215 protein-coding genes, 33 pseudogenes and 1 riboswitch (2 of these 249 only partly in view) are annotated in these 230,686 nt (G+C 39.4%); of the genes and pseudogenes, 122 read left to right on the top strand and 126 right to left on the bottom strand.

Annotation, left to right across the window (positions count from 1 at the left end; translation table 11 throughout):
* The 12 genes and pseudogenes from V8V91_RS24275 to V8V91_RS24330 all read right to left on the bottom strand — a co-directional run.
* Positions 1-826 carry the 5' portion of an aminotransferase class III-fold pyridoxal phosphate-dependent enzyme gene (locus V8V91_RS24275; protein WP_373397638.1) on the bottom strand. 782 nt of this gene lie to the left of the window's left edge, so 826 of the gene's 1,608 nt are visible here — the first part of the coding sequence; its start codon is at positions 824-826; the stop codon falls past the left edge of the window.
* A complete protein-coding gene (locus V8V91_RS24280; RefSeq protein ID WP_373397639.1) occupies positions 823-951 on the bottom strand; it encodes a phosphotransferase in 129 nt (42 codons plus the stop codon). The genes V8V91_RS24275 and V8V91_RS24280 overlap by 4 nt, the downstream gene beginning before the upstream one ends.
* Complete coding sequence (locus tag V8V91_RS24285) at positions 948-1,490, bottom strand: hypothetical protein (protein WP_373397641.1); 543 nt, start codon at positions 1,488-1,490, stop codon at positions 948-950. The genes V8V91_RS24280 and V8V91_RS24285 overlap by 4 nt, the downstream gene beginning before the upstream one ends.
* 169 nt (positions 1,491-1,659) lie before the next feature.
* A complete protein-coding gene (locus V8V91_RS24290) occupies positions 1,660-2,352 on the bottom strand; it encodes an SIMPL domain-containing protein (RefSeq protein ID WP_074223402.1) in 693 nt (230 codons plus the stop codon).
* 118 nt (positions 2,353-2,470) lie between these two features.
* On the bottom strand, positions 2,471-3,439 hold the full coding sequence (locus V8V91_RS24295; RefSeq protein ID WP_373397643.1) for a Kelch repeat-containing protein: 969 nt from the start codon (positions 3,437-3,439) through the stop codon (positions 2,471-2,473).
* A 103-nt stretch (positions 3,440-3,542) separates the two neighbouring features.
* Positions 3,543-4,390: pseudogene (locus tag V8V91_RS24300) on the bottom strand (prephenate dehydrogenase).
* A 99-nt stretch (positions 4,391-4,489) separates the two neighbouring features.
* Entirely contained in the window at positions 4,490-5,632 is a 1,143-nt protein-coding gene (locus tag V8V91_RS24305) for a pyridoxal phosphate-dependent aminotransferase (RefSeq protein ID WP_373397644.1), read from the bottom strand.
* The gene (locus V8V91_RS24310; protein ID WP_373397645.1) at positions 5,632-5,859 is read right to left on the bottom strand and encodes an ACT domain-containing protein; all 228 of its coding nucleotides are present in this window, start codon (positions 5,857-5,859) and stop codon (positions 5,632-5,634) included. Before V8V91_RS24310 ends, V8V91_RS24305 begins: the two co-directional genes overlap by 1 nt.
* A 2-nt stretch (positions 5,860-5,861) precedes the next feature.
* A pseudogene (locus tag V8V91_RS24315) lies at positions 5,862-6,454 on the bottom strand (prephenate dehydratase domain-containing protein).
* A 3-nt stretch (positions 6,455-6,457) separates the two neighbouring features.
* A pseudogene (locus tag V8V91_RS24320) lies at positions 6,458-7,698 on the bottom strand (3-phosphoshikimate 1-carboxyvinyltransferase).
* Positions 7,699-7,816: 118 nt separating this feature from the next.
* Positions 7,817-8,752 (bottom strand): 3-dehydroquinate synthase, encoded by a 936-nt coding sequence (aroB, locus tag V8V91_RS24325; RefSeq protein WP_373397646.1) that lies wholly within the window; start codon positions 8,750-8,752, stop codon positions 7,817-7,819.
* A gap of 88 nt (positions 8,753-8,840) precedes the next feature.
* Positions 8,841-9,937, bottom strand: a pseudogene (locus V8V91_RS24330) (chorismate mutase).
* A 520-nt stretch (positions 9,938-10,457) separates the two neighbouring features.
* Between V8V91_RS24330 and V8V91_RS24335 the strand changes: the two are divergent.
* The 3 genes and pseudogenes from V8V91_RS24335 to V8V91_RS24345 all read left to right on the top strand — a co-directional run bounded on the left by V8V91_RS24335 (position 10,458) and on the right by V8V91_RS24345 (position 13,396).
* The gene (locus tag V8V91_RS24335; RefSeq protein WP_373397647.1) at positions 10,458-11,642 is read left to right on the top strand and encodes a proline dehydrogenase family protein; all 1,185 of its coding nucleotides are present in this window, start codon (positions 10,458-10,460) and stop codon (positions 11,640-11,642) included.
* A 53-nt stretch (positions 11,643-11,695) separates the two neighbouring features.
* A pseudogene (lysS, locus tag V8V91_RS24340) lies at positions 11,696-13,238 on the top strand (lysine--tRNA ligase); the annotation flags it as partial.
* 29 nt (positions 13,239-13,267) lie between these two features.
* Positions 13,268-13,396: a hypothetical protein gene (locus tag V8V91_RS24345; protein WP_373397648.1), complete on the top strand. Its 129-nt coding sequence runs from the start codon at positions 13,268-13,270 to the stop codon at positions 13,394-13,396.
* Positions 13,397-13,489: 93 nt separating this feature from the next.
* Here the strand turns inward: V8V91_RS24345 and V8V91_RS24350 are convergent, their stop codons facing one another.
* Entirely contained in the window at positions 13,490-14,227 is a 738-nt protein-coding gene (locus V8V91_RS24350) for a DUF4197 domain-containing protein (RefSeq protein WP_373397649.1), read from the bottom strand.
* Between the two features lie 219 nt (positions 14,228-14,446).
* On the opposite strand from V8V91_RS24350, the pseudogene V8V91_RS24355 reads away from it, so the two are divergent.
* A pseudogene (locus V8V91_RS24355) lies at positions 14,447-15,660 on the top strand (arginine deiminase family protein).
* A gap of 20 nt (positions 15,661-15,680) precedes the next feature.
* On the opposite strand, the pseudogene V8V91_RS24360 reads toward V8V91_RS24355, so the two are convergent.
* Positions 15,681-18,348, bottom strand: a pseudogene (locus tag V8V91_RS24360) (putative LPS assembly protein LptD).
* 222 nt (positions 18,349-18,570) lie between these two features.
* Between V8V91_RS24360 and V8V91_RS24365 the strand changes: the two are divergent.
* The 3 genes and pseudogenes from V8V91_RS24365 (at position 18,571) to V8V91_RS24375 (ending at position 21,906) form a co-directional block, all read left to right on the top strand.
* Positions 18,571-19,266, top strand: coding sequence for an N-acetylmuramoyl-L-alanine amidase (locus V8V91_RS24365; RefSeq protein WP_373397650.1), 696 nt, complete (start codon positions 18,571-18,573; stop codon positions 19,264-19,266).
* Between the two features lie 137 nt (positions 19,267-19,403).
* Positions 19,404-21,012: pseudogene (locus tag V8V91_RS24370) on the top strand (acyl-CoA carboxylase subunit beta).
* A 51-nt stretch (positions 21,013-21,063) separates the two neighbouring features.
* Positions 21,064-21,906, top strand: a complete 843-nt coding sequence (locus tag V8V91_RS24375) for a transglutaminase-like domain-containing protein (protein WP_074223417.1) — start codon at positions 21,064-21,066, stop codon at positions 21,904-21,906.
* Here V8V91_RS24375 and V8V91_RS24380 read toward each other — a convergent pair.
* Entirely contained in the window at positions 21,903-22,481 is a 579-nt protein-coding gene (locus V8V91_RS24380) for a redoxin domain-containing protein (RefSeq protein ID WP_373397651.1), read from the bottom strand. The two genes, V8V91_RS24375 and V8V91_RS24380, sit on opposite strands and share 4 nt — an antisense overlap.
* Positions 22,482-22,486: 5 nt before the next feature.
* On the bottom strand, positions 22,487-23,116 hold the full coding sequence (locus V8V91_RS24385) for a 4'-phosphopantetheinyl transferase superfamily protein (RefSeq protein WP_074223419.1): 630 nt from the start codon (positions 23,114-23,116) through the stop codon (positions 22,487-22,489).
* 36 nt (positions 23,117-23,152) lie between these two features.
* Between V8V91_RS24385 and V8V91_RS24390 the strand changes: the two genes are divergently transcribed.
* From V8V91_RS24390 to V8V91_RS24415, 6 genes are read left to right on the top strand one after another with little or no spacing between them, the layout of a single operon-like run.
* The gene (locus V8V91_RS24390) at positions 23,153-24,067 is read left to right on the top strand and encodes a WD40 repeat domain-containing protein (RefSeq protein ID WP_373397653.1); all 915 of its coding nucleotides are present in this window, start codon (positions 23,153-23,155) and stop codon (positions 24,065-24,067) included.
* 40 nt (positions 24,068-24,107) lie between these two features.
* Positions 24,108-25,055, top strand: coding sequence for a DivIVA domain-containing protein (locus V8V91_RS24395; protein ID WP_373397654.1), 948 nt, complete (start codon positions 24,108-24,110; stop codon positions 25,053-25,055).
* Complete coding sequence (gene folB, locus V8V91_RS24400) at positions 25,055-25,420, top strand: dihydroneopterin aldolase (protein WP_373397655.1); 366 nt, start codon at positions 25,055-25,057, stop codon at positions 25,418-25,420. The genes V8V91_RS24395 and folB overlap by 1 nt, the downstream gene beginning before the upstream one ends.
* Positions 25,413-25,619: a hypothetical protein gene (locus tag V8V91_RS24405; protein ID WP_373397656.1), complete on the top strand. Its 207-nt coding sequence runs from the start codon at positions 25,413-25,415 to the stop codon at positions 25,617-25,619. Before folB ends, V8V91_RS24405 begins: the two co-directional genes overlap by 8 nt.
* Positions 25,574-26,275, top strand: a complete 702-nt coding sequence (locus V8V91_RS24410) for a ChaN family lipoprotein (protein WP_373397657.1) — start codon at positions 25,574-25,576, stop codon at positions 26,273-26,275. The genes V8V91_RS24405 and V8V91_RS24410 overlap by 46 nt, the downstream gene beginning before the upstream one ends.
* A gap of 2 nt (positions 26,276-26,277) precedes the next feature.
* Positions 26,278-26,736, top strand: coding sequence for a DUF4268 domain-containing protein (locus V8V91_RS24415; RefSeq protein WP_373397658.1), 459 nt, complete (start codon positions 26,278-26,280; stop codon positions 26,734-26,736).
* Here the strand turns inward: V8V91_RS24415 and V8V91_RS24420 are convergent.
* The 3 genes from V8V91_RS24420 to V8V91_RS24430 are packed head-to-tail and all read right to left on the bottom strand — an operon-like array spanning position 26,733 to position 27,576.
* On the bottom strand, positions 26,733-27,053 hold the full coding sequence (locus V8V91_RS24420) for a DUF6265 family protein (RefSeq protein ID WP_373397659.1): 321 nt from the start codon (positions 27,051-27,053) through the stop codon (positions 26,733-26,735). The genes V8V91_RS24415 and V8V91_RS24420 overlap by 4 nt on opposite strands.
* Entirely contained in the window at positions 27,041-27,226 is a 186-nt protein-coding gene (locus V8V91_RS24425; protein ID WP_373397660.1) for a hypothetical protein, read from the bottom strand. The genes V8V91_RS24420 and V8V91_RS24425 overlap by 13 nt, the downstream gene beginning before the upstream one ends.
* Before the next feature lie 35 nt (positions 27,227-27,261).
* Positions 27,262-27,576, bottom strand: coding sequence for a HesB/IscA family protein (locus V8V91_RS24430; protein ID WP_373397661.1), 315 nt, complete (start codon positions 27,574-27,576; stop codon positions 27,262-27,264).
* A 110-nt stretch (positions 27,577-27,686) separates the two neighbouring features.
* On the opposite strand from V8V91_RS24430, the gene V8V91_RS24435 reads away from it, so the two are divergent.
* The 18 genes from V8V91_RS24435 to V8V91_RS24520 all read left to right on the top strand — a co-directional run bounded on the left by V8V91_RS24435 (position 27,687) and on the right by V8V91_RS24520 (position 40,610).
* Positions 27,687-28,208 carry a hypothetical protein gene (locus tag V8V91_RS24435; protein ID WP_373397663.1) on the top strand — a complete coding sequence of 174 codons (522 nt, stop codon included), beginning with the start codon at positions 27,687-27,689 and terminating at the stop codon, positions 28,206-28,208.
* A gap of 3 nt (positions 28,209-28,211) precedes the next feature.
* A complete protein-coding gene (locus V8V91_RS24440) occupies positions 28,212-28,505 on the top strand; it encodes a hypothetical protein (protein WP_373397665.1) in 294 nt (97 codons plus the stop codon).
* Entirely contained in the window at positions 28,496-28,624 is a 129-nt protein-coding gene (locus V8V91_RS24445; RefSeq protein WP_373400804.1) for a DUF1232 domain-containing protein, read from the top strand. Before V8V91_RS24440 ends, V8V91_RS24445 begins: the two co-directional genes overlap by 10 nt.
* A 67-nt stretch (positions 28,625-28,691) precedes the next feature.
* Positions 28,692-29,282, top strand: coding sequence for a thioredoxin family protein (locus tag V8V91_RS24450; protein WP_373397666.1), 591 nt, complete (start codon positions 28,692-28,694; stop codon positions 29,280-29,282).
* Positions 29,279-29,992: an oxidoreductase gene (locus tag V8V91_RS24455; RefSeq protein WP_373397667.1), complete on the top strand. Its 714-nt coding sequence runs from the start codon at positions 29,279-29,281 to the stop codon at positions 29,990-29,992. The genes V8V91_RS24450 and V8V91_RS24455 overlap by 4 nt, the downstream gene beginning before the upstream one ends.
* Entirely contained in the window at positions 29,989-30,441 is a 453-nt protein-coding gene (gene dtd, locus V8V91_RS24460; RefSeq protein WP_373397668.1) for a D-aminoacyl-tRNA deacylase, read from the top strand. The genes V8V91_RS24455 and dtd overlap by 4 nt, the downstream gene beginning before the upstream one ends.
* A gap of 46 nt (positions 30,442-30,487) precedes the next feature.
* Positions 30,488-31,744: an ATP-binding cassette domain-containing protein gene (locus V8V91_RS24465; RefSeq protein ID WP_373397669.1), complete on the top strand. Its 1,257-nt coding sequence runs from the start codon at positions 30,488-30,490 to the stop codon at positions 31,742-31,744.
* Entirely contained in the window at positions 31,702-31,896 is a 195-nt protein-coding gene (locus tag V8V91_RS24470) for a hypothetical protein (RefSeq protein WP_373397670.1), read from the top strand. The genes V8V91_RS24465 and V8V91_RS24470 overlap by 43 nt, the downstream gene beginning before the upstream one ends.
* Before the next feature lie 146 nt (positions 31,897-32,042).
* Positions 32,043-33,089: a hypothetical protein gene (locus V8V91_RS24475; RefSeq protein ID WP_373397671.1), complete on the top strand. Its 1,047-nt coding sequence runs from the start codon at positions 32,043-32,045 to the stop codon at positions 33,087-33,089.
* A gap of 107 nt (positions 33,090-33,196) precedes the next feature.
* Positions 33,197-34,456 carry a Plug domain-containing protein gene (locus V8V91_RS24480; RefSeq protein WP_373397672.1) on the top strand — a complete coding sequence of 420 codons (1,260 nt, stop codon included), beginning with the start codon at positions 33,197-33,199 and terminating at the stop codon, positions 34,454-34,456.
* A complete protein-coding gene (locus V8V91_RS24485) occupies positions 34,429-34,725 on the top strand; it encodes a hypothetical protein (protein WP_373397673.1) in 297 nt (98 codons plus the stop codon). Before V8V91_RS24480 ends, V8V91_RS24485 begins: the two co-directional genes overlap by 28 nt.
* Positions 34,726-35,086: 361 nt before the next feature.
* Positions 35,087-35,641 (top strand): hypothetical protein, encoded by a 555-nt coding sequence (locus tag V8V91_RS24490; RefSeq protein ID WP_373397674.1) that lies wholly within the window; start codon positions 35,087-35,089, stop codon positions 35,639-35,641.
* A 50-nt stretch (positions 35,642-35,691) separates the two neighbouring features.
* Positions 35,692-36,024 (top strand): hypothetical protein, encoded by a 333-nt coding sequence (locus V8V91_RS24495; RefSeq protein ID WP_373397675.1) that lies wholly within the window; start codon positions 35,692-35,694, stop codon positions 36,022-36,024.
* Positions 36,021-37,454, top strand: a complete 1,434-nt coding sequence (locus tag V8V91_RS24500; protein WP_373397677.1) for an FAD-dependent oxidoreductase — start codon at positions 36,021-36,023, stop codon at positions 37,452-37,454. Before V8V91_RS24495 ends, V8V91_RS24500 begins: the two co-directional genes overlap by 4 nt.
* Positions 37,442-37,909, top strand: a complete 468-nt coding sequence (locus tag V8V91_RS24505; protein ID WP_373397678.1) for a hypothetical protein — start codon at positions 37,442-37,444, stop codon at positions 37,907-37,909. The genes V8V91_RS24500 and V8V91_RS24505 overlap by 13 nt, the downstream gene beginning before the upstream one ends.
* A 255-nt stretch (positions 37,910-38,164) precedes the next feature.
* The gene (locus tag V8V91_RS24510; protein ID WP_373397679.1) at positions 38,165-39,355 is read left to right on the top strand and encodes an AMP-binding protein; all 1,191 of its coding nucleotides are present in this window, start codon (positions 38,165-38,167) and stop codon (positions 39,353-39,355) included.
* A 107-nt stretch (positions 39,356-39,462) separates the two neighbouring features.
* Positions 39,463-39,669 (top strand): hypothetical protein, encoded by a 207-nt coding sequence (locus V8V91_RS24515; RefSeq protein ID WP_373397680.1) that lies wholly within the window; start codon positions 39,463-39,465, stop codon positions 39,667-39,669.
* 17 nt (positions 39,670-39,686) lie between these two features.
* Positions 39,687-40,610: a thioesterase domain-containing protein gene (locus V8V91_RS24520; RefSeq protein WP_373397681.1), complete on the top strand. Its 924-nt coding sequence runs from the start codon at positions 39,687-39,689 to the stop codon at positions 40,608-40,610.
* 262 nt (positions 40,611-40,872) lie between these two features.
* Here V8V91_RS24520 and V8V91_RS24525 read toward each other — a convergent pair whose 3' ends face one another.
* From V8V91_RS24525 to V8V91_RS24585, 13 genes and pseudogenes are all read right to left on the bottom strand, one after another.
* The gene (locus tag V8V91_RS24525) at positions 40,873-42,495 is read right to left on the bottom strand and encodes a PfaD family polyunsaturated fatty acid/polyketide biosynthesis protein (RefSeq protein WP_373397682.1); all 1,623 of its coding nucleotides are present in this window, start codon (positions 42,493-42,495) and stop codon (positions 40,873-40,875) included.
* A gap of 23 nt (positions 42,496-42,518) precedes the next feature.
* Positions 42,519-43,115 carry a beta-hydroxydecanoyl-ACP dehydratase gene (locus V8V91_RS24530; RefSeq protein WP_373397684.1) on the bottom strand — a complete coding sequence of 199 codons (597 nt, stop codon included), beginning with the start codon at positions 43,113-43,115 and terminating at the stop codon, positions 42,519-42,521.
* 49 nt (positions 43,116-43,164) lie between these two features.
* Complete coding sequence (locus V8V91_RS24535) at positions 43,165-44,160, bottom strand: hypothetical protein (protein WP_373397686.1); 996 nt, start codon at positions 44,158-44,160, stop codon at positions 43,165-43,167.
* Positions 44,130-45,005 carry a hypothetical protein gene (locus V8V91_RS24540; RefSeq protein WP_373397687.1) on the bottom strand — a complete coding sequence of 292 codons (876 nt, stop codon included), beginning with the start codon at positions 45,003-45,005 and terminating at the stop codon, positions 44,130-44,132. The genes V8V91_RS24535 and V8V91_RS24540 overlap by 31 nt, the downstream gene beginning before the upstream one ends.
* 23 nt (positions 45,006-45,028) lie before the next feature.
* A pseudogene (locus V8V91_RS24545) lies at positions 45,029-46,456 on the bottom strand (PfaB family protein); the annotation flags it as partial.
* A gap of 35 nt (positions 46,457-46,491) precedes the next feature.
* Positions 46,492-47,835: a beta-ketoacyl synthase N-terminal-like domain-containing protein gene (locus V8V91_RS24550; RefSeq protein ID WP_373400806.1), complete on the bottom strand. Its 1,344-nt coding sequence runs from the start codon at positions 47,833-47,835 to the stop codon at positions 46,492-46,494.
* Complete coding sequence (locus tag V8V91_RS24555; protein ID WP_373397688.1) at positions 47,832-49,403, bottom strand: beta-ketoacyl synthase N-terminal-like domain-containing protein; 1,572 nt, start codon at positions 49,401-49,403, stop codon at positions 47,832-47,834. Before V8V91_RS24555 ends, V8V91_RS24550 begins: the two co-directional genes overlap by 4 nt.
* 149 nt (positions 49,404-49,552) lie before the next feature.
* Positions 49,553-50,899 (bottom strand): SDR family NAD(P)-dependent oxidoreductase, encoded by a 1,347-nt coding sequence (locus tag V8V91_RS24560; RefSeq protein ID WP_373400807.1) that lies wholly within the window; start codon positions 50,897-50,899, stop codon positions 49,553-49,555.
* On the bottom strand, positions 50,848-51,417 hold the full coding sequence (locus V8V91_RS24565; protein ID WP_373397689.1) for a hypothetical protein: 570 nt from the start codon (positions 51,415-51,417) through the stop codon (positions 50,848-50,850). The genes V8V91_RS24560 and V8V91_RS24565 overlap by 52 nt, the downstream gene beginning before the upstream one ends.
* 525 nt (positions 51,418-51,942) lie before the next feature.
* Positions 51,943-52,596 (bottom strand): phosphopantetheine-binding protein, encoded by a 654-nt coding sequence (locus V8V91_RS24570; protein WP_373397690.1) that lies wholly within the window; start codon positions 52,594-52,596, stop codon positions 51,943-51,945.
* Complete coding sequence (locus tag V8V91_RS24575) at positions 52,569-56,687, bottom strand: beta-ketoacyl synthase N-terminal-like domain-containing protein (RefSeq protein ID WP_373397691.1); 4,119 nt, start codon at positions 56,685-56,687, stop codon at positions 52,569-52,571. The genes V8V91_RS24570 and V8V91_RS24575 overlap by 28 nt, the downstream gene beginning before the upstream one ends.
* A 506-nt stretch (positions 56,688-57,193) precedes the next feature.
* Positions 57,194-58,204, bottom strand: coding sequence for a hypothetical protein (locus V8V91_RS24580; RefSeq protein ID WP_373397692.1), 1,011 nt, complete (start codon positions 58,202-58,204; stop codon positions 57,194-57,196).
* A gap of 23 nt (positions 58,205-58,227) precedes the next feature.
* Positions 58,228-59,703: an alginate lyase family protein gene (locus tag V8V91_RS24585; RefSeq protein ID WP_373400808.1), complete on the bottom strand. Its 1,476-nt coding sequence runs from the start codon at positions 59,701-59,703 to the stop codon at positions 58,228-58,230.
* A 437-nt stretch (positions 59,704-60,140) separates the two neighbouring features.
* On the opposite strand from V8V91_RS24585, the gene V8V91_RS24590 reads away from it, so the two are divergent.
* Both V8V91_RS24590 and V8V91_RS24595 read left to right on the top strand, forming a co-directional pair.
* Positions 60,141-61,109, top strand: coding sequence for an aminotransferase class V-fold PLP-dependent enzyme (locus tag V8V91_RS24590; protein WP_373397693.1), 969 nt, complete (start codon positions 60,141-60,143; stop codon positions 61,107-61,109).
* 50 nt (positions 61,110-61,159) lie between these two features.
* Positions 61,160-61,399, top strand: coding sequence for a hypothetical protein (locus tag V8V91_RS24595; RefSeq protein ID WP_373397694.1), 240 nt, complete (start codon positions 61,160-61,162; stop codon positions 61,397-61,399).
* A 20-nt stretch (positions 61,400-61,419) separates the two neighbouring features.
* Here V8V91_RS24595 and V8V91_RS24600 read toward each other — a convergent pair whose 3' ends face one another.
* From V8V91_RS24600 to V8V91_RS24615, 4 genes are read right to left on the bottom strand one after another with little or no spacing between them, the layout of a single operon-like run.
* Complete coding sequence (locus V8V91_RS24600; RefSeq protein ID WP_373397696.1) at positions 61,420-61,764, bottom strand: iron chaperone; 345 nt, start codon at positions 61,762-61,764, stop codon at positions 61,420-61,422.
* 33 nt (positions 61,765-61,797) lie between these two features.
* On the bottom strand, positions 61,798-62,838 hold the full coding sequence (locus V8V91_RS24605) for a zinc-dependent alcohol dehydrogenase family protein (RefSeq protein WP_373397698.1): 1,041 nt from the start codon (positions 62,836-62,838) through the stop codon (positions 61,798-61,800).
* A gap of 12 nt (positions 62,839-62,850) precedes the next feature.
* On the bottom strand, positions 62,851-63,189 hold the full coding sequence (locus V8V91_RS24610; protein ID WP_373397699.1) for a MarC family protein: 339 nt from the start codon (positions 63,187-63,189) through the stop codon (positions 62,851-62,853).
* A complete protein-coding gene (locus V8V91_RS24615; RefSeq protein WP_373397701.1) occupies positions 63,186-63,485 on the bottom strand; it encodes a MarC family protein in 300 nt (99 codons plus the stop codon). The genes V8V91_RS24610 and V8V91_RS24615 overlap by 4 nt, the downstream gene beginning before the upstream one ends.
* 137 nt (positions 63,486-63,622) lie before the next feature.
* On the opposite strand from V8V91_RS24615, the pseudogene V8V91_RS24620 reads away from it, so the two are divergent.
* A pseudogene (locus V8V91_RS24620) lies at positions 63,623-63,948 on the top strand (nucleotide pyrophosphohydrolase).
* Between the two features lie 7 nt (positions 63,949-63,955).
* Here the strand turns inward: V8V91_RS24620 and V8V91_RS24625 are convergent.
* Both V8V91_RS24625 and V8V91_RS24630 read right to left on the bottom strand, forming a co-directional pair.
* On the bottom strand, positions 63,956-64,429 hold the full coding sequence (locus tag V8V91_RS24625) for a hypothetical protein (RefSeq protein ID WP_373397703.1): 474 nt from the start codon (positions 64,427-64,429) through the stop codon (positions 63,956-63,958).
* 41 nt (positions 64,430-64,470) lie between these two features.
* A complete protein-coding gene (locus V8V91_RS24630) occupies positions 64,471-65,874 on the bottom strand; it encodes a sulfatase (protein WP_373400809.1) in 1,404 nt (467 codons plus the stop codon).
* 239 nt (positions 65,875-66,113) lie between these two features.
* Here V8V91_RS24630 and V8V91_RS24635 point away from each other — a divergent pair, with 239 nt between their 5' ends.
* Both V8V91_RS24635 and V8V91_RS24640 read left to right on the top strand, forming a co-directional pair.
* Positions 66,114-66,752, top strand: a complete 639-nt coding sequence (locus V8V91_RS24635; RefSeq protein WP_373397705.1) for an SDR family NAD(P)-dependent oxidoreductase — start codon at positions 66,114-66,116, stop codon at positions 66,750-66,752.
* A gap of 43 nt (positions 66,753-66,795) precedes the next feature.
* Positions 66,796-66,915 (top strand): SDR family oxidoreductase, encoded by a 120-nt coding sequence (locus tag V8V91_RS24640; protein WP_373397706.1) that lies wholly within the window; start codon positions 66,796-66,798, stop codon positions 66,913-66,915.
* A 1-nt stretch (position 66,916) separates the two neighbouring features.
* On the opposite strand, the gene V8V91_RS24645 is transcribed toward V8V91_RS24640, so the two are convergent.
* The 3 genes from V8V91_RS24645 to V8V91_RS24655 form a co-directional block, all read right to left on the bottom strand.
* Positions 66,917-67,627, bottom strand: a complete 711-nt coding sequence (locus V8V91_RS24645) for a 2-phosphosulfolactate phosphatase (RefSeq protein WP_373397708.1) — start codon at positions 67,625-67,627, stop codon at positions 66,917-66,919.
* Complete coding sequence (gene gcvT, locus V8V91_RS24650) at positions 67,624-68,721, bottom strand: glycine cleavage system aminomethyltransferase GcvT (protein ID WP_373397709.1); 1,098 nt, start codon at positions 68,719-68,721, stop codon at positions 67,624-67,626. Before gcvT ends, V8V91_RS24645 begins: the two co-directional genes overlap by 4 nt.
* Positions 68,722-68,869: 148 nt before the next feature.
* Positions 68,870-69,196 (bottom strand): HesB/IscA family protein, encoded by a 327-nt coding sequence (locus V8V91_RS24655; protein WP_373397711.1) that lies wholly within the window; start codon positions 69,194-69,196, stop codon positions 68,870-68,872.
* A gap of 95 nt (positions 69,197-69,291) precedes the next feature.
* On the opposite strand from V8V91_RS24655, the gene mce reads away from it, so the two are divergent.
* Together mce and thiL are read left to right on the top strand one after the other, a co-directional pair.
* Complete coding sequence (gene mce / locus V8V91_RS24660) at positions 69,292-69,696, top strand: methylmalonyl-CoA epimerase (RefSeq protein WP_373400810.1); 405 nt, start codon at positions 69,292-69,294, stop codon at positions 69,694-69,696.
* Positions 69,697-69,785: 89 nt separating this feature from the next.
* A pseudogene (gene thiL, locus V8V91_RS24665) lies at positions 69,786-70,813 on the top strand (thiamine-phosphate kinase).
* Between the two features lie 160 nt (positions 70,814-70,973).
* Here the strand turns inward: thiL and V8V91_RS24670 are convergent.
* From V8V91_RS24670 to rlmD, 8 genes and pseudogenes are all read right to left on the bottom strand, one after another.
* Positions 70,974-71,351: a hypothetical protein gene (locus tag V8V91_RS24670; protein WP_074223446.1), complete on the bottom strand. Its 378-nt coding sequence runs from the start codon at positions 71,349-71,351 to the stop codon at positions 70,974-70,976.
* A gap of 293 nt (positions 71,352-71,644) precedes the next feature.
* A complete protein-coding gene (locus V8V91_RS24675) occupies positions 71,645-72,046 on the bottom strand; it encodes a cation transporting ATPase C-terminal domain-containing protein (protein WP_373397712.1) in 402 nt (133 codons plus the stop codon).
* Positions 72,043-73,308, bottom strand: a complete 1,266-nt coding sequence (locus V8V91_RS24680; protein ID WP_373397713.1) for a cation-translocating P-type ATPase — start codon at positions 73,306-73,308, stop codon at positions 72,043-72,045. The genes V8V91_RS24675 and V8V91_RS24680 overlap by 4 nt, the downstream gene beginning before the upstream one ends.
* Positions 73,281-73,982, bottom strand: a complete 702-nt coding sequence (locus V8V91_RS24685) for a hypothetical protein (RefSeq protein ID WP_373400811.1) — start codon at positions 73,980-73,982, stop codon at positions 73,281-73,283. The genes V8V91_RS24680 and V8V91_RS24685 overlap by 28 nt, the downstream gene beginning before the upstream one ends.
* A gap of 84 nt (positions 73,983-74,066) precedes the next feature.
* Positions 74,067-74,221 (bottom strand): annotated as a pseudogene (locus V8V91_RS24690) (cation-transporting P-type ATPase); the annotation flags it as partial.
* Positions 74,222-74,295: 74 nt separating this feature from the next.
* Positions 74,296-74,787: a hypothetical protein gene (locus V8V91_RS24695; protein ID WP_373397714.1), complete on the bottom strand. Its 492-nt coding sequence runs from the start codon at positions 74,785-74,787 to the stop codon at positions 74,296-74,298.
* A pseudogene (locus tag V8V91_RS24700) lies at positions 74,784-75,824 on the bottom strand (Na/Pi cotransporter family protein); the annotation flags it as partial. The pseudogene V8V91_RS24700 and the gene V8V91_RS24695, both read right to left, overlap by 4 nt.
* 337 nt (positions 75,825-76,161) lie before the next feature.
* Complete coding sequence (gene rlmD, locus V8V91_RS24705; RefSeq protein WP_373397716.1) at positions 76,162-77,571, bottom strand: 23S rRNA (uracil(1939)-C(5))-methyltransferase RlmD; 1,410 nt, start codon at positions 77,569-77,571, stop codon at positions 76,162-76,164.
* A 118-nt stretch (positions 77,572-77,689) separates the two neighbouring features.
* On the opposite strand from rlmD, the pseudogene V8V91_RS24710 reads away from it, so the two are divergent.
* The 7 genes and pseudogenes from V8V91_RS24710 to V8V91_RS24740 form a co-directional block, all read left to right on the top strand.
* Positions 77,690-78,490: pseudogene (locus V8V91_RS24710) on the top strand (SDR family oxidoreductase); the annotation flags it as partial.
* Positions 78,491-79,267, top strand: coding sequence for a DUF4011 domain-containing protein (locus tag V8V91_RS24715; protein WP_373397717.1), 777 nt, complete (start codon positions 78,491-78,493; stop codon positions 79,265-79,267). It begins immediately after the preceding pseudogene.
* On the top strand, positions 79,240-81,072 hold the full coding sequence (locus V8V91_RS24720; protein ID WP_373397718.1) for an AAA domain-containing protein: 1,833 nt from the start codon (positions 79,240-79,242) through the stop codon (positions 81,070-81,072). Before V8V91_RS24715 ends, V8V91_RS24720 begins: the two co-directional genes overlap by 28 nt.
* 22 nt (positions 81,073-81,094) lie before the next feature.
* Positions 81,095-81,496, top strand: coding sequence for an AAA domain-containing protein (locus tag V8V91_RS24725; protein ID WP_373397719.1), 402 nt, complete (start codon positions 81,095-81,097; stop codon positions 81,494-81,496).
* Positions 81,493-82,377 (top strand): DEAD/DEAH box helicase, encoded by an 885-nt coding sequence (locus V8V91_RS24730; RefSeq protein WP_373397721.1) that lies wholly within the window; start codon positions 81,493-81,495, stop codon positions 82,375-82,377. Before V8V91_RS24725 ends, V8V91_RS24730 begins: the two co-directional genes overlap by 4 nt.
* Positions 82,378-82,512: 135 nt before the next feature.
* A complete protein-coding gene (locus tag V8V91_RS24735; protein WP_074223452.1) occupies positions 82,513-82,848 on the top strand; it encodes a helix-turn-helix domain-containing protein in 336 nt (111 codons plus the stop codon).
* Entirely contained in the window at positions 82,842-84,143 is a 1,302-nt protein-coding gene (locus V8V91_RS24740; protein ID WP_373397722.1) for a type II toxin-antitoxin system HipA family toxin, read from the top strand. Before V8V91_RS24735 ends, V8V91_RS24740 begins: the two co-directional genes overlap by 7 nt.
* A gap of 15 nt (positions 84,144-84,158) precedes the next feature.
* On the opposite strand, the gene V8V91_RS24745 is transcribed toward V8V91_RS24740, so the two are convergent.
* The gene (locus V8V91_RS24745) at positions 84,159-84,551 is read right to left on the bottom strand and encodes a YdcF family protein (RefSeq protein WP_373397724.1); all 393 of its coding nucleotides are present in this window, start codon (positions 84,549-84,551) and stop codon (positions 84,159-84,161) included.
* 17 nt (positions 84,552-84,568) lie between these two features.
* Positions 84,569-84,928, bottom strand: coding sequence for a hypothetical protein (locus V8V91_RS24750; RefSeq protein WP_373397725.1), 360 nt, complete (start codon positions 84,926-84,928; stop codon positions 84,569-84,571).
* 259 nt (positions 84,929-85,187) lie between these two features.
* Between V8V91_RS24750 and V8V91_RS24755 the strand changes: the two genes are divergently transcribed.
* The 3 genes and pseudogenes from V8V91_RS24755 to araD1 all read left to right on the top strand — a co-directional run bounded on the left by V8V91_RS24755 (position 85,188) and on the right by araD1 (position 90,074).
* A complete protein-coding gene (locus tag V8V91_RS24755) occupies positions 85,188-85,412 on the top strand; it encodes a hypothetical protein (protein WP_373397726.1) in 225 nt (74 codons plus the stop codon).
* Between the two features lie 295 nt (positions 85,413-85,707).
* Positions 85,708-88,643: pseudogene (locus V8V91_RS24760) on the top strand (FAD-binding and (Fe-S)-binding domain-containing protein).
* A gap of 540 nt (positions 88,644-89,183) precedes the next feature.
* Complete coding sequence (gene araD1, locus V8V91_RS24765) at positions 89,184-90,074, top strand: AraD1 family protein (protein ID WP_373397727.1); 891 nt, start codon at positions 89,184-89,186, stop codon at positions 90,072-90,074.
* A 269-nt stretch (positions 90,075-90,343) separates the two neighbouring features.
* Here araD1 and V8V91_RS24770 read toward each other — a convergent pair whose 3' ends face one another.
* From V8V91_RS24770 to hutH, 6 genes and pseudogenes are all read right to left on the bottom strand, one after another.
* A complete protein-coding gene (locus V8V91_RS24770; protein WP_373397728.1) occupies positions 90,344-91,165 on the bottom strand; it encodes a mechanosensitive ion channel family protein in 822 nt (273 codons plus the stop codon).
* Between the two features lie 243 nt (positions 91,166-91,408).
* A complete protein-coding gene (gene hutG / locus V8V91_RS24775; protein ID WP_373397729.1) occupies positions 91,409-92,371 on the bottom strand; it encodes a formimidoylglutamase in 963 nt (320 codons plus the stop codon).
* 6 nt (positions 92,372-92,377) lie between these two features.
* A pseudogene (locus V8V91_RS24780) lies at positions 92,378-94,375 on the bottom strand (urocanate hydratase).
* Positions 94,376-94,445: 70 nt separating this feature from the next.
* Entirely contained in the window at positions 94,446-95,165 is a 720-nt protein-coding gene (locus V8V91_RS24785) for an amidohydrolase family protein (RefSeq protein ID WP_373397730.1), read from the bottom strand.
* A complete protein-coding gene (locus V8V91_RS24790; protein ID WP_373397732.1) occupies positions 95,162-95,611 on the bottom strand; it encodes a hypothetical protein in 450 nt (149 codons plus the stop codon). The genes V8V91_RS24785 and V8V91_RS24790 overlap by 4 nt, the downstream gene beginning before the upstream one ends.
* 97 nt (positions 95,612-95,708) lie before the next feature.
* Entirely contained in the window at positions 95,709-97,274 is a 1,566-nt protein-coding gene (hutH, locus tag V8V91_RS24795; RefSeq protein WP_373397733.1) for a histidine ammonia-lyase, read from the bottom strand.
* Between the two features lie 100 nt (positions 97,275-97,374).
* On the opposite strand from hutH, the gene V8V91_RS24800 reads away from it, so the two are divergent.
* The 4 genes from V8V91_RS24800 (at position 97,375) to V8V91_RS24815 (ending at position 100,390) form a co-directional block, all read left to right on the top strand.
* Positions 97,375-97,755: a LysR family transcriptional regulator gene (locus V8V91_RS24800; protein ID WP_373397735.1), complete on the top strand. Its 381-nt coding sequence runs from the start codon at positions 97,375-97,377 to the stop codon at positions 97,753-97,755.
* Positions 97,701-98,240 carry a LysR substrate-binding domain-containing protein gene (locus tag V8V91_RS24805; protein WP_373397736.1) on the top strand — a complete coding sequence of 180 codons (540 nt, stop codon included), beginning with the start codon at positions 97,701-97,703 and terminating at the stop codon, positions 98,238-98,240. Before V8V91_RS24800 ends, V8V91_RS24805 begins: the two co-directional genes overlap by 55 nt.
* A 178-nt stretch (positions 98,241-98,418) precedes the next feature.
* The gene (locus V8V91_RS24810; RefSeq protein WP_373397737.1) at positions 98,419-99,204 is read left to right on the top strand and encodes a helix-turn-helix domain-containing protein; all 786 of its coding nucleotides are present in this window, start codon (positions 98,419-98,421) and stop codon (positions 99,202-99,204) included.
* Between the two features lie 67 nt (positions 99,205-99,271).
* Positions 99,272-100,390, top strand: coding sequence for a family 16 glycosylhydrolase (locus tag V8V91_RS24815; protein ID WP_373397738.1), 1,119 nt, complete (start codon positions 99,272-99,274; stop codon positions 100,388-100,390).
* Positions 100,391-100,582: 192 nt separating this feature from the next.
* On the opposite strand, the gene menD is transcribed toward V8V91_RS24815, so the two are convergent.
* From menD to V8V91_RS24840, 5 genes are all read right to left on the bottom strand, one after another.
* Positions 100,583-101,803: a 2-succinyl-5-enolpyruvyl-6-hydroxy-3-cyclohexene-1-carboxylate synthase gene (gene menD / locus V8V91_RS24820; RefSeq protein WP_373397739.1), complete on the bottom strand. Its 1,221-nt coding sequence runs from the start codon at positions 101,801-101,803 to the stop codon at positions 100,583-100,585.
* Positions 101,710-102,084 carry a thiamine pyrophosphate-binding protein gene (locus V8V91_RS24825; RefSeq protein WP_373397740.1) on the bottom strand — a complete coding sequence of 125 codons (375 nt, stop codon included), beginning with the start codon at positions 102,082-102,084 and terminating at the stop codon, positions 101,710-101,712. Before V8V91_RS24825 ends, menD begins: the two co-directional genes overlap by 94 nt.
* Positions 102,081-102,839, bottom strand: coding sequence for a chorismate-binding protein (locus V8V91_RS24830; protein ID WP_373397741.1), 759 nt, complete (start codon positions 102,837-102,839; stop codon positions 102,081-102,083). Before V8V91_RS24830 ends, V8V91_RS24825 begins: the two co-directional genes overlap by 4 nt.
* A 188-nt stretch (positions 102,840-103,027) precedes the next feature.
* The gene (locus V8V91_RS24835) at positions 103,028-103,297 is read right to left on the bottom strand and encodes a hypothetical protein (RefSeq protein WP_373397742.1); all 270 of its coding nucleotides are present in this window, start codon (positions 103,295-103,297) and stop codon (positions 103,028-103,030) included.
* Positions 103,297-103,719 (bottom strand): hotdog fold thioesterase, encoded by a 423-nt coding sequence (locus tag V8V91_RS24840; RefSeq protein WP_373400812.1) that lies wholly within the window; start codon positions 103,717-103,719, stop codon positions 103,297-103,299. The genes V8V91_RS24835 and V8V91_RS24840 overlap by 1 nt, the downstream gene beginning before the upstream one ends.
* A gap of 51 nt (positions 103,720-103,770) precedes the next feature.
* Here V8V91_RS24840 and V8V91_RS24845 point away from each other — a divergent pair, with 51 nt between their 5' ends.
* Positions 103,771-104,388 carry a histidine phosphatase family protein gene (locus V8V91_RS24845; protein WP_373397743.1) on the top strand — a complete coding sequence of 206 codons (618 nt, stop codon included), beginning with the start codon at positions 103,771-103,773 and terminating at the stop codon, positions 104,386-104,388.
* Here V8V91_RS24845 and V8V91_RS24850 read toward each other — a convergent pair.
* The 3 genes and pseudogenes from V8V91_RS24850 to V8V91_RS24860 all read right to left on the bottom strand — a co-directional run bounded on the left by V8V91_RS24850 (position 104,378) and on the right by V8V91_RS24860 (position 106,782).
* On the bottom strand, positions 104,378-104,761 hold the full coding sequence (locus tag V8V91_RS24850) for a hypothetical protein (protein WP_373397744.1): 384 nt from the start codon (positions 104,759-104,761) through the stop codon (positions 104,378-104,380). The genes V8V91_RS24845 and V8V91_RS24850 overlap by 11 nt on opposite strands.
* A 147-nt stretch (positions 104,762-104,908) precedes the next feature.
* Positions 104,909-105,678, bottom strand: a pseudogene (locus V8V91_RS24855) (zinc ribbon domain-containing protein).
* Between the two features lie 3 nt (positions 105,679-105,681).
* A complete protein-coding gene (locus V8V91_RS24860) occupies positions 105,682-106,782 on the bottom strand; it encodes a Nif3-like dinuclear metal center hexameric protein (protein ID WP_373397745.1) in 1,101 nt (366 codons plus the stop codon).
* A gap of 41 nt (positions 106,783-106,823) precedes the next feature.
* On the opposite strand from V8V91_RS24860, the gene lpxK reads away from it, so the two are divergent.
* The 9 genes and pseudogenes from lpxK to V8V91_RS24905 all read left to right on the top strand — a co-directional run bounded on the left by lpxK (position 106,824) and on the right by V8V91_RS24905 (position 115,936).
* Positions 106,824-107,861, top strand: a complete 1,038-nt coding sequence (lpxK, locus tag V8V91_RS24865; RefSeq protein ID WP_373397746.1) for a tetraacyldisaccharide 4'-kinase — start codon at positions 106,824-106,826, stop codon at positions 107,859-107,861.
* A 74-nt stretch (positions 107,862-107,935) separates the two neighbouring features.
* Positions 107,936-108,118: a hypothetical protein gene (locus V8V91_RS24870; protein ID WP_373397747.1), complete on the top strand. Its 183-nt coding sequence runs from the start codon at positions 107,936-107,938 to the stop codon at positions 108,116-108,118.
* A 23-nt stretch (positions 108,119-108,141) separates the two neighbouring features.
* Positions 108,142-109,809, top strand: a complete 1,668-nt coding sequence (locus V8V91_RS24875; protein WP_373397748.1) for a putative porin — start codon at positions 108,142-108,144, stop codon at positions 109,807-109,809.
* Between the two features lie 2 nt (positions 109,810-109,811).
* The gene (locus V8V91_RS24880) at positions 109,812-110,423 is read left to right on the top strand and encodes a tRNA-(ms[2]io[6]A)-hydroxylase (RefSeq protein WP_373397749.1); all 612 of its coding nucleotides are present in this window, start codon (positions 109,812-109,814) and stop codon (positions 110,421-110,423) included.
* 2 nt (positions 110,424-110,425) lie between these two features.
* Positions 110,426-110,902 carry a GyrI-like domain-containing protein gene (locus V8V91_RS24885; protein ID WP_373397750.1) on the top strand — a complete coding sequence of 159 codons (477 nt, stop codon included), beginning with the start codon at positions 110,426-110,428 and terminating at the stop codon, positions 110,900-110,902.
* Positions 110,903-111,022: 120 nt separating this feature from the next.
* A pseudogene (locus tag V8V91_RS24890) lies at positions 111,023-112,264 on the top strand (ABC transporter permease).
* 120 nt (positions 112,265-112,384) lie between these two features.
* Positions 112,385-114,072: pseudogene (locus V8V91_RS24895) on the top strand (GMC oxidoreductase).
* A 45-nt stretch (positions 114,073-114,117) separates the two neighbouring features.
* A riboswitch (TPP riboswitch) is annotated at positions 114,118-114,229 on the top strand.
* A 44-nt stretch (positions 114,230-114,273) separates the two neighbouring features.
* Positions 114,274-114,866 (top strand): annotated as a pseudogene (gene pnuC / locus V8V91_RS24900) (nicotinamide riboside transporter PnuC).
* Positions 114,863-115,936, top strand: a complete 1,074-nt coding sequence (locus V8V91_RS24905; RefSeq protein ID WP_373397751.1) for an acyl-CoA dehydrogenase — start codon at positions 114,863-114,865, stop codon at positions 115,934-115,936. Before pnuC ends, V8V91_RS24905 begins: the two are co-directional and overlap by 4 nt.
* Positions 115,937-115,947: 11 nt before the next feature.
* Here V8V91_RS24905 and V8V91_RS24910 read toward each other — a convergent pair whose 3' ends face one another.
* From V8V91_RS24910 to mtaB, 3 genes and pseudogenes are all read right to left on the bottom strand, one after another.
* Positions 115,948-117,963 (bottom strand): alpha-amylase family glycosyl hydrolase, encoded by a 2,016-nt coding sequence (locus V8V91_RS24910; protein WP_373400813.1) that lies wholly within the window; start codon positions 117,961-117,963, stop codon positions 115,948-115,950.
* Between the two features lie 153 nt (positions 117,964-118,116).
* A complete protein-coding gene (locus V8V91_RS24915) occupies positions 118,117-118,470 on the bottom strand; it encodes a DUF805 domain-containing protein (protein ID WP_373397752.1) in 354 nt (117 codons plus the stop codon).
* A gap of 66 nt (positions 118,471-118,536) precedes the next feature.
* A pseudogene (gene mtaB / locus V8V91_RS24920) lies at positions 118,537-119,855 on the bottom strand (tRNA (N(6)-L-threonylcarbamoyladenosine(37)-C(2))-methylthiotransferase MtaB).
* A gap of 233 nt (positions 119,856-120,088) precedes the next feature.
* Here mtaB and V8V91_RS24925 point away from each other — a divergent pair.
* The 8 genes and pseudogenes from V8V91_RS24925 to V8V91_RS24960 all read left to right on the top strand — a co-directional run bounded on the left by V8V91_RS24925 (position 120,089) and on the right by V8V91_RS24960 (position 135,614).
* Positions 120,089-122,249 (top strand): annotated as a pseudogene (locus tag V8V91_RS24925) (glutamine synthetase III).
* Between the two features lie 435 nt (positions 122,250-122,684).
* Complete coding sequence (locus tag V8V91_RS24930; RefSeq protein WP_373397753.1) at positions 122,685-123,956, top strand: TonB-dependent receptor plug domain-containing protein; 1,272 nt, start codon at positions 122,685-122,687, stop codon at positions 123,954-123,956.
* Positions 123,884-126,001, top strand: coding sequence for a hypothetical protein (locus tag V8V91_RS24935; protein WP_373397754.1), 2,118 nt, complete (start codon positions 123,884-123,886; stop codon positions 125,999-126,001). The genes V8V91_RS24930 and V8V91_RS24935 overlap by 73 nt, the downstream gene beginning before the upstream one ends.
* A 60-nt stretch (positions 126,002-126,061) precedes the next feature.
* The gene (locus V8V91_RS24940; protein ID WP_373397755.1) at positions 126,062-127,615 is read left to right on the top strand and encodes a SusD/RagB family nutrient-binding outer membrane lipoprotein; all 1,554 of its coding nucleotides are present in this window, start codon (positions 126,062-126,064) and stop codon (positions 127,613-127,615) included.
* A gap of 421 nt (positions 127,616-128,036) precedes the next feature.
* Positions 128,037-131,108, top strand: coding sequence for a SusC/RagA family TonB-linked outer membrane protein (locus V8V91_RS24945; RefSeq protein WP_373397756.1), 3,072 nt, complete (start codon positions 128,037-128,039; stop codon positions 131,106-131,108).
* 2 nt (positions 131,109-131,110) lie between these two features.
* Positions 131,111-132,706 (top strand): SusD/RagB family nutrient-binding outer membrane lipoprotein, encoded by a 1,596-nt coding sequence (locus V8V91_RS24950; RefSeq protein ID WP_373397757.1) that lies wholly within the window; start codon positions 131,111-131,113, stop codon positions 132,704-132,706.
* Positions 132,707-132,887: 181 nt separating this feature from the next.
* Entirely contained in the window at positions 132,888-133,745 is an 858-nt protein-coding gene (locus tag V8V91_RS24955) for an ROK family protein (RefSeq protein WP_373397758.1), read from the top strand.
* Positions 133,746-133,751: 6 nt separating this feature from the next.
* Positions 133,752-135,614: an FAD-dependent oxidoreductase gene (locus tag V8V91_RS24960; protein WP_373397759.1), complete on the top strand. Its 1,863-nt coding sequence runs from the start codon at positions 133,752-133,754 to the stop codon at positions 135,612-135,614.
* A gap of 55 nt (positions 135,615-135,669) precedes the next feature.
* Here the strand turns inward: V8V91_RS24960 and V8V91_RS24965 are convergent, their stop codons facing one another.
* From V8V91_RS24965 to V8V91_RS25025, 13 genes and pseudogenes are all read right to left on the bottom strand, one after another.
* On the bottom strand, positions 135,670-137,112 hold the full coding sequence (locus V8V91_RS24965; RefSeq protein ID WP_373397760.1) for a sulfatase: 1,443 nt from the start codon (positions 137,110-137,112) through the stop codon (positions 135,670-135,672).
* A gap of 17 nt (positions 137,113-137,129) precedes the next feature.
* Positions 137,130-137,648 carry a vanadium-dependent haloperoxidase gene (locus tag V8V91_RS24970; protein WP_373397761.1) on the bottom strand — a complete coding sequence of 173 codons (519 nt, stop codon included), beginning with the start codon at positions 137,646-137,648 and terminating at the stop codon, positions 137,130-137,132.
* Positions 137,639-137,974, bottom strand: coding sequence for a hypothetical protein (locus tag V8V91_RS24975; RefSeq protein ID WP_373397762.1), 336 nt, complete (start codon positions 137,972-137,974; stop codon positions 137,639-137,641). The genes V8V91_RS24970 and V8V91_RS24975 overlap by 10 nt, the downstream gene beginning before the upstream one ends.
* A gap of 23 nt (positions 137,975-137,997) precedes the next feature.
* On the bottom strand, positions 137,998-138,426 hold the full coding sequence (locus tag V8V91_RS24980; RefSeq protein ID WP_373397763.1) for a hypothetical protein: 429 nt from the start codon (positions 138,424-138,426) through the stop codon (positions 137,998-138,000).
* A 28-nt stretch (positions 138,427-138,454) separates the two neighbouring features.
* The gene (locus V8V91_RS24985) at positions 138,455-141,472 is read right to left on the bottom strand and encodes a VCBS repeat-containing protein (RefSeq protein WP_373397764.1); all 3,018 of its coding nucleotides are present in this window, start codon (positions 141,470-141,472) and stop codon (positions 138,455-138,457) included.
* Entirely contained in the window at positions 141,469-141,741 is a 273-nt protein-coding gene (locus tag V8V91_RS24990) for a hypothetical protein (RefSeq protein WP_373397765.1), read from the bottom strand. Before V8V91_RS24990 ends, V8V91_RS24985 begins: the two co-directional genes overlap by 4 nt.
* Positions 141,742-141,760: 19 nt before the next feature.
* Positions 141,761-143,008 (bottom strand): ROK family protein, encoded by a 1,248-nt coding sequence (locus V8V91_RS24995; RefSeq protein WP_373397766.1) that lies wholly within the window; start codon positions 143,006-143,008, stop codon positions 141,761-141,763.
* Between the two features lie 428 nt (positions 143,009-143,436).
* Entirely contained in the window at positions 143,437-144,759 is a 1,323-nt protein-coding gene (locus V8V91_RS25000) for a toxin-antitoxin system YwqK family antitoxin (RefSeq protein ID WP_373397767.1), read from the bottom strand.
* The gene (locus V8V91_RS25005; RefSeq protein ID WP_373397768.1) at positions 144,759-145,010 is read right to left on the bottom strand and encodes a hypothetical protein; all 252 of its coding nucleotides are present in this window, start codon (positions 145,008-145,010) and stop codon (positions 144,759-144,761) included. Before V8V91_RS25005 ends, V8V91_RS25000 begins: the two co-directional genes overlap by 1 nt.
* 125 nt (positions 145,011-145,135) lie before the next feature.
* Entirely contained in the window at positions 145,136-145,660 is a 525-nt protein-coding gene (locus V8V91_RS25010; protein WP_373397769.1) for a hypothetical protein, read from the bottom strand.
* Between the two features lie 36 nt (positions 145,661-145,696).
* Complete coding sequence (locus tag V8V91_RS25015) at positions 145,697-146,695, bottom strand: 3-oxoacyl-ACP synthase III family protein (RefSeq protein WP_373397770.1); 999 nt, start codon at positions 146,693-146,695, stop codon at positions 145,697-145,699.
* Between the two features lie 90 nt (positions 146,696-146,785).
* Positions 146,786-147,482, bottom strand: a pseudogene (locus V8V91_RS25020) (SOS response-associated peptidase).
* Between the two features lie 31 nt (positions 147,483-147,513).
* Positions 147,514-148,473, bottom strand: a complete 960-nt coding sequence (locus V8V91_RS25025) for a YheT family hydrolase (protein WP_373397771.1) — start codon at positions 148,471-148,473, stop codon at positions 147,514-147,516.
* Between the two features lie 120 nt (positions 148,474-148,593).
* Here V8V91_RS25025 and V8V91_RS25030 point away from each other — a divergent pair, with 120 nt between their 5' ends.
* The 4 genes and pseudogenes from V8V91_RS25030 (at position 148,594) to V8V91_RS25045 (ending at position 153,021) form a co-directional block, all read left to right on the top strand.
* The gene (locus V8V91_RS25030; RefSeq protein WP_373397772.1) at positions 148,594-150,228 is read left to right on the top strand and encodes a pyruvate dehydrogenase complex dihydrolipoamide acetyltransferase; all 1,635 of its coding nucleotides are present in this window, start codon (positions 148,594-148,596) and stop codon (positions 150,226-150,228) included.
* 155 nt (positions 150,229-150,383) lie between these two features.
* A pseudogene (hslV, locus tag V8V91_RS25035) lies at positions 150,384-150,922 on the top strand (ATP-dependent protease subunit HslV).
* A gap of 467 nt (positions 150,923-151,389) precedes the next feature.
* Positions 151,390-151,698 (top strand): TetR family transcriptional regulator C-terminal domain-containing protein, encoded by a 309-nt coding sequence (locus V8V91_RS25040; RefSeq protein WP_373400814.1) that lies wholly within the window; start codon positions 151,390-151,392, stop codon positions 151,696-151,698.
* Between the two features lie 3 nt (positions 151,699-151,701).
* The gene (locus tag V8V91_RS25045) at positions 151,702-153,021 is read left to right on the top strand and encodes an AarF/ABC1/UbiB kinase family protein (RefSeq protein WP_074223499.1); all 1,320 of its coding nucleotides are present in this window, start codon (positions 151,702-151,704) and stop codon (positions 153,019-153,021) included.
* Positions 153,022-153,053: 32 nt separating this feature from the next.
* Here the strand turns inward: V8V91_RS25045 and V8V91_RS25050 are convergent, their stop codons facing one another.
* Complete coding sequence (locus V8V91_RS25050; RefSeq protein WP_373397773.1) at positions 153,054-154,259, bottom strand: sorbosone dehydrogenase family protein; 1,206 nt, start codon at positions 154,257-154,259, stop codon at positions 153,054-153,056.
* 94 nt (positions 154,260-154,353) lie between these two features.
* Between V8V91_RS25050 and abc-f the strand changes: the two are divergent.
* Together abc-f and V8V91_RS25060 are read left to right on the top strand one after the other, a co-directional pair.
* Positions 154,354-156,275, top strand: a pseudogene (abc-f, locus tag V8V91_RS25055) (ribosomal protection-like ABC-F family protein).
* A gap of 30 nt (positions 156,276-156,305) precedes the next feature.
* Complete coding sequence (locus V8V91_RS25060; protein ID WP_373397774.1) at positions 156,306-157,577, top strand: DUF5103 domain-containing protein; 1,272 nt, start codon at positions 156,306-156,308, stop codon at positions 157,575-157,577.
* 33 nt (positions 157,578-157,610) lie between these two features.
* Here V8V91_RS25060 and cas6 read toward each other — a convergent pair whose 3' ends face one another.
* The 5 genes and pseudogenes from cas6 to V8V91_RS25085 form a co-directional block, all read right to left on the bottom strand.
* Entirely contained in the window at positions 157,611-158,501 is an 891-nt protein-coding gene (gene cas6 / locus V8V91_RS25065; protein WP_074223503.1) for a CRISPR-associated endoribonuclease Cas6, read from the bottom strand.
* A gap of 95 nt (positions 158,502-158,596) precedes the next feature.
* Positions 158,597-159,690, bottom strand: a pseudogene (gene ychF / locus V8V91_RS25070) (redox-regulated ATPase YchF).
* Positions 159,691-159,697: 7 nt separating this feature from the next.
* On the bottom strand, positions 159,698-160,783 hold the full coding sequence (locus V8V91_RS25075; RefSeq protein WP_373397775.1) for an AI-2E family transporter: 1,086 nt from the start codon (positions 160,781-160,783) through the stop codon (positions 159,698-159,700).
* Between the two features lie 79 nt (positions 160,784-160,862).
* Positions 160,863-161,185, bottom strand: a pseudogene (locus V8V91_RS25080) (DUF3276 family protein).
* Between the two features lie 171 nt (positions 161,186-161,356).
* Positions 161,357-161,704: a 4Fe-4S binding protein gene (locus V8V91_RS25085; protein WP_074223507.1), complete on the bottom strand. Its 348-nt coding sequence runs from the start codon at positions 161,702-161,704 to the stop codon at positions 161,357-161,359.
* Between the two features lie 138 nt (positions 161,705-161,842).
* Here V8V91_RS25085 and V8V91_RS25090 point away from each other — a divergent pair, with 138 nt between their 5' ends.
* Positions 161,843-162,859, top strand: a complete 1,017-nt coding sequence (locus V8V91_RS25090) for an acyl-CoA reductase (protein WP_373397776.1) — start codon at positions 161,843-161,845, stop codon at positions 162,857-162,859.
* On the opposite strand, the gene V8V91_RS25095 is transcribed toward V8V91_RS25090, so the two are convergent.
* Both V8V91_RS25095 and V8V91_RS25100 read right to left on the bottom strand, forming a co-directional pair.
* Positions 162,753-164,030, bottom strand: a complete 1,278-nt coding sequence (locus tag V8V91_RS25095; RefSeq protein ID WP_373397777.1) for an ATP-binding protein — start codon at positions 164,028-164,030, stop codon at positions 162,753-162,755. The genes V8V91_RS25090 and V8V91_RS25095 overlap by 107 nt on opposite strands.
* A complete protein-coding gene (locus V8V91_RS25100) occupies positions 163,994-164,620 on the bottom strand; it encodes a histidine kinase N-terminal 7TM domain-containing protein (RefSeq protein WP_373397778.1) in 627 nt (208 codons plus the stop codon). Before V8V91_RS25100 ends, V8V91_RS25095 begins: the two co-directional genes overlap by 37 nt.
* 103 nt (positions 164,621-164,723) lie before the next feature.
* On the opposite strand from V8V91_RS25100, the gene V8V91_RS25105 reads away from it, so the two are divergent.
* The 5 genes and pseudogenes from V8V91_RS25105 (at position 164,724) to V8V91_RS25125 (ending at position 171,675) form a co-directional block, all read left to right on the top strand.
* Complete coding sequence (locus tag V8V91_RS25105) at positions 164,724-165,548, top strand: TIGR00366 family protein (RefSeq protein ID WP_373397779.1); 825 nt, start codon at positions 164,724-164,726, stop codon at positions 165,546-165,548.
* 41 nt (positions 165,549-165,589) lie between these two features.
* A pseudogene (locus V8V91_RS25110) lies at positions 165,590-166,029 on the top strand (TIGR00366 family protein).
* A 145-nt stretch (positions 166,030-166,174) separates the two neighbouring features.
* Entirely contained in the window at positions 166,175-168,439 is a 2,265-nt protein-coding gene (locus tag V8V91_RS25115; protein WP_373397780.1) for an aconitate hydratase, read from the top strand.
* A 294-nt stretch (positions 168,440-168,733) separates the two neighbouring features.
* Positions 168,734-169,132, top strand: coding sequence for a hypothetical protein (locus tag V8V91_RS25120; RefSeq protein WP_373397781.1), 399 nt, complete (start codon positions 168,734-168,736; stop codon positions 169,130-169,132).
* On the top strand, positions 169,129-171,675 hold the full coding sequence (locus V8V91_RS25125; protein WP_373397782.1) for an ATP-binding protein: 2,547 nt from the start codon (positions 169,129-169,131) through the stop codon (positions 171,673-171,675). Before V8V91_RS25120 ends, V8V91_RS25125 begins: the two co-directional genes overlap by 4 nt.
* Here the strand turns inward: V8V91_RS25125 and V8V91_RS25130 are convergent.
* The 12 genes and pseudogenes from V8V91_RS25130 to V8V91_RS25185 all read right to left on the bottom strand — a co-directional run bounded on the left by V8V91_RS25130 (position 171,663) and on the right by V8V91_RS25185 (position 182,757).
* On the bottom strand, positions 171,663-172,187 hold the full coding sequence (locus V8V91_RS25130) for a tetratricopeptide repeat protein (protein ID WP_373397783.1): 525 nt from the start codon (positions 172,185-172,187) through the stop codon (positions 171,663-171,665). The two genes, V8V91_RS25125 and V8V91_RS25130, sit on opposite strands and share 13 nt — an antisense overlap.
* Positions 172,172-172,615, bottom strand: coding sequence for a tetratricopeptide repeat protein (locus V8V91_RS25135; RefSeq protein ID WP_373397784.1), 444 nt, complete (start codon positions 172,613-172,615; stop codon positions 172,172-172,174). Before V8V91_RS25135 ends, V8V91_RS25130 begins: the two co-directional genes overlap by 16 nt.
* Positions 172,578-173,672, bottom strand: coding sequence for an AI-2E family transporter (locus V8V91_RS25140; protein ID WP_373397785.1), 1,095 nt, complete (start codon positions 173,670-173,672; stop codon positions 172,578-172,580). Before V8V91_RS25140 ends, V8V91_RS25135 begins: the two co-directional genes overlap by 38 nt.
* Before the next feature lie 71 nt (positions 173,673-173,743).
* Positions 173,744-175,778 (bottom strand): annotated as a pseudogene (locus V8V91_RS25145) (M3 family metallopeptidase).
* A 4-nt stretch (positions 175,779-175,782) separates the two neighbouring features.
* A complete protein-coding gene (locus V8V91_RS25150; protein ID WP_373397786.1) occupies positions 175,783-175,986 on the bottom strand; it encodes a hypothetical protein in 204 nt (67 codons plus the stop codon).
* Between the two features lie 143 nt (positions 175,987-176,129).
* A complete protein-coding gene (locus V8V91_RS25155; protein ID WP_373397787.1) occupies positions 176,130-177,731 on the bottom strand; it encodes a zinc-dependent metalloprotease in 1,602 nt (533 codons plus the stop codon).
* Complete coding sequence (locus tag V8V91_RS25160; protein WP_373397788.1) at positions 177,707-178,564, bottom strand: DUF5117 domain-containing protein; 858 nt, start codon at positions 178,562-178,564, stop codon at positions 177,707-177,709. The genes V8V91_RS25155 and V8V91_RS25160 overlap by 25 nt, the downstream gene beginning before the upstream one ends.
* A 64-nt stretch (positions 178,565-178,628) precedes the next feature.
* A complete protein-coding gene (locus V8V91_RS25165) occupies positions 178,629-179,786 on the bottom strand; it encodes a hypothetical protein (RefSeq protein ID WP_373397789.1) in 1,158 nt (385 codons plus the stop codon).
* A complete protein-coding gene (locus V8V91_RS25170; RefSeq protein ID WP_373397790.1) occupies positions 179,783-180,292 on the bottom strand; it encodes a hypothetical protein in 510 nt (169 codons plus the stop codon). Before V8V91_RS25170 ends, V8V91_RS25165 begins: the two co-directional genes overlap by 4 nt.
* Positions 180,241-180,630, bottom strand: coding sequence for a ComEA family DNA-binding protein (locus V8V91_RS25175; RefSeq protein WP_373397791.1), 390 nt, complete (start codon positions 180,628-180,630; stop codon positions 180,241-180,243). The genes V8V91_RS25170 and V8V91_RS25175 overlap by 52 nt, the downstream gene beginning before the upstream one ends.
* 95 nt (positions 180,631-180,725) lie before the next feature.
* Positions 180,726-181,472 (bottom strand): hypothetical protein, encoded by a 747-nt coding sequence (locus V8V91_RS25180; RefSeq protein ID WP_373397792.1) that lies wholly within the window; start codon positions 181,470-181,472, stop codon positions 180,726-180,728.
* A gap of 844 nt (positions 181,473-182,316) precedes the next feature.
* Entirely contained in the window at positions 182,317-182,757 is a 441-nt protein-coding gene (locus V8V91_RS25185; RefSeq protein WP_373397793.1) for a hypothetical protein, read from the bottom strand.
* Between the two features lie 373 nt (positions 182,758-183,130).
* On the opposite strand from V8V91_RS25185, the gene yidD reads away from it, so the two are divergent.
* Entirely contained in the window at positions 183,131-183,358 is a 228-nt protein-coding gene (yidD, locus tag V8V91_RS25190) for a membrane protein insertion efficiency factor YidD (protein WP_373397794.1), read from the top strand.
* Here yidD and V8V91_RS25195 read toward each other — a convergent pair.
* From V8V91_RS25195 to V8V91_RS25220, 6 genes and pseudogenes are all read right to left on the bottom strand, one after another.
* Positions 183,355-184,457, bottom strand: a pseudogene (locus V8V91_RS25195) (prolipoprotein diacylglyceryl transferase). The gene yidD and the pseudogene V8V91_RS25195 sit on opposite strands and share 4 nt — an antisense overlap.
* Positions 184,458-184,459: 2 nt before the next feature.
* Positions 184,460-186,299 (bottom strand): annotated as a pseudogene (gene nadE, locus V8V91_RS25200) (NAD(+) synthase).
* A gap of 31 nt (positions 186,300-186,330) precedes the next feature.
* The gene (locus V8V91_RS25205) at positions 186,331-186,876 is read right to left on the bottom strand and encodes a ribonuclease III family protein (RefSeq protein WP_373397795.1); all 546 of its coding nucleotides are present in this window, start codon (positions 186,874-186,876) and stop codon (positions 186,331-186,333) included.
* Positions 186,858-187,070 (bottom strand): hypothetical protein, encoded by a 213-nt coding sequence (locus V8V91_RS25210; RefSeq protein WP_373397796.1) that lies wholly within the window; start codon positions 187,068-187,070, stop codon positions 186,858-186,860. The genes V8V91_RS25205 and V8V91_RS25210 overlap by 19 nt, the downstream gene beginning before the upstream one ends.
* A 6-nt stretch (positions 187,071-187,076) precedes the next feature.
* Positions 187,077-188,327 (bottom strand): beta-ketoacyl-ACP synthase II, encoded by a 1,251-nt coding sequence (fabF, locus tag V8V91_RS25215; protein ID WP_373397797.1) that lies wholly within the window; start codon positions 188,325-188,327, stop codon positions 187,077-187,079.
* A 19-nt stretch (positions 188,328-188,346) separates the two neighbouring features.
* Complete coding sequence (locus V8V91_RS25220) at positions 188,347-188,583, bottom strand: acyl carrier protein (protein WP_057940051.1); 237 nt, start codon at positions 188,581-188,583, stop codon at positions 188,347-188,349.
* Between the two features lie 152 nt (positions 188,584-188,735).
* Here V8V91_RS25220 and V8V91_RS25225 point away from each other — a divergent pair, with 152 nt between their 5' ends.
* The 5 genes from V8V91_RS25225 to V8V91_RS25245 all read left to right on the top strand — a co-directional run bounded on the left by V8V91_RS25225 (position 188,736) and on the right by V8V91_RS25245 (position 193,556).
* Complete coding sequence (locus tag V8V91_RS25225) at positions 188,736-189,164, top strand: IPExxxVDY family protein (RefSeq protein ID WP_074223523.1); 429 nt, start codon at positions 188,736-188,738, stop codon at positions 189,162-189,164.
* 7 nt (positions 189,165-189,171) lie between these two features.
* The gene (gene pyk, locus V8V91_RS25230) at positions 189,172-190,602 is read left to right on the top strand and encodes a pyruvate kinase (protein WP_373397798.1); all 1,431 of its coding nucleotides are present in this window, start codon (positions 189,172-189,174) and stop codon (positions 190,600-190,602) included.
* Positions 190,603-190,794: 192 nt separating this feature from the next.
* Entirely contained in the window at positions 190,795-192,657 is a 1,863-nt protein-coding gene (locus V8V91_RS25235) for a fasciclin domain-containing protein (protein WP_373397799.1), read from the top strand.
* Between the two features lie 131 nt (positions 192,658-192,788).
* Positions 192,789-193,016 (top strand): hypothetical protein, encoded by a 228-nt coding sequence (locus V8V91_RS25240; RefSeq protein ID WP_373397800.1) that lies wholly within the window; start codon positions 192,789-192,791, stop codon positions 193,014-193,016.
* Positions 193,017-193,136: 120 nt separating this feature from the next.
* Positions 193,137-193,556, top strand: coding sequence for a LytR/AlgR family response regulator transcription factor (locus V8V91_RS25245; RefSeq protein ID WP_373397801.1), 420 nt, complete (start codon positions 193,137-193,139; stop codon positions 193,554-193,556).
* 13 nt (positions 193,557-193,569) lie between these two features.
* Here the strand turns inward: V8V91_RS25245 and V8V91_RS25250 are convergent, their stop codons facing one another.
* From V8V91_RS25250 to V8V91_RS25275, 6 genes and pseudogenes are all read right to left on the bottom strand, one after another.
* Positions 193,570-194,373, bottom strand: a complete 804-nt coding sequence (locus V8V91_RS25250) for an NFACT RNA binding domain-containing protein (protein WP_373397802.1) — start codon at positions 194,371-194,373, stop codon at positions 193,570-193,572.
* A 102-nt stretch (positions 194,374-194,475) separates the two neighbouring features.
* The gene (locus V8V91_RS25255; protein ID WP_373397803.1) at positions 194,476-194,907 is read right to left on the bottom strand and encodes a hypothetical protein; all 432 of its coding nucleotides are present in this window, start codon (positions 194,905-194,907) and stop codon (positions 194,476-194,478) included.
* Positions 194,908-195,142: 235 nt separating this feature from the next.
* Positions 195,143-195,907, bottom strand: a complete 765-nt coding sequence (locus tag V8V91_RS25260) for an MBL fold metallo-hydrolase (RefSeq protein WP_373397804.1) — start codon at positions 195,905-195,907, stop codon at positions 195,143-195,145.
* The gene (locus tag V8V91_RS25265; RefSeq protein ID WP_373397805.1) at positions 195,904-196,182 is read right to left on the bottom strand and encodes a hypothetical protein; all 279 of its coding nucleotides are present in this window, start codon (positions 196,180-196,182) and stop codon (positions 195,904-195,906) included. The genes V8V91_RS25260 and V8V91_RS25265 overlap by 4 nt, the downstream gene beginning before the upstream one ends.
* Before the next feature lies 1 nt (position 196,183).
* Positions 196,184-196,581, bottom strand: a pseudogene (locus tag V8V91_RS25270) (response regulator).
* Positions 196,582-197,361, bottom strand: coding sequence for a response regulator (locus V8V91_RS25275; protein ID WP_373397806.1), 780 nt, complete (start codon positions 197,359-197,361; stop codon positions 196,582-196,584).
* Here V8V91_RS25275 and miaA point away from each other — a divergent pair.
* The gene (miaA, locus tag V8V91_RS25280) at positions 197,361-198,272 is read left to right on the top strand and encodes a tRNA (adenosine(37)-N6)-dimethylallyltransferase MiaA (RefSeq protein WP_373397807.1); all 912 of its coding nucleotides are present in this window, start codon (positions 197,361-197,363) and stop codon (positions 198,270-198,272) included. The genes V8V91_RS25275 and miaA overlap by 1 nt on opposite strands.
* Here miaA and V8V91_RS25285 read toward each other — a convergent pair.
* Complete coding sequence (locus tag V8V91_RS25285; protein ID WP_373397808.1) at positions 198,257-198,520, bottom strand: hypothetical protein; 264 nt, start codon at positions 198,518-198,520, stop codon at positions 198,257-198,259. The genes miaA and V8V91_RS25285 overlap by 16 nt on opposite strands.
* Before the next feature lie 73 nt (positions 198,521-198,593).
* Positions 198,594-199,568, bottom strand: coding sequence for a 6-phosphofructokinase (pfkA, locus tag V8V91_RS25290; protein WP_373397809.1), 975 nt, complete (start codon positions 199,566-199,568; stop codon positions 198,594-198,596).
* A gap of 135 nt (positions 199,569-199,703) precedes the next feature.
* Here pfkA and V8V91_RS25295 point away from each other — a divergent pair, with 135 nt between their 5' ends.
* The 4 genes from V8V91_RS25295 (at position 199,704) to V8V91_RS25310 (ending at position 202,860) form a co-directional block, all read left to right on the top strand.
* A complete protein-coding gene (locus tag V8V91_RS25295; protein WP_373397810.1) occupies positions 199,704-200,588 on the top strand; it encodes an aldo/keto reductase in 885 nt (294 codons plus the stop codon).
* A gap of 84 nt (positions 200,589-200,672) precedes the next feature.
* A complete protein-coding gene (locus tag V8V91_RS25300) occupies positions 200,673-202,109 on the top strand; it encodes a penicillin acylase family protein (protein ID WP_373397811.1) in 1,437 nt (478 codons plus the stop codon).
* Positions 202,088-202,417 (top strand): penicillin acylase family protein, encoded by a 330-nt coding sequence (locus V8V91_RS25305; RefSeq protein ID WP_373397812.1) that lies wholly within the window; start codon positions 202,088-202,090, stop codon positions 202,415-202,417. Before V8V91_RS25300 ends, V8V91_RS25305 begins: the two co-directional genes overlap by 22 nt.
* A complete protein-coding gene (locus tag V8V91_RS25310) occupies positions 202,390-202,860 on the top strand; it encodes a penicillin acylase family protein (RefSeq protein WP_373397813.1) in 471 nt (156 codons plus the stop codon). The genes V8V91_RS25305 and V8V91_RS25310 overlap by 28 nt, the downstream gene beginning before the upstream one ends.
* A gap of 455 nt (positions 202,861-203,315) precedes the next feature.
* On the opposite strand, the gene V8V91_RS25315 is transcribed toward V8V91_RS25310, so the two are convergent.
* On the bottom strand, positions 203,316-203,702 hold the full coding sequence (locus tag V8V91_RS25315) for a single-stranded DNA-binding protein (RefSeq protein WP_373397814.1): 387 nt from the start codon (positions 203,700-203,702) through the stop codon (positions 203,316-203,318).
* A 263-nt stretch (positions 203,703-203,965) separates the two neighbouring features.
* Here V8V91_RS25315 and V8V91_RS25320 point away from each other — a divergent pair, with 263 nt between their 5' ends.
* From V8V91_RS25320 to V8V91_RS25380, 13 genes are all read left to right on the top strand, one after another.
* Entirely contained in the window at positions 203,966-204,985 is a 1,020-nt protein-coding gene (locus V8V91_RS25320) for a hypothetical protein (RefSeq protein WP_373397815.1), read from the top strand.
* A gap of 307 nt (positions 204,986-205,292) precedes the next feature.
* Positions 205,293-205,556, top strand: coding sequence for a TIGR03643 family protein (locus tag V8V91_RS25325; protein WP_373397816.1), 264 nt, complete (start codon positions 205,293-205,295; stop codon positions 205,554-205,556).
* Positions 205,556-206,458 (top strand): FAD-binding domain-containing protein, encoded by a 903-nt coding sequence (locus V8V91_RS25330; protein ID WP_373397817.1) that lies wholly within the window; start codon positions 205,556-205,558, stop codon positions 206,456-206,458. Before V8V91_RS25325 ends, V8V91_RS25330 begins: the two co-directional genes overlap by 1 nt.
* Positions 206,459-206,484: 26 nt before the next feature.
* Positions 206,485-206,652 (top strand): hypothetical protein, encoded by a 168-nt coding sequence (locus tag V8V91_RS25335; protein ID WP_373397818.1) that lies wholly within the window; start codon positions 206,485-206,487, stop codon positions 206,650-206,652.
* Positions 206,653-206,687: 35 nt separating this feature from the next.
* A complete protein-coding gene (locus tag V8V91_RS25340) occupies positions 206,688-206,996 on the top strand; it encodes a flavin reductase family protein (protein ID WP_373397819.1) in 309 nt (102 codons plus the stop codon).
* 26 nt (positions 206,997-207,022) lie between these two features.
* On the top strand, positions 207,023-207,316 hold the full coding sequence (locus V8V91_RS25345; protein ID WP_373397820.1) for a hypothetical protein: 294 nt from the start codon (positions 207,023-207,025) through the stop codon (positions 207,314-207,316).
* Positions 207,313-207,459, top strand: coding sequence for a DUF2256 domain-containing protein (locus V8V91_RS25350; protein ID WP_373397821.1), 147 nt, complete (start codon positions 207,313-207,315; stop codon positions 207,457-207,459). Before V8V91_RS25345 ends, V8V91_RS25350 begins: the two co-directional genes overlap by 4 nt.
* Positions 207,443-207,619: a cryptochrome/photolyase family protein gene (locus V8V91_RS25355; RefSeq protein WP_373397822.1), complete on the top strand. Its 177-nt coding sequence runs from the start codon at positions 207,443-207,445 to the stop codon at positions 207,617-207,619. The genes V8V91_RS25350 and V8V91_RS25355 overlap by 17 nt, the downstream gene beginning before the upstream one ends.
* A 53-nt stretch (positions 207,620-207,672) precedes the next feature.
* The gene (locus V8V91_RS25360; RefSeq protein ID WP_373400815.1) at positions 207,673-208,008 is read left to right on the top strand and encodes a cryptochrome/photolyase family protein; all 336 of its coding nucleotides are present in this window, start codon (positions 207,673-207,675) and stop codon (positions 208,006-208,008) included.
* Entirely contained in the window at positions 207,915-208,940 is a 1,026-nt protein-coding gene (locus V8V91_RS25365) for a cryptochrome/photolyase family protein (RefSeq protein WP_373397823.1), read from the top strand. The genes V8V91_RS25360 and V8V91_RS25365 overlap by 94 nt, the downstream gene beginning before the upstream one ends.
* A gap of 565 nt (positions 208,941-209,505) precedes the next feature.
* The gene (locus V8V91_RS25370) at positions 209,506-210,123 is read left to right on the top strand and encodes a hypothetical protein (protein WP_373397824.1); all 618 of its coding nucleotides are present in this window, start codon (positions 209,506-209,508) and stop codon (positions 210,121-210,123) included.
* A gap of 207 nt (positions 210,124-210,330) precedes the next feature.
* A complete protein-coding gene (locus tag V8V91_RS25375; RefSeq protein ID WP_373397825.1) occupies positions 210,331-210,666 on the top strand; it encodes a hypothetical protein in 336 nt (111 codons plus the stop codon).
* Positions 210,617-211,456: an ATP-grasp domain-containing protein gene (locus V8V91_RS25380; RefSeq protein WP_373397826.1), complete on the top strand. Its 840-nt coding sequence runs from the start codon at positions 210,617-210,619 to the stop codon at positions 211,454-211,456. Before V8V91_RS25375 ends, V8V91_RS25380 begins: the two co-directional genes overlap by 50 nt.
* Before the next feature lie 527 nt (positions 211,457-211,983).
* On the opposite strand, the gene V8V91_RS25385 is transcribed toward V8V91_RS25380, so the two are convergent.
* Positions 211,984-212,370 carry a single-stranded DNA-binding protein gene (locus tag V8V91_RS25385; RefSeq protein ID WP_373397827.1) on the bottom strand — a complete coding sequence of 129 codons (387 nt, stop codon included), beginning with the start codon at positions 212,368-212,370 and terminating at the stop codon, positions 211,984-211,986.
* A 161-nt stretch (positions 212,371-212,531) separates the two neighbouring features.
* Here V8V91_RS25385 and V8V91_RS25390 point away from each other — a divergent pair, with 161 nt between their 5' ends.
* Together V8V91_RS25390 and V8V91_RS25395 are read left to right on the top strand one after the other, a co-directional pair.
* A complete protein-coding gene (locus V8V91_RS25390) occupies positions 212,532-213,143 on the top strand; it encodes a hypothetical protein (RefSeq protein WP_373397828.1) in 612 nt (203 codons plus the stop codon).
* 205 nt (positions 213,144-213,348) lie between these two features.
* The gene (locus V8V91_RS25395; protein WP_373397829.1) at positions 213,349-214,023 is read left to right on the top strand and encodes a hypothetical protein; all 675 of its coding nucleotides are present in this window, start codon (positions 213,349-213,351) and stop codon (positions 214,021-214,023) included.
* 449 nt (positions 214,024-214,472) lie between these two features.
* Here V8V91_RS25395 and V8V91_RS25400 read toward each other — a convergent pair whose 3' ends face one another.
* From V8V91_RS25400 to V8V91_RS25410, 3 genes are all read right to left on the bottom strand, one after another.
* Positions 214,473-214,709, bottom strand: coding sequence for a transposase (locus V8V91_RS25400; protein WP_373397830.1), 237 nt, complete (start codon positions 214,707-214,709; stop codon positions 214,473-214,475).
* Positions 214,710-214,742: 33 nt separating this feature from the next.
* Complete coding sequence (locus V8V91_RS25405) at positions 214,743-214,940, bottom strand: hypothetical protein (RefSeq protein WP_373397831.1); 198 nt, start codon at positions 214,938-214,940, stop codon at positions 214,743-214,745.
* A 121-nt stretch (positions 214,941-215,061) separates the two neighbouring features.
* Positions 215,062-215,199, bottom strand: a complete 138-nt coding sequence (locus V8V91_RS25410) for a hypothetical protein (RefSeq protein ID WP_373397832.1) — start codon at positions 215,197-215,199, stop codon at positions 215,062-215,064.
* Between the two features lie 912 nt (positions 215,200-216,111).
* On the opposite strand from V8V91_RS25410, the gene V8V91_RS25415 reads away from it, so the two are divergent.
* The 4 genes from V8V91_RS25415 to V8V91_RS25430 all read left to right on the top strand — a co-directional run bounded on the left by V8V91_RS25415 (position 216,112) and on the right by V8V91_RS25430 (position 218,369).
* Positions 216,112-216,477, top strand: a complete 366-nt coding sequence (locus V8V91_RS25415; protein WP_373397833.1) for a VOC family protein — start codon at positions 216,112-216,114, stop codon at positions 216,475-216,477.
* Between the two features lie 221 nt (positions 216,478-216,698).
* The gene (locus V8V91_RS25420) at positions 216,699-217,013 is read left to right on the top strand and encodes an alcohol dehydrogenase catalytic domain-containing protein (protein ID WP_373397834.1); all 315 of its coding nucleotides are present in this window, start codon (positions 216,699-216,701) and stop codon (positions 217,011-217,013) included.
* On the top strand, positions 217,001-217,669 hold the full coding sequence (locus V8V91_RS25425; RefSeq protein ID WP_373397835.1) for a zinc-binding dehydrogenase: 669 nt from the start codon (positions 217,001-217,003) through the stop codon (positions 217,667-217,669). Before V8V91_RS25420 ends, V8V91_RS25425 begins: the two co-directional genes overlap by 13 nt.
* 187 nt (positions 217,670-217,856) lie before the next feature.
* Positions 217,857-218,369 (top strand): hypothetical protein, encoded by a 513-nt coding sequence (locus tag V8V91_RS25430; RefSeq protein WP_373397836.1) that lies wholly within the window; start codon positions 217,857-217,859, stop codon positions 218,367-218,369.
* Between the two features lie 204 nt (positions 218,370-218,573).
* Here V8V91_RS25430 and V8V91_RS25435 read toward each other — a convergent pair whose 3' ends face one another.
* Genes V8V91_RS25435 through V8V91_RS25450 form a run of 4 tightly spaced genes read right to left on the bottom strand, consistent with a single transcriptional unit; the run spans position 218,574 to position 221,255 of the window.
* Positions 218,574-219,464: a molybdopterin cofactor-binding domain-containing protein gene (locus V8V91_RS25435; protein ID WP_373397837.1), complete on the bottom strand. Its 891-nt coding sequence runs from the start codon at positions 219,462-219,464 to the stop codon at positions 218,574-218,576.
* Positions 219,461-220,363: a molybdopterin cofactor-binding domain-containing protein gene (locus V8V91_RS25440; RefSeq protein ID WP_373397838.1), complete on the bottom strand. Its 903-nt coding sequence runs from the start codon at positions 220,361-220,363 to the stop codon at positions 219,461-219,463. Before V8V91_RS25440 ends, V8V91_RS25435 begins: the two co-directional genes overlap by 4 nt.
* Complete coding sequence (locus tag V8V91_RS25445; protein ID WP_373397839.1) at positions 220,339-220,782, bottom strand: molybdopterin cofactor-binding domain-containing protein; 444 nt, start codon at positions 220,780-220,782, stop codon at positions 220,339-220,341. Before V8V91_RS25445 ends, V8V91_RS25440 begins: the two co-directional genes overlap by 25 nt.
* Before the next feature lie 8 nt (positions 220,783-220,790).
* On the bottom strand, positions 220,791-221,255 hold the full coding sequence (locus tag V8V91_RS25450; RefSeq protein WP_373397840.1) for a (2Fe-2S)-binding protein: 465 nt from the start codon (positions 221,253-221,255) through the stop codon (positions 220,791-220,793).
* Positions 221,256-221,521: 266 nt separating this feature from the next.
* Here V8V91_RS25450 and V8V91_RS25455 point away from each other — a divergent pair.
* The 9 genes and pseudogenes from V8V91_RS25455 (at position 221,522) to V8V91_RS25495 (ending at position 228,642) form a co-directional block, all read left to right on the top strand.
* Positions 221,522-222,435: pseudogene (locus tag V8V91_RS25455) on the top strand (sulfatase-like hydrolase/transferase).
* Positions 222,378-223,229 (top strand): hypothetical protein, encoded by an 852-nt coding sequence (locus V8V91_RS25460; RefSeq protein ID WP_373397841.1) that lies wholly within the window; start codon positions 222,378-222,380, stop codon positions 223,227-223,229. The pseudogene V8V91_RS25455 and the gene V8V91_RS25460 overlap by 58 nt, the downstream one beginning before the upstream one ends.
* A gap of 13 nt (positions 223,230-223,242) precedes the next feature.
* Positions 223,243-224,451, top strand: coding sequence for a hypothetical protein (locus V8V91_RS25465; protein ID WP_373397842.1), 1,209 nt, complete (start codon positions 223,243-223,245; stop codon positions 224,449-224,451).
* A gap of 146 nt (positions 224,452-224,597) precedes the next feature.
* A complete protein-coding gene (locus V8V91_RS25470; protein ID WP_373397843.1) occupies positions 224,598-225,854 on the top strand; it encodes an alpha-L-fucosidase in 1,257 nt (418 codons plus the stop codon).
* Complete coding sequence (locus tag V8V91_RS25475; RefSeq protein WP_373397844.1) at positions 225,827-226,036, top strand: hypothetical protein; 210 nt, start codon at positions 225,827-225,829, stop codon at positions 226,034-226,036. The genes V8V91_RS25470 and V8V91_RS25475 overlap by 28 nt, the downstream gene beginning before the upstream one ends.
* 111 nt (positions 226,037-226,147) lie before the next feature.
* Positions 226,148-226,726 (top strand): YdeI family protein, encoded by a 579-nt coding sequence (locus V8V91_RS25480; protein WP_373397845.1) that lies wholly within the window; start codon positions 226,148-226,150, stop codon positions 226,724-226,726.
* A 157-nt stretch (positions 226,727-226,883) separates the two neighbouring features.
* The gene (locus V8V91_RS25485; RefSeq protein WP_373397846.1) at positions 226,884-227,834 is read left to right on the top strand and encodes an SGNH/GDSL hydrolase N-terminal domain-containing protein; all 951 of its coding nucleotides are present in this window, start codon (positions 226,884-226,886) and stop codon (positions 227,832-227,834) included.
* Positions 227,831-228,130, top strand: a complete 300-nt coding sequence (locus V8V91_RS25490) for an SGNH/GDSL hydrolase family protein (RefSeq protein ID WP_373397847.1) — start codon at positions 227,831-227,833, stop codon at positions 228,128-228,130. Before V8V91_RS25485 ends, V8V91_RS25490 begins: the two co-directional genes overlap by 4 nt.
* Positions 228,049-228,642 carry a GDSL-type esterase/lipase family protein gene (locus V8V91_RS25495; protein WP_373397848.1) on the top strand — a complete coding sequence of 198 codons (594 nt, stop codon included), beginning with the start codon at positions 228,049-228,051 and terminating at the stop codon, positions 228,640-228,642. The genes V8V91_RS25490 and V8V91_RS25495 overlap by 82 nt, the downstream gene beginning before the upstream one ends.
* Before the next feature lie 26 nt (positions 228,643-228,668).
* On the opposite strand, the gene arsS is transcribed toward V8V91_RS25495, so the two are convergent.
* Both arsS and V8V91_RS25505 read right to left on the bottom strand, forming a co-directional pair.
* Complete coding sequence (gene arsS, locus V8V91_RS25500; protein WP_373400816.1) at positions 228,669-229,721, bottom strand: arsenosugar biosynthesis radical SAM (seleno)protein ArsS; 1,053 nt, start codon at positions 229,719-229,721, stop codon at positions 228,669-228,671.
* A 3-nt stretch (positions 229,722-229,724) separates the two neighbouring features.
* The gene (locus V8V91_RS25505) at positions 229,725-230,060 is read right to left on the bottom strand and encodes an arsenosugar biosynthesis-associated peroxidase-like protein (protein ID WP_373397849.1); all 336 of its coding nucleotides are present in this window, start codon (positions 230,058-230,060) and stop codon (positions 229,725-229,727) included.
* 270 nt (positions 230,061-230,330) lie between these two features.
* Here V8V91_RS25505 and V8V91_RS25510 point away from each other — a divergent pair, with 270 nt between their 5' ends.
* Positions 230,331-230,686 carry the 5' portion of an N-acetyltransferase family protein gene (locus tag V8V91_RS25510; RefSeq protein WP_373397850.1) on the top strand. The gene runs 151 nt beyond the window's last position, so only the first 356 of its 507 coding nucleotides appear in the window; the start codon lies at positions 230,331-230,333; its stop codon lies off the right edge, out of view.

The following is a 230,686-nucleotide window of genomic DNA, read 5'->3' on the forward strand; positions in this document are numbered from 1 at the left end:
GAATGGGGGCTTTTAAAATATTGGGCTTTTGCCCAAACCCTTTTTTATTGGAGAATTTATAGTCACTGATATCCATGGAAATCTGTGTGTTTCCATGGTACCCATGTTCCATGACCATGATGTTTTTACTTCTGGTATGCGCAAATGCCAAACGCATAGCCAAATCACTGGCAGCACTTCCTGAATTGACAAAATAAACTTTGCTAAGGGACGGAGGAAATTTAGCCAGCAATTGCTCAGCATACTGGGGAAGGAGATCGTATAGGTATCTAGTATTGGTATTCAGTTTTGCCATTTGTCGCTGGCCTGCTTCCACCACTTTTGGGTGGGAATGCCCCACATGTGGAATGTTATTATAGGCATCGAGGATGGTGTTTCCAGCAGCATCATACATGTATTGAAATGCAGCGCCAATCACTGGAATGGGGTTTTTATAACTTACAGAAAGAATTGGACTGATGGATTGATGTCTTCTATGTAGCGCTTCCTTTACAGTTGGTCTGTCTGGTAAGGGAAGCCCTAGTGTCCTTTTAAAGAAATTACTTGCTTCCAATGGGCTGATCCCAACCCACTTTTTGAGCAGTCTCCAAGCTGACTTTTCACTCACTGAAGCATAGTGATTGTTGGGATCAGTTTTGCTTGCGTGTGCAGATTGGCAAACGCTGATGCAAAGCCTCGCAGCGATCAGATAATAGAGAATCTCAATCTCCTTTTCCTGGAGAGGATTCGTTTGATGATAGGCTTTCAGGAAATCCGGTGTCCATTCCAAAGGATTTTCCTGATCATAGATCAGGTAGCAAAGTGCTATGGCTACTTCGTTAATCAAGGGGAATAGCATACATCTCCAAAGTCAATGATTCCCGAAACAGATCCGTTTTCCGTTAACACATTCCATTCATTGGCATCTCCATGTATGATTTGCCTTCTCAATTCAGGTAAAACCGGTGTCACGTGTTCTTCAAATTGAAGAAAAAGTATCTAACCAAATTTTGATCAGAGGGAAGAGGGATATCAGTAATCAGCTTTTTGTTAAGGTTGAGATGTTGGATATCCCAATCCAATGTTCTTGCCTTTAAAACGTAATTTGAAAAGCCTTCAAGATTTCGGTCTAATTCGCCCATAAACCTTCCCATGCTTGCAAAAAGGGATGGAGAAGCTGGCGTATCACCTAAAAATGAACCATTTAAAAAGGAGAGGAGCCTCCCTATCGTGTTTTTTCCGTTTAAATTAAACACTTGGAGAAATTCTCCATTCGCAAAAGAAATTGGTCTTGGATATTTGTCTTTGGATAAGGTCTGAAGGTGGATGAGGACTTGAGTCTCTGCTTCCAGGGTATCGAACAGCTCCTGATCAAATGGATAAGTTTTCAGGATAAAGGAAGTATGGGGGTCAGAAACCAAATAGTTGATATTAAAATAACCATTTAGCTTTTCAATTTTTGGGTTTTCAAAACCAAATTCATGTTGAAGGAGGGTTTGTAACTCTTCCATGGATTTAAATTAGGCAGTGTTTTTTTGACGTGATTCCAGCCTGGGGCTTTCCATTCCAACATACCATTAAAACTAGAAAGAATCCATTAAAGCACAGGTAAAAAAGGTGAATACAACAAAAAAAAGACACTAGGCAGTGTCTCTTTTTTCAATGATTAGGTGTGTTGATTCAGTAGGTATAATATACCATGACAGTTTTCTGCAGTGATTGGGAATCCGGAGCCAATAATGCCTCGTTTCCAGCATCGGCACTTGCTCTCATCGCCTGCATCTTATAAACTGGCTTTGGAGCGCTGCTAATGGATACTCGATGAACCCTGATGTTTTTGATTCCCAAGGTTTCCGCGACCAGTCTGGCTCTGCTTTCAGCGTTCTTTAAGGATTCCGTAAGAAGTTCATTTTCCAAGGATTTTTGAGTTGCCTCAGAAACTTGGAAATTCAGATTGAAACTCATATCTCCTGAATCTTGGATCGCTTCTACAATTTTCTGAAGATCTGCGTTCTTACTGCTGGTCGTAATCATTAGATTTTGTGAAGCCACATACCCACTATCTCTTGCATATCCACTTCTATAAATGCGATTAATAGTTACGGAGAAGTTGTCTGCTACCAATTTATAATCTTTGATCTTGGCCTTTTCTAAGGCTTTTGCCAAGTTTTTTGTTTTCGTATTCAATACTTCGGTTGCATCTGTCACCTTCATGGACTTTTCTTCCAAATGGATAGAAAACACCGCTTCATCAGGTGCTAATTTCCGTTCAGAAAAACCCTCTACCTCGATAAGAGGGATGTTCATGTTTTCTTGGGCTAAAACCGGAATTGTTAAAAGTAAACCGAATAATAGGGCAAATAAATTTTTCATGGTTTAGTATGTTGATTTAGTTGTACTAGTTCAAATGATAGGCCAGAAAGGCAGATCGCAAGAGGTTTACCTAAGAATTAGTTTCCGTTTTAGGAAATTTAAGACAGTGGATGGCTACTTATTTCCATTCCAAAACTTCCATGTTATTCAACTCGGGCCCACCTCCTCGATTGGCAGAACCTGCAGCCACATAAATCTTTCCTTTATGGTAAACCACTCCTGTGCCATGCCTTCCTTGATTAAGTTCTGGTAAGCTAGTCCAAGTACCATCTCTGGTGTCCAGCATTTCCACTTCTGCATGAGCAGCTTCTTGGGCAATACTCTCTCCATTCATGACGACGAGGTAGGGGCCATTCGCTACATTGGATGTTCCAGCTCGTTCTGTAGGAAGAGTGGAATCTATGGTATGCCAGGTGTTTGTGTTGAAATCAAAATAGTCCACTTCAGGCACTGTGAGGTCCAGTACTTTCCCTATGACTGCAGAAGATCTTCTTCCTCCTACCAAATAAGCCCTGTCACCGACTAAAGTGGCACTGAAATGATCTCTAGCTCTCGGGGCATCAGGAAGAATGGTCCATTTTCCTGTTTTAGGATCATATTCATCAAACCAGGTGACATGTCCATCCCAATGTCCATCGATGATCCCGCTTGCCAAATAGATCTTTCCATTTCTTGTAAATACGCCTAAAGAGCCTCGTAGTCGATCTTTTGGAATAGCAGGGCCTTCACGCCATTCGTTTTTCTTGGGGTTGAAAATCAGAAAATTTGGGATGGGGGTTTCATGGGGATAACCTCCTGTAAAGGCACCGATTACATATATTTCATGGTCAAAGGATATTGCCTGAAAATGGTGGAAGTTCATAGGTACATCCGCCAATTGTTTCCAGGTTTTCGTTTTGGGGTCAAATTCTTCCACCGGTCGATCTGTTCTACCTCCCAGAGCATAGAATTTACCATCACATTCGACGAACGAATTCTCGTGTCTTGGGGAGGCCTCATTGGTAGTTTCCAGAATTTCCCAGGAAGAGTTTTGGGCAAACGAAACGGAACAAATTAAACAAAGTGTAAAGAGAAATAGCTGTTTCATAGGTCTTTTGAGTTTAGATCATTGAATTTACTGATTTATCCATACAGTATATCAATAAAAAAACCACGAATGAATCGTGGTTTTCCATGTGGTTCTTTAGAGCCTATTTTTCTAGGTCTAGAATATCTCTGATTTTATTGATTTCATCCATCTCATTGAACAGCCCCTCTTTATCTTTCTGAGCTATTTTTTCACGGAATGAGGAAAGATTTGCGATATAACTATCCAAAGCACTCAAGATGTTCTCTTGATTTTCCGTGAAAATGGGCGCCCACATGGCGGGGCTTGATTTTGCCAATCGAACCGTGGAGGCAAACCCTGATCCTGCCATATCGAAGATGTTTTTCTCATCGGCCATTTTTTGTAGGACCGTTTCTCCAAGCATGAAGGAGGAAATATGAGATAGGTGGGAAACGAAGGCCAAATGACGGTCATGTTCCTCTGGATCCATGAAACGAAGCTTTAGATTCAATGCCTCAAACAATTCATACGCCTTTTCTTTCAAGTGTAAATCTGTCTTTTCCAGTTCACAAATGATCATCACTTTCCTGTCCAACAAGTCATCAAAAGCTGCTTTTGGACCAGAATATTCTGTTCCTGCAATGGGGTGTGCCGCAAGATATTGAGCTCTTTTAGGATGTTCAGCTACCAAGCTTGTTAGTTTGGATTTAGTAGAGCCTACGTCAAAGATCAGGGTAGTTGGACCCACTTGGTCCAAAGTGGCCAGCAATAAATCCCCTAGTGTATCGGCAGGGGTTGCCAATATCACCAAATCTGTATCTGAATCTGGGGTTTCCTTTGCTTCAGAAATAATCTCAAGTGTCAAGGCGTCCTTTTGATGTTGTGGGTTTGCATCATATCCAGTAATCGTCAAATCAGCTAGTTTCTTTTTGCTCCCAATGCAAAAGAACCTCCTAGAAGTCCCAGTCCAATGATGTGTATTTTTTTCATCTGTTTAGTAATATTTTATAGTTCAGATGGAATCTCGCAAGTAATAAAGCTATCTCTAAGATTGAAGAGGAAGGACTTACTCGATTTCATGGTTTATGGTTAAATGCGTTTGATGGCTTCCAAAATTTTAAATTCAGGCATACACAGAGAAAACCGGATGTAATTTTCGCCCTCTGTTCCAAAGATCTTACCTGGAGTAACAAAGATGTATTTTTCATATAGCAGAGAATCCACTATTTCTTCAGCTGTTTTTCCCTCGGGAACTTTACACCAAACGAATAAACCTGCCGCATCTTGCGCATAAGTAAGGCTTAACTTATCCGCAAGTTTCCATACAAGCTTTCTCCTGTTTTGGTACAATTCGTCCAGATCTTCAAACCAAGATTTTCCTAATCCCAAGGCAGCGATCGCTCCTTTTTGAAGACCTAGAAACATTCCGGAGTCCATATTGCTTTTTACTTTCAATATCTTTTGAAGCCAATCTGCTCTTCCTGCAAGCATCCCAACTCTCCAACCCGGCATATTGAATGTTTTACTCAAAGAATTTAATTCCAAAGCCACTTCTTCCGCCCCGTTGATGCTTAAAATGCTTAGTGGCTTTTCAGTCAGGATGTGGCTGTATGGATTATCATGAAGTAATACAATTTGATGCCTTTTGGCAAAGGCTACCAGTTCCTCAAGAATTTCAGAGGATCCTTGGGCTCCAGTAGGCATATGCGGATAATTGATCCACATCAGCTTCACCTTGCTAAGGTCTCTACGCTCTATGGATTCAAAATCCGGCCTTCCTTTTTGATTCAGGTCCAACGAATAAAATACTGGCTTTGCCTGTAATAAATTGGTGACTGAAGTATAGGTGGGGTACCCAGGATTAGGAATCAAGACCTCATCCCCTGGGTTTAAGAAAGTCATGCTGATGTGCATGATTCCTTCTTTCGAACCCATCAAAGGAAGGATTTCTTTGTCAGGTTGCAGGTTGACCCCATACGCTCTGGTATAAAAATCAGCAAATGCTATTCTTAACTCTGGAATCCCTTGATAGCTTTGGTATCCATGGGCTTGAGGGTTGTCAGCTGTATTTTTTAATGCCTCAATTACTTTTTTATCAGGGGCAAGGTCTGGACTTCCTATCCCTAAGTTGATGATTGGCTTTCCATCGGCAATCATCTGATTCACTTCCTTTAATTTGGCAGAAAAATAGTATTCCTGTACAGTTTCGATTTTCTCGGAAAATCCTTTCATTATTTTCTGCTTATGTATTCACCAAAGATTTTTACTTCTCCAAAATTTTTCTGAATGTCCTCCATGGTGGATTTGAATACCTCATGGTTTTCAAATACCGTATCGATAAAGAAGGAATATTCCCAAGGTTTATGGATCACCGGAACGGACTGGATTTTACTCAAATCCAAGTCATTTTCGCTCATGAGCGTCAGGAGTTTTGCCAACACCCCTTTTTCATTTTTCAAGGTCACTTTGATAGACGCTTTGTTTGGAACATAATCCAGACTTTCTTTTGCTTTTGCAAAATGAAAAATCTGGTGAAATTGGATTTTACTGTCTGGATGTCTTTGGCCAAGATTTCGAGGCCATAAATATCTGCAGCAATGGTGGATGCAATGGCACCAATACCTTCCCAATTTTCAGAAGAAATCTGCTTGGCAACTGCGGCAGTGTCAATATCCTCTTTCAGTTCTATATCCGGATGTTCGGCAAAAAAGCTTTGCATTGGAGCAAAGCCATTGGGTGGGAACGCACCTCTTTAATAGCTCTCAGTGTTTGACCGGGTAGGGCCATAAGCTGATGAGCAATGGGTAAGTAATATTCATCCCTGATTGTTAATTCATATCTATCCAGCAATTCATAGTTAGGGAAAATTGCCCCGGCAATAGAGTTCTCAATAGCCATGACCGCAAAGTCAGCGTCCCCATTGGCCACTGATTTTGCAACAGGCTCAAATGTGTTAAAAGAAAGAATTTCTGTCTCCTCCCCGAATTTGGTTAATGCCACCTGATGGTGAAAAGAACCTGGAACACCTTGAATGGCGATATTTAAGATTTTCATGGCTTAGGATTTGGTTTCCATTTCTATTCCCAAAATCTCACAATGCTTCCAAAAGCTTGGATAGGACTTGTTTACCACTGCAGGATCTTCAATCAAAACTTTGGTTTTGGTCAATAAGGGCATAAATGCCATTCCCATTCTATGATCATCGTAGGTATGAATTTCAACTACAGAGGGCATCGTAATGGAAGGGATCACCTGGTAAACTTCTGGTTCGATTTCCTTTAGGTCTGCATTGAATTTGGCCAATTCTTGTTGAAGTGCGTAGATTCTGTCTGTTTCCTTGATTTTCAGGCTTTCCAGTCCTGTAAAGACCGCATTTTGACCAAGAATCGCGCAGGTCACTGCCACTGTCTGGGCGAGATCCGGCAATGCGTGAAATCCCATTTTTCTAATCCTTTTACGGGCTGTTTTTGTAATAAAACCCCTCCCTCTTTAAAAGTGCTTTTGATCCCAAGGTGATCCATGATTTCCACGATTTTGGAATCTCCCTGAAGACTGTTTTCTTTTAATCCTTCCAAGAATAAAGCCCCTGAATCTGCGCAGGCAAGCAAACTGAACCAATAGCTGGCTCCTGACCAATCGCTCTCCACGGCAAATGCAGTAGCTTGGTAAGGCTGATGTGCCACAGATATTTTATTGTCTTTCCATTGGTAGTTAATGCCAAATTGAGCCATTAATTCCAGGGTCATTTCTATGTAAGTTCTAGACCCTACCTTGCCTTCCAGTTCAATCTCAAGCCCTTGGGGTAGAATCGGAGCGATCATCAACATCGCCGAAATATATTGTGAGGATACATCTCCCCTGATTTTTACCTTGTCGGCAGTTTGAGCAGATTGCCCATGAATTGCCAAAGGTGGATAACCTTCTACTCCTAAATAGTGAATTTCAGCACCAATACTTCTTAATGCATCCACCAAAATCCCAATCGGTCTTTCGCACATTCTGGGAGTGCCCGTCATGACTTTGTTTTGGTTCGTCACGGTAGCATAGGCTGTTAAAAATCGCATGGTGGTACCCGCATCCAATACATCATACACCGGAGGGTTTTTGCGAAGTAAGCGGATCATAGTTTGCGTGTCTCTGGCCTCCGCTAGGTTAGTGATTTTATTGGTTCCTTCAGTCAACGCGTCAATGACCAATACACGGTTGGATTCACTTTTGGAAGAGGGAAGTGGAATCGTCGCGGAAGAGAATTTACTTTTTTGGTTTAACTGCAAAACAGTTTTTATATCGGTACTCACGGAAATAGGATTTAAGAGAGTTCTAAGTTTTTATAGTAAAGGATTGCCTCTTCGATTTCATCCCTGGTTACCGGGATGTTGAAGGTGCATGTTCCTATTTTTTCCAATAAGGAGAACATCAGTACAGATCCTTCATTTTTTTGTCTTGAAGGCAAAGGTTCAGGATCGGTGCCAAATCTGAATCCTCAAAAGAGAACTTTCCATAAATAGAAAGGAAAGTGTGGTTAATAGTATCTAGCTCTTCTGGGCTCAGGTTTAATTTTTTCAAAGAAAGATAACCTTCACAAATCATCCCGATTGCGATGGCTTCTCCATGTAATAGGTGTTTCTCAGTATCTAAAAAATGAGATTCAAAAGCATGACCTATGGTATGGCCATAATTCAATATTTTTCGGAGGCCAGCTTCTTTTGGGTCTGCCAAAACCACTTGTTTTTTGATACCCACGGAATGTTGGATCAACCCTTTCCAATCTTGGTTTTTCCAATCATTTACATGAAGCTGCTCAAAATAGGCCTTGTCCTGAATCAGCCCATGCTTTATGATTTCGGCATAGCCAGAACGAAGTTCTTCCACTGGTAATGTCTCCAGAAACTCAGGGGAAATCATGACTGTTTCAGGTTCATTGAAGGTTCCTAAATGGTTTTTTAGGCCTTCAAAGTCTACTCCCAATTTTCCTCCAACACTGGCATCCACCTGAGATAGGAGAGTAGTTGGAATATTTATAAAACGGATTCCACGCTTGTAGATGCTTGCGCAAAATCCTCCCATGTCTCCGATTACCCCACCGCCGATGTTGATAAATAATGCTTTTCTATCCAATGCAGCTTCAGTCATTGCTGACCAAATCTCTGAACAGGTACTTAAATTTTTATTTGTTTCTCCAGCAGCTACCGTCTTGAAGATGGATTTTGAAGGGAAAATGGATTGGAGTTTGGGTAAACAATGCTGCTCAGTGTTCTGGTCTGTTAGGACGAAAAGTTGTGAAAAAGAGATGCTTTGGAGCACCTTTTCCAAATCTGAGGCAATAGAGGATGAGAAAATGACTGGATCCACCGGAATTTAATTGGGTATTTTAGTAGGTAGGCAAAAGGTTTTGGAAGGAAGACCCCTCCCAAAACCTGATAATGCTTAGCCTTTATTTTTACTTCTTAACAGCTTCAGATTCACGAAGTTGTTTTTCTTGACGCTTTACGGATTCTTCATGAATAGAATAAAGTAACTCCTTCATAAACTTTTCGCTTAGCTGACGTTGTACTCCCTTTTGAGTTCTGCTCTCCATTACATCTTTCCATCTATCTGCTTGAAATACAGTTAAATGGTGCTCTCTCTTGTGTGCGCCAATTTGATCGATTACTGCAAATCTCTCTTGAAGAATATCCAACAGCTGATCATCAAGGTGGTCAACTGCTCTTCTCAAGTCGTTTAGCTTTTCGCTTGGTTGTTCTGATACCAACGGCTTTTGAAATCGATGGCGTTCAAAATTTCCTTTAGTCTCTTTGGAGTGACTTGTTGCTTGGCATCAGACCAGGCATTATCAGGATCGTGATGCGTTTCAATCATCAAACCATCCAATCCAAAGTTGATGGCACGTTGGGAGATCTCTAGAATTCCATCTCTTTTACCTACAATGTGGGAAGGGTCATTGATTACTTCCATTCCAGTCCAAACACGCTTTAAATGGATTGGCATAGACCAATTGGGTTTGTTACGGAATCTCTTATCGTAAGCATCAGAGAAACCTCTGTGGATCGCAGCCAGTTTCGTCAAACCTACCGCATGGAATCTTTCCAAAGCTCCCATCCATAGGTCTAGGTCAGGGTTCATTGGGTTTTTTACCATTACAGGGATATCAGATCCTTTCAACGCATCTGCAATTTCCTGTACTGCAAATGGGTTGACCGTGGTTCTAGCACCTACCCATACCACGTCTACATTGTTTCTTAGTGCTATTTCGGCATGGGCAGCATTCCCCACTTCTACCGTGATAGGAATATTCAGGTGATGACGAACGATTTCCATCCACTTCAACCCTTCTTCTCCGATCCCTTCGAAGCTTCCCGGTCTTGTTCTTGGCTTCCAGATACCAGCTCTGAACATAGAAGGAATCACATTTTCTTCCTTCATCTCCAGACAAATCTTTTCGATTTGTTCAGGTGACTCGGCGCTACAAGGGCCGGCGATGATCATTGGTCCTGTTAGTCCCAGGCCCCAGTCTTTGATTTGTTTGTGCGTTTTCATACGGCTAAGCATTAAATGAAAAACCCGACTCTTTCGAATCGGGCTCTTTGTTAGTTTATGTTCTTTTAGTTTTTGGCTAGACAATAGGCGGCACCGATTCGATTTTGGCTTCGAAAGTAAAAGTAAAAGAAGGTAAAATAGATCGCTGCTGTTATTAACATGGCCCAAATGTAAGGCAGTAGGTTTTAAAATCAAAATTAATTTTTAAAGCTATTTCTGTTAAGTCGATATTAAATAGAAGAAACTTCTTGAAAATCCTATTTTTCCACTTCTTAATAGTATGGATCGGAAGATTATTCTGATTTCAATTGATTATTGTTTTTAAAATTCTTTGATATTTTTTGGTGAACATGATCCCATGCTGGAACACGGATTTCCTGAGGAACAAATTTGCTTGCAATTCAAGAATCAAAATTAAATTCTGAACCCTTCTAATTTTCCTTGGTTTATAGGATTGTTATTGACCAAAAAGCCGAGTTGAAGTAGTTTTTTTAATATCTTTGCACCTTTATTTAGAAATATGCCTACAAAACCGACTATTTCTTTCGAAAATCTGGAAATAGCCTTTGCTTCTAAAACGGATGCAGAGCTAAAAAGAACGCACTTGGTGTTTTCTTTATTGAATAATAAAACGCTTTCCGATATAGGTATTGCCTTGACCCATTTTGCTTTGAAATTAAAGTTACCGATCAAATGGATCATGAAACAAACCATGTTTGGACATTTCTGTGGTGGAGAGACCATTCAGGAAAGCATCAAGGCCTGTGAGTCCTTGGCAAACTATGGTATTGAGGCCATTTTGGATTATTCAGTGGAAGGAAAAGGGGATGAGGAAAGCTTCGAAAAGACGACGGAAGAAATTCGCCAAACCATGGTTGCTTCTGCCAAAACAGATTATATGCCTTTTGGGGTAATTAAAGTTACCGGTTTGGGTGATTACCATCCTATGATCAAAATCCAGGCAGGCGAACCCTTGACAGTTGAAGAGCAAGAGGCATATGACAGGACCAAAGCAAGAGTGGATATGCTTTGTAAAACGGCACATGATCTAGGATTGAAAATTTTGATTGATGCGGAAGAATCTTGGTTTCAGGATACAGTGGATGAACTGACCTATGATGCCATGGAAAAGTATAACAAGGAGCGTTGTGTAGTTTACAATACCTATCAGATGTACCGCCATGACATGCTCGGAAGGTTGAAAAAGGCCAAAGAAACTGCAGCACAAAAAGGATATTTGTTAGGAGCAAAATTGGTGAGAGGGGCCTATATGGAGAAAGAAGGAGAGCGGGCGGAACGCTTGAAGTATCCAAGTCCTATTCAGCCAAATAAGCAAGCAACTGATCATGATTACAATGCAGCAGTGGAGTTTTGTATATCAAATCATGAGCGGGTATTCCTGATGTGCGGTTCGCATAATGAGAATAGTAACCTTCTTGCGACAGCTTTGATGGATAAATACAATATTGATCCGAAATCTGATCAGGTATTCTTTGCGCAGCTTTATGGAATGAGTGATAATATTTCCTTCAACCTGGCCAATGCCGGTTATCGAGTGGTGAAATATGTGCCTTATGGTCCTGTAGAGAAGGTAATGCCTTATTTGACCAGACGTGCCGCAGAAAACTCCAGCATTGCTGGACAAAGCAGCCGTGAATTTGAATTGATCAAACGGGAAATGAAGCGTAGGAAAGCAGTGGCATAATTGGCTATTGGAATTGAAATTAATAGTGAATCATAAAAGAGGATAGATAAAAAATGCAACTTTTGAGCGAACAGGAAATAGAGAGAAGAAAAGACCGGGAAGAATTGATGAAATTGGGAATCAATCCTTACCCAGCGGAAGCTTTTCCATCAATGTGACTGCAGCCGACATCCATCGAAATTATGAAAATCGTAAAAACGATTACAAAAGTATTTCGATTGCAGGTCGTCTGATGAGTAGAAGAATCATGGGGTCTGCATCTTTTGGTGAAATTCAGGATTCCACCGGAAGACTTCAGATTTATGTGCGTCGTGATGACATCTGCCCGGGTGATGATAAGACTCTTTATAATTCAGTTTTCAAAAAGTTGCTGGGTATTGGAGACTTCATTGGAGTGAAGGGATATATTTTTACCACCCAAACCGGTGAGATTTCTCTTCATGTGACAGAGCTGAAAGTCCTTTCTAAATCAGTAAAACCACTTCCTGTGGTAAAAAGAGATGAGGATGGAAATGTCCATGATGGATTTACCGATCCGGAATTAAGATATAGGCAACGTTATGTGGATTTGACAGTGAATCCAGAGGTGAAAAAAACTTCATCACACGTTCCAAAATCATCACCCAGATGCGTCGTTATTTTGACGATCATGGTTGGTTAGAAGTGGAAACGCCTATTCTACAAGCTGTCCACGGAGGTGCTGCAGCCAGGCCCTTTCAAACGCATCACAATACCTTGGATATGCCTTTGTTTTTGCGGATTGCAAATGAGTTGTATCTGAAAAGATTGATCGTAGGTGGATTCGATGGTGTATATGAGTTTGGTAAAATGTTCCGAAACGAAGGTATGGACCGTACGCATAATCCAGAATTTACCTCCATGGAGATTTATGTAGCCTATAAAGATTACATCTGGATGATGGAAATGGTAGAGGAGTTGATCGAGCAGGTGACTGAGTCCATTCATGGAAAGACCAAAATCAAGGTAGGGGAAAATGAAATTGACTTTGCCGGACCATATAGAAGGTTGTCCATGTATGATTCCATCAAGGAATATGCTGGAATCGACGTCAGCCAAATGGATGAGCAAGGTTTAAGAAAGGTATGTGCGGAAATGGGAATTGCAGTCGATGACACCATGGGTAAGGGTAAATTGGTGGATGAAATCTTTGGAGAGAAAGTGGAAGCCAACTTGATCCAGCCTACCTATATCACGGATTACCCAATCGAAATGACTCCATTGGCGAAGAAGCATAGAACGGAACCAGGCTTGGTGGAGCGTTTTGAATTATTCGTAAATGGGAAGGAAATAGCCAACGCCTATACAGAATTGAATGATCCAATCGATCAAAGAGAAAGATTCGAGGATCAATTGAAATTGGCAGAACGAGGAGATGATGAAGCCATGGCCATGGATTTGGATTTTCTCCGTGCATTGGAATACGGAATGCCTCCTACCTCAGGATTAGGAATCGGAATCGATCGATTGACCATGCTTTTGACCAACAATACCACCATCCAGGAAGTATTGTTCTTCCCTCAGATGAGACCTGAAAAGAAAGCGGTAGAGTTGACAGAGGAAGAGAAGCTGGTTTTGGATTTGCTGAAAAAGAACATCCGATTGACTTGGGTAAGCTAAAAGAGCAAGCAGGACTGAGTAATAAAAAATGGGATGTGGCAATGAAAGGATTAAGCAAAAAAGAAGTGGCTAGGGTCCAAAAGGATGGAGATCTTTTGATCGTACAGTTACTTTGATCAAATGATAAAAGTAAAACCGGGCTGAAAGGCCCGGTTTTTTTGTGCATTGGAAATTCGCATTTTCCATGGAAACATTTTTAATCAGGTGGTTTAACCTCCTTGGGTTTGACTATCTGCATATCCAAAAACTTTTTGTAGCAATAAGGTACTTCTGGCAGTGACATTTTCACGGATTTTCAATTCCTCTTTGGCTATTTCATAAAAAAGTCCATCGATGGCTTTTTTAGTGACATACTTGGACAAATCGGCTTCTATGGGTTTTACTAAAGGAACTTGGTTATACCTTCCTATCACGTCTCCCCAGTATTTGGTGGCACCTACTTTATTTAAACTAGTTTCGATGATGGGTTTGAATTTTTCCTCCAATGAACCTGTGGTCTTATTTTCAAAATAGGTGGTTGCTGCGTCGTTTTCTCCCAGCAAGATGTTTTTCACATCAGTAATACTCATGTCTTTGATGGCTGCTACAAAAATGGGTTTGGCTTCAATGGCAGCATCTTCTGCAGCCCGATTGACGCTGGTAATTACTTGGTCACAAAGGTTGCCAAGTCCAATGGAACGCAAGGTGTTTTCCACTTTTTGGGCTTCTTCTGGAAAAACGATTTTAATAGCCAAATTTCCCAAATACCCATCCTCCTTGGAGAGTCGTTCCGTCGCATAGCTGGTTCCATATTCCAACGCTTGTTTGAGTCCTGAATTGATCTCTGCCTCAGTAGGGGTGCCTAACCCGAACTGCCCGCCCAATTGATTGATGGTGTCGCAACCAGAAGAAATCAGTCCCATAAAAAGAATGATTAAAACTGTATTTTTATACTTAGTGAGTTTCATGCTTTTTGTCTTTATTCTTTTTTTAGAATCGATTCAACAATAGTACCTGAAATGATTCACCAATAAAATTGTAGATTGAATACCCAATGATTTTTTTTACAATCTTATTTTCATTTAATTAATGAAAGGTTTATTTTGTTTAATTAATTATTGTAATTAATAATTTTTATTTGAAAAATATTAATAAATACCTATTATAAATATCAAATCGGTAATTATATGAATCTTAGAATAAACTCAGAATTTGGAACCCTTCGGGCTGTATTGATGCATAGACCAGGAAAGGAAATTGATCGGTTGACGCCCTACAATAAGGAGTTCTTACTTTTGAGGATGTTCCCTATTTAGAGGCCTTGCAAAAGGAACATGATGCTTTCTCCAACTTAATAAAGGAGTCCACAGGGGCCCAGGTGTATCAATTGCGGGAATTATTGATACGGGTATTATATGATGAGGATATCCTGTTGAAGTTGGTGAGAGAGTCTTTGAAAAAGTCAGGCTTGGTTCATCTGGCGGAAGATATTTTGGAAAGATTTTCTACAGCGGAGTGTGCCTCAATTTTGACTGCCGGGTTAAAAATTCACGAATTAAGAAAGAAAATACCCAATCTAAACTCTGGTGAACTGATGGAGTCTGCCTTTGCGATTTCACCATGTCCCAACTTGTATTTTCAACGAGACCCCATGGCGTTGACTCCCGGTGGAATTATTTTTTCAAGCATGAAAATGGACGGAAGACAAAGAGAAGCGGATTTGTTGCGGACGATATTTGAAAACCATGCTGACTTTAAGGATAATGTCAATCGATTGTATCCTATCCAGGGGCATGATAATCCTCCAAGTATTGAGGGAGGAGATATCATCGTCTTATCCGGAAAAGCAGTGGCCATAGGGAATTCTGAGAGAACCGATGAAAAAGCGATTTACCATGCTGCCAAAGCCATGTTGACTGAAGGGACAGTAGAACGGGTTTACGAAGTGCATCTTCCTCATAAGCGGAATTACATGCATTTAGATACAGTCTTCACCATCTTGGATGAAAACCTGGTATTAACCTACCCTGATGCACTCAACTCGGTATTGCAGACTTCCTGTTATACATTGAAGGAAATAAAAGACGATAAAGTCCATATCAAAAGAGAGGTGTCGAATGAGTCTCTTTTAACCATCCTTGAGCGTGAAATTCCACATTTGGAAATCCTACACACTGCTGATGGGAATCCCGATTATTCCCTCCGTGAGCAATGGTTCGATGGAGCCAATGTATTTGCCATTGGACCCAGAAGGGTGATCTCCTACAATAGAAACATTCATACTAATCGGGCACTAAGACAATTGGGAGTCGATGTATTGGAGATTCCTTCCTCTGAACTTTCAAGAGGACTTGGAGGGCCAAGGTGTATGACAATGCCTTTAAGTAGGTCTAGAGTTTAAGGGATTGTATGTCAGCTAAATTATCTATCAAAGAAAGATCTTCTTCTGGACACTTTTAAGTCTTGAAGGATGCTTGATTTTACCCGAATATCAATATTGTAGGAAGTAAATCGGCCAAATGGAATCCAGCTGACATTCATTTGCCAACAGTGGAGGTCCCTTGCAATCCCGATCATTGACTGGGTGATCTTTTGTGTTTGTAAGTCTATACCTGTATTGAAATTGATTTTCCACTTCTCAGACAAAGAAAAGTCTCCATTCAAATTCATTCCTTGGGTAATGTTGGTGGTCCCTGTGGTCTGTTTGCTATAACTCAAATTATAGCCAAAACTCAAGTTCCAGGGGATATTCCAATCAATGTATTGACTAGGGTCTGATAGCGATCTGAATTTCGCTCTCCACAAATTCATTGAGAACTCCTCCCTGCTGCATAAAATTGGAAGTAACTTCATCCCTTACTTCTCCTGGTGTTTTATTTCCGCCGGGGTTCAAGGACATATTCATATTCAGGGAAGCATTTCGAATAGTACCAATTCCCTGTCCATTGTTCCAGGCAAATTCATTGATCCGTCTGATCGTTTCTTCTCCTGTACCGCTCAGGAAAGTCCGAGTGGCATAAGGATCCAAGGTGGTACTCATATTGACGGAAAGTTTCCTTTCAAAAAAGCTTGTTCTGGCGCTTATGCTAAAAGGGGCAAGGTTAAAGGAATCAGCGGCGAAATTGTAGCTCGTGCTCAAGTTGAGCGTCTCCAATAATGGGATTTTTTTGGTGGTAGCCTCTGCTGTATCTGATTCCGTTTTGATTTTGGCTTCCAATACATTTCTCAAATTAAAGGTCATGGCCCTTGATTCGCCCACTGCAGCCCCCATAGATAAATCCTTGATGTCTGGATAAAAGTCGAGTATCCCCTTCTTCATTTATCTGAACCTCTTGGTAGTATCCAAATCTTGGATCTGAAAAGTCCGGTCTAAAACTAAACCCAATGGAAGGTTGGATGTGCTGCCTGATTGTTTGGATTTTCCCATTTCCTTTGAAATTGAAGAAACCATAAACGTTGGTGTTGAGCGCAAAAGAAGAACTATACGTACCTATTCGGTTGAAGCCATCTTCCAGAATTTTATCCACCCGTTGCTCAGAAGCATTGTAATAATTGATTCTGTTGAGGTACCAAAGTTCCTGGTAATTAAAGGAAGCGGTACCTGTAAAGTATTTAAACAGGGTGAAATTAGAGGAAATCGGAATGGTACTTCTTGCTCCATTACTTGCATTGTCCAATAAAAGACTTGCATTTGCAAGGTTGAACGGAATGTATTGAGTCTGTTCAGACCCGGTAGATAGGTCAGTGGGTACCCCAAAGGATTGATCTACCCGGTTGGTGATGGAGTTTTGCAAGGCAAAATTCCAGGCAATGTTTAAGGTTTTTAAGGGCTCAAACTTCACATTTCTAAAAGGACTCTGTCGATTCATATTGACAGAAATAGAAGGGAGGTCCAACCGCACTTCCCCAGTGGTCACACTCTGGGAATGCCTCATATTGGCAGACATGGAAAAAGGGGTGCCCGTGAAAGTCTTAGAATAGGCGACATTAGAGGTGAATTCAGAAGTAATGTTATTCTGGAAATTATTCTGATTGATCACATTGTTGAAATAACTGGTACTTCCTGCATTAACTGAGGCAGAAAATCTACTATTCCCTCTCGATTCAGGGGTATGACTCCATTGGATTCTAAAAGTATTGTAATTGACCGGATTTAATTCGGTTTCGGGAGAGACGAATTTCTGGAAGTCAATATTAAAGCTCCCCCCATATCGGTAGCGCTTTTTATATACTGCTTGAGACTTTGCACCCCAACCCCTTTGGAGTAAATATCTCCTGTAAATCGGGCGTGGATGTAGTCATTGATTGCAAAGTAATACCCAAAATCTCTAAGATAAAGTCCTCTGACTTGCTCACTACCATAGGATGGGAACACTATCCCTGATGCTTTCTCTTCAGGTGTGTCGGGAATAATCCCAAAAGGCAACCCTAATGGCGTGGGAATTCCATTGAAGTACAGGTTAAATGGACCTGATACCACTTGCTTTCCCTGAATGGATTTGATTTTGTTGGAGGAGATATGCCAGTGAGGTTCTGTTAACTTACAAGTGGTATAATAACCATGACTCAGGTAGATGCTTCCGTCCTCCGTTTTTTTGATGGTTTCTCCCCGTAAAACCCCATCCTGCTGCTCCGTCACAACATCCTTGATAATGGCCTTTTGAGTAGCAAAATTATAGCGCATCTCCTTTCTGATCTCATAGACGCTGGGGCCATCTTTAAAAAACGGATTGCCTGTAATATTTCCTAAACTATCCGTCACTCCTGAGGCGTAAAGCATGGAGTTTTTCCAATCTATGACGATTAGATCTGCCTCAAGCTTCATCTGCCCATACTCAAACCAAGCTTTATTGTAGAGGTAAACTTTGTTTTCAGTGAAGTCAGATACGATACTATCTTCCGCATAATAGGTAATATCTGAGGTAATTGGCCCAGTGGGCATAATTTTTGCCAAACTATCAGATGGCAAAGTGTCGGTTAATGCAGGAGGGTTAGATTCTGGCAATGTATCTAACAGGGGTGAAGCCAAGGTGTCAGGCACCACTAACCTCCGCTCTGTTTGTCTAGTAGGTTGTTGTGCAGCTACCATTACTGGAGCAATCAATAAACCGAATAGTGAAAATAAAAGGAGTCTAAATCCCTGCACAGTTGATTGCGCTTTGTTTAATTTGTGTAAAATTTCGCGTAAAGTTAATTCTATTGCCCTCATGGAACGGTCCAAAAGCAAAAAATTCTTATCTCTTTAATTATCCTAATCCCATTTGTCTTCGGAGGATTCATATCTAACGAATCAATGATGCCAGCGTTTCGCATGAAGAAGATTGTTATCGATGCGGGTCACGGTGGTAAAGACCCTGGGAATCTTGGTTCAAGGTCCAAAGAAAAGAATATTAATCTAGCTGTCGCACTATTAGTAGGTAAATATATAGAAGAATACCTTCCAGATGTGGAAGTTATCTACACAAGAAAAGACGATAGCTTTCCAGAATTGAAAGAAAGACCGATCATAGCCAATAATAATAAGGCGGACTTATTTGTTTCCATCCACTCAAACTCTGCTCCTAACCGTTCTGCTTACGGTACTGAGACGTTTGTGATGGGGATGAAGCATTTTGATGCCAACTTCGACATTGTAAAAAGAGAAAACTCTGTCATCTACTTGGAGGATAACTACGAAGAAAATTATGAGGGTTTTGATCCAAAATCACCAGAGTCTTACATGACTTTTAATTTGTTGTCAAAAGTACATTTTGAGAATTCGGTCACCCTTGCTGATCATGTAGAGACCCAATTTAAAAATCGGGTAGGAAGAAAAAGCAGAGGGGTAAAACAAGGTCCTTTTTATGTGCTTTGGACCCCATCCATGCCAAGTGTGTTGATCGAACTTGGTTTCTTGTCCAACAGTGAAGAAGAACGATTCTTGATGAGTCAAAAAGGACAGGAATACATGGCCTCAGCTATTTTTAGATCCATTCGGGATTACAAAGAAGGGATAGAGGCTAATTAATAGCTGAATTCACACGAATCATTTAGCCCTTTTTCAACTCGGAAAAGGGCTTTTGTTTATATTCAAACAAACTCTTAGGTTCAAAATTGAGTTTGAAAACTGTAAACCCAAATTTCATCATGAAGTCAAACACCTCTATGGAAACCCCTACTTTTAAATTCCTTCTTGATCAATTAAAATCTAAAACTGAACAGGTAAAACTGGGCGGAGGTGTCAAAAGGATTGAAAAAGAACATGCTAAAGGAAAGCTTACCGCCCGGGAGAGAATTGAGTATTTGATAGATGCAGGTTCTGAATTTTTGGAAGTTGGGGCTTTTGCAGCAGATGGGATGTATTTAGAAGAGGGGGATGTCCTTCTGCAGGCGTGGTTACCGGGATAGGATATGTTCAGGGGAGGATGGTGGTAATTGTAGCAAATGATGCCACTGTCAAAGCAGGAGCCTGGTTTCCGATGACAGCCAAAAAAATTTAAGAGCTCAGGAAATTGCGATGGTAAACCATCTTCCTATCATTTACTTGGTGGATAGTGCGGGAGTATTTCTGCCCATGCAAAATGAGATTTTTCCCGATAAAGAGCATTTTGGAAGACAGTTTAGAAACAATGCTAAAATGTCCGCCATGGGCATCGTTCAAATAGCGGCAATTATGGGAAGTTGTGTGGCTGGAGGGGCTTATTTACCGATTATGTCTGATGAAGCCATGATTGTGGATAAAACAGGATCTATCTTTTTGGCAGGTTCTTATTTGGTAAAGGCCGCAATTGGGGAATCCGTGGATAATGAGACCTTAGGAGGAGCAACTACACATTGTGAAATTTCCGGGGTAACGGACAATAAATATGAAAGTGACCAAGAGTGCCTGGATGCGATCCGGGCTATTTTTGATAAAATAGGGGAGAATCCCCATGCTGGATTTGATAGAAAAGAGCCCAAAGGTCCCGCTTTATCTGGAGATGAACTCCTTTCGGTTTTTCCCTTGGAACGGGTGAAACCTTATGATATGCACGAAGTAATCTCAGGCTTGGTAGATGGGGGAGAACTGGATGAGTATAAAAAGGATTATGGAAAAACATTGATCTGTGGAACAGCCAGGATAGATGGATGGGCCGTAGGAATTGTTGCCAACCAGCGCAAAATCGTTAAAACTGCCAAAGGAGAAATGCAGATGGGAGGGGTGATTTATTCCGACTCAGCTGATAAAGCGGCAAGGTTTATCATGAACTGCAATCAGCGCAAGATTCCGTTGGTATTCTTGCAGGATGTGAGCGGATTTATGGTAGGAAGTAAAGCGGAACATGGAGGTATCATCAAGGATGGTGCAAAAATGGTGAATGCCATGGCGAACTCCGTGGTGCCGAAGTTCACGATTATTCTAGGGAATTCATATGGGGCAGGCAATTATGCCATGTGCGGGAAAGCGTACGATCCCCGTTTGATTTATTCTTGGCCCACAGCCCAAATGGCGGTGATGTCAGGGGCTTCAGCAGCAAAAACCTTATTACAAATCAAAGTGGCTTCCCTAAAAAAGAAGGGGCAGGAAATTAGTGGAGAGGATGAGAAAGAATTGCTCCAAGAGATTACAGAAAAGTATAATGAGGAGCTAAGTCCTTATTATTCAGCAGCTAGACTTTGGGTGGATGGGGTGATTGATCCCCAGGAAACCAGAAAAGTCATTAGCATGGGGATTGAAGCTGCCAATCATGCTCCAATTTCAGAGAGATTTAACGTAGGAGTTATTCAAACTTAAAGACAATTTCATTAAATTATTACAACATCCATTCTTTCAAGAAATTTGCATATGAGTAACTTGACTCCAGCAGAGTTAAACGCTTTGGTTTCGCTTTTAGATGACACAGATTCTGAAGTAAGAAATCATGTGAGAGATCGAATAATTTCCTTGGGAACGGAGATTATTCCATTTCTAGAAGAAAAATGGGAAACAAGCTTCAATCCTGAAATTCAAAAGGAAATCGAGGAGCTGGTTCACGATCTTCAATTTTCTTTATTGAAAAAGAGGTTGTTGGATTGGAAAGAGTCTGAAGATCGGGATTTGTTGACAGGGTTATGGATCATCAATACCTACCAGTATCCTGATTTGGAATATGAAAAGCTGAATGCTGAAATGCACCAGATCTACTTTGAAGTTTGGACAGCCTTTAAAAATGATTTGGCTCCCTACGATCAAATCAGAACCATCAACAATGTATTGTTTAATACACTCCGGTTTACAGCCAATACCAAGAATTTTCATTCTCCTGCCAACAGTATGCTTTCCTCGGTATTGGATTCCAAAAGAGGAAATCCACTCAGTCTTTGTGCGATATATTTATTGGTTGGAAAAAAATTAGGCCTTCCAATCTATGGAGTGAACTTGCCCAATCTTTTTGTACTGACCTATAAAACAAAAGACCTGACATTTTACATTAACGCATTCAATAAGGGACTGATCTTTAGCAAGCAGGATATTTTTAATTATTTGGAACACCTGAAGTTAGAACCTAAAGAGGAGTACTTCGAACCCTGTGCCTATTTACAGATCTTATTAAGAACCCTTAGGAACCTTGGCAACTCCTTTGAGAAATTGGGGGAGATGGAAAAAGTGGAGGAGGTGAAAGAAATGATTGCTATTCTCTCAGATTAGAAACTTCTGACGTTGCATCCTACGGCCCTGACTTGGCCTGGGCTAGGCTGTTCCCCTTTTAAGATTTGATTGATGGCTCTTTCCAAATACTTTTCAGTGACAGATCCTGCTGCTTGTGCATTATTGTCAATGGCCCCTCTATAGGCAGTAATTAATCCATCGGAACTAGGAGTGATGATTACAACTTCAGGGATTTTGGTAATGTGAAAAAATTTGATCCAATCCTGATTGATATCCATTAAATAGGACATGTTTAACCCCGACTCATCAATAAATTTTCTTAAATCAGAGGCTTTTTGGTTTTCAGGATTTGGATCTGAATTCACCAGCGCAAAATCAATTCCCTGGTTCTGATACCTTGTTCGGATATCGATGATTCTTTCTTCATACATTTTGACAAAGGGGCAGGAAGTACTGTGAAAAATCAAAACCAATGCTTTTTGATTTACTTCATTCTCAAGTAAAAAAGGCTTTTCCGTCACTGCATCTTGTAGGCTAAGGCTGTTGATGTCTTGAGCCACAGCATATTCCGTAGATAGGTAAAGGAAAAATAGGATGGAGTAAATTCTTTTCATGGTAGTTACCAAATTGTATAGGTTAATACGGTATCATTGATCACCCGTGCATGTACCGTATAATGGTGATCCGAATAGTCAGTTTCTCTAATTCTGGCTTTAATGACCGTGGCATCGGGAGAAAATGGTTCTAAGAGGATATTATCTCTAAAACTGACTCCTCTTCTGCCTTGACATTTAAAAATTGACTCTTTCGCTGACCAAGCCAATGTATAATGTAAGGGATCCTTTTCCAGAAAATCCAGTTCGGACGGGTCGAGAAAACGAAACCCAATCCGGAGGATTTTTTCACGGATGATGTCCATATCAATTCCCACAGGAGTATCCCTATGGAAAATAGCACCCGCTAATCCTTCTGTATGAGAAAGGGAGACAAACCCATTCCCATTCATGGAGTGAGATTTACCATGTTCATCTTTAAAAAATCCAGGATAGGGGATATACAAGGTATCCAACGCGTCTTTAATGGCTCTTCTTGCTGTAGCCCATTCCATCCTTTTTTCGGGGTGGGAGATATTCGCATAGGATAGTTTTTCTCTAAAACTCAAGAAATCTAAACTATCTACATCATGCGTCTCAATAATCTTGATGGCTAAAGCCGAGGAAGAATCAATTTTTTCTATTTTTGTTTGCATAGGCCAATAGGGCACCGCTAAGTCATCGTCCAATATATGTCAAAAATTCAAGTAAATAAATTACAAACGCTGACAGGGCATAATGACTGCATTTATGCTTTGACAGAAGGAAGTGATCCAAGTTTCTTTTATACAGGTGCTGGAGATGGCATGGTCGTAGAGTGGGACCTTGATCATCCAAAAGATGGGAAATTGATCGCCAAACTTCCGCATTCAGTGTATGCCATGGAAGTAGATAAAGAGAGGAATTTGCTCTTCATTGGGCATAACTTCGAGGGAATCCATGTCATCGACCTGAATGAAAATAAAGAAGTATGGTCATTGAAATTTACTGATCAGGCGATTTTTGATATTAAGATTTTTGGAAATGAGGCCTATGTGGGGACAGGAGACGGGATTTTGGTCATTATTGACATTCCCAGTCAGTCCTTGAAAAAGCGGGTTAAACTCAGTTCCAAAAGTATTCGGGTCATGACCATTTCTCCCGTCAAAAAGCATTTGGCTATTGGTCTTAGTGATCATACGATCAAAGTGCTGGATTTGAGAGATGATTTCCAGCCCGTTGCAAACCTCATTGGTCACGAAAACTCTGTATTTGCACTTTCTTATTCCCCAGATGAAGCCAGTCTTGTCAGTGGAGCCAGGGATGCTAGACTGAAGTTTTGGAATACAGACAATTATCAGTTGGAAGAAACCATCGTGGCACATATGTATGCCATTAATTATATATCTTTCAAAGAAGATGGGAATTTTCTGGTGTCCTGTTCCATGGATAAATCCATTAAAGTTTGGGATGCCAAAGAGAAAAAACTCTTGAAAGTAATTGACAAAGCAAGAAATGCCGGACACGGCACATCCATAAATAAAGTACTTTGGAGTACCTATTCAGGGCAGGTAATATCTATATCTGATGACCGTACAATTTCCATTTGGCAAATAGAAGCAAGCTAACCCATGAAGATCACACCAGCCGCCATCAGGCAACAATCCTTTGAAACTGCATTTAGAGGTTTTGAAAAAGGAAGTTTCCCAGTTTTTAGAAGAAGTCAGCCAAGTTGTTGACCAGCTTCACCAGGAAAATATCGAATTAAAGTCCAAGCTTCAAAATACGGAAGCTGAAGCCAAAAGATTGAAAGATGTAGAGGATTCTTTATTCAGGACCTTGAAAACAGCAGAGGATACAGGTGCTTCTATTATTGAGGAGGCGAATGAAGCAGCTGATTTGATCATATCTGAAGCGAACGAACACTCGGAAAAGACGATTGCTGAGGCCAATGAATATGCTGAGAAAGCACAAGCTCATGCCCAGCAACAAGCGGCTGTCATTATCAGTGCAGCTGAAGCCAAAGCGAAAGAAACCATTGTTGAGCTTCGAGAAAGTATGCAAGGGCTTGTTCGATCCTACGATGGGTTGGTGGAACAACGCGAAGCACTGGTGAAAAGCTTGAGAAGAATTTCACAGGATATGTTGAATCAGATAGATCTTTCTGATGCACATTTCTCCAGGATTGATGCCAAAGCATACCAAAGAGCCATTGATGAATTGAGTAGATCCAATGCATTTACCTTTGCCAATATCGAGAACCTGGCTCCTGAAGAGGAAGAGGTTTTTACTCCCGAACCAGAAAATGAGGATCCAATTGCAGAAATGGAGGTCATAGAAGAAGATTTAGAATTGGAAATGCATGATGCTACACCCGATCTGAAAATGGATTTGGAGGAAGTTGATTCAGTCGTGGAAGAAGACCAAATCAAAGAGGCATCCATGGAGATAAAAGAGGATCCGATCCAGGAAGAAATAGATCAAATGGAAGAAGAAGAGCCTGCTGCCATCCAAAAGAAAGCAGAGGTAAAGCCTTCCTCCCTACCAGAAGAACAAGCGATTCCTAAAAAAGACACGGATAAAGGATCGGGATCATTTTTTGACCAATTTGACTAATGGGAAAAGTATCGTTGGAAGGGATAGAATTTCATGCTTATCATGGAGCATATCCTGAAGAAAATGTACTGGGAAATCGTTTTACCCTTGACTTGGAATTGGATACCGATTTCAAAAAGGCCATGCTTGAAGATGATTTGAAATCTACCATAGATTATACCAAGCTCTACAAATTGATCAAAGAGAGGATGGATGTCAAAGTCAAGTTACTGGAACATTTGGGACATTTAATCATTGAGGATATCCTAAGAGTGTATCCAGAAGTCAAGAAAATACAATTGACCTTAAAAAAACATCATCCATCTCTCGGCGGATTAGTTAAATATTCCGCTGTACAAATTAATTACCCTGAAGATTATGCGTAAAGTAGTTTTAATCACAGTCATTTTAGTTGCATCCTGTTTGACCTCTTTTGGTCAAGGGCAAGCCTATCAGTTTTTTTCCAATAAAGGCAAGAAGCTGGATTTCAAAGACGTGGTAAAGATGGCCAATAAAGCAGATGTAACATTTTTGGGGAATTGCATAACAATAGCCTTGCCCATTGGCTTCAATTACAATTACTGAAAGAAATGACGGCAAACAATCCGGAGCTGGTTTTGGCTGCGGAATTTTTTGAGCGTGATGATCAATTGAATATTGATGAATGGTTTGCCGGAAAAATGACTGAAAAGAATTTTGAGGCAGAGGCCAAATTATGGAATAATTATCAAACGGATTATCGCCCATTGATGAGGTTTGCCAAAGAGCATCACCTGCATTTCATAGCCAGTAATGTACCTAGGAAATATGCCTCATTAACGAGCAGATCCGGTATTTCAGTTTTGGATAGCTTAAATCAGGAAGCAAAAGGCTATATGGCTACTTTACCTTTTGAAATAGATATGACCATGCCCGGTTATGTGGCTATGAAAGATATGATGCATGGGGGACCGATGAATTCTGATTTTATGGTTCAGGCACAAGCCTTAAAGGATGCCACGATGGCGGAATCCTTGTTTTCCACCCTCTCTTCAGGCGATAAAATCCTCCATGTCAACGGTTCCTACCATTCCAAAGATGGAGAGGGGATTTTATGGTATTTGAATGCTCGTTTTCCAGACCTGGAGATCATCAATATCCATACAGTTACGCAAGATCAATTGGATTCTTTGAATGCGGATTATGAAAAGTCTGGTCAGATCATTCTGGTGTTACCCTCCGATAGTCACGAATCTTATTAAGTATGTATAGTCGGGCAGAAACCTCCCGAATCCGAAAAGAGTTTTGGATTTCTTTCGGTCAATATATGAAGCCTATTAGAGGAGCTTCGGGATTTAGGGTCAATTGGCCCAATTATAAAACCGGTGTCAAGGATATTTATTTCAGGATGAAGGCTGAACAAGGTTTTGCTTCTGTGGGTATAGAAATCTGTCATTCAGATGAAGAGCTTCAGGAATTATTCTTTGACCAATTTAAAGTCTTTAAAAAGTTGTTGACTGCGGAGTTGGGAGAAGAATGGGATTGGAAATTGTTGGTTGAGAATGAATTTGGTCAGCGAATATCCAAAATTGAAAAAGTGTTAAATGGAGTAAATGTCATGGATCAAGATGATTGGCCACCAATTATCTCCTTTCTAAAACCTAGAATCATTGCATTGGATGCTTTTTGGGATAACATCAAGCCCGGTTTTGAGGACTTTTAAAGTGATTTTTTGGTGTAATTAAATTCGACCAGCTGAGTTTCACCATTTTCAGAGATTTCCAGATATAAGACCATTTTATCCCCTTCACGTTTCATTGTGAACCCATGAAACCAGATGGTGTTTTCTTCTACCCCCACCAAAGGAAAAATGGTCCATTCATCTTTTTCCTCCCAACCCGAAAGATCCGGGTTGAAATGCTTGAGTTTTAGATAAAACGTATCTCCATCCTGGATCAAATTCATAAACTCACTAAAGATCAATTTGCCATCTTGCCAGAATCGAAACGTACCCACCATGGTTCCATCTATGGCAGGCATCCAGGTTTCGTCACATTCTCCCCTAATCCTGTACCGGACCAATAACCTACAACCCAGTCTAAGTCTTCAACCTTTCCAATTCCAGGTTCTTCACCTTCTTTCAAATGCTTGACTTGTGAAAAAATAGGAAATGCCAGCAGGCAGAAGAGAATAATTAAAAGAGGAGTTTTCATCAGCGATCATTTGCTGATGAATTTATTAAAAAAAATTAGAGATCGTGTCTTTTTGGGATATCCGGATTGATAAAGGTAAATCCCCTTGCTTCATCACCTTCGAAAAAATCAATCTGCATTCCCATCAAAAACATAAAATGTCTTTTTTCAATCAGCACAGGAATGCCTGCAATTTCAAATTGCTGATCATCTGATTTAGCTTTATCAAAACCTAATGCATAGGACATGCCTCCACAACCGCCACCTTTGACTCCTACTCTTAGGCTATAATCTGCAGGAATATTTTTGTGAGCTATGATGTTTTTGATCTCAGCTTCAGCTTTTTCTGTGATTTGGACAGGAATAATCATGTGAGTCAAATGTTTTTGGCGCGGAATTGGTTCGTTTTCGTTTCAAATTTACGATCTCTGAAGTTTTTTGACAGAAATTATTTATAGATATTCGAAGGAAATTGCCAACTATGGATTACGCGATAGATTTATTAAAAATTCTTTTACCTGCCGGAATTGTCCTTTATGGGATGTATTTGGTGGTGGTATCCTTTCTCTCCAAAGAAAGAGAGAAGATGATAGTGGAATTAAAAACCCAAAATTCACAAACCATTTTACCTATTCGCTTGCAAGCAGCTGAACGACTTTGCTTGTTGCTGGAAAGAATATCTCCGAATAACTTGGTCCGAAGATCAAATCCAGCCTCCCTCACAGCAAGTGAGCTTCATGCTCAATTGCTACATGAAGTGCGGGAAGAGTTTAACCATAACTTCTCTCAACAGGTATATTTCTCGGAACAGACTTGGGAAGCTGTAAAAAATGCCGTGGAAAACGTGAATACCCTGATCAATCAGAGCCGACAGTCCGTAGACAAAGAGGCAAGTGGAATGGATTTGGCAAAAGCGATTTTCACCCGGTCTTTAGAACAGAATAACGATGCAGTGAGCTATGCGTTGAAATTAGTAAAGTCGGAGATCAATATTTACTTTTAACCTATGACCACCCTTAAATCAAAAGCTACTGAAATGATTGACAAAGCCCGAAAGCTGTATGGAAAGCAGGTGGAGGTATTGGTCAAAAAAGAAGAGCAGGTTAAGGAGTTGATGTCTAATACCATTAAAAAAATCGGGAAAGTCGGTAAGGACTCCAGATTTGTAAAGTTGGTGATGCCGCTGGGAGTATTTATCAGAATGATCAAAGCCCATTTTTATGGTTCACATAAATTGGCGACCAGTACCTTGGGATTGCTGTTATTAGGCCTGGTCTATTTTGTTTCCCCATCGATTTAGTACCTGATTTTCTAGGATTTTTTGGATTTGCTGATGATTTGTCGGTGGTATTGGCCATTTATGCCAAGGTGAAAGATGAAATTGAAGAATTTTTGGAGTACGAGAGAACTCAAGCTTGATCAGAGCTGTTAGTTCCCAAATTCCAAAAGTATGCTTAACCCAACTACCCCAATAATTTCTGAGGAAATGGTCCAATCCGGGCTCACTTATGAAGAATATCGCCAACTGATTGATGAGCTTTTGGCAGAAGGGAAAACCACTGGAACCAATCATTCGGAAGCCAATATCAATTACACAAAAATGAATGTGGCGCGGATGAGACGGGTCGACAAGACTGCTAAAATTTCATCTGAGATGGAGTCTTTGATAAAAGGGATTCAGGAGCCACAAACCTGGTTGGTATTGACAGAGGCTTGGTGTGGAGATGCTTCCCAAAGTATTCCGTATTTTGCAAAATTGGCAGCCCTCAATCCGCTCATCAACTTGAAATTGGTTTTAAGAGATGAAAACCCTGAATTGATGGATCAATATTTGACCAATGGTGCGAGGTCTATTCCAAAGCTGATCGGTCTCTCTCAGGATTTGAATGAGGAACTATTTACCTGGGGGCCAAGACCTCAATATTTACAGGAACGATTGATTGCCTATAAAAAGGACCCTCAAGGATTGAGCTCGAAAGAGTTTTCCGAAGGAACGTATCTTTGGTATGCAAGAGATAGAAATCAGGCAATAGAACAAGAACTAAAAGAAGCTATTGCACAATATGTAACCTTATGAATATCGCTTTAATCTCAGGAACTTCAGGAATGGTTGGCATGCAGTTATTGCATCAACTGTTCAAAAAATATGACTTTGTCATCAGCGTAGGGAGAAGAAAGTTGGCCCTTAAACATGAGAAGTTAGTTCAGCTGGAGGGGGATTTGTTAAAAATCAATACCTGGGACTGGGAGCACCTTTTGATGTCAAGTTCTTTAGGCGGCGAGTATCAGCTGGTAAGAGAGGAGATACTTGAAAAGAAAGCAGAGATTCATGCGTTTTCAAGCCTAGGGACTACCATCAAAAAAGCAGGGTCCAAAGCTCGTTTTTACCAAATCGATCACGATATCGTGTTGGAATTTGCAACATGGGCAAAAAATCTAGGAGCCTCTAAATTTTTATATGTATCGGCTTTGAGTGCTGATCCCGAATCATCCGTTTTTTATAGTAAGGTAAAAGGAGAAGTGGAGCAGGATTTACAACAATTGGACTATTCATTTCTTGGAATTTTTAGACCCTCTTTGCTTCTTGGCAATCGAAATGAATTCAGGTTTGGAGAATGGTTTGCAACCATCGCCATGAAACCATTGGTTTGGCTTAAGGTCCTTAAAAATTATCGACCTATTTATGATTTTCAGGTAGCAAAAGCAATGGTATTGGTGGCCAATCAAGCCAGCTCCCAGAATGTGGAAATTATCAATTCGGGGCAAATGCAAGATCTAACAAAATGATAGTAGTCATACAGCGAGTTTCTGAAGCTTCCGTCAAAATTGAAGGAACAATAAAATCAGCAATTGGAACGGGGATGATGGTGTTGGTAGGGATTGAGAATGAAGACAACCAGGAGGATATTTCCTGGCTTTCCAGGAAAATCATCAACTTAAGGATTTTCCCTGATGAAAACGGAGTGATGAATAAAAGCCTGATAGAGGTCAATGGTGATCTATTATTGATTTCTCAATTCACGTTACATGCCAGTACTAAAAAAGGGAATAGACCCTCTTATATTAAAGCGGCAAGGCCAGAGGTAGCGATCCCTTTATATGAAAAACTCATTCAAACTTTGGAGTTTGATTTGGGTAAGAAAATTGGGACGGGTGAGTTTGGGGCTGATATGAAAGTTAGCTTGGTAAATGATGGGCCTGTCACCATTCAAATTGATAGCAAAAACAAAGTTTAATCCCTTCTTTTTATTTTTAGAAAAGTAACCTCTAACAAATACTATTTTGTCCGATTCTATCCTAACTATTCATGGAGCCACTGTTTTATACAAAGCTCAGCAGGCTTTTGAAAACTTAAGTTTTAACTGGAATACAGGTGAAAATTGGGCAGTGATTGGAGATTCCGGTTGGGAGTTGACCACCTTTATAGAAACCTTGAGGGGCAACACGGTGATTTCTAAAGGAGAGGTTCAAAGACCATTTGCCAAGGCCTATGTACAGGAAAAAACAGAAGCAGGGGAGGTACATAGTTTTAGGGACTTAATCGCCTATGTCTCCCAGAAGTACGAGTTTAAAAATCGCTCACATATCCAGAATTTTTATTTTCAACAACGGTTCAATTCTTCTGAATCTGAAGAAACTGCAACCGTAAGGGAATACCTTTTAGAAGTAACCCCTAAAGTCCTTGGACCCTGGACCCTGGAAAATGTGGCCAAACTTCTGAGACTAGAAGCCTTATTGGATAAGTCTTTATTGAAGCTTTCCAATGGAGAAACCAGGAGGCTGGCCATTGCCTTAGGCTTGATGCACCAGCCCCATATTTATTTGATGGATCAGCCAATGACAGGATTGGATGTGAGAAGCCGAGAGGAGTTTGGGGCAATTATCCAAGAGATCAGCAAATCCGGTGTCCAGGTGTTGTTAACCACATCAGGGAATGAAATTCCGGATGGAATTACCCATGTAGCCAAAATCTCAAAATCAGGTTTAGCGGGAAGTTGGACCAAGGAGGATTACCACCAATGTGAAGGAAAGGAAACTAACATCCCTGCTTGGGATTGGGACTTACTTCAATCTCTTCTCCCACAGGATAGAGAATTGTTAAAGGCGCCAATAGTACTCCAGAATGTCCGTATTAAATATGGCGACAAAGTGATTCTAGAAGATGTCAACTGGGAGGTGAAAGCAGGGGAAAAATGGCTCTTGAAAGGAAAGAATGGCTCTGGAAAATCCACCTTGATCAGTTTGCTGATTGGAGAGAATCCCCAAGCCTATTCGCAGAATTTCTGGTTGTTTGGAAGAAAAAGAGGGACAGGAGAAAGTATCTGGGATGTGAAGCGGCCTACTGGTTTTGTCGCGCCCGAATTGAGCCGGTATTTCCCGGCCAATCAAACTTGCAGAAAAGTGATTTTGTCTGGTTTGTTTGATACCATGGGATTATTCAAAAAGTCAGCCCCGAGCAGGAGGAACTGGCCAATCAATGGATCAGGCTTTTCAATTTGGAACCCCTTCAGCATACAGTCATCCAGAGATTGTCCTTAGAACATCAACGATGGACCCTTTTGGCCAGAGCATTGATCAAACAACCCCAATTGTTGATTTTAGATGAGGCAAGTCAGGGGATGGATGAATTCCAAAGAAGACTTTTAAAGAGACCGTTCAAAGAGTTTGCGAAGGCTGTTCCATTTCCTTGATTTACGTCAGCCATTATGAAGAGGATGTGCCGGACGCAGTAGGGAAAGTCTTAGAATTGAGGTCCTAAAAATATTAATTTGGTTATTTTTTATTTTCCTAAAGCGATCATATTTTACCATCCTATTGAAAAACAGGAAGATCAGAAATGTTTAAAACCAGCTTTTTTAAAAGAGGACAATTTAAACACACCCTTTGTTTTTTATTGGTCGGGTTATTCTTCCTAAGATCGTATGTGGCCTTTGGGCAGGAGTCCAGTCTAAGCTATCCTATTTCACTTGCCGAAAAAATATTTCTTACTACTGATAGGAGCATTTATCTAAACAATCAGACGCTTTGGGTGAATGCGATTGTTACCAAAGCATCAGATCATTCACCTAGTCAACTTAGCGGGGTTTTATATATTGAATTGATTGATTTCAATGAAATCATACTAGAAAGGAAAACGATAAAGTTGGAAAATGGATTGGGACAAGCATTTTTTGACCTATACCAGTCTTACTTGCCAGGGAGGTATTTACTAAGAGCCTACACCAAATGGAATGAAAATTTTGGGGCTGATTTTATCTCTGAAAAGTATGTGGATATTTATGCCTCCCAAGAAATTGGTAATAATGACCCCATTTATGATTTAACTTTAGTAGAAGAGGAATCAGGCAGCACCATCCTAGAGGCAATTTTTGACCCTGCTTCCATTGATAGTCTAGTCAAGGGAAAGTTGGATGTTTTTGTGAACATAGATGGATTAGCAGATTCTCTTAGTATTAAACCAGAAAATCAGCTCTATAAACTTTCTTATCCCATTTCTCCAAAAGACAAAGTGGTAAGTTTGAGAATCCGTACAGATAATGGTATGAGTTATACCAAAACTGTAGCATTAAAGGATGGGGTTTCAGAGGTTGAGTTTTTTCCAGAGAGCGGGAGTTTAGTTCATGGGATTTATTCTAGAGTGGCCTTTAATGCAAAGGATGTGAAAGGGAAAGGAATAAAAACCAAAGGTAAAGTTGTAGACCAAGAGGGAAACCTAATAACTACATTTGAAAGTACCGAGAGAGGGATTGGAAGCTTTTTATTGAAAGGGGATACTTCAAAAATATTCTTCGCCGAAATCCCTGTAGAAAATCAAGAAAGGGGGTACTCACCATCCAATTACCAGAAACAAAATTTAAAGGAGATGTACTGTTTGCCTATATAACGAATGATGAATTAAGGCTGGATATCAGTTCTTCTTATCATGATAATGATTGCAGCTTTGTTAGTTTATCCAGCAGGGGTGTAGAATATTTTTATGCTAGAGGAGTATTGTCAGAAGGGAAAATGTTTTTAAAATTCCCTCTTGATTCTATTCCAGAAGGTGTGTCCTCCTTAACGTTGTTCGATCAAGATAAAAAGGTCCTGGCTAGCCGTTACATTTTTAATCCAAAACCCCAGGATAGACTTCAACTAATGGCTAATACAGATTTAAAAAGTTACAGTCAGCGTCAATTGACAAAATTGAATGTTGCTGTTCTGGATTCAGAAGGCCGAAATAGGGATGCGACTTTATCTGTCAAAGTTCTGGATGAACAATTATATGCACTATACAAGAAGGAGCAACAGAGTTTAATAGCGAGAACCCTATTATTTAGTGACTTTAACTATTCCTTGGCAAACGAGGACTCATTGATTCAGCCCGAAAATGCGCTGGAGTTAGATACTTGGTTAATGACAAAGAGGCCAAGCGATTATAAATTTCATCAACTTGAGGTAGAAGGGCACGTAAGCCCTGAATATACTATTGGAGTTTCAGGAAGGGTAGAAGGTAATTTTCTAAGGAAAAAAGCGATAAATAGAATAGAAGTCACCCTAATGACTTTTGGGGAACAGGTCGGTGTTTTTCAGGAGCAAACTGATAGTTTGGGGCGCTTTAATTTCGTGCTTCCAGATATGTTTGGAACTGAAATAAATGCATTAGTCCAAACAGTAGATGAAAAGGGGCAAAAGAAAGATTTTTCAATTCTTCTTGATGATAAGGAGGTGCCACCTATTTCGTTTGATCAAAGAGAATCAATCGTGAGATTGGATAGCATCAAACGCAATGTAATTATCAAGGAGCAGAAAAAAGATACGGTGGATAGGGCTTTTAACCTTTCAAATAATTTCATCGAATTGGAAGAGTTTACGGTAGAAGATTATTTAATGACTCCGCAGAGACAGGAAGTGATGAATAGATTTGGAAGACCAACCAGCGTCGTGGATGGAGATGAAATTGAATCCAAAGAAGAAAAATGGTCTTATGGGCTTTATAGTATATTACTTTTTAATTATCCTGAATTGGTTTCAGTAACCAGGATTAATATAAATGGAGGTTTTTTACATGCCAAAGTAAATGGTGGAGGGCTCACGCTTGTGGTGGTCGATGGTATTCCTGTTATGAATTATGATTATCACCTGATTCAAAATATTGATCCCTCAGAAGTAAAAAGTTTTGAAATTATTAAAAATGCGAAAGGGTTTGCCAAGCTCTTTTGGAGGTTTTCCCTTGGGCAAATCCTTTGGCTGCTCCTCCAGTTGGAAGTGTAATTGCCATATACACTCATGCAGGAAAAGGCCTATTTGGGGCAAATGCCACTGAGGGAGTGATGAAAACCTCCTTACCTGTTTTTTCAGCGATGCGGGAATATGAACAGATGGATTACTCAACTCTAACTGAAGAACAATTGATTAAACCTGATCTCAGATCTTTGTTGTTTTGGAAAAACAATATTGAATTATCAAAGATGGAGCAGGAGGAATTGAGGTATTATAATTCTGATATCACAGGAAAAAATTCATTATTCTTGAAGCCTTAACTCCCAATGGAGAAGTCGGATTCAAGGAGTTGGAATATACCGTAGAATCTAAGTAATGGATTTTTAAATAAGATTTATTTTTACTTGTTATTACTTGGCTCTTCAACTAAAAACGAAAATTCACCTTGTTCGAATGGTAGATTTTTGACATAACAGAATCGCCTGATTATACCGGTCAACTAGATTATTTGTTTTTATTTTATTGATAAAGCCCAAGTACTAATTGAAAGAACTTCCAGCTATGAAATAGGTTTTATTTATCCCAAATATTAGTATCTTCCTTGTAGGTTGCAAAGAATCAGTTAGTTCCAACCTTACTTTTATTTATAAAAAGGATGGAGAGTCAAGTATTTTTAATGATATGAGGGAAAAAGATAAAGTTTCTAAGGAGTCAATTGAAAAATCAGAAAATAGGCGAGTACCATTGCGTCGTGCACCTGAGAATCGGGAAGACCATGATACATGGGTGTGGAAAGAATCAGGAAAATGTCCAATGTTCAGAGCTTCTGGGTTGGGTGGTGCAGAAAGGCCAGTAATAATTACAGGGCCAGAAGCCCGTCATTTAATGTATGACCGCAAACGAGCCAGTCGAGAAAAACATGGGATACTTTATCAGACATCGACTGACAGGCGTATGATTCCTGAAATCTATGCTGCAATAAGGAATCACGTGAAGGAGGAAAGACAAGTTGATGAAGTCAAACCAATTATTCAGGAACATATTTCTAGGTGGACTGTCAAACAACAATTGGATTTTCAAACCGCAGCCAGAGAATTATGCTTTGACATAGGTTGGTACAGTCAATTTGGAGAAGAAGCACCGCAGGGACTTGAGGCCAAGTTAGTATGGGATTTTCTCTATCATCCTGGTGTCCGTGAAAACGGTACTGGCTACAAAAACTTGTCTAAAAAATAAATGAAGGTATAGAGCGTGCCACTAGAGCTCGCAATAACAGCGGTTCATTTGTGGAGTACTACATTAAGGAAGAGATAGCAGGACGGCTTTCGCGGGAAGGGATGATCGATGCATTGATACACGGTTTAGGAACTACCGTTGCCCTAGTGAAATCATTTTGTGTTTTACTGGTGGAACTTTCAAGAACAAAAAATACAGCTACACAAGGAGATGCCGATTGGAGGCAAGAACTTTTGTCTGATGAAACCGCTCAACAAAAATTGATTACAGAAGCGTTTAATATGACACCTATTGTCCCGACTATGACCGTATCCCTTGATCAGTCGGATGAAAAATGTTGTCCTTATAAAATTAATGATGGTGAACTCCCCATAGTTCTTTGATTAAGTTTAGTGTTTACGGTGAAAATCATCACCCAAAATTTGACCCGGAAAGATGGAGCGATGATCCACTGGATCATCGTCAAATTAGTGCTACATTCGCTGGAACTCCTTTTAATGATGGAACTCTCGAAGAGGCTGGTGGATTACCAAAAGTAATTTATTGTCCTGCCAAAGCTCTTATGCAGGGATTTGCATTGGCCTTTCTACAAAACATTGTATCAAGCTTAAATTGGCAGATTCAAAACTTGCCAGGCCAAGCACCGCCTTTACCTTTATTGTTAGCCTATCCAATGGGCCTACGAGGCTATGCTTCCAAACGTGATGTATCATTACCAGTATCAGTTCCGATATCCCACTATACAACAAGAACGATTACGCCGGGATCAAAAGTGATTGTAGTTGGCGGAGGTATTGGTGGTTTAGTTGCAGCCTACGAGTTACAAAAACGAGGATGTAAAGTAACCGTTCTCGAAGCGGCTGGTGAAATTGGTGCAGGGAAGTGTGAATGTCTTGAAATTGATGGGTATTTATACAATGTAGGGGCACATATAGTCCGACTTGATGGTCATGTTAAAAATTTAGCAGAACAAGTTGGTATTGAGATTGAACCTTATACAGGAAAACATCAAAAATATAAAAGCGAATCTGGTACGAAAAAACAAACCGATAAGATTGAATTGATTGAATCAGAATCCCAAATCAAGGCCATTCTTGAACACATGGATACCCATAAGTTTGGGTTTGTTGGTTTGAATGACCATGCGGCAACTATTAGGCGGTGGCATAATCAGGCCAAACCACTAGTGGATCTTGTTTATCCACTATTCTATGGAGCTGGTTATGGTCAGGCAAAAAAAATGAGCGCGGCTTATTTAATGAGGTTTGCGGAGGCTTCCCAACATTCAATACAAAGTGATAATCAAACTGGTACACCAAAAGGAGGCTTTGGGGGCCTGTTACGAGCGCTGGCAAAAAATCTTGATATACGTTGTAATGCTAGAGTGGTCGCTGTTGATAGGACAGCAAATAAGATTACAGTAGAACTCGCTAATAAAACCCAATATGAAGGGGATCACTTATTTGTTGCCTGTAACAGGCCAAATGCATTTCTGAAAGGAGATGACCAAGAATCAGAATTACTTGATCAAATTCGGTATTTGCCTTATATGACAGGCATGATAAAAGCCGATGGGCTGAATAAGGATGGTTTCTGTGTTACTGATGATCCGGAAAAGCAATCACCAGTAGCCTCCTATACTTACTATCATCGGGACACAAACGTTTTAACTTGGTGGGGATATGCCAAACCAGGCCAGTCAGATAATGATTTCTTGGAGGCATCTCTACTAAAATTAAAATCAATGGGGGCTAATTTCCCTGATGGTGAGAAACCAATTTTTTACAGCGTTGGGACTATATGCCTCATGTAGCTCCTGGTGATTTCGCAGCGGGCTTTTACGACAAACTTGAATCAAGACAGGGATTAAATAGAACTTGGTTTGGTGGTGGGTTAACTGGTTTTGAGTTAACAGATTGTATTACAGGCTGGACTCAAGAATTTATTGAGCGTGTATGCCGAAACAATGATGCTGAAGAGCTTAGTTTAAATACTGAAGAAGAAACTAATTTTTCAAATGTTCCTTTGCCAAATGGTAAAAATGATATTCAAGGAATAAAAAATTGGTTTGAAGCTCTTGAAGCCAATTTCCCCACTATGCTTCATGCTTTTTCTCATCATGCCTCTGCAAATGGAAGCCGAGAAATGATTGTTTCTTTGGAGAAGGAAAGAAAAGCATGGTCATTTCAGGAGATGTGGGAATCATCAAGCGAAGTTGCGTCCCTCCTAGAAGCGTCAGGTTTGAAAAAGGGGATCGTGCTGTTTTAGTTTATCCGCCAGATAGCCTTCATTTTCCAATGGCTTTTTATGGTTGTTTGATGTTGGGTGTTATTGCAGTTCCCGTAGCGCCCCTATTCCCATTCAGGGAGATAAAGAGGGGATTGCTCGATTCAATCGGATTGTTGAGAATTCCGGAGCTGTGGCAGCTTTAACGGATTCAAAATATTTTGTTCTGGCGCAAGTTGATCGTCCCATTAAAGCAATTCGTAATATTTTTCGAGGAGAGAACTCAAAATCAGATTCTTGGCCAGCAGGATTACTGTGGGTAAGAACAGATACTGCCCGAAAGGGAGTGGTAAAAAAAGACCATTTCCGACCCCTGAAGATATTGCCTATGTCCAATATACCAGTGGGTCTACACAAGACCCAAAAGGGGTAGTGATTACTCATGGAATGCTCATTCACAATGCCATTATCTCATCTCGGGATTGTAGAGTCTTTCCACCTCAGCGTGGGCTTTGCTGGCTGCCTTGGTGGCACGACTTGATGCTGGTTATCGGCTTTTGTGTACCATCAATACTTGGTACTACAATTGTCTATTTTTCAGCAATGAAATGGATTTCACATCCTGAATTTTGGTTTAAGAGCTGTGCTGAAGAGCGAATTTCAAATACTGCAGCTCCAAATTTTGCACTAGAATTGATGGTTAAACGTGTTGATGTAAAAAGTTTAACCGGGGTAGACTTACATGACCTAACTATTTTTACCGGTGCTGAGCTTTGTCGCCCTGCAACTCACTCTAAATTTGTTGAACGGTTTGGGTCTTTAGGTTTTCGTTACTGGAATCTCAAGAACATAATGGGAATGGCTGAGTGTACATTATATCTATCAGGTGGCCAAAATGGAGATAGTCGTTATACCTCTTTTGATCAGAATTCCCTAAGTGGCGATGATAGGGTAATTGAAGTGCGGCCAGATCACCCCAATGCAAAAACTATTATTGCGTGTGGTCCTCCCATATCAACTGTTAATGGAACAAGTATGATAATAGCGGACCTTGAAACGGAGGAAGTAGTGCCTTCCGGAGTTGTGGGAGAATTATGGATTAAGGGCCCGTCTGTAGCAGATAGGCATATTAGACCTTCTGCCGATCATGCTAAAAAATTTGCTTCACATACAAAATCACCAGATAGTTATTCTTCATTTCTCAGGACCGGTGATCTAGCATTTATTTATGATAATATGGTTTATGTATGTGGGCGAGTCAAAGAATTGATTATTGTTGGTGGTAGAAATATCATTCCTATGGATATTGAAGACGCCGTTTCAAGTGCCCATCCAGCGATTAGAGCAGGTTGTATAGCAGCATTTGGAGTTGAATATGAGGGAAGTGAAGCTATTTGTGTTGTGGTTGAGGTACGAGAGAGCGTCTATAAAAAAAGAGGTGCTGAATCGGTGCTTGATCAAGTGGTTTTTCCATTACCCAGGCAGTAAGTAATGCCGTTGACGCTCGTTGTCGTTTCATTTGTTTAGTAGCGCAGGGTTCTCTCCCAAAAACAACATCTGGAAAATTGAGAAGGGTTGAAATACGTAAAAGATTCTTGGATCAGTCACTCTCATTAGTAAGGCCAATAGATGAATTTAGTACAGATGTAAATCATTCGGCGACATTAAAATCATCTTCTTCAGAAATAAGAGATGTGGAAGAAGATATTTCACAACGGATAGGTCCTATAGATCCAGCGACAGCTGTTGCTATGATTATTGACTCCCTTATAGAAGTAGCTGATTTAAAAAAGAAGAGATAGCTATTGATAGTAGTTTTGTGGATTTCGGGATAGATTCTATCCAAGCTGTACAAGTAATGCTTGAGCTTAGTGAGCGAAGTGGGCAAAAATTCACACCGACTGATTTTTTCAATTTTCCAAGTATTAGATCTTTGGCTGCAGCAATGAGTGCCCGTACACTTACACAAGCGATGGTAAGTAAGCCTTATGTGATCCTAAATGATTCTCGAGATTCTCCAAATAAAACTTTTGAATCTTCAAACACGATCTTTTGTATGCCTCCGGGAGGTGGACACGTATTTGCCTATGTACACTTAGCCGAACACCTAAGATCAAAAACTTTAATTGCTTTCGAGAATCAAAGTGCCAAGCAAAAACTTCCAATGGATTTGTTAGCAAAGAATTTCACGAAGATTATTCGTGAGTTACAACCAATTGGACCATGGCATCTATTGGCCTATTCTCTTGGTGGTGTATTTGGGGCATTGGTAGCTCAGGAGTTAGGGCAATGCAATCTTATTCTTGTCGATGGATTAGCCCCAAATCAATCTCAATATTCAGCATTAGAAATAAATAAGATGTCTTTTCAAACTACCGCCACCGTTGGAAGAAGGATGGCAGTTGAATCTGGGCAATTGGTAGTAGAAGATGATCTGGCTGCCGAGGAAGTAGAAGCTCAGATCGCTTGGGATCTTTTCAGTGCCTCTCAAATCCAAACAGATATTTTAAAACCTGCACGTAGAGATAAAGAATCAGGGAGTTTTAAGGGCACTTATGTTGTCCAGCTTCGAGCTCCAAATTCAGAGGATGGTATGAAGGGAACTTTACTGGAAATGCTGCAAGATGATCCATTACTTGGTTGGGCTGGGGTTTGTCATGAACTGCAAAGTAAAATAATTACAGGGGGCACTTTAGTGTCGTTGGTCCGGAGAATGCAGAAAATACTTCTTCAGAAATCTTAAAGGCATTGCAAGGATCGCCTTATCATGGTTAATACAACGGTCCGATATATTTAGAGGTTAATATCTCTAAGTTCCAATGTTGTGTTTTTAAAAAATCAAGTAATTACCATTATTGATTTTAAATGTCAAAGGTCAGATATCCAAACACTGTAAAATTGGCCTGATAAAAATTGTTTTACTGGAAATTAAAAACTTGATAGGTTTTGTGTGGGAGGAGGTGTGTGAATTACAACTCTATTTTTAATTGGAAAATTGCATCCCTTTAAGAATGATAAACAGATTGAGACTGCTTTAATTTTACTTCTTTTAATTCCATTGGAAGTTCAATTCCCTGGAATTTTAAACTTTGAATTCTGTATAAGTAAGCAGCACCTTCCATGATTTGCTCGGCTATATCGGCGACTCTTCGATTCTGAAAGTTTTCTAAATAAGAACCTTTCACCCAATCATTGAAAGCTCCCATAGATGGGCCACACCAAATTTGATAGTCTAACACTCGATCTGGAGTTCCGGAGTTGGCCCAATTAGAAGACAACCCCAAGTACCACCTAAATATTAATGCCATTTTCCGATGCGGATTATTATGGGCCCGCTCTATTTGTTCTGGATCTCTTTCTTGGAAAAAAGCAATGCAAGATTGCCATATTTCTTCGAGTGGTCTTTTAAAAATTTTTTCTTCTAATATTTTTCTTTCCTCGATGGGAATTTGATCAATTGATTTATACGTTTCGTAATATTTATATAACTTTCTCGCCCTAGGCCCGAATAATGTCCCGCGTTTTAAGACCTGCAAGTCCACGCCCATTTCAAACATATCAGATGCGGGTGCGCTCATCACATCGGTGGACTCTACTTCTTGCAACAGTTTCTTTACATGTTCAGAGGTTCCTGCTTCCACACATGATTGGTTCACACTGCCTGTAACCACATAAGCTGCCCCCATCATAAAAGCCGCCAGAGCAGAGGCGGGTGTGGATATTCCACCTGCGGCTCCGATCCTGATCTTGGTATTGAAAGAATTTTGCCGTTGTAATTTATCTCGAAGCTGAATTATTATTGGCAACAAAGCCACTAAAGGGCGATTATCGGTATGTCCACCAGAATCTGCCTCGACGGTAATATCATCTGCCATCGGAACCATTTTTGACATTTCTAATTGTTCCGCAGAAATTTTCCCTTTCTCCAATAATTTTTGAACAAGTGTTTCTGGGGGAGCATTCATAAAGAGCGTCGCAACTTCTTTCCTGGAAATCTTTGCGATAATTTTATTACCTATGACAATGTTATTTTCATTGTCTCGACTCAATCCAACTACTCGATAATACACTATATTTTCGGTCAATTCCAAAAAAGCCGATGCTTCAACTACTTTTACAGCTTTTTGTAGAAATAGCTCGACAGCAGCTTTTTCCAAGGCTGGCTCCGAGGGTGAATGAATTAAATTTACTGCAAAGGACTGGGTCGTTAAATTTGATTGTATTTTAGTAATTGCGTTGCTTATTATTTCTGGAATTTGACCCGCCGCTCCGTAGGAAGCCATCATATTAGCTTTTGCGATGGATATTACTAAATCTACTGAGGCGATTCCATTGGCCATAGCCCCCGTTTTGTAGGCATATTTCAAATTATAATCACGTCGAAATGTCGGATCACCAAATTGATCTGCTGTCATCGGACTCACCATTGCCAAGACTTGCAATCCTCGTCCTTCTGAGACTAAAGTACCGGAATTGCTAATGCCAATTCTTCCATTGAAATCCTTCATTAGGTAACAGGGCTTGTCAGTTTGCAGTAATTTCTCTTTCATTCCCTTTAAATCGAAATCGATTTCTCTAGGAGAGCCTTGCCAATACATTTGAGATTCCTTTCCAGTGAACTTTATCATTTTTATTTTTTGATGGGCTTCATTTATTTTTCGATTGCCTCTTCAATCCCCAAAGCAAGATCCGTTACTTGATAAATTCTTATTTTATCATTCCATAAAAAAGCATCTGCCACCATCAACAGCTGGTTACCTTTCCTGTCAATTGACTTGATATGCACCTCTAAATGCATCTCTTTTGCTGTTGATAATATCTGTCCCCTATATTTCCACACAGTTTTGTGATGGGGAACTTGTACGAATCTTGGAGACTGGAAGTCTTTCCCCAAGTCTTGCTGTAAGGCAAACACCTGCATGGCCTGAATTATTGATTCTACCCCCAATGACCCAGGCATAACAGGATCTTGATAGAAATGGCAAGTGAAAAACCAATCATATGCTTTAATGAACTTGGTGGCATGAATATACCCTTTAGAGAATTTTCCTTTTTCCTTCGCTATAATCAATTCATCCAACATGTTTAATTGATCCCCTGCTAGGCGATAATGTGGTTTGGATTCTGTCCCTTTAAACAACTTCATTCTTCCATAAAGTGAGTCTAATTTGATTTTCATATAATCCATGGCCTGTAGTCGCTCCGTCACATACCAAGCAGGAACTTTTTCTCCCTTGTCCAATCCCACTTGTGATGATAACGCATCAGAAGTAAAAAATCCAAAAGAAGAATTTCCCTTAAAAAAAGTTCTCCATCAACCGACAACTCAAAAGTGTACCGCTGTAAGATAGTTCCTCCGTGATCAATACAAGAAACCAATATGGCTTTATTTGTAATGGTTTTCCCCTAAAGTCGGTTCCAATGGGTAAGTCAAATGTAACTCCTTCTCCATCAAGGTTTCGGAGATATAGGTCTTTATCGGGGAACTGTAATGTGCTGCCTAAATATGCCCCTAATAAACCGCAGGGTTGCAAAGCAATTTCCATCAATATAGCGTAAGGCATACTATTGTTAGAATTTTGTTTGAAATACCAAGCATCTATTGGAACATCATACTCTGCTATAATTGGTATATCCTTTGAAAAATCCCCCTTAGTTCCCTCAATATGCAATATTCTGGAAATCAATTGTAAATCCGAATTCGGCTGGCGAGACATTTTACGTCCATTGTAAATGGCAAAGTCAGGCCCAAAGCAATCTGTCATATTCCCTAATGCAAATGTAGTGATGTCTTTTTCATTCATTAATGCATTAGCTGACCTTGGGGAAATTTTCACACCTACTTTTGGATCGAGATATTTTGGATTAGTTTTTTCCCTTAATTCTAAACCTAGGTTTTCAAAATGAACTGTGATCACTTCATTAGATATAATTTCTAAATCAGCGATTACATAAGGATTGGGAAATAATCCAATTTCTTTTACCTCCAGCTTGTAGATTAATTTCGTGTCGACTCCAGGAGTTACTTGCTTCCGGCATCGAACTTTTTGTTCTAACCCATAAATGGGCTGAAAACGCGCATTTTTGGTCAATCTTTGCAAGCCCACCATCAATATGAAAAAGCGCAATAAATTTACTCCTCCTTCCGCTTGGAGGGATCCTGCCAGCACCTCATCATCCCTGAAGTGACAGGGGAAGTACCAATCATTCGGATGCAAATCTTTTTCAGCTACAATGTATCCCAAACCATGTACACCTCCTGTTAAATCAACCCAAGTGATTCGATCAAGCATGAGGATCTTCTCGGGGGAATCCGTAAAGATGTATTACGGCCATTGGCGAAATATGAAATGTCTTCAAAGCATTTTTCTATGTTCCCATCAATTAAGTGTTGGAGATCATGTTTTGAAAAAGAGAATTTATTGGTGGTTAATAAAGGTGTAAAATATTTTCGTTTAAATTTTTTCCTTGCCTCAATTTCACTTTTTGAGTATTCTACCCCAGCTCCATCTTTTAACTGTTCATCGGTAAAGAAACCAGCACAGCCCCCATCCATTTTTAATACTAGCCTATTTTCAACATAACAGAGATAGTTAAAGAAAAACAGCAGATTATCACCGTGCCTTACAAAGGAATTGATTGAAATATCATAACGTAAAGTTTGTCCTTCGAAGGGCAAATCATCCATAAATGTTAAGGTGCAATCCAGCAACCGATACACCAAGTTTCCTTTGTTTTGCAAATCAATTCCCAAATAAGAGATCAAAAGTAAATCACATTGACCCGATTCTACACAAACAGCTGAAGGGATCTGGGAGTCGGTGCTGTACCAAGCATTATAAGGAATATCATATTCGGTTGATATGGAGGAGGGTTTATATTCTCCTAGCTTAGCATTTATTTTAGTTACTCGACTCACTAATAGATATGGAGCCATAGGTAACATTACCCGACGTCTATAGGTATCAATAATCGAATAATCAGGACCAAAAACATGGGATATTTTCCCAGTCGCAAATTCTTCTAAATCTTTTTGTGAAAAAACAATTTCTTTTCCTTCTACATGTTCTCCAGTCTTGAAATCTTGCAGTCGTAAACCGTTTTCGCCAACGCTTCCTTTTTTTATTTCTTTTACCATTTCATTTTTTACCTTATTGAAACTTATGTTCGTTTCTTTTTTTCGGGTTGATTAAAATTTGTTTGTTTTTGGGGGATTTTAATTCCCTTTTCATCAAGATGATATGGGGAGACAAATTGAATTTCATGTGAAGAAGGAATGGAGGAATATTCTAGAGTCTTTGTTGAAGACTTTTTTGTATAGCCTAAAACATCGGATTGCTTTTCAGTCAATAAAAATGTTCTTTTTGGCGAAGCTTTTCTAAATCTACTTCGTACCCTACTGAATTTCAATTGAAGCTTTTCCTGACCAAATAGTTCCCCTAATGGAGTATCCCCTGGAATTATCTTCTTTATAAACACACGCTGCGTACCTGATTCTTTAGCTTTTTGAAAGAGTAAAGACAAGTCTACTTTTACTCCATGGCTACACATTTGGGCAAGTAAACAAACTATATTATTAATGTCAGATTTTCCTTTTTGGTCAAAAGGAATTGCATGAAACGATTTGCCTTTAAGGATTTTCTGAATCCAATTCGTGCAAGTAGCATTTGCTCCGACTTCAATAAAAATCCTGGCACCAGCGTCATAGACGGTATCAATTGTTTCTGGAAAATTCACTTGATTAGTACACACCGCAAAAGAGTTTTTTGCAATTTCTTCACTAGATAGAGTTATTGTACTCTGACTAATACTTGAATAAAATTTGATATCTGGTCGATCCTCTATTTCAAATTGGTGCATTTCAAGTAATCCTTCTTTTTCCTGTATACAGAAATAGTGATGGATAATACTTTGAAATGGAATGGATAGGGTAGGACAGTTTAGCTTCCGTGCTATTTCAGCACATGTGTCTTTGTGACCTGAAATAATCACTTCCTCATGTGTATTAATGAAAGTCAAGAATACTTTTTCAACTCCGTTAATTACAGTTTTCACTTTCTCGACCGGAGCAAGTAATACCAAGCTTATCCATTGTTGTTTGGCTTCTTTACTGCTGATTTGCCATTGCTCGGCCAAAACCTCTAAGTCGCCCGCTAGACGGGTTTTAAAAATATCGAGTTCTCTTATCTTGTCTGCCCCATTGGGATGCCAAACTCCTAAAGAGTACCACATACTACTACATTCTCCCATACTATAACCAAAAGCAATCTCAGGTTTCACTTTGAAATAGTTTTTAATAATATGAGTAAAGAATGCCGAGTAAAAGACTCCTGAAGACATCATTGCTACAGCATTGGTATAAATATTTGGGGAATACTCTTCTTTGTTCTTTAATCTTGGATAGATGTATTCACTATTGATAAAACGATCAATATTACCCACCCGCGTTTCATAGGTAGTGATTAATTCAGGAAATAGTTGGAAGCAATCTTTTCCTAATCCAGCGTAGGAAGTTGCTGATCCAGGATAGACAAAAGCTATCTTACCTGATTGCCCAAGTGGGTTTGGCGTAAAGTAACTTCCTCTCGGTGTTTTAAGATCTTGATTTTTGCTAAATGCAAGCGTTAATTTTTTTGAAAAACCTCAATCTCTTTTTGCAAGGAAATTTGATCCTTCGCTACTAAAACAATTGTATATTTTGATTTTTGTTGGCAAAAAGTATCGTGTAACGTTGCAGCAATTGTTAAGAGTTCATGCCCATTCTGTATTTGGGAATTTAGTAAATCTAACTGGTTGAGCAAGTGCTCTGCACTGTTGCCGGTTAAGATAAACAAGTTAGGAAGTTGGGTTTGCAAAAAGCCAAACCCTTGATAAGACTTACCTTGATCTAGAGATAATTGTATCTGGATATCCCCAACTCCATTGATAGAAGCTTTTCTTTCATTTTGCCCTTTTGCCAATATCCATGGTCGTGACTCGGTCGGAAAATAATAATTCGTTTTCTGGAATGCCTTGTTTTCGGGAGCAGACCAATCAGCTATTCCAGGAATAAATCGGTAGTACATGCATAAGGCTGTTTTTATTAAACTAGCCATCCCTGAAGCTGCAAAGCAATTTCCAAAATTCGCTTTTATCGTTCCTAAAGCAACAGAATTCTTCGGTTTTTTCTTGAGGAGTTGATTTTGTTCGAACTGATTTTGGGTTACAATTCCTGTTGCAGCCAATTCCAGGTAATCAATGGAATTTCCTGTTTTCCAGCTGCCTATTTCATCGATCACTGCATAGACTTTATCAGAGCTATCTGATTTATGCTTCTTTAAAACAACTGCTCCAGCTCCTTCTCCAATCAACCAATTATTACTGTTAGTAGAAAATAGGGTTGAAGGATTTATAGTGTGTTTCGAAGGGTTCTCCTTTTGTCTTAGCAATACATTCTCAAGCCCTCCGGCAAAATCTACTGCGCCCACTACTACAGCATCCACCTCTCCGAGCGACAACAAATTCTGGGCAATTTCTAATGCTTTGAATACCGAGTTTTCGGTACAGGAAACGGTAAAAGCAGGTCCTGAAAAATCCCATAATGAGGAAATCCTACAAGCAATCAAATTACCTATAAAACTGGTGAACTCGCTGGGAGTTGGTGCCCCTTGTCGATGATAAATCGCTTTCTTGGTTATATCTATAAGTTCTGAGATAGATGATTTTTCTAAATCCAGATCCGTATTTTTCAGCGCATCTTCAATCTGCCACTCCACATCCCATCTAGCCAGACATTGATGAATGGCCAACTCAGTGTCCATGGCGACCAGGACAGCCACATTCTTATTTTCGTCCAATCCCGCATCTTTTATTGCATTATCCGCAGCTTTTAATAACAAGGCTTGTTGCGGTTGTAACCGCTCGGCTTCTTTGGGTTGAATTTTATACCTTAGCAAATCAATTTCAAACTGATCGATATATGCACCTATAGGAGCTTTACCATTTTCAAAACCAAATTTTTTAAAAGGCTACTATTCTCTTCAATCCCTTTCCAGCGATTCTTGGGCAGAGGACCGAAATGCTGTGCACCATTATAAATTGTGTGATAGAACTCATCCAAATTTTGACAATTTCCGAAAAGAGCCTCCATTCCAACCACTGCCATTGATTGCATTTTTACCCTTTTACTTACTTGATCTTCAATTTTGGTCCCAGTAAAATGATTTTGTACGACCATATGCGCATTCGTGCCACCAAAACCAAATGAGTTGATGCCGGCCTGCTTTCTAATGTGGTCCCAAGAGGTATGTTTTAAAATCATTCCATCGGATCCTGGCCAGTCGTTATCCGCTTTAATTGGATTTCTCAGCTTGATATTAGGAGGAATCACTTGATGTTGCATAGCCATTATCACTTTTAATAGGCCGGTCATTCCTGCAGCTGTCAATAAATGACCCATATTGGATTTTACTGAACCTAATAATGGCTGACTATGATGTTTGGAAAAGAATGTAGCAATCGAATTCAATTCTGTTTTATCGCCTAAAGGGGTGCCTGTGGCATGGCATTCGATGTACTGAGTGTCTTCAGGTGAAATATAATTATCCTTATAAGCTCTTTCAAAGGCTAAATTTTGTCCCTTGGGATTAGGGCTAAGCAAGAATTTACCTCTACCGTCATTTGACAGGCCAATTCCCCCGATTACAGCAATAATTTGATCGTGATCTTTTAAAGCATCCTCCAAACGCTTCAATACAACCATTCCTGCCCCTTCAGAAGAAACCAAGCCAGCCGTATCCTTATCGAATGGAACAAACTTTTTATCCAAAGGTGAGTAAGCCTGAAAAATGGAGAATCCCATATGAATAAACAATTGGTCTGAAGCACTGACCGCACCTGCCAACATCATATCGGCCTTACCGGTTTTCAACTCATCACATGCCAACTTAATTGCATAAAGTGATGTAGCGCAAGCAGCATCCATGGAATAATGGGTTTTGCCCAAAGCTAATGCCTTACTTAGCATTTCAGAAGGATTGAGCTCTAAGGTATTATTTGGAGGAGTTGATTGTTGGTGCCCTTTAATTTTAAATTCGGGGCAATCCAATAAGGGTTGAATATGAGCATCTATAGCTTCAGCATAAATAGCAGATATTAATTGATGAGAGGAATTGGTGGGGAAGGATAAATTCCCCAAAATCACACCGCACTTATCTAAATACTCTTTCTTTTGATAATAACCTGCATCAATCAATGCTTCCTTGGCTGTGTACAAAGACCAATGAAAAAGTTTGTCTTGCTTTCTCAGATATTCTGCCGGTAATTCAAACCCATTTGGATCAAAAATAAAGTCTCTGACATAACCCCCTCTAATAGAGTAGCACCGATCCTCTATTCCTTTTTCAGGATGAAAAACTAAACTGGGGTCAAATCCAAAATCTGCTGAGGTTGCCTCACTGGTCAAGTCCTTTTCTGACATTAAATTTTCCCAAAATTCCATTGGTGTTGAGGCACCTGGAAAAAGAGCAGAACTTCCTATTATAGCAATCTTGGTCATATAAAATTAAAAAACTAGTGGGGTTTCTATTACAGTAAATTTGGTTTTATTCTACCATGCTAATTGTCTTGATATGATTACACTTGCTCCTATCGTTTTTATATACACGTTGCCAAGCTCATCGTAAACAGTGCAGTCCGCACTTAATTTCACTTCGTTTGCTTCTCGGATCTTAATGTGAACGAACAATTTTTTCCAAATGGGACAGGTAGATACAACATTGCACAATCCGTTTGTAAAGGAAGACTCTTTGCTCCATCATAATATTTTTGTACCCAAACCAACATTCCCTGATATTGAATGTCGGCAAAAAACGTATTGATACAATCTGTAGGAAACTGGCCTTGCTCGGACAAAGGTACTTCAGTTGCTTCACAGGAAAGTACAATTTGTTTTTCGGTACAATCTAAAATTTGCTTTATTCCCTGAAAATAGGGAGCATGAAACAAGGAGCCATCTTGATACAACAGGTGACCTTCCAAGGTCTCATAGGTTTCACTTAATTGATGGATAAATTTTGGTGGAGATGGAAATGATTTCCGGCTAACTAATGTAATTGTGGCTCTATAATGATTGGTCTGCAATTTTTTTCCTTCAGAATAGACCTTAGTTTCAAAAACAATTATCTCTTCATCCTTTTTCAGTTCCCTAATTTCCAGAAAATAATTTTCCTTCTCCTTGCCGTCAAATATGATCCCTTTAAACAAGGAGGTGTTTTCGATCTTAAAAACAGCGTAGTCAGGATATAATCTTTCACAAGACTGGGCCATCCAGGCCACCGCATTGACTACTGGCAAAACAGGGATATTTTGAATTTTATGATGATTCAAAAAAGGATTATACTCTAACTTCAATTTCCGTTGAATACGATATGATTTCAAATCTCCTAAATGACTGACTGCCGTAGGTAAAGTACTCCCAATAATGACCTGGTGTTGATTAATATAGTCTATATTGAATTCGTTGACTAGCATGGCAGCACCGCCTTCAGAGTTGACCAAACTTATTCCAGCTTTTTCAAATTGGGCCTTCAATTCTCCGCTCACCATACCTGAATCCCAAGCCCCCCAATTTATAGCAGTTACTTGAGTATTGGGATGATTTGCCCCAATCAAATAGGCTGCTTTACTTAATATCTCATTGGAGATGGCGTAATCCGTTTGACCTACATTGCCGTAAAATCCAGCCACAGAAGAGAATAAAATCAAATGATCGAGTTGATGAATGTTTACTGCGCTTATCAAAGTCATCAACCCATCCAGCTTAACTGATAAAACATCCTCAAAATCTCTCTCTGTTTTGTTTTGGATATATTTGTCGGCCAGTATTCCTGCTCCGTGAATGATTCCTGTTACCTTTCCAAGTTTTTTACTAGCAGCTATTAAGCCTTGATTAAAACTTGCCATATCTGTAACATCTCCCTGAATATAAATTACTTCCCCTCCTAGATTTTGAATTGCAGATAGGGTGCCTTCAATCTCTTTTTTAGATATAATGTTGTTAAAGAACTTTTTACTTCCTGAAGGCTGACTTTTCCGTTTTTTTCTTTTAGATCATCCATGATCAGGCGTTTTAAAGCCACTTCATTGCTTTCTTTTTTGGCATATTCAGGAATATTAAAATCTAGGCTTGACCTACCCAACAAAATAAATTTACATTTGAAGGTTTTTGCCATTTCGATTACACAATTTGCCGTCACCCCTTTGGCGCCTCCACTAACTAAAAAGACTGAATTTTTATTAACTGTAGTTGTGATGGTTTGATTTTCCAGCACTTCACTAGGAATGGTTATTGTAGTTTTTCTGCCTTCTAGCGAATAGGCCACCTCTACAAGGGAAACATTGGCATCTTGGTATTCAGCCATTATTTGGTTGGTAATTTGACTTGTTGATAATTCAGGCTGAATATCAACTACCCGGCAAAAAACAGGTGACCATTCCAAATTCAGACATTTTACTAAACCACTGATGCCACTTGCAACAATCGATGTATTTCCTCTCTTAGCTTTGCCCAAATGACCATCTAATCGGGTACAACAAAAGAAGTTGACCCTGTGGTCCTTTCCCAACTCATTCAAATCACTTTGAATATGCTTAGAGACAAAAAATAAAGTTTTTATTATCTCTCTTTCGATAAAAAAGTGTTGAGAAAAGTTTCCTTTTTCAAATTCGAAATGTGGGTGAAGGTGTATAAAACTTCCGATCTTACCGTATTTTTCCTGGACTTTCCGAATGGCATTTCCAATTTCCAGGTCACTGCTATCCTCTAAAGAAATTGCGTTCTCTGTTAATGGATGCTTTATCCCTTTTAGGTTAAGAACTACCACTCGGCTTCTTTTTTTTCCAATTTAGCAATTACCCGTGGTGTCAACTCTGAACCATCATTGGTTAGTAATATCACGTGTGATTGAGGTATGGAGGACTCTAATAAATCTGGCTGAGGTAAAAATTTTAATCCTACTTCAAAACGCCTCACATCATGAAAACCTGAAGTTTGAAAAGTTTGCCTCTTGGGATGGTCTGCCTTTTGGGATCTATCCTTAGAATTGATTATCCCGGAACTTTTTTTTTTGGTTTGAACTCACATAGGAAATAATTTCTTCTAATGTTCTCAATTCGGTCAATTCTTTGGGATTAATCCCCGAAATCTCAGGATTTTGCTTGGTCAGCACACCAAATATTTCCACTCGTTTGATAGAATCAATTCCCAGGTCAGCTTCCATGTCCATATTAAGTTCGAGCATTTCTGCTGGGTAGCCTGTTTTCTCGCTTACAACTTGAAGCAAAGTATTTTGAAAATGGCCGGGGTCTACTTCGTTACCAATACTTGGGGCCACCTCTTCATTTGAAGAACGGGTGTTTTCTGTAGTTGGGGGAGAGGATACACTTTTTTCGGAAACAGGCTGATTTGTTCTTGGATTCCCTTTAAAATGAGAAGAAACAAAATCAACGATTTGAGCTAGAGTTCTCAATTCGGTCAATTCTTTGGGATTAATCCCCGAAATCTCAGGATTTTGCTTGGTCAGCACACCAAATATTTCCACTCGTTTGATAGAATCAATTCCCAGGTCAGCTTCCATGTCCATATTAAGTTCGAGCATTTCTACAGGGTAGCCTGTTTTCTCGCTTACAACTTGAAGCAAAGTATTTTGAAAATGGCTGGGGTCTACTTCGTTACCAATGCTTGGGGCCACCTCTTCATTTGAAGAACGGGTGTTATCTGTAGTTGGGGGAGAGGATATACTTTTTTCGGAAACAGGCTGATTAGTTTCGGATTCCCTTTAAAATGAGAAGAAACAAAATCAACGATTTGAGCCAGAGTTCTCAATTCGGTCAATTCTTTGGGATTTATCCCCGAAATCTCAGGATTTTGCTTGGTCAGCACACCAAATATTTCCACTCGTTTGATAGAGTCAATTCCCAGGTCAGCTTCCATGTCCATATTAAGTTCGAGCATTTCTACAGGGTAGCCTGTTTTCTCGCTTACAACTTGAAGCAAAGTATTTTGAAAATGGCCGGGGTCTACTTCGTTACCAATGCTTGGGGCCACCTCTTCATTTGAAGAACGGGTGTTATCTGTAGTTGGGGGAGAGGATATACTTTTTTCGGAAACAGGCTGATTAGTTTCTGGATTCCCTTTAAAATGAGAAGAAACAAAATCAACGATTTGAGCCAGAGTTCTCAATTCGGTCAATTCTTTGGGATTTATCCCCGAAATCTCAGGATTTTGCTTGGTCAGCACACCAAATATTTCCACTCGTTTGATAGAGTCAATTCCCAAGTCAGCTTCCATGTCCATATTAAGTTCGAGCATTTCAATAGGATAGCCGGTCTTTTCACTCACTACATTCAATAATTTAGTAGAGAAGTAAGTTGGGTTTACCTGAGCTAGGTGTTTTGATGTTTTGTTGGTAGAACCATTCGGAGAGAGGATTGGTCTTTTTATACTTTTTACCCCCTCTTCAATCACCCCATTTTCAGCAAAGTTTTTTACGTTATTTAAATTTTCAGAAATACTGATATCATTTTTATGATTGATTTTATCTGAGTTCAGCGGAGTAGCTTTTGCAAATTCTTTTGAAAGAACCTGATCTTGAATCATTGGTTCATTTCTATTCGAAAGATTAAGATATTGGGAAAAAAGACTCAACAGCGCTTGAGATTGATGTCTTTGATCATTTAGGTATCCCTCAATTAATTCCATTGATTTTGCCTGATTAACACTTAATGAATCGATGGTGGATTTTAATAATTGAAAGACCTCTTTATTGGTGATATTAATTTCATTTCCCGTATTAACTTGAGTACGGTTTTGAATAGGACTATTACCTGTATTTTCATTTTTAATAATTTTCGACTCATCTTTTTCCATAGTCTTTTCCACCTTTATGATTTCGTTTTTAGATATCTGAAAATCATTGTTCATCATGTCGAAATAGGCCTTTTTCGTACTGGGAGAGATAAAATTATTGCCACTTAAAGCCACTGTCAATTTTGACTTTTCAGGTGGTTGGGGAATATTTTTTTTATAAGGATCAATATCAGAAAGGGCTATTCCTAGCACCTGCATTTGAACTATTGCTTGACGAAAAAGAAGATCACTGTCTTTTTTATCGTTGGCGTTAATTGAAATTGCAACATGTTCTTTTCCCTTTAATATATTAGTTACCAAATTCGTCAATATTCCTTTTGGACCAAATTCGATAAAAACTCTTACCCCTGCCTGATACAGGTTCTCAATTTGATCTTTGAATAAAACTGGATTGATTATTTGGTTTTTTAAAATCGACTTGATTTCACTCAATTCTACTGGGTATGGTCTACCTGTAGTATTGGAATAAACTGGGATTTTAGATGGATTAAAATTTTGCTGATCTACAAATTTTGAAAAAGGTAGCTGTGCATGTTTAACAAAGTCCGTATGAAATGCTGCCGATACTGGTAATAGCATAACAGAAAGTCCTTTGGATTTCAATTGCTCCTCAGCTATTTTAATTGAGGGGGTTCCCCCTCCTAAAACCACTTGGTCATCAGAATTGATGTTAGCGATCTTAACACCTTCAATGTTCTTTATCGCTTCGGTCACTTGCTGTACATCAGCTTTTACTGCCAACATAGTTCCCGAATCCTCCTCTACATTATTAATGGCCATGGCCTCGCCACGGGTTTTCGCTAATTTTAAAAAAGTTGTTTCATCAAAAACGCCGGCAGCCCAAAGTGCTGTTAATTCACCAAAACTGTGTCCAGCTGTAAAATTTGGAGAGAAGCCTGCTTCTTTCAATATTTTAAATTGTCCGATACTCAATGCTCCAATAGCAGGTTGAGCAAACTGGGTCTTGGTTAGTTCCTTTTGCTGTTGCACCCTTTCCTCTTCGGTGAAAACAGGAATTGGAAATATCTTTTTACTCAATAGATTTGAATTAGAAGATTCAAATAATTGATCAGCTTTCTGAAAGGTTCTGGCTACTGAAGGAAACGTGTTGGCCAGTTCTCGACCCATTCCCACATACTGCGAACCTTGTCCGGCAAACAATGCAGCTACTTTGGTCTCTTCCACATTTATGCCTTGGGTACGGTAAAAAACTCCTTTGGGGTGATTCCAAGCTGTGGAATCAAACCCTCTGCTTATTGAGGCTTTCAAAATCTCAATACATTCTTGACTAGACCTTGCCACAAAACCTAAGCGGGCATGCTGCGGGATAATGGTCGTCTTTTTAGATTGATTGGCAAGCTCAATAAATTCTTTTTCACTTTCAGAACCAACTAGTAGCGCCAATTTTTCATTTACGACCTTATGTAATTCTGATGGATTAGAAGATTGGAAAAGGATAATTTTATTCGGTTCATGTAAACGATATTTTTTGCTTCTAGTACCTTGATACTCTTCCATGGTTATATGCAAATTGATGCCACCAAAACCAAAAGCACTTACTCCTGCCCGACGTGGATTTCCATTTTTGAACCATGGTCTTGCTTCTGAGTTAAGGTAAATAGCAGAACCCTTTCTTTTCAAATTTTTATTGGGCGAGTCCACATTAATACTGGGAGGCAAGACATTATGGTATAAGGCCATAGTCATTTTAATAATACCTGCAGCACCTGCAGCAGCTTTGGTATGTCCAATTTGTGACTTGACTGAACCAATAGCTATGGTTGGCTCAGGTGGATGGTTAGACCCAAATACATCTTGAGTAGAAGTTAACTCTGCTGCATCACCTGCGTTGGTTCCTGTTCCATGAGCTTCAAGTAACCCGACAGTATTTGCTGGGTAACCGGCATCTTCATAGGCCCGGCTCATCGCAAGAGCCTGCCCTGAAGGGCGTGGCGCATAAACTGATTTGAAACGACCATCACTTGCAGCACCAACTCCTTTGATAACTGAATAAATCTGATCACCATCTTTTTCGGCATCTGCCAACCTTTTCAAAACCAACATGCCAATACCCTCTCCAATCAACATCCCATCGGCTTTTTCGCTAAAAGGAGAAATCTTTCCTGATTTCGAAAATGCTGGAGTTTTACTAAAAGACATATACATGAAAGGAGAATTATCGGTATCTACACCTCCAGTCAGCATCATATCACATCTCCCTTCTACCAATTCACTCAATGACATCTTGATAGCACTCAAAGAAGCTGCGCATGCAGCATCTACCACACTATTAATCCCACCCAAATCAAAACGGTTTGATATACGTCCAGAAATCACATTCCCTAAAAGCCCTGGAAAGGCATTCTCATTCCAGCCCACATAGGCACTTTTCATCTTGGCCACAATCATTGGGATATCCTTCTCGGCGATACCACTTGCCCTTAAAGCCCGTTCCCAGATAGGGTATTGCAATCGAGCAACTAATGGGGTAATTAGTTTTTGTCCGCCTCCAACTCCTAAAAGTACACCGGTTTTCTCTTTAAGCTCTTTAGTGAATTTTGTGCTACTTCTCCCATAGCCGGCATCCTCAAAAGCATCCCTAGCTGCTACTAATCCTAATAATTGAGATACATCGGTTACCTCCAATATATTAGGAGGCAAACCAAACTCCATTGGATTAAAATCTATTTCGGGTAGAAAACCTCCACGTTTGCAATAAGTTTTATCAGGTGCATTTACATCTTCGTCGTAATAATCATCAATTAGCCACCGACTAGATGGAACATCTTGAATACTATCCTTTGACTGGATAATATTGGTCCAATACTCTTCAATATTCTTAGCATCGGCAAACATGGCAGAAAGACCAATTACTGCTATCGGAGTTTTCTTTAAAGAGTAATTTATATCCATAAATCTAATTGCTATTTGATATTAGGATTTACATAACAAAACAATCTATCCTAAATAGTTTTACTCTGTCCTTATATTATTAGCTAAACAATTAAGTATTTAATATTTGTGTTATTTCCTTTAAAAATAAATTTAAGACAAAAAGAAAGGTGTCTTAGATATTACAGGACATCGTCCAATTAAGTATTAAATTTGTTAAAATGCAACAAATATGATCCTATTGTTTAACTAGAAAGTTCTTCGTAGGAAAATGGAGGGATCTCACTTAAATTGTATGTAACTTATTGATTTATAGATATTTATGTTTTTTTATTACAATCTGTTGTGATAAATCTTACTGGTAATCTTTCAACATTCCTTAGGTTAGTTTAGTGTTTTTCTTTGAATCCTTACTTTTCATTATAAGTCCGAATTGATCGGGAATATTTATGTAGAATCAAATTTGTTTCTAACACTAAGTGTAGGTGATTTTGGAATAGTTTTTAGGGCTAAGGCATCAATAGATGTCACTTCCGTTCAATTAATACCCCCTTAAACATTACCTTATTTTCACTTACTCTCAATCCCTTCCCACTTGAAGTAGTCACATTATCTAAAACGACCTCTTTTGTGATTACATAGGGAAACTTTTCCTGATAGGAAGCATCACTATTTTCAGGATTAAAATTGTGGAAAATGGCAGGACCTTGATAACCCTCTGGATGATTGGAGTCTTCGATTTTCAGGTTTTCAAATGTGATTTTTTCAGGCATGTAGCAGGTATAACCGAAGTCATGCTGGCCAGAATTATACCCATTAATCAGAGAGGCACTGTATGGTTTACCTCCATTTGGAATAAAGGTACAGTCACGAATGATGAATGCTCCTTGCCAAGTGCTGCCATAATCAGAACGCAAATTGATCACACTTCTTCCTCTAATAGTGGTGTTTTCAACAAGCAGGGTCCCACTTCCAATCGCATTGATTCCCATATGTCCCATCGTCGAATTACGGATCGTAGCATTAGCTACCCCCATGTGCGCATCAAATCGGGAGAGGGTACAATGGTCATACAACAGATTTTTACAATAATTAGACCCCATGATTCCCCAATAAGTGGGATCGTCAATGTCATTGGTTTGACTACAGTTAATAAAGGAAACATTCAATGCTCGGCTGACGGAAATATCATAACTTCCCATGGAAACGGGTTTACCGGCATTGCCAATGGTTTGATAGGTTTTATGACCGGTTAATATGGTGTTTTGGACTGTCACATTCACGCAGTTACTGATGTTTAGGAATCCCCCATAAGGAGCACCATGGTCGCCTTCGCCAATCACTCGGTGCTCTAATCCATCGACCACCACATTGGATCGTTTGATGGAGATATTTCGGCTATAATAATTGTACTTGGATTCTTCCTGATTTGCGATGGTAGTGAACTTACCGCCTTTGATACTGAGAACATTTTCATCTATCGGCAACACCATGATATCAGTAATTTCCTCAAAATCCCAGATAATGGGGGCATTCATATCCACATTCCCTTCTGTGTCTACTAAAAAATATCTGTCTGTGAAGCACCATTGTTCTGGTTTAATCCAAAGCGGATGTATTGTTTTTTATTGGAGTTGGTAACAGTGATTAGGCTTGGTGCAGGGAATTTGACCTCCAATTTCTCTTGGTTTCTTTTGAGGTTGGAAATTCCGTCCAATGGATAGGATTGTAACTTAGAACTGACCAGAAAAATCGGAGCGGTACGATTTTGGACCGATCGATCATCAATGATAAAGCTGGCTGAACCAAAGTCAGTATCTGTTTGGATGATTGCGGTTTTATCTGCTCCTCCCACATAATAGGTTGAATTGTCATTTGCTTTTATCTTCAAGCCATGCTCATTGGCAAACTCATGAGTGGCGATGATCGCATCCATATCGTCCGTTTCCCCATCTCCGATCGCCCCAAAATCCTTGTAGCTAACAAATCCTTCGGAAATGAATTGTTGAAGTTGTTCATTAGAATTGGGAAGTGGGTGCTTCCAGTTCAATTTATTTTTAGAAACCCATAACAAAGGAAATCTCACAGGCATATTTCGGACCACTTCCGGGGTATCAAAGTCCGCCTCCAGTTGATTCCATAGTTGTAAATAGTTCTCTTTTTCAAAAGCCATACCGCCAAACAACAGAAAGGGATGCCGAACGGGCCATTCCTCCCAAAACATGACATCTTGTGGAAATGGCCAAGAGTTTTTATCCTTTATATAGGGAAATAAAAATGTGATTCCTTGTTCCAAAGACTTTCCATCAGCGGTTTGATATTGGATTAGAGGCTCCTGCTCCTCTGCATATACCTGGCAAAGCGTAGCCATAGCATCCAAAGTGAATAGGGAATAACCATAAGGTTTGGTACGCTTGAGTTCTAAAGGAAAGCTTCCATCAGGGGCCATTTGATCTGGAAGCAGTACCTTTTTATACATCTCCTTACAGAAATCCAGGACTTCCTGGTTTCCTACCAGTTTGGCAAAGACTGCTGCCTGCATGGCCCAACAAACACTGTGGTTATTTCCATGATCTCGTTCATCGATTCCATAGGGGTGGGTAGTCATCCATTCAAGGTAGGCCCCAAACCATTCTTTCATTTGCTGAATCTCTGATTTTGGAATCACTCCCGAATTTTCAACAGCTTCGATTGCTTTTGCCACTTCCATCAAATGAATGGTGTCAATGATGCCAATACCTCTTCCTGTCACCTTCCCTTTGATCGCCTGGGCATAAAGTAGGCTCGGGTTCATTTTGGTTTCTGCATCGATCAACCAAGCTTTCAGGTGAGGAGCTAAAGCTTGTACATATTTTGCTTCGTTTGTGACCAAATAGGCAGAGGCCAATGCACCGGAGATCTGACTGAACCGGATCATCGCTTCTCGGTGGGCAGTGAAATTATCTGGATTGGTGAGTCCGTCGCGTTGAATATAAGGCCCGGATGGGTTGGAAGGGTCCGGCCACCAATAATCGCCTTCCGAATAAAAATCATGAATTCCCCTGCACTTCTAGGGCTTTGTTCAGCAGTTACCGTAATGGGGTTGTATGTGGCATATTTTTCTGCCAGTCGAACCACTCTTTCTTTTTCCTTAGCATAAAGATCAGAGGTTAAGATTTCAGGTGCTTCCGCTACCTTGAGAGTTGAGAAAAAGTAAAAAAAAGAATAAAAATGAATTGTGGCATCTTGGGTTATAGGATTGAATAAAGATTTAAAATGCAATTATTTTCGATGTTTTGAAAGGATAAATCCCTGATAATTTGAAGTGGTTCCAGGATTGTTCTTACCAAGGAGGAAAGTCGATATTTTGTGTGTTTCTTTACTATCTGATGAATAGGAGGGGAGATCAAAGATTATTTTTATTCTATATTTAAAGCTCATTAGTATTTGATCAACCCTATCAAATGTTATTTTTGAATTTCAAAACCAACTAATATGAAGAGTAGAAGATCCTTTTTGCAACAACTAGGTCTCGGAGTGATTGCTCCTGGACTCGTAGGTTTTCGCGAGGTTCAGGCAAATGGATTAAACCCAGCTCTTCAAGGAGAAGAGTTTTGGGAACAAGTGAGGGTACAATTTCCATTGACTAAAAGTCGCATTTATATGAATAATGGAACATTTGGACCTTCTCCTAAGGCTGTTTTAGACGCATTGCAAGACTCATTTGAACAAACGAATACTTCTGGGGAATATGGGCATATTTCTCCTTTACGGGCCCAGTTGGCAGATTTTGTTGGAATCAAAGAATCGGAAATTTCATTGACTCATAATACGACCGAAGGGATTAATATCATGGTTTGGGGTTTGCCGTTAAAGGCGGGAGATGAAGTGCTGATTACCTACCATGAACACGCAGGAAATGCCATTCCTTGGTTGAATAGGGCAAAATTACATGGGATTGTACTGAAACCTTTTGAGCCAGGGAAAACCCGGGAGGAAAATCTTGATTTGATTAAAAGTCTGGTTACTCCCAAAACAAAAGTAATTGCCATTCCCCATGTTACCTGTACGACTGGATTGGTCATGCCTATTCAAGAGATCGCAGATTTTGCCAGAGGCAAAGGCATCTACACGGCAATTGATGGAGCCCATGGAGCGGGAACCTTTGACTTGAATTTAAAAGAGCTGGGTGTTGATTTTTATGCCAGCAGTTATCATAAATGGGTATTGGGGCCAAATGGGACAGGATTTTTATATGTTCGAGAAGAATTATTAGATCAATTGCAGGCATTTCAGGTAGGGGCATATTCTGAAACTGGATATGATCTGCATCAAGTGCCCTTAGAGCTGAATGAATATGTGAACACGGCTCATCGATATGATTATGGGAGCCAAAGTTTACCAATGATCAAAGGAGTATTAGCCGCCATCAATTTTCATCAGGAAATCGGTAGGGAAAAATAGAATCCAGGATCCGGGATCTGAACCAGCAGCTTTATGATGGCTTGTCAGACATGAATAATCAGGTAGAAATTATTACTCCAAAAGAGCCTGAATCCAGGATTTGTATGGTTTCCTTCAAACCCAAAAACAAGGATTACGAGGTAGCCTATCGTGAAATTAGTCAAGAAGGATTTCGAATTAGGATCGTACCAGAGGGAGGAATCAATGCAATCCGTATATCCACACATATTTATAACCAGAAATCAGAGGTAGATTCCCTGTTGAGTGCCGTCCAAAAAGTATTAGGGTAACCCTTTACCGGGCTTTTTCTTCATTTTTTTAATTCAGCATTTTCCTTCGCCATTTCCTTCCTGAAGATGGCAATATCAGCAATCAGCTTTAGGGGCAAATCTGCAGAATAGGGAATTTGGATAGCTCCTTTTGAAGTATGAAATCCTTCTAGTTCCTTTTTGAATTCTTCTATGGGTTGATTGGTAGGATAATACCCCAAATGATTTTTCATCGCTGCATAATAGACCAATACCTCGGTTGTTTTGATGGCGGGCAAGTGGTAGCTGATGACCTCCGTCGCCTCCGGGACCGCTTTTTTAGGGTTTCCCGAATGATGAGAAGTTTCTCCTGTATTTCTGGGGAAACCAAGAAATGTATTCTTCAATGGAACTTGGCTTTGGATTCATAGGAGAGGTAGTTAAAAGGAATTGATGATGGTCATGCCTGTTCCTTTAAATTTATTCATTTCAGTCAATTCCTCAATGGCTTGGTCCAGTCGGATATGCTTTCCGATCAATAATTCAGGGTTCATTTTGTTTTGCAAGATCATCTCCAACATTTCCGGATACTTATAAGCTTGCATGCCATGGCTCCCATAAATTTCCAGCTCCTTGGAAAGTATTTGGTTCATGGGGACTGCAGCATGTTTATCATCTCCCAGCATGAGGCCGACTTGGATATGCTTTCCTCTTTTTCGCAGGTTAGCAATGGAATTAAAAGAAGTGGTTGGGCTTCCCAATGCATCTATTGACGCATGTACCCCTCCTTTTGTGATCTCTATGATTTGTTCCACCGGGTTCAGGTCCCTCAGACTATTGATGGTGTAAACTACACCGATTGATTTTGCCATTTTCAATTTCTCCTCATCAATATCAATGGCGATTACATTGGCTCCTAGGGCATTGGCAATCATAATTGCAGAAAGTCCAACACCTCCGCATCCATGCACGGCTACCCATTGACCGCCGGTCACTTTAGCCTGTGCTACTACTGCCCTAAAGGAGGTGGCAAATCTACAGCCTAGGCTTGCTGCGGTTTCGAAGCTAATCTGTTCAGGTAAAGCAACCAAATTAACATCTGCTCTATCGATGGCAACATATTCAGCAAAGGAACCCCAATGGGTAAATCCAGGTTGAAATTGTGCATCGCAGACTTGATGGTTTCCTGAAGCACATTCAGGGCAGGTTCCACAGGCGCAAACAAAAGGAACGGAGACGCGGTCACCAATATTCCAGTGTTTTACATCCTTACCTATGGCTGAAATAATGCCTGAAAATTCATGTCCCGGAACATGGGGTAGTTTAATATCCTCATCATGCCCCATCCACCCATGCCAATCAGATCGACAAAGTCCAGTCGCCTTTACTTCAATCACTACTCCGTCTGAACTGGGAGTAGGGTCTTTCACCTTGGTGATTTTTGGAGTGGACCGAAACAATTCATACAGCAGTGCTTTCATTGGATTTTGAAATTAGTTTATTCCTGATACTTGGATGTCGAATGCCACTTTAATCCCTTCTATTATCATGCTGGTTCCGATAATGGCAATGATTAAACCCATGATTTTCCCGATGACCGTGATGACATTCTTACCCACGCGAAGCACCAGTTTATCTCCTAATCGAAAGGCCCAATGGGTCAAAATACACATCATGGCAAAAACTGCAATTACAATCCCTATATGTATGAAATTGCCGGAAGAAACGAAGTTCATAGCAGTTACAATGGTGCCAGGACCTGCAAGGATGGGGATGGCCAAGGGAGAAATTGCAATATTCTCATCAAAAGCAGTTTCTTTGAGATGCTTCACGGTAGATTTTTTGACTGAAGCATCTCAAAGCCCACAAAAAATATCAATAACCCACCTGTAATCTTAAAGGCAGGTATGGTTATGCCAAACAACTCAAAAATGAACTTCCCTAACAAAACGAAAATAAATACTATCAGGAAGGCAACAGTAGTAGCTTTCTTACTGATCTTTCGTTTAGTCTCTTTGTCTGCATCCTCAACTAAGGAAGAGAAAATCGGGACATTTGCAATTGGGTTCATAATCGCAAAAAATCCTGTGAAAACAGAAAGTGTAAAAGTTAATAAATCACTTGTCATGGTAGACATAGGAGTGGGGATAATTATTAAGAAAGATAAAGCAAGATAAAAAAGCAGATTTGTTTTCTACTGTTCACAAGCTTGGTACTTTTAAGATACTATTTCAGGAACCATTGAAAAATCAAATGAAAAAAGAAATTACGCTCTCGGAGGCTCAAGAACAGGTGGATCATTGGATCAAAACGGTAGGGGTCCGGTACTTCAATGAATTGACCAATATGACCATTTTAATGGAGGAAGTGGGGGAGTTGGCTCGGATAATGGCCAGAACCTATGGAGAACAATCCTTCAAGGAATCAGATAAAGGAAAAGACCTGGGAGATGAAATGGCAGACATACTTTGGGTATTGATGTGCCTGGCTAATCAGACTGGAGTAGACTTGACTGAAGCTTTAAAAAGAATTTAGAGAAGAAGAATATCCGTGATATGGATCGACACAAGAACAACGAGAAATTGAAGTGAAAAGCGTTTAATTCTTTTCATCGGTAGCGATGATAAAGGTTTGAGGCTGATTGTACAATTCGAATCCCATTAACTTCCAGGATAGCACCCCACTAATTTGAAGTTGGTTTTGAACTTCATTTAAGCCCAAAAGACGCCAATTTAATCCTGCCACAAATCCAGTTAATTGGGCATGGGTGAATTGAGGCAATAGTTGGTTGGATGCTTTATCTCGTATGATAGTGATATCAAGGTGGTGAGTGAATGTCCTTTTTAGCTCCAAATGTTCCATAGTCGCTGGCAGATCGTAGCTTTTCTGATTGCCATGCTCATTTTTTGAATTACTTGTCAGAATACTCACTAGACCTAAAATGAATACGACAGAATAGAGTCTTGTTTCGATTGGTTTATTACTCTTTCTATTAAAAAGCAGAGTAGAGCCAACCCATAGCCAGCCAAAAAACACGAGCAAATTCAGAACTCCCCAGAAAAGATATGCCATAACTAAAAAGTTTTTAATAAGTTAAAAAAATAAATTAAAAGTCAGTGATCACTGTTTTGGTTTTCATATAACCCTGTGTTTCCTTTTTCCAGTAAAGGCATGAGCTTTTGGACAATGTCGGGGTTTTGAGCGGCAACATTGATGGTTTCTAACGGGTCATTTTCATGATCATAAAGCTCAATAATAGGCTCCTGGTTTCGGAAATACCTTGTGAGTCTGTACCGGTCATTTCTTACCGTAATACCTCTTTTGAAATAGCCATATGCGGTTTGATCGATGGGTGTTGCTACTTGTTCAATCAAAGGAACTAAACTTTCTCCGTCCAAATCATAGGGTGTGTCAATTCCAGTTAATTCTAGGAGGGTAGGGTAAATATCTACCGATTCCACAATACTGTTTTCAAGTCTGGCTTTTTCTTCTTTTCCAGGGATTTTGATGATCAAAGCACTAGTTAAGGCATTTTCAAAAAGGGTATGCTTTCCCCAGATCTGTTGCTCCCCTAAATGCCATCCATGATCTCCCCAGACGATGACAATGGTGTTTTTTTCCAAGTCCAACGCTTTTAATTCGTCCAATATCAATCCCACCTGTGCATCTGAATAGCTTGCGGCAGCATAATAGGCATGTTTGATTTTTTTGGCATAAGCTTCGGAAGCCACTGTTTCCAAATCCGGGTGTTCTTCCCCCAAGGCATATTGATTGAATTCCCCACTTGGTAATAAACTGCTTTCAGAAACATGTTGAGGTTTGGTGGGGTTACCTGCGATCGGGATGGTGCTTTCCTCATATAAGTCCCAATACTTTTTGGGAGAAGTAAAAGGAAGATGGGGTTTGAATAATCCCACTCCTAGAAAAAATGGTTGGTCCTGGTCTTTTAATTCCCTGAGTTTCCCAAGTGCAAGTTGCGTGGTCAAGCCATCTGGATAACCTAGATCATCTACTTCCCCAGCTTCATACGGCTTTACCTGCTTGTTCATGCTTTGCCTGTTTTCACCATCAGCATAGGCGAAGAACGCATTCCATCCTGTTTCCCATTTTCCTGCATCAAATAGCAATTCATCCCAACTATAGGGTAATTCCTTTTTGGTAGAGACCTTTTCCTCGTATTCATACACATATCCATCTGCAGAATGGCTGATTTTCCCAATACCTACCGTATGGTACCCATTTCTTCTTAGGTGATGGATAAATGTCTCTGGTATTTCATTTTCGGCTCTACCGGAAAATTCATTTTGCATAATGAGGTTACTGAGTTCTGCGGTTCTCCTCGGGCGCATGCCCGTCAGCATTGCTGCTCGGGAGGCACCACAGGTGGGTACTTGCACAAAATGATTGGTGAAACTGACTGCTGAGGCAGCCAATTGATCAAGGTTCGGTGTTTGAATCTGGGTATTCCCATAATGACCTAATTCAGACCTAAGGTCATCAATCGCGATAAAAAGTATGTTTGGTTTTTGTCCTGAGAACCTTGAGCAAGCAGGTGTTCAGAGATAAAGAAAGTAGTAAGGAATAGGAAAGTGAATAGGCGAGGCATGGGTTTGATAATGGTTTGAAAAGGAAGTTAAATCAGGTTTAAGCAAGTTAAAATCTAGTTTATTTAACCGGTATTTCCTTGCGATAATTAATAAAGCTAATTGTAAGATAAAGAGGAAAGCCATCTTTTGTCTTCCATAATTTTTGCTTTGTGAACTTATCTGGTCTATTTTTCAAACGAAAGAAATTTATAAAATATGAGGTTAAAAGGGAAACTGCGATCATCACAGGAGCTACCAGTGGAATGGGGAAGGCCATGGCAGAACGATTTTCTGCGGAAGGAGCATCTTTAGTCATCAATGGTAGGAATATAGAGGTGGGGTTAGAACTGGAAAAAAATTTGAGACTGCATGGGGGCAAGGCGGTTTTTGTGGAGGGTGATGTGGGTAAAATAGAGGTGAATGAGTTGCTCGTGCAAACTGCAATCCAGCAATTCGGACAACTTGATATGGTGGTAACCAATGCTGGAAAATTAGGATTAGGTTCTGTGACTGAGGTTTCTCTGGAAGAATGGCAAGAGACCTTTGCTACCAATTTGAATGCAGTGTTTTATTTATCCCGATTTGCAATTCCGGAGATGCTGAAGATTGGAGGGGGGACTATATTGGCCAATAGTTCTATTGCTGCTTTTAAAAGCTTCCCTAACCATGCGGGGTATTGTGCTAGTAAAGCGGCTCTAGTGGCCTTAGTAAAAGTAATGGCGGTGGATTATGGGCCGAAAATCCGTGTGAATACCATTTGTCCCGGTCCTGTGGATACCCCTGATTTGGGATTCTGCAAAAGCTTTTGAAAACCCGGAAACGATTGTTCAGCAAACTGCAGAAAGTACACTGATGAAGCGATTAGGTAAGCCGGAAGACATCGCATCGCTTGCTCTATTTTTGGTGTCTGATGAAGCTTCTTGGATTACCGGTGCTGCTTATACGATTGATGGAGGGATTTTGGCTAAGTGATTCAGATTTCACTGCCGGTTAACGTCCCATTTTCTACTTTTCCAATCATGGAAAATAAATCAAGGGTTAAACAAAAATCGATGTCTGATTCTATGTTGTGATTCTGAAGTCTTTTGGCATGAGAGGCTTTTGATAAAAATCCCTTTAAATCATGGCCTTCTTTTTCAAATAATGCTTTCATTGCCAAGGCCCCGTCCTCAGATGGCTCATGGCTTGATTCCAGGCTTTTTACCAAGGCTCCGGCATACAAAGAGTCTTCTAGGTTATACATGCCTTTCCAACCCGCACAATGGATCAAAACGTCCTGTTTTTTTCCCTGAAGGTATTGAATGGTGGCACTGAGGTTTGGGAAAGCACCAATTAAAACCTCATCAGCTTCAGCTGATTTGGAAATTGCCAAGGTTCCATTGGTAGTGGTCATCGCCAATTTTTTCCCCGAATAGGCTTCATTTAAATAGGCCACAGGAGAATTTCCCAGTTCAAAACCTGGTGCAGTCAACCCATTTCTTTCACCGGCAATCAGGTATCCTTGAGATTTCATACTTCTGCATTCTTCCAAATCTGCAAACGTTTTAATCTCTGAAATTCCATTAGCCAATGCGGAAATCATGGTGGAGGTGGCACGAAAAATATCGACCACCACTACGATTTTACCTTGCAATGAATGTAAATGAATTAATTCTGGGCTAAAGCAGATTTCTACTTTTCTCATTGAGTCTTCAATAAAGGCAGCTTCTCTACCAATGCCTTCAGGTTTTTATTTCTTACTTGGATGAAAATTTCGGTCCCAGGTTTGGCGAATTCGGTTTTGACATATCCCAAACCTATTCCCACTTCCATACTAGGGGATTGAGTTCCTGATGTTACTTCTCCAATGGTTTCCCCACCAGCATCCACAATAGGGTAGTGGCCTCTAGGAATTCCTCTTTCTTGCATCACAAAACCTACCAGCTTTCTGGAGACGCCTGCTTCTTTTTGGGCTTTTAAAGCCTCTGAATTGGTGAAATCTTTGGTGAATTTGGTGATCCAACCTAGGCCTGCTTCTAGGGGAGAGGTAGTATCTGTGATGTCATTACCATAAAGGCAATATCCCATCTCTAATCTCAAGGTATCTCTTGCGCCTAATCCGATAGGCTTGATGTTAAAATCTTTTCCTGCTTCGAATATGGCTTTCCATACGTGTTCAGCATCTTCATTCTTGACATAGATTTCAAATCCGCCGGCTCCGGTATATCCAGTACCAGAAATGATCACATCCTTTACCCCCGCAAATTCACCAACTGTGAAATGGTAAAATTTTACTTCAGAAAGATTTACCGGAGTTAATGCTTGAACTGCCTCGATGGCTTTAGGTCCTTGTACGGCGAAAAGAGAAATCTCATCAGAAATATTGGTCAATTGGGCTCCCATAGTGTTGAACTTGTTTACCCAAGCCCAATCCTTTTCGATGTTGGAAGCATTGACCACCAGCATGTATTTTTCATCTTCAAACTTGTAGACAATCAGATCATCTACAATTCCACCTGTTTCATTTGGAAAGCAAGAATATTGTGCTTGACCATTGACAAGTTTGGAAGCATCATTTGAAGTTACTTTTTGAATCAAGTTCAAGGCTTCTGGTCCTTCGACCATAAACTCTCCCATATGAGATACATCAAAAACGCCCACTCCATTCCGTACACAAAGATGTTCTTCCTTATCCGAACTGTATCGAACGGGCATATTATAACCTGCAAACGGTACCATTTTGCCTCCAATGGCGATGTGTAGGTCGTTGAGTTGAATTTTTTTGATTTGATCTTCCATAATTTGGGTAAAATTTAACGTGTGCAAAGGTAAGGAATGAGGTGGATTTTGGGGAATGGGAAAATGAAAAAGGAAAGGTAAATCGCCACAAATGAAAAAAAGACAGCCTTAAAAGCTGTCTTTTCTATTTTTTAAGCGATTTGATGAATTAAATGGAGAAGCTTTCTCCACATCCACAAGTTCTGGAGGCATTTGGATTAATAAACTGAAATCCCTTTCCATTTAACCCATCTGTAAATTCCAAGGTAGTCCCAGCAAGGTACAATAAGCTTTTTCGGTCTACGATGATTTTTACTCCTTTATCTTCAAATACATGATCAGTTTCTACGGTATTGGCATCAAAACCCAAGTCATACATCAAACCTGAGCAGCCACCACCTTTGACAGAAACTCTGATGTTCTCTCCTTCTTCGCGCCCCTCTTCTCTCTTGAGTTGAAGGATTCGCTCTTTGGCTTTGTCAGAAACGATTATCATATCTTTATGCTTTTACTTTATATTCAATGGTTCAGTAGTGATGGCAACATCAACTACTTGAAAATAATTCAATGGCAAATATAAGAAATTTAAAAATGAAGAAAATTGAACATATAGGTATTGCGGTTTCCAATCTTCAAGAATCCAATGCACTTTTTGCGCGCTTATTGGGAAAAGAGCATTTCAAGACCGAGCGGGTAGAAGGTGAGGGGGTTGAAACCTCATTTTTCCAAGTTGGAGAAACGAAGGTAGAATTGCTTCAGGCAACTCGGGAGGACAGTCCTATCGCCAAGTTTATTGACCGGAAGTCAGAGGGAGTCCATCATATCGCATTTGATGTGGAAGACATTCATGCTGAGGTTGAAAGGTTGAAATCGGAAGGGTTCGAAATCCTGAATGAAACGCCAAAACTAGGTGCGGACAATAAATTAGTGGTATTTTTGCACCCTAGAAGTACCAATGGTGTTTTGGTAGAACTCTGCCAAGAGATTTCAGTGTAGCAATAAAATTTAAAAAGTAAACAATAATCAGCTCAATGGTTTTGGTTTAAAAGCATTGGACTTTGGGCTCGGTACCTTGTACAAAGATTATGTCAGAGAAAAGAACAGAAATAAGTGAATTGGGAGAATTTGGTTTAATTGACCATCTCAACGAAAAAGTCATTATCAAAAATTCATCCTCTCTCAAAGGTATAGGAGATGATGCAGCGGTGATTGAAGCTGGAGACCATGTAAAAGTAGTCTCCACAGATTTGTTGATGGAAGGAGTACATTTTGACCTTTCCTATGCACCGCTACCTCACTTGGGATTTAAGGCGGTTGCAGTGAACGTTTCGGACATCGCTGCCATGAATGCGATCGCTAAACAAATCACCGTCAGCATCGCACTTTCCAACCGTTTTTCATTGGAAGCAGTGGAGGCATTATATGAAGGAATTTATGCGGCATGTGACCATTATGGAGTGGACTTAATCGGTGGGGATACCACCGCTTCCAGATCTGGTTTGGCGATCTCAATTACGGCCATTGGAGAGGCAAAAAGGAACAGGTTTCCTACCGCTCCGGAGCCAAGGAAAATGACATACTCTGTGTCACTGGAGACCTTGGTGCAGCCTTGGTTGGTCTTCAAATTTTAGAGCGGGAAAAGCAGGTGTTTTTGGCCAATCCGGACATGAAACCAGACCTGGAAAAATACACCGTTGTTACCGGCCGACAACTCAGACCTGATGCCAGAATGGACATCGTACATGAGCTAGGAGAGCTAGGTGTAGTACCCACTAGTATGATGGATATTTCGGATGGACTTGCTTCCGAAATTTTCCATATATGCAAAGCCTCTGGGGTAGGGGCAACCATCTATGAAGACAAGCTTCCTATCGATAAGCAAACATTTGATACTGCAGTGGAATTGAACTTGGATCCGATCACCTGTGTCTTAAATGGGGGAGAAGATTATGAGTTGCTTTTCACCATCGATCAGAAGGATTTTAAGAAGTTGGAAAAGCATCCAGATATCCATTTCATCGGTCATATAACAAAAGAAGCAGATGGAAAATACCTGGTTACAAAGAGCGGAACTGCGGTTCAGATCAAGGCGCAGGGCTGGAAGCATTTCTAAACTACTTAAGTATTAACTTCGTGTTGAAAATTAACGATTCTACGTAGTTTAAGTAGTCAATTATGACTTAACATAGATTTGTATATTGTATTGAAATCCAGTAAATAAAAAAGCTTTACCTAAATTAAAGGTAAAGCTTTTTTTATGCTACTTAGATAGCCTATTCATTAGGGTAAGGTACGTAGACAAAACTGGTAAAAGCCCCATCCATGACAAATAGGCAGCAGAACTCATCTGGGTCTTTGTAGGCTTTCTTAAAGTCTTCAAGCGCCTCCTCAGAGATTAATTTCCGCTGAACAAACTCATCGACATAAGTGATGAAATAATTCCAATCCAAGTCTTTTTCAGCCTTGCCTAAAAATATTTTACCAATAGGTTGCATCTCTTTTGAGATGGGGAAAATCGGATAATCCGAAAATTTTCTAGAGCGTACTTGATAGGAGGCTTCCTTTAAGGTGTCAGAAATTTTCACAAAATCCTGAGTAATGGTACCTAAATATTTTCCGCTTAATTCTGGATCGTTGAAATCTGAAATCATTTTTATTCGAGTCTTTTATTCACAAATTTTTCAACCAAGGCTCCGCTTTTTCATTCCATTTTTGCTTCTTTTTTGGATAACCTTTGAGAACAAAGTACGGACAATTTTGACTCAATTTCCATGTTTATTTGAATTGAATAAATTGAAAGAAAATTACCATTTGATTTGATCTGAAAATCGGGCAGTTTTTTACTTCAATTTCAGGGAGGTTTTCAGCCAAAATTTTCTTGATAATAACGCCGCTTGATTGTTTCTTTTTGATTCCATTCTATAGAAATAGGTTGTCCAAAAACTCAATTGATCAGTTTCAAAAATTTTAAAAAATGAATCAAAGGGATGGGTAATAAACTACCCATAAAAATGAGATACCACATCTCTTTGGAAGGCAATGAAAGTTCCAAAAGTTGGTTGATGGGACTGATCAAACAAGCCCCTATTAACAGCGCCGAACAGAAGATGATAGAGGCCCATAGATGGGGATTTCTGACAATGCTATTTTGGAAAATATGTGCTCCTCTTTTGATCAGGTTGAAGGGGTGAAACAGTTGGGCAAAGGCCAGGGTAAAAAAGGCTACGTTATTGGTTTGAATTTCACTTAGTCCTAATTGAAAAGATGCATAGGCATATATTCCTAGAATACTCAACGTGATGGTCAGTGAATAAACTATCAAAGACCTCCAATAAGCTTTTGTCAAAATAGGTTCATTGATGGTTCTAGGTTCCTGAAGTACATCTTTTTAGTTCCTTGGCCCATTCCCAAGGCTAGGGCAGGGAAAACGTCTGTGACGATGTTGAGAAAGAGAATTTGAAGTGGAAGTAAAGGAGAACCCCTGTTTAAAAATGCTGCACTTGACACCACTAGAATCTCACTTAGGTTACAGGAAAGTAGGAAAATAACGAAGTTTCTGATGTTGTTGAATATGATTCTACCTTGTTTGATGGCGTCTGTGATAGAGGTGAAGGAATCATTTTGTAAAATCATGTCTGCAGCTTCCTTGGCAACTTCGGTCCCTCTGAGCCCCATGGCTATGCCTATGTCAGCTTTTTTTAATGCAGGAGCATCGTTCACACCATCTCCTGTCATGGCTACTACCATATTGTGTGATTGATAAAACTCTACTAATTGAAGCTTTTGTTCTGGGCTTACTCTTGAGAAAACAGAATGATCCAAAATCTCAGCGGCCTTTTCTGAATCAAATAATAGGTCTTTTCCCTGAATAACAATCTGATCATGTTGATCTATTAATCCGATCTCTTTGGCAATCGCTTTAGAAGTCTCAGGGTGATCCCCAGTAACCATGACTACCCGGATCCCAGCGTTTTTGAATTCAGTGATGGAGTCTAACACATCATGTCTAGGAGGGTCTTGAAGCCCTACCAATCCAGCTAGTATAAAATGGTTTTCTTTAGTTGAGCTTGATTCTTCAACGACCTGAAAAGCTGCTGCCAAGACCTTCAAGCCTTTTGCCGAAAGCAGATCTGTTTGCTCTAACCAATATTGGATGCCGGTTTCGTCCAGGTTTTTGATTAATCCCCGATCTTCAAAAAACGTACATTTTTTAAGTACTTCTGCAGTGGACCCCTTTAATGAAACACGAAGCTCCTTTCCTTTTTGATGAAAAGTGGTCATGATTCTGGTTTCACTTTCAAAAGGGAGTTCATTGGTTTTGGTCCAAATAGACCTGATTTCATGAATTGAATTAGGTTCAATTTCTTCCGCCCATTTCAGTAATGCGATTTCAACAGGATCTCCTACATCTGTATTTTGATCATTAAGCTCAGCATTGTTACACAAAACCAAGGTGGTCAGTAAATTTTCGGATTGGTTTAATGTTGATAATTCTGGAAGTGTCTCCAGTACTTTTAAGTGATTTTCCGTCAGGGTTCCAGTTTTATCGGTTAAAATGATGTTGGTGCTTCCCAGTGTTTCTACCGCAGCCAGTTTACTGACAAGCACTTTCTTTTGGAAAGCCTAAGCATGCCGCTGGCAAGCGCAATGGTCGCCACAATGGGTAATCCTTCTGGGATGGCTGCCACAACCAGGGCGATGGCTGTTTCGATCAATAGATAGGGTTCCTTGGATTGAAGAAGTCCAATACCGACGAAAGGGATCATGATAGCAAAACTCAACCAGATTAAAGTTTTGCTAAACTTGTTCAGTTTTTTATTAAGGGGAAGTTCTTCTTCTTGTGCCTCTTCAATCATGGAAGAGACATTTCCAATTTGAGTTTCCTTTCCTATGAATACCACCATGGCCAATCCATTTCCTCTCGTCACGGAAGTTCCTCTAAAGATCATGTTACTTTGATCTCCTATAGAAACCTCTTCTGGAATCGCAGCAGTTTGTTTGATGGTGGGCAAAGACTCACCGGTAAGGGCAGATTCATTTACTTCAAGTGCATTGGTTTTTAAAATCCGGGCATCCGCTCCAATTAAGTCTCCTGCTTCCACGGACAGTAAATCTCCTGGAACCAATTCTTGAAATGGAATCTGAGTTACTTTACCATCTCGAATAACTTTTGAAGTGGGTTGCTCCAGTGCCTTTAATGCATGCATGGATCGGTTAGCTTGGGATTCCAAAATAAAGCCGATTACAGCATTGATTAGGATCACCGCCAGTATGGCAATCATTTCATAATAATCTTCGAAAAAGAAAGAGACGAGTGCCGCAACCACTAATAACCCTACAATCAGGTTCTTTAATTGAGCGATGAAAATGCTCCAAGCAGAGCGAGCTTTTGGGGTTGAATCTGATTCAAACCATGGATTGACCTTCTTTTCAAAACTTCTTCTTCGGTCAGTCCTTTAGAGGGATCCACTTGGAAGCTTTTTAACAGCTCTTCTATAGAAAGTTTTGCTGGTTTGATCACGAGTCAAGTTTGTGGTTATAAAAACTAAAAGCTAGATTTTCTCAGGGCACTATTGAATAATAAATAGCAATAAATTATCTAAATGGAGGTAGACTTTCAAATTGAACTGCCTGCTCTGGGTTCAACTTTTGATCTTTGAGCACTAGAATAATGGATTTGCAAGAAGAGTACAGCTCTCTATTAACATTTAAAACCGTGGCAATCTCTTCTTCTTCCAAATGTTTCCTATTGGAATGATCATAGACCATTTCCAACATTTTATCATAATTCTTCTGGTTGTCCAGCATCAGTTTTCCTAAGTCTTCTAAAAATAAACTTTCTTCTGTCGACAATAGGAATTGTTCAGCCCGGTTAATCATCATATGACTCACCTCATTGAATTGGGAATATAAAGTATTGAGGGTCCCGTTGCCTGACTTTCGGAAATTGGAAAGATCAATTTCAATGTCTTTGATATCTTTTGCTGCATATAATGCATTTCCAGTTGCTGAAATACTTCTCGAGAGCTTCAGAGATTCCTCCTCTGTCAAAGATTGCTTTTGAATATCACCATAGAAGTTAATCATTTCGCCATGGAGCTGCTTAATTTGGTAATAATAGTCCTTGAAGCTTTCTTTTGGTTTAAAAAATTCCTGCTTTTTGGATTGGAAACCTTGTTTTCCCGTTGGAGGAATGCCATCCTCCATAAATTAAGAACCAATTGAATCAGGTGTCCGGTTTCATTTCGTAAAGCTTCTAAAGCGATTTCGGGATCCTCTACAGGTGTGTCATGGATGAATTTTCCAATTCGCTCGTCTCCGCTTGAAAACCTATGATTTAGGAAATCAGCAAACTGTTTCAAGAATGGGAAAAATACGATGATCCCTAAAAGGTTAAACAGGCTGTGGAAGACTACCAGTCCAAATAATTTATCCTGAATATGAAGAACATCGGTAATAAATAAGATTAACATTCCCATGCACAGAAACGCAAGGATATCTGTGACCAAATTAAATAAGAAATGGCCCAGAGCGACTCTTTTCTTTGAAACAGTCCCTTGGAAACCTCCCAATAATACAGTGATAGTGGTTCCTAAATCTGCACCGATGACCAAGGCTGCAGCTGCATGAAATTCAATGATTCCAGCATTCAAAGCACTTAAAGTGATTACCATGGTAGCGGAACTGGATTGGATAAGAGCCGTAAAGAAGAACCCAACTAATAAAAACACGAAGGGACCATAATCTGCAAAGATGCTGATATCAAAATTTTCCGCTAAGTATGAAATGCTATCCTTCATAAAGGACAGGCCAAGAAAGAGAAAGGCCAATCCCAGAATTAAAAGACCTGTGTTGAAGAGCTGAGGACGTTTCGGAAAAAGCACAGCCAATAAACCTCCTAAGGCTATAAAAGGCATGATGAAATGCTCGATGTCTACTTTGAATCCTAATGTGGCTACGAGCCAACCGGTAAAAGTGGTGCCCAGATTAGAGCCCAGGATGATGCCTAACGCATTTTTCATGCTGATCACTCCTGCCCCTACAAAAGCAAGAAGCATGAGCGATACCACCGAACTACTTTGTAACAAGGCGGTCACCACAGTTCCGGTCAGAATAGCCTTAAACTTTTTTTCGTGTGTTTTTTAATAAAAACTTTGAACCTTCTTCCGGCTAATTCTTTGACACCATTTTCCAATTGGGACATCCCATAGAGAAATAGCCCAAGTCCGGCCAAAAATTTCCAAAGATCAAAGTTTTCCCACATGTGATAAACTCGGGTTAAAGGAGTGTACCTCTTTCAGATTGATGGAGGCATACTTAAATTTAACCCAGTTTTTTGGAAAAATTAGGGCTTGAAAACTTGATTTATATCAGGTTTGGACCATAGTCAACAAATTCCAGGAATGCGATTCATCCATCCACCGGTTTTGTGGGCCGGTTCAGGATTGGAGATCAGCCAATTTAAGAAGTTCGTTTGGTCAACAAGATCACATTTTCCACATGGTAGGTTTGTGGAAACATATCTACAGGTTGGATTTTTACGACATCGTATTTTTCAGCCAAAAGTGCTACATCCCTTGCCTGAGTAGCAGGATTACACGATACATAAACCACTTTTGGAGCTTCTAGGCGCAGCAGCATCTGAACCACTTTTTCATCCATTCCCGCCCTAGGAGGATCCGTAATGATGACATCCGGCGCAGCATGGTTTTGAATGAACTCTTCATTTAAGATATCCTTCATATCACCCGCATAAAACAGGGTGTTTTCAATGCCGTTGATTTGAGAATTGATTTTGGCATCCTCAATTGCTGCTTCCACGTATTCCACTCCGATCACTTGTTTCGCTTTTTTGGCTACAAAATTGGCAATGGTTCCTGTGCCTGTATATAAATCGTACACTACCTCATCTCCCTTCAAACTGGCAAAGTTTCTGGCTACTTTATAGAGTTCATAGGCTTGTTCTGAATTGGTTTGATAAAAAGATTTCGGTCCGATTCGGAATTTTAACCCTTCCATTTCTTCCTCGATATAGGGAAGTCCGGCAAAAGTCACTAATTCTAAATCATGAAATGTTTCATTTCCCTTTGTATTGATTACATAGAGCAAAGAGGTGATTTCAGGAAATCTGTTTTTCAGGAAATCCATTACTTGATCAATTGACTCAGGGTCAGATTCCCCGAATTGCACAATGACCATGGTTTGTCCGGTGCTGGTGGTACGAATGATCAGGTTTCTTAGCAATCCCACCTGATTTCGGATATCATAGAATGACAACTTATTTTCCAGGGCAAAGCTTCTCAATTCATTTCTAACATCATTGGAAATTCCACCTTGTAAATAACAATGATCTACATCTATGATCTTGTCAAACATTTTGGGGATATGAAAACCTAAGGCATTTCGATCAAAATCTTCTTCTGACCTGATTTGCTCCAGCGTTAGCCATTTTTTATTACTGAAGGTAAAATCTAATTTATTCCTATAATATTGGATTTGTTCGGAACCTAGGGTAGGTAGTACTTCCGGTAGTGCTACTTTTGCGATGCGCTGAAATTGGTCCAGCACCTGTTGTCGTTTGTAGGTTTTTTGCAAGTCATAATTAATATGTTGCCATTTACAGCCACCGCAAGTGCCGAAGTGGGAACAAAAAGGGTCAATTCTATCTTTAGAATATTGATGGAAGGCAACAGGTTCTCCTTCCATAAAGGAACTCTTTCCTTTCGTAATTCTAACATCTACCACATCTCCAGGTGCAACACCGGATACAAACACGACTTTTCCATCATGATGTCCCACACATTTACCTTCCGAAGCAATTCGTTCGATTTGAAGATTGGTGACAATTTTATTTTTCATTTTCCTCGACATGGGCGCAAAATTAGGGAAAAACATAGGGCCAAAGAAAATCCATGTTTAAAAGGTGGCACGATCCTTTCATTTTTTTGTTTTGACTATCTTTGTAAGATCGTAAACCCATGGAATTTAAGAAAAAGTCGTCGTAATTACAGGAGCAACTTCAGGAATTGGTGCTGCTTGCGCGTATGCATTTGGTCGAGAAGGCGCAAAAATTGCTATTACAGGCAGAAATGCTGAGAAATTAGCGGTTGAAAGAGAAATCCTCGAAGAAGCAGGAATTGAAGTTTTGGCAATTTTGGCGGATGCTGCTTCTGAATCAGATAACCAAAAAATGGCTGATGAAGTACTAGCGGTCTATGGTAGGATTGATATTTTGATCAATAATGCAGGGATTTCCATGCGTGCCTTATTTCAGGATCTGGATTTGGATGTGTTTAAGAAGGTGATGGATACCAATTTTTGGGGAACTATCTACGCAACAAAATATTGTTTACCTTCTATTATGGAAAACAAAGGTTCTATCGTTGGGATTTCTTCCATTAATGGATTTAGAGGAACTCCTGCCAGAACTGCATATACGGCTAGTAAATACGCGATGAATGGATTTTTTGAATCGCTTAGAACGGAAGTCATGCATAACGGAGTCCATGTTTTGGTTGCGTCTCCGGGATTTACTGCTTCCAATATTCGTAACAATGCACTTACGGCCCATGGGGCTTCTCAAGGTGAATCACCCAGAGATGAATCAAATATGATGTCCCCAGAAGATGTGGCAGATGCTATTTTGAAAGCTACCAAAAAGCGGAAAAGGGATTTAGTCTTAACCACCCAAGGTAAACTTGCCGTATTTTTAAATAAGTGGATTCCGGGAATCATGGATGGCATGGTTTATAGGGAAATGGCCAAGGAACCAGATTCGCCTTTTAAATAAATGGGGGAATCGATCTTTCAAAATTACCTGAATAGATTGACTGACTTGTCTTCAAAGAACAAGTCGCTGTATATCCCCAAAGTTGAGGGAAGTGGATTTCTAGATCTTCAGGAATTTGATTTCCTAAATGGGGAACCAGCCTTTGAGATCATAAGAAAAGCAATACAAGGAAGGAAATCTATTTTTCTTATTCCAATAGCTGACCCTCGACAAACTTCCAGCAACCAACTTTCCAAAGCACTCTCCAAATTACAGTTTCGTGACCAGTTGACCCAAGAGGAAACCGGGGAGCATACCTTGGCTATTTCTTGGCTTTTTGTAGAAGGCAAGCTAATGAATGGCCAGGTGCTTAGAGCACCATTACTGATACATCCGGTAGCCATTCGGAAAGAAAAAGAACAATGGAACCTCCGCATTCAAGGCGAGTGGCAGATCAATCCTGCATTTTTATTGGCTTATCAACTGGCTTACCAACATGAATTGGAGGTTGAAAAACTGGAGGAACAATTAAACTCTCTTTCTAATGATCCTGTGGAATTTAGAACTGGCCTGTCCAAATTGATCCAGGATACATTCTCTATTCAACTTCATTCTGCACTTTTTGAAGACAAGATTCAGCTTTTCCCAAATTCCCAGAAGTCTTTGGACCAAGATCAATTCAGGGATGGAAAAATCAGTTTGAAAAACTATGCTCTGCTTGGGCAATATGGGCAAAAGAAAGTTTTCTGTTTAAGGAATATGAATACCTATTGGAGCATTATGGAAACCGGGATTTAGAACAGGTGTTTCAGGAGTTCTTTGCATTGGGTGCTGAATTGTCTAATCCTAAGGAGTCGAACCTGTTTCCGGTTTTTCCTTTGGATTCTTCGCAGGAGCAGGTATTACATTCCGTGCGGAAGGGGAAAAGTCTGGTGGTAGAGGGTCCTCCGGGAACAGGGAAATCCCAACTCATTGCGAATTTGGTTTCAGATTACATTTCCAGAGGAAAAAAAGTATTGGTGGTTTCCCAAAAACGAGCGGCATTGGATGTGGTGTATGAGCGAATGCAAAAGGCAGGTTTTGGAGAGTTCTTGGCCTTGGTCCATGATTATAGAGCCGATCAAAAAAGACTCTTCGCAAAAATCAAAAAGCAGATTGATGCTATAGAACAGTACCAGGAATTAAACCGAGGGATTGACTCCATGCATTTGGAGAGGGAAATTTCACTTCGGTCCAAAACGATTGAATCACTTTCTTCCAAATTTGAAGATTTAAGGGAGAGTTTACTGGATAGTAGTCAGGCGGGATTGCCCATCAAGGCCATGTATTTGAAATCTGAAGGTCCCGGTAGCCCAAGAATGCGCCATGATACTGGACTGCTTCAATTGAACTGGGAGGAAGCCAATCAATTTAAAAGAGAGTTTCGAATTTTTAAATCCTATTCAGAAAAATTCACCTCGAGCTTTTGGGAGCGTAGAAACTCTTTTGCTCATGTTGATTCTCAACATTTCGCTTCTGTTCAGGAAATCTTGGTATCACTGGAAAATTTTGATACGGAAAATATACCAGCGCATTTTGATCAGACAAACTGGGAGGGGCTACTGAAATACATGTTGGAGAATGATGCCATTTCAGATAAGCTGGAACAATTGATTGAAGTTTTCGACCAGTTGGGAAATCCATCACTTGCATTGGAATTGATGCTATTTCCAAAAAGGAAAAAGGAACTGAAAAAGATTCAGGAATGGTCCAGATTATCAAAAACCCGATTGGATTCCCTCTCCCTTAATCTGCCAGAAAATTTGCCTGCCGTAATGGAGGAGTCTGTCATGTTAAAAGAGAAGCTTCAACATTGGAAGGATCGATGGATGCTTTATTTTGCAAAGGGTAAGTATGCAAACATTGCTGCTTGGTTAGACCAAAATGGATTGAAATTCAATCTTCAAAACCTAAGAGTGTTGTTGAATGAATTGGATCAATTAGCCGACATGGCATCTGAAATTACTGCTCTTCCTGGTTTTTCAACACTGAACCTCTCCTTAGAAAGTTTAGAAAAGCACCAAAAGGAATTGAATGAACTACGCTATTGGGAAGAATTATGGATAACTATTCCGGTGTTAGAATCCTTCCACAATTGGAGAAAATTTGAAAAGAAGCCTGAAGAGCTTTCCATCTTTCTAAAACAGGTACTGAGGAAGGTCCACAGCTTTGAAAAACAAATGCTGTCCTGGAAAATGTATTTTTCTCCTTGGCAAATCGGAGAGGTTTTGTTCGGGCAGAAAGTTCCTCATGCGAATTTATTTCAGGAATTATCCGAGTTGAAGGCATTTGATCAATTTTTAGAAAACTGGGAGCTATCGAAAAGGAAAATTGCCGAAAATTTACAGAGGGAGTATCCAAATGTTGATACTGAGTTTCAGGTTGAGGTGTTTGAGAGCGCCTGGTATTCTAGTTGGATTTCAGAAATCGAGAAAAGGAATCCAGTTCTTGTTGAGGCAGGTGGCATGAAACTATTCTATGAAATGCAGGAACTGAAAACTGCGATTTTGGAAAAAGAGCAATGGCCAAAGATGTGGCTTTGCTCCGGCTTCGGGAGCATATGAGTTCGGTCTTGAGTTTAATCGATTGGGGAACCGGGTAACCTATCGGGAATTAGCACATCAAGTCAATAAGAAGCGTCAAAAATGGCCAGTTCGGAAATTGATCAGTGAGTTGGGAGAGGAGGTATTCCGTGTCTTGCCTTGTTGGTTGGCCAGTCCCGAAACGGTCTCAGCGGTATTTCCAACCCAGGATATTTCCCAAGGCATATTTGATTTGGTAATATTTGATGAAGCCTCGCAATGCCAAGTGGAGAGAGGGCTGCCGGCGATGCTAAGAGGAAAGCAGGTAGTAATTGCTGGGGATTCCAAGCAGTTAAGGCCTTCTGATTTCTACCAAGTCAAATGGGACTCAGAGGAGGAGGGAGTGGCTTTTGAATCGGAATCATTGCTGGAACTGGCTGGATATTTTTTGAAAAGCGACAGTTGAAAGGGCATTACAGATCTACGGATCCGGCATTAATCCATTTTTCCAATTCACATTTCTATGAAAATCTACTAGAAACTTTGCCTGATTATGCTACAGTTAGATCCAAACATGCAGCATTTACCTGGGAAAAAGTAGAAGGTATATGGGAAAATCAAATCAATAGACTGGAAGCCGAAGCGGTATTGGAAAAAGTAAAAGATGTAGTGTTGAATTATCCTCAAGACACCGTTGGGGTGGTGACGGGCAATTATTTCCAGATGGAGTTGATTCGGGAAGGACTTTGGAGTTTGGGGGTGCAGGATAAAGGGATCAAGGTTCGAAATATCGAAAATGTACAGGGAGATGAATTTGACCAGGTTATCCTTTCTTTGGGCTATGCTCCTAACAGGGAAGGGAGGTTGGTAACCAATTTCGGATTACTCGGGAAGTCTGGTGCTGAAAACCGCCTGAATGTGGCCATCAGTAGGGCCAGGAAAAAAATGCACGTCATCAGCAGTCTGGAGCCAATCGATTTTCGACCCTCTCATCTCCAAAACCCCGGTTTGTCTTTGTTGAGAACCTTTTTACTTTTTGTTCAGGGACAAGCGAAAAGCCCAGGAGTTCAGGCTCCCGAGGTTCAACGTGTAGGTTTTGAGGTGGACTGGAGTTTGAAGAAACGCTTGTTGAAGCAAGATGCTTCTTTTACGGATTCAGTTCCTTCTTCCGTGATGGATTTGATCCAACAGGAAAGTGATGGTCAGTGGAAGGCGATTCTCACAGATGATCAACGATTTTTTAATGCGAGCTCCGCGAAAGCAGCGATGACCTATCATCCGATTTTATTGGAACAAAAAGGCTGGAAATGGGATTGGAAATGGAGCAGAGAAGAATTTTTCAAATAAATTGTATGATAAATCATTCGTTAAGTGCGTTATTAAATTATTATGAATGATTTATCATTCAAAAATCAAATATAATTTGTATGATTTATCATTCGTTATTTTCTATATTTATGGTTAGTGAATGATTTTCAAGTCATGGATTATAAAACTAAAACCGATATTCAGATTCTCCAGCAGATAGGAGACTTTGTAAAAGCGGAGCGTATTGCTCAAAATAAATCCCAAGATCAGCTTTCCTCGGAAGCCGGGATCAGTCGATCTACCTTAAGCTTATTGGAGAGAGGGGAGAAGGTCAATCTGATCACCATGATTCAAGTGCTACGTGTATTGGATCAATTGCAATGGTTGGAAGCTTTTGAACTGAAAAACACCATCAGTCCCATGGACTACATCAAGCTTCAAAAAAAGCATGAACGGCAACGAGTTCGTAATTCGGATAAAGCAGCAGAAAATCCTCCATCAGAATGGTAGTAGCAGCAGAAATATGGATTTGGGATCAATTGGCAGGGGCGGTACTTTGGGATGGACGCCAGCAGGTAGGGAGCTTTGAGTTTAATCAAGACTTCCTCCGTTCGGGCTTGGATTTATCTCCAATCAAAATGCCTTTGGCCCAAGGAAGGAGGGTTTTTTCATTTCCGGAATTAAGGAAATCCAGGGGAGATGTATTCGATACGTTTAAGGGACTGCCAGGATTATTGGCCGATATGCTTCCTGATAAATACGGAAACCAGTTAATCAATACCTGGTTGCAACAGAATGGTCGACCAGCAAATAGTCTCAACCCGGTGGAGCAGTTATGTTTTATCGGAAAGCGAGGCGTTGGCGCCTTGGAAATCAAGCCGTCCTTGAGAACAGAGGTACGTAGGGCCACGAACCTAGAAGTAGACAGTCTGGTCCAAATTGCCGGAAAAATATTGAATGCAAGGGCAGGGTTCGAATCGGAGCTCAGTAGCCAGGAACAGTCAGCTTTAGCGGATATCCTAAAAATAGGGACCTCTGCCGGAGGGGCTAGGGCAAAAGCAGTCATTGCTTATAATCCCAAGACGGGAGCCGTAAAAAGTGGGCAGGTCAAAGCTCCCAAAGGGTTTTCCTATTGGATTATCAAGTTTGACGGTGTGCATGATTCTCAATTTGGAGTGACAGTAGGATATGGCAGGGTAGAAATGGCCTATTATTTAATGGCTTTGGAAGCGGGAATAGAAATGAACGAATGTCAGCTCTTGGAAGAAAATGGAAGGGCTCACTTTATGACCAAGCGATTTGATCGAACGAATGACGGTCAAAAGATCCACATGCAAAGCCTCTGTGGTATCCGCCATTTTGATTTCAATAGGGTAGGAGAGTTTAGCTACGAACAGGTGTTTGAAACCATGAGGATGCTTCGATGCACCTATCCAGAAGCAGAGCAGATGTTCATCCGAATGGTATTTAATGTTTTGGCAAGAAATTGTGATGACCATACCAAGAATTTTGCATTCCTAATGGATCAGAAAGGAAAATGGACATTGTCTCCAGCTTATGATATTTGCCATGCCTACCGTCCTGGAAGCATGTGGGTAAGTACCCAGTCATTAACAGTGAATGGAAAAAGAGAGGGGATTTCTGAAACAGATTTTTTGGAGGTAGCCCGAAAGATGAATATCAAAAAGCCCGAGGAGAAAATTGCTAAAGTTACTGCCGCCATCCGGCGTTGGGAGGAGTTTGCTGCTCAAGTAGGGGTGGAGGAGCAATTAAAATCAGGAATCAAGAAAACGCTCTTGGTTTGACTCTTCCCTTTGAGCCTAGATATATCCTACCAATTTATAGACTGTAATACCCATCCATTCCTTCACCAATTTGTGCCAGTTTTCGAGGGAAGAGGGGCTAGGGTAAACCAGTGTAGGAAAGCTGAATGTTACATCATAACTGTAATAATCAGTGGGGAAAGTTTCAGTTTTCAATCCTACTTTATCGAAACAGCCTTTAGAGCGGAACATATGAAATGCCGAGGTGATCAGTAAAAACTCCTGATTGGTATCGATTTTATTTTCCTCTAGAAAAGCTTTGGTAAACTGCGCACTTTGTGCGGTGTTTTTTGCTTTGTCTTCCATTAATACATCTTCAGGTGGCACTCCGGTCATCAACAGAAATCGTTGTAATAATTCTGCTTCTGATTGGGGGTTGACCGGATTCAAGCCCTGGCCACCGGTAATCAGGATTTTTTGATTTTACCCATGCGGTAAAGTTGGAGGGCATGGGTAATCCGATCTGCCCCTTTATTAAAGAATGTTCGATCGTATGCTGTTTTACTCAAGTTGGTGACCCCGGTCAGGACAATTCCGTATTCATGGGGTTTCACTTCATCGAATTCCTTGAATTCCGGTTCCCAGGCCAACATGGCTTGGTTTGCAATAAATTGGTTGGAGAAAAACCAGAGCAATAGGATTCCAGCCCAAAGGCTCCTTTTGCCCCATTTTCGTCGGAAATAAATTGCCCCAACTACAATGAGCAAAGAGATAATGGTCAAAGGCATTGCCAAAAAACTCAAGAATTGGGAGAGATAGAAAAACATGAATTGGTTTAAGTGTTTGTTGTAAAGAAAGGATGGAAAGTTTCAATTTTCAAATTCAATTTTAAAAGTTCTCTCAAGGTAATATGAAGGAATACGTTGTTTGAGTAGTTAGTTAATTGTAGTAATTAACTATTCTTCGATGTTTTATTAAGTTGTTCAAGTTATAACTAACTTTAAATGAGTTGGTATTGTGACTTTTAATTAAAAAAACTATGAGATTTTTATTTTTCTGTTCCTATTATTTGATCCTAGTGCTCTATTGGTTAAGTGGACTTTAACCTTTGCAGAGGCAAAATACAATTTGGTGAATTCTGCAGCATTTAAGGCCACACCAAAAGCCCAGCAGGATGAGATAATTGAAGTGAACGAGCTTTATTTGAATAATGCTTATTATGAATTCAAGAAAGATACAGTTTATTGGACCGATGTTAATCCGAGGAAAAAGGAAGTTGTTTCAAAAAAGGGGAAGTGGCTGATCATTTGAGATACCCTTCGGATTTTTGATTACGATAAAATTTATACTTACAACTATTTAATAAAATTGAATGGGAGGGAAAATGAACTAGAGTTAAGAATGATTTTCCCAAATGGAGATATAGCTAAGAGTAAAGAGACTTTCAAAAAGGATGCTTGAATTCTCCTCAATTTTTAGAAGTGTAGAGCTTCAGAGCATCAAGTTGTTATGCTTTCAAATTTGAGCATTGCATATTGTACATTGATCATTAAAAATTCTTTTCCCAACTTTTCTTTAAATCCATCTCATCGGGTTATTTTTGGGCATGAGTTCAAACCTATTTCCTTTACTGCAGGAGCTTTCTTCCCAATTGGAAGGAACCTTGCAATTCGATTCTCTGACAAAGACCCTTTATGCTACCGATGCTTCCGTTTATCGAGAGATGCCATTGGCAGTAGCTTTTCCCAAAACTGAATCAGATATCCAGAAGTTGATCCGATTTGCTTCTGTGAATGGGACTTCCTTAATACCCCGAACTGCAGGAACCTCTCTGTCCGGTCAATGTGTAGGAAATGGAATAGTCGTGGATGTGTCCAAACACTTTACGCAAATCTTGGAGCTTAATATGGAGGAAAAATGGGTTAGAGTGCAACCTGGGGTCGTAAGAGATGAACTCAATAGATTTTTAAAACCTCATGGCCTTTTCTTTAGTCCCATAACTTCTACCGCTAACAGAGCAATGATTGGTGGGATGGTGGGGAATAATTCCTCTGGAACTACCTCCATTGTCTATGGGGTCACCAGAGATAAAGTGATTTCTCTGCATACCATTCTAAGCGATGGCAATCCTGTGAAATTTGAGGCATTGAGCAAGGAAGAATTTGCACAAAAGACCCAACTGGACACGCTAGAAGGGGCTATTTATAAAAAAATTAAAGAGGAATTAAGCGACCCAGCAGCAAGAGAAGAAATTCATGCCCAGTTTCCAAAAAAATCCATCCATCGAAGAAATACAGGATATGCAGTGGATGAATTGCTCAAATCGGAAGTTTTTGAAGGAGAAGAGCAGTTTAATTTCTGTAAACTTCTTTCGGGATCGGAAGGGACTTTGGCATTTACAACGGAGATCAAAATCAGTTTAGATCCTCTGCCTGACCCAATTGAAATTGTGGTGGCTGCTCATTTTGAGACGATTCATGAAAGTATGGTTGCGTCCCAAACAGCCATGAAACATCCGGCCACTGCAGTGGAATTGATGGATAAAATCATTTTGGACTGTACCAAAGAGAGTATTGAATATTCCAAAAATCGATATTTCGTAGAAGGGGATCCTGAAGCGCTTTTAATGGTAGAATTCCGAGGTAAAACATTGGAGGAAGCTATGGAAAAGGGGAGGAAGTTAGTGGAGGATTTTCAACAAAAAGGGATCGGGTATGCCTATCCTATTATCGAGCCAGCCATGGTTTCTGCTGCTTGGGCATTGCGTTCGGCAGGATTGGGATTATTGGCCAATATTCCGGGGATCCCAAAGCAGTGGCTTGTATTGAAGATACTGCGGTGGATATTGAGGATTTGGCGGATTACATCGATGAAGTGGATGAGATGATGGAAGGCTTTAACCAAAAGCCAGTTCATTACGCCCATGCCGGAGCAGGGGAAATTCACTTGAGGCCCATCTTGGATTTGAAAAAATCTAAAGATGTGGAGGAGTTCTATCAGATTTCAAAAGCGTCTGCCGAGTTAGTGAAAAAGTACCAAGGCTCTCTGAGCGGGGAACATGGAGATGGAAGGGTTCGGGCTGCTTTTATTCCTTTGATGGTAGGAGAGAAAAATTACCAGTTGTTTCGCCGTTTGAAATTCACTTGGGATCCTCAAAATATTTTCAATCCTGGGAAAATAGTGGATGCAGCTCCAATGAATAAATTCCTTCGATATGAGCCAGATTCTAAAACTCCGGAGCATCCAACTTTGATGGACTTTTCCAATGTAGGAGGGATCCTTCGTATGGCAGAAAAATGCAATGGCTCAGGTGACTGCAGGAAATTACCGGGATCGGGAGGCACCATGTGCCCCAGTTATATGGCCACCCGAAATGAGCGGGATACCACGCGAGGGCGGGCCAATACCTTGAGGGAGTTTTTGACCATGGATAAAAAAGAAAATGCCTTTGATCATCCTGAAATCAAGGAAGCCATGGACTTATGTCTTTCTTGTAAAGGTTGTACCTCCGAATGTCCTTCGAATGTGGACATGGCTAGCTTAAAAGCGGAATTTCAATATCAATACCAACAAGCTAATGGAGTCCCTTTACGGTCTAAAGCTTTTGCCCATATCAATGAACTGAATGAATTGGGATCCTTGGTTCCTGGAATTGCTAATTTCTTTTTAAGTAACAGTCTTACGGGAGGATTGATGAAATCTGTATTGGGGGTTGCTCCCACACGAAATCTTCCTGCCATCAGCAATCAGAGTCTCAGGAAGTGGTACAAAAAGAATTATCAGGCTTTACCAGGAGCAAAACAAACCATTAAATCCATCTATTTTTTTGTGGATGAGTTTACTAATCATAATGATACCCAAATTGGCATCAAAGCAATTTCACTATTGAAAAAGCTGGGATATGATGTGAAACTCGTAGATCATCAGGAAAGTGGACGATCTGCTATTTCGAAAGGATTATTACCAAAAGCTAAAAAGCATGCAGAAGCCAATGTGAAAGTGTTTGCCAACTTGATTGATGGAACTACTCCTTTGATAGGTCTGGAACCTTCGGCAATTTTGAGTTTTAGAGATGAATACCCCCGCCTTGTTGGGAAGGAGTTGGTAGAATCTGCCAAAAAGTTAAAATTTCATGTGAAGTTAATCGATGAGTTTTTGGCTCAGGAAGCAGCTGCTGGAAATATCAAATCGGATTCTTTTACTTCCGAAAATAAGCAGATTAAGCTTCATGGGCATTGTCACCAAAAAGCACTTTCATCGGTACTTTGGACCCAAAAAATATTGTCGCTTCCTGCGAATTATACAGTGGAGACCATACCTAGTGGTTGCTGTGGGATGGCTGGAAGCTTTGGTTATGAAGCAGAGCATTATGAAGTTTCTCAGCAAGTGGGAGAATTGGTATTGTTTCCAGCAGTGAGAAAAGCTGATTCGGAAACCATCATCGCTGCGCCCGGTACTTCATGCAGACATCAGATTGCAGATGGAACCGGAAGGAAAGCTTTACACCCAGTGGAGATTTTATGGGAAGCTGCTGTATGTTAAATCATTTCAAAATTGTATGAAGCAAATGTTTTTCTTCCCATTTCTTGTTCTTGGCATACTTACTTTTTATTGTCAAGGAGAAGTGAAGAGGCCAATTACTGAAGCTGACAAAGGATTTCTAAATGGTATTAACTGAATTTTTCCAAATTCATCATGAACCCTATTACCGGGGAGAAGTCTAAGAAGTTTGGTATTCAGTCAAAAAATGCCAGGGAATGGACTTTTATCACCCAACAAAGCTGATGTTGCCCTACTATTATTTGCTTCGTTCCCTTATTTCATCATGCTAATGGCACCTAATTGAAAAACTCAATTAAGATTTAATGATATATCGGATTTAGTTTCTTTATTAAATGGAGATAATTTGTTTTAATTGAGCCATTTGGAAATTCATATCAGGGATCTGGCCATTTTGTTACCTTTATATATCCAGTTTTGACTTCCTGTTTTTCTGATTTTTTGATTTTGGGTATCTTAGCCTAACTAGGTAAATGGGATTTTTGAATTGATTCTGAAGTATCTATTTTAATTGAATTGAGAATGAAAGAGTATACACGACTAGTACAGTTAATCCATCCCGAGATGGGAAGAAAAGTTGGCGTAGTTAAAGAGCCTTATCTGATTTTGTTGAACGATGTTACAAGTGTATATCAATTGACATTGCAGGCTCTGGACAAAGAAGTATCTATTCATTTTCTCTTGGATCAATTAATTTCTGAGGAACAACTTGACTACGATGCTATTTATTCTGGAAAAAGCGAGTGGAAATTGCTCCCTTCTTTTGATAATCCTGACAATCCTTCGCACTGTATCGTGTCAGGAACAGGTCTTACGCATCTCAGCAGCGCAATGAACAGGAATGTCATGCATCTAAGCGAGTCAGGAAATTCCTTAACTGACAGTATGATTGTTTATCAGTGGGGAGTTGAAGGAGGGAAGCCAGAAGATGGAAAAATAGGGGTACAGCCAGAATGGTTTTATAAAGGAACTGGTTCTATTCTCAAAGCGAATGGGGAGCCTTTGACAGTTCCCGCTTTTGGAAATGATGGTGGAGAGGAACCAGAAATAGCTGGGATTTACCTTGTGGACAGAAAAGGGCAGCCGGTTCGAATTGGCTTTACTACTGGAAATGAGTTTTCAGATCATGTGATGGAAAAGAAAAATTACCTCTACTTGGCACCTTCCAAATTACGCAACTGCTCTATTGGACCTGAATTGGTTCTTAAAGATGATTTTTCGAACCTGAGTGGGAAGGTTAGTATTTCTCGAGGAGAGGAAGAACTATGGTCGGCAGCTATTAAGACAGGAGAGGAAAATATGGCCCATACTTTGACAAATTTGGAGTATCATCATTTCAAATATCCAGATCATCGTCTACCACTTCAAGGGCATGTTCATTTTTTGGAACAGGCTCATTTAGTTTTGGTGTAGGAATTAATTTGCAAACAGGCGATCAAATGAAAGTAGAATGGGAAGGAATGGGGCGTCCTTTAGTTAATCCAATTAAGGTTTCAGGGGAAAAAGAGGAGTTTATCCGAGTGAATCAAATATTCTAACTTCTAAGATTTGGAAGATTCTCAGTTTATTCAAAATTGAACTAATTAGTTTAGGAAACCTGAGTTTCCCACCCGCAATAAAAAAGACTGGATCTTCTCTCGAAGTCCAGTCTTGGTTGATTAATATTTAAAATTGGAATAAAATCATCCTTTATTTCCTTCTGGATAATAATGATGAACATCTCGTTGAGGAAATGGAATTCCGATATTTGCTGCATCAAAGGATTTTTTAATATGCTCCTGCATGAAAAAATGGACATTCCAGTAATCTTCAGTTTTGCACCAAGGTCTTACGGCAAAGTTTACAGAGGAATCGCCTAACTCCGAAACAAGAATATCTACTGGTTGGGAATGATCTATAAATTCACAACTGGCAGCAACTTTTTCGATGATACTTCTCGCTTTATCAATATCAGCCTCATAGCTGATCCCAAATGTCATCGGTACTTTTCTTTCTGGGTTGGATGTCAAATTTTCCAAAGGATTAGAGGATATCGCTCCATTGGGTATGATAATGACCCGGTTGTCCAGTGTGGTGAGAATAGTGTTGAAAATCTGAATTTCCCGGACCGTTCCAGAGTAACCATTGGTTACGATGAAATCACCTACTTTGAAAGGTCTAAAGAATAAAATTAGAATCCCCGCGGCCATGTGTCCAAGGTTTCCTTGAAGAGCCAAGCCAATAGCAAAGGCTAATGCACTAAAAATGGCAATGAATGAAGTGACGTTAAACCCAAACATTGATGCTGCACTCAAAATGACTAAAAGCCTTAATGAGATGCCGATCAAGGAAGATAGAAAAGGGGCTAGCGACTTGTCAACATTACTTTTTGCCAGCGATTTTTTGATTTTTCCTGCGAAAATACCTGCAATCCAAAAGCCGATGAGCAAGGTTAAAATGGCACCCAAAACCTTAGGGGCATAGAGGTATACCATGTCCAAAATTTTCTCAAAATCGAATTCCATAATTAGAAAGGTTTATGTGAACAGGAACGTATTTGACCTGTATGAAAATGAAAACATAAAAAGAGTACCTATAATTTGGGGAAAAAATAGTTTAGTGAAAACAAAAATTTTAAAAAAATAAGAATTGGATCTTTGTCTTAATTAGATGATAAATATTATTGGTTCTGTTAAATTGGTTTTGGTTGGTTTTTTAATTTTGGATGTTTTTGGTTTTGCCAATAAAATACATGCTGTCTTTCGGACTTAAGAAAATACTTTTCTTACTACATATTCCGCACACCTTGCGGCAAGTCTGGCAGTGGCATGATCCAAGTCAAAATTCGGGTTGAGCTCTACCACATCCATGGATATGACTTTCTTACTTTTGGTGATTAATTCGAATACTTTGAAGGCAAAGTCCGGTTCGAATCCCATTGGGGATGGTGCTGAGACCCCTGGAGCATAGGCCGAAGCAAAGCCATCCATGTCTACCGTGAGATAGATTTTATCTTTGGAATCCAAAAACCATAAGATTTTCTCTTGGATGACTTCCCAGTTATTTAGCCGAAAATCCTCCATGACCATCCATTGTGAGTTCGATCTTTCCGCAGTTTCAAAAAGTGACTTTGGATTCACGGAGCGCTGAATCCCTAAGCACAGATAGTGAAAATCATCTTTAAATTCCTCAGCAAGTTGGAAGAAAGGGGATCCTGAATGTCCTTTCCCATTGTTTAATGGTCTCAAGTCGAAATGAGCATCCAAATTGATAATGCCCAGCTTTTCACCCTTGGATTTGAGGTAATGATAGACGCCTCTTGCATGGGCCAGTGCTAAATCATGCCCACCGCCCAATAGAACAGGAAAATGATTGGTTTCCAAGAGTTTGGCTACGGTTGTAGAAATGAGGTCATGGCTAGATTCCATGTCCGAGTTATGAGTAATGACATCACCATAGTCAAAAACCCTGGTTTGCTCGGGAAGGTGAAAAGCTAGACTCCCCATCATATTCCGGATGGCTTTTGGCCCTGCTTTCGTTCCTAACCTACCTTGGTTTCTATTGACCCCTTCTTCGCTGGCATAACCAAGGATTCCTACTTTTGGCTTTTCGGTATTGGTATCCAACTGGAGGTCATTTACTGAAATACTGGCTTGATGCCAATATTCAATCGAATTGGATTTCCTACCATACCAATTGGAAGTTTCTGGATTTTGGTGAATTTGCCCCATCTTTTTTTATAGCAATTTATCCAAAATAATAGGATCTACCAGATTTGGGAGGGTTACTTTTAAATTTGGGGTCCTTTCCATTTCTCTTTGAATGGCTTCTAGTGAACCTGAATTCCTAGCCCAAGCTCTTCTGGCAATTCCATTATTGACATCATAAAAAAGCATGGAATTCAATTTCCTTTCTGCTTCTTTCGAGCCATCGAGGACCATCCCAAATCCACCGTTGATGACTTCCCCCAACCTACACCGCCTCCGTTATGAATGGAGACCCAAGTAGCACCTCTAAAACTATCCCCAATCACATTGTGAATCGCCATATCCGCAGTAAACTTACTCCCATCATAGATATTGCTGGTTTCTCGATATGGAGAATCTGTGCCGCTGACATCATGGTGATCTCTTCCAAGTACGATTGGAGCAGAGATTTCACCGGATTCAATGGCTTCATTAAACGCTTTCGCAATTTTTGCTCTTCCTTCTGCATCTGCATATAGAATCCTGGCCTGGGAACCCACTACCAATCGATTATTTTCTGCCTCTTCGATCCAAGTGATGTTGTCCTGCATTTGCTGCTGTATGGATGCAGGGGAATTTTGCATGATTTCTTTTAGGACTTTTGCTGCAATTTGATCTGTTTTGGATAAGTCTTCAGGGTTCCCGGATGTACATACCCACCGAAAGGGTCCAAAACCATAATCAAAACACATCGGTCCAAGGATATCCTGAACGTAACTTGGATATCGGAAGTCTATGCCGTTCTCAGCCATGATATCAGCCCCAGCCCTGGAGGCTTCTAATAGAAACGCATTTCCATAATCAAAAAGTAGGTTCCTTTTTTCGAATGGTTATTGATAGAAGAGGCATGTCTTCTCAAGGTTTTCTGAACCTTCTCTTTAAATAATTCAGGATCTTCGGCCATCATTCGATTAGACTCCTCAAAAGATAAACCTACAGGATAGTAACCTCCAGCCCAAGGGTTATGTAATGAGGTTTGATCCGAACCTATTTCCACAAAAACATTTTCCTGATCAAATCTTTCCCAAACATCTACCACATTGCCCAGGTAGGCGATAGAAACTACTTCTTCATTGGCTTTGGCCAGTTGGGTTCTGAGAACCAATTCATCCAGGTTTTCGACCAACTCATCTACCCACCCTTGCTCATGCCTTTTTTGGCAGCAGCAGGATTGACTTCTGCACAGATGGTAATACATCCTGCGATATTTCCTGCTTTGGGCTGTGCGCCGCTCATGCCTCCAAGGCCTGCAGTCAAAAATAGTTTCCCTTTTGGGGATTTGCCAGCACCCAGTTTTTTACGGAAGGCATTCATCACGGTGATGGTGGTTCCATGTACGATTCCCTGTGGACCAATATACATGTAAGAGCCTGCAGTCATTTGTCCATATTGTGTAACCCCTAGAGCATTGAATTTTTCCCAATCATCAGGTTTTGAATAGTTAGGAATCATCATTCCATTGGTAACAATCACCCTTGGAGCTTCCTTGGAAGAAGGGAATAGTCCCATCGGGTGCCCGGAATAGACATGGAGTGTTTGCTCTTCTGTCATTTCCGATAAATATTTCATGACCAGTAAATATTGAGCCCAGTTTTGAAAGACAGCTCCGTTTCCACCGTAGGTGATCAACTCCTCGGGATGTTGTGCGACAGCTGGATCTAAATTATTTTGGATCATCAGCATCATCGCAGCAGCTTGATTTGACTTGGCAGGATATTCACGGATGGGTCTTGCTTTCATTTCATAATCCGGCATGAATCGGTACATGTAGATTCTCCCAAATTCCTGGAGTTCGGCGAAAAATTCTTCTGCTAACTCGAAATGCCATTCTTTGGGAAAATACCTGAGCGCATTGGAGAGCGCGAGTTTTTTCTCTTCTTCGGTTAAAATATCCTTCCTTTTTGGGGCATGACTGATTTGTTCACTTCTTACCTTTTTGGAAGGTAAAACGCTAGGGATACCTTGTGAAATTTGCTCTTGGAAAGTCATTTGAATGATCAAATTAAATGTGTTGAATTGAAGAAGAATCTTTCTTAAATGAGTGGTCTTGGTGCTTTGATTAATTTACTGAAGCAGTCACTCGGTGACCGCTTTTCCAAACTTGTGCAGGTTTGAGTTTTCCCTGATGGTAAAGAATCTCCTGGTAATTACTGCTAGGGTAAATGGAAAAGTCTGCCAGCATTCCTGGTTTTAAAATACCTCTGTCGGATAAGTTTAAAGTTGCTGCAGCTCGTACCGTTATCCCGGCTAAGACCTCTGCGGTGCTTAACTTTTGGAATGTGGCAAGAATAGATGCTTGGGTAATTAAATCTCCCATGGGAGCCGAGCCTGGATTCCAGTCTGAAGCAATTGCCAAAGAACCTCCTTGGTCCAATAATTTTCTGGCAGGAGTAAAATCACAGCCAAGGCCTAAACTTGCTCCAGGCAATGCTACGGCGATGGTATCAGATTGGGCAAGCAAAGAAATCTCATGTTCTCCCGATGCCTCTAAATGATCGGCAGATTTTGAGTGGAATTTTACGGCGACTTCAGACCCTCCAACCGTGAATTGGTCAGCATGGACTGTAATATCAAATCCAAATTCTTTAGCTTTTTGGAAATAGGGTTCAATTTCCTCCGAAGAGAATGCGCTTTTTTCAATGAATGCATCGACTCGATTAGAAAGCTGTTCTATGTTGATTTGAGGAAGTAAGGTCTCTCCAATTAGCTTCAGGTATTCTGCATTCGTGCCTTCAAAATCTCTTGGTTTCATATGAGCTGCCAAGCAGGTGGAAATCAAATCGGCGGGGGTTTGGAATTCGCTTCTTTGATTGCCCTTAACATTTTCAACTCCTCCTCATGATTTAGTCCATATCCGCTTTTTACTTCAATGGTGGTCACGCCTTCCAATAAGTGCTGGTTGGCATTTTTGGTGGTGCTCGCCGCAAGTTGGATGAGGTCTAGTTTTCTTGTTTGGGTAACAGTATCCCAAATTCCTCCTCCCGCCTCGGCTATTTCCAAATAGGATTTCCCTGCATTTCTCATGGCAAAATCTCTGGCTCTGGTTCCACCAAAACAGATGTGGGTATGACAATCGATCCAACCCGGTACTGCCACGCAATCCCCTTCCAAAATATGGAGTTCGGTCTGGTCCAAGGTGATTTTTGATCTCAACTCCTCAAAGTTTCCAACTTCTAGAATTTTATCATCCTGAATCAGGATCCCCGCCTCTTGAACGATTTCCAAGCTTTCGTCTTTAAGAGGCCCCTTAAGGGAAGTTTATCCAGAGTCAACAACTGATGAAAGGGACCTATTAATTTTTGCTTCTTCATAATGAATTTTTTTAATAGGTGAACAATTCACTCCATTCCGTTTCAAATGCCAAGCCTTCTTTAATGGCAACTTGTTTCGCAATTTCCACTAACTCTCCACTCTGAATCAGTTCGATCGCAGTTTCCATATCCTCGGTCATCACCCGGTCAGAGACCACTGGAGAAATTTTGGTACGAACATGCTCATAAATGGCGGTCATGATCTTTCCTGATTTCATTGGAGCGTGGAAATCCATGGCTTGCGCTGCATAAAACAGTTCCACTCCAAGAATCTTTTCCACATTCCCAATTACCTGAAGTGCTTTTCTTGCCCCGATAGATCCCATACTCACATGATCTTCTTGTCCAAGGGAAGTTGGGATACTGTCCGCACTGGAAGGGAAGCAAAGCCCTTTGTTTTCTGAAGCCAAGGCTGCCGTAGTGTATTGTGGAATCATCAAACCTGAATTCAGGCCTGTTTCTTTTAGAAGTAATTTTGGTACGCCTGGCGTATCTCCTTCTATGGACAAGTAAATTCTTCTATCTGCAATGTTTCCTATTTCGGAAGCTGCCAGACAAGCATAATCCAGAGGTAAGGCAATGGGCTGCCCATGGAAGTTCCCTCCGCTAATCGTATGTGCTGCATTCAGTACAACGGGATTGTCTGTCACGGAATTGATTTCAGTCTCTATGGCATCCCTTAAATGTAACCAGGCATTTCTGGAAGCTCCATGTACCTGGGGCATGCAACGTAATGAATACGGATCTTGGACCCTGGCACAATTCGCATGTGAGTTCACGATCTCTGATTCATGGAGTAGATGTAAAATGGTTTGTGCAGTGTGTTTATTTCCAGGGTAAGGTCTCAATTGATGAAGCTCTGCTGAAAAAGGTTTAATGGACCCCATCAATCCTTCAATCATCATGGCGCCTGTCATATCAGCATGGGTGAGTACATTATGCAATCGATCCACCACTTTCACTCCGAATGCGGCAATAAATTGGGTTCCATTGATGAGAGCCAAACCTTCTTTTGGACCAAGTTGTATGGGGGATAGGTGATAGGATTGAAGGGCTTTTTCAGCTGAAATGATTGCTCCTTTCAAATGAACTTTTCCATATCCAATCAAGGGTAAGAAGAGATGGGAAAGTGGAGCCAGATCTCCTGATGCTCCTACCGAGCCCTGAAGCGGTACCACAGGAATCATATCATTTTCCAACATCCAAAGCATTCGCTCAATAGTAGCCAGCTGGATGCCTGAAAACCCCTGTGAAAGCGCCTGCACCTTCAACACTAGCATCAGTTTGGAAATTTCTACAGGAATGGGTTCCCCGAGTCCTACTGCATGACTTTTCAAAAGGTTTTCCTGAAGAGTTCGGGTATCAGACTCGGAGATCCTGCTGGTACATAGTGGACCAAATCCTGTATTGATCCCATAAACCGCTTTATCTCCCTTTGCAATTTGCTGAACTGCTTCACTGGATTTTATCACTTTGGATTTGGTCTCCTCAGTCAAAATCCCTTTTACCTCTTTTCTTGCGAGTTTTAAAGCTAAAGAAGAAGTAAGCCTATCAATGCCATATCGGAAAGTCTTCATTTCGTATTGGGTTATATTCTAAAGGGTTAGACAAAAATACTTTATTTATATGATAATTATTGATATCATTTTTATCATATATTGATAACTTTGAGTTATCATGGAATTACGACACCTTACTTATTTTAAAGCCGTTGCAGAGGAGCTAAACTTTAGGAAGGCGGCTGAAAAATTATTTATATCCCAACCAGGCTTGAGTAGGCAAATCAAACAATTAGAGGACTTGCTGCAGATCAAATTACTGGAAAGAGATCAAAAGCATGTAAAACTGACTGCTGCCGGGGCCTATTTGAAAGGGGAAGTGGATTTTATTCTAAATCACTTAGAGATTACCAAGAGTCAATTGAAATTGATTGACTCGGGAAAGGTAGGGGAGTTGAGAATCGGCTTTTGGGCTCTGCTTCCAATCGAGTATTACCGGACTTATTGGCCAAAATCAATCAGCATCACCCGCTCATTACCACTAGCTTGGAAGAACTAAGCAATTCGGCTCAAGTGGAGATGATTCAAAAGGATAAGTTGGATTTGGGCTTTGTTAGACTGGCTTCAGTAGCAGAGAATTTGGAAATGAAACCGGTGATGAAAGATTCTTTTTCACTGGTAGTCCCAATTGATCATCCAATTCCCGAAAGCCAATTCAAGTCAATTTCACAGTTTTCGGAAGAATCCTTTATCCTGTTTTCCAGTGATTACAGCAATTTCTATTACGAGCAAATCATTGGGATATGTAAGGATGCAGGCTTTTCTCCTAAAATCCGTCATAAATCTGTACATGCTTTGACTATTTTCAAACTGGTGGAAAATGGATTGGGTATTGCGATAGTTCCTACCTCCCTAAAAGAAGGCTATGATCTAACCGTGAGATTTATGGAAATTCCCAATACAAATCGATATTCAGAACTGTCAGTAATCTGGAAGCCGGGAAATAGAAATCAAGCTTTGAAGCAGGTATTGCCTTTGATTTAAGATTGAGAGTTTAAATAGTTTATCTGGATGGTTTTCTATTTAATGGTGGTATTCAATATTTATTATTTTAGCCCAAATCCAGAATGTCGGGTAAATGTCGGGTGAAAACCGAGCTTATTTCAGCCTATGTCACAACTCAAAAGAAGAAATTGCCATGGTTAATCAAAAATTATTTACAATGAAACAACCAGAACTTGGCAGAAAAATTTCCGAGATAAGGAAGGCGAAAGGACTAACTCAGGAAGAGTTGGTAGAAATGTGTAATCTTAATGTACGGACGATCCAGCGCATTGAAGCAGGTGAAGTGACTCCCAGGAGTTATACAATTAAAGCCTTGTTTGAAGCTTTGGGGATTCAGGAAAACCAAGAGTTTAAAGAAGCAGAAAATGGGAAGGCTGTTCCAACTATTTTGTATTTGGCATTGGCGGGTGGAATTCTATACTTCTTTGCTTCGATTTTTGAAATTTCAATGGAAGGAGAGTACGTAACGGGAGAATATTCTTTTAAAAAATTAGGCTTTATGGCTGCAAAATCTTTATCTATTTTGGGATATGTGGTTTTTGGAATAGGCTGGATTAAAGTTTCTAAACTCTTTCCAAATCAGCTTTTAAAAATCAGCTTTTGGATAATGATTGTAATCTCAGCTGCTTGGTACCTGACAGACATGGTGGCAATAAATTCATCCATCATTGGTTTTGAAGATTATTACTTGGTAAAAATAAGTTCATTCGGCTTTTGTTATGTATTGATGGGATTTGGCTTTATAGCCTATAAAAACTCTTTTTCCTCCATGGGAATGGTGATAGGAGGCCTTACGTTGGTTTCAGGAGTATTTATTTTCTCTTGGATAGGGGCAGTAGTTGGGTTGATCTTTTTATCCTTGGCTGAGCTAGGTCAAATCGGATTGTTGATGTATTTAATTCCAAAAGTGGGAAGAGTTCAGACTCCCACTTTTTCCTTCTGATTTTAAACATTTTATGATAATATTACTTTTAGTATAAAAAGATCATAAACCCAAAATGCCCTCCAGGATGTTTAGATTCCAAAAGTCTCTTTTATTGCTTTTATGTCCTCTTCTTTTCATTGCTTGTTCCAATGGTGATGAGGTAGATGACCAAATCGAAACAATTACCAACTTTGTTCTCGAGGTTGAAAAACTAGGAGATGGAGAAGTCAGAGCGACTTTCTCTGCAGACAATGCAAGTTTCTTTAGAGTGAACTTTGGAACTTCTGGTGAAGTACCAAAAAGGGTAGATGGAAATACCGCAAACTTTACGTACACTGAAAAAGGTGATTATAACATCACTGTTTATGCTCATACCACAGAGTCAAATTTCGTAGTCAATACCAAGACGATCAATATGAATGCTGCTTCTTTGGGATTGGGTCCGGATACGGGGTATACTAGTCCAGATTCTTATGAAGGGTTTAAACTTGTTTGGTCTGATGAATTTAATGGGACTACCATTTCAGATGATTGGACGTTTGAATTGGGAGATGGATGTCCTGACTTGTGTGGATGGGGTAACGAAGAGCTTGAATATTACAAAAAGGAAAATACCTCACTGGAAGACGGTAAATTGGTGATTACTGCAAAAAATGAAAATGCCGGATCAAAGAATTATACCTCTTCTCGATTGATCACCAAAGGTAAGCAGTCTTTTACTTACGGGAGGATTGATATTCGAGCTTTACTTCCAAAAGGCCAAGGATTGTGGCCAGCACTATGGATGTTGGGTGAAAATATTGATGAGGTAAGTTGGCCAAAATGTGGTGAAATAGATATCATGGAAATGGTGGGAGGTTCTACTGAGGACCGTGACCGAACAGTTCATGGAACCGTGCATTGGGACAATAATGGATCCTATGCGAATTATGGAGGAAGCACCAAACTTTCAACGGGGATATTCAATGATGAATACCATGTTTTTTCAATTATTTGGGATCAAGAGGAAATCATTTGGTTATTGGATGGTGAACAATACCATGTGATTGACATTACTCCTGCAGGATTGGATGAATTCCATAAACCAATGTATTTCATTTTCAATGTAGCAGTGGGAGGTATTTGGCCTGGAAGACCAGATGGAACCACCGTTTTTCCCCAAGAAATGAAAGTCGATTACATCCGGGTTTTCCAAGAAGAGTAAGACCTCATCGTCATTCCATTAAAGATTTGGAGATTTGATCTTTAATTGCTTTCAATAAGCGTGTGTTATGCTTGCTTTCTGTTTCAATCTCTACTATTTTCGGATGTAAAGATTCCTCGTAAAAATCTATTAATGTAGCATCTAGTTCTTCGGCATTTACCACTTTGGTATAGAAGAATCCAAATTCTGTTGCTAAATGTTGAGCGGATAATTTTTGTTTAGTTTCAAAAATTCCTCTAATTCAGGTTGCTCATTAGGACCTTTGATGATCCTAAATATTCCTCCTCCATGATTATTAAGCAGGATAATTCTTAGGTTGGGCATGGCATAATTATGCCAGAAAGCATTACGATCATAGAAGAACGCCAAATCCCCAGTTACCAACGTAACCAGCTCTTTCGTGGTGAATGTACAGCCTACCGCAGTAGAACTTGATCCATCAATGCCACTGGTTCCACGATTACAACAAACTTCCTGTTCTCTTGCTCCCAGAAAATTTAGATAACGGACAGACATGCTATTTGCAGCATGTATTTTGGATAGCTTTGGAATAGCTTGGAGTGCTGCATGAAGGGCGGAGTATTCGCCAAAACCCACTCGGTTAAGTACTTTTGGCAATTCATTTTTAACCTTTAACTCAAATGAATGCCAAGCTTGATAAAATTCAAGGTTTTGGGGTTGCAAATTCTCAGTAAGCCATTTGAAGAAGGCTTTTGGATGAGTGGGCAGAATGCGGGTAAGCCGTTGAAAGGTGTCTTTTGCATTTCCATCTTCTTGAATATGCCAATGGGAAGCTTTTGTTGATCTTAAGAAGAGCTTTAGCGCTTTGGAAATAATGGACTTCCCAAAGCTAATAATCAGATCAGGCTCGAGATTGCTGCTTAGTTGAGGGATGCCTAACCAGTGATCATGGAAGGTGATACTTTTATCGGATTGCATATTCCCGATGCAATCGGAAATAAAAACTACCTGATGTCTGTCTGATAAAGAATTGAGGAGAGTTAGAATTTCCAGATTGGGTCTCTGTTGACCTACAATGACAAGTATTCTGTGGACACCATCTAAGCGATTTTTGAGTTTTGCAAAAGATTCATCTGATAGCTGCACATTGCTGGAATGCTGGTTGAAAATACAAGGTTTCTCAGGAAATTGGATAGATTCCCCATCAGTAGGATAAAAAGGCTCCTTTAGAGGGATATTGAGGTGAACAGGACCGCAAGGAAATTTTTTGGAAAGGTTGATTGCTTCATTACTCAACCTCGCAGCTAGCCAGGAATCATCTTCTGTTCCAATTGAATTTGGGAATTGGAAACTTCCTTTCACATGGTTTCCATAAACTCCCTCTTGGAATATTGTTTGGCCGTCGTATTGATCAATCCATTCATTGGGTCGATCAGCAGTGATGACGAGCAAAGGAATTTTTGAAAATAGGCTTCAGCGATAGCAGGGAAATAATTCAAGGCGGCAGAACCACTGGTACATACCAAAGCCACAGGTTCTTCTAATTGTTGTGCCATTCCTAATGCAATAAATGCCGCTGAACGTTCATCAGAGATCGTCCTCGTATGAATATCCGGATGACGTGCAAAAGCCAAAGTAAGAGGGGCACATCTGGATCCAGGAGACAAGATGACATTCTTGATTCCTTTTTTAGCACAAATAGCCACCAATTCGATAATATGAGAGAGGATCAAGCTGTTGGATTTTGGATAAATTTCCCAATGATTTCACACTTATACTCAGTTTCTTCCCATTCATTTTCAGGAACTGAATCTTCAGTAACCCCTGCTCCAGAATATAAAATCGCTTTATTGCTAAAAAGAGAGGCAGTACGAAGATTGACAAAAACCGAAGTTTGTCCTTGAACATTGACCGGTCCTAGGAATCCTGCATAGAAAGAGCGATCAAAATCCTCATATTCCTGCAAAAAGTCATGAGCTTCTTTTCTTGGCATACCACAAACTGCTGAAGTGGGGTGTAGTAAATTGAGCATGATGGAACCAAGCTCCGGAAAGCCAGTTGCTTCCATGTCTATTCTAAAGTCTGTCTTGAGATGTAATAAATCTCCTGCTACGACGGTTTTAGGACCGTGTTCCTCGTATTCTCTAAGTCGTATCTTCTTAAAACAAGAAACTATATATCTGCTCACTAATGCTTGCTCCTCAATCTCTTTTTGCGTCCAAGCTACAGATTTAAGTGGGTTGTCCCCAGTTGCTTTTTGGGTCCCAGCCAAGGACATGGTATAAAAGATATCACCTTTGGTTTCAATTAATACCTCTGGAGAAGCACCCATCCAAGTTCCTAAATGTGGAATGTGGAAAAAGTTTATCAGTGCATTGGGATAGGAATTCATCAAGCTCAGGAGAGTGCAAGCTAGGTTGAAATCCTCCGGGATATCAATGGTCTTAGTTCTAGCCGGAACGACCTTTTCCAGTTTATTTTCTTTCACGGCCTCTATCCCTCGTTCTACAAGTTGGAGAAAATGGGATTTATCTTCACTGATTCCTGAAGTAATAATTTTGTTATTGATGGTTTGATCAAAAAGTAGTTTTCGAAGCTCTGCGTCATTGAGTTTTTGTTGGTCTTCCAGTTGGATTTTTGCCCATTCTGGTAAGTCTTCAGGTATAAATTCCTGGTCTAGTTCAAAGCTGAAATACCGATTCGCCTTGATGTAATATGCTTTTTTATCCTCTTGATCTGCAAAGGGATGAACGATAAACCCAGGGGCAATCCTTCTAGGTTTAATTCTACTTTCTGAGGAGACGCGGTTTCATCCAATACCATTTCCAGTTTTTTGGATTTTGGTTTTCTCCAAATAGCAAAAGATCCTCCGGAAGTTAATCCAAGCTGCAATAAAAGCTGAATAATTTCTGTTTGGGTATGATTATATGAAACCTCAGTATTCATTATTTTCTATCTAAAATAGCCATGGTAATTCGACTGATGCAGCAAAGCTGGTTTTTCTCATTTCGGATTTTTATTTCCCAAACCTGTGTGCTTTTACCCAAATGTATGGGACTTGCTGTACCCGTTACAAAACCGTCTTTCACAGATTTTAAATGATTGGCATTTATTTCCAAGCCCACGCAAAACTGCTTTTCCGAATCTAATGTGAGGGAACTTGATATACTTCCCAAAGTTTCGGCAAGTACCACATTAGCTCCTCCATGCAACAAACCCATGGGTTGTTTTGTTCGGTGATCTACGGGCATTTTGGCAGAAATAGTATCTTCTGTAGCATTCGTGAAAAATATTCCCAAATACTCTACCATGGTATTTTCAATTTGTTTATTGAGTTGATCAAGGGAAGGCTTTCGCTTAAATACCATGAAAATTAAAGTAAATGAGTTTTCTTTGGGGGAAGACAAAAATAGAGAATCTTGAATCGAAAAAAAATTTACTTAGTTAGGCACGGGCAAACTGATTTTAATTTGAGGGGTGTTGTCCAGGGAAGTGGGATAGATGCAGATATCAATGAAACAGGTAGAGCTCAGGGAAAGATGTTTTTTGAGGCATATAAAGATGTTCCTTTTGATCGGGTATACCATACTGCCTTGATTCGAACCAAGCAATCAATTCAAAAATTTATAGATCTGGGAATTCCGGCTACCACCTTACCGGAGTTGAATGAAATCTCTTGGGGTGACTATGAAGGAACTCCAATGACTACGGAAGAGAATCAATACTATGAACACATGCTCAACCAATGGAGGGTAGGTAATTTGGATTATGCCATTGCGGGTGGCGAAAGTCCAAACATTGTGGCAGCTAGAATGATCAAAGGAATTGAAAGAATAATTGCAGACCCTGGAGAAAACGTGTTAGTATGTATGCACGGAAGGGCGATGAGAATATTTTTAAGTCTGATCTTAAAGGAAGATTTGAAAAATATGGATCAGTTCGAGCATCAAAACCTTTGTCTCTATTTACTGGAGGAAAAGGAAAATGGGGAGTTTGAACTAGTAAAGAGGAATGATGTAAAACATCTTAAAGCTTAGTATCTGCTTTAGCAAGTTTACCATTCTTTTTGAGCTGCTGGGCTTCCTCATATTCTGAAATGAAGCTTTGCAGTTCTTCTTTCCCTTCCGTCAAATCAAAAAGCCGAAAAGCGATTTCCTGAAGTTGCATTTCCTGGCCCTCTCCAATTTCCACAATAAAACTTCCCAGGCTGCATTCATCAATTTCACTGCTTGGGACTTCAATCACCAAAGTGAGGTCAGAATTCCCCGAATAGGTTTTTGTTTTAAAAGCATCAGAAAATTGATCCTCAATCTTTTGGATAGAAGTTTTTAGTGATTTAAGCTCTTTTTGTTTGAAAATCACCATAAATGTCTTCGGATCATCACTTTTTGCAAAGGATGAGAGAGACATAAACATGATAATTAGTAGGGTTCCTAAACTTCTCATACCTTCCAAGATACTAAAATAATGCCTGAAGAAACAAGAGCTTGGGTCTAAAAAAATAAAAACCCCGAAAATGAATTTATTTCCGGGGTTTCTTTTATTTCAATCTGTGATTTAAGAAGCTTTAGATCTCTTCTTTTTCACTGGTGTTGGTTCTTCGATCTCATCCTCTACTCCGGCTAAGATTCTACCACAGTGCTCACACACGATTAATTTTTTCTTTTCTCTGATGTCAGCTTGTCTTTGAGGGGGAACTGTATTGAAACAGCCTCCGCATGCACCTCTTTTTACGAGCACTACTGCTAATCCATTTTTTGCATTGGCTCTGATCTTATTGTAAGATTTAACCAAACGCTCATCCACTTTCTTCAAAGCTTTTTCTCTATCCGCATTTAATTTTGCTTCCTCGGATTCACTTTCAGAAATAATGGTGGATAATTCGCTGTTTTTCTGATCAAGATCTTTTTGGCGATCTTTCATCACTGCAGTAAGTTCTTCAAGATCAACTTTCTTTTGATCAATTTTCACTCCTGCTTCAGCGATTTTTTCTTTGAAACCTGAATTTCCAAGTCTTGCAATTCCAGCTCCTTGGTGATGGCATCATACTCACGGTTGTTACGCACATTCATCTGTTGCTCCTGATACTTCTTGATCAGTTTTTCAGATTCTTTAATGCTGTCCTTGAGTTGTTTGATTTCCTCGTCGTATGCTTCAATCTCGGCTTTAAACTTTTCCAAACGGGTTTCATAACCAGCAATCTCGTCTTCCAGGTCTTGAACTTCCTCAGGTAGAGCGCCTCTTACCTTGATAAGAGCATCAAGTCTTGAATCAATAAGTTGAAGGTTATGTATAGCCTCGAGTTTTTGTGCTACTGTACTTTCCATGTACTATCGGTAGGATGTGGGATTTGTAACTACTTTCGTCAAATAGAGTGCAATATTAGGAAAATTTTGTGACAATAGCTCTCCTAGTAATTCTTTTGTGAAAATTTCACTCTCATAGTGTCCAATATCACAGAGGATTAATTGCCCTTCTGTATCAAAAAACTCATGGTATTTGACATCAGAAGTGATAAATAGGTCCGCATTGGCCCTTTTTGCCTGATTTAAAAAAAAAATTCCAGCTCCACCGCATACGGCAACTTTTTTTATTTCCTTCTGAAGAAAGGAGGTGTGTTTGACCACCTTCAGGTCCATTTTTTCTTTCAAATAATCTAAAAAGTCAGTTTCTTCCATAGGTTCCGGCAACTCCCCAACCATACCTGCTCCCACATCCTGATGCTCATTCTCTATACTGGTCAAGTAATAGGCAACTTCCTCATATGGGTGACTGGATTTTAGCTGGCCTAGAACTTTTCCGATTAAATGATTTGAAACCAGTACTTCCACTTTTACTTCCTCCAAGGTTTCGGGTTTTCCTTGTTTTCCGATTGTAGGATTGGCTTTGGAAGAAGGAGTAAACGTTCCAGTTCCTTCTGTTTGAAAAGAACAATCTGAATATTCCCCAATTTTTCCAGCTCCGGCTTGATAAATGGCTTTCAAGACTTGCTCTTTTTCAGCACTGGGCACGAAGAATTCCAACTTGCTCAATAATTGTTTTTTAGGCAGGAGAATCCTGGTGTTGATCAATCCAAGTCGGTCACAGATTCTCTTATTGACCCCGTTGGAGACATGATCCAAATTGGTATGGATTGCAAAAATTGCGATGTCATTTTTGATGGCTTTGATGACCGTTCGCTCCACATAGTTTCTTCCTGTAAAGCTCTTTAACCCTTTGAAAACAATAGGGTGATGGGCAACAATTAAATTGGCTCCCAAGGATATTGCCTCATCCACTACCTCCTCAGTACAGTCTAAAGAGCAAATCACCCCCGTCACTAGATCGTTTCGATTACCCGTAATCAAGGAGGCGTTATCGTAAGATTCTTGGTAAGAGGGCGGAGCATAAGATTCTAGCCATGAAATCAATTCTCCAATCTTGTATCCCATAATTTTTATGTTTATTTGGTCAAAAATAGTAAAACTTAGGAATGCGCCCTTACGCTTTTTTGCTTTATCCATTTGCCTTGCTTTATGACCTTATCACCAGGATTCGGAATACGTTTTTTGATTGGGGATGGCTTAAAAGTCGTCGATCTCCCATCTCAAGTATTTTGGTGGGAAATCTCCGAGTAGGGGGAACGGGGAAAACACCCATGGTGGAATACCTAATTGAATATCTAAAGGCCAAAAAGAATAGTGCTACCTTAAGCAGAGGCTATGGAAGAAAAACGCAAGGTTTTTTGCAGGCATCGGTTGATTTAACTCCATCTGATATTGGAGATGAGCCATTTCAGATTTATGAAAAATATGGGAATGATATCTCTGTTTTTGTAGGGGAGGATCGAGTTGAAGCAGCCTTTCAAATCGCAGAAAAACAACCAAATACAGAAGTATTGCTTCTGGATGATGCATTTCAGCATCGATCATTTCGGGCTGATTTGAATATTCTTTTGACTACCTATGATCAGCCGTTTTTCTCTGATTTTTTACTTCCGATGGGGAGGTTGAGAGAAAGTAGGTCTGGAGCTAAACGCGCCAATCTAATTGTGGTCACCAAATCTCCAAGAGGATTGGATGCTCAAGAAAGAGGTAGGGTTAAAAAGAAAATCATACCCTATAACCCAAGTGCTCCCATTTTATTTAGTTCGATTGGTTACGGGCAACCTGTGACACTTCAACCTGAGCATAAGTTTTCGGATTCGGTGATATTAGTAAGCGGGATATCGGATGATTCGCAGTTGAAATCCTTTGTGTCCAACAATTATGATTTACTAGAAACGCTTAATTACCCAGATCATCATGATTACAAACAAGAAGATTTTGAACGGATGAAACAGGTTTACCAGCAATATGCTTCCAAAAAACCAGTGTTGATCACCACCGAAAAGGATGCAGTAAAAGTTAAATCTTCTTGTCCAGCAGGATTTCTAAGAGAAATTCCGATTTTTGTCCTGCCAATCCAGGTGGTTTTTTCACCTGAAGATGAGCAGATACTAAAAAGTTTTATCGATCAGGTAATTCTTTAAAAGAAAAAGATTAGGTGAAAATCAGGGTTTTCGGTTTACTTATATTGTTGATAATTGGGCTTTCCACAAAGTTGATGGCTCAGCGTCCAGTGACTACCAATCCTAACCAGCAAAGGACAAGGGAATTGGTTGATCCTCAAGAGGAAGAGGAAGAGACAGATGGAAGGAGACCTTTGTTGGATGATAGCACCAAACAGGTATACGGGCCTAAAACCAGCCTTTATTTTTCGAAAAAGACATCAAGAGAAACAACTTAATTCTTTATCCCCAAGACACCTCGTTGACCAATTTTCATAACTATGATCCAGTGTCAAAAGGAGGGTGGAAATATCAGGACCTAGGAAATATAGGAAGTGCTTCTCAACCAGTTTTTTATCAGATACCGGAATTAATTGGGACAAGATCAGGGTACTCAGCCTACGATTTGTATTACCGAAACCCCGAAAATTATAAATACTTCGATACCAAATCCCCTTTCACTGAAATGTCCGCATTTTTCGGAGGAGGGCATCGGAATATGCTGGATTTGGCTTTTGCCAGAAACATTAATCCACGCTGGAATGTGGGGTTTGAGTTTCATACCATTAAAGCCCGAAAAACGCTCAATCCAGTTGCAAGAGATGACAATATGGTGGATCAGACCTCCTATTCCTTGCATACCAACTATCGATCAGAAAACGGGAAGTACTGGTTCCTTGGAAATTTTTCCAGGATGAAACATAAAGTGAATGAAATAGGAGGTATCATACCTCCGGAAGTGGATAGTACTTCTATTTACTTCACCTATGAAGATGCCAAAGTGTGGTTAAGAAATTCACAAGCGAGGGACTTGAGACAGGATTATCATTTTTACCATGAGTATAAGGTCCAGGATGGTTTGCAGATTTATCATGTGTTTGACAAGAAAAGTCAAGACATGACTTTTGAATCTGATCTGACTACCTCGGATTCCCTGTTTTATCCGAAAACAAGATTCAATCAGCCCGATACAACCAGGAATTTCAATGAATTTTCGGAGTGGAGAAATGAAGTCGGGTTTAAAGGGACCTTTGGAGGCTTTTTTTACAATGCCTATGGGAAGTTTAGGGCAGGTAGGATGAAAAATAAGTTTTTTGAGGAGGATGATAAATTCAATGAGGTTTACTTAGGTGGGCAATTAGTAGGTAAAATTTCCGACCAATGGTCTTTGACTGCTGACGGAGAATATTTACTGCCAGGGGCATATAAACTCCATGGGTTATTTGTTTCTCCTTGGATAGAACTGGAATATACCAAAGCTTTATACAAGCCTACATCGGTTCAGCAGGTGTACATGGGGAATCATTATCAATGGGAAAATGATTTTGATAATACTGGGGTGGATCAAATCAAAGGGAAATTGATTATCAATTTTGATAAGATCAGGTTAAGACCCAGTCTGACCATCAACAGAGTTAATAATTACATTTATTTCAATGAGGATAGGGTGGCCACTCAAAATAATGGAGAGGCATTTATGTTAATGCCTGGATTGGTGGCCAATTTCCAAATTGGAAAGAAATTCAGATGGGATAATGAATTGGTATTCACCCAGATTTCAGGAGCTGGAAGTGATGCTTTTAGAATACCGAAGTTTTATGCCAATAGTAAATTCTATTTTGATAGTCCTGCGTTTGATGAACACGTATTTATTCAGTTTGGGATTGATGTTCGATACAAGTCTGACTATTTTGCGGATGCTTACTTTCCTTCTACACAACAGTTCTACCTACAGAATTCATTCAATGTATATGCTTATCCAGTAGCGGATATATTTTTGAATTTTAGAATTAACAGAACCCGGGTATTGTTGAAATACAATCATCTTAATAGTGGTTTGATGAGCCAGGAAGGGTATTTTGTTACCCCTGATTATACTGGATATAAATCATTTATTGACTTGGGAATCACTTGGTATTTATTTGACTAATTATGAGTTGGGAAGAAAGCACCAGAGAGAAAATGCTTCATTTGAAGTTGCCAACTGATCCTCGTTGGGTCAACATTGCGGAAATGCAGATTGAAGACATATTGACGGATCATGCCTATTGCGGACAGAAGGCTGCTTCCTCCTGTATCAGTTTGATTTTGAGATTTTTTGATTTGCCTGAACTAGTGGATACTTTGACTCCAATAGTTTCCGAGGAATGGGGCCATTTTGAGCGTGTCATGGACCAAATTCGTAAAAGAGGGTTGAAATTCGGAGAGCCACGGAAAGATGAATATGTCACCCGTCTTCAAGGTTTTGTCAAGAAAGGAGGCAATCGATGGCAGCAACTTACAGAAGTATTGTTGTTGAATGCATTAATTGAAGCCAGAAGTTGTGAGCGTTTTAAGTTATTGTCCAAGAATATTGAAGATTCGGAGCTTCAAAGTTTTTATTATGAACTTATGATTTCTGAGGCAGGACATTATGTGACTTTCATTGAACTGGCTAGAAAATACCAAGATCCCGAAAAGGTAAATACTCGCTGGCAGGAATGGTTGACATTTGAGGCGGAGGTGTTGAAAGAATTGGGGATTAGAGGAGATCGAATGCATTGAGAATGGTAGTAAAAATCAGAGAAATTCAGCCAAAGGAATTGGTGGGTCAAAAAATAGTGACCTCCATTTCGAAGAAAGAAACTTCAAAACTTTGGAGGCCCTTTAGACGGACTCTTAAGGAAAAAGACCTTTTTCCTAACCTTTTTTATTCCATCAATAGATATGGAAAAGTCATGCAAGAGGGGAATTTTTCAATGGCTACTCTATTTGAAAAATGCGCAGCTATTGAGGTAGATTCTGATAGATTTGATGGGTTTGAGCGAATCGGATTGGAGGGAGGGAAATATGCTGTATTTGAACATTCGGGCTCCGTTTCCAACTTCCAACATACCATGCAGAAATTTTATCAGGAATGGCTTCCTAAATCCGGATATGAATTGGATAATCGAGCTCATTTTGAAACATTTGATGAGCACTATGATCCTTTTTCAGAAAGTTCCGTTGAATTGATTTGGATACCCATTAAAGCCTTAGAATAATCAATTAATGGTATTTTAAGGTTAAAATTTAGGTAGCCATAAGCATTGTCAATCATTATTGTTATACTTAATCATAATTTTTAAAGCAGGTGGTAAAATCTGTTCCAATTCGGACAACATATGAATTTGATCGAAAATATTAGGGAAGCCCTTAATTCTGTAAAAGTAAACTTGCTTCGTACCATTTTGACCGGAGCGATCATTGCCATTGGTATTTCCTCATTGGTAGGGATGCTGACGGCGATTGACGGAATCAAGACACAAATTGCGGAAAGTTTCTCAGGGCTTGGAGCCAACTCCTTTGATATCCGTAACAAAGGATATTCAGGTGGTAGAGCCATTCAACAGGGAGTAACGGAAAAGACCTATCCGAAAATCACGTTCAGGGAAACCCAAGCATTTAAGTCTGAATACAGTGCTATTGGTAGCGCTACGGTTTATACCAGAGTAGCTGGGGCTGCCGAAATAAAAAGAGGGTCCAAAAAACAGACCCAAATTCAAGGATTACTGGTGGTGATGAGAACTATCTGAATATCAAAGCTATGAAGATAGAAAACGGCAGGAACTTCAGTAATTTGGAAGTGGAATATGGAAACAATGTTTGTGTGGTAGGTACTGAGATTATTTCCACTTTATTCGAGCCCAATGAGGATCAATTAATCAGAAGATTACAGTTTTTGGTAGGCCATATGTGATTGTTGGGGTATTAGAGGAGCAAGGAGGAGTAGGTCAAGATCAAGGTGCTGATAGGCAGGTGATTATTCCAATAGAAAATGCAAGTAGATTGGATAGAAACGGGAATTTCAATTACAATATCACAGCCTTAAGTTCTGATGGTACCAAGATAGAATACGATATGGGGCAAGCCACTGAGATTATGAGGAAAATCCGCCAGGACCGTGTGACGATGGAAGATTCATTTGATTTGACGAAGAGCCAATCAGTTGCTGAGAGCTTAGAGGAAGTAGCAGGATATTTAAGAATGGGAGGATTTGGAATCGGTTTTATCACCTTATTGGGAGCGTCCATTGGACTCATGAATATCATGCTGGTTTCTGTAACGGAAAGAACCCGGAAATTGGAGTTAGAAAAGCGCTGGGAGCTACCCCATTAAGAATCCGTCAACAGTTTCTGTTGGAGGCAATCATGATCTGTATTTTAGGTGGAATTTTGGGAGTGATTTTAGGAATTGCAATTGGCAATTTAATTTCCTTGGTGATTGGAGTGGGAGGATTCTTGGTTCCTTGGTTATGGATGTTTGTGGCCTTCTTGATCTGTATTATTGTTGGACTTTTATCTGGGTACATCCCGGCAAAGAAGGCAAGTAAAATGGATCCTATAGAATCACTTCGTTACGAATAAGAATAAAAGAGAAAGACTCAATCAAACCTCCGGTATTTTGGAGGTTTATTTTTGAAAAGGATTTTGACCAATTATCGAATTCAATTATGGAATTGAAGGGTAATCCTTTATTTTCCAATTATGAAAGCAAATCAATTTGACGCGATCGTTATTGGATCTGGAATCAGTGGTGGATGGGCAGCAAAGGAACTTTGTGAAAAAGGTTTAAAAACACTTGTTTTAGAAAGGGGGAGAGAGGTCAAGCATTTAACCGATTATCCTACTATGACAGCTGCTCCTTGGGAAATGCCCCACAGAAATCAGATTCCATTAGAGGATAAAATTGCCAACCCAGTAGTCAACCGCTGTTATGCTTATAAAGAAGATACCGAACATTTCTTTGTGAAGGATTCCGAGCACCCTTATGTGCAGGAGAAACCATTTGATTGGGTACGAGGATACCAAGTCGGTGGCAAATCGTTGATTTGGGCGAGACAAACACAGCGTTGGAGTAACTATGATTTTGAAGGACCCGGAAGAGATGGATTTGCAGTGGATTGGCCTATTCGATATCCTGATATTGATCCTTGGTATAGCTATGTAGAGCGTTTTGTGGGAATCAGCGGTAGTTATGAAGGTTTGGATACCTTGCCGGATGGGGAGTTTTTGAAAGCCTGGGAAATGAATTGTGTAGAAAAGGAAATCCAAAAAAGGATTGTAGAGGCCTACAAAGACAGAAATGTAATCATTGGTAGATGTGCACATCTGACAGAACCCAAAGGTATTCATCTTGCACAAGGAAGGGGTCAATGCATGGCAAGGAATCAATGTTACCGAGGTTGTCCTTTTGGGGGGTATTTTAGCTCCAATTCCTCTACCTTACCAGCTGCTGCCAAAACAGGCAATCTTACGATGAGGCCAGATTCTGTGGTTCATTCCTTGATTTATGATGATCAACAAGAGAAAGTAACAGGTGTCAGAATAGTGGACCGGATCTCGAAAGAGGTGATAGAGTATTTTGCAAAAGTGATTTTTGTCAATGCCTCAGCTTTAAATTCTAATTTGATCCTATTGAACAGTACCTCTAATCGATTTCCAAATGGTTTGGGAAATGATTCAGGGGTGTTGGGCAAATACATAGCGTTTCATAATTATAGAGGATCGATTGGGGCTCAGTATGAAGGCTATGAGGATTCCTATTATTTTGGGAGAAGGCCTACAGCGGTGATGATGCCAAATTTTAGGAATGTGAAAAAGCAAGAAATGGATTTTATGAGGGGCTACATGACTTTTTATACTGCTGGAAGAGCAGGATTTGGTCATGCGGATGCTCCTTTAGGAGCGGAATTTAAAGCAGCAAATACCAAAGCAGGACCATGGTCCGTGTACATGATGATGCAAGGTGAGACGATTCCTAAAGAATCCAATCAAGTGAGTTTGAGTACAGATCAGCAGGATGAATGGGGATTCCTCTGTTAAAAGTCAATGTGGGTTACGATGCCAATGATGAAATGATTTTGAAAGATTTCCATGAGCAAGGGGAAGAAATGTTGAGGAAAGCTGGGTGCACCAACATACGGAAATCCGATAGTAAGCAAGCTCCAGGATTGGATATCCATGAAATGGGTGGGGTTCGAATGGGAAAAGATACAGCTACCTCCCTATTGAATGGTTATAATCAGATGCATTTGGCACCCAACGTATTTGTTACCGATGGTGCTTGTATGACTTCTACCGGTACTCAAAATCCTTCCATCACCTATATGGCTCTGACTGCGAGGGCTGTGGATCATGCCGTAAGAGAGATGAAAAATGGAAGGATTAGATAATCCCATGAGTAAGTCCTTGAGAGACGATTATTTTCTATATTAGCATCATCAAATAAGGGGTGCCCTAAATTACGGGCTGAGATCATACCCATCAGTAAGAGGTTACTGAGCACCTGATCCGGGTAGTGCCGGCGTAGGGACAAGATGAATTGTTCTCCCTTTTTTGAATAATCATAACAAATTATTCAAATGGAAAATTTTATGGAATTGAATCTGCTTTTGCAGCAGATCAAGAACACGAGTTTGCTCGAATGGGTAGCTGTGGGCTTTGGAGTGACAGAAGTGTTGTTGGCTCGGAAAAACAATGTGCTTTTATACCCGGCAGGAATCATCGGTATAGTATGTTCCTCCTTTTTATTGATTCATGCGAAACTGTATGCAGAAACGCTATTGCACGGGTATTATTTAGTGATGAGTATTTATGGTTGGGCCATGTGGAAAAACAGAAGTAGCTCCGGGGCCAGCCAAATTTCAAGAAGTAGTCTTAAAGATCAAAAAATTACTTGGTCCATAGCATTAGGGGATGGGTCCTATTGTATTTTGTGCTTCGCTTCTTCACCGATTCAGATGTCCCTGTGATAGATGCTTTTGTTTCTTCAACAGCTTGGGCAGGAATGTGGCTTTTGGCTAAACGAAAGCTTGAAAATTGGATTTGGCTGAATATTTCAAACGTAGTGGCAATCCCATTGCTGTTTCATAAACAATTGATTTTGGTTTCATTTTTAACCTTATTTCTTTTCGTGGTAGCCATATTCGGGTATTTAGATTGGAAAAAAGAACTAGAAAAAGCATGAAGGATATAACCCTATTTAGCCACGAACTCGCCCTTAAAGCTGAAAGATTAGGAACCCTTCCTGATGAATGGTTGGAGGCGATTTATCAAGAGAAATGGTTCAAACTATTTGTGCCAAAAGAGCTAGGAGGATTGGGATATTCGTTGCCAGAAGCCCTACAATTAGAAGAGCGCCTTGCTAGTTTGGATGGTAGCTTAGGATGGACGATCACCTTATGCGCAGGTGCGGGATGGTTTGTAGGTTTCATGGATGGAAAATTGAGAAATAGCGTTTTCCCAGCATTTGACTTATGCCTGGCAGGGAGTGGGTTTGTAGGAGGGAAAGCAGATTTTGTAAATGAAGAATATGAGATTTCAGGAACTTGGACCTATGCATCAGGAGCTTTGCACGCCACCCACTTCACAGCGAATTGCGAAATTTTTGAAAATGGAGAACCTATCTTGGATGAAGAAGGAAACCCCTTGGTCAAAGCCTTTTTGTTAGAGAAAAATGAAGTGGAGGTTCTTGATGGATGGAATTACATGGGAATGATAGCGACAGGTAGTCATGCATTCAAAGCAGAAAAAATCAAGGTGCCTGCCTATAGGGCATTTGAAATAAAGCCGGATAAAACCACTCTTGAAGATCCAATTTACAAATTCCCTTTTTTGCAATTTGCAGAGGCCACGCTGGTGGTAAATATCTTAGGGATTTCCCTGCATCTGATTGATTTAATAGAGGAATCCTTTTGGAAACGGCATCATTATAGAAAATATGATCAAAAGCATGTGAGCTATTTTCAAAAGATACTGGAAAAGAAGAAAAAGAAGCTGGATAGGTATAGAAGTGATTTTTTTAATGAGACGGACAAATCCTGGGAGCAATTGAAACTTCAAGGTGGGATTTCCAAGAAGCATTTGAAATCGCTCAGTAAATCCGCAAGAAAATTAAGCCATAAATGCAGGGAATATAATGCTGCACTTTACCCATTTTCAGGGTTGGAGGCAGCAAAAACCCATACTGAATTGAATAGAGTTTGGAGAGATTTTAATACAGTAAGTCAACATGCCTTACTGATCTTTCCATTTTAGAGTCTAGGTTCCTAATCCTTTTGCTTCAATACCATCATGGTCCGGTTAGGGATATAAAGCAATACACACTGGTTTTCATTGGTCAGGAAGGTGGTGCTCGTATCCAATCTTTCAAATCCCCCAAATTCCTTTTCATCCGAATCCAAAATCAATTGATAGGATCCAGGCCAGGGAACTTGAATGGCAAAACCAGAGAACGACTCCGTTGGATGGAAGGAAAATACAAAGATGAGCCCGGCCCGTTCGTATGCGAGTATTTTTTTATCAGGGTCCAGGTGTAATTGCTGAGCATGTTGGGAAGCTAGAATCTGAAAGTCTTTAGCCAATTGAATCATGGATTTGTCCCAAGCAGCCAGTTGCCCATACCGAAGAAGAGGATCATCTGCCAAAGACCATTGTCTTCTGGCGTATTGATAGCTCCAATTATTGCCTTCTCTTGGAAAATCTACCCATTCAGGATGACCAAATTCATTTCCTATAAATGTAAGGTATCCTTCTCCTCCCAAAGAAAGGGTAATCATGCGAATCAATTTGTGTAGAGCGATCCCTCTATCTACCACTAAATTTTGCTGCAATAAAGACATGCTGAAATACATCTCCTTGTCCATCAGCCAAAATGCCAGTGATTTATCACCCACTAGCGCCTGATCATGACTTTCGGCATAGGCGATAGATTTCTCTTTGATGGGGCGATTGGATAGTTGGTGCCAAAGCTCAAACATATCCCATTCCTCATCCTGCTTATGTTTTAAGGTTTTAATCCAATAATCCGGAATACCCATGGCCATTCTGAAGTCAAAACCTATTCCTCCATCTTCTATTTTTCTTGACAATCCAGGCATGCCACTGACATCTTCTGCAATTGAAATACTTTGAGGTTTTAGTTTATGGATTAGTGTATTTGCAAGTTGTAGGTAAAGGATAGCATCATCATCCACATTGGAATCAAAATATAAATCGATGTTGTCAAAATCCATGAATAATCCATGATGGAGATACATGATGGACGTGACACCATCAAAGCGAAAACCATCCATATGGAATTCTTCGATCCAATATCTGATATTACTCAAGAGGAATTGTTGGACTTCTCTTTTGGAATAGTTGAATACCTTAGAGTCCCAACCTTCATGGTAACCTTTTGGGCCTGCATGAAAATATTGATGATCACTTCCATCAAATTCATTGATTCCTTCATTTACATTTTTTACGGCATGTGAATGAACGATATCCATTACCACGGCAATTCCCAACTTATGGGCTGTATTGATCAGGGATTTTAATTCTTCAGGTGTCCCAAAGCGAGAGGTAGGGGCAAAGAAATTAGATACATGATAGCCAAAAGACCCATAATAAGGGTGCTCCATGACGGCCATGAGCTGGATGGTATTGTAACCGGCAGATTTGATCCTGGGAAGGATGTTTTGTTCAAACTCCAGGTAAGTCCCTACGCCAAGTTTTTCTTGTGCCATCCCTACATGGCACTCATATATTAAAGGTTGTTTCCTGCTTTCTGCTAAAGAAAAATCTTGATCAGCCCAGGGAAAGGGAGAATCAAACCACACTTGACCAGCAAAATCGTGTGTTTCTTCATTTTGAATTACCCGGGTGATGTATACAGGGATTCTATCCAAAGCCCCATTGGCCCCAATAACATGGACTTTTACCTTAGAACCATGTACAAACGTACCTTTATATTGATCAAAGGGTAAGAAGATTTCCCAATCGCCACGAGGATTTTTTTTCATCGGGTGGGATTGACGATCCCAATTGTTAAAGTCCCCAAAGAAATAAAGTGCTTCTGCTGCAGGGGCCCATTCCCGATAGACCCAACCATTTCTCCAACTCTCGAAATGAATCCCATAAAATTGATGGTTGCTGCCATATTCCAAAATGTCCCCACAGAAATTTTCAATTTCTTGGATAGCTGATTGATATTTACTCCAACGAAGAGAAATCTTATCACTGTATTTTTCAAGCCAAGGCTCGTCTATTACTAAATTGGGGGGGCGGACTTTCTCACAAATATGAAATTAACTTGGCTTAATTTAGAAAAATGTAATTGGAATCAAGCATGTCCCTCTTTTTTCATTTCGTGAAGAATTGGAAAACAAAAAACGGTAAGAAATTTTAGTTCTTACCGCTCTGATTAAAATTCTGATTATAAAATGTGTCCAAACTCAAACAATATCTGTCTTTCTCGGATCTGGACCATATTGATTTTCTCCTTTCTGACCTTTTTTTGCGGCCAGCCAAATAAAACCTATAAAATTGATTGGGGGTGGGATTAATAAGTAAAAGGCATATTTCCAATCTAATCCAATATCATGGAGTCTTTTAATGGCTTGAACCATCAAAATACTGATCGAGGCTATAAGCGCTACGCCAGCACCATAAAATATCATCCATGATTGAGTTTGGAAGCTATCCCATATTAATAACAAGCATAGAATGTTGATGAAATAGAAAACCATGAACATCCACAAATACTTCCTTCTAGTTATTCTTCCGTCTGGTTTAAATGTTGAATTCATACTTTAATAACGAACTTGATAGGAAGTTGTTTTCAAAGCAGAAATCGGAGCACCCCTGGAGTCAACTCAATGTTTCTCGTAAATGAATTCTGGTTCAATCACCTCGACTGTACCTTCTTCGTTGATTTTATCCAGAGTAACCACTTTCAATTCATTGACTAACATGGGGTCATATTTGGCAGAAACCCGGATATAATTTTCGGTAAATCCATGGATTTTCCCATTTTCAATATCCTCTTCAAATAGTACTGTAAACGTTTTGCCCAGATTTTCTTCGTAAAACTTCCTTCTTTTCTTTTCAGAAAGTATCCGGAGCATTTTGGACCGTTCGTTTCTTTTTTCATCGGAACGACCCCTTCCATTTCTACTGCCCTGGTATTTGCACGTTCAGAGTAGGTAAAGACATGCAAATATGAAATATCCAGCTCGTTTAAAAAATTATAGGTTTCTAGAAATAGTTCGTCTGTTTCTCCTGGGAATCCTACAATCACATCTACTCCAATACAAGCATGTGGCATCAAGGTTTTGATCTTGGAGACCCTGTCTTCGTATAATTCACGAAGATATCGTCTTCCCATTTTTCTTAAGATGGTATTGGAACCAGATTGCAATGGAATATGGAAATGGGGTACAAATCTTTTGGACTGGGCTGCAAAACTGATGATTTCATTGGTGAGTAGGTTGGGCTCAATAGAAGAAATCCTAAATCGATTAATTCCTTCTACTTCATCAAGCGCATAGACTAGGTCAGCGAATTTTTCATTTCTTTTTCCATCGACTATTCCAAAGTCACCAATATTAACTCCGGTCAATACGATTTCTTTCACTTTCGTTCCTGCTATTTCTTTTGCAGAGGCAACAACACTTTTAATGGTGTTACTTCTACTTTTTCCTCTTGCTAATGGAATGGTACAGAAAGCACATCCATAGTTACAGCCGTCCTGAACTTTCAAAAACGTCCGAGTTCTATCATTAATAGAGTAGGCATTGTTGAAAGTAGTGGCTTCCTGGATTTCTGAGGCTAGGATTTTAGTATCCTGGGCTTTTGCAAAATCATCCAATAGTTCGATTAATCTGAATTTTTCTGCTGCACCCAAGACTGCATCCACCCCTTTTATTTCCGAAATCTCTTTCGGTTTTAATTGGGCATAGCAGCCAATGATTGTCACGTAAGAATTAGGAGAGATCTTTTTAGCCTCTTTTACAATCTTCTTACATTTTTTATCTGCATTCTCGGTTACCGAGCAAGTATTAATGATGAAAATGTCAGGATTATCCTGAAAATCCACCTTTAAATACCCTTTGTCTTCAAACTGTCTACTAATAGTAGACGTCTCCGAGAAGTTGAGTTTACATCCAAGTGTATAAAATGCTACCTTTTTCACAATTAATCTCCAGCTTATTTGAGAATACAAAGGTAATTAATCTCCTCTTGTTTTCAATTTTCTAATTTCAGAACGGAAAATCACTTTTTTGAACGAAATGGTGTGAAAAAGACCATGTTTTTTGATAAAACTGTAAATTTTTCAAAAAATGAGCTCAAATTTTGGTCATTTTCATTTTCGAGTCAGTATTTTTCTATTTTTGTGAGTATAATCTTAAACCACACTTTGTAGAAATGGCAACACTCAGACAACAAGCCTTGTCAATGGTGCAGGCTAGACAGCGATCTGCTGTAAAAGCACCATCTACCAAAATATCCGATTATTTTGGCGAAAACGTTTTTGGAACTGCACAAATGAAAGTGTCTTTGGCTCCATCCGTTTACAAAAAGGTAATGGAAGCGATCGATAAAGGCACAAAAATAGATGTTTCAACTGCTGAGGAAATTGCATCTGCAGTGAAAACTTGGGCTCTTGCGAAAGGTGTAACACATTATACGCACTGGTTCCAGCCATTGACAGGTTCTACTGCTGAGAAGCATGATTCCTTTTTCGATGCGTTAGGCGGTTTGGAAAAGTTCAAAGGTAGTGCCTTAGTTCAACAAGAACCAGATGCTTCTTCTTTCCCAAATGGAGGCATCAGATCTACTTTTGAAGCAAGAGGATACACTGCTTGGGATCCTTCTTCTCCGATTTTTATTTTTGAAAACACACTTTGTATCCCAACGATCTTTGTTTCCTATACGGGAGAGGCATTGGATTACAAAACTCCTTTATTAAAATCTATGGAAGCAATCAATGATGCTTCCGTGCAGATCTGCCAATTATTTGACAGAAATGTGAAGAAAGTATTCCCTTCTCTAGGAGTAGAGCAAGAATACTTTGTAGTAGACAAAGCATTGTTTGCTGCTAGACCGGACTTGGTAATGGCTGGTAGAACCGTTTTTGGACATAGCCCTGCTAGAGGTCAGCAATTAGATGATCATTATTTCGGTACGATCCCTACTAGGGTGAAGGACTTTATGGTTGACTTTGAAATCGAGTCTCATAAGCTTGGTATTCCTGTAATGACTCGTCACAATGAGGTGGCTCCTGGTCAGTTTGAGGTAGCTCCATTGTTTGAAGAGATCAATAAAGCGACTGATCACAACCAATTATTGATGGATGTGATGGATAAAGTTGCTGAAAAGCATCATTTAAAGGTGTTGTTCCATGAGAAACCATTTGCAGGTGTCAATGGAAGTGGAAAGCACAATAACTGGTCACTGATTACTGACACTGGAGTAAACTTATTTCAGCCAAGTAGTTCTGCAAGAGAGAACCTTCAGTCTTGACATTCTTGGTAGCAACTATCAAAGCAGTATATGATCATTCAGATTTATTAAGAGCAAGTATTGCTTCTGCAGGTAATGATTATCGATTGGGTGCCAACGAAGCGCCTCCTGCAATTATTTCTGTTTTCTTGGGTGCTACTCTTACTGAGGTATTAGATGAGCTTGAGAAAAACGGAAATATCAAAATCGAGAAAGGTGACAACATGTATATGAAGTTAGGTATCTCCAAGATTCCTGAAATCATACTTGACAACACTGATAGAAACAGAACTTCTCCATTTGCATTTACTGGAAACAAATTTGAGTTCCGTGCAGTAGGATCTCAGGCCAACGTAGCGGGTCCGATGACTGCGCTCAACGTAATCGTGGCAGATGTCTTGAAAGGTATGTATAAAGATATCGAGAAAGAGATGGCTGCTGGTAAGGAGAAGAAAATTGCTATTGTGAATGTATTGAGAAAATACATCAAGGATAGTAAGAAGGTAAGATTTGAAGGTGATGGATACTCAGACGCTTGGGCTAAAGAAGCTGAAAAAGAGGATTGTCTAACTTGAAGTCTACTCCAGTTGCGCTTGATGTGTATCAGAAGAAAGCTACGAAAGAGCTATTCGAAAGACACAACGTCATGAATGAGATAGAACTTCATGCGCGTCATGAGATCATGTTGGAGAACTTCATTATGAGAGTTCAGATCGAAGGTAGAGTGATGGGAGATCTAGCATTGAATCATATCATTCCTACAGCTATTCTTTATCAAAATAAAATGATTGAGAATGCGAATGGTTTGAAAGGACTTGGTTTGGATCATACCGCTGCTGTTGCAACGATCAAAGAAGTTTCTAAACACATTGAATCCTTGAAATCCAATATTACTGCAATGATTGAAGCTCGTAAGAAGCTCAACAAAGAAGAAGATATTGTGAAAATGGCGAAAGGATATCAGACAGAAGTAAAAGAAGCCTATTTCGACAAAATCAGATATGCTGTGGATAAGCTGGAATTATTGGTAGACGATGAGTCTTGGCCATTAGTGAAGTACAGAGAAATGCTGTTTTTGAGATAATATTTGACTCGAAAAAGTACAAAAGCCTCTCATTCAATTGAGAGGCTTTTTTTATGCAATTACCTTTAGGAAAAATTTATTAACTCATAATCTAAAGAAGGAAATTTTAATTATAGCTATTAGTTCAAGAAGAAATATCGATTATTGTAAAGCCGGAAAACTCAAAATAATTTAATTTTGAACTTACTTTTGTAAAAAAATTAAATAAATATCCTATTTCATTAAAAAATATTATCTAATTGTTTTGAATGGATTTTGAAATTTATAGATTTACCACACAGACTAGTGTATACTAAAAAGATTCTTAAGTTTCTGACTGTCTTTCGTCCGGAAACGAACTTTTAAGTAATCTTTAGTTATAAAGGCCAAATAATTAGTAGGTATTCCCTAGTCTGTCTATTAACTCATTTATTTTCTAATCATTAATTAATTGCTATGAGAAAAGTTTTATCAATTGCTTTGACTCTGGTTATGATCTTTTGTGTCTCGGCTATGGCACAGGCTCAGAAAAGAGTTTTGAAAGGAGTTGTGACAGCTTCGCCGGATGGAGAACCCATGCCGGGTGTTACAATTCTGGACAAGACAAACCAGACGGGTACTACCACCAATATAGATGGTGAGTATTCCATTTCTGTGGGACCAAATTCAGTTTTGGTGTTTTCTTTTATTGGTTTTGCTTCTCAGGAAGTCGTTGTCGGAAATCAATCTGAGATCAATATTAATTTGGAAGAGGATGCAAGTGAACTCTCCGAATTTGTCGTGACCGCTTTTGGTATGGACAAAAGTGAAAAATCCTTGGGTTATGCCACTAGTACGATCAAGGCTGATGAATTGATTAAAGTAGGTAATCCAAATGTGGCATCTGCTCTTTATGGTAAGGCTCCAGGTGTTAGAATCCAAACAGGGGCGGGGGGAGCTACCTCAGCAGTGAATATTCAGATTCGAGGAATTAACTCGATTACTGGTAAAAACCAGCCACTTATTGTTTTGGATGGGGTTCCAATCCGAAATGAAGAAGTAACGAACAACAACTATTGGGGCGACCAAAGACTAAGAGGAAATGGCCTATTAGACATAAACCCAGCAGATATTGATAATATTTCCATCTTGAAAGGTGCATCAGCAGCTGCACTTTATGGTTCAGAGGCGGTGAATGGTGTTGTTTTGATTACTACCAAAAAAGGTACCGCAGGTAAAAACGGAATGCAAGTTGACTTTAATGCGAATGTCAGCCTAGATAAAATTGCCTATTTGCCAAGATATCAAAACGTAAGGGGACCAGGTATGCCTGCTCATATCCAGAACTTAGGCCAAGCAGAAGATGGGTTTAATTATACGGAAGATGGAATTCGTACAGTACCGAATACAACCACTAACTATGGACCAAGATTCGATGGTCAGCCAATGCAGGCTTGGGATGGTATATCTAGACCTTATGTAGCACAAGAAGATAATTATGCGGCTTTATTCAATAGCCCAGTAAGTTCTAATATTAACGTAGCGATTTCTAATAGTACCGATAAAGCTAATTTCCGCCTTTCATTAACCCGTCAGGACAACGAAGCGTTGAGTTTGAATTCTAAAAACAGCAAGAATATCATGAATTTGAATTCAAGCTATAATGTGAACAAAAGATGGAAAGTGGATTTGATGGTGAATTACATCAATCAAAACACAAAAACCGTCCTTATTCAATTGACCGAATGATCAATAACTTCGGTGGAATGATGACTCGTTTCGATAATGGTGAGTGGTATTTGGACAGATATCAAACTAGCCGTGGTTACAGATTTGTAACAGGAAATGGGCAAAGCTTAACTCCTGATGAGAATATTACAGGTGCAGGTTTTAGAGGTGATATTGCAGATTATGTTTGGAGAGTAAATAAAAACTTGTCTTCCGAATTGAGTAATCGTGTAATTGGAAGTTTGACCAACCACTTTCAGATTACGGATGATTTGAAACTAAGAGCTAGAGTTTCTACAGACTTCACCAATAGATATTCTGAGTTTAGTAACTACTCTACTCGTCCTTTAGCTTTTGGTCCTTCAGGTGCTTTTGGAATGAATACTGAATTATTCAGCATTCTTTATGGGGATTTGATGTTGACGTATACCAAGAGTCTTACCGACGAAATTACCTTCAGTGCAATGGGTGGGTATACTGCTAGAAAAGAAAGCTTTAGTAATGTGTCAAGAAGTACTAACGGTGGATTAAGTACTGAGAATCTGTTTGATATTGTGGCTTCCACCAACATCCCTAACTCAGGATCTGATAGATCTTACAGAGTAATTGATGCATTCCTTGGAACAGTGAATTTCGATTATAAAAACATTTGGTTTGTGGAAGGTACGATCCGTAGAGATAGAATTTCTACCATGAATCCTAACAACAATGCATTTGTTTACCCTTCTGTTAACACCAGTTTTGCAATTTCTGATGCTATTCAATTACCTCAATTCATCACATTCTCTAAGTTGAGAGGTTCTTGGGGTATCGTGGGTAACTATCCGGATATTTATAGAGCAAATATTGCATACTCTCAGAATTCTTTGGGCGTTCAGCAGCCAGGCGGAGCCAATGTACTTTATACCACTATTTCTAACTCATTCGGTAACGATGGGATCAAACCAGAGCAGAAGCATGAATTTGAATTTGGTTTAGATACTAGGTTCTTCAACAACAGATTTGGTTTAGACCTTTCTTATTACAACGCTCAGATCAGAGACCAAATCTTGCCTTTGACCTTGCCTTCCACTTCAGGAGCTAGTTCTGTTTTGACAAACATCGGTACTTTGAGAAATACAGGTGTGGAACTTTCATTGAATGGAGCGATCGTGCAGAGTTTGAACTTTGGTTGGAATATGACATTGAATGTTTCTAGAAACATGAACAAAGTTGAAAAGTTGGCCAACAATGCCACTGAGTTGCTGCATGCGGATTATGATGGAAATGCGGCTCAACTTCGCTCTGTAGTAGGTAGACCAATGGGTGATTTCTATGCTAGACCAATTGCAACTGATGCAAATGGTAATAAGATCGTACAACCAAATGGTTTATATAAAATCGATGATCAAAACTGGATTCAGGTTGGAAATGCCATGCCAGATGCAGTAGGTGGTTTCATCAATGAATTAAACTACAAGAACTTCGCTCTTTCTGCAGTAGTTGACTTCCAAATTGGAGGTAGTGTGATGCCAACTGGTATTAACTGGATGATCAGCCGTGGTTTGACTGAAAAGAGTTTGAACTACATGGATGAAGCAAGCGGTGGGTTGGCTTATTATGTTAATGAAGATGGACAAGGAATCCAAGTAGACCATTCTGCAGCACAAGGACCAAATGGTGAAACTGTTTATCACGATGGTATGGTGATGGATGGAGTGGTCGCAGATGGTTCTCCAAACTCTAATGTGATTTCTCAGGCATATTACTATTGGAACACTTACAACTGGGGTGGACCTCAGTATAGCCAGTCAAGATATGAATTGTATATCAAGGACAATGATTATGTGAAAATGAGAGAATTGTCTTTGAGCTATACTATTCCTGCTCAACTTGCCTCTAAAATTGGTGCTTCAAACGTGAACCTTTCCGTATTTGGTAGAAACTTGTTTTTCCTTTATAGAAATATCAAGGATTTAGACCCAGAAGTTATGACTGGTGGATCTAGATGGACTCAAACGTTGACTAGTGCGGGTACCAACCCAGCTACTAGAACTTGGGGCTTTATGTTAAGAGCTAGATTCTAATAATTGATATAAGATAAAAACATGATGAAGATGAATATCAATAGAATATTACTATATATAATGCTTGTAGGCTTCTCGGTGAGTTGTACTACAGCAGATTTTGAAGATAACTACACGGACCCTTCGAAGCTATCTGAAACTTCAGTGGGTAAGCAGTTTACCGGAATGATTTATACTAATCGTCAGTCCGTATTGCCAACCTATTGGGATTACTTTGTGATTAAGCGAATTACTTCCAATAGATATACTCAGGCAGTAGGATGGGTAAATACTGAAAATCAATATGTGCCAGGTTCTGCGGCAGTAAATGACCGTTGGAATAATTACTACAATTTTGTAGCTCAGTACAGAGAGCTTGAAAAAGTATATGATGCCTTGTCTGAAGAGGAAAAAGTGGATAACCGTGTTTTCATGATTGCGGCAGCTACGTACTTCTATGACCATACGCAGCAGGTAGTTGATTTGCATGGAGATATTCCATGGTCTGAGGCTGGTATGCTAAGTACTAATGGTGGAGACTATACTAAATCTTATGCTGGTTACGACAAAGCAAGTGATATCTATACCAAGATGTTGGATGATTTGGCTGGATTTGCTGATGAATTACGTACACTACAAATCAATCCTGCTATTGAAATTGAATTCAGTACGCAAGACTTGATCAACCGAGGCGATATAGATCAGTGGTTGAAATATATCAATTCTCTAAGATTGAGAATGTTGACCAGAGTAAGTGGTACAAGTGAGTTTAGCGCAAGAGCGAAAACTGAAATTGGTACTATTTTGTCAAACCCAGGACAGTATCCAATTGTGTCAGATAATGACAGCAATATCCTTTTCCGAATCCATACTTTAGGAACTTTGATGCCAGCCAATAACTTCCAAAGTGGTTTGGAGGATTGGGATGGTAACATTGCTGGAAAAGCAATTTTGGATCATATGGTAGGAAATGAAGATCCAAGATTAACTTACGTATTCCAACCAGGAGAGAATGCAGAAGGTGAGTATCTTGGGTTGGATCCATTAATGAATCCTACTGAACAGAATGAATTGGTCTTGACACAAACCTTGAGTATTTACAATCACTCTACAATCAGTAGAAATCAATATTTCCCAGGTTTAATCATTACTGCTGCTGAGGTACATTTAATGGCGGCTGAATATTACTTGAAGGAAAATCAAGACATGATGGCGAAGTCTCATTATGAAGAAGCCATTCGCCAGTCTGTTGATTTCTACGAATACCTAAGAAGTATCAGTAATAATGCTGAATCAGACGATCCGATTGTTCCTACTGAAGAATCAATCAATGCTTACTTATCTATGAATGATGTTTCTTGGGAAATGGCAGGTTCTTCTGAGGAGAAGCTTAAGTTAATTGCTGAGCAAAAATGGTTGCACTTTAATGTGGTTCAACCAAATGAAAGCTGGCATGAACTGAGAAGATTGGGTAAAGTGGACCTTGAATTCTGGGAAGATAACTCGAATCAGCAGAGTTTACCTCCATCAAGATGGATGTATCCTGGATCAGAACAGACCTACAATATGGAAAACTATTCTGTAGTACAGCCAGAGGATAAATTGATGAACACCATTTTCTGGGATGTGAATTAATTTTTTCAGGTAGTATTTTATCAAAAAGCCTCTCAATTACATTGAGAGGCTTTTTTTATACTAAATATCCAGAAAACTCTATGAATTATTCAAATAAAATTTCACATAACTAATATTTTGCCAAATTATATACTGCAAAAAACTTATTTACTATACTAACTTTTTTAAAAAAATAGAAAAAATAAATTTATCTTATATAAAATATTAATTAAATACTTTTGAATATTTTTTAAAATATATAGCTTTACTCTACACAAAGTGATTGGTGTCAATTTTAGAATTACTTATGCTGTAAAGAAATGAATTTCTATTCTTTGAGTTTTTTCAATTTTCCTGCCTAGCTGTTTTTGGAAAGATTTAAAGCCTTGATATCGAGCACTTTATTTTAAACTCAATTATTTCTAACCATTAATTACCAACTATGAGAAAAGTTTTATCAATTACTTTCACTCTGATTTTGATGCTTGGTACGATTGCATTCGTTCAAGCGCAGAGTAGGGTCTTGAAAGGAGTTGTGACTTCAGCCCCCGATGGCTTGCCCATGCCTGGTGTTACAATTCTCAACAAGAGCAATCAATCTGGTACCACCACCAATGTGGATGGAGAGTACTCGATTTCGGTGGAGCCAAGCACAGTTTTAGTGTTCTCTTTTATTGGCTATTCCACTCAGGAAATTACTGTCGGTAACAGGACCGAATTGAACATCACATTAGAAGAAGATGCAAGCGAACTCAATGAAGTAGTAGTTACTGCATTGGGTATCAGCAAAGAAAAGGAGAAGTTAGGTTATTCACTTACAGAAGTAAGTAGTGAAACCATGACAAAAGCTCGTGAAACCAACGTCGCAAACTCTCTTGCAGGTCGTGTAGCGGGTTTAGTAGTGAAAGGTACCAATTCTGGGCCTGGGGGAACATCAAAAATTACGTTGAGAGGTACTCCTAGTATCAACGGAACAGGATCTCCACTATATGTAATCAATGGTGTCCCAATGGACAATACCCAAAGAGGTGGTGCTGGACAATGGGGTGGTAGCGATAATGGAGATGGTATTGGAAACCTTTCTCCGGATGACATTGAAACAATGACTGTTTTGAAAGGTCAGGCAGCTTCTGCTTTGTATGGAACTAGAGCATCTAATGGGGTCATTTTGATTACTACAAAATCCGGAAGTAAAGGAGGAGATTGGAGCGCTAGTTATAATCTAAACTACATGGTAGAAAATCCGGTGGATTTCACAGATTTTCAAAATGAATATGGTCAAGGTACAGGAGGCCAAAGACCTACTACTGCTACAGATGCTCAAACAACAGGTAGATTAGCTTGGGGTGAGAGAATGGGTGGTTCAGTAATAGGATATGATGGAAACCAATATCCATATACTCCAACCAATGACGGATATTTGGATTTCTATAGAACAGGGTCCAATTTCACCAATACTGTTTCAGTTTCTAAAGGTTTGGGTTCTGATGGTTCATTTAGAATGTCGGTATCCAATTTGGATTCTAAGTCTATTGTTCCAAACAGTGGAATGGATCGATTGAGTTTGAACTTAAATGTGGATCAAAATATTACTGATAAATTGAATGTGACTGCAATGATCAATTACATTGATCAAAAATCTGATAACATTCCATTTTTGAGTGATGGTCCTAAAAATCCTAATAACTTCTTGTTCCTAGCTCCAAACATCAGTCAAAGCATCTTTGCTCCCGGTTATAATACAGACAATGGTGCGGAAACGGTGTTTAGTGATGATATTTATGTGACAAACCCTTATTTTATTGTCAACCAAGGAATCAATGATCTAGGTAGAAAAAGAACTATTTCTGCATTGTCTACCAAGTATAGTTTCACTGAAAATATCTATGCAATGGTCAGAATCGGAAATGATGTTTCTAATGATGATTTCTATAGCATTGATCCTTACGGATTGGCATACACTGCCAACTTACAGGGTAATTTGAATTCCAGAGGTCAATCTACTAGATCAGAATTGAACATAGATGGTTTATTCGGGGCAAAAGTTGACCTGACTGAGGGATTGGTTTTAGATGCATTGTTAGGAGGAAATATTCGTAAAAATAAATTCGAATCTGTAAGTGTTGGTGGTAGCCGGTTTGTATTACCATACCTTTATTCTCCTTTCAACGTAGAGGCCTTTTCAAGAGGGTACTCCTTCTCTGAATTAGAAGTTCATTCAGGATTCTATTCTTTGGATTTCGGAATTAAAGATTTCTTGACCTTGTCTACAACAGGACGTTACGATGTTTATAGTACCCTAACAAGTCCTGTTTCGGATGACAATAGCATTTTCTCACCTTCTGTTTCTGCTGCGTTCTTATTTGATAGATTCTTGAATATCTCAGCAATGGATTTCGGGAAGTTGAGAGTTTCTTATGCGGTGACCAGTGGTGATCCGGGAGTTGCCTATAGCAATCAATTCTATTATTCTTCTGCGAATTCATATGCTGGAGTTCCAGCTGGATCATCTCCAACTTCGCTTCCTAACTTATTCCTGAAGCCTTTCACTACAGATGAATTTGAAATTGGTCTGGATATGAATTTCTTCAATAACAGATTAGGATTGGATTTGGCTTATTACACCAAGACTACCAATAATGAAATTATGAATGCGAGCTTGAGTATTGCTTCTGGTTTTAATAGTGCGGTAGTGGCAACAGGATCTATTCAAAACAAAGGGTTGGAAGTATTATTGACTGGTAAGCCGATCCAAACTTCGGATTTCACCTGGACATCTTCTTTCAATATCACTAGCGTGAAAAATGAAGTGTTAAGTACAGATGAAAACAACAATCCTGTAAACTTGGGACAAAATAGAGCTACTCTAGGAAATGCTGTGACTGCCTATGTAGTAGGTGAGCCTGGTCCTCAAATTAGGGCATATGATTATCAATACAACCCGGATGGTAGTATTGTGGTGAATGAAGCTGGACTTCCAGTTAGAGGAGAATTGATCAATATGGGTTCTGTTCTTCCAACTCTATATGGTGGATGGAATAACGAATTCAATTATAAAGGAATTTCATTCTCATTCTTGATTGATTACAACTATGGAAATAAAGTGTTATCAGCAACTGAGTTTTATTCTACGTTCAGAGGTTTGAATAAAGTGACGTTAGAAGGTAGAGAGTCAGGAGTAACCAATGGCGGAGTAACTGCTCCTGCTGAAGATTACTATAAAGCTTTAGCTCAAAATATTACTAGAACTTCTGTAGTAGATGGTGACTTTATCAAATTGAGACAAATGACATTGGGTTATTCTCTACCAGCTTCTTGGTTTGGAAATACTCCAGTCATCAAAGGATTAGATGTCTCTTTTGTGGCTAGAAACTTGGCTATTTTGATGAGAAAAGCCAAGAATATTGATCCAGAGGCTAGCTTTGGTTCCAATATCAACTACACAGGTATAGAAGGTACTTCTCTTCCAAGTACCAGATCTTTCGGTTTCAACCTGAACTTTAAACTGAACTAATTATGAAAAAAATATATAGCATATTGTTATCAGGCCTTCTCTTGACAGCTGCTGGTTGTGATGGGGATTTTTCCGATATCAATACCAACCCAAACAGTGCAGGTTCCAATGTTTTTGATCCTAATCTGATTTTACCAACTGTTTCTTATAACTATGGAAACATGATGACTGGTTATACCGGTGCCATCTTGTTTCAGAGTATGTGGGTACAAGTGATGGCTTCTACTTCTACAGGAGGTGCCAATTATTATTCTAATGCCGATAAATACGTGGCATCAGGTAGTACCAACAGTTATATCCAAAATGTTTGGAATAATGGGTATGCATCTGCTTCGAGAGTGTATCAAATGCAAAAACTGGCTGAAGAAAAAGGATTTAATAATCTTCAGGCTGTAGGTACCATTTGGAAAGTCTTGACACTGTCATTTGTGTCGGATATTTATGGGGATATTCCTTACAGCGAGGCATTACAGGCGGAGGATGGAATTACAACTCCTGCTTATGATTCACAGTCTGCTGCTTATACAGCGATGCTTTCTGATCTAGACAATGCCATTTCTTCCATTTCAGATTCAGGTGATCCTATCAGAAATGATGTGCTTTATGGAGGTGATTTGGCGAAATGGAAAAAGTTAGGTTATTCCATTATGTTAAGAATGGCCATGAGATTGGTGGATGCGGATCCTTCAACTGCCCAGACCTATGTTACAAAGGCAGTTTCAGGAGGTGTATTTACATCTCCAGCTGATGAGGCTGTACTGGTTTCAGATCAAAATAATGGCTATTCAAATTCTAGTGCCAATGCACTGAATGTAACTGACGATGTGTATGAAGTTCGCTGGTCAGATAATTTAATTGATTTCCTAAAATCTACCAATGACCCTAGGTTGCCAATTGTTGCAGAGGTACCTGCTGCTGGTCTTGCCGCAAATAGAAGTGCCGCAGCTGGAAATAATGACCCAGCTGTACAAATTGGACTTCCTAACGGTTATGATTTGAGAGGTGGAAGTACTGATGTTTCAAATGAGCCAAATTATCCAGGCCCTACTGGTTCTGGTGATGACGTAGCACCAATTGGTGCTTATTCAAGACCAACGGCCATTTACAGAGATCGAAATGCTCCTGTATTCATTCTGACCTATGCTGAAATCCAATTGCTATTGGCTGATGCTGCAGCAAGAGGTATTAATGTTCCAGGTTCTGCATCAAGTTATTATGCTGCAGGAGTTGAAGCAGCATTGACTTCCATCGGTAAATTTGGAGGAGGAACTGTTTCAGCTGGGGATGCGGCAGCTTATGCAGCGGCAAATCCATTGGATACTAGCAGTTCTTCGGCTTCTTTGAAAATGATCAATGAGCAAATCTGGGCAACTACTGGATTGTTTGCAAATTTCGTTGAGTCTTGGAACAATTGGAAGCGTTCTGGATATCCAGAGCTGACTCCTGTAAACTACACAGGAAATTTCTCAGGAGGCCAAATTCCAACAAGACAGGTTTATCCTGCTTCTGAAAGTACTACGAACCCAGAAGGTCTTGCTAATGCAATTTCTAACATGGGTGGTGATACTTGGACCACTAAAATGTGGTGGGATAAATAACAAATAAAAATCTTCATAGATAGATTACCGAAAGGGGTTTTGATTAAGTTCAAAACCTCTTTCACTTTATATACTTTAATAAAATTCAAAAGCGGCTTCTGCTTTCTGGAAATTGCAAATTGATGGGGAATCCTGGAATAATCTGCTTTTAGAAATGATCCGTAGAGAATATCTTTAGGTGATGATGATACAAATTGGTGTAGATATCGGAGGCTCCCATATTTCAGCAGCTAAAATTAAGTTAGGAAATAGAACTTCCGATTGTTATGATGTTCACGAAGCTGATGTAGATACTTTTGGGGATCAAGAGTCCATCATTTCCGATTGGACTAAAATAATTAAGAAGGCTGCAGGAAATGCAAAAGAATTTCAAGTTGGAATAGCCATGCCTGGTCCTTATGACTATCAGCAAGGGGTTTCTTTAATCAAAGACCAAGGCAAAATGGCCTCTCTTTACCAGCAATCCGTCAAGAATTTACTTGCAGAAAGCTTGGAAATCCATCCTTCCAATCTAGTATTCACCAATGATGCCGAGGCGTTTTTAATAGGAGAAAGTTTTGCCGGGGCTGGAAGAGCATTTCAAAATTCAATAGGCATCACCTTGGGTACAGGGCTTGGTTCCGCGATAAAAGTTTTGAATGTCGTGAAAGATGCCAAACTTTGGACCGCACCATTTAGGGATGGAATCGCAGAGGATTACTTAGGGACAGCTTGGTTCAAAAATTTTGCTTTGACGAAGTTTGGACTTGAAATAGAAGGAGTAAAAGACCTGATTTCACCAGAATTTGATCCAGAGGTCTCCCATCAGGTATTTACTTCTTTCGGTAAAGCCTTTGGCGAGTTCTTGTTTCCTTACTTGAGCCGGTTACATTCAGAAGGAGTGGTATTGGGCGGTAAAATCAGTTTAGCTGCTGATTATTTCCTGCCATCTACCCAATCCCATCTGGAAACAATGGGATATTCTGTTCCTTTTACTATTTCTGAACTTGGAGAAAAGGCTGCTTTGATTGGTGCCTGCTTACCGTTTTACACTGAATAATCACCTATGAAATTTTATACTTTTCCTTTTTTGATGTTATGCTTGTTTTTTGGCTGCTACCAAAAGTCAACTGCTCAAACTTCTTATGATCTGATTATCGTAGGAGGCGGGGCAAGTGGTACGGCTGCTGGAATTGCAGCTGGTCGATTGGGGATTAACACATTGATCATAGAACCCACCCCTTGGTTGGGAGGCATGTTGACATCGGCAGGCGTGTCAGCAATTGATGGGAACCACCGGTTGCCTTCAGGAATCTGGGGGGAATTTAAAGCTGGGTTAGAGGTGCATTATGGAGGGGAAAAGAATTTGGCTACCGGTTGGGTGAGTAATACCCTTTTCGAGCCCAAAGTAGGAAATGAAATTTTACAAGGTATGGCCGCCTCGGTACCTTCTTTAACCATTTCACTGGAGAGTGATTGGCAAAAGGCAGTTTATGAACAAGGGGTTTGGAACCTTGCTTATGTGAAAGAAGGGGAGATATTATATAGTACAGCTCCCATCCTTATCGATGCCACAGAATTAGGGGATGTGGCTGCCTCTCAAGGCATACCTTATCGCTTGGGCATGGATGCAAGAGATGAAATTGGAGAAAGCTTTGCCCCTGAAAAAAGTAACGATATCATTCAGGATCTGACCTATGTAGTGACCTTACAGGATTATGGAATGGGAGCGGACCGGACCATACCAGAACCCGAGAATTATGATCCAGAGGAGTTTGCATGTGCCTGTGCCCATGCTGATCCCATCTCTGATCTAGCTCCTACCTTGGATTGTGATAAAATGATGAGCTATGGAAAACTTCCTAATGGGAAATACATGATCAATTGGCCCAATTGCGGGAATGATTATTATGTAAATATGGTGGAGATGAATGAGGAAGAAAGATGGGCTGCAATGGAAGAAGCCAAGCAAGCAAGTTTAAGATTTATCTATTACATACAGCATGAATTAGGGTACAGACATCTTGGTATGGCAGAAGATGAATATCCGACCAAGGATCATTTGCCTATGATCCCTTATCATCGGGAATCCAGGAGATTTGAGGGGTTGGTTGATTTCACCTTACCCTATGTGAGAACACCCTATGAGGCACCTAATCCATTATACAGAACGGGAATTGGAGTAGGAGATTATACCATTGACCATCATCACAAAAAGAACTTAGATGCTCCCGCGATTGATTTCATCAAAATTCGTGTTCCTTCTTATACGATTCCTTTAGGGGCTTTAATACCGAAAAATCACCCTTCTCTAATCCTTGCTGAGAAGAGTATTTCTGTTTCAAATATCGTCAATGGAGCAACTAGGCTTCAGCCGGTGGTGTTAGGAATCGGACAAGCTGCAGGAGTGTTGGCTGCTGTAGCAATCAAAGAAAATAAACCCCTGGGGGAGGTTTCCATCAGGGAAGTGCAGACTTTGTTGCTATCCCAAAATGCCTACATCATGCCTTTTTTGGATATGAACCCAAGGGAAGATCATTATGTAGCCATGCAGAAAATCGGAGCTACTGGAATTTTTAAAGGAGAGGGAGTCCCTTATCTCTGGGCTAACCAAACTTGGTTTTACCCAGAGCGTTTGGTCACTGAATACGAATTGGTAGATGGAATGAGGCCTTTATATCCGGAATTGAAGGATTACTGGGGGGCTTCAGGGGATTATTTATCAGGAGAAAGACTTCGGGAAATACTGGAACTTGTGAAGCCCAATACTCCCTTATTGGAACTGGCACAAGCTTGGAAAAGAAGAGGGTTGGAAGGGAATTTCACCTCTGAGAAGAAACTCAATCGAAAAGAAGTATCGGTGCTTCTGGATGAGTTGCTGAATCCTTTTTCTAAAGAGGTGGATTGGGAAGGAGTCTTGAAATATTAATAGGAAAGAAAAGCTGAAAATCAATGAACTAGCAATTGATTTTCAGCTTTAAAATTTATTCTTCTATCCTACCATGTTTTCTCAAATTGCTTCCTCCTGATTCTGTCAAGGCATCTCCCATATCCGCCCGTGCTTGTTCAGCAAATTGATTCATTTGAGCGACTATTTCCGGGTTTGCTGCAGCCACATCTGTTGTTTCATTTGGATCGGAAGACAGGTCAAAAAGTGCTGCTTTTTCCAGGTTCAGCATGTGGTATTTTACAGGAATCCCGTCATTTCTCATGACTGTACCTTCTGGTATACTGCGGTAGGAATGTGGCATAACCATTTTCCATTTCCCATAGATCACGGCCTGTAGTTCGTTTCTGTTGTAATAGGCATAATAGGGTTTTGGTTCCATTTCTTGACCCTCCAACATTGGAAGAATACTTCTTCCATCAATCGGTAAATCAGGCAGTTTTGAGCCGGTAATTTCCGCCAGCGTGGGAAGAATATCAATGGTCATCGCGGCTTGGTTTTCCACTTTCCCGGCAGGAAAGTGATTTGGCCATACAAATATTCCTGGTTCCCGGATGCCTCCATCCCAAGAAGTTCCTTTTCCTTCACGAAGTCCTGCGGTTAAGCCTGCATGACCTCCATAGGAAAGCCAAGGGCCATTATCCGAAGTGAAAATGATCATGGTATTGTCGGCCAGGCCTAATTCCTCCAATTTTTTTCTAACCTGGCCCACAGACCAATCCACCTCCATCATCACATCTCCATATAAACCTTGTTCTGACTTGCCTTTAAATTTATCTGAAACGAAGAGTGGCACATGTGTCATGCTATGAGCGAGGTAAAGGAAAAATGGCTGGTCTTTACTCTGTTCAATAAATTCCAAAGCCTTCTCGGTATAGTTGGTGGTCAGCATACTTTGATCGTCCAAAGTGTCAATTACTGTTGCGTTTTGAAACAAAGGAAGCGGAGGGTAATAATCCTTTACTTCTGGATGATGTGGCCACATATCGTTAGAATAGGGTAAGCCATAATAAGAATCAAATCCTTGCTCGGTTGGTAAAAAGGGAGCCTGATGTCCTAGATGCCATTTCCCCACCATGCCCGTTGTATATCCGTTGGCTTTTAGCATTTCTGCTATGGTAGTTTCCTCTGGGTTCAACCCATGTTTTGCAGTATGGTCTAAAGCACCGAAAATTTCTAATCGATTGGCGTAGGTGCCAGTCATAAGTGCTGCTCTGGAGGCAGAACAAACAGCGTGGGGAACATAAAACTGATTGAATCGGACACCATCAGCAGCTAGTTGATCAAGGTGAGGGGTTTTCCACTGGGTAGCTCCATATACGCCCAAATCCCCATATCCCATATCGTCTGCAAAAATCAATACGATATTAGGTTTGTCTGGAGTCTCCGGTGTTTCCGTTTCTAATGTTCTGTTTTGGCAGGAAGTAAACCCGACCAAAGCTGTAAATAAAGAGAGGTATATGGAGTTTTTAAATCTCATGTTGTACTAATATTCTATTATTTTTGTTGAAGGTTGGACCAGATCATATCGCCAATTTTTTCTCCCTGTTTCACTCCTTCTTCTATGGCATCCCTAAAATGAATTCCTCCATATAATCTGGAAATTGCAGCTTCTTCAGAAGCTAGGAGAAAAGATTTAAATGGCCTTTCTGGCAAGCCAAAATAAGTCTCTGAACTGTCTATAAATTCAAAGTTATCTCCGAAATAGCCTGTTAATACTACTGCAGAGGCTCGACTGATTACTGAATGTCCAGAGGTATATTCAGGAAATGGCGGAGTTTGAAGGATGGGTCTCCAACGTTGATCCATTTTTTGATTAATCACCGTTTCAGGGCAAATTCGATCGGTGTCATATTTGGCTTTCCAGCAGGAGATAAATGCATCATGTAAAGTCATTCCCACCAATGCATGGATGTAGGCGGTTTCCACAAAAGACAACTCAGCCTTTTGGGCTGCTATCCCTGTAATCCCCATCCAATGACCTCCGGGTGAGATTTTTTTAACACCTATGGCCATATGGCCTGAAAATTCAACCTTAAATGGATTACAATCCCAAAAATTGGCGATGAGAATTTTTCCTCATCCAGCTCATTCGTGGTGTTGTACACCTCCATCAATTGCTTATGAAAAGAGCTTCCTTCTGACATGTCAAATGGAGCCATGGGTGCCGGTTTGAATTTTTCCAAATCCTGGATGAAAAAGGGTCGGATGGTTTTCCATTCTGGTTCTATTGCTGCGATATAGGCCGGTGGGGTGGGATACCAGTAACCTTCACCTTTTTTAGGGGTATAGCGAGTTAGGGTAGAGAGTTGAAGATACCCATCTTTCTTGGCTACTTCCATTACTTTATCCGCTACTTCTGTCGCTAAGTCAATATGGGATTGAAGGTTTTTTTGCTCACGATCTTTGCCTTCAACGCTTTAGCTATCCAATCCTGTTGTTTTCCTTCCAGCAAGTAGCCAGATGGCATGATGGCTTTTCCAACTTTCATGAAAGCCAGTATGGCAGCAAATTCTGGAGAATGAATTTTATGGTTGCTGATATTCCAAGTGTGCCCTGATAGATAGGTGTGTTCTAATAAACTCTGATGTTGAAATTGAGCCCCTTGGCTTTTACTTACTAAATAGGCTGCCAAACTTGTATAAGCATAAATTCTTGCAGCCACTGGAGGACTTGCCACATCTGTCACCATGACTTCTGTGATATGAAAATACTCCTCTGCGAATGTTTTAGGCCAATCCGTTTCCTTTGAACTTGCGAAAGTATTTCCAAGTACCAAAAGGAAACCAAGCAATTGAAAAAGATATGTGTTGTTGGTAATCTCATTTTAATTGAAAGCTTTGCAGAGGCTGTTGGTTGACGCCTACCAAGATTTGAGTACCTAAATCAGTTTGGATATGCAAGATTGATTTGATGTCACCTTTGATGGAAACACCGGATTCAGCAGGAGATAAGGGACGGAAGTTTCCATTTCCATCTCCTAACATGACGAGACCTAAGCCAGCGTCGATCACTCCAATTCGTATCCTTGTGAAAGATTGGTTTCCTCCTAAAATGAGGTCCTGATTCCCATCTTTATTGACATCTATAGGCAGAATGGCATAAATGGGGAAAGATTGAGCAATTCTAGGTAATGGTTTAACAATAAAACCTGATCCAGTATTTTCTAAATAAACCGACTCTAAGGTATTGGCCTCAAGTATTTGTGCACTCTCCAATTCTTTGGAAGAAAATAAATCCTGCATCGTTGCTTTTGAGTAGGATGCATAATCAGTAAACCGACTTCTCATACCGACCATTTGATCCAATAATTCATCCCTACTTGGAAATGGATACATTCTATCTCCTACAAAACATTCTAAAATCGGATCTATGGAACCATTTTGGTCAAAATCTGAAGCATATAATCTCAACGATTTGTTTTCGTTAGCTTCAAATTGAGAGTTTAAACCAAAGTTTCCGGCGATCAAATCAAGATCCCCATCTCCATCCATATCTGCTTTGCTGAGACTTCCCCACCAACCCGAAAGCTCATTGTTGAAATAGGAAGATGTTTGATTTTGAAAACCGGAATCGGTATTGATCAAAATAGTAATAGGTAGAAATTCACCTACGAGAACCAAATCCATTTTTCCATCCGCATTCAGATCTAGTTTTTCTGATCCCGTGATCATTCCTATTTTCCCTTCCTCAGGCAAATAGGAAGATGTTTGATCTGTGAAATTCCCTTTCCCATCATTGATTAGGACTTTACTAGCAGGGATAATCGGATACCTCCCGGGAATTAGTTTAGCACCGACAAAAAGGTCTGCTGCTCCATCTCCATTGATATCTATGGATTGAGCGGTTCCAGTACTGAATTTATAGGTAGGATAGCTGGATTGGCGAACAAGTTTACCTGTCCCATCATTGAGGTATAAGCGATCGTTTAAAGCATCATCAGAACCTATGTAATCATGGTATCCTCCACTTCCCAAGAATAAATCCTGATTTCCATCTCCGTTAAAGTCCTCAAAAATCGCCCCGGCATCTGTAAATTCTGTCGAGCTTCTGAAGCCAGCGTATTCAGTCCATTTCCCTTCAGAAAGGGAATATATTTTTCCTGGGTTCCCTTTTTCTCCTCCCACAAAAACCTCAGGATTTCCATCCTTATTTAAGTCCCCACTTGCCAAGATGGGATGGATATAACTTGCCATCGTAAGCATTAAAGGTTGACGTTTGAAGTCATTAAAATTGGGAGGAGTGGGGGTGTAAGGAGGGGTATTTGAAATCTTAGAAAGGAGGGGAGCTGTTGTTTCTACACTTTTGGTGGAGGAAGTACTTTCTTTGTTTATTTTAATAAACTGGTTAGGTTGAATATTCTGAATGGTTTGAATGGTACCATCAGGCCAGCTGATCTCAATGTTATCTATCTGTTGATCATTTCCAATACCTGCATGAATTCGGGGACTTACAGAAGATTGAAACCCACGAACGGGTTGGACTTCAAAAGTCTGGGTTAGGGTATTCGAACTAATTTCAACCTTTGCTCCGATGCCGAAGGTATTTTGATCCTGCGAGGAAAGTGATAGTTGAATCCAGTTCGACTTGCCATTTTTATTTTCATATAAACTGGCAAAATCATTTAAGTTACTTACCACCAAATCTAAATCTCCATCATTATCTAAATCCGCATATACCGCTCCCGAAGAAAACCCTTTTTCATCCATTCCCCAATCGTCCGACCGGTCTTTGAAATCCAGGTTTCCCTGGTTCTCGAAAATATAATTATGCACAGGGGTGGAAGTCATAGAAGTGACCAAGTGTAGCGTATCAGCTTTTTCTTTGGCTATGGCCTGTTGGAAATAATAATCTCCTTTGTATTTCAAGAAGTCTCGGTTGGTGTAATCCCGAAAGTACCCATTGCTGATAAATAGGTCTTTATTGCCACTGTTCGTGGCATCAAAAAACAAAGCGGACCAACTCCAATCACTATTTGAAATATTTGCCAATTGACCGATTTCAGCAAAGTTTCCGTCTCCTTGGTTCAATTGAAGCATGTTTCGCATATTTTGATGATAAAATCCCTCTTGGATCATCAATGCGTATTGCTCATAATTTTCAGGTCCATACAATAGTTTTTGCCGTTCATTATCCTCTGGCAGCATATCCAAGGTATAGATATCCAAATTCCCATCGTTGTTGATGTCTGAGATATCAGCCCCCATAGAAAAATGGGATATGTGCTGAAAATACTCCTTCATTTGGTCCGAAAATGTCCCGTCTTTCTGATTCATGTATAGGTAATCAGGCTCTATGTAGTCATTGGTGACTAATAGGTCAGGCCATCCATCTTGGTTAATATCAGAAACCACTACACCCAGGCCAAATCCTAATGCAGAACCTTTGATACCTGCCTGTTCACTGATATCAACAAACTTGCCCTGGTCGTTTCTATAGAGTTTGTCACCGGCATAGGGGTGCCGAATGTTTTTGACTTCACTAAACTCCAATTCGTTGATTACTTCTATGTGGTGATTGAGAAGAAACATGTCCAAATCACCATCCCGATCAAAATCAAAGAAAACAGCTTGAGTACTATTGGATGGGTCAGCAAGTCCATATTTTTCCGCTTCTTCACTAAAAGTAAAGTCCCCCTGATTGATCCAAAGCTCGTTTTTTCTGAATTCGGGACTTCCTTTTCCCGAATAGCAAACATAGATATCCAACAGACCATCCGCATTGACATCTGCCATACTGACCCCAGTGGTCCAAACCTCTTTACCGGCAACTCCCGCAGCCTTGGTTTTGTCCTCAAATTTCCAATTTCCCAAGTTCTTGAAGACTTTATTGGGACTCATGTTTCCTGTAAAAAGAGGTCTTCTAAACCATCATTATCCAAGTCACCTACAGCTACACCCCCTCCATTGTAGAAGTATTCATAGCGAAGGATATTGTTTTTTTGGTCTTCTTTTAATTGGTTTTTAAAAGTAACTCCCGCTTTTTTAGTTGAGATTTTTTCAAAAAGGGGAGTGTTAGCACTTTGTGCCAGTAGCGTATTTCCCTGAGTGATATAGACTAAAATCCCCAGAACAATGATGCTTGTCTTGGATTTAAATAGGAAATTCATGTAGTTAATTTGAAGAGTTTTAACTCAATCGATTGATGACATCTTCAAACAGTTTTTCGTTTACAACTGCAACCCCTCCCAAAAGTCCAACATCTTCACCTAACTGATAGAGTGCTAATTGGGACTTTTCTCGGGATTTTGCCATACTGTAAATGTTTAGTGCTTGTTGGATTGGCGTAATCAAATATTGATTGGCCTCTGCCACGGAACCTCCAATGATGATTAACTCAGGGTTTAATAACTGAATTAATATAGAAATACCTCTACCCAAATCAAGGCCTGCCTCTGAAAGAATGGTGATCGCTCTTTGATCGCCTGCAAGAGCAGCTTCTACTACTAAAGCTGGTTCGAGTTCCCCTTTGTGGTCTCTCACCATTCTAGCCAAAATACTGTCTTTGTCTAGTTTAATAGCATCTTCAGCCATTCTGACGATTGCTGTTCCTGAAGCAACCGCTTCCAAACAACCTTTCTTCCCACAAATGCAGGTAACATCGCGTGATTCAAATATTGGAGAATGCGAAAATTCACCGGCAAATCCAGAAGCACCCTGATACAATTTACCATCAATAATTATTCCTAAGCCAATTCCCCAACCCACGAATATCCCTAGGACATTTTTGTGAGAATGATCTGAACCAAATTTGAACTCTGCCAAGGTCATTGCCCGGGCATCATTCTCCATGTATATTTTCTTGGAAAACCGTTCCTCAAGATTTTCAATGAGAGACTTTTTCCCAAATCTTAGATACGTGTAGTTGACGCCTCCTACAGAGTCCACTAAACCAGGCATAGAGATCCCAATGGCAATCACTTTTTCAGGCTTGATTTCTGTCCTTTTCAAGTAAGAATCAATCAAATCACATAGATGATCAAAAGTCTCTTTTTCATTATCCAATGTGATCTTATGGCTTTCTTTAGGATAGGCTAACGTTTGATTACATGAATAAAGCGCAAAATTCGCTTGGAACTTGGATAAATCTACTGACAATACATAGAAGGCATCTTCAGCCAATCGGTATAAATCAGGCTTTCTTCCTCCTTGGGATTCAGCTCTACCGTGTTTGATTACTTCCCCAGAAGTCATCAAATCAGATAACAAGGCATTGACAGTTGGAAGAGAGATCCCTACTTCGGCACAAATTTCACTTGCAGTGTTTGCACCTTTCAGGTATAAGTTTTTAATGATTTTAATCTTATTAAGATAGCTCTTGATTTCGACGACACCGTCCATCTTATCAATAACTTCTTGCGGGTTTATTAGATGCATAAGTCTGAATTGATCTCTAATTAAGGTATTTTTTTGATTTCAAAAAAGCACTTATTTAAAAAAATATAGAAACATGTTTGTCTTTTTTATGGGAATTGAAATTAATTCCTTGAAGAAGTTGATTTCAGCAAAAGAATTGAATGAAAGATTTCCACTTCCTCAATTTTTCCCACTCTCATACCGGTAAAAAAGAAGGGGTATAGAGTTAAAAAAAGCCCGGTAAACCGGGCTAAAAAATTTTTAATAAGTCAGTCCGTAGCTCAATCACCCTTAAAATAAACTTAGTAGTCAAAAAAATGTCTAGCGGACAAGTTTTAAAAGTTCATTAATTTAAACATAAATATCTAAACATCAAAATATTACATGTAAAAAACATTTTGAATTATCTAAAATGTTTCTTGGGTGAAATTGGTCTATTGACCCTTTTGTTAATTGAATCTGATTACTTGATTTTCCTCTTTTTCAACCACTACCTCATCTTCTTTATAATTAATCAAATCCTCCAATCTTCCAGACGGATTGTAATATCTCCAAGTACCCTCTTTCTTCCCATCTTTCATGGTCCCTTCGGATGCTTTTCTACCATTTTCATGGTAAAAAGTCCAAATTCCTTCAGCTTTTCCTTGCTTATAACTTCCCTCAGATTCTTTTTTACCTGTTACGTAGTAAGTAATCCTAGTGCCATTTCCGTCCTTTAATGTGCCTTTATCATAGGTTTCTGTGCCATCGTAAGAATAATATTCTCCAATGTTTAGCAATTTCCCGGACTCCCAAAATTCCTCTTGGGTAAGTTTTTTATTATCATAGAACAAACCCCAAATCCCATCCTCTTTACCTAGTTTATAAGTCCCTACAGACTTTAACTGGCCTCCATCATAATAGTAAAACCATTGCCCTTCTTCCAGCCCCAAGTTGAAGCTGCCTTCTGCTATCAAGATTCCGATTTTATTGAAGTATTTCCATACTCCACTTTGTTGATCATTTCTATATTCGCCTATGGAATAAAGTTCCCCATCAGGAAAATAGCTTTTCCAGAGACCTGTCTTCATTCCTGAGGCATAATTTCCAAGAACGGAAGGTTCGCCGGTACTATGGTATTCCACATATTCTCCTACAGGAATCCCTAACTCAAAGGTTTGTCTTTTTGAAAGGCTTTTGTTTGGGAAATATTCTTCCCAAGTTCCCTCTGCAATCCCATTTTTATATTTTTCCCATCTAGCCATCCGGCCATTTTCATAATAATAGGTCCAATCACCTGTCTTTTTCCCATATTGATCATAGGTCTCTTCAGCTTCAAGTCTATTGTTTTCAGGGTAATATCGTTTCCAAGTACCAACTTTTACCCCGTTGGAATACTTGCCTTCTTCTATGGGTCTATTTGGATAGAAGTAGCGTTTAAATTCTCCGTCTAGCTGCCCATTTTTATAAGTAGCTTCTATAATTAATATTCCTTCTGGATCATATTCTAGGTAAGGGCCTTCTCTTTTGTTTTCTTTGAAATATTCTACTATGGCTGTTTCACCGAATTCATGGTAAGTAACCCACTGACCCGTTTTCATTCCGTTTTCATAGGAGCCTTCTCTTTTGACCTGTTTGAAAGGAATATAATCGGGATTACCTGTCTTCCCATAATATTCAGTGAATTGGCCAACCAAAACACTGTCTTGAAAAATCATTTCTGTCACCAACGCTCCATCTAAATCATAAACTTTGGCGGGGCCAAATAACTTTCCATCCTTATATTCTGCCACTACTTTTTCAGTCCTCTGGCATTATAGGAAGTCCATGTTCCCTCTTTTTGTCCATTTTGAAAATTTCCTTCAGAAAGTATTTGGTTCGTTTTAGGGTTGTAATATTTCCACAGCCCTTCTTTGCTAGAGCCTTCTATCACCCCTGTTGCCATAATTGTAGAATCAGGGCTGTAAAGCTTCACTATGGAAGATTGTTGGGCAAAAAGAGAGAATGAAAATAAGGTTGCACCTAGAATCAGGATAAATTTCATATATATACTATTCTTTCAGGAAATTGTGAATTGTAGGTTATCACTCAAAATAAGAAAATAAAATCATCGATTTATCGATTGTGATAAGTTTACGTCAATCTCAAATTTCAGGTTTGTTTTGTTAACTAAATCGTAGAAAGGTAATTGACAATCAAATCTATTTCTTTCGCGATTTTTGTGGTGATTTCATGGTTATTCCCTTCCACTTCAATTTCTTTAATCCAGACATTTAAAGTTCCGGCCTCAATCATTTCAGGATACTGGGACTTTATTTTTTGGTTTTCAAGAATTAATCCTGGGTAATCCCAGGGACTTTCTGTAATTCCAAAATAAAAATTATTCTCGTAAAGAAACGATGAAATCTTTTGGTAATTTTTCTCTCCGGCAAGAATTATCAAAAATAACCCATGGCCAAACCAGTTTAAAACTCGAATATTTAGACCTGTTTCAGGGTCGGAAATTCGGATGATGTCCAATACATGATAAGGCATCCCCAACAAGTCATTTCCTCTGGAAAGTTTTTTTGATTTATGTTTCAGGCAAATTGCCCTCAAGTCCCCTTCAGCAATTGTCTCGGCCACTTGGGAGAATATATCCCAAAATTGAAGTTTAAGTCGATGAAGCTTTTTAATACCTGTTGGTCTTTCCAAAGCTCCAGGTCAGGATGTTGGTCAGTTTTATTCATGTCACCATGTCAATAATGCAGATGCCCATGTGAAACCTGAACCAAATGCTGCCAAACAAACCAAGTCACCCTCTTTTATTCTACCTTGTTCCCAAGCTTCACTCAAGGCAATTGGAATGGTTGCCCCAGTGGTATTTCCATAATACATGATATTGTTGAACACTTTTTCATCGGGGAAGTCCAATTTTTGCTGGATGTATTGGCTAATACGCAAGTTGGCTTGATGAGGGACCAGTAAATCTATTTCTTCTTTGGTTTTACCGTTTGCTTCTAAGGCTTCATTGATCACTTCAATGAACCGGACGATGGCGTGTTTGAAAACCACATTTCCATTCATCTTTAAAAAGAAACTACCGGAATCAAATAATTCTTTGGAATAACGATCTTCTCTGGAACTTCCTGGGTCTTTGCAATAAAGTTCCTCTGCAAAATTACCGTCCGCATGTAAATGTGTGGAGAGAATGCCTGAATCATCTTGATCTGTTGCACTCAAAACCACAGCACCAGCTCCATCAGCAAAAATCACAGCGCTTGACCTGCCTTCATTGCTTTTATCCAATCCTGAAGATTGAATTTCTGCTCCCACTACCAATATGTTTCGGTACATGCCAGTTTTGATAAATTGGTCTGCTACCGACAAGGCATATATAAATCCTGAGCAGGCATTTCTGATGTCTAAAGCTCCAATACCCGGGATTCCCAGTTCACGTTGTAACAGGACCCCATTCCCAGGCACATAATAATCGGGTGTAACTGTCGCAAAAACGATGAAATCCATGTCTTTTGCTTCTAATCCAGCTCTTTTCAATGCCATGATTGAAGCGTCTTTGGATAAACTGGTAACGGTATCTACTCCAGGTGTAAACCATCTTCTTTGTTCAATTCCCGTCCGTTCTACAATCCAATCATTATTGGTATCCATCATACCTGATAATTCCGTATTGGTCACAATCCTTTCAGGCAAGGAATGTCCCACTCCTAAAATTTTGGATTTCTTCATCTCTCCTTGGGTTTATTAAAAATGAGTTCAAATATGAGGATATGATCGCTCTCTTACAAAATACTCAGATGAACAATAAAAAGTTTAGAATTAGCCAAACAAGGTGTAATTCCCATGTTGGTCCATCGGAGATGTTTTTCGCATGACGGCAGGGGTGTCATTCTGAACAGAATTCACCAAAGGTGAGACGGTGTAGCTCAAGAGGAAATCGGAAGATATTGGCTCAAAAGGCTTTTAAGTTCATCCACTTTAGAGTAACTATCCAACCATTTTTTTCACCTTCTTTATTCAAAATGACAGGCATTCTATCATGCACATCGGAAACAACCTCATTAGGGGTGGTAGTCAAGATCAAGAAGGTATGTTGGGTTTCTCCATTTACAGATTCGTACTCTTCCCAAATGCCTGCCATGGAGAACAATTCTCCTTCTCTCATGGTAAAGCGGTAAGGGATTTTTGTTTTTTTTCCAAGTTTTTTCCATTCATAAAAACCGTCGGCAGGAATTATACATCGTCTTTTTTGGAAAAAACTTTTAAAGGAAACTTTTTGATCTACAGTTTCGGATTTGGCATTGATCAATTTCAATGCGACTGGTTTGTTTTTACCAAATTCTGGTGTAATTCCCCAATAAAAATAAGAAAAACCATTTGGGCTGGCCGAGGTGATGACTGGTACCAACTGGGTAGGGGCGATGTTATATCTGGGATGAAAATCAGAAAGCATCTCAGCCTGGAACCTCTCTTCCAATTCAATTTTACTTTTGCTTAATGAATAACGTCCACACATATAGAATATAACTTGATTAATAAGCTGGAAGTTAGATATCCTTGGTTATAAATTCAACAGCCCGAGACTCAGAATAATAAGGTTTTTCAGAATTTGCTACTGTGAAACCCACATGGCCCCCTTGTTTTGGGAATTCAAAGTATACAGTGTCCAGATTTTTAGCAAGTTGGGAAGGGTAGCATAAATCACTAAGAAAAGGATCATTTAATGCGTTTAGAACGAGTGTGGGCACTTTTATGTGCTCTAAAAAATAGAGGGAGGAGTTGATTAAATAATATTCTTCGGCATCGGCAAATCCATGAAGTGGTCCTGTTAAATAATCATCAAAATCTGCCAAAGTTTTTATGTTTTTCAACATTTGGACAGGGATTTCACTTGGATGGGTCTTTGATTTCAGAATAACCTTTTCTTTTAAGGTTTTCAGAAACCGCTTAGAATATAAGGTGTTTTCCACGGAAGAGATTTTTTTACTCGCACTGCTTAAGTGCAATGGAACTGAAATAGCTACTCCTTTTCGTATTTTATCAGAGATAAATTCCTGTTCACCTAAATATTTTAAAATTAGATTTCCTCCCAAAGAAAAACCAACCAAAGAGATTTCATCATAGTCATTTTCAACATGCTTGATGACTGTATTTAAATCATAGGTAGCACCCGAATGGTAGAAAATAGGTTGTTGATTGAGTTCTTCACCGCAGCCTCGATAATTCCAAGCAAGCACGTCAAAACCATTTTTTAGAAAAATTTTACACATTCCCAGAATGTAGGCACGGGAACTATTTCCTTCCAGGCCATGGTTTACGATTATCAATTGGGAGCTGCCTTGTTTGTACCAATCTAAATCGAGAAAGTCTCCATCTATGGTAGTAATTCTCTCACGAATAGGCTTTTCTAGCTCCACTTTCCTGAATAAGGCAGGATAAATAGTTTCCAAATGGCGATTAAAAAGCCATCTTGGTCTTTGGTAAATGCTGTCTGTAATTAAAGGCATATCAGGGGATTGGTAAATAAAGGCTGAAATGCAGGGGGAAAATACTAGTTTTAAATTTGAATAAAGACATTATAAAAACTATTTTTGGACACTTTAAAAACGAATAGAGCGCAATAACTCATGGCCGAAATTATTAGAATGCCTAAAATGAGCGACACCATGGAAGAAGGTGTGATCGCTGCATGGTTGAAAAAAGTAGGGGATACTGTTAAACCAGGAGATATTCTGGCGGAGGTTGAAACTGATAAAGCAACAATGGAGCTTGAATCCTACGACGAAGGTGTGCTTTTATATATAGGAGTAAAAGAGAAAGATTCTGTACCTGTCAATGGCGTTATAGCTGTGATAGGTGAAAAAGGAGAAGATTATGAACACCTTTTGAAAGGTGCTGATAGTTCATCCGATAAAAAAGAGGAAGCTCCTAAATCTGAAGAAAAAGCTCCAGAACCAGCAAAAGCTGAGGCTCCTAGCGAAAGCATTGATACTTCCAATATTAATGCGACGGTTATCACTATGCCTAAAATGTCCGACACTATGCAAGAAGGTACGATTGCCTCTTGGTTGAAAAAGGTGGGTGATGAAATTAAGTCTGGTGAGATCATCGCTGAAGTGGAAACAGACAAAGCAACCATGGAGCTGGAAAGCTATGACGATGGAACGTTGCTTTACATCGGGGTAGAAGCTGGAGATAGCGTGCCTGTAGATGGAGTAATCGCTGTGATTGGAGAAAAAGGTGCCGACTTCGAAACTCTTTTAAAAGCTCAACAGCAAAGTTCATCAGAACCAGCGCCTGCACCAAAAGAAGAATCCGCACCTGCACCAAAAGCAGAGCCAGTCGCAGAAACAAAATCTGCACCTGCTTCTACTGCACCTGCAGCCACTACTGCAAATGGAGAAAGAGTGAAAGCTTCTCCGTTGGCTAAAAAGATTGCTGAAGAAAAAGGATTGGATATTCGTCAAGTGAGCGGATCTGGTGAAGGAGGAAGAGTTGTCAAAAAAGACGTAGAAAACTTCGTTCCTGCTGCAGCTCCTCAAGCAGCACCAGCAAGTGCAGGGGCTCCTGCAATTGGACAGGAAAGCTATAAAGAGGAAAAAGTTTCTCAAATGCGTAAAGTAATTGCTAAGAGACTTGCCGAAAGTAAATTTGGTGCTCCTCATTTCTATCTGACCATGGAAATCAACATGGATAAGGCGATAGAAGCTAGAAAGAGCATGAATGAAATTGCATCTACCAAGATTTCATTCAATGACATGGTAATCAAAGCTACTGCAGCAGCTTTACGTCAACATCCAAAAGTAAATTCAAGTTGGTTAGGCGATAAAATCAGATATAACGAGCATATCCATATCGGTATGGCAGTGGCGGTAGAAGAGGGATTATTAGTTCCTGTGATCAGATTTGCTGACAACTTATCGTTATCTCAGATTTCTGCTCAAGCAAAATCTTTGGGAGGAAAAGCGAAAAACAAAGAATTGCAACCTAAGGACTGGGAAGGAAACACCTTCACTATTTCTAACTTAGGTATGTTTGGTATAGAAGAATTCACTGCGATTATTAATCCACCAGACGCATGTATTTTGGCAGTTGGAGGAATTAAGGAAACTGTTGTTGTGAAAGATGGTCAAATGCAAATTGGAAATGTCATGAAAGTGACCTTGTCTTGTGACCATAGAGTTGTGGACGGTTCAGTTGGTTCAGCATTCTTGATCACCTTAAAGAATCTTCTTGAGGATCCTGTAAGAATCTTAGTATAAAAATCTAAATACCTGTCAAAAAGTCCTGTTTTCAGGACTTTTTGCTTTTTGTATGGTTATTGTCAGAAAGCAACCTTAAAAATGCTATTTGCTTTGAAAGTGATTTTTCCAAGTGAAGCATTTTGAATCATCGCTTTGTTAATGAATAGAGAATCATGGAAAGAATTAAATCAACCACAGTCGTAGCAATTCGCCATAATGGAGAAGTAGTGATCGGTGCAGATGGCCAAGCTACACTAGGAAATACCGTTGCAAAAAGCACAGTAAAAAAACTGAGAGTACTTCAAGGAGGCAAAATTGTGACTGGCTTTGCCGATCAACTGCTGATGCTTTCACCTTGTTGGAAAAATTCGAAGAAAAATTGGGTGCTTTTGGCAATAATATGAAAAGGGCAGCAGTGGAACTTGCTAAAGAGTGGAGAACGGACCGGATGCTGAGTAAGTTGGAAGCAATGATGATTGTGGCAGATAAAGAAGATATTTTGATTATCTCTGGAACAGGTGATGTGATTGAGCCAGATATGGAAATCGCTACCATAGGCTCGGGAAGTATGTACGCCCAATCTGCCGCTAGAGCAATGAAACAATTTGCCCCTCACATGTCAGCTGAAGAAATGGTGAGAGAAAGCTTAAATATTGCTGCTGATGTATGTATTTATACCAATCATAATTTGGTGATTGAAAAAGTAATTTGATCACTTGAAAATTATAAAATGAGGCCGGAGTGAATTCTCCGGTTTTTTTGTGCCTAATTTTAAACCTGTTGGCTTGTTTGTCGGTTATCTATAAGATAATTAGCTACAACTTATGACAACGACCGCAGCAAAAAAGAATACAAAAAAGATTTTAAAAAAATTATCCCCGATGTATTTAAGGAATATGTCCTGGAACATGGGGGAACCCCGAAATCAGTATTCAAATTTTCTAAGGACTTAAAAATGAAAGAGGAGGAGTTTTATACCTACTTCACCTCATTTGAAGCCATTAAATCGGCTATTTGGGTAGAGATGTTTGAAGAGACATTATCCCAAATTGAAGCTCAGGAGGTGTTTAAAGAATACTCTGCGAGAGAAAAATTCTTGGGATTTCTATTTACTTGGATTGAAGTTTTGAAAAAAACCGATCCTACCTGCTTAGCCTTTATGGAAGTAATTCTTCCCAAATTACCTCATTACCAAAAGAAGCCTCTGAATTCAAAGAGAAGTTTAAAGATTTTGCCAACGAGATCATTTTGGAGGGAAAAGAGACGGAGGAAATTGCAAATCGCCCATTTATTTCCGAGAAATATGATGAGGCCATGTGGATTCAACTTTGGTTCGTTTTTCAGTATTGGTTGAAAGATCAGTCACCAAGGTTTGAGAAAACAGATGCAGCCATTGAAAAGTCCGTCAATTTAGCTTTTGACTTAATGGGTAAAAGTGCTCTTGACTCGTTTCTTGATTTCGCAAAATTCATGTATCAATCCAAATAAGTCATGACAGGAAATTTAAACGAACAGGAGTCTATTCCAGTTTCCAAAGTTCAGAGAGCGGCAAAATTCATCTCTACAGGCGCAAAAGTAGGAGGGAATTATGTGAAGCATTATGCAAAAAAGGTAGTGAGACCTGGTTTGGATAAAGAAGAGCTTCATCAGAATAATGCCTCGGATATTTATAATTCATTGAGTCAATTGAAGGGTTCAGCCTTGAAAGTGGCTCAAATGATGTCTATGGATAAGAATTTATTGCCAAGAGCATATCAAGACAAATTTACGATGGCTCAGTATTCGGCTCCCCCACTTTCTTATCCTTTGGTGGTAAAAACTTTCCAGAAGTATTTCGGGAAATCTCCTGACCAGATGTATGATACATTTACCAGATCAGCTGTCAATGCAGCTTCTATTGGACAGGTTCATCAAGCGACAAAAGATGGCCAAACCTTGGCTGTTAAAATCCAATACCCAGGCATTGCAGATTCGGTAGGATCAGACTTGAAACTGGTTCGGCCATTTGCGCTTCGATTATTAAACATGAATGAGCGAGAGCTGGATCATTACATGGAAGAAGTGGAGGAGAAGCTCTTGGAGGAAACGGATTATCATTTGGAAGTACAGCGATCGCGAGAAATTTCTTCAGCATGTGCTCATATTCCAAATCTCAAATTCCCTAATTACTACGATGAGTATAGTTCCGACCGAATTATCACCATGGACTGGATTGAAGGGAAACATTTGAAGGAGTGGTTGGAGACAAACCCTTCTCAGGAGGCCAGGAATAAAATCGGCCAAGCCTTGTGGGATTTTTATCACCACCAAGTACATAACCTCAAACAAGTACATGCAGACCCACACCCTGGCAACTTCATTGTTCAGGATTCGGATCAATTGGGAATCATTGATTTTGGATGTGTCAAAGTGATACCTGAAGATTTTTATTCAGGATATTTTGCATTGATTAAAAAGGATTTGTTGATAAAACCACAGGAGTTGGATCAAATCTTTTTTGATCTCGAATTTATATCTGAGAAGGATACCAAAGAGGAACAAGCGTATTTCAAAGGAGTCTTTAGGGAAATGATTTCTTTATTAGGGAAGCCATTTCATGTGGATCGCTTTGACTTTTCAGATGATGGATTCTTTGAACAAATCTTTCAGTTAGGAGATAGAATTTCCAATGATAAGATGTTTAAGAAATCCCGTCAGGCAAGAGGATCCAGACATGGACTCTATATCAACCGCACCTATTTTGGATTGTATAACCTGTTGAACCAATTGCAGGCAGAGATTGATACGACCAAGCCAGATTGGCTGAAATAAAAAAAGGGAAGCAATTTGCTTCCCTTTTTGGTTTATTCTGCAGAGTTGTAGGTGACTCTATAAATAACTCCCGCCATATCGTCTGAGATCAGCATGCTTCCATCTGGAAGCTCCTGAACATCGACTGGCCTGCCCCAGGCTTCCTGACTGGCTTCATCGAGCCAACCTTGGATAAAGATCTCTTCTCCAACTACTTTGGAGTTTCCGTCTAATTTCTCCACTGCGACCACATATCCTGATTTTTTGCTTCTGTTCCAAGAACCATGCTTTGCTACAAAAATGGAGTTGTCATAGCTACTGGGAAACATACCTGCTTCATAAAAACGCATTCCTAGGGGCGCATTGTGGGGGCCCATCAATGCGGCAGGAGCGACGTAGTCAGATTGAGCACCTCCGGCATCTCCAAACTCTGGATCTTTGACATCACCTGCATGCCAATAAGGATAACCAAAATGCTGACCTGCTTCTGTGATTTTATTGAGCTCGCAATTAGGAATATCATCCCCCATCATATCTCTTCCATTGTCGGTGAACCACATATTTCCTGTTTGGGGATTCCAGTCAAACCCTACCGTATTTCTTACTCCATGGGCATAAACTTCCGGCTCTGGATTAGGTGCATTGACATCTAAACGGGTGATACTTGCAAAAATATCCTCTTCTGGGTCACAAATATTACAAGGGGCACCCACTGGCACATAGAGTTTACCATCAGGCCCGAATGCAATGAATTTCCATCCATGATGTGTTTCTGTTGGGAAACCATCATAGACCACCTCATAACTTGGATTGCCCAGATTATTTTTGATGTCTTTGAATCTTAAAATTCGACTTACTTCAGCCACATACAAATCCCCATCTTTATAGGCTACACCATTTGGCATTTGTAAACCTTCTGCCAAGATGAATTTTGAATCAGCTTTGCCATCGCCATTCTCATCAATCACGGCATAAACTTTATCTTCTTGCCTGTTTCCTACAAACACAATCCCTTCCTCTGTAATGGTCATGGCTCTGGCATTTGGAATATCCGCAGCCCAAACATCTATTTTAAAATTGGGAGGCAGTGTAAGTTTATCCAATTGTACTTCCGCTGTTGCCTGAGAAATATCTCTTTTATTGGCAGAATTTACAGTTTGTATGGGTTCAATTTTCACTTCTTTCTTTTGTTCACAACTCATCGTCATAGAAGCTGTTGTCAAAAGCACAGATAATGTTAATGTTGAAATGGTTTTCATGATATTTTATTTTCTACAAGTTAAGTAATCTAAACAATTTCAGAATGTTCAACTTTCAAAGGTATATGAACGGGTTAATCTTTATTTTTGGGGCATGTTATCTATTAGTAATCTCTCTTATTTCATAGGCGGACGTCCTTTATACGAAAATGCCAACCTTCATATCAAGCCAAAAGATAAAATTGGGCTGGTAGGACAGAATGGTACAGGTAAATCTACTCTTCTGAAAATTATTTCCGGAGACTATCAACCTACATCAGGAGAAGTCCAAAAAGCCAAAGATTGTTCCATTGGGTTTTTAAATCAGGATCTGCTTTCTTATCAATCGGATGAAAGTATTTTAAATGTGGCCTTGGCTGCATTTAAAGAGACCTTGGATCTTCAAGATGAAATTGATCAAGTTCTCAAAGAAATGGAAACCGATTATTCGGAAGAAATCATGAATCGGTTGGCGACCTTGCAGGACCGCTTTGAGGCAAACGAAGGGTATACCATCAAAGCAAAGGCAGAAGAAGTATTGGAGGGAATTGGTTTTAAGACCTCCGATCTTCAAAAGCCACTTCGAACATTTTCCGGAGGATGGAGAATGCGTGTGATGCTTGCCAAGCTCCTGTTGGAAAAACCTTCTTTATTAATGCTGGATGAGCCAACCAACCACTTGGATTTACCATCCATTCAATGGGTAGAGAACTACTTGAAGACTTATGAAGGTGCAGTGATAGTGGTTTCTCACGACCAAACCTTTTTGGACAACTGTATCACCAGTACGGTTGAAGTAGCCAATCATACGTTAACACTTTACTCTGGGAATTACTCCTTCTATAAAGAGGAGAAGAAAGAGCGGATGGAGATTCAACAGAATGCGTATGAAAATCAGCAGCAAATGATCAAACAAACGGAAAAGTTCATCGAGCGATTCCGTGCAAAAGCCACTAAATCCAATCAGGTCCAATCTAGGATCAAGGCTTTGGATCGGATGGAACGTGTGCATGAAGTAGTCAATGACGAAGTGTCCGTAAACTTTAAGTTTAAATTTTCAAAGCAATCGGGAAGGGACGTCGTAACCTTGGATAACATCTCAAAAGCCTATGGAGATAATGTTATTTTGAAAAATACTTCAGCGCGAATTGAAAGAGGAGATAAGATTGCTTTGATTGGAGCAAATGGGAAAGGGAAATCAACATTACTAAGAATCATTGATGGTTCAGAAAAAGGAATTACTGGAAGGACTGAAGGGTATAATGTCATCAAGTCATTTTTTGCTCAACATCAACTAGAAGCGCTGACTTTAGACAATGAGATCATTCAGGAAATGTCCCAAGCAGGTAGCGCAAAAACTGAAATGGAACTTCGTGGGGTCTTAGGCTGCTTTTTGTTTTCCAATGAGGAGGTGTTTAAGAAAATTAAAGTCCTTTCCGGAGGGAGAAGTCCAGAGTGGCTTTGGCTAAAACACTGATTTCAGAAGCGAACTTTTTGCTGTTGGATGAACCTACCAATCACCTGGACTTTCAGTCTGTCAATATTCTAATTCAAGCACTGCAGCAATATGAGGGTACATTTGTCACTGTATCTCACGATCGACATTTTATTAAAGGGGTGGCGAATAAGATTTGGTATATTGAAAATTATGAGATAAAAGAGTACCCTGGAACTTATGAGGAATATGAGTTTTGGAAATCTCAGCAAGTCGAGGAGAAAGAAGCTGATACTCCCAAACCAGCCAAGAAAGAAAAACCTGCTCCCACACAAAGCCAAAATGAAATAAATCAGGCCAAAAAGGAGTTGAAGAAGTTAGAAGAAAATCTTTCTAGGATTGAAAAGGAAATAGAAAAGCTGGAGTCTCAGAAAACGGATGTGGAGCTGAAAATGGCTGATCCGGCATTGTATTCCAATGAAGATGAGTTGAAAAAGGTGCAGGATCTTCATCAGTCTATTCATCGAAAAATGGATGATTTGAATTCAGAATGGGAGGTATTGGTAGATGAAATATCGGCTCTTCAGGAAGTCCTGGCTTAACAATTAATGATTACATACCAAAGGAAAAACATGAAGTATGTCCCTGTTTTATTTTTAGCGATTTTATTGGTTTTTAGTACCTATGTGAATGCCCAAGTGGAGGATAAGGTATATAAAGACCATATTCAATCTGTAAGAATATTTCCTTTGGGGCCGACTACTGGGAGCCAATTGGATGCCCCAGTTGTTTCAATTTTGGGAGGAAAACAACTTGTTCTGTTATTTGATGATTTGGCTTATGATCCTGAATTGTATTCAGCAACTTTGATTCATTGTGATGCAGATTGGAAACAGTCAGATTTAAAAAACAATGACTTTCTGGTTCCTTTTAATGAATTTAATATTCAAGATTATGATTATTCGATAAATACTAGAATACCCTATATCCATTACAAGTTTCTTATTCCCCAAGTGACCAAATCAGGGAATTATGTGGTCAAAGTTTATCGTAGAAGAGATCCGGATGATGTGATCCTAACCAAGCGATTTATGGTTTATGAGGATTTGCTGACAGTAGGGGCGGGGATAGTACCTCCATCTCAAACAGCCAATATCCGAGGGCAGCAGCAAATCAACACAGTGGTAAATTATTCAAAGGTGGAGGTTATGAACCCCGAATCACAGGTGAAGGTGATTATTAGGCAAAATCAACGCTGGGACAATGCCAAATACCTGACTAAGCCTACTTTTATCAACCAGAGCTCAAAAACCCTCCGATACGAGGATTTTGATGGAGGGAATGCATTTGATGCCAGTAATGAGTTTCGATTTGTGGATCTCAGGTTTATGAGAGCCACTGGACAGAATGTTGGTGCCATGAGAGTAGAGGAGGATGCAGTTTTTGGCGAATCCTTGGCAAATAAACCAAGGCGGAATGAGGCATACTCCCAATATTTAGATTTGAATGGACAGTATATTGTGGATACAAATGATCGGCCCGGAGGAGACCCAGAACTGGAAAGTCAATATGTCTATATGACTTTTAATGTGGATGTTCCCAAAGGAACTGAGCCCATCTATTTGTTAGGATCTTTGACCAATTGGGGGAAAGCTCCGGAAGCTAAATTTGAGTGGGATGAGCAATTTCAAATCTATAGAACCTCCTTATTGCTCAAACAAGGTTGGTACGATTATCAGTTAGGTTACCTGAAGAATGGCGTATTCGTAACGGAATCATTCGAGGGATCTCATTTTGAAACGGAAAATGTATATGAGGTCTTTGTGTACCTCAGAGCATTAGGATCACGATATGATCAATTGGTAGGCTATTCAGTATTGCAGCCTAATCGAAGGAGGTTATAAAAAAAGCTCCCAAGTTATGGGAGCTTTAGTATATTAATCTTCAGATTCAGTTTCTGAATCATTCTCTTCTGCTGGAGGGGCTACATTTTGTCTTACTCGCTCATTTGGCTTGTAAGGGACGAAGCCTTCTCTTTTGAATTTGTAAGTTTTTGTTCTTGCCCCTGGAGGATGAGTCGCCAAATCCAACATGCCAAAACCTTTATGGGTAAAGGCACCAAGACCACATTTGAAGACGAAATCCTGTACTTCAGGAGCTGCATATAAAGTAAATGGGAGGGTGTAACCACGTACTTCATATTTTACATCCATGTCGTACACTGCATAGATCCTTGCAAATTTCTTTTGTTGTTCCTTCAGTTTATTCACATAAACCATATCAGGAACCACTTGAAATTTGAAGAAAGACTCCATTTGTTCCGGAGTATACCAACCAGAACGCTCCATACGAGTCAAGGTAGATTCGTACAATAGGTCAGAGAACTCATCACTGTCTGGACTGATAAATCGTTTACCAGCTTCTTCATTGAATGCTGGGATGATCAGTACCAAAGGTGAAATACAAACAAACTTATTCGAAGTTTCCAATTCTGGTTCAACTTCAATTTCAGTATACTCAGGGACCAAGATTAAGTTTCCAAGCTCCACTTTAGGAGTGGCAAAAACTTGCTCTAGTAGATAGTCCATGAAATCCTCACTTTGCGAAGATAGTACAAGAGTGACAAGACTGGAATAATAGTGAAGACCGCTTCTGCTTACTTTGGTCTGTCCTTTTAGTCCAGAAAAGTTAAAGAAGTTGTAATTGTAAAATTCTTCTCGTCCACCTTTTACGATCAGTCCCTTTAGGAATTGGGCAAGGATATACTGATGATGGAAAGGCAAATAGGAGCCTTTGTTTTTTAGGGAAAATATAAGTCTAACTCTCACGGTGATTTAAAAATAAATTGAGACAATAGATAAATTAAAATATTTACGTTTTTAGGTGATTAAGAGGCAAAATTACAATTTTTTTCAAGAAAATGTTAAACATTAAATCTAAAATGCATGATATCGCCATCTTTGACCACATATTCTTTTCCTTCTATGGAAATTTTTCCATTTTCACGGCACCCTGCCTCTGTTTTGAATTGTTGATAATCAGCTAGTTTAATGACTTCAGCTTTAATGAAACCTCTTTCAAAATCCGTATGGATTACCCCTGCGGCTTGTGGGGCTTTCCAACCTTTGACAATTGTCCATGCCCTCACTTCTTGAACACCGGCAGTAAAGTAGGTGATTAGATTCAATAACGAATAAGCGGCAGCTATTAGTTTATTGAGTCCACTTTCTTCTAAACCATATTCACCTAAAAATGTCTTTTTCTTCCAAATCTTCAAATTCTGCAATCTGAGATTCTATAGCTGCACAAAGAACGATTACTTCCGCATTTTCTTCTTTTACATTTTCTCTTAACTGATCCACGTATTTGTTACCAGTGAGAATGCTGTTCTCATCCACATTGGCGACATACAATACAGGCTTGATAGTCAATAAATGTAGATCTTTAACTGCCTCTAAGTCTTCTTTCTCTACTTCTACTGAACGTGCATTTTTACCAGAGGTTAAGGCTTCTTTGAAAAGTGTCAGGGTTTCTAACTCTTTTTAGCTTTGGCATCCCCTGATTTGGCGATTTTCTCAGTCTTTAAGATTTTCTTGTCGATGGATTCCAGGTCCTTCAACTGAAGCTCCGTGTCGATCACTTCTTTATCAAAAATCGGATCAACACTTCCTGCTACATGGACGATGTTTTCGTCCTCAAAACATCTGATCACGTGAATGACAGCATCTACTTCACGGATGTTTGCAAGAAATTTATTTCCTAGTCCTTCCCCTTTACTAGCCCCTTTAACAAGACCAGCTATGTCCACAAACTCGATGACAGTAGGGAGTACTTTTTGAGGATTGACCAGTTGTTCTAATATTTTAAGTCTATTATCAGGGACTGTGACTACTCCTACATTAGGTTCGATGGTACAAAAGGGAAGTTAGCAGCTTCTGCTTTTGCACTGGAAAGAGCATTAAATAAAGTGGATTTTCCAACGTTTGGAAGTCCTACGATGCCACATTGTAAGGCCATTAATTAATTATTTAATTTTAAAGATTCTATAGGATTTATACCCTTGATAGAATTCTAAGATAGATACTCTAAATATGGTATAAACTGGGATGGCAAAAATCATCCCGGTTACCCCGGCGATTTTTGCACCCGCAAAGATAACAACAAAAATTTCAAGGGGATGCGCTTTTACAGATTTAGAAAAAATCATGGGTTGTAAGAATACATTGTCTGCCATTTGTACGACCCCAAAAACTGAAATAATTTTTAATAAAAGGAAATTCAGTTCATGGTTTTGTGTATAATCTCCAGTTGATATCCCCACGATAATTCCAAATGATGCACCAAGGATAGGGCCTGCATAAGGAATAAGATTGGCTACAGCTGCAAATAAGCCTATGGTCAAGGCATAATCTACCCCGACTATAGTAAGCCCAAAACTCGCGATGGAAAAGATCGCCAGCATTTGGAGTAAAAGCCCAGATAAATAATTGGAAAGTAGTTTTTCAACCTTTGTGAACGTGGCGACAGATAATTCGAAATAAGGGTTCGGGATTAAATTGAGCAAGTTTCTTCTTAAAAGCCCATTTTCTAAAAGGAAGAAAAAGGTGATAAATAAGACAGCCATCAAACCAATAAATAAACTACTGGTAATGTTTAATACATTGGATATAAAGGCTCCAAAATCAATTCCTTTGATGGTTTCTAATAATTGGGACCTTAATTCTTCAAATAAATAGCCAGGTTGACTCTCGATAAGCTGATATCGGATCAGGAAATTTTCAATTTTTGAAACAGGGTTTCGAACCTCCTGGTAAATGGTGTTTAAATCCAGATCACTCAGGATGATTATTTGGTTATTGATAAGGGGTAAAAACAGAAAACTCAACAATACCAACAACAGGACAATGGATGAATAGGAAACCAAGATGGCCATCCACCTAGGTATATGTTGACCCAAAAGGTGAAAATCGTTCAGTTGGTTCGTCATCGGACGAAGTAGTGCGGCCAGGATAAGAGAAATAACCAGGTATAGGGTAATATTTGAAAAATACCATCCAAATAGTAGGAAGATGGCAATAAATAGAATCAGATAAATAAAAAAGCGCTGCATATCCGGTAAATAAAAAGGAGGCAAAAGCCTCCTCTAATATACTATTTCTGTCCTACAAAAAATTTTTGTAAAACAGTTACTATTCCCATTTTAACTCATTGGAAGATTCTTCTTCCTCTTTTTCATATTGATCAAAATCAACATCTGGCAGTAGCTCATTTTTAACATGGTCTACAGACTCATTCAATGCTTCAACGAATTTGAAAAAATCTTCTTTGTAAAGGAAAATTTTATGCTTTTCGTAAGAAAAAGAGTCTCCGTTAACTCTTCTTTTACTTTCTGTAATCGTTAGATAATAATCGTTAGCACGGGTCGATTTGATATCGAAAAAGTAGGTTCTCTTTCCTGCCTTCACTTTTTCGAAAAGATTTCTTCCCTGTCGTAACCTCTTTGATCTTCCACAGTTCTTCTATTAATTAATTTTTGATAAAGATAAAATACAACCTAAGATAAGACAATTCAGAGATAGAAATCAAAGCTATTTTGTACCTTTTTTCTAGAATTGGCCGATTTTAGGCGTAATAAGTTAAAAATCAGGGCTCAAATTAGTCCATGAAATCCCAACTTATTACTTTATTCACCATGCATTAATGCTTTTTTTGCAAGCAATTCTTCCTCTGTCTCCACATGATCAGGATCATCCACGCAACAATCCACAGGACATACCGCCGCACATTGAGGCTCTTCGTGAAAACCATTACATTCTGTACACTTAGCAGTTACGATGTAATAAAATTCATCCGATACAGGTTCCTGCGCTTCATTTGCATCCACAACAGTACCGTCTTCTAAGGTTACTTCTTTAAGAGATGTTCCTCCTCCCCAAGTCCACTCTACACCACCTTCATAGATTGCAGTATTTGGACATTCAGGCTCGCATGCACCGCAGTTGATGCATTCGTCAGTAATCATTATTGCCATAACTCAAATATTTAAATCCAAAAGTAACAAGCCTGACTTGAAGAGACAATAAAAAAATGATAAGGACTTGAATTTATATTCATTCTTTCCTGCTCCTTCCTCCTAAAATCGGTAAATTCGCAGTTTTAAAATACCCTTATGATTTTATCCAAGAGAATAGAAGCATTTATCAAATTAGGACGAACCATTCAGGATTTGGATGAAGAGGCGAAAGAGGAGCTATACTGGAGATCCCAAAATGGTAATAATTGGTTTACTCAAGAATCAGTTTCTTCCTCGCTGGAAGGAATAGTATTCATGCTTCAAGAAGGTAAGCTGAAAAAATGGCTTAGTGAATATGAGATAAAAGAAGAAGTGGAACCAAAATCAGTAGGTATTCTGATGGCTGGAAATATTCCATTAGTAGCTTTTCATGATTTGATGACCGTATTAATTTCTGGGAATAAGGCTTGTGTTAAATTAAGTTCATCGGATACCGTATTGATGAATTGGGTAATTAATCAACTTATTCAGATTGAGCCAGAATTCGAGTCCTTCATTTCTGTGGAGGAAATGCTTAAAGGAAAAGATGCTTATATCGCAACTGGAAGTGATAATTCAGCTAGGTATTTTAATTATTACTTTGGAAAATACCCTAGTATAATCAGACAAAACCGAACATCGATCGCGATTCTTTCAGGAGAAGAGTCTCAGGAGGATTTAAAGAGTTTAGGGAAAGATATTTTTAAATATTTTGGACTGGGATGTAGAAATGTTTCCAAGATTTTTGTGAAATCTAAAGATCAGCTTGGGGATTTATTGGATGCCTTAGAGGGATACGCTTCCATCGCGAATCACCATAAGTATCACAATAATTATGAGTATAATAAATCCATCTACCTCGTCAATAATGAGCCTCATTTAGACAATGGGTTTCTGATTCTTAAAGAATCTATAGAGCTCGTATCACCTATTTCGGTCCTTTATTATGAAATCTATGATTCTAAGAATGACCTGTTGAATAAATTGGAATCCATCAAAAAAAAAATTCAGTGTATTGTCGCAGATTCTACTTATTGGGGTGGTGGAGTTTCTTTTGGTTGCGCCCAACAACCTGAACCTTGGGATTATGCTGATGAGGTGGATACCATGGAGTTTTTAATCGGATTAAATTAGGAAGGTTTTGTTCCAATAGGGAGTTGAATGCAAAAGTGGTTCCTTTTCCTAATTCTGATTGAACATCCAAAGAGCCATGGTTTTTGGAAATGTACTCATTTACTAAAATAAGTCCCAATCCAGTACCTGATTCATTGTGCTGACCTTTGGTTGTGAAAGAGATCCCGTTTCGAAGTTTCGTAAGGTTTTCTTCAGATATTCCTGATCCATTATCCTCAATGCTAATTGATACGTGTTGCTCTGTGATTTTAGTGGACATCTTGATGATTCCGTGAAGCCCCGAAAACTTCACCGCATTGTTGAGCAGATTTCGAATTACCAGGTCAATCATGTTTTTATCTGCTAGCACCCAAGCTTCTGATTCTCCTTCCAATATGAATTCTATTTCTTTCTCCTGCGCAATTCTTTCCAAGAGATTTTTTTGTTGAACCAATACTGGATATACATTAAAGTCAGATAGTTGTAAGAATTCTCCTCGAATTTGAGAACTGGTCCACGCCAAAAGGTTTTCAAGAAGAATTGCCACGTTTTCCATGTTTTTTGAAATTTCAGGCATCATGGCCATAAATTCTTCCTGAGAAATTATTCCACTTTGAGTAAGATGAATCAACTCTTTAACACCAAAAATTGGACCTTTAAGGTCGTGTGAAATAATGCTAAAGTACTTATCCTTTAGGTCGTTAAGTTGCCGTAATTCCTTTGCCTGTGTATGCAACTTTTCCTTTGTTAATACTTCTTCACTAATGTCCTCAAAGAGTAAAACAGACCCACTTAAAGATGACTTTCTTTCCAAAATGGGGATGCATTCAATCCTGATCACTTTCCTTTCATCAAAGGTGTCATCTTGAACCTCAATGGTTTTAGCTTCATTCGATTGAATTAAATCAAGAATAACCTGATAATCTTTTAAAATCAGTTTGAGATTTTCTCCTGTCTTTATAGACTCAGGGTTTTTATAAAATGCTTTAAGTGCAGGGTTGAAATCCACGATGTTTAAACTGGAATCGATGACTAACACACCTCGAGTAATGGTTTCGATAATTCTTTCTTTTGCAATAGGTTTGATACTAAATAAGTTGAATCGAATGATTGCAAAAGCTAAAATCAGATAGGTAAACAAGAATGCATATGGGGTCAAATCAATTTCTGAATACACCCGGATGATGTCCAACTGGTAAAAAGGTTGATGATGATGGGAACTATGCCAGCTACAAAAATGAATTTCGTCTGAGTTTTGTAAAGAGGATCAGCATTATGAAATCGTGTCCAAAGTATGATCAGACCTATTACAAATGTAGCGTAGGAATAAAAAATGTTCACCAAATACCAAGGCCCAATAGTAATCTCTAGAACAGGAAAAGGACCTTGATCATTTACTGAAGTATGGGCATAATGAAGGTGATGGAAGTCATTGGTTAATAAAATTACATAGGATATTACCGGGATTGCTCCGATTAAAAAGTAGATGAGTTTTAAAAATTTGGATCTCATTCCTGTATATTTCATACAGAAAATCAGCCAAAAAGCAGGGGTTGATAAAATTCCTAGGTATTCGAATTTTATGAACAATAGCATTGCTTCTTTTGTATGGCTCGATAATTCCAGCCCATAAAATAATCCCCAAATGGAAACAGAAAGCATGGTCAGCGCTATCCACCTGGTAGAATCCCCTAGTCTAATTGCTATAAATGTGGATAGCATTCCTACTAAGGCCCCTGAGAAAAGAAGGGTAATTGAAAATGGATTTAGTACAAGTTCCATCTTGTGAGTCCACTGGAATATCTGTCAGCGGTTTTTTGGGTTTTGGTGGTGATTAATGGATAATATTAAGTTTTAATTTTAAACTAAAAAAACAATCTTAAAATTGAATAGATCTAATAAACGACAATTTTTTCCAAACCCCTTTGTTTTGGTTTTTGGGCTGACAATTTTTTGTTTTAGTTGGGTAATAATTTCAGAAGTAGAGCCAAATCAGACGGTTGGAGAAAAATTATTTTCTGCACTGGATTATTGGCAATCAGGATTTTTTGGCCTGCTAGGTTTTACTGTTCAAATGATGATGATATTGGTCTTTGGATATGCCCTGGCCATAGTTGAGCCAGTGAATAGATTTTTAAAAGCAACAGCTTCTATTCCTACAAATTCTACTCAAGCTGTATTGAGTACTGGTCTGATCACCATGCTAGCAGGTCTATTTAACTGGGGCTTTGGTTTGATCATAGGAGCTTTGTTAGCTCGCTATATGTGTGTTGCATTAGATGAAAAAGGATTGAAATCCAATGCCGCTTTATTGGCTTCCGCAGGATATTTGGGAATGGCAGTTTGGCATGGAGGGCTTTCTGGATCCGCCCCATTGAAAGTAGCTGAGCCAACCCATTTTTTAGTAGACCAAATTGGGGTAATTGGAATGGATCAAACCGTGTTAAGCAGCTACAACATAGGGGTTACCGCTGGATTGATGATCGTATTCCTTGGGGTTCTATTGGTTTGTGATCATTTTTTTATTCCAGCCCTTGGGGAAACTAAATCTACACCCTTGAAGCCCATCAAACCGGGAAAAACGTATCAACTCGGTGGTGTTTTAGGAGGAGGGATGTTATTGATTTTGGGGATCAATTATTTTTTAAGTTCGAATCCCGAAAATGCCTCCATCAACTTAAACTTGGTAAATTTTTTCTTTTTGGATTGACTTTATTGGTATACAAGTCATTCCAGCAATTTACCAAAGCAGTGACCACTGGATTAAAAGTTTCAGCCGATATTTTTATTCAATTCCCGTTTTATGCGGGGATATTAGGGCTAATGACCCAATCAGGCCTATTGGTTCAGTTTTCAAATCAAATTGTTGATTTTTCCAGCTCAGCCAATCTTCCTGTATTCTCCTTTTTTCGGCGGGATTAGTGAATGCGTTGATTCCATCAGGAGGTGGGCAATGGGCGGTGCAAGGGCCGGTACTCATGGAAGCAGGAAAAGCACTGGGAGTCTCTTATGAAAAATTGATTTTGGCCTTTTCTTATGGAGATCAACTGACGAATTTACTTCAGCCTTTTTGGGCTTTGCCATTGTTGGCAATCACGGGAGTTAAGCCAAAGGAGATGTTCAAATATTGCTTTTTACTATGCCTGGTTGGAACTATTTATCTGACTGTTGTCCTTTATATTATTCATTAATTGAATCAATAAGGTTTATAATGGTTTTAAATTAGGATAAACCCCTGTCTACAGCTTGTCTGTGGCTACCGATTATTGGGCTATATTTCTATATTTGCCTTCGATAAAACAGAACCTTTTAATACAACATAAAATACCTTTACAAATGGCATTTGATATAGAAATGATCAAGGCAGTGTATGCGAAGTATCCTGAGCGTATCGCAGCTGCCAGGAAGGTGGTGGGAAAGCCACTTACTTTAGCTGAGAAAATACTTTATGCTCACCTTTGGGAAGGAGATGCTACACAAAGCTTTGAAAGAGGGAAGTCGTATGTAGATTTCGCTCCTGATAGAGTTGCCATGCAAGATGCAACTGCCCAAATGGCGCTATTGCAATTTATGCAAGCTGGAAAAGATAAAGTGGCAGTCCCTTCTACTGCGCACTGTGATCACTTGATCTTGGCACAAAATGGAGCAAAAGCTGATTTGAAAAGCTCTCTTACGGCCAGTGGTGAGGTGTTTAACTTTTTGGAGTCAGTTTCCAATAAATATGGAATAGGGTTCTGGAAGCCAGGAGCAGGTATTATTCACCAAGTGGTATTGGAAAATTATGCATTCCCTGGCGGAATGATGATTGGAACAGATTCCCATACTGTAAATGCAGGTGGACTAGGAATGGTAGCGATCGGTGTTGGTGGTGCTGATGCAGTGGATGTAATGGCTGGAATGGCTTGGGAATTGAAATTCCCTAAACTTATAGGTGTGAAGTTGACCGGAAAAATGAATGGTTGGACTTCCGCCAAAGATGTCATCTTGAAAGTAGCTGGAATCTTGACTGTAAAAGGAGGAACCGGTTGTATCGTAGAATACTTTGGAGAAGGTGCGAAATCACTTTCTGCTACTGGTAAAGGTACCATTTGTAACATGGGTGCTGAGATCGGAGCAACTACTTCTACTTTTGGTTATGATGAGTCTATGGAGCGTTACTTGAAAGCTACGGATCGTGCGGATGTAGCCGAATTAGCGAATGCTGTAAAAGAACATTTGACAGGAGATGAAGAGGTTTATTCCAACCCAGAGAAATACTTTGACCAAGTAATTGAAATTGATCTTTCCACTTTGGAACCACATATCAATGGTCCATTTACACCAGATAGAGCAACTCCAGTTTCTCAGATCCGTGCAGAAGCTGAAAAGAATGGATGGCCAACCAAAGTAGAGTGGGGTTTGATCGGTTCTTGTACCAATTCCTCCTATGAAGATTTGTCAAGAGCTTCTTCCATCGCTCAACAGGCGGTAGATAAAAAATTGAAAACCAAAGCTGAATTTGGAATTAACCCAGGTTCTGAACAAGTAAGATTTACAGCGGACCGTGATGGACTATTGAAGATCTTTACAGATTTAGATGCCACGATCTTCACGAATGCATGTGGACCTTGTATTGGACAATGGGCTAGAGCAGGGGCAGATAAAAAAGAAAAGAACACCATTGTTCACTCTTTTAACAGAAACTTCTCAAAACGTGCGGATGGAAATCCTAATACCCATGCATTTGTGACTTCCCCTGAAATGGTGGCTGCAATTGCTATTTCTGGTGACTTAGGTTTTAACCCACTTACAGATACACTGGTCAATGCTGACGGGGTAGAAGTGAAGTTGGATCCACCAAAAGGTGATGAACTTCCAGAAAAGGGTTTTGCAGTAGAAGATAATGGATACCAAGCTCCAGCAGAAGATGGAAGTGGAGTGGAAGTAGTAGTGAAGCCTGATTCCAATCGTCTTCAGTTGTTGGAACCATTTGCTCCATGGGATGGAAAGAATATCACTGGTGCAAAATTGTTGATCAAAGCTTTCGGAAAATGTACTACTGACCATATTTCTATGGCTGGTCCCTGGTTGCGTTTCAGAGGTCACTTAGATAATATTTCAGACAATTGCTTGATTGGTGCTGTCAATGCATTCAATGAGGCGACCAACTCTGTAAAAAATCAATTGACTGGTGAATATGGTCCGGTACCTGCAACTCAAAGAGCTTACAAAGCAGCTGGTGTTCCAACCATCGTAGTGGGTGACCATAACTATGGGGAAGGTTCTTCCAGAGAGCATGCGGCCATGGAACCAAGACACCTTGGGGTCAAAGCAGTATTGGTGAAATCTTTTGCGAGAATTCATGAAACCAACTTAAAGAAGCAAGGTATGCTTGCCTTGACTTTTGCAAATGAAGCAGATTATGATAAAGTTCAGGAAGATGATACCATCAACTTCTTAGACTTGGATCAATTTGCTCCAGAAAAGCCTTTGACTCTTGAGTTTGTTCATGCTGATGGTTCTAAAGACCTAATTGTTGCGAACCATAGCTATAATGATGCTCAGATTGATTGGTTTAAGGCAGGTTCTGCATTAAACTTGATTAAGGCAAAAGCCAAGTAAGAGAACCTCTTTATATTCGAAACCGCAACATTTTATGTTGCGGTTTTTTTTGTGCTCAATTTCTCTTATGAAATTAGTTTTTACTTGTTTCCCTTCTATTCAAACTAAATTATTTCCATTTATCCTTGAATTTTGATTTCAGATTCTGAAATGAAAACTTTTATGCAAAAAATGTATTTATAAGACGATTTATTTGTTATGAAATGCAAATTGATGTATGTTTACAGCAGATAAGACTGTAGCAAGTCTCAGCTTTGAAAAAAGGCATACACCCAAAAAGCGATAAATTATTCAATGCAAGAAAGAGGTATTAATAGCACCTTTAAAAAAATCATTTACGAATCTTCGGAAATGGTGTTTCTTGCTGATGATACGTTTCCCTACAGTATTTTCTATGCAAATGAATCATTTGAAACGCTCATAGGGGAGTCACTCCAGGAAAAGACCCTTGCCGGTCTAGGTTTGGATATCAATGCCTATATCTTTAAGGAAGAACTGATTCTTTCACATGGAGGCAAAGATTACAGCTTTCGGTTAGAGCTTCCCCATGAGAACGGCTCTAATTATTTTCTTTTCTACAAAGGGAAAGAGGTAAAAACACATGGGTTGCCAAGTAAACAAGAAGCGCAACAGTTTTTAAATCCAATCTTGATATCATTGCAATCGGTCAACATGATTACTTTACTTATGTGAATGGATCTGTATTACCAGTATTAGGGTACGAGGTAGAAGGATTATTAAATACCAGTTTATGCAACTTGATCCATCCTCAAGATTTGGATCTCATCAAGTCTACTTGGAAAGAAAACGCCGGTCAGGAAGGGAATGCTTTCTTTGAAGTTAGGATAAAGTGTAAGCAGGGCCTTTATAAAAGTATTGAATGTTCTGTCCAGTTTACGCCGGACAGATTTTTTATTATAGGCCGGGATATTTCTGACAGAGTAAAAGAGGAAGAAGTATTGAGTCAAATCGAGGAATTGAAAATTGCCTCTCCCATCAAAGCTCAATCGGGCTCTTGGAGGTATAACAAAAGTACTCGAATCATTCATCTGGATTTAACAGCCTCCAACTTATTAGGCTTTCCTCAGGTTATTGATTTGAATAGAATAGACCTCCATGAACCCATACAGGAATTCAAGTCCGTTTGGAGTGCTGTCTTTGATCAAAAGGAGCCTGTACAAGGAGAACTGGAATGTGAATTACCAATCAAAAGTCTTGAAGGGAAACATATTCAACTTAAAGGAATTCCTGTAAGTGACAGCAGTGACCAATTTGCAGGTGTTTTATGGGACGATTTTGAAATAGTACAACAGGCAAATCGCACAAAGACGCTGGAGCAACTTTTGATGGAATCTCCTGAGCCAGCGATGGTTGTCTATCCAGATGGAGAAGTATTCATAGCAAATGCAGAAGTCAATCGACTTTTTGGAATGGATAAGGAAATTACCCACCTGTCTGACCTCGGAGTTTTGTTTGATGATCCAGAACTTTGGAAAGATTGGATCCAAACAGAAGATAATAATAAACATACCCAACGATTCTCTTCCTTGTTAATCAACGGGCAAGGCAAGCAATTGACTTTAGAAGTAGCTTCTAAAGTGGTTTTGACTTCCGAAAGAAGTTTGATTAGTATCTCCTTTAGAAATATTTCCGAAAAAGTAACTCTAGAGAAAAACCTGGAGGAAAGCAGTAACTTCTTGATGAACCTAACAGAGCAAGTTCCTGGTGGATTGTATCAGATGTTGTTGGATAAGGAAGGTAAAATGAAATTTTCATTCCTTTCGAAGGGAATCAGTTCTGTGCTTGGTTTGAATCCGGAGGAGATTAAGGATTTTGAGGATATTTCCTCTGCCATTTCCAGAGTACATCCTATGGATTTGCCTCAGGTGATCATGAGTTCTGTAGCCTCAGCACGTAAACAAGAACCTTGGCAATGCCAATTTAGGGTCAAAACCAATGCTGAGAATAACGAATATCGTTGGGTGCTGGGAGCTGCCCGGCCTCAGTTGTTATCCAATGGTGATATGGTTTGGTATGGATATCTGACCGATATCAGTAACCAAAAAGAATTTGAAGCTAAGCTGGATGAAGCGAGGAAGACCGCAGAAAAAGCTAGTCAAATCAAATCTGATTTCTTGTCCATGATTAGTCATGAGTTAAGAACTCCTCTGAATGCCATTTCAGGTTCCACCTACTCGTTACTCCAAGAACAGCCTACTGATTCCCAAAAAACAGCTTTAAATACCATAAACTTTGCGGTAGATAATTTGATTATAATGATCAATGATCTACTTGATTTCCAAAAAATTGAAGCTGGTAAACTTACGATTGAGAAAGCACCTTTCCATTTTGAAAATCTGATCAATCAAATAATTAAGGGATTATCCTTTCATGCACGTGACAGCAAAAATAATTTAAACCTGCACACCTCGGAAGGATTGGATAAATGGTTGAAGGGAGATAAAACCAGGTTGTCCCAAATATTGAATAACCTGATTACAAATGCCTTGAAATTCACAAAAGAAGGGGATGTAGACGTATCAGTTTTATTGAGAAGCCAAGATTCAGAAAAAGTAAAAATCTATTTTGAGGTGAAAGACAGCGGGATCGGAATAGCCAAAGAGAATCAAGAAAAGATTTTCAATGATTTTGATCAGGTGAAGCCTACGTTTAGCACAAAGTATGGAGGTACTGGTCTTGGGCTTTCTATTACTCGAAAATTATTGGGTTTAATGGGAGGAAAGATCCAATTGGAATCCGAGGAAGGTAAGGGGAGTAGATTCTTTTTTGAATTAGAATTTGAGGTTTCCGAAGATCAACCTTTATCCCAAATCGCTGCTAAAGAAGTACAGAAGGATCCTAAGGTATTAAATCTGTTGATGGCAGAGGATAATGATGTAAATGCATTGGTCTTAGGTAAAATTATAAAGAAGTGGGGCTTCAACTATGAACGCGTATTGAATGGTCAGGAAGCCGTGGAAGCTGTCAAGTCAAAAGACTATGATTGTGTGTTGATGGATATTCAGATGCCTGTAATGGATGGGTTCGATGCAACCACCGCCATCAAATCATTTTCTGCCATCCCTGTAATTGCATTAACTGCCGCCGCAAAGCTTGAGATCATGGAAAAGATAGATCACTGTGGCTTTGATGGATTTGTTGCCAAACCGATCGATGCGGCAGAGCTTTTGAAGAAAATACAAGAAGTCGTTTCCGGAGAGAGCTATAGTGCCTGAGCTTTTTGAATGTATTCCGCTACCAAATCCATGTCTGGATAATTTTGACTTAGCTCAGCCAAAAATTGCATAGCAGTGACTTTATCCCCTTTCATTACATAATAGATTCCTTTATTTCTTAGGGCAAATGGATTATTGTCATCCATTCTTAGACTTTGGTTGACCAACTCTAGACCTTCTTCCAATTTCCCCAAATACATCAAGTATAGGCCTTTATTGTTGTAATAATAGGCTTGGGAATTATTGATGGTGATCGCTTTATCCACTGCATTTAATGCATTTTCGTAATCTCCTTCATCAAAATAGATCATGGATCTCAAATTGTGAAGATTAGGTTCCATTGGATTTACTAATTCCGCTTGGTCCAAGATTTCCATGGCTTCAGCAGGCTTATTCTCATAATAAAGTAGGGTTGCTTGATTAACCAATAAATCAGAATTGGTAGGATCTAAGCTTACTGCTTTTTCGAAAGAGGCCAGTGCTTTTGGATAATTGTTTAATTTCTCTTCCACCAGGCCAGATAAGAAAAAGATTTCCAGGATTGATCATCTAAACTAATGAGTTTCTCTGCATCCTCTCTTGCTTTGTAAAACTCTCCATTGTCCAAGTACGCCAAGCCTCTTTGGAAATAACCTTCAAAATTGGAAGGATCGAGTTTTAGCGCATCATCCAATGCATGAATGGCCAAATCAAGTTGATTGATTTTTAAATGGGCCATCGCTTTGTTGAAATAAGCGTCAACGTAATTGCTATCTAGCTTGATGGCTTCTTCGTAGAAAGAGATAGCTGATTTAGGATCGTTTTCTTCAATTTTCTCATTCCCCTTCAATAGGAACCTGCCTTTTTTATCCTCGACGGTGTCGCAGGAACAGATTCCTAAAAAGGCAATTATTACAATGGATTTAATCGCTATCCTCTTCTTTACGCTCAATTTTTGCATGATCTTCTTCTTCACCTAATAGTAAGGCAAATGGGCTAGTCTGGTCGCTTAATTCAAATATTTCCCTTAGAATTGCTAAGGTAGGTATAATCAAAACCATTCCGGCAATCCCCCAAATGGAACCACCAATTAATAGTCCTAAGAACGTGATGAAAGGATTCAAGTTGACATTACCACCAACAATTTTTGGAGTTAAGAAATTACCCTCAATCAGCTGAATAATCTGGTAAGATGCCAATACTGCCAAGGGGTAGAAAAGACTATCCTTGGTCAAAAAGGAATAAATCATAGGCATCAAGGCACCTATAAAAGGACCTACATATGGGATGATGTTTAGAAATGCAGCTATTATCCCAAAGAAAATAGCATGCTTGATACCAAGGGCACTAAATGCAGTAACATTTAGAACAGCCAAAATTCCCATCACCTTCACCACGCCAATAATGTAGTTTTGAAGCAGTTTTCTGAGACTAGTAATTCTCATCTTCACCAATTGTGGGTCTTTATCCCGATAAATCCGGATCATCACTTCTGTCAGGTGATCCCTGTAAAGGAGAAAGAAAAACATGAAAACAGGAATAAGAACTGCGCCGGAAAGGGAACCAACTGTTCTCAACGCAAATCCGGTAATGTTTGCACCATGTTGTTGTAATAAGGTTTTAATATAATCATCACTTGCTTTCTCTTCCAGGTTTTCGTCTATCCCAAAATTGCTGTAAGTCCAATCATCAATTTCTTTCGCATAATTGGATAGCTTTTCAGAAACATTGTCAAAATCATTGGTAAAATTAGAAACCGTGGTGATTATAAAAGATAAAAAACCTACGACCATCGCGATATTAACCAATAAAGAAAGTATACAGGAAACGGTTCTGGGGATTTTTTTCTTTTCAAACCAATTAGATAAGGGAGTAAAAAGGACTGCGAAAAAACCTCCCATAAATAAGGGGACTAGGAGACTTTTGCCAACAATAAGGAAAAAGACCAACACAATGATGAAAATCAGCACTGACAGGGCTTTTAAATAAGGGGGTAAAATAAAACCTTTCTCTTTCATTTATGTGACTTTAGTTGTTCCTAATCTCTACTTAATATAGGAGATTTTCAATAATATTTATTCAATCATAATTAGGATTCTATTAAACCAGCCCGCTTTAATAAAGCATCTGTTTTAGGTTCTCTTCCTCTAAATCTTTTATAGAGAACTGATGGATGTTCGCTTCCACCTGCTGAAAGAATATTCGTTTGGAAAGAAGCTGCCGTAACCTCATCAAAAACCCCTTTTTCCAAGAATAAGTCAAAAGCATCTGCATCTAAAACCTCAGCCCATTTGTAGCTGTAGTATCCTGCTGAATATCCTCCCTGAAAAATATGAGAAAATGAAGTTGCCATCAAGGTCTCAGGAACTTTAGGCAGTAAATCAGTCCTTTTCATGGCCTCCTGTTCAAAGGCAGGAATGTCAGTAATCGTAGATGCTGGAGCACTATGAAATGCCATATCTAGCAATCCAAAGCTAATTTGTCTAACTGTTTGATAACCTTGTTGAAAATTTGCTGCCTTTTTCAATTTTTCTATCAGGTCCGATGGGATTTTTTCACCTGTTTCATAGTGGTCTGCAAAGAAGTCAAGGCATTCTTTCTCGTAACACCAGTTTTCAAAAATCTGAGAAGGCAATTCAACAAAATCCCAATAAACACTTGTTCCGGACAGAGATTCATAAGTAGTATTGGCAAGCATTCCGTGAAGCGCATGTCCAAACTCATGGAAAAGCGTGGTTACTTCATTGAAGGTTAGTAAACTGGGTTTGGTTTTGGTAGGCTTTGTAAAGTTGCAGACAATGGAGACATGAGGCCTATTGTTTATTTCACCCTGCATACTTTGGCCACGGTAACTGGTCATCCAGGCACCATTTCTCTTTCCGGGTCTTGGGAAGTAATCGGCATAATATACAGCCAAATGTTTTCCGTATCTATCTGTTACTTCATAGGCTTTCACATCAGGATGATAAACCGGAATTTCTGGATTCTGTTTAAAATCTATTCCAAATAATTTATTGGCAGTTTTGAAAACACCTGAGACAACTTTTTCCAGTTGGAAATAAGGCTTAAGTAATTCATCGTCAATCGCGTATTTTTCTTTTTTTAATAATTCAGAATAGTAAGCGAAATCCCATTTTTGTAATTCAGAAATCCCGTCTAGTTTTTTGGCAAATGCGGTCAATTCTTCTACTTCTTTCTCTGCTTTTGGCCTTGCTTTCTCCAGAAGTGATTCTAAAAATTGATTACTTCTTTTGGGCTTTTTGCCATGCGCTCTTCTAAAATAAATTCCGCATGATTGGCATATCCCAATAGCTTTGCTCTCTTTTCTTTCAGGGTCAAAATGTCTTTGATGATTTGCTGATTATCCAATTCATCCCCTTTGGAACATTTTGTATTGTATGCTAAGAACAGAAGCTTTCTCAATTTCCTGTTTTTCGCATAAGTCATCGCAGGAATATAACTTGGATAGTCCAAGGTGAATGCCCATTGGCCGGGCTTGTTTTTTCTTCAGCAATTTGAGCAGCAGCCTCTTTTATTCCTTCTGGCAGGCCTTCCAAGGCACTTTCTTCTGTTTCAAAATGAACGAATTTGTTGGTTTCTTCCAGCACATTCTCACCAAACTTGAGACTTAACTGAGCTAACTCTTGATCAATATTTCGTAAAATCTCACCTTCTTCGGATGTTAATTTTGCACCATTTCTTACAAAGGATTTATAGGTTTTTTCCAAAAGCATACCTTGCTCAGGTGTCAAAGTTAGTGCTGATTTGGAATCAAAAACTGAAGCTACTTTTTGGAATAATACCTGGTCCAACAAAATATCGTTGGAATGTTGTGTCAAAAGAGGGGATATTTCTCTAGCCAGTTTTTGTAATTCAGGGCTTGTTTCTGCAGAATTTAAATTGAAAAATATAGCGCTGATAATTCCAAGCTTTTTGCCGGATCTATCTAATGCTGCTATCGTGTTTTCGAAAGTTGGCTGATCCTCCTTTTTGATCCCTTCAATCTCTAATTTGGCTTCCTCAATGGCAGTTTTAATGGCAGGAAGATAATCTTCTGTTTTAATTTTAGTAAATGGAGCTGTATCGAATGGAGTGGCAAATTGAGCCAATAATGGGTTTTGCATATACTTAGAAACTATAATTTTGGTTTATCTGATGGATTTCGGTAGGAACCATCAAATGACCTGACATTTTCAATTCAGCCTCTAATCTACCAATTTGATCTGTAAAGCTCTCTCCAATCCATAAAGGATATGATATTTTTTGCACTTTAATATCCCGGAATTTCATTTCAATTGGCTCAATCTCAAACCATTCGAGTTCTTGGCTCATGCAAAATCACTTAGCGATTCTATCATAGAAAAACGGGGGAATGGGATAGTAAAGATGACTTACCAAATTAGCTAGTAACAAAATTAAAAAAGCAGCCTTATCCTATAAGGCTGCTTTTTAAGGATTAGTCAATTCGTATCCTTTTAATAATCAAAATCGCAAGACATAGAATCGGAACCAATTGGAGAACCATCAGGAGCTTTTAATGTTTCCTGTACAGTTAATTCAACGGGTAGTTCTAAAAATGCATTGATTTTTTCAGTGAGGTATTCAGAATGTTGAGAAAGCAGTACAGAAGATGTTCTTGCTGAAAGCTTTTTACTTCCATTGGCCAATTCATCTAATTGTGCTCTGGTGATCGCTCTTACCGTATTGGAAGCATTTCCATTTTTGGCTAAAGCAATCATATGGTCCACCAATTTTGTTTCAGTCATCAACTTGATTTCCGTCTCTAACCCAGAAGGAATAGTAGAGGAGAATACTTGTGTACTGACTTGATCCAATACAGACTGGTAGCTAGGTAAGCTGTTGTCTTGTAGGTGTTGTAAATAAACTCTATTCATTCTGGCATCATCCAACAGGAAGGAGAAAGTTAGGTCAACCACTGTTTCAGCTGGTGCAATTGGGTCAAAAATAGGTCCGGTTCTTGAAACAAAAGTTTCTCTGGTTCTTCCATACCCATAAGGTCTTGGAGGGATCAAAGCAAGAATATGTGGAGGGACTGCCAATTGACTTGGGGATACAGTCAGCAACAAAGCATCAAGAGCTTCTAATTGCTCTTTGGCAGGTACCCATTTGTGATTGGGTTGATTGTCTCCCTTTACTTTGTAGTTGTAATCCATGCCGCCTACCAACTTGGTAGTGGCCTCCACTTGATACCGATGCATTAAATAAAGAGGTACAAGAACCTCCTCCAACATGGCTTCTGGGGTTCCAGTTGGAATCGCATTCAAGCCAAAAGATTGTAATTTATTCGCTCTCAATTCCAACATTCTTTTCAACTCTACTGGAGAAGAAGCGCCGTTATCCCAAAGGTGGGAGCGAGGATGAGCTCCACTTGGGTCTCTGGAATCCGAATCAGTAATAAACTCATAGCCTGCTGAATAGGTGTCCTGGAGGGTTTTTTCCAGGTATTCTTCTTCAGTCATGCCGGGAGGAACAGTACCATATCCAAATTTAATTGCCCACTTATCCCATTCTCCAATTTTTTGATCATATGCCACAGAAAGATCTAATTCTCCATTGGCATTTTGGGTAATTACAGGATAAGGATAATCCATCACAGAAGATCTGTTTTCTGCAGATGTTGCATAGCTATGGGAAATTCCCAAGGTGTGACCAATTTCATGGGCAGAGAGTTGTCTTAATCGGTCCAAAGCTAGTTTTAGCATTTTAGGATCTGGCTCTGTTCCATTTTCATAGGGCTGGATCAGTCCTTGAGCAATTAAGTAATCCTGTCTCACACGAAGTGATCCCAAAGAAACATGGCCTTTGATGATCTCTCCAGTTCGAGGGTCTCTAACGCTGCTTCCATAAGACCAGCCTCTGGTAGATCGATGAACCCACTGCACTACATTGTATCGAACGTCCATAAGATCCATTCCTTCCGGAGCAAGTTCAACTCTATAGGCATTTTTAAAACCTGCTGCTTCAAAAGCTTGTGCCCAATAATTTCCGCCTTCAATTAATGCGGATGCAACTGGCTCAGGTGTTCCTCGGTCTAGAAAATAAACGATGGGCTCCACCACTTCTGAAACAGCAGCAGTTGGATCTTTTTCTCCAATCGATGTCTGGTGATAAATCGCTTTACTATTGGTTCAGTGATAGGAGTAGTAAAGTCCATATAGGAAATGGCATTAAAACCACCTCTTGGGTCAAATTCACGCTTTTGATAGTCTAAATCAGGAAGTTCTATAAATGAGTGTCTTTGACGTACTGTTACCGCATCTGAGCCAGGGGTCACAGAGCTTAGCTCTCTACCTGTAATTTGTCCTGTGAGTGTAATAACCGCTTCTACTTCCGTGTTTTTAGGGAAGTTTTTGATGGTAGGATAATACAAACTAGATCTGCTAGCATCGGTACGGAAGGTTCCTTGACGGCTTCTGGATAGTCTGCTTCCAACACCATGGGTGTCTTCCATGTAGAATTTGGTGGCTTCCACAATGAAACTTCCGTCATTTTCCTGTGCCACGTCAAATCCCCAAAGAGTGGACTCCGCAAAGGCATCCCGGATGGATTTTACTTCGGCAGGATTGTCTGAATAAGCTCGATAATCATAATTCTTTTGAACCAAAAAGATTTTATTTCCTGTCTTTCTGAATTCCACAATTCGAGTTTGTCCCAGTTGGCCCCGATCCAAGCCCAGATCGTTGGATCCTACTCCGGCAGTAAGTGAACTGACATATAAAAATTCCTTTTCTAAATCGTCAATTTCCAAATAGATCTTTCCATTTTCCTCATCTAAATAGAAATTAACAAAGCCCTCCATTTTCTTGAATTTGCTCAGATCCAGATTTTGAGCAAAGACCGAAAGGGTGCTTAGGAGTACAATGATAGTTGTGTAAAGTGTTTTTCTCATGGATTAGTGGTTTGTTGACAAATTATTAAAAAAACTACCTCAACATTGCACCATTGATGGAAAATTATCGATGTATCATATATCTAATCAAAAAGGTACTCTCCGTTTGATGGGAAGAATTAATAGTTTGAAGACCAGAGCTGATTTGTTCACGATCGGTATAACTGGTTCTTGCAAATCTGAAGTAAGCAGTTATTTGAGAATTAAATTTGTATTGTCCAAGTAAGTAATACCGCATTCCTTGGCCTGAAAAGGCAGGAATAGAAAATGTCCAGAGGACGTTGTTTTCAAATGCATACTGCCTATTGTCATAGTTATCTGTATCAAATAATGCTCCTCTTGCAGTTATTTTCCACCTTTCTTGCCCATATTGGATATCTTGGAGGATCATGAATCCATTTGTGTGTTCAGAGTTAAAGTCTACACTACTTGCCAAGATCCTTGATTTCAAAAATAAATTATCTGAAAGATGAAATTCCAGGCTTATCATGCCATTAGATTTTTTGATAGGTAAAACTACATAAGGAAGACTAGGAGCACCAGTATCATTAATATTCCGGTCCTTTTGCTCTGTCCTTATTTGGATGAACGCCAGAAGCTTTTTGGAAGGGAAATAACTAAATCGGGCCAGCCATTCAAACCCATCAGAAGGAGCGTAAACACGGTATTTTAACCAAGGGAATTTGAAAAAGTCATAATAGGCATTCAATTTCCATTTTGTATTAGGTTTCAGTTGAATCCCTACATAAGCGCCTCTTTCATTCATAGGTTTAGAGCCTTCCGAAAACGAATTGGAATAAAAGCTATGGAAATCACGGTCGTAATTTCTCCAAACAAATGAAATATCGAGCTCCTTAGACAGAGAGCTAACAAATCCTAATAAAGTTCCTTGTCCGCCTGATTTAGAAAGTCCAGACTCTCCAAAAAGAAAGAAATTTCTCCAGTTGTAATTAAAATACAAACTTCCAACCCAATTGCTTTTGCCTGAAAAATCAAATCGATTATAAACGGAGGGGCTTTTGATCCAAGGTTGATTAAACCTTGTTACTAAAAAGTTGCCACCAACTTGCAATCTATTCTGATTTGAAAATTGAATGTTTCCTCCAAGGTTTACTTCTCTAAATCTGGATTTGGTAGAAAGTTCGCTGATAGTTCTATGAAGCCCACTTTGCCCTAAAGTAGAAATCGATTCCAATTCATTTCCAAGATCGTCATGTGTCATTGAAGAGCGTCCATCTCTAGGGGCAAAGGAAGTAATAACAGAAGCCTCCCATGGTCCCTTTTGATATGTAGCACCAAACCCTCTAAAAATCCAAATTCCATGGCTGCGGTGTAGGGTAGGATGCCAATACTACTTTTTCTGACAGTAGGAACCGTTTCTGATCCCTTTCCCAAGGAATATCCTGCTCCAAATACAAGCCCTTGCCCAAATTGAACTTGAAAATCACCAAGACTTAGTGTTTTCCAGTTTTTGGTGAAGTACTTTGTGAAATGAAAAGAGAGAAAATTAAAACCATATCTTTTGGTTTGGGGATCCCAAGTAAATTGTTCACCATAATCTTTGTCAAGGGTAAGTCCAAGGCTAAAATCTCGAGCATGTTGTATTCTAAAGCGAACATATAGGTCGTTTGGATCACCTAAATATGGCTTCTTTGGCAGTCCTGAAGCAGAACTGTCTATTGGGATGAAACCTCGTCTCGGTTCCCAAACCCTTCTGTGCCGAAACAAAAGGTAGGCTTGTTCTTCCTCAAAAATTCTTTTAACAAGGTTTTTGAAAAGTTTGACTCAGTTTCACCCATTGTAATGAAAGGGAGTATTTGTGAGATGGTGTTAAGGTCTAAATTCGGAACTGCCTGCAATTCATACAGAGATAAAAAAGGTCCGAATTTTTCACGGTAGGAGAGTATAGAAGTAATTTGATTGGGGCTTAATAAATAGCTGGCCTGAAGCGTTTCGGCGCTAGCCTTATTGATATTGATTGGGTTAGAATACAGTTGAAATAAAACTTCATAGATCGATTCATAGTCCATGTCCTCATCCTGAACGGGAAAAAGTCTTTCTACCAAATTTTCGGGGTCAATAGTTGGCTTTGGAGGTTTTTGGCAGATTGATTTAAAACTCATTAAAAGGAGACAAATAAATAATGCTATTTGACCTCTTTTCAATTCCATAGATATCCAAAACTTACTTGATGGGTACTTCCCAGTGCATTTGTTTGCCCCAATGCATAATCAAACTGGAATTTCCCAGGCTTTACCCCCAAACCAAAATTTAATTTAGATGGCTGGGTGTTTATTCCACATCTTAGAAAAAGCCAGTCTTGAATTCCATATTCCAATCCAGCTTTCACATTTGGTTTATAAAGGATATCCTTTTCAGCCTCTAAATGAAGATGAAGGTTAGAAATGGGTAGGTAGGTAATCCCCAATGTTAATTGAGTAGGGTGTCGGTCATCATATTCATGGCTAATTTTAGACCTGTTTAAATTGGAAAAATAAGCTCCAATCTTGACTTGGGGTCCTAAGTCTGCTACTCCTCCTAAGCTAAAAATAAAGGAATTGGCATGTCCAAAATCTTGAATTTGAGTTTGAAACCAATCTAATTTCAATCCAAAACTGGCAATTCCCAGCTTTTGGGAAAAACCCATTCCGATTAGTTGCTGATTAAATAATTTTCCTCCAAACCGAGAGACTCCTATACCAATTGAACCAATATTGGATTTTAAGGCTAGAGCTAAATCCAAGGTGCTGAGTTCTTTCAGCCCATATCGTTGGACTGCAGCTACAGCAACTTGTGAATGGGATATTCGATCCAATGCTCCTATGTTGTTGAATATGGACCAAGTGTCGGGAAGATTTACTTTAAGATTTCCCATGCCTTGACTTCTGGCACCATGTGCTTGGGTCAAGGGGTCTGTTTGTGGAAAAGCTGAATAACAAACAAAAACAGCGAAGCATAAAAAAATACAAGCTTCATGTCTCAAAAACTTAAATGAACTATTAATTTAAATAAAATTCATTCGTTTTGAAATGAGAACTAAAAATTATTTTATTAGAAAGGCGTTTTAAAGTTGAAGAAAAAGTTGCCTCCACCAGTATTGTTTAGAGAATATTCAAACCTAAATACTGCATCGTAAAAACCGACTAAATCAATGCCCAGCCCATACCCAAAGATGTATTTGTTGGTCAGTCGAGCATTTGCAGGAATTTCATTTCTATCTTTTACAAAGCCATGGTCAAAGTTTGCACTAAGGTATAACCTGACGGGAATGGTGCTGAATTGGTCAAGAGGAACAGTTCTAGATATGTCGAAATCATAGTCAAAAAACTTCCATCTGAAGCTATTTTTATGAACATAAAGCTGTTGACCCTCTATGACATTTAATTCATATCCTCTAATGAAATTCGGATTATATCCAATACCTCTGACTAAGGTGTACGGTTGGGTTTCACTGAGAAACCAATTAGCCGTTAATCCAGTATTAAAATGGAATTTATCGTTGATTTTAAAATATTTATTGGCAGTAAGATTTACTTCTATCTCATCTAGTTCTTTGGTATAGAAGACTCCGTATTTTGTAGCTGAAAGGACAAGTAATTCTCCATCTGTAGCATAGGCTACATTGTCCCTACGATCATGACGGAAAGTATAAGTCAGGTATAAATAGCGTAAGGTATTGGAACCATGCTGGAAGTAATTCGGATTTTCTTCCAGAACTGATGGGTTTATCCAAGTATGATTGAAGGCAAGGGTTACAAAATGGAAATTGTAAAAACTCCTTCGATAGGTATACCTGATTGCGGCAGCAATATTTTTCTTAAAACATTTTCTTCTGGGGAGGTATAAAAGACCTGTCGATTGTTTTCAGATTTAATGGCAAGGGTTTTATTGTTGTAAAAAGTGAATTGAGCTGCTAACCCATGCTTTTGATTTTTGTCAATGTAAGGTTTACTGTATTGAATATCCAATGCTTTTGTAAACCCTAGTTGGCCTGCAAACTTCAATTTTTCATTTCTTCCGGCCACATTATTATGGCTTAATCTCATGCCAAAGTTTACTCTGGAAAAATCTCGTCCTTGGTTGGTCCACCATTCTGCAAAGTTTCTGTCTGCCAACTGGAAAATAATAGATGGAAGTATGTACCATCTTTCTTTAACAGTGATTACCACTTCCGCCTCATCTTCTCCAGTCAAAGGGGGGTAATTTCTACCTCGGTAAATAAGCGTAGGTTATAGATCTTTTTTTGATCTGCCTGAATAATCTCTATAAATGTATCCCAGTCGTAGTAATAGTCCGTGGTGAAGTCCAGCTCCCGTAGGATGATACTTTTTTGGTTTTTTCATTCCCAATTATAAAGATATTGTTCACCTTCACTTTTTCCGGAGTACCTGAATTAGCCGGACTAAATGAGGTGTCTACCTGCGCATAAACACGTTGAGTTCCCAAACCGAAGCTTAGAATCAGTGTAACTAGCATTACAGGAATGAAATTTATGATCTTATTGGGCAAGAGGGAATTCAGATTGAGTAATTTTGGTTTAGTAATTAAATCTTACTGAGTATTCAGATGAAGTTCAGATTATTAATTCGAAAGATAGCCATATTTCCCGTTTTGGTATACCAATACACAATATCTCCGTTGTTTCCTTCAAGTTGTCGTTATACCCCTACTTGTAGCCAATATACCAAAGAGGCAATCCTTAAATATGGGATCTTCAAGGGAGGTTGGATTGGATTGAAGAGAATTGCAAGTTGTAATCCATGGGGAGGTCACGGACATGATCCTGTTCCTTAGTTTTTTTCAGGTTTGATCCCATTACTTAGGGCACGTACCACGAGTATGATTCCTATAATTACTAAAGGTATACTTAGGATTTGCCCCATGTTTAGCGTCATATTTTCCTCAAAGTCTACCTGAACCGCTTTGAAATATTCCCAAACAAAGCGCATTCCAAATACGGCAATCAGAAATAATCCTAGCAGAAGTCCATCCGGTAACCTGGATTTATACTTGTTCCATAATCCCAACAAAATCAAGAAGATGACGAAGTAAGAAATGGATTCGTAAATCTGCGTGGGATGTTTTGTTCTACCAAAGGTTTTTACTGTAGCCAAATAATATTCCCCTTTATCGGAAATGGTTAGGTCTAACGGCCTTTCTTCTGGTTCGGCTAAATACTCTTGAGAGGACTTAAATTGGGTCAAAACATACTTTAAATCCCTTCTTAGAGTGGATTCTAAATCTGTTAGGCTATATCCTCCTTTATTGATTTCTATATCAAAATTAACGGGGACAATCCCATTGTTTTGAAGTTCAGAATCTCGATCTGTAGGCTTATAAGCCTCAATGGATTCAATGGGAACTCGCATGGTCTTCATAATGTCTTTGGCGTCCCAAGCATATACAAAACCATCATCCGTTCCTGTATCTTTACCTCCGATTTCGGAGTTCATCAAGTTTCCAAAACGAATCAATGCTCCAGTCATTGCTGTAACAATGACAATTCTATCTACTACCCAAAGGTAACTTTGACCCGAGTTCTTTTGGCGTATAACCAAAGAGCAAATAAGATGGCAATAGCAGCACCATGACTGGCTAGGCCACCTTCCCAAACTTTAAGTATTTCAATGGGATTACTGAGGTATTTTTCTGGCTCATAAAACAGGACATGTCCCAGTCTAGCTCCAATGATGGTCGCCAACACCATATAGATGGTAAGCTTGTCCACCAACAATTCGTTTTGACCTTCTTTCTTGAAAAAGTAGACCATAAACTGTTGAGATATAATAAAGCCTAAGGCAAATAATAAACTGTACCATCTGAGTCTTTCAAATCCTGAGAAAACAGCAGGGTTCGGGTCCCAAACGACATAATTCAGCAATGATTCAATCATATTTAAAGTTGATCTAATTGTTCAAGTTCTTCGGTAAATCCCCCAGATAAAATTGGAAAACGATACCAGGTTTTTGGGTCCACATTGAATTCGTCCAAATGAAAAGAAGGAGCCAATCGTTCTCTTTTCCATTGGTTTCTTGACCACAGTCTAAAGAATTTTTTGATATAATCCTTCAAAACGCTGCTTTCAAGTTGAAGTTCTTCATGAAGTATTAAAAAATGTCCATTGGAGATCTTTTGTCTCGTATGGCCAATTTTTCTATTTCCACAATGACGGCATATGGCATCAAATCTTTTTCATCCGTCTGCGTTCTTTCCAAAGGCCTAAGTTCGGCCGTAGGTTGAAGGGAGTTGACCAGTTGCAAGCCTGGCTGGTTTAAGTTTTTTTCAGCCCAATTGAGCCAATGCAAAATGAAATATTTGTCAACCGCTGCGATAGGAGAGATACTTCCACTTGTATCCCCATCCATGGTGGCATATCCCACATCACCTTCACTTCGGTTGGATGTTGAAAGCAAGAGAGAGTTCTTAATATTTGCCAGCATCCAGATAATAGGGGACCTAGATCTCGCTTGAATATTTTGTAGAGTGATATCATCCTGCTCCCAAGTAAGTGGTCTTCCGATGGCTTCCTCTATTTTTTTGGTATAGGAGATTACTTCCTCGTCTATGCTCCAATGATAAAACTTTGCTCCAATGCTTTGTGCCAATGTTTGGGCACTTCGAAAGGTATCATTCGAAGAGTTTTTGGTGCCTTGGTATGCAGTAGTCAATAATTCACCTACCAAAAATTTGTCGGCATTTTCCTCTTTTGGAGGAAGAGGCAAATTTAATTTTTGCAAAAAAGACGGATCCCTAAGTCCTGTATTCCTCGTTTGACCATTTCAGAAACCAGAATAGCAATGGTAGAAGAATCTGCGCCTCCACTTAAAGAAAGGACAAACCCTTTGCTTTTGCTCTTACGGAGGTAGTCAAATAATGCAAGAGAAGCGGCTTGAACAAATTCTTTTTCTTTTTCTAAAATTGGAGCGATGTCCTGTTTTTTGGGTTCCAGGTAAAAACTTTTAACCTGAAAATCCTGAAAGGATAAGAGTTGATTTCTGCCAAGGATTTCACCTGATTTTCCCAACATCATCTCCCCATCGAAAATCATTCTTCCCGCCTCATTTCCTAGCAGGTTTGCATAACAGTAATAGCAGTCAAAGATTTTGCTACTCTCTTGGATTAATTGGTAGCGTTCACGGGTTTTACCCATGGCAAAATGGCTGGCACTTGGGTTGAATATTAAATCAACATTTCTTTCGGCTAATCTATACCCAGGGCGAATAGGTCCTCTCCAGGCATCTTCACAGATTTCGAATCCATATTTTATTCCTTTATGCTCAAAAATCTGATCTCCTAGAGGGTAATTTTCACCTTGAAACTCAAAATCAATCAACTCATTTGCTGGCCAGGGAGTGAACCATCTGAATTCGTAATGTACTCCGTCAATGGCAAGGTATTGTTTGGCTACAAAGCCCTTTAAAATTGCATTTTCTATGACCGCCACACAATTGTAGACGTGCTCCTGAATTCTGATAGGTAAACCTACAGCTACGGTAATGTCAGTACATTCAGGAATTAATAATTCCAATTGTTTTAGTGCTTTTTGGGGGGGAAACCAATAGCTTAAAAACAAATCTTCACTACCATAGCCGGTGATTGCCAATTCAGGTAAGCAAAGAATTTCTGCCTGTTCAGATTTTGCCTCCTTTACTGCACGAATAATCCTGTCCAGATTACCTTTCCAATCCAAAGGGGTTTGATTGACAGTACCAGAAGCAATTTTTATGGGGGACATGGTAGATTAGAATTGAAAATGAAATGTACTTCTAATAAGTAATATTAAGCGAGTCACAGGCATTTTTTGAAGCTTCCTGTTCTGCTTTCTTCTTGGTACTTCCTTTGCCTTGGGCTACTTCTTCTCCATCCACTTCTAGTGCAACGATGAATTCTTTGAATCGCTGGTTCCCATGTACGTGAAGTACCTTGTAGTCTATTGCCTTACTTTCTTTTTGGGACCATTCAATGATTTTACTTTTATAATTGGTGACTGTAGCGATCATTCCCTCCAGGTCAAAATGAAGTAAAATCCTTTTTAGAATAAATTTCTTGGTAAAATGGTAACCCTTGTCCAAGAAAACTGCGCCTAGGAGGGCTTCTAAAACATCTCCATAGAGAGATTTATTACCAATGAACGTACGGTCTCCAATTTCCAGATTGAGTACTTTTTTTAATCCAATTTTTATTCCGGTAGAATTTAATGATTCTCGGTTAACAAGTTTGGATCGTGTTTCAGTCAAAAAGCCTTCGTCTCGATACGGATATTTTTGGAATAAATATTCTGCTACTACTGCACCTAAAATGGCATCACCCAAATATTCAAGTCTCTCATTGGAGATTTTGAATCCTTTTTGGTTTCTTCTGCCAGTCCAGAAGGAGTTAAGGCCAGTTTGTACAGCGCAATGTTAAAAGGCCTGCTGCCCAACATCACTTTGATGGAGGCAGCAAGCCTTTTATCTTTTTTGCTAAAGAAGAGAGTGTTGATTCCGAGTCTCTGAAGGATTTTCAAATTCGGTCAATTATATTTTTTGAAAATGACAGAACAGTTATGGCCGCCAAATCCAAAGGTGTTGCTCAACGCGTAATTTATTTCTCTCTTTTGGGCTTTATTGAAAGTTAAATTCAATCCTGGATCAAAACTTTCATCATCCGTAAAGTGATTGATCGTAGGAGGAACTATACCATTTCTTATTGCAAGGATCGATGCGATTGCTTCAATAGCTCCTGCTGCACCTAGCAAATGCCCCGTCATTGATTTTGTACTGCTGATATTAAGTTTGTAAGCATGATCACCAAAAACAGTTCCTATTGCTTTGGTTTCACCTACATCACCTAATGGAGTAGAGGTTCCGTGCACATTGATATAATCAATGGCTTCAGGCTCTAAGCCAGCATCTTCAAGGGCCATTTTCATAACCGAACTAGCACCTAATCCTTCTGGATGGGGAGCTGTGATATGATATGCATCAGCAGACATACCTCCACCTACTAATTCAGCGTAGATTTTGGCCCCTCTTGCTTTGGCATGTTCGTATTCTTCTAAGATTAAGGCTCCAGCTCCTTCACCTAATACAAACCCATCTCTGTCTTTGTCAAAAGGTCTGGATGCTGTCTCAGGAGAATCATTTCTTTGTGAAAGTGCTTTCATTGCGTTAAATCCACCTATTCCGGCTTCAGTAACCGCGGCTTCAGATCCTCCACTGATAAAAATGTCAGCTTTGCCTAATCGAATGTAATTAAATGCATCAATAAGCGCATTTGTTGCAGATGCACAAGCAGATACGGTTACAAAGTTTGGTCCTCTGAAACCATATTTAATGGAAATAAATCCTGCACTGATATCTGCAATCATCTTCGGAATAAAGAAAGGATTGAAGCGGGGAGTACCATCACCTTTGGCAAAATCCGTCACTTCATCTTGAAATGTCTTTAATCCTCCGATCCCTGAACCCCAAATTACACCAGCACGAGATTTATCTATGGAATCTAAATCGAAACCTGCATCATTCATGGCCTCTTCTACAGAGATCATTGCGTACTGTGTGAAAGGATCCATCTTTCGGGCCTCTTTTCTGTCAATGAACTTTTCGAGATCAAGATTTTTGACTTCGCAGGCAAATTGAGTTTTGAATAGAGAGGCGTCGAATCTGGTGATCGGTGCAGCACCGCTCACCCCATTAACCAATCCGGTCCAGAATTCTTCTGCCGTATTGCCTATTGGGGTGAGGGCACCAATACCTGTTACAACAACTCTTTTTAAATTCATAAAATGAATTTATGGGTTATTATTTAACGTTAGCCTCAAGATAGGTAACTGCCTGTCCCACCGTACCGATTTGCTCAGCTTGATCATCAGGAATCGAGATATTGAATTCTTTTTCGAACTCCATGATCAATTCTACGGTGTCCAGAGAATCAGCTCCTAGGTCATTGGTGAAGCTTGCTTCTAAAGTCACTTCAGACTCTTCTACGCCAAGTTTGTCAACAATGATGGCTTTTACTTTTTGTGCAATTTCAGACATTTTGTGATCAGTTTAGTTAATAACACTTCGCAAAGAAATATATTTAATACCTAATTGGCAAAGAAAAGAACCAAGTAAATTTTATTATAAATGACTCTTCTGTTAGGTTGCGTTTAAATTTTTAACTTTGTCTCCATCTATTTTCTTCCTAAATGAAGAAGGCAAAATTACTAATTGAACATACCTATGATTTTGAGCTTCTTGGCCTACAGTCTCCTGTAAAAGACTATAAAATGGCCTGGCTGATCAATCGTGACCTAGATTTAAACTTGGTCCGGAAAGAAGATCTAGAATTAGAGTTTCTTACCGCTCCTAGTCTGAAAATATCACAATATTTCCTTTCTTTACCACATGGTTACATCCAGCTTTTGAAAAATAAGGCTTTAAATAATGAGCATCAAGTCACCTATCTTATTCCAGAGCTTCGATTTATGGATTATTTCCTTTTGGTACAAGATGATACCTTTCAGACGAGTATTCATACATTTGTAGATCAATTGGCTAAAAATTCGTTTGTTCAAAACGTTGTCAAACTGGATATTTCAAAATTAAAATCAAAAGAGAACCTGTTAACTTATTAATATTCCAATGAGCTATACTCAATTTAACAAGACCAAAATTCTTGCAACAATCGGCCCTGCATCTAATAACTATGAGACGATATCTAGTCTTGCTGCAGCTGGTGCGAATGTTTTTCGTCTAAATTTTTCTCATGGAAGCCACGAAATCCATAAAGAAGTAATTGAAATTATTCGAAAAGTAAATAAAGAAAATAATTTGAACCTGGGTATCCTGCAGGATCTACAAGGGCCTAAAATCAGAGTAGGTGAAGTAGAAAACAACGGAGTAGAAATCAAACCAGGAGAAAAAATAACGATTACCAATGATCCTGTAGTAGGTACGAGTACCTTGGTGAGCACCGTTTATCAAAATTTACCAAATGATGTGGTTACTGGTGATAGAATTTTAATTGATGACGGTAACCTAGAAGTGGTGGTCAATGATACGGATGGTAAAAATGTAAACTGTACGGTGATTCACGGTGGTATTTTGAAATCTAGAAAAGGAATAAACCTACCAAATACCAAAGTAAGTGCGCCTTCCTTAACAGAGAAAGATATTGAAGATCTTCAGTTTGGTCTATCTCAAGAAGTGGATTGGATTGCTTTGTCTTTTGTTCGCTCTGCTGAAGATATTGATGATTTGAGAGAAAGAATTCAAGCTGCAGGTAAGGTTTGTAAAATTGTTGCAAAAATTGAAAAGCCTGAAGCGCTTGAAAATATTGATTCCATCATCGAAGCTACAGATGCCATCATGGTAGCAAGAGGAGATCTTGGGGTGGAAGTTCCAATGGAAATTGTTCCTCTTTGGCAAAAGAAAATTGTTGAGAAATGTAAATTAGCTTGCAAGCCAGTAATCATTGCTACCCAAATGATGGAGAGCATGATTGTGAATCCAAGACCTACTAGGGCTGAAACCAATGACGTCGCCAATGCTGTGCTGGATGGCGCTGATGCAGTAATGCTTTCTGCTGAAACTGCTTCTGGAAAATACCCAGTCAATGCAGTGAAGGCCATGAGTAGCATCATCGGATATCTCGAGGCAAATGCAGAGATCTACCATAACTTGTATAAGATTCCTGAGGACGATGAGACATTCCTAAGCAATAACCTGATTTTGATGGCTTCCAGACTTTCCCGTAATGTGAAAGCAAAAGCAATTGTAGGGATTACTTCTTCTGGATTCACGGGATTCCGAATTGCTTCTCACAGACCATTGGCCAATATCTTTGTGTTTACCAGCAAGAAATCATTGATTACGCAAATGTCATTAGTTTGGGGCGTGAGAGCTTACTATTATGATAAAGTGGTTTCAACGGATGCTACTTTTGAAGATATTGAAAACACCCTGAAAGAGGATGGTCATGTGAATACGGATGACATCATCATCAATACTGCAAGTATGCCATTGAAAGTAGAAGGAAGAACCAATATGCTGAAAATTCATGTGGTTCGTTAATTTCTAAGAAAATGAAGATTTAAAAAGCCCTCCAAAAGAGGGCTTTTTTGTTTTCATCTCTTTTGAATGGTCTATCATTTTACAGTTCAATACTAATTATATACAGTTCAACTTCGATAGGCTACAATCCAAGAAGGTTGAAAAATCTAAATCCCTAAGTCATAGTTATTCAAGTAACTAACCTAAATAACTATGACTAACTATTTCAAATTTCTATTACTAGGATCAGTGTTTTTTATGATCCTTTCCTGTAGTGAAGATTATCAAGGACCATTGCCTTATCCAACTCTTACAGAAGCTGCCCAAGAGGCTGGCTTGACAACCTTAGTTTCGGCAGTCAATGCGATTCCAGGGTTAACAAATACATTACAAAGTCAATCTGAAATTACAGTTTTTGCTCCAACCAATGATGCTTTTGCAAATGCATTGAATGAATTTGGTGCTTCGGATTTAAATGATTTGGTTGCAAAGATCGGTGGAGCAGCAAATCTGGAAACAGTTTTGGGTTTTCATGTGGTACCTGCAATGGCCCTTTCAAAAAATTTATTTGAGGAAAATATTTTTACCACTGTATCGGGTCAACGATTAAGAGTAACTAATTCTTCAGGCGTGGTTTCCGTAATAGATGCTGCTGGAAATACTTCTAGAGTGGTACAAGCTGATGTCAGAATAGAAAATGGGGTGGTTCATGTGATAGATCGGGTTTTAATCCCAAGTATAGAAATTCCTAAACCTTCTTTAGTGGAAGCAGCTACCGACGCAGGATTGACTACTTTACTCAGCGCGGTTACAGCAGTTGACGGTTTGGCAGAAAGCTTATTATCTGCAGAGGCAATTACAGTATTTGCTCCTACCAATGAAGCTTTTGCGGCTGCGCTGGATGTGTTTGGTGCCTCAGATTTAAATGAATTAGTTTTAAAAATTGGAGGCCTTGAAAATTTAGAAAAGGTTCTAGGTTTCCATGTAGTTCCAGCAGTCGCTTTTTCTTCGGATTTAGCCTCAACTAATTCTTTTACTACCCTTTCTGGACAAACCATTATTGTGGAGAAAAGTGGATCTAATGTTTCTGTGACCGATCCATTGGGAAGAGTGGCTCAGGTAGTTGCTGCAGATATTGAAGTAGCTAATGGTGTGGTACATGTTTTAAATGGGGTAATGTTTCCGGATTTAATGTTGCCAAACATTGTTGAAGCAGCACAGGCTGCTAATTTGACTGTATTAATAGATGCGGTAACTGCGGCAGGACTTGGTAACGCACTGTTAGATGCAAATGCGATTACAGTATTTGCTCCTACTAACGATGCGTTTGCAGCAGCCTTGGAAGTTTACAATGTTTCTGATCTAAATCAGTTAGTTGCGAAAATAGGTGGGATTGAAAATTTACAAACAATATTAGGTTTTCATGTAGTGCCTGCTGTGGCTTTTTCAACTGATTTAGAGCCTTCCAATACATTTACAACGGTTGCTGGACAAGAATTAACAGTGACTTCTGGAGCTGGAGGCGTAACAGTAACTGACGCCTTAGGTAATACAGCCAATGTGGTTGCGGCCGATGTAGCTATTGAAAATGGGGTTGTTCATGTAATTGATGGCGTACTTTTACCTGAATTCTCTTTGCCTAACCTTGTGGAAGCTGCTACAAATGCTGACCTAACTGTGTTATTAGATGCAGTTACAGCAGCCAATTTAGGAGGAGCATTATTGGATGCTGAATCCATTACGGTTTTTGCTCCTACCAATCAGGCATTTGTAGATTTACTTGAAACCTTAAATTTAGGTTCCCTTGAAGAGGTGGTGGCCACCTTGGGAATTGATGCTGTTACCAAAATCCTGCAGTTTCATGTGGTTCCTACGACAGCATTTTCTTTTGATCTTGCATCTGGCTCACAGGAAGTACCTACCTTGGCAGGTGAAATGTTAACAGTGACCAAGTCAGGTTCTAATGTCTCGATAACCGATAAATCCGGAAATACTTACAATGTGGTTGCAGCGGATGTGGCCATCGAAAACGGGGTAGTTCATGTGATTGATGGGGTACTCTTACCAACTTTATAAAATTCATTCTTTGTAAATACTAATCTAAACAGAGGAGATATGCTCCTCTGTTTTTTTGTTTTGAACAATTGACCGGCTTACTAGTTAATTTTTTATTGAAAGAATGGAGAAATAAACCTCATTCCTTACCCATGAACCTACTTTTAATAACCAAAGACTCAAGATTAGCTAAACGGATGTCTTTTTCCATAGAGAAAATAAATCCGAATTATAAGGTTCTAGAAATCATTACAACAGAACAGAAAATGTTAAAAAAGCAGCATCCATTTCAATGGTTTGATTTGGTGTTTTGTGACTTTGATTTGCTTAAGGAATGGAATTTGGAGGATTTTTTAGAATTAAAATTGAAATTCCGTTAGTGTTGATTTCAAAATCAAAAAAATTTGAATCCAAGCCTTTGAATATAATTGCATCGATTTTTTAGTAAAGCCTGTTTCCGAAAAAGGCTTTCATACACATTTCAAAAATTAAATGGGTTTATGAACCTTGACTCAAGCCAATACTTGGATAGGCAACTGGTAGAAAGTTTGGTTTCTTCCTTTGAAAAAAAGAATTACAAAAAGAGATTTTTGATAAAAATCGGAGCCCGATTTGCCTTTGTTCCCACAGAAAAAGTTTCATTTTTCTTTTCTGAAAATGGGGTAACCTATTTGGTGGAGCATGGGTCCTCCCAAAAATACATCATTGATAAAACATTGAATGAGCTTCAGGAAAAGTTGCTTGACCCTAATAAATTTTATCGAGTGAATAGATCTACAATTATCAATTTGGATGATGTGGCCGGAATTAAACCTTATCTCAATGGCAGGTTGGTATTGTCATTAAATACTCGCAGCGAATTTGACCCAATTGTGGCCAGAGAGCGTGTCTCTGATTTTAAAGATTGGATCAACCAATAATTACTTCAGGTGATTATGGGGTTGAAATTTCATTGTCAGGACCTTTTGGACTGACCATGATCACTTTTTCTCGATCCACTTTTACTGAGCCAGCTGGAGAACCTTTTACTTTTCTGACAAATTTTGCTTCTGTATAAATCACAGGTGCCAGTGTTTCATTTTTATGTTTTGAATAAAATGCAGCAAGTTCTGCGGCTCTTTCCAATACCACCGATGGGATGGTAGGATGCCCTTTCATTTTAACGACCACATGGGAACCTGGAACCAATCGGGCATGAAGCCAAATGTCATCTTTATGGACGAAGCCCCGGAGCATCTCGTCATTGTCTTTGGATGATTTGCCTACCCAAACAGGGAAGCCCTCTACTTCGAAGGTTTTAAATGGAAGAGAGGTGGTAGTTTTAAGTATGGACTTTTCAGGAACCTCATTCTTTTTGAAGGTTTTTAAGCCTTTAAATTCATGTATTTGTTCAAGTTTGACCAGTTGCTCTTCTAGCTCCATCTTGAAGGCTTCCTTATTTTCGATGGTTTTTTCAATTTGCTGCCATTCCAATTTCCTGTTTTTATTTTTTCTATACAGTTGGGCTGCATAATCTTGTGGTTTCTGCTGAGGTTTTAACCTCACTTTGACCATTTTGCCGGAGTAAAAGTCCATCAACTCCACCTCTTGTTTATCAGAGGAAAACTCATGAAGATTTGCCATAATGACATCTGCCAATTGGGAAGGAGGAGGGGAGTTTTTTAACTCATCAAGTTTGGCAGAAGCCTTAGTTAGATAGGAATTGGTTTTCTTGAGTTGATCATTGAGCTTCTTCAATAGCTCATTTTTCTCCTTTTCAAAATTACCTTTGACGATAGCTAGATAAAAAGCTGGTTGACAGCTTCAATGGGATCTGAATATAGGTATGATGGGTTTTCTTCAGGCAATAAACTCAGTTGTACCCCATCGGAATTTTCCACCAAAGCAAAAGGGGGCTTCTAGGATATCGATGATTTCTTCCATCAAAATCCATTTTTTGTCAAGGTCAGCCTCCGGATACCCTCGTTCTTTGAGCCAGGCTCTGGGGATTTTCCCGAGCGTAGGTAAGAACTGGGATGCATTTCCGTTCAACTCATCAAACCTTGATCTGCTTAGGTCTTGATGAACAGGCAGGCTTTTCCAATCCAATATTTTATCTTCCTGAACCTCATTCCTGAAAAGCTTGGTAGGTAATTCCTCCTGATCCTCATAATAGATCACATTACTCCGGTTTGCATGAAGCTTAAACAACAATAGTTTACCGGAAGTAAGATTCATGATAAAAGAACGTTCAAAATCCAATACTTCACAGGAAAGGATGGTTTCTTCCAATAGTTCAGGGAAGAGATTGATGCTGTTCCTTTTGCTCTACGGAATTGATCCGGAAAGCTGAGGTAAATCTGTCGAGTTTTCAGGTGGGCCCTGATCCAACATTCACCTTTTTCACCAAGCGTTTCAATAATTAGCTCATCCTTACTTTGGGAAAAGCAGGACACAATTTTTTGGCCTTGAAATCGATGATTGAGTGCAGGGCAAAGGAATTTAAGAAAATGATAATTCAGGTGCATTAGGGCAAAGTTACCTCAAGACCATCGTAGGCCAAAGCAATTCCCGGAGGTAAATCTTTTTCTACTTCACTATGTAAGCCCAGTTTATGTGAAATATGGGTGAAATAAGTATTTTCTGCCCCTAGTTCTTTCGCCATTTCTATAGCTTCATTTAAAGTGAAATGTGAAATATGTGACTCTTTCTGAAGCGCATTGAGAACAATGACTTTACTTCCTTTGATAAGTTCTTTGGACTCGTCTGGAATGAAATTGGTGTCCGTGATATAAGTAAAGTCCCCAATTCTAAATCCCAATACTGGAAGTTTATAATGTAATACTGGAATAGGAGTGATGGTATGACCTTGAATCGTAAAAGGCTGGTCGGTTATTTCAACTGGTTCAATTTGAGGGACTCCAGGGTATTTTTTACTCGAAAACACATAGGCAAATTCTCGTTTTATTTGCTCTAAGACGGGTTTTCTTGCAAAAATGGGCATGTCTTTTTTCTGGGCAAAATTGAAAGGGCGGATGTCATCCAAACCAGCAGTATGATCTTTATGCTCATGGGTGAATAGAACGGCGTCCAAGTGATCAATTCCAGCGGAAAGAATTTGACTTCTGAAATCCGGTCCTGTATCCACGACAAGACTTAGATCTCCTAAATCAAAATAGATGGATGAGCGGAATCTTTTGTTCCGAAAATCCAATGAATTGCAAACTTCACAAGTACAGCCAATGACAGGTACACCCTGTGAAGTTCCTGTACCTAAGAAAATAGCTTTCAAAATTTTAATGTGGTTTGCCTTAATTCTCGAAGGAAATCTTGATTGCTTTTCTCTGAAAAGTCTTGGGGATTGAAATCAAGTTCTGCAATGATGTCTATCAATGCATTGATTTTACCTTCTATGGGGAAATATTTATTGATGATGACGATTTTGGTATCTCTAAGTACACAATATCCTGATTTGAAGTTGCCTTTTTCATAGCGCAGAACGTAGTCTGATGCTGCAAAAAGATTTTCTAGTTTATCCAGGTAATGTTTGGTGTACTTGACAGCCATTTTAATTCAAATGTTTTTTTACAGTTGCAAGAACTTTGTCGAAGTCCAGGGGTTTTTGAATGAAATCATCAAATCCGAATTTGCGTAATTCATCCATGGTGTAATTATGGACATTGCCTGATATCGCAATGATGGGGATTTTGGATTTTTTTCATCCTCTAACTTTCTGATTTTTTGTGTACACAAAGCACCGTCCATGACAGGCATACTAATATCCATCAGTATTAAATCAAAATCTTCCTTGTCAAGCATATCCAACACCTGCTTGCCATTTCTGGCAGCTTTCATTTGATAATTTTCAAAAGCAAGAACACTTTTTGTCAAATTAATAATCACTGAACTGTCTTCTCCGACAAGGATTTTTTTGTATCGCTCATGACTCAAAAATAGTTTCTTCATTTAAATATTCTCTGAAAATAAGAATTTCATTTTGCAACTGTTGAAGAATTTTTTTGTTTCTCCCCAATTTGAATTTTTAGCGAGCAATTCTCCTTTTTGCGAAAGCTTGAAAATCTTATTAGCACCCAGCGTTCCGCTGTTGCCTTTGATGATATGTAGGTGATCTTCAATAGCTTGTAAATCACTTGTGGAAAAGGAATTTTGAGACTCTTCTACCAATTTTTCACATTCATTCAAAAAGTCCAAGTATACATTTTTTATAATCTCAGTGCTATTATATTTCATGAGCTGCTTTACCACTTGGACATCAAGGACAAGATCAGAAAGTGTTTCTGAAATCGGTTCGTCTTTGGTATTTGAAGGGGATGTGTTACGGTTTAAGGCATCTTTAATACTTTCTATGAATTCTCTAGGCCGGATTGGTTTTACAATGAAATCATCAAATCCTTGGTCTAGAAAATTGTTTTTGTCTTCCAATTCCGCGAATGCAGTCACGGCTATGATGGGACTTTCAGAAAGTTTTGAAACTTTAATTTGTTTCATAGCTGTCATTCCGTCCATTTGAGGCATTTGGATATCCATCAAAATCAAATCAAAATTTTCGACTTTAAGAATGTCTAAAGCTTCTAAACCATTTTTCACACTTTTAAAACAACATAATTGCCCGATGAGATTCTCAAAAAGTTTACGATTGAGGTCATTATCATCAACAATAAGTACCCTTTTGCTTTTCATTTGGTAAGTTTGGATTTTAGATTTCCGCCTAAGCAAAGAAACCATTGGCAACACAAAATTATTTGATACTCGTAGTTGGCCCCACTGCAGTTGGAAAAACTGAATTATGCCTAAATCTAGCCAAAAAATTTAATTCAGAAATCATCTCCTGTGATAGCCGTCAATTTTATAAAGAAACAAATTTGGGGACCGCTAAACCTTCTATAAGTGAGTTAGAACAGGTTCCCCATCATTTTATTAATAGCCTTTCTGTGGAAACATCCTACGATGTCAAAATGTTTGAAAAGGACGCAATCAATTTGATAGAAAAACTGTTTTTCAAACATCAATTTTTGATTCTGACAGGAGGTTCAGGACTTTTCGCAGATGCGGTGATCAATGGTTTGGATGAAATGCCAGAAATCGATCCTGAATTTAGAAAGGAAGTTATCGAGGAGTTTGAAGAGAAAGGGTTGGAGTTTTTACAAAATGAAGTTGAAAAAAACGATCCGGAATATTTTCAACAAGTGGATATCAATAATCCTCAGCGATTGATGAGAGCAATTGAGGTATTTCGTGGGACAGGTAAACCCTTCAGTACTTTTCGGGTAAAGAAAAAGGCAGAACGCAACTTCAAAACCATTAAAATTGGTCTTACTAGAGACAGGGAAGAGTTGTATCAACGAATTGATGACCGAATGGACTTAATGATTGAAGCAGGGTTATTTGAGGAGGCAGCAAGCTTATTTGAAAAAAGACATTTAAATGCCTTACAGACAGTTGGCTATTCAGAGATCTTCGGATTTTTAGAGGGGAAATATGACAAAGAAGAAGCGATTCGTCTTTTGAAAAGAAATTCTAGAAGATATGCCAAAAGACAATTGACATGGTTTCGAAGAGATTCTGAAATCACCTGGTTTCATCCATCCGATGAGTCAAACATCATTGCTTATATCAATGCTCAAATAGCAGAATAACCTGAGATTTTGGCAACCCAATTATAGGGTGCTTTTTTAATCAGCAGGTTGTATTGAAGCTTGTTGATTTTGAGTGCTTTAATTTGCTCTAAAGTTTTCTTTGGGATTTTTTTATCAGCATGAACTTCCTTCCATTTTTTGGATATGATTTCCGGGTCGGCAATTTCGCCAAGAAAAATATCTAATTCCGGATGGTTGATGCCCAATTTTGAAGAAATTTCCCGTTGAAGATTTAGTTTTCTTTGCAAGGTAGTGCGGACAGTAAGAAAAAATAGGAGGCAAGCGCCTCCCAAAGTCAAGAAGATCGGAATGAACCCCATATTAGATACTTAAAATTTCCATCAATTTTAGATGCTCATTGCTTAACGGCTTTTCTTTTCCGATGCAATCAGCAAATGGTGTATAAACTATTTGCTGGTTCATTACGCCTGCCATGCAATTCATTTTTCCGGCAAGCAATCCTTCCACAGCTGCCATCCCGCATAAGCTTCCTAATACTCGGTCCCTGGCTGTTGGGCTACCTCCACGTTGGATATGGCCCAAAGTAGTTACTTTAAAATCTTTATTTTCATCCTTGATGCGTTCTTTTACTTTGTTCATAATGACCTCTGCATTGCCTTCCTCATCACCTTCAGCAACCACCACGATACTGGAAGTTTTGCTTTTGCGAAGGTTTTTCATGCTTTTGACCACTTTGTTTAGATCTGTTTTGGTTTCAGGAACCATCACGAATTCTGCTCCACCACCTATTCCACAATCTACTGCTATAAATCCAGCATCTCTTCCCATTACTTCTATAAAAAAGATTCGGTCGTGTGCCGCTGCTGTATCACGAATCTTATCAATAGCTTCTAAAGCGGTATTGACTGCAGTATCAAAACCGATAGTATAATCCGTTCCATAAAGGTCATTATCGATCGTGCCTGGGCAACCTACGGTTGGTATCCCGTATTCTTCCTGAAATATTTTGGCACCTGTAAAAGTCCCGTCTCCACCAATGGCTACAATGCCTTCTATTCCATTGGCTACCAAGTTTTCATAGGCTTGCTTTCGGCCTTCGGGAGTTTTAAACTCCATGGATCTGGCAGATTTTAAAATTGTTCCACCTCGTTGAATAATATTGCTAACGGAATGAGAATACATCTTTTTGATATCTCCTTCGATCATTCCTTCATATCCTCGATATATTCCGTACACATCCAGTCCCTTGTAAATTGCTGTTCGGACAACTGCTCTAACACAGGCATTCATGCCAGGACTATCTCCACCAGATGTAAAAACTGCGATCTTTTTCATTTTAATAGGTTTAAGGTTTCAAAAATAGGGATTAATGAAGGAATATTTAAAAAGGTTGATTTTAAAAGCATAAAAAAATAGGCTTTATTACCAAACAAGATATTTAGGTTAAAAACAGATTAATTTTTTATGAAAATGATCAAGCTTTCTTCTTCTGAGGTTCAAATTTCTTCAATTGGTTTAGGATGTATGTCTCTTCCTGAAGATTATGGGTTGAGCCAAAAAATAATAGATACAGCTATTTCAGGGGGAGTCAATCTTTTGGACACTGCAGATTTATACCAGAAGGGGCTCAATGAAGAAATGGTGGGTAAGTCTATTCAGGGCATAAGAAATCAAGTGGTACTGGCCACCAAAGTCGGGAATCAATTGCGTTCAGATGGGAGTGGCTGGGATTGGAATCCAAGGAAATCCTACATTTTAGAAGCGGTTGAAAAAAGCTTAAAAAGGCTACAAACAGATTTTATAGATTTATACCAGTTGCATGGGGGCACGATTGATGACCCCTGGGAGGAAACCTTGGAGGCATTTGAACTACTAAAAGGGCAAGGTAAAATCCGCGAGTTCGGTATTTCTTCCATCCGCCCAAATGTAATTCGAAAAGTATTGCAGGATTCTAAACCTGCCACCATCATGATGCAATATTCTCCATTGGACAGGAGGCCTGAGGAAGCTGCTTTTCCTTTGATTTCTTCAACTGAAACAAAGGTTTTAGTACGAGGAAGCTTAGCCAAAGGCATGTTGATCAACAAGCCTTCTGAGGATTATTTGGACAGGTCTGAAAAAGAAGTGGAAGAAATGAAAGAGTTTATCCATGATTCTGGGTTTTCTCCGGAAGCCTTTTTAATAAAATTTGGGCTGAGTCCAGATGCAGTAGGTTCCTTGATTATTGGGGCAAGTTCTGTGGAGCAAGTTCAAAAAATGTTGAAAGGGTATGAAGAAAGTTTGTCTATTCCAGAGAGGATAATTGCTGATTTTAAAGAAAAGTTTAGTCCAAATTATTATCAGCAGCATCGATAAAAATTGAGTTGCCCACTGAAAACAAATAGTTTATTTTGGCAACAAGGATTGTTTTCCGTCAAACCACCCAAAATTAAAAAACAGATGAAGTTTAGATTACTCTATTTGGCATTACCACTACTGGTATTTGCCTGCCAACCCAAAGAACTGACAGAGCAAGAACGCTGGGAGTCCACGGCCGAAAAAGTGGAAATTATCCGAGATGATTTTGGAGTACCCCATATTTATGGAGAAACCGATGCTGATGCAGTATTTGGAATGCTTTATGCACAATGTGAGGATGATTTTAGAAGGGTAGAACGAAACTATGTCTGGGCAACAGGAAGGTTGGCGGAATTAGAAGGAGAGCAAGCAATCTATTCAGATTTGCGTGCGAATTTATACATGACGGAAGCAGAGGCTAAAGCAGCTTATGAAGCTGCACCCGATTGGCTAAAGGAATTATGCATTGCATTTGCTGATGGAGTGAATTATTATTTGGCAACACATCCAGAAGTCATTCCTCAGGTGATTACCCATTATGAGCCATGGATGCCCATGTTTTTCTCAGAGGGTTCCATAGGCGGAGATATCGAGCAGATTCCTACTCGGAGGATTGCCGCTTTTTATGGAGATGATCAATCCTTGGCTTTGAATGAATTCGGGAGTGGTTTGGACCCAGTTGATTTAACCGAAGAACCTAAAGGTTCCAATGGTTTTGCGATTTCCGGCCAACTGACGGAATCTGGGAATGCCATGTTGTTAATCAACCCGCATACCTCATTTTACTTCAGACCTGAAATTCATGTGGTCAGTAAAGAAGGCTTAAATGCTTATGGAGCGGTAACCTGGGGGCAGTTTTTTGTATATCAAGGTTTTAACGAGAAAACCGGATGGATGCATACTTCCACTGGCGTTGACTTCATTGATGAATTTGTGGAAGATGTGAGTGAAACTGGAGGGAAATTGACCTATAAGTATGGAGAGGAAACTAGGAATGTATCTGAGCTACCCATCACATTGAAGTATAAAGAGGGAAATGAATTAAAGGAAAAATCATTTACCATGTACCGTACCCATCATGGGCCGGTAACTCACAAACTGGATGATCGGTGGGTGGTGACCAAAATCAATTGGGATCCCGTGAATGCTTTGACTCAGAGCTTTACGCGAACCAAGTTGAATAACCATGCTGAGTTCAAGGAGATGATGAATATTCGAACCAACTCCTCCAATAACACAGTATTTGCAGATGCGGAAGGAAATATTGCCTATTTCCATGGGAATTTTATTCCCAAGCGAAATGAAGAGTTTGATTTCTCTAAACCAGTAGATGGCTCTGATCCCAAAACAGATTGGTTGGGATTACATACGGTAGATGAAAGTATTGTGATCTTGAATCCAGCAAATGGATGGATCCAAAATTGTAATTCGACTCCATTTACGGCGGCAGCAGAATATAGTCCTAAGAAAGAGGATTACCCTGCCTATATGGCTCCAGAATCGGAAAATTATAGGGGGTGCATGCAGTCAAAGTACTAACTGGTGCCAAAGATCTGACCATTGACAAACTGATTGATTTGGCATATGATCCCTATTTGCCGGCATTTGAAAAATTGATTCCTATGCTATTGAAAGCGTATGATCAAAAAGGGATTGCTGACCCTGAATTGACGGAACCTATGAAAGTTTTAGAGGATTGGGACTACCGAACTAGCAAAGAATCTGTGGCGATGTCCCTTGCTCATTTCTTTGGAATGAATTTCATGCGAAACCATGGAAACATCAACAATTTGCTGGAATTCAATGAGGGTAGGGGGCAGTGCCAACTCCCACTGCTACTGAATTGATAGCAACGTTTAAGACTACTTTGGAGCAAATGAATGCTGATTTTGGAACTTGGAATACTCCCTGGTCCGAAATCAATAGATTTCAGCGCTTAACCGGTGATATTGACTTGAAATTTGATGATAACAAGCCTTATGTACCGGTTGGTTTGGCTTCGGGTACTTGGGGAGCATTAGCTGCATTTGGAGCGAGATCTACTCCGGAAACCAAGCGCTTGTATGGGTATAGAGGCAATAGCTTTGTGGCAGTCGTTGAATTTGGAGAGAAAGTGAAGGCCAAGTCCATGTTGGCAGGAGGTCAGAGTTCTGATCCTAATTCTCCTCATTTTGATGACCAGGCCCAGCGGTATGCTGATGTGGAATTCAAGGAAGTAGCCTACTATCGAGAAGATATTGAGGCCAGGGCAGAGGAAACTTATCAGCCGGGGAAAAGAGGTTTACAGTAGGAACTGGTAAGTATGGTAGAACTACTGTTGAAATAGGCTCACCGCCTGTGGCGGATCGCGAAATAAATCAAGATAGCCTTTCATGCAGATATTATTGAAGACAAGGCTAAAGCCAAGATATTTCATGGGATATCTCTGAAATACCTAGAAATATAATGGAAATAGGCTCCTTTCAGTCGCGAAATAAATCAAGATAGCCCTTCGGGTAGATATTATTGAAGATAAGGCCAAAGCCAAGATATTTCATGGGATATCTCTGAAATACCTAGAAATACAGTAGAAATAAGCTTACCGCCAGCTGCGGTAAGCGAAATACATTGAAATAGAGTTTTGACTAAGGTATTTCGAAAAGCCTATTTCGCCGAATGCATATCTCCGCTTAACGGCTTATCGTAAAAATAAAAAATCCGAGAGATTCAATTTCCCTCGGATTTTGTTTCAAAAAAAAGTCAATTTTAGAACGGCAAATCATCTTCTGTCTCCTCCGAATTGCCGGAAACACTGGATTTTCTATCCCCCATCAACAAAATATTTTGGACGATCACTTCGGTCACATATCGCTTGTTGCCTTCTTTGTCTTCATAGGAGCGATTACTGAGTTTGCCTTCGATGGCGATTTCAGAACCCTTGTCAGTATACTTGTCCAATAGTTCTGCCTGCTTTCCCCAGGCAACTAAGTTGTGCCAAGTGGTTTCTTCCACTCGTTCCCCTTTTTGGTTTTTGTAGTATTCATTGGTAGCTAGGAATACCTTTCCGATGGTTTTGTTCCCGTCCAGATTTTTGATTTCTACTTTGGATCCTAGACGTCCGATCAACTGTACCCTGTTTCTTAGCGTGTTCATAATGTGTATTGTTTTGTGTGAAAAATTGATTTGTGATTTCGCTAGAGGAAAATCGATGAGCCAAAGGTGGGGAATGGTGGTTACCGGAGTCGGGTGTTAGTCGTTTGTATCCGTTTGTAGTCGTTTGTTGTCGGATAATCAAGGGGTAGAGGCCGTATGGATTGATTACTTAGTCAAAAAAGTTTAGTAGGTTTAATAGGTAAAGTAAAGCTCCGTATATAAAATCGTTAGATAGATTTTTTAAAAAACACCTATTTCCACCCATGGACATACAAAAGGAACTAATTCGAATTACTTCAGAATATTTTGAGGATAATCTTGATTACCACAAATTATCTATTGCTTCAAAAGAATATAAACTCTTATTAAATAAGATATGTGGGCAAAATATAGATATCGAAAAAGGAAGGAATGATATTGGGTTTGATAATGGGTGGGCCTTAGGGACTTTTTGGGCGGCTCTTTGTCTTGATGATTTGATTAGAACCAGGCAATTTATTCGAGGAATAAATAAAGCCATTCAGGAAAAAATTAAAAAGCAAAAGCCTCTTCATATTCTATATGCAGGGACTGGGCCATTTGCAACACTTATTCTTCCTATAATTTTTAGATATTCAAAACAAGAAATCAAATACACATTTTTAGAAATAAACCCCTTAAGTTTTGAAATTCTTCAAGGTGTAATTTCAAAATTAGGATTGAAAGATTATAACATAAAATTAGAAAGGGAAGACGCGACAAAATATCAAATAGATTTTAATGATAAACCTGATATAATCATCAGTGAAACTATGCAAAATGCCTTAGCAAAGGAACAGCAGGTTTCAATCTTTTTAAATTTGATGAATCAGGTTAATGGGGATACCATCTTTATTCCTGAAAAAATTGAACTGTCTATCGGTCTTAAAAAAGCAGGCATTTCCGAAGAAGAAACTCAACTTAACCACTATCAAAAAGAGGGAAAAATATTTGATCTGAGTAAGGAAACAATGTTCCAATTAAATCCCATAGAAAGTAAATTGAATGGAGAAATTTTATTTGAAAAGAGACAAACCACTTTAGACGAAAAAAGAATTAGGGGTTTTTCTCAACTCTTAATCCTTACTGAAATACAAGTGTATAAGGATGAAAAAATAGGGATTAATAAAAGTGGCTTAACTACTCCAAAAATAATTAAAGATATTCCGAGCGATTTAAAAGGATCAATCATAATAAATACACAATATAAAATTTCTGCTCAACCAGAACTTGAGTACATCATAACTTTACCTAACCCTAGGTAAAATTAAAAACCAAGAGATGAATAATTGTGCATATGGTATAAGTGATTTTTGAATGTCATACAACTAGTTCAAGTTACAATATTCTTAACCATTGCTATTTTTGGAGGCTCTTGGTCCAAAATTTCTTTCCTATTTGATAGGTACTATAGTCTGTGCTAAAAAACTCATGACCCCTCTTTTTTGAAGAATTTGCGCCGATAATTTTAATATCCTTTCAAACATTTTTCAGGCCGATCAGCTTTATCTAAGTAGAAATTTATTCAAAGGAATTAGGTCGTACCAATTCCAGTTTGAAGAAGAATTTTATATGACAGATAGAGAATTAGACCGAGTTATAGAAATGGCTTGGGAGGATAGAACTCCCTTCGAAGCCATCGAATCCCAATTTGGACTTTCTGAGTCTCAGGTAATTAAACTCATGAGAAGAGAATTGAAAGAAAGTTCTTTTAAAATGTGGAGGAAGCGGGTGAATAGTGGGGTCAGCCAAAAACATTTGAAAAAACGAAGTGAGGAGATCAACCGGTTTAAATGTTCCAGACAACGAAGTATCTCCCTAAACAAGATTACCTAGTGCACTCTTTTCCTATTAATTTAACAGCTATTGAGCAACGGATTCAGGAAATTGAACCTGTAAAATATGCGTCCACCCGAAATTTCAAAGATGGAGCAGTCACCCGCTTGAGCCCTTACATTTCCAGAGGAGTAATTTCCACGAAACAGGTAATGGATCATAGTTATTCCCTTCAACTTCCTGCATTTCAAACAGAAAAATTGATACAGGAATTGGCCTGGAGGGATTATTGGCAGCAAATCTGGATCTCTAAAAGAGAGGGGATTTTTCAGGACTTAAAACAGATACAAATGCCCGTGTCAAATTGGAAAATCCCAGAAGCCGTTATTCAGGCAAAAACCGGGATAGAGGCTGTGGACCAAGCCATCCTCGAATTGTATGAAACCGGTTACATGCATAATCATATGCGAATGTATGTTGCTTCTATTTGTTGCAATCTTGCCCAGTGTCATTGGTTGGAACCTGCCCGTTGGCTATATAGTCATTTGTTGGATGGGGATTTGGCAAGTAACCATTTAAGTTGGCAATGGGTGGCAGGATCAAATTCCAGCAAGAAATACTATGCAAATCAGTCTAACATTAATAAGTATTTTCAAACTGCTCAGGAAGGGACTTTTTTGGATGTGGATTATGCGGATTTTGATAGAATGGAAATCCCTTCCATTCTAAAAGATACCCTACATGTTGAAACAGAATTCAAATTACCGGAGGCGGGAAATCCTCAATTAGATTCTTCATCCAACACCTTGGTCTATAATTATTACAATTTGGATCCTTATTGGTATCAGGGAGAGAGTGTCCAGCGAGTTCTCCTTTTGGAACCTTCCTTTTTCGAAAAATATCCTATCCAACAAAAATGCTTGGACTTTGCGATGGGGCTCAGTGAAAACATTCCGGAATAAAGGTGTTCGTAGGGGAATATGCTGACTTGATGAAACTTGTGGAGCCTAAAAACCTGATTTTCAAAGAGCATCCAACCAACTCCCATTACCAAGGAAAAGAAGAGCCAAGAGATTGGATGAGTTCCGTTAAAGGGTATTTTCCTTCCTTTTTTGCCTTCTGGAAGAGATGCAAAAGGAAATTTCCCAAAAGCTGATTTTGTGAAGTAATACCTAATAATTCTAAGAAAACATGCAGTTAACTAAAGAAGAACTGGACCAAATGGATCGGAATTATCGGTTGAACTTGATCAACTCGATTTCCGGGATCAAACCAGCAAACTTAATTGCTACTAAGTCAGTAGACGACCAAGAAAATGTAGCGATATTTTCCTCGGTGGTTCATTTAGGATCCAGTCCTGCACAACTGGGGTTTATCATGAGACCTCAAACTGAAATCCCCAGAGATACCTATCCGAATATCATGGAGACTGGTTATTACACCATCAACCATGTTTCGGAATCCTTTATCAAAAAGCACATTTCACCTCGGCTAAATTAGGAAGAGGAGAATCGGAATTTGATCGAATGAAGTTGCAGCAAGAGTATATCGGGGATTTTTTTGCCCCCTTCGTCAAGGAAAGTCCCGTGAAAATTGGGATGAAACACCTCGAAAGTATCCCATTGCCGAATGGATGCATTTTCGTAATCGGTTCGGTAGAATTAATTGTAATGCAGGATGATATCATCAATTCACTGGGGCAATTGGATTTATCCAGCTATATGGGAGTCGGGATTTCAGGTTTAAATACCTATTACGGGCTGAATATGTTAGATAGTTTCCCTTATGTGCAGGAAAATGAGATTCCTGAATTTGAATGAAAAAATCTGATTTGCCTACCAAGATTTGTCCAGTCTGCCAACGACCCTTCTCTTGGAGAAAGAAATGGGAGAAAAACTGGGAGGAAGTAAACTATTGCAGTGAACGATGTAGAAGAAACAAACACCATGGAAAAAGCCATTAATCTTATTTTTCCCCATCAACTTTTCTCAACGGGTCCTTTATTGGAAAATGGAAATGAGATTTATTTGATAGAAGAGTTTTTATTTTTTAAGCAATACCGATTCCATCAACAAAAATTGGCATTTCATAGGGCATCCATGAAAGCATACCAAGATTTTTAGAACAGGAGGGTTTAACTGTCCATTATATTGAAAGCCATTCCGAACTCTCAGATATCAGGAAATTTAGTAAAGAAATTAATGAGAAAAAGATAACAAAGATCCATTGTATTGATCCAGTTGACAATTGGTTGGAGAAAAGGGTAAGGGAAATGTCGAGGTCCTGTAAATTAATCTTTTATGAAAATCCTGCTTTCTTGAATAAAAAGGAAGAGCTATCAACGTTTTTCAAGGGGAATAAGAAATCTTTTTTCAAACTTCTTTTTACAAACAACAGCGAAAGGATAGAGGAATTCTTTTGGATAAGGATCAAGAGCCAGAAGGTGGAAGTTGGACCTATGACACCGAGAATCGAAAGAAATATCCTAAAGGAAAAACTCCACCTGCAATAACGTTTCCTGATGTCACTGAACATTGGAAAGAAGCATTGGATTTTACGCAAAATCATTTTAGAGATAATCCTGGAAAATTAAGCAAACAACCTATTTATCCCATTGACCGAAAACAAGCTACCGAATGGTTGGATCAGTTTTTGAAAAACAGATTTCACGAGTTTGGGGCTTATGAAGATGCCATTGTCAAAGAGGAGTCATTTTTGAATCATAGCACGTTATCTCCCTTGATCAATGTAGGGTTATTGTTACCCACTGAAGTTATTGAAAAGAGTCTGGAATTTTCAAAAAAAGAGAAGGTGCCTATTAACTCAACAGAAGGCTTTGTACGTCAGATTATAGGCTGGAGAGAATTTATTCGTGGGATGTATGAATGTAAGGGAAGTTATTCCAGAACGAAGAACTTCTGGGGATTTAAACGAAGGATTCCTGCCAGTTTTTATGATGGAACCACAGGCATAGAACCCGTGGATCAAACCATCAAAAAGGTTTTAAATACTGGGTATTGCCATCATATCGAGCGATTAATGATTTTGGGAAACTTTATGTTACTCTGTGAATTTGACCCTGATGAGGTATACCGATGGTTTATGGAGTTGTTTATTGATGCCTATGATTGGGTCATGGTGCCAAATGTTTATGGAATGAGCCAATTTGCGGATGGGGGACTTTTTGCAACCAAACCTTATATAGGAGGGTCTAATTACTTGAATAAAATGAGTAATTATTCCAAAGGAGAATGGGAAAAGATTTGGGATGGACTATTCTGGAGATTTATTCATGAACATCAAGACTTTTTAAATCCAATCCACGTATCTCTATGCTTTATTATTCCTGGGAGCGAATGGGCAAAGAAAAGAAAGAAGAACACCTTACAAATGCCGAGAATTTTTTGGGGAAATTGTAAGGGAAATACAATGGAAATTCAATAGAAATAGACCTCGCTTCACTCGGTGAAATAAGGAGGGCATATCTATTTCGCCGCAGGCGTATTTCAGCCTCCAAAGGAGGCTATATTTCGCGAAGCATATCTAATGAACTAAGAAAGCCCTTCGGGCAGATATTTTAAGATATGGCCAAAGCAAAGAAATTTCATGGGATGTCCCTGAAATACTTAGAAATAAAATGGAAATAGGCTCCTTTCAGTTGCGAAATAATGGTATCCTTTCGGACAAGATTTAAAAATAGGGTATTCAACTAGACAAGTAATCGGGAGTTTATTTCGCGAAGCCTATTTCGCCGTGGGCGCATTTCAGGAGCAAAGCGACTCTATCTCGCTTAAGGCTTATCACGGCCATCAGAGGAGCCGATATTTATGGGATCGTATCTTTTTAATTCAGATTTTGATAAAAGCACCTTTAATTTTAAATTTGGTTATAAGTGGTAATTAATATGAAGTTTAGATGAACTAAATTGTAGGTATTGTTTTATTAAATCTTTTTTGTTTTGAATTATTTAACCTTTAAAACACTTTTTAAGAAGGATTCAATCTTTCTATTGCTCAAGATTTTTGTCCCAGTGATCGCTCTTTTATGGGTAATGTTTTCGGTTGGGAAAATGAATGGGGTCAGTTTTGGATACCTGTCTAGAGATGCCATTCAAACGCTTTGGCATGAACCTAATGCAGAGGTAGAATTTTATATAGGACTTTTGTCCAATATTGGAGTGATATTTTGGTGTTTTACAGCAGCTATCCTTTTCTTTTCAGTAATACTTGCTAAAGACTTTGGAAAACCGAAAAAAGTGATCTGGTTTTTCCTTTATTCGGGAATTTTATCCGTGTTCTTTTTGGTAGATGACCTGTTTTTAATGCATGATGTGATCATTCCATATTTTTTACATATCAGTGAAAAATTTCTCTATCTATTCTACGGTATGAGTGTATTAGCGCTATTATATCTATTCCGGGAAATCATTGAAGAATCAGATTACTTATTATTCCTCATTGCTTTTATTTCCATGGCAGGATCTGTATTTACCGATGTAATTCTGACGCTTGGATTTACTTTAAAAGAGGTTTACTTATTTGAAGATGGGCTTAAGTTTATCGGCATCATCAGCTGGTTTGTTTACTTCGCCCGAATCTCCTATGATCATTTAAAAACTAGAGCTTAATTTTTTCTTTGGCAGAACTGTTTAGGTTCAAAAAGCAATAAAAAGTATTTAAAATACCTTTTTTACGATTAATAAATCAATTACTTGCTTTTAATTCTATTATTAAATCATTAAGTTTAATTGACTTTTAGGTTAACTTTTTATGGACCAAATTGAAACTCTTTCTTGGAGGAGAGTAATTTCTTTTAAGAGATTTATTTAAGCTTAATGAATAATAAGATCAAATCTCCCGCATTTTCTGTCTTGATTCCAGACGGTGATGAAGCCAATGCCCTCTCTGTCGTCAGGTGTCTAGCAGAAGTGAAGAATATCCATGTAGTTGTGATATCTGAACGCAAATATGCCCCCATTCGATTTTCCCGCTATGTAAAGAAGTTTATCCATTTTCCTTTTGGAGATAATGAAAATTATTTGGCTGGGATAATGGAAGCGATAAAAAGGACAAAGGCGGATGTTTTGCTGCCTGTTGGAGTTCGGGCTGTCCGTTTAACCATTGAAAAAAGAAACATTTGCCAAAGTAATAGCGAACATAACCACCCCTGAAATCCACTCATTTGATATAGCAGATGATAAATGGTTACTTTCTCGATGGCTGAAAGAGAATAATATTGCTCATCCGGAAACCTTACTTTTTAGTCCAGGTGGTAACTTGGAAGAGGTTATTTCAAAAATTAGCTTTCCCATCATTGTAAAACCAAGAGTGGGATGGGGAGGAAAAGGAATTGAAATTTTTGAGAACAATGATCAATTCGAGGAATGGTATTCCGGGTTTGATCATAAAATTGACTTAATCGTTCAGGACTACATCAAGGGGTATGATATTGATTGTAGTTTATTAGGGAAGCAAGGGGAAATACTTGCATATACTATCCAGAGAAGCATCAAATATTCAGCAGATTATCCTTGGCCTTATGGATTGGAATTTAAGAACCAGGAAGAGATTTTGGCAATTGTGGAAGATCTGGTCAAAAAATTCAATTGGTCTGGTATCGTGCATATAGATTTAAGGTACGACGAAGTGGAGAAACGGGCCAAGTTAATTGAGATGAACCCTCGGTTTTGGGCCAGTGTAACAGCTTCTATTTTTGCCGGTGTTAATTTCCCATATCTTGCTTGTTTAACGGCTTTGGGTGAAGAGCTTCCAATTATTAAACTAGAGGATAAAGTTGTGGTGAGGTCAGGGCCCGCAGTTAAAATGACCTGGAAGAGAATAATTAAAAATCAGAAGAATTTAAACTTCGATAATTCGTTTTTGGAGTTCATTGCGAAGGATCCTTTACCTACGATCATTGGTGAGACTTTAGAATATTATCAGAATTTTAGAAATCGGTAAAAGTGGAGTTTGAAATGCGAGGTATGAAGGTTGCAGTACGAATTAAGAAATATAGTAGAAATACAATAGAAATAGACCTCACTTCGTTCGGTGAAATAGAGGGGCGTTTCTATTTCGCCGCAGGCGTATTTCAGCTTCCGTAGGAGGCTATATTTCGCGAAGCGTATCTTGTGAATTAAGATAGCCCTTCGGGCAGATATTTTAAGATATGGCTAAAGCCAAGAAATTTCATGGAATATCTCTTTGAAATACTTAGAAATAACATGGAAATAGGCTCCTTTCAGTTGCTAAATAAATCAAGATAGCCCTTCGGGTAGATATTATTGAAGAAAAGGCTAAAGCCAAGATATTTTGCTAAAAGCGTATCTCAGCGAAGCATATCTCGGCCTGAATAAGAGACAATATTTCAGCGAAGCGTATTTCAGGAGTGAAACGACTTTATTTCGTCACAGACCTATTTCTAATTCAAATAATAAACCGGAAAAAATATTCTTCTCCCGGTTTTAGTTTTAGAACAGAAGTCAATTTTAGAACGGCAAATCATCTTCTGTCTCCTCCGAATTGCCGGAAACGCTGGATTTTCTATCCCCCATCAACAAAATATTTTGAACGATCACTTCGGTCACATATCGCTTGTTGCCTTCTTTGTCTTCATAGGAGCGATTACTGAGTTTGCCTTCGATGGCGATCTCTGAACCCTTGTCAGTATACTTGTCCAATAGTTCTGCTTGCTTACCCCAGGCAACTAAGTTATGCCAGGTGGTTTCTTCTACTCGCTCACCTTTTTGATTTTTGTAGTATTCATTGGTTGCAAGAAATACCTTTCCGACGGTTTTGTTTCGATCAAGATTTTTGATTTCTACTTTGGATCCTAGACGTCCGATCAACTGTACTCTGTTTCTTAGCGTGTTCATAATGTGTATTGTTTTTTGTGAAAAATTGATTTGTGATTTCGCTAGAGGAAAATCGATAAGCCAAAGGTGGGGAATGGTAATGAACGGAGCCGGGAGTTAGTCGTTTGTATCCGTTTGTAGTCGTTTGTTGTCGGATAATCAAGGCTTAGGGGCCGTATGGATTGATTACTAATTCAAAAAAGTTTAGTAGGTTTAGTGAAAAAAACTTAGTTAGCTATATACAAGTGTTGCCAAACATTAAAATGAAAAGGACAATCTTTATTTTTGCTTTATTTCTAACAAGCTTCCAAATGTTTTCACAACAATTAGAGTGCGCTTGTGACAGTATGGAAATTGCAGAAGAGAACCGATATAAATGTGAAATTCAAAATTTTCAAAATGGCTCTCAACTTTATTGGCAATGGAACTGTGATTCTTCTTGGTTGACATTTGAGAATAAGGAAAAAGTGATTCTCAAATCTTGTGAAAATGAAACGGTATATGGTTGTCAAAGAGCAGGGCTTGGGTTTTTGAAGGAGTACAAAAACTACCTCTTGTTTCAATACGAATGGATTAGTGGGTGTTGCGCATCACCAGACATGGTTTTTATAAACAAAGAGACAGGGAAGGAAATAAAGAGAATCCCACATGAGCAATTTGTTTGGGGCGACATAGAGAAAGACTACTTACTTTATTTTTCCGACAGTACATTCACTTCTTTAATTTTATTAGATCATTTGACAGATAAAAAAATAAACTTGAATTTGCCCCTAAACAAATTGATAATTCTGTAAGTGAGAATCAAGTTTTGAGATTGACAGATTTATTCGAAAACATCGAAAAAAATGAAAATCTGGTAACATTCGATTTTCGTTCTGCCGATGGAGCAGTGACTCCTAAAAGAATAGAGATGAAATGAAAAACATTTGGCAACACGACCTATACGCAATGCCCTTCGGGACACTACGCATAGCCAAACCGTTAGCTTGCATTTAAAAAATGAAGAAAATCCACATACTGACATTATTAACTATCACTGTAGCTTTATTTGCTTTCGTTGACAATCGTGAGAATGATGGAAAACTTTTGTTTGAATCTCAAATAGGACCAGTAAACTCAAAAATCACAGTACAAGTCTTCGACTTAAATTTAAATAAAGCGGAGCTTGAGAAGACTATGCAAATTGACTTAGTTAATCAAGGGATAGTGATATTTAGAGATACCTTAATGATACAAATGAATGATGAACCACTAATCGACCTGATTGAAATTAATGGGGACGGAATCAAAGACCTTAGAATCGAATACCTTAGACCAGGACGAGGTGGTAATAATGTTTCTATGGCGTATTTGTATAACGCTAAAAATATGCGCCTTGACAAGATATCTAACTCAATATACTTCCCGAACTTAAGCTTTGATGAACAATTAAAATCTATTTATTCATTTAGATTCTATGGTGGCTTTGCAGTACAAATGGACTATCTAGAAATTGTCAGCGACACTCTTTCGCCTAGACACCAGATTATTAAAGAAGAACAAATAATCTATATCAAAAAGTATATAAACGGAAAATGGATCGATAGAAAAGAATTGAAATTAAACAGTGACGACATTATTATTCCTGAAGTAATAGAATTAGAACCTGAAATAAAAATAAAAAACGCAAGCTAACAACGGCTTCCATGAATAATCAAAAGTTCATTTCCTAGCATTTTTCTTTGTTTGTGCTGTCTTTGACTTGATTGGCGCCTGCTTTTTGGACTGATTGCAAGAAGTCAAGAATGGACAAAGCGCTGCCTTGCGGGTGGATTGTCCACTCGCCTTGTTCCTTACTTCTGTAGTATCAGTCCATACCTTGCGATCATCAAATACAAGCCATGCTTCCATTAGAGTCTCTTACATATGAGCCCCAGTTTCCGGTTAGTTTAGTAAGTGCTCCAGCCCCATACTATAATAGAATTCAGACTTCTTTCGATTCACACAGTGTTGAGAGGTCTGGAGCTTTTTGAAGGGCTTGTTCCGATGGTCTCTGCCAGGGACTAAGTTGAATATCCTACCTGGTAAGGTTCACCCGTTTTAGACATGATATATTCTTGACAAGAGTTTTCTTGCTATGATTACTATGGCCCGTTTGCCGGTATGTCTTTGCAATAAGTTCCTCGTATCGACTCAGCATCACCGGATCTCGTTGGACGGTGGTCCAGGCACATTCGATCAGTGAGCTTCTCAGTCCCTGATGATGGCGATAAGTCAAGGTATCCTTTTCGGTCTGATTCACCGCTGGAATGGACCATCGGTTTGAGCCCGATATAGCTATTGAAGTGTTTTGAAATTCCTGAAGCGATGGATATCCTCAATCTCAGTGAGTAACTGGACTGTTGTCAAGGGTCCTATTCAGGAATCTGTCTCAGCAGCTTGGAGTTTGCCTTGTATTTTGCCTTTCGCTGAAGCGCACGGACAGAAATGGAGACCTTTAAAAAGTGTCGGTAGGTAAATTCAAATTGGTCGAGTAATAAATCCATTACCAGTCTGCTGCTATCCGAAGGAGCTCTACGATGGTCAGCCAGTCCAGAAAGTCCTTTGTCCAATAAGGATTATCGTATTTAGGAGGTGTTTCAATGCCGTTTTGAAGGGAGTTTGTCCTTGATCCTGTTTTTCACCCGGACCAAGTCTGCCCAGAGCCTTTTGCGATATCGGAAGAGTTGCCGATCACCTTCTGTTTCCTGAGTTGAACGATTCCTTCAGCAGTCCTGCACGGAGAGCTTTGGCCATTTTACGACTGTCTACAGGATCAGTTTTTTCACTACTTTCTTTATTGGTCGTGGGAAGATCTGCTGGGTTGATCACCAGACATTGGTAACCAAAAGATTTTAGATCCCGATAGATCCAAAAACCAAACTTACAGGCTTCATAACAGCAGATGACCTGATATTTTGGAAAACTTATCCAAGTAAGACTTCAAGGCTTTGGGATCAGGTGCCTGACTGAAGGTTTTATGATGGCAATTGGCTGTAAAGATGCAAACGCTCCATTGTCGCTTGTGCACATCGATACCAATGAATAACTTAGGAGAATGGTGTCCATGATATATTCTTTTTGGTTCTGTCCTTAAAAACGAACCAGATTATATCATGGAACTATAAGCAAATAGGGCGTTTGGTGGGTTAGGAAAGCTTAGTGCTATTTACTAACACCGCCAAATCGTTGATTTGGCTTTTAAGAACGGATAAATTAAAAACAAAATACAACGTTTTGGCTCAGTGCAAACTTGAAAGTTTTTTGCTTTCTACTGCCCTACTTGCCATATACTCAACGTTAGCCTCAAGTTTGAAAAAACAAAATCTAAATATGAGAAAAACTATTTTACCATTAAGTCTGACTTTATTTACTGTAACTGGATTGGGCAAAATTCTACTGAAGATTTGACTTCTGAATTTTTCAAAAGTATGAATCAAATACTGATGAGCATTTGACTTTATTTTTGGAACAAATAGATGGATGGTCGAACTTGGCGGTTTTAGAGCTTAGTGGGAACCATTTTTCAGAATCAGAACAAATAAGAATAAATTCTTTGCTTCCAACTACTAACGTGATATTTTGAACTTTGAACAAATTGTGCAAAACAAAGCTCAAAATTGAATTAGGCTACAGAGTAATTTTGCGGAGTTGGCAAATATTTGACTTAGGAGTACAACTAAGAGACTTTCTGAAAGCTGCTAGGGGTTTTAGAAACACAGTTTTTACCTTAAACAAAACAAGATGAAAAGATTTTATAAATGTTCTCCACAGTTACCCGTAAGAAATTTGCGGCAAACACTTGACTATTATCGTGATGTGCTAGGCTTTACAGAAGAATGGACATTTGGGGATTTTGATGGAGGAATCCGTAAAGATGACCTACGATTAATTTTTTCTGAAGATGAGACCTTTACAAACGATATCAATAACAAAAACCATCGACTAGACCTCATGTGGTTTGTAACAAATATTGAAGAAATCTATACCGAGTTCAAACAACTGGATATCAATATAATTGACCAGCTACAGGAACAACCCTATGGACTTAAAGAGTTTACATTTGTTGACATCAATGGATACTGCATTCGAGTAGCCGAAAGTGTTTAAAAATCTGAACAACTAGGGTTAATTAGTAGCCTGACCGCTGTGAAGCTTTTTTTTGAGTAAAAAGGAAATAGTATTGACTGAATTTGGAGTTGTGATTATCAATGAAATCGGAGCAATCCATCGAAAATTCATTCTGGAAATGTTTTAATCTAACTAGTTTGAGGCCAAAGTAATTTTAAAAAGAGCTTGGCTACCAAAACTGCACTAAGAAATAAACAAAAATGAAAGCAGCGATCACCACCAAAGCCGGAAGTCCTGAGGTTATTGAAATTAAGGAGGTCTCTACACCCCAAGTAAAACTAGGTTGGGTTTTAATTAAGGTAAAAGCTTTTGGCCTGAATAGGTCTGAGTTATTTACAAGACGTGGTGATTCTCCAGGAGTTGAATTTCCACGTATTCAAGGAATTGAATGTGTTGGAGTAGTGGAGGAAGATCCTTCAAACACCTTTGAAAAAGGACAACAAGTGGCAGCAATCATGGGAGGGATGGGAAGATTTTTTGAAGGGGGTATGCAGAATATACCTTGGCGCCTTTAGAAATAATTTTCCCTTTTTCAAGTAGTTTGGATTGGGGTACCCTTGGAGCAATTCCAGAAATGTTTCAGACAGTATCTGGATCTCTTCATCAAGCACTTGAAATCAAAAAGGGTGAAACCCTTCTAATTCGAGGAGGCACTTCATCTATTGGAATGTTAGCCTGCCAACTTGCCAAAGCAAAAGGGTTGACAGTGCTATCTACTACTAGAGATTCCGAAAAGAGGCAGGCCCTGCTAGATAATGGGGTGGACCATGTCATTTTGGACGAAGGAACTGTAAAGGATCAAGTCAGAAAGATTTATCCCAGGGGTGTAGATAAAGTTCTGGAATTGATAGGAACAAGGACTTTAAAAGATTCTTTGAAATGTATTGCGCCTAAAGGAATGGTGTGTATGACTGGAATATTAGGGAATGAATGGACCATGAAAGAGTTTACTCCGATGGGGGATATTCCATCACTAGGTAGGCTTACTGTGTATATGGGGGAATCCAATAATCTTTCTAAAAATCTGCTTCAGGAATTTATCGATGATGTGGAAAGGGGAACTATCCAATTAAGGATTGATAGGATATTTCAATTGGATGAAGTTGTAAAAGCCCATCAATACATGGAAGATAATAAAGCAAAAGGGAAATTAGTAGTGAAGGTTGAATAGTGTTAATCCACCGATTTGATCATTTCTATAAAAGGTGAGTGGCCTCTACTTTTCGGTAAATAGGATTCTAGAAGTTGACGTTGAACTTAAGTACTAAACTGCCTCTTGCAGCTTCTATTTTGGCACACAAATCCGTATTTTAATCCTTTCAATTTTTTATTTTAATGCCTGCGAAACCAAACAATTCATGGGGGAACTAAGGGAGCTCATCAATCGGAATGTTTCTGGCAAGAAAGTACTTCTGCTTTTTATTTTAACTAATACGGTTTACGCCATCATGTTGTGGATTACGATTCCAAAAACAATGGTTTATTCAAATGGTCTGAAACTCCTAGATATGATGCCCTTGGGATATAGTCCCCAATATATCAAGAAGCTATTTGAGACCTTAGGAGAGCAGGGAAGACAGATTTATTTGACGACGCAACTTCCAGTGGATATGATTTATCCATTTCTCTTTGGTTTAGGTTATGGGTTGTTAATGGGGTGTTTATTAAAGAAACTGAATAAATTAAATTCCTTTTTTATCTACCTCTGCTTCCTACCCATAATTGCAGGATTGGCGGATTATGCAGAGAATTTTGGAATCATCATCATGTTGAACAGTTTTCCTGATTTATCTTCAATTTCCATGAAGGTGACCAATGTATGTACGATTGTGAAAAGCATGACAACGACACTCTTTTTTCGATATTGTTGATTTTGGTTTTCGTAGTTGGAATAACATCTCTTAAAAATAGAAGCCATACAAATGGTATCTCAGAATAAATAACTGGCAAAAAATCACCTTTTTAACTGCACAGAATATCCATATGAACAGGGAAAAATCTATTTATTGGAAATCAATATTTGTGGAAATCAATATTTGTGGAAATGGTCTTGTATTTTGAAATAGATTTAAAGATCAGCTGGTGATCTTCTCAATTCGGATAGGAAGATCGTACACACGTTTTCCACATGCCTGATATACTGCATTGGCAATAGCCGCTCCTGTGGGAGGCATGGAAACTTCTCCTCCTCCTTCTGCAGGTAACTCAGGATGGTCAATCATCACAACTTCCACTTCTGGAATTTCATCAAATCGGAAAATTGGATAGCTCATCCAGTCTTTACTGGTAATTTGATCTCCCTTGAAATTAACCTGTTCCTTTAAGGTCCAGCTAGCAGCCTGGATCATTCCACCTTCAAATTGATTGGTGATTCCATCTAAGTTGATAATCTGGCCAACGTCTCCCACCGCCCATAATTTTTTGAGTTGGAGAATTCCTGCAGCTGGATCCACTTTTACATGTGCCGCTACTGCTGCATAGGCGGTATTATTTTTATACCTGGAAAAAGCCATCCCTAATCCTTCTCCAGTATTGACCCTGGCGGTGTTGCATAATTGCTGTAATTTTTGAATTACAGCGATGGCTCTTTCATCATTTAAATGAGCAATCCTGAACGCAAAAGGATTTTTATTGGCTTTTTCTGCAAGTTCATCCATAAAGGATTCAATAGCGAAAATATTCCCATAGGAGCCTAAGCTTCGCAAGGAGGATACTCTCAAGGGTCCATTAAAAAAATGGGCATTCACCTGCATGTTAGGAAAAGCATAGTAGGGATCGGCATTACGATGACCTCCTCCTAAATATCCCCTTTGAGTTAAGGGGATGGGATCCTCCAGATATCTGGTATCCAACAAGGTTGCTGGATCCCGATTGGGTCTCATACTGTGGGTATCTGTCCACACCTCAGATTTCCATGCGGTGATTTTCCCTTGATGGTCCAGACTGGCCTCCATCTTCATGATCATGGCTGTACCATAGGGCTCCCAGGTATGTTCGTCAGTTCTAGACCACTGAACCCGACATGCTTTCCAGGGTATTCAATGGCAAGAATGGCTGCATCTGCAGCTGCATCATCTGCCGCATTATGTCCAAAACACCCTGCGCCAGGGATTCCAGTCACATGAATCTTTGATTGATCCATCTTCAGCATGGCGGCAATGGCGCTACGCATGGGATATATTCCCTGACTATGGGACCAGATATGTAAAATGTCACCATCGAACAGTGCGATGCCACAAGCAGGACCAATGGCCCCATGTTGAAAATAAGGCTTGGTATATTCTGCTTGATAGGTCTGGTTATCAGCAAAGGCTTTGCTAACATCCCCTTGGTCCCGGATGGTCTCAGGTGGTTCAGCAATGGACTTTAAATGCTTGTATAAATTTTCTTCCTCAGGGAAAGCTGTCTCAGAGGTCCATTCCGAATGGTTTTTAAGGTACCGCTCTGCTTTAACTGCTTGATACTCCCGTTCAGTAATGACGCCTACAAAATTCCCTTTTACCACAGTTTTTAAAACTCCCGATACTTCAGACGAAAGCCCATCTAGGTCTATGGATGTTAAAGAGGATTGATAGCTGGCAGGTCGTAACACACGGGCATGTACCATCCCGGGAAACCGAAGGTCTTGCACATAGATTTCTTCCCCAATGACCATTTTGGGAATATCCTTTCTGTGGATGGCTTTCCCAATGTATTGGTAAGAGGAGCCATCTTTTATTGGGACTGGTTTGCTTACTTCCATTTCAATTTGAGCCCCATCAAGGATTTCAGCAAAATTTAATTTTTGGTTTTGATACCCTACATTCCCTTTTGAAAATGAAAGCTTTTCTATTGGTGCATTCAGTTGTCTACTAGCAAGCTCCAATAGTTTTTTCTTGCCGTCGCTGCGGCATAACGAACAGACATGGCACTGTTTGGAACTGACCCACTACCCGCGGTGTATCCTTCGTCTGGCGTAACACCAGTTTCTGCCAAGTGGACTTCCACTTGGTCTAAATCCAGGTCTAATTCTTCCGCTGCTACTTGACAAATCGCCATTCGGATTCCTTGGCCCAATTCAACTTTTCCAGAATAGATCAATACCCTTCCATCTTCCAATACTTGTAGCCAGGCATTGACCGCTCTGGCATTTCTCATGCTTCCGGGTAAATCCCCATTGTAATCAATCCGCTTGGCCATGGCTTTTTCTTGTTCCTCAAAACAAGAACTCAGCAAAGGGAAACCCACGCTGATAAATCCAATAGTTCTTAAAAATTTCCTTCTTGATGTTTTGGGGAGCTCCATTTTGATCCTTATTGGGTTTTTGCTGCAGTTTTGATGGCCTTAATGATTCTGGAATGAGTGCTACATCTACATAGATTTAACCGCATTCCTTCTCTGATTTCTTGTTCATTGGGGGTTGGATTTTGATTCAATAAGCCCACAGATGCCATCACCATTCCATTGAGACAATAACCGCATTGAGCAGCTTGCTCTTGGACAAAAGCTTGCTGGACTGGGTGAAGTTCTCCGTTTTTCCCTCTTAATCCCTCCAAGGTGATTATTTCAGCATTACCCAAAGAGGATATCGGTCGCATGCAAGAGGTAGTAGCTTCTCCATCGATTAATACCATACAGGCTCCACATTGGGATAATCCACATCCAAATTTGGGTCCATTGAGTTCCAAATCATCCCTTAAAACATAAAGAAGAGGGGTGTCTCCATCGGTTTCTACCTCTTTGACTAAGCCGTTGATCCGTAATTTGTACTGGGGCATTGCTAACTAGTTTAATCTTCAAGATAAGTAATTGATTGCTTTATAGAAACAAAAGATATGTTAGCGGGAATTAGGAAGGTTATGTTAGAAAATAGAAAGTATTTGTACATTGAAGGGTATTGACTTAAACCCAATTTTCTTTTTGAATGAACTGTCTCAAAAATCAATTTTATCCATTATTTAGGTTCTTTTGCCTAGTTGGAGTACCTCTTTGGATATTTTCATCTTGTAAGGAAGAAGAGACCTTGCCAACACCACCCAATATTTTGATAATCATTTCAGATGATCAGGGATGGGGTGATTTAAGTGTAAATGGAAATCCCTCAGTACATACCCCCGAATTGATGCAATGGCTGAAGCTGGGGTTCAATTTACCCGCTTTTATGTCAGTCCTGTTTGTTCTCCAACCAGAGCAGAATTATTGACTGGGAGATACCATCCAAGAGGAGGAATATATGATACTTCTTCGGGAGGTGAGCGATTGGATTTAGACGAAACTACGGTTGCTGAGATTTTTCAATCTGAAGGGTATAGAACAGGTGCTTTTGGGAAGTGGCATAATGGCACTCAACCTCCCTATCATCCAAACAATCGTGGGTTTGAGGAATATTATGGCTTCGCTTCCGGGCATTGGGGCAACTATTTCAGTCCCATGCTGGAACGAAATGGAGAGGTAGTACAAGGAGATGGCTTTATCATTGATGACCTGACCAATCAAACATTAAAATTTATAGAGAAAGAATCCAACCAACCCTTCTTTGCTTGGTTGGCACTTAATACGCCCCATAGTCCAATGCAGGTACCGGATCTGTGGTGGGAACGCTATAAAAATGATTCTATTCCTCCGCATAGGTATCAAGATTCAGAAAGCCCAGATAAAACACGTGCTGCTTGGGCGCTATGCGAAAATATCGATTGGAATGTGGGAAGAATTTTAGATCGCCTGGATAGTTTAGGAAAGCTTGAAAACACCATTGTGATTTATATGTCTGATAATGGACCCAATGGTTGGAGATGGAATGATGGGTTGAAAGGGATAAAAGGCCATACCGATGAAGGAGGAGTACGCTCCCCATTCATTGTTTTTTGGAAGGATCATTTACAGGCAAAAAAATCCATCAAGTGGCTGCCACCATCGACGTATTACCTTCTTTGGTTGATATGGCTGGGATTTCCATGAAGGAAAACAAGAAATTGGATGGGGTCAGTTTAAAACCTCTACTGTTGGGAGAGGATCAAGATTGGGAAGAACGATTTATCTTTTCTCATTGGAATGGAGCCGTCAGTGTGAGAAACCAAGACTATCTTTTGGATAAAGAAGATCGGCTATTTGATTTGAAAAATGACCCTGGGCAATTGGAACCCATCATAAATCCGTCTGATTCTTTACAAGCTCTTTTTGTGGAGGCAAAGGCCAATTGGAAGAACAAAGTATTGAGTGAGTTGGATCGAAATAGGAGAGAAGTATTTCCTATTGGCTATTCAAAAAGTACATTTACCCATTTACCAGCGAGAGACGGTATAGCACATGGATCTATCCAACGATCCAATCGCTTTCCAAATTCCTCTTTTTTCACAAATTGGATTTCGGAGTCGGACAGTATCACCTGGGATGCTGAGGTCTTAACCAGTGGTAATTACAAGGCAACAATTTATTATACCGCAAAGGAATCTGCAGTGGGGTCTATCATTTCCTTGGAACAGGGAGAAAATCAATTGGAAGCTCCTGTTTTGATAGCTCACGATCCTCCATTTGTAGCCGTGGAATACGATCGATATCCTAGGCAAGAGTCTTATGAAAAGAACTTTAGACCCCTCGAACTTGGAATAATTCATTTAGATGAAGGAGTCCATTCAATTGCACTGAAGTCCAAGAAAATAAATGGGCCAGAGTTTATTGAGGTTCGATTATTGGTTCTTGAAAAACTAGATGAAAAAAATGAACGTCTTTTTCAATGTTTGGAGGATGGGTAATAAAAGTAAGATTATGAAATTTCTTTTTCTAATCATGCTTGGATCTGTATCCTCCATTTTTGCGCAAGAAAAGGGCATTCATACACAAGTGGTTCGACTGAATGATGGGAAAGCCATCATCGACAAAGCTTGGTTTGGACGTCAAGGGATTACCGATTCGGATGCGGACAATATTAATGGAGCCAGTTTGATTAGGATTCCGGATTGGTTGACAAAAGATCAGCGTGCAGATCCTTCCGCTCAGTACTATCTTTATTTTTCCCACCATCAGGGAAATTACATCCGAATGGCATGGTCAAGTTCGGTTTTGGGGCCCTATACACTTTTTAATGCAGGCAATCAGGAAGATCCAAGCTTTCCCGGAAAAGGAGTATTGGATTTGGGTCCAGAGGATAAAATGGAATGGGTAAATGGAGCCAAAATGCAAGGTCATGTGGCTTCTCCCCATGTTTTGTTAGATTCCATAAATCAGCAATTCATCCTGTTTATACATGCTCCCTCCAATGGAAAAGGAAGTAGTAATTTTTCTACAGAATCACAAAAAACCTTTATAGGGGTTTCCCATGATGGATTAAATTTTAATGGGAGCATCTCTGAAGAAGAATTGATAGGAGGAGTTGGACGAGGACCATCCGGTTTTGGGATGGTCAATCAAATTTTGGCAAATGCCTATTTGAAGACTTTTGAATACCAGGATGAACTTTACGGATTTACCAATCATGGGGTCATTTGGAAATCACCTTCCAAGGATAAACCTTGGAATACGGCTAACAGCCCTATGCAAGATGCTTGGGAAGAGGGGAAGACTTCCGAAAACCCTGTCTTTTTGAATTTGAAAGTCATAAAAACAGTTGACTCAACACGTAAGGAAGTTTCTACACCCAGGCATTTTACCACTAGAATGAGGAAAGATGGACATACTTTAGAGGTTTGGTACACGAGTAGAGGCGATGCGCCGGAGCGGATTTTTAGAACCACCATGGATTTGAGAGGTAATTGGATGGAATGGAAAACTACCCTTCCTCATGAAGAAATGCTTCGCCCCGAATTAGATTGGGAAGGAGTAAATTTACCGGTTCAGGCCTCAAAAAATGGAGCCGAAAATCAGGTGAATCAATTAAGAGATTCGGAATTGTTTCAGGACGTTGACGGAAAATGGTATTTACTTTATAGTGGTGGAGGGGAAGATGCCATTGGTATTGCAGCGGTGATGGACAATTGAAGCGAAAGAAATCATCATTAATTCAATTTAAAAGTATGCAATAAGAAACTTGAAGCGGATTCTTCTTGCGCTCCCTAACTTTCCATTTTACCTTTAGCCATCGGTAATTTTACCCTTTATTTTCTTTTGAATATCCTTTAAAACCTATGAACCAAAAATCATTTTGGCTGGTAGTGATTACCCTGGTGATCACTTTCCGGGCACATGCCCAAAACACATTACATCCAACCTCTTCCGAATACCAATATCCTACCGACCCCAAAGTAATTGAGAAGTTGGAGCATTGGAGAGATCAGAAATTCGGTATTTTAATTCACTGGGGAATTTATGCGGTGCCTGGGATTGTAGAATCCTGGAGCATTGTCAATGAAGATTGGATTAATAGAAAAGACACGACTCAGAGTTATGAAGATTATAAAAAATGGTATTGGGGCCTAAAGGAGGAGTTTAATCCTACAGAATTTGATCCCTCACAATGGGCTGACGCAGCAGCCAAAGCAGGTATGAAATACGTGGTGTTTACCACCAAGCACCATGATGGATTCAATATGTTTGATACCCAATTCACCGATTACAAAATCACCAATGGTCCTTTTGGTTCCAACCCAAAAGCAGATGTGGCTAAACATGTATTTGATGCTTTTAGAGCCAAGGAGATGATGATTGGAGCTTATTTTTCCAAGCCTGATTGGCATTCCCAATATTTTTGGTGGGATTATAGAGCCACTCCAGACCGAAATGTGAATTACGATATCCGGAAACATCCCTGGAGATGGAACCAGTTTGTACAATTTACCCATAACCAGCTCAATGAAATTACCACCAATTATGGGGACATAGATATCCTTTGGCTAGATGGAGGATGGGTTCGACCTAAGTCCACAGTAAATGAAGAAGTATTAAGTTGGGGTGCTCCTATACCAGAATTTAGCCAAGAAATCGATATGCCAAAAGTGGCAGAGATGGTACGAAAAAACCAAGAAGGAATTTTGATCGTGGACCGCACGGTACATGGGCCATTTGAAAATTATAGAACCCCGGAACAAGGTATTCCCGCTACCATGTCTCCAGATCCCTGGGAAAGCTGTATCACACTTGGAGGCGCTTGGGGATATGTACCCAATGATCGATTCAAGCCATCTAGAAAAGTCATTCATTTGTTGATTGAAATTGTGGCAAAGGGAGGAAATCTCCTATTGGGAGTAGGACCAACAGCGAATGGATTATTCTTGCCCGAACAAGTTGAAAGACTGGAAGAAATCGGTGCCTGGCTAAAGGTGAATGGAGAAGGGATTTATTATACCAGAGCCATAGAATCATTTCAGGATGGAGAGTTTTATTTCACCCAAGGAAAAGAAAAAGAACTTTTGCCCTGTTGCCTTTGGAAGAAGGAGAGGAGCTAGGAGAACGTATATCCTGGTCTGTAAATCCTCCAAAGAAAGGAAGCAAAATCCAGGTCTTGGGAGAAAAGGGTTCCTTAAAGTGGAAGACAGAAAATGGGAAAACGGTTGTTTCCATTCCAAAAAGCTTGCAAAAGAAATTAGCGGAGGTTCCTGCCTTGGTCTTTAAATATGAAGTGGAATAGCTGTTTCTTATTAAAGTATAGAATAGAAGTCAGTGAAGATTTTTTCACTGACTTTTTTAATTTTTAGTCATTTAGGTTTACAATTCATTTTTAGAACTTTACATTTAATTCATGATCAAAAGCCTCGATTTATTTTTCGACAAACCTTCCAAGTGGCAGGAAGAATATCTTTTTATGAGAAAGATCCTGCAAGAATGTGGAATGCAGGAAGAGCTTAAATGGGGGAAACCTTGTTACACTTTCAAAGGAACTAATATCGTATTGATTCATGGGTTTAAGGAATACTGTGCCTTACTTTTTCATAAAGGAGCCCTACTCCAAGATTCAGAAGGGATTTTAGTACAGCAGACAGAACATGTGCAGGCTGCTCGGCAACTTAGGTTTACGTCATTGGAGGAAATAAAAAAGTGGAAGCCTAGTATCAAGCACTATGTTATGGAGGCCTTAGAAATAGAAAAGGCAGGTTTGGAGGTGCCCATGAAGAAGACCTCAGAATTTGAAATGGTTTCAGAGTTTAAAGAAAGATTAGAAGGGAATGCTTCTTTAAAGAGTGCTTTTGAAAAGCTGACTCCAGGCAGGAAAAGAGGATATTTGTTATATTTTTCTCAAGCCAAACAATCCAAAACCCGACAAACCAGAGTGGAAAAATTCATTCCTAAAATTCTTGGGGGTAAAGGCTTGAATGATTGATTTTTTGATAAGTCCTATATTTAAGTTTTCAACCTCGTTCGAATTTCTTCATGATGCATAAGGAAGATTGACTTTATTTCATTTTAAGCATTTAAAAAGGATAGTTACTTGAGTAAAAATCCACATTTTAAGCGTGTAACATTGTGAACAATATTTTATGAGAAAATTAGGCATACTGATCTTTATTTTTTTCCTAAGCGCCCAAGGCTTTTCACAGCAGCAAAGCTCACTGAAATGGTGGAACCCTGAGGAGAGTGAATTTCCCGTCATAGCAGGACAAGCATGGGCTGAGGAAGTTCCTTCTATTTACCATAGGCTTCCTGCAAGGTCCGAAAGTGATGTAAGGGAAGCAGTTTGGAATCTTTCGAAGCAATCCGCTGGACTTTCTATTCGCTTCTGGAGTAATTCAGATACCATTGCGGTCAGGTACAAGGTTTCAAGAGGGGTCTCAATGCCACATATGCCCGCGACTGGAGTGAGTGGATTGGATTTGTATAGTAAATCGTATGATGGAGATTGGCTGAGGATTTGGGGTAAATATTCCATTAAAGAAGAATCGCAATACACTTTTGTTCTCAATGAAACCAGTTCAAAGTATGCACAATTTGGCCGGGAATATCAATTGTTTTTACCTCTCTATAATGAAGTAACCGAACTCGAAATAGGAGTGGGGCAAGAAGCTACTTTTGAGCCTTTACCAGTTAGAAGGGAAAAGCCAATTGTGGCATATGGGACGTCCATCTGTCAAGGAGCTTGTGCTTCTAGACCTGGTATGGCCTGGACCAATATTTTGGAAAGAAAGCTGGAAAGACCTGTACTGAACCTGGGATTTTCTGGGAACGGTAGGATGGAGTCAGAAATTATTGAACTGCTGACTGAGATTGATGCCAAAGCTTATATCCTAGATTGTTTACCCAACTTGAGTCCAGATCAACATGATGTATATCAATTGACTTTGGATGCGGTCCAACAATTGAAATCCAAACGACCCAATGTACCCATTATATTAACAGAGCATGTGGGCTATGCAGATGCATTGACCAATATGAAAAACTTCGACCATGTAAAAAGGCTCAATGAGCAATATAAAAAGCTTTTTTCGCATTGAAGGAAGAGGGGATCACTGGAATTTTCTTGTTAGAAAAAGAAGCACTGGGCCTGGGATTTGACTCATTTGTAGATATTATTCATCCAAATGACTTTGGAATGATTGAGTATGCAAATGCTTATGAAAAATTGATCCTGGATATTTTGAGCGAAGAAAAAGGACCCATTTCGACTACGGTATCTACTAGCCAAAGTAGAGATATTGCAGTTTACAAATGGGAGGAGAGACATCAGGAGATTTTGAGGATGAATCAAGAGCAAGATCCAGAAATCTTACTTTTGGTAATTCCATTGTGAATTTTTGGGGAGGAGAACCTATGTCAAAGGCTGTCAATGGACGAACTTCCTGGGAAGAAATCATTGAACCAGCAGGAGTACGAAATTTTGGATTTGGTTGGGATAGAATAGAAAATGTCCTTTGGAGAATTTACCATGATGAACTGGATGGATTTGATGCCGAGAAGATTATCCTGATGATTGGAACCAATAATCTTGGGTTGAACAGTGAGGAGGAGATTGTAAAAGGGCTGGCAAACCTGCTCCAAGAAATAAAAGAAAGACAGCCCAATAGCGAACTGATCATGATAGGAATATTACCAAGAAGAGGAATGGTTGAGGAAGTAAATCACCTCAATCTGAAAATTTCTCAAATGGCAGATTTGGCCAATGTGACCTATATAGAAGTCGGTCAAGGCTTATTGACCGCAGAAGGGGAGCTGAATGAATCGCTGTTTACAGATGGCTTGCACCCCAATGAGGAAGGATATCAATTAATCGCAAAGGAATTGATTCAGGGATTAAATAATTGAGAAAAGGCAGAAAGCTCTGCCTTTTCTTAGGACACACTACCCTGACAGCTACTTCCGGCTCCGGCTGTACATCCATAGCAATGTTGGCTGATGGCAATATCCCGGTCCTGGAGTATTCCTTCTTGGTAATCTGAAATATGTTTGATGGAACTCTTTACCGGAAGATGAAGCATTTGATTGAAATCGCAATCGTATAAATATCCATCCCAACTTACCGAAAGCGTGTTGGTACACATCACATTGGCAACGGTAGCAGGATTATAGGCTTCTACCAAGGTATACATGTACTCTTCGTAATTATCGGATGCTATCAAATAGTCCAAAAACCTACTGATGGGAAGATTGGCCAAGGCAAATAAGTTGTTGAATTCGATGCCAAAATCTTCTGAAAGGGCTTTTTTGAAATCAGCTTCCAAAGCTGCCTGATCCCCTGGTAAAAATGCTCCTGAAGGATTATAAACCAAATCTAATTTTAAGCCAGTCCCTACTTTTCCGTAACCTACCTCATTCAGGCTTTTCAATGCCGCTATTGATAGTTCAAAGACGCCATTTCCCCGTTGGGAGTCTGTTTTCCCTTTGGTCCAATGAGGCATGGAGCTGACTACATGAATTTTATGGTTCTTAAAAAACTCAGGCAAATCATGGTATTTTTTATTGGATCTGAGGATGGTTAGATTGGATCTAACGATAAAATCCTGTACCCCAATTTTACTTGCTTCCTCTACAAACCAACGAAAATCAGGATTCATCTCAGGGGCACCACCAGTTAAGTCTAGAGTGTGCGCTGAGGTACTTTTTAATACTTCCAGGCATTGGGACATGGTTTCCCGGGTCATTATTTCTTTTCGATCTGGTCCCGCGTCTACATGGCAATGTTTACAAACCTGGTTACACATATAGCCCACATTGATCTGCAGGATTTCCAGAGGTTTTGGGCGTAGTGGGAATTGTCCTGATGCGGCGATTTTTTGTTGAAAAGCAGGAAGTTCTCCTGCTGCAAAAGGACCATGGGATAAAATCTCCAATTGCTTTTCCGCCTTTGCCAAGTCACTCTTCCTACGATTTAGAGATTGAATCATCATTTACATTTCCAGTTTATTCACTTTATTCATCATCTGCACGCCATGAACAAGCGTGGCTCCTCCTCTGATGGCTCCGGCTACATGCAGTGCTTCCATCATCTCGCCTTTGGTGATTCCTCTTTGAAGGCCATCTCCTGTATATGCATCTATACAATAGGGACATTGGATGGTATGGGCCACCGCTAATGCAATCAAAGATTTTTCTCTTGCAGATAACTCTCCTTCTTCAAAGACGCTGTTATAATAATCGAAAAATTTGCTTCCTAGCTCTTCATTCCATTCAGAGATTTTTCCAAATTTCTTTAAGTCTGAAGGATCGTAATATGTTTTTTGCATGGTGAGGGGTAGCTTAATTTTAATTGAATTAAAGAGTTTTTTCTTTTTAAGGCTATTTCGGTTCTTTTAATATTCCTTTTGTCTCTTAATTGACAGTTGATTCATTTAAAACTTCAATTCATAAGACATGATTGGAATTTCAAATCCTTTAAAATGGTTCAATTAGTAATCGAACTTACGAGATTTTTTGATCGGTGGACTTATATAAGTTTTATGTTTTAAGAGGGGTACTGAAAGCCAACCCTTTTTTCGATAGATTTGTTAGACAACATGTTTCAATTCAAAGTGAATAGCATTCGACAATCAACTTTCGCACAAGATGAAAATAGAGTTTGGGAGATTTTCTCAAAAGTGATCAAAACTGGGGATACCTATGTTTTTGATCCCAATACCCCTCAAGAAAAATTGAAAGAGTATTGGTTTGCTTCCTACATGAAAACCTTCGTTTTGGAAGATGAAAATGGGGAAATTCTAGCAACGTATTTCATTAAACCGAATCAAACGGGGTTAGGGAATCACATAGCCAATTGTGGCTATATGGTTCATCCTGATCACCAAGGGAAAGGTTTAGGTAGCGTTTTGTGTGAACATTCACTTGCCTTTGCGAAAGCACAAGGTTATCGTGC

The sequence above is a fragment of the Algoriphagus halophilus genome (assembly GCF_041729275.1).
Lineage (GTDB): Bacteria > Bacteroidota > Bacteroidia > Cytophagales > Cyclobacteriaceae > Algoriphagus > Algoriphagus halophilus_A.

What these genes read in the sequence shown, in the direction of transcription:
- V8V91_RS24285 (WP_373397641.1), bottom strand. Translation starts at nt 1,490, where the DNA reads ATGGAAGAGTTACAAACCCTCCTTCAACATGAATTTGGTTTTGAAAAC.
- V8V91_RS24290 (WP_074223402.1), bottom strand. Translation starts at nt 2,352, where the DNA reads ATGAAAAATTTATTTGCCCTATTATTCGGTTTACTTTTAACAATTCCG.
- V8V91_RS24295 (WP_373397643.1), bottom strand. Translation starts at nt 3,439, where the DNA reads ATGAAACAGCTATTTCTCTTTACACTTTGTTTAATTTGTTCCGTTTCG.
- V8V91_RS24305 (WP_373397644.1), bottom strand. Translation starts at nt 5,632, where the DNA reads ATGAAAGGATTTTCCGAGAAAATCGAAACTGTACAGGAATACTATTTT.
- V8V91_RS24335 (WP_373397647.1), top strand. Translation starts at nt 10,458, where the DNA reads ATGCCTACAAAACCGACTATTTCTTTCGAAAATCTGGAAATAGCCTTT.
- V8V91_RS24350 (WP_373397649.1), bottom strand. Translation starts at nt 14,227, where the DNA reads ATGAAACTCACTAAGTATAAAAATACAGTTTTAATCATTCTTTTTATG.
- V8V91_RS24365 (WP_373397650.1), top strand. Translation starts at nt 18,571, where the DNA reads ATGAAGAAGATTGTTATCGATGCGGGTCACGGTGGTAAAGACCCTGGG.
- V8V91_RS24375 (WP_074223417.1), top strand. Translation starts at nt 21,064, where the DNA reads ATGAGTAACTTGACTCCAGCAGAGTTAAACGCTTTGGTTTCGCTTTTA.
- V8V91_RS24380 (WP_373397651.1), bottom strand. Translation starts at nt 22,481, where the DNA reads ATGAAAAGAATTTACTCCATCCTATTTTTCCTTTACCTATCTACGGAA.
- V8V91_RS24385 (WP_074223419.1), bottom strand. Translation starts at nt 23,116, where the DNA reads ATGCAAACAAAAATAGAAAAAATTGATTCTTCCTCGGCTTTAGCCATC.
- V8V91_RS24390 (WP_373397653.1), top strand. Translation starts at nt 23,153, where the DNA reads ATGTCAAAAATTCAAGTAAATAAATTACAAACGCTGACAGGGCATAAT.
- folB (WP_373397655.1), top strand. Translation starts at nt 25,055, where the DNA reads ATGGGAAAAGTATCGTTGGAAGGGATAGAATTTCATGCTTATCATGGA.
- V8V91_RS24405 (WP_373397656.1), top strand. Translation starts at nt 25,413, where the DNA reads ATGCGTAAAGTAGTTTTAATCACAGTCATTTTAGTTGCATCCTGTTTG.
- V8V91_RS24415 (WP_373397658.1), top strand. Translation starts at nt 26,278, where the DNA reads ATGTATAGTCGGGCAGAAACCTCCCGAATCCGAAAAGAGTTTTGGATT.
- V8V91_RS24420 (WP_373397659.1), bottom strand. Translation starts at nt 27,053, where the DNA reads ATGCCTGCCATAGATGGAACCATGGTGGGTACGTTTCGATTCTGGCAA.
- V8V91_RS24425 (WP_373397660.1), bottom strand. Translation starts at nt 27,226, where the DNA reads ATGAAAACTCCTCTTTTAATTATTCTCTTCTGCCTGCTGGCATTTCCT.
- V8V91_RS24430 (WP_373397661.1), bottom strand. Translation starts at nt 27,576, where the DNA reads ATGATTATTCCTGTCCAAATCACAGAAAAAGCTGAAGCTGAGATCAAA.
- V8V91_RS24435 (WP_373397663.1), top strand. Translation starts at nt 27,687, where the DNA reads ATGGATTACGCGATAGATTTATTAAAAATTCTTTTACCTGCCGGAATT.
- V8V91_RS24440 (WP_373397665.1), top strand. Translation starts at nt 28,212, where the DNA reads ATGACCACCCTTAAATCAAAAGCTACTGAAATGATTGACAAAGCCCGA.
- V8V91_RS24450 (WP_373397666.1), top strand. Translation starts at nt 28,692, where the DNA reads ATGGTCCAATCCGGGCTCACTTATGAAGAATATCGCCAACTGATTGAT.
- V8V91_RS24455 (WP_373397667.1), top strand. Translation starts at nt 29,279, where the DNA reads ATGAATATCGCTTTAATCTCAGGAACTTCAGGAATGGTTGGCATGCAG.
- dtd (WP_373397668.1), top strand. Translation starts at nt 29,989, where the DNA reads ATGATAGTAGTCATACAGCGAGTTTCTGAAGCTTCCGTCAAAATTGAA.
- V8V91_RS24475 (WP_373397671.1), top strand. Translation starts at nt 32,043, where the DNA reads ATGTTTAAAACCAGCTTTTTTAAAAGAGGACAATTTAAACACACCCTT.
- V8V91_RS24490 (WP_373397674.1), top strand. Translation starts at nt 35,087, where the DNA reads ATGAGGGAAAAAGATAAAGTTTCTAAGGAGTCAATTGAAAAATCAGAA.
- V8V91_RS24505 (WP_373397678.1), top strand. Translation starts at nt 37,442, where the DNA reads ATGCCTCATGTAGCTCCTGGTGATTTCGCAGCGGGCTTTTACGACAAA.
- V8V91_RS24525 (WP_373397682.1), bottom strand. Translation starts at nt 42,495, where the DNA reads ATGATAAAGTTCACTGGAAAGGAATCTCAAATGTATTGGCAAGGCTCT.
- V8V91_RS24535 (WP_373397686.1), bottom strand. Translation starts at nt 44,160, where the DNA reads ATGCTTGATCGAATCACTTGGGTTGATTTAACAGGAGGTGTACATGGT.
- V8V91_RS24540 (WP_373397687.1), bottom strand. Translation starts at nt 45,005, where the DNA reads ATGGTAAAAGAAATAAAAAAAGGAAGCGTTGGCGAAAACGGTTTACGA.
- V8V91_RS24555 (WP_373397688.1), bottom strand. Translation starts at nt 49,403, where the DNA reads ATGACCAAGATTGCTATAATAGGAAGTTCTGCTCTTTTTCCAGGTGCC.
- V8V91_RS24575 (WP_373397691.1), bottom strand. Translation starts at nt 56,687, where the DNA reads ATGGATATAAATTACTCTTTAAAGAAAACTCCGATAGCAGTAATTGGT.
- V8V91_RS24580 (WP_373397692.1), bottom strand. Translation starts at nt 58,204, where the DNA reads ATGAATGCCCCCATTATCTGGGATTTTGAGGAAATTACTGATATCATG.
- V8V91_RS24590 (WP_373397693.1), top strand. Translation starts at nt 60,141, where the DNA reads ATGAAGAGTAGAAGATCCTTTTTGCAACAACTAGGTCTCGGAGTGATT.
- V8V91_RS24595 (WP_373397694.1), top strand. Translation starts at nt 61,160, where the DNA reads ATGAATAATCAGGTAGAAATTATTACTCCAAAAGAGCCTGAATCCAGG.
- V8V91_RS24605 (WP_373397698.1), bottom strand. Translation starts at nt 62,838, where the DNA reads ATGAAAGCACTGCTGTATGAATTGTTTCGGTCCACTCCAAAAATCACC.
- V8V91_RS24615 (WP_373397701.1), bottom strand. Translation starts at nt 63,485, where the DNA reads ATGACAAGTGATTTATTAACTTTTACACTTTCTGTTTTCACAGGATTT.
- V8V91_RS24625 (WP_373397703.1), bottom strand. Translation starts at nt 64,429, where the DNA reads ATGGCATATCTTTTCTGGGGAGTTCTGAATTTGCTCGTGTTTTTTGGC.
- V8V91_RS24640 (WP_373397706.1), top strand. Translation starts at nt 66,796, where the DNA reads ATGAAGCGATTAGGTAAGCCGGAAGACATCGCATCGCTTGCTCTATTT.
- V8V91_RS24645 (WP_373397708.1), bottom strand. Translation starts at nt 67,627, where the DNA reads ATGAGAAAAGTAGAAATCTGCTTTAGCCCAGAATTAATTCATTTACAT.
- gcvT (WP_373397709.1), bottom strand. Translation starts at nt 68,721, where the DNA reads ATGGAAGATCAAATCAAAAAAATTCAACTCAACGACCTACACATCGCC.
- V8V91_RS24655 (WP_373397711.1), bottom strand. Translation starts at nt 69,196, where the DNA reads ATGATAATCGTTTCTGACAAAGCCAAAGAGCGAATCCTTCAACTCAAG.
- mce (WP_373400810.1), top strand. Translation starts at nt 69,292, where the DNA reads ATGAAGAAAATTGAACATATAGGTATTGCGGTTTCCAATCTTCAAGAA.
- V8V91_RS24670 (WP_074223446.1), bottom strand. Translation starts at nt 71,351, where the DNA reads ATGATTTCAGATTTCAACGATCCAGAATTAAGCGGAAAATATTTAGGT.
- V8V91_RS24685 (WP_373400811.1), bottom strand. Translation starts at nt 73,982, where the DNA reads ATGATTGCCATACTGGCGGTGATCCTAATCAATGCTGTAATCGGCTTT.
- V8V91_RS24695 (WP_373397714.1), bottom strand. Translation starts at nt 74,787, where the DNA reads ATGATTAACTTCTATGGTGATATTCAAAAGCAATCTTTGACAGAGGAG.
- rlmD (WP_373397716.1), bottom strand. Translation starts at nt 77,571, where the DNA reads ATGTCGAGGAAAATGAAAAATAAAATTGTCACCAATCTTCAAATCGAA.
- V8V91_RS24715 (WP_373397717.1), top strand. Translation starts at nt 78,491, where the DNA reads ATGGGGGAATCGATCTTTCAAAATTACCTGAATAGATTGACTGACTTG.
- V8V91_RS24735 (WP_074223452.1), top strand. Translation starts at nt 82,513, where the DNA reads ATGGATTATAAAACTAAAACCGATATTCAGATTCTCCAGCAGATAGGA.
- V8V91_RS24740 (WP_373397722.1), top strand. Translation starts at nt 82,842, where the DNA reads ATGGTAGTAGCAGCAGAAATATGGATTTGGGATCAATTGGCAGGGGCG.
- V8V91_RS24750 (WP_373397725.1), bottom strand. Translation starts at nt 84,928, where the DNA reads ATGTTTTTCTATCTCTCCCAATTCTTGAGTTTTTTGGCAATGCCTTTG.
- araD1 (WP_373397727.1), top strand. Translation starts at nt 89,184, where the DNA reads ATGAAAGAGTATACACGACTAGTACAGTTAATCCATCCCGAGATGGGA.
- V8V91_RS24770 (WP_373397728.1), bottom strand. Translation starts at nt 91,165, where the DNA reads ATGGAATTCGATTTTGAGAAAATTTTGGACATGGTATACCTCTATGCC.
- hutG (WP_373397729.1), bottom strand. Translation starts at nt 92,371, where the DNA reads ATGGGGCAAATTCACCAAAATCCAGAAACTTCCAATTGGTATGGTAGG.
- hutH (WP_373397733.1), bottom strand. Translation starts at nt 97,274, where the DNA reads ATGAAGACTTTCCGATATGGCATTGATAGGCTTACTTCTTCTTTAGCT.
- V8V91_RS24800 (WP_373397735.1), top strand. Translation starts at nt 97,375, where the DNA reads ATGGAATTACGACACCTTACTTATTTTAAAGCCGTTGCAGAGGAGCTA.
- V8V91_RS24810 (WP_373397737.1), top strand. Translation starts at nt 98,419, where the DNA reads ATGAAACAACCAGAACTTGGCAGAAAAATTTCCGAGATAAGGAAGGCG.
- V8V91_RS24815 (WP_373397738.1), top strand. Translation starts at nt 99,272, where the DNA reads ATGTTTAGATTCCAAAAGTCTCTTTTATTGCTTTTATGTCCTCTTCTT.
- V8V91_RS24835 (WP_373397742.1), bottom strand. Translation starts at nt 103,297, where the DNA reads ATGAATACTGAGGTTTCATATAATCATACCCAAACAGAAATTATTCAG.
- V8V91_RS24840 (WP_373400812.1), bottom strand. Translation starts at nt 103,719, where the DNA reads ATGGTATTTAAGCGAAAGCCTTCCCTTGATCAACTCAATAAACAAATT.
- V8V91_RS24850 (WP_373397744.1), bottom strand. Translation starts at nt 104,761, where the DNA reads ATGTCTCTCTCATCCTTTGCAAAAAGTGATGATCCGAAGACATTTATG.
- V8V91_RS24860 (WP_373397745.1), bottom strand. Translation starts at nt 106,782, where the DNA reads ATGGGATACAAGATTGGAGAATTGATTTCATGGCTAGAATCTTATGCT.
- lpxK (WP_373397746.1), top strand. Translation starts at nt 106,824, where the DNA reads ATGCGCCCTTACGCTTTTTTGCTTTATCCATTTGCCTTGCTTTATGAC.
- V8V91_RS24870 (WP_373397747.1), top strand. Translation starts at nt 107,936, where the DNA reads ATGGCTCAGCGTCCAGTGACTACCAATCCTAACCAGCAAAGGACAAGG.
- V8V91_RS24880 (WP_373397749.1), top strand. Translation starts at nt 109,812, where the DNA reads ATGAGTTGGGAAGAAAGCACCAGAGAGAAAATGCTTCATTTGAAGTTG.
- V8V91_RS24885 (WP_373397750.1), top strand. Translation starts at nt 110,426, where the DNA reads ATGGTAGTAAAAATCAGAGAAATTCAGCCAAAGGAATTGGTGGGTCAA.
- V8V91_RS24905 (WP_373397751.1), top strand. Translation starts at nt 114,863, where the DNA reads ATGAAGGATATAACCCTATTTAGCCACGAACTCGCCCTTAAAGCTGAA.
- V8V91_RS24915 (WP_373397752.1), bottom strand. Translation starts at nt 118,470, where the DNA reads ATGAATTCAACATTTAAACCAGACGGAAGAATAACTAGAAGGAAGTAT.
- V8V91_RS24930 (WP_373397753.1), top strand. Translation starts at nt 122,685, where the DNA reads ATGAGAAAAGTTTTATCAATTGCTTTGACTCTGGTTATGATCTTTTGT.
- V8V91_RS24935 (WP_373397754.1), top strand. Translation starts at nt 123,884, where the DNA reads ATGGAAAGTGGATTTGATGGTGAATTACATCAATCAAAACACAAAAAC.
- V8V91_RS24940 (WP_373397755.1), top strand. Translation starts at nt 126,062, where the DNA reads ATGCTTGTAGGCTTCTCGGTGAGTTGTACTACAGCAGATTTTGAAGAT.
- V8V91_RS24945 (WP_373397756.1), top strand. Translation starts at nt 128,037, where the DNA reads ATGAGAAAAGTTTTATCAATTACTTTCACTCTGATTTTGATGCTTGGT.
- V8V91_RS24950 (WP_373397757.1), top strand. Translation starts at nt 131,111, where the DNA reads ATGAAAAAAATATATAGCATATTGTTATCAGGCCTTCTCTTGACAGCT.
- V8V91_RS24955 (WP_373397758.1), top strand. Translation starts at nt 132,888, where the DNA reads ATGATGATACAAATTGGTGTAGATATCGGAGGCTCCCATATTTCAGCA.
- V8V91_RS24960 (WP_373397759.1), top strand. Translation starts at nt 133,752, where the DNA reads ATGAAATTTTATACTTTTCCTTTTTTGATGTTATGCTTGTTTTTTGGC.
- V8V91_RS24965 (WP_373397760.1), bottom strand. Translation starts at nt 137,112, where the DNA reads ATGAGATTTAAAAACTCCATATACCTCTCTTTATTTACAGCTTTGGTC.
- V8V91_RS24970 (WP_373397761.1), bottom strand. Translation starts at nt 137,648, where the DNA reads ATGGCCATAGGTGTTAAAAAAATCTCACCCGGAGGTCATTGGATGGGG.
- V8V91_RS24975 (WP_373397762.1), bottom strand. Translation starts at nt 137,974, where the DNA reads ATGGAAGTAGCCAAGAAAGATGGGTATCTTCAACTCTCTACCCTAACT.
- V8V91_RS24985 (WP_373397764.1), bottom strand. Translation starts at nt 141,472, where the DNA reads ATGAGTCCCAATAAAGTCTTCAAGAACTTGGGAAATTGGAAATTTGAG.
- V8V91_RS24990 (WP_373397765.1), bottom strand. Translation starts at nt 141,741, where the DNA reads ATGAATTTCCTATTTAAATCCAAGACAAGCATCATTGTTCTGGGGATT.
- V8V91_RS24995 (WP_373397766.1), bottom strand. Translation starts at nt 143,008, where the DNA reads ATGCATCTAATAAACCCGCAAGAAGTTATTGATAAGATGGACGGTGTC.
- V8V91_RS25005 (WP_373397768.1), bottom strand. Translation starts at nt 145,010, where the DNA reads ATGAAATTTATCCTGATTCTAGGTGCAACCTTATTTTCATTCTCTCTT.
- V8V91_RS25015 (WP_373397770.1), bottom strand. Translation starts at nt 146,695, where the DNA reads ATGAAGAAATCCAAAATTTTAGGAGTGGGACATTCCTTGCCTGAAAGG.
- V8V91_RS25025 (WP_373397771.1), bottom strand. Translation starts at nt 148,473, where the DNA reads ATGCCTTTAATTACAGACAGCATTTACCAAAGACCAAGATGGCTTTTT.
- V8V91_RS25030 (WP_373397772.1), top strand. Translation starts at nt 148,594, where the DNA reads ATGGCCGAAATTATTAGAATGCCTAAAATGAGCGACACCATGGAAGAA.
- V8V91_RS25045 (WP_074223499.1), top strand. Translation starts at nt 151,702, where the DNA reads ATGACAGGAAATTTAAACGAACAGGAGTCTATTCCAGTTTCCAAAGTT.
- V8V91_RS25050 (WP_373397773.1), bottom strand. Translation starts at nt 154,259, where the DNA reads ATGAAAACCATTTCAACATTAACATTATCTGTGCTTTTGACAACAGCT.
- V8V91_RS25060 (WP_373397774.1), top strand. Translation starts at nt 156,306, where the DNA reads ATGAAGTATGTCCCTGTTTTATTTTTAGCGATTTTATTGGTTTTTAGT.
- V8V91_RS25075 (WP_373397775.1), bottom strand. Translation starts at nt 160,783, where the DNA reads ATGCAGCGCTTTTTTATTTATCTGATTCTATTTATTGCCATCTTCCTA.
- V8V91_RS25085 (WP_074223507.1), bottom strand. Translation starts at nt 161,704, where the DNA reads ATGGCAATAATGATTACTGACGAATGCATCAACTGCGGTGCATGCGAG.
- V8V91_RS25090 (WP_373397776.1), top strand. Translation starts at nt 161,843, where the DNA reads ATGATTTTATCCAAGAGAATAGAAGCATTTATCAAATTAGGACGAACC.
- V8V91_RS25100 (WP_373397778.1), bottom strand. Translation starts at nt 164,620, where the DNA reads ATGGAACTTGTACTAAATCCATTTTCAATTACCCTTCTTTTCTCAGGG.
- V8V91_RS25115 (WP_373397780.1), top strand. Translation starts at nt 166,175, where the DNA reads ATGGCATTTGATATAGAAATGATCAAGGCAGTGTATGCGAAGTATCCT.
- V8V91_RS25120 (WP_373397781.1), top strand. Translation starts at nt 168,734, where the DNA reads ATGCAAGAAAGAGGTATTAATAGCACCTTTAAAAAAATCATTTACGAA.
- V8V91_RS25135 (WP_373397784.1), bottom strand. Translation starts at nt 172,615, where the DNA reads ATGCAAAAATTGAGCGTAAAGAAGAGGATAGCGATTAAATCCATTGTA.
- V8V91_RS25140 (WP_373397785.1), bottom strand. Translation starts at nt 173,672, where the DNA reads ATGAAAGAGAAAGGTTTTATTTTACCCCCTTATTTAAAAGCCCTGTCA.
- V8V91_RS25150 (WP_373397786.1), bottom strand. Translation starts at nt 175,986, where the DNA reads ATGAGCCAAGAACTCGAATGGTTTGAGATTGAGCCAATTGAAATGAAA.
- V8V91_RS25160 (WP_373397788.1), bottom strand. Translation starts at nt 178,564, where the DNA reads ATGAGAAAAACACTTTACACAACTATCATTGTACTCCTAAGCACCCTT.
- V8V91_RS25165 (WP_373397789.1), bottom strand. Translation starts at nt 179,786, where the DNA reads ATGACACATGACGATCTTGGAAATGAATTGGAATCGATTTCTACTTTA.
- yidD (WP_373397794.1), top strand. Translation starts at nt 183,131, where the DNA reads ATGAAGTTCAGATTATTAATTCGAAAGATAGCCATATTTCCCGTTTTG.
- fabF (WP_373397797.1), bottom strand. Translation starts at nt 188,327, where the DNA reads ATGAATTTAAAAAGAGTTGTTGTAACAGGTATTGGTGCCCTCACCCCA.
- V8V91_RS25220 (WP_057940051.1), bottom strand. Translation starts at nt 188,583, where the DNA reads ATGTCTGAAATTGCACAAAAAGTAAAAGCCATCATTGTTGACAAACTT.
- V8V91_RS25225 (WP_074223523.1), top strand. Translation starts at nt 188,736, where the DNA reads ATGAAGAAGGCAAAATTACTAATTGAACATACCTATGATTTTGAGCTT.
- pyk (WP_373397798.1), top strand. Translation starts at nt 189,172, where the DNA reads ATGAGCTATACTCAATTTAACAAGACCAAAATTCTTGCAACAATCGGC.
- V8V91_RS25235 (WP_373397799.1), top strand. Translation starts at nt 190,795, where the DNA reads ATGACTAACTATTTCAAATTTCTATTACTAGGATCAGTGTTTTTTATG.
- V8V91_RS25240 (WP_373397800.1), top strand. Translation starts at nt 192,789, where the DNA reads ATGAACCTACTTTTAATAACCAAAGACTCAAGATTAGCTAAACGGATG.
- V8V91_RS25245 (WP_373397801.1), top strand. Translation starts at nt 193,137, where the DNA reads ATGAACCTTGACTCAAGCCAATACTTGGATAGGCAACTGGTAGAAAGT.
- V8V91_RS25265 (WP_373397805.1), bottom strand. Translation starts at nt 196,182, where the DNA reads ATGGCTGTCAAGTACACCAAACATTACCTGGATAAACTAGAAAATCTT.
- V8V91_RS25275 (WP_373397806.1), bottom strand. Translation starts at nt 197,361, where the DNA reads ATGGTTTCTTTGCTTAGGCGGAAATCTAAAATCCAAACTTACCAAATG.
- pfkA (WP_373397809.1), bottom strand. Translation starts at nt 199,568, where the DNA reads ATGAAAAAGATCGCAGTTTTTACATCTGGTGGAGATAGTCCTGGCATG.
- V8V91_RS25295 (WP_373397810.1), top strand. Translation starts at nt 199,704, where the DNA reads ATGATCAAGCTTTCTTCTTCTGAGGTTCAAATTTCTTCAATTGGTTTA.
- V8V91_RS25300 (WP_373397811.1), top strand. Translation starts at nt 200,673, where the DNA reads ATGAAGTTTAGATTACTCTATTTGGCATTACCACTACTGGTATTTGCC.
- V8V91_RS25315 (WP_373397814.1), bottom strand. Translation starts at nt 203,702, where the DNA reads ATGAACACGCTAAGAAACAGGGTACAGTTGATCGGACGTCTAGGATCC.
- V8V91_RS25320 (WP_373397815.1), top strand. Translation starts at nt 203,966, where the DNA reads ATGGACATACAAAAGGAACTAATTCGAATTACTTCAGAATATTTTGAG.
- V8V91_RS25325 (WP_373397816.1), top strand. Translation starts at nt 205,293, where the DNA reads ATGACAGATAGAGAATTAGACCGAGTTATAGAAATGGCTTGGGAGGAT.
- V8V91_RS25340 (WP_373397819.1), top strand. Translation starts at nt 206,688, where the DNA reads ATGCAGTTAACTAAAGAAGAACTGGACCAAATGGATCGGAATTATCGG.
- V8V91_RS25345 (WP_373397820.1), top strand. Translation starts at nt 207,023, where the DNA reads ATGAAGTTGCAGCAAGAGTATATCGGGGATTTTTTTGCCCCCTTCGTC.
- V8V91_RS25350 (WP_373397821.1), top strand. Translation starts at nt 207,313, where the DNA reads ATGAAAAAATCTGATTTGCCTACCAAGATTTGTCCAGTCTGCCAACGA.
- V8V91_RS25355 (WP_373397822.1), top strand. Translation starts at nt 207,443, where the DNA reads ATGGAAAAAGCCATTAATCTTATTTTTCCCCATCAACTTTTCTCAACG.
- V8V91_RS25375 (WP_373397825.1), top strand. Translation starts at nt 210,331, where the DNA reads ATGAATAATAAGATCAAATCTCCCGCATTTTCTGTCTTGATTCCAGAC.
- V8V91_RS25385 (WP_373397827.1), bottom strand. Translation starts at nt 212,370, where the DNA reads ATGAACACGCTAAGAAACAGAGTACAGTTGATCGGACGTCTAGGATCC.
- V8V91_RS25395 (WP_373397829.1), top strand. Translation starts at nt 213,349, where the DNA reads ATGAAGAAAATCCACATACTGACATTATTAACTATCACTGTAGCTTTA.
- V8V91_RS25415 (WP_373397833.1), top strand. Translation starts at nt 216,112, where the DNA reads ATGAAAAGATTTTATAAATGTTCTCCACAGTTACCCGTAAGAAATTTG.
- V8V91_RS25420 (WP_373397834.1), top strand. Translation starts at nt 216,699, where the DNA reads ATGAAAGCAGCGATCACCACCAAAGCCGGAAGTCCTGAGGTTATTGAA.
- V8V91_RS25430 (WP_373397836.1), top strand. Translation starts at nt 217,857, where the DNA reads ATGGGGGAACTAAGGGAGCTCATCAATCGGAATGTTTCTGGCAAGAAA.
- V8V91_RS25435 (WP_373397837.1), bottom strand. Translation starts at nt 219,464, where the DNA reads ATGATCATGAAGATGGAGGCCAGTCTGGACCATCAAGGGAAAATCACC.
- V8V91_RS25445 (WP_373397839.1), bottom strand. Translation starts at nt 220,782, where the DNA reads ATGGAGCTCCCCAAAACATCAAGAAGGAAATTTTTAAGAACTATTGGA.
- V8V91_RS25450 (WP_373397840.1), bottom strand. Translation starts at nt 221,255, where the DNA reads ATGCCCCAGTACAAATTACGGATCAACGGCTTAGTCAAAGAGGTAGAA.
- V8V91_RS25465 (WP_373397842.1), top strand. Translation starts at nt 223,243, where the DNA reads ATGAAATTTCTTTTTCTAATCATGCTTGGATCTGTATCCTCCATTTTT.
- V8V91_RS25470 (WP_373397843.1), top strand. Translation starts at nt 224,598, where the DNA reads ATGAACCAAAAATCATTTTGGCTGGTAGTGATTACCCTGGTGATCACT.
- V8V91_RS25480 (WP_373397845.1), top strand. Translation starts at nt 226,148, where the DNA reads ATGATCAAAAGCCTCGATTTATTTTTCGACAAACCTTCCAAGTGGCAG.
- V8V91_RS25485 (WP_373397846.1), top strand. Translation starts at nt 226,884, where the DNA reads ATGAGAAAATTAGGCATACTGATCTTTATTTTTTTCCTAAGCGCCCAA.
- V8V91_RS25495 (WP_373397848.1), top strand. Translation starts at nt 228,049, where the DNA reads ATGGGAGGAGAGACATCAGGAGATTTTGAGGATGAATCAAGAGCAAGA.
- arsS (WP_373400816.1), bottom strand. Translation starts at nt 229,721, where the DNA reads ATGATTCAATCTCTAAATCGTAGGAAGAGTGACTTGGCAAAGGCGGAA.
- V8V91_RS25505 (WP_373397849.1), bottom strand. Translation starts at nt 230,060, where the DNA reads ATGCAAAAAACATATTACGATCCTTCAGACTTAAAGAAATTTGGAAAA.